The 224,686-nt window shown below is 63.8% G+C and carries 226 protein-coding genes, 4 tRNA genes, 1 pseudogene and 1 riboswitch (2 of these 232 cut by a window edge); of the genes and pseudogenes, 135 read left to right on the top strand and 96 right to left on the bottom strand.

Going from position 1 to position 224,686, the window contains the following annotated elements:
- Positions 1–630, bottom strand: partial view of an RNA degradosome polyphosphate kinase gene (locus JI59_RS13805; RefSeq protein ID WP_007012087.1) — the start only. It extends 1,554 nt beyond the left edge of the window; 630 of the gene's 2,184 nt are visible here — the first part of the coding sequence; its start codon is at positions 628–630; the stop codon falls past the left edge of the window.
- Positions 631–774: 144 nt separating this feature from the next.
- Here JI59_RS13805 and JI59_RS13810 point away from each other — a divergent pair, with 144 nt between their 5' ends.
- The 4 genes from JI59_RS13810 to JI59_RS13825 are packed head-to-tail and all read left to right on the top strand — an operon-like array spanning position 775 to position 7,843.
- A complete protein-coding gene (locus JI59_RS13810; RefSeq protein WP_038577663.1) occupies positions 775–4,176 on the top strand; it encodes a transglutaminase family protein in 3,402 nt (1,133 codons plus the stop codon).
- Positions 4,166–6,655 (top strand): circularly permuted type 2 ATP-grasp protein, encoded by a 2,490-nt coding sequence (locus JI59_RS13815; RefSeq protein ID WP_007012085.1) that lies wholly within the window; start codon positions 4,166–4,168, stop codon positions 6,653–6,655. Before JI59_RS13810 ends, JI59_RS13815 begins: the two co-directional genes overlap by 11 nt.
- Positions 6,655–7,536 (top strand): transglutaminase family protein, encoded by an 882-nt coding sequence (locus JI59_RS13820; RefSeq protein WP_007012084.1) that lies wholly within the window; start codon positions 6,655–6,657, stop codon positions 7,534–7,536. The genes JI59_RS13815 and JI59_RS13820 overlap by 1 nt, the downstream gene beginning before the upstream one ends.
- 13 nt (positions 7,537–7,549) lie before the next feature.
- Entirely contained in the window at positions 7,550–7,843 is a 294-nt protein-coding gene (locus tag JI59_RS13825) for a DUF1294 domain-containing protein (RefSeq protein ID WP_007012083.1), read from the top strand.
- 20 nt (positions 7,844–7,863) lie between these two features.
- On the opposite strand, the gene JI59_RS13830 is transcribed toward JI59_RS13825, so the two are convergent.
- From JI59_RS13830 to ccmA, 3 genes are all read right to left on the bottom strand, one after another.
- Positions 7,864–8,313 carry a hypothetical protein gene (locus tag JI59_RS13830; protein ID WP_007012082.1) on the bottom strand — a complete coding sequence of 150 codons (450 nt, stop codon included), beginning with the start codon at positions 8,311–8,313 and terminating at the stop codon, positions 7,864–7,866.
- Between the two features lie 321 nt (positions 8,314–8,634).
- Positions 8,635–9,294, bottom strand: coding sequence for a heme exporter protein CcmB (locus JI59_RS13835; RefSeq protein WP_007012081.1), 660 nt, complete (start codon positions 9,292–9,294; stop codon positions 8,635–8,637).
- Positions 9,291–9,869, bottom strand: a complete 579-nt coding sequence (gene ccmA / locus JI59_RS13840; RefSeq protein ID WP_038576198.1) for a heme ABC exporter ATP-binding protein CcmA — start codon at positions 9,867–9,869, stop codon at positions 9,291–9,293. The genes JI59_RS13835 and ccmA overlap by 4 nt, the downstream gene beginning before the upstream one ends.
- A 14-nt stretch (positions 9,870–9,883) precedes the next feature.
- Between ccmA and JI59_RS13845 the strand changes: the two genes are divergently transcribed.
- Complete coding sequence (locus tag JI59_RS13845) at positions 9,884–10,216, top strand: 4a-hydroxytetrahydrobiopterin dehydratase (RefSeq protein ID WP_255327361.1); 333 nt, start codon at positions 9,884–9,886, stop codon at positions 10,214–10,216.
- A gap of 18 nt (positions 10,217–10,234) precedes the next feature.
- Positions 10,235–11,341 (top strand): acyltransferase family protein, encoded by a 1,107-nt coding sequence (locus JI59_RS13850; protein WP_007012078.1) that lies wholly within the window; start codon positions 10,235–10,237, stop codon positions 11,339–11,341.
- Here the strand turns inward: JI59_RS13850 and JI59_RS13855 are convergent, their stop codons facing one another.
- Complete coding sequence (locus JI59_RS13855; RefSeq protein WP_007012077.1) at positions 11,342–11,959, bottom strand: DNA-3-methyladenine glycosylase family protein; 618 nt, start codon at positions 11,957–11,959, stop codon at positions 11,342–11,344.
- A 104-nt stretch (positions 11,960–12,063) separates the two neighbouring features.
- On the opposite strand from JI59_RS13855, the gene ddmB reads away from it, so the two are divergent.
- From ddmB to JI59_RS14015, 32 genes are all read left to right on the top strand, one after another.
- Complete coding sequence (gene ddmB / locus JI59_RS13860) at positions 12,064–12,381, top strand: dicamba O-demethylase ferredoxin subunit DdmB (RefSeq protein WP_007012076.1); 318 nt, start codon at positions 12,064–12,066, stop codon at positions 12,379–12,381.
- Positions 12,382–12,467: 86 nt separating this feature from the next.
- Positions 12,468–13,478 (top strand): cysteine synthase A, encoded by a 1,011-nt coding sequence (locus JI59_RS13865; RefSeq protein ID WP_007012075.1) that lies wholly within the window; start codon positions 12,468–12,470, stop codon positions 13,476–13,478.
- Positions 13,479–13,518: 40 nt separating this feature from the next.
- Positions 13,519–13,881: a hypothetical protein gene (locus JI59_RS13870; RefSeq protein ID WP_007012074.1), complete on the top strand. Its 363-nt coding sequence runs from the start codon at positions 13,519–13,521 to the stop codon at positions 13,879–13,881.
- Positions 13,871–14,656, top strand: coding sequence for a GldG family protein (locus JI59_RS13875; protein ID WP_238532480.1), 786 nt, complete (start codon positions 13,871–13,873; stop codon positions 14,654–14,656). The genes JI59_RS13870 and JI59_RS13875 overlap by 11 nt, the downstream gene beginning before the upstream one ends.
- 330 nt (positions 14,657–14,986) lie before the next feature.
- Positions 14,987–15,484 carry a division/cell wall cluster transcriptional repressor MraZ gene (locus tag JI59_RS13880; protein ID WP_007012071.1) on the top strand — a complete coding sequence of 166 codons (498 nt, stop codon included), beginning with the start codon at positions 14,987–14,989 and terminating at the stop codon, positions 15,482–15,484.
- Entirely contained in the window at positions 15,481–16,500 is a 1,020-nt protein-coding gene (gene rsmH / locus JI59_RS13885) for a 16S rRNA (cytosine(1402)-N(4))-methyltransferase RsmH (RefSeq protein WP_007012072.1), read from the top strand. Before JI59_RS13880 ends, rsmH begins: the two co-directional genes overlap by 4 nt.
- On the top strand, positions 16,497–17,048 hold the full coding sequence (locus tag JI59_RS13890) for a hypothetical protein (protein ID WP_007012070.1): 552 nt from the start codon (positions 16,497–16,499) through the stop codon (positions 17,046–17,048). Before rsmH ends, JI59_RS13890 begins: the two co-directional genes overlap by 4 nt.
- Complete coding sequence (locus JI59_RS13895) at positions 17,045–18,820, top strand: peptidoglycan D,D-transpeptidase FtsI family protein (protein WP_007012069.1); 1,776 nt, start codon at positions 17,045–17,047, stop codon at positions 18,818–18,820. Before JI59_RS13890 ends, JI59_RS13895 begins: the two co-directional genes overlap by 4 nt.
- Positions 18,817–20,280 carry a UDP-N-acetylmuramoyl-L-alanyl-D-glutamate--2,6-diaminopimelate ligase gene (locus JI59_RS13900; protein WP_007012068.1) on the top strand — a complete coding sequence of 488 codons (1,464 nt, stop codon included), beginning with the start codon at positions 18,817–18,819 and terminating at the stop codon, positions 20,278–20,280. The genes JI59_RS13895 and JI59_RS13900 overlap by 4 nt, the downstream gene beginning before the upstream one ends.
- A gap of 6 nt (positions 20,281–20,286) precedes the next feature.
- The gene (locus JI59_RS13905) at positions 20,287–21,783 is read left to right on the top strand and encodes a UDP-N-acetylmuramoyl-tripeptide--D-alanyl-D-alanine ligase (RefSeq protein WP_007012067.1); all 1,497 of its coding nucleotides are present in this window, start codon (positions 20,287–20,289) and stop codon (positions 21,781–21,783) included.
- Between the two features lie 16 nt (positions 21,784–21,799).
- Complete coding sequence (gene mraY, locus JI59_RS13910) at positions 21,800–22,870, top strand: phospho-N-acetylmuramoyl-pentapeptide-transferase (RefSeq protein WP_007012066.1); 1,071 nt, start codon at positions 21,800–21,802, stop codon at positions 22,868–22,870.
- Between the two features lie 10 nt (positions 22,871–22,880).
- Entirely contained in the window at positions 22,881–24,215 is a 1,335-nt protein-coding gene (murD, locus tag JI59_RS13915) for a UDP-N-acetylmuramoyl-L-alanine--D-glutamate ligase (protein WP_007012065.1), read from the top strand.
- A complete protein-coding gene (locus tag JI59_RS13920; protein ID WP_007012064.1) occupies positions 24,215–25,411 on the top strand; it encodes an FtsW/RodA/SpoVE family cell cycle protein in 1,197 nt (398 codons plus the stop codon). The genes murD and JI59_RS13920 overlap by 1 nt, the downstream gene beginning before the upstream one ends.
- Complete coding sequence (gene murG / locus JI59_RS13925) at positions 25,408–26,592, top strand: undecaprenyldiphospho-muramoylpentapeptide beta-N-acetylglucosaminyltransferase (RefSeq protein WP_007012063.1); 1,185 nt, start codon at positions 25,408–25,410, stop codon at positions 26,590–26,592. The genes JI59_RS13920 and murG overlap by 4 nt, the downstream gene beginning before the upstream one ends.
- The gene (gene murC, locus JI59_RS13930) at positions 26,589–27,998 is read left to right on the top strand and encodes a UDP-N-acetylmuramate--L-alanine ligase (protein WP_007012062.1); all 1,410 of its coding nucleotides are present in this window, start codon (positions 26,589–26,591) and stop codon (positions 27,996–27,998) included. Before murG ends, murC begins: the two co-directional genes overlap by 4 nt.
- On the top strand, positions 27,995–28,219 hold the full coding sequence (locus JI59_RS13935; RefSeq protein WP_007012061.1) for a hypothetical protein: 225 nt from the start codon (positions 27,995–27,997) through the stop codon (positions 28,217–28,219). The genes murC and JI59_RS13935 overlap by 4 nt, the downstream gene beginning before the upstream one ends.
- Positions 28,219–29,145, top strand: coding sequence for a UDP-N-acetylmuramate dehydrogenase (murB, locus tag JI59_RS13940; RefSeq protein ID WP_038576203.1), 927 nt, complete (start codon positions 28,219–28,221; stop codon positions 29,143–29,145). Before JI59_RS13935 ends, murB begins: the two co-directional genes overlap by 1 nt.
- Positions 29,142–30,113: a D-alanine--D-alanine ligase gene (locus tag JI59_RS13945; protein WP_007012059.1), complete on the top strand. Its 972-nt coding sequence runs from the start codon at positions 29,142–29,144 to the stop codon at positions 30,111–30,113. Before murB ends, JI59_RS13945 begins: the two co-directional genes overlap by 4 nt.
- The gene (locus tag JI59_RS13950) at positions 30,110–31,042 is read left to right on the top strand and encodes a cell division protein FtsQ/DivIB (protein ID WP_007012058.1); all 933 of its coding nucleotides are present in this window, start codon (positions 30,110–30,112) and stop codon (positions 31,040–31,042) included. Before JI59_RS13945 ends, JI59_RS13950 begins: the two co-directional genes overlap by 4 nt.
- Positions 31,042–32,322, top strand: a complete 1,281-nt coding sequence (gene ftsA, locus JI59_RS13955) for a cell division protein FtsA (protein ID WP_007012057.1) — start codon at positions 31,042–31,044, stop codon at positions 32,320–32,322. Before JI59_RS13950 ends, ftsA begins: the two co-directional genes overlap by 1 nt.
- A 159-nt stretch (positions 32,323–32,481) precedes the next feature.
- Positions 32,482–34,035: a cell division protein FtsZ gene (ftsZ, locus tag JI59_RS13960; RefSeq protein ID WP_038576205.1), complete on the top strand. Its 1,554-nt coding sequence runs from the start codon at positions 32,482–32,484 to the stop codon at positions 34,033–34,035.
- A 225-nt stretch (positions 34,036–34,260) separates the two neighbouring features.
- Positions 34,261–36,156, top strand: coding sequence for a tetratricopeptide repeat protein (locus JI59_RS13965; RefSeq protein ID WP_238532479.1), 1,896 nt, complete (start codon positions 34,261–34,263; stop codon positions 36,154–36,156).
- A gap of 196 nt (positions 36,157–36,352) precedes the next feature.
- Complete coding sequence (locus tag JI59_RS13970) at positions 36,353–36,871, top strand: type III secretion system chaperone family protein (protein WP_138921304.1); 519 nt, start codon at positions 36,353–36,355, stop codon at positions 36,869–36,871.
- Positions 36,872–36,991: 120 nt separating this feature from the next.
- Positions 36,992–37,813 (top strand): pyrroline-5-carboxylate reductase family protein, encoded by an 822-nt coding sequence (locus JI59_RS13975; protein WP_007012053.1) that lies wholly within the window; start codon positions 36,992–36,994, stop codon positions 37,811–37,813.
- A 145-nt stretch (positions 37,814–37,958) separates the two neighbouring features.
- A complete protein-coding gene (locus tag JI59_RS13980) occupies positions 37,959–38,699 on the top strand; it encodes a Bax inhibitor-1/YccA family protein (RefSeq protein ID WP_007012052.1) in 741 nt (246 codons plus the stop codon).
- A gap of 141 nt (positions 38,700–38,840) precedes the next feature.
- Entirely contained in the window at positions 38,841–39,593 is a 753-nt protein-coding gene (locus JI59_RS13985; RefSeq protein ID WP_051010007.1) for a hypothetical protein, read from the top strand.
- Positions 39,594–39,722: 129 nt separating this feature from the next.
- A tRNA-Ala gene (locus JI59_RS13990) sits at positions 39,723–39,798 on the top strand.
- Between the two features lie 167 nt (positions 39,799–39,965).
- Entirely contained in the window at positions 39,966–41,021 is a 1,056-nt protein-coding gene (obgE, locus tag JI59_RS13995; RefSeq protein WP_007012049.1) for a GTPase ObgE, read from the top strand.
- 11 nt (positions 41,022–41,032) lie between these two features.
- Positions 41,033–41,515 (top strand): GNAT family N-acetyltransferase, encoded by a 483-nt coding sequence (locus tag JI59_RS14000; RefSeq protein WP_052117896.1) that lies wholly within the window; start codon positions 41,033–41,035, stop codon positions 41,513–41,515.
- Positions 41,516–41,621: 106 nt separating this feature from the next.
- Positions 41,622–42,752, top strand: a complete 1,131-nt coding sequence (gene proB / locus JI59_RS14005) for a glutamate 5-kinase (RefSeq protein WP_007012047.1) — start codon at positions 41,622–41,624, stop codon at positions 42,750–42,752.
- Positions 42,749–43,684, top strand: a complete 936-nt coding sequence (locus tag JI59_RS14010) for an NAD-dependent epimerase/dehydratase family protein (protein WP_007012046.1) — start codon at positions 42,749–42,751, stop codon at positions 43,682–43,684. Before proB ends, JI59_RS14010 begins: the two co-directional genes overlap by 4 nt.
- Positions 43,685–44,079: 395 nt before the next feature.
- The gene (locus JI59_RS14015; protein WP_038576208.1) at positions 44,080–45,930 is read left to right on the top strand and encodes a methyl-accepting chemotaxis protein; all 1,851 of its coding nucleotides are present in this window, start codon (positions 44,080–44,082) and stop codon (positions 45,928–45,930) included.
- A 116-nt stretch (positions 45,931–46,046) separates the two neighbouring features.
- Here JI59_RS14015 and JI59_RS14020 read toward each other — a convergent pair whose 3' ends face one another.
- The 5 genes from JI59_RS14020 to JI59_RS14040 form a co-directional block, all read right to left on the bottom strand.
- Complete coding sequence (locus tag JI59_RS14020) at positions 46,047–46,526, bottom strand: aminoacyl-tRNA deacylase (RefSeq protein ID WP_007012044.1); 480 nt, start codon at positions 46,524–46,526, stop codon at positions 46,047–46,049.
- A gap of 232 nt (positions 46,527–46,758) precedes the next feature.
- Positions 46,759–46,977, bottom strand: a complete 219-nt coding sequence (locus JI59_RS14025; protein ID WP_007012043.1) for a hypothetical protein — start codon at positions 46,975–46,977, stop codon at positions 46,759–46,761.
- Positions 46,978–47,163: 186 nt separating this feature from the next.
- Complete coding sequence (locus tag JI59_RS14030; protein WP_007012042.1) at positions 47,164–48,702, bottom strand: SpoVR family protein; 1,539 nt, start codon at positions 48,700–48,702, stop codon at positions 47,164–47,166.
- Positions 48,699–50,009, bottom strand: a complete 1,311-nt coding sequence (locus JI59_RS14035; RefSeq protein ID WP_007012041.1) for a YeaH/YhbH family protein — start codon at positions 50,007–50,009, stop codon at positions 48,699–48,701. The genes JI59_RS14030 and JI59_RS14035 overlap by 4 nt, the downstream gene beginning before the upstream one ends.
- 35 nt (positions 50,010–50,044) lie before the next feature.
- Complete coding sequence (locus JI59_RS14040) at positions 50,045–51,988, bottom strand: PrkA family serine protein kinase (protein ID WP_007012040.1); 1,944 nt, start codon at positions 51,986–51,988, stop codon at positions 50,045–50,047.
- A gap of 598 nt (positions 51,989–52,586) precedes the next feature.
- Here JI59_RS14040 and JI59_RS14045 point away from each other — a divergent pair.
- From JI59_RS14045 to JI59_RS14055, 3 genes are all read left to right on the top strand, one after another.
- Positions 52,587–54,080: a globin-coupled sensor protein gene (locus JI59_RS14045; RefSeq protein WP_007012039.1), complete on the top strand. Its 1,494-nt coding sequence runs from the start codon at positions 52,587–52,589 to the stop codon at positions 54,078–54,080.
- A gap of 695 nt (positions 54,081–54,775) precedes the next feature.
- Complete coding sequence (locus tag JI59_RS14050; RefSeq protein WP_038576211.1) at positions 54,776–56,950, top strand: GumC family protein; 2,175 nt, start codon at positions 54,776–54,778, stop codon at positions 56,948–56,950.
- Between the two features lie 32 nt (positions 56,951–56,982).
- Positions 56,983–58,380: a hypothetical protein gene (locus JI59_RS14055; RefSeq protein WP_007012036.1), complete on the top strand. Its 1,398-nt coding sequence runs from the start codon at positions 56,983–56,985 to the stop codon at positions 58,378–58,380.
- Here JI59_RS14055 and JI59_RS14060 read toward each other — a convergent pair.
- Genes JI59_RS14060 through JI59_RS27100 form a run of 4 tightly spaced genes read right to left on the bottom strand, consistent with a single transcriptional unit; the run spans position 58,373 to position 61,793 of the window.
- The gene (locus tag JI59_RS14060) at positions 58,373–59,380 is read right to left on the bottom strand and encodes a polysaccharide pyruvyl transferase family protein (protein WP_052117897.1); all 1,008 of its coding nucleotides are present in this window, start codon (positions 59,378–59,380) and stop codon (positions 58,373–58,375) included. The genes JI59_RS14055 and JI59_RS14060 overlap by 8 nt on opposite strands.
- Positions 59,377–60,903: a lipopolysaccharide biosynthesis protein gene (locus tag JI59_RS14065; protein WP_007012034.1), complete on the bottom strand. Its 1,527-nt coding sequence runs from the start codon at positions 60,901–60,903 to the stop codon at positions 59,377–59,379. The genes JI59_RS14060 and JI59_RS14065 overlap by 4 nt, the downstream gene beginning before the upstream one ends.
- Positions 60,893–61,642, bottom strand: coding sequence for a glycosyltransferase family 25 protein (locus JI59_RS14070; RefSeq protein ID WP_007012033.1), 750 nt, complete (start codon positions 61,640–61,642; stop codon positions 60,893–60,895). The genes JI59_RS14065 and JI59_RS14070 overlap by 11 nt, the downstream gene beginning before the upstream one ends.
- Complete coding sequence (locus tag JI59_RS27100; protein WP_007012032.1) at positions 61,635–61,793, bottom strand: hypothetical protein; 159 nt, start codon at positions 61,791–61,793, stop codon at positions 61,635–61,637. The genes JI59_RS14070 and JI59_RS27100 overlap by 8 nt, the downstream gene beginning before the upstream one ends.
- 172 nt (positions 61,794–61,965) lie before the next feature.
- Here JI59_RS27100 and JI59_RS14075 point away from each other — a divergent pair, with 172 nt between their 5' ends.
- The 3 genes from JI59_RS14075 to JI59_RS14085 are packed head-to-tail and all read left to right on the top strand — an operon-like array spanning position 61,966 to position 65,173.
- The gene (locus tag JI59_RS14075) at positions 61,966–62,841 is read left to right on the top strand and encodes a glycosyltransferase family 2 protein (RefSeq protein ID WP_038576217.1); all 876 of its coding nucleotides are present in this window, start codon (positions 61,966–61,968) and stop codon (positions 62,839–62,841) included.
- A gap of 17 nt (positions 62,842–62,858) precedes the next feature.
- Positions 62,859–63,833 (top strand): glycosyltransferase family 2 protein, encoded by a 975-nt coding sequence (locus JI59_RS14080; RefSeq protein ID WP_007012029.1) that lies wholly within the window; start codon positions 62,859–62,861, stop codon positions 63,831–63,833.
- An 11-nt stretch (positions 63,834–63,844) separates the two neighbouring features.
- Positions 63,845–65,173, top strand: coding sequence for an outer membrane beta-barrel protein (locus JI59_RS14085; RefSeq protein WP_007012028.1), 1,329 nt, complete (start codon positions 63,845–63,847; stop codon positions 65,171–65,173).
- A 55-nt stretch (positions 65,174–65,228) separates the two neighbouring features.
- On the opposite strand, the gene JI59_RS14090 is transcribed toward JI59_RS14085, so the two are convergent.
- From JI59_RS14090 to JI59_RS14120, 7 genes are all read right to left on the bottom strand, one after another.
- Positions 65,229–65,909, bottom strand: coding sequence for a serine O-acetyltransferase (locus JI59_RS14090; protein WP_038576219.1), 681 nt, complete (start codon positions 65,907–65,909; stop codon positions 65,229–65,231).
- 5 nt (positions 65,910–65,914) lie between these two features.
- Positions 65,915–66,454 carry a polysaccharide biosynthesis/export family protein gene (locus JI59_RS14095; RefSeq protein WP_239000564.1) on the bottom strand — a complete coding sequence of 180 codons (540 nt, stop codon included), beginning with the start codon at positions 66,452–66,454 and terminating at the stop codon, positions 65,915–65,917.
- Between the two features lie 64 nt (positions 66,455–66,518).
- Positions 66,519–67,724, bottom strand: coding sequence for a glycosyltransferase (locus JI59_RS14100; RefSeq protein WP_338042167.1), 1,206 nt, complete (start codon positions 67,722–67,724; stop codon positions 66,519–66,521).
- Positions 67,724–68,878 carry a glycosyltransferase family 4 protein gene (locus JI59_RS14105; protein WP_038576221.1) on the bottom strand — a complete coding sequence of 385 codons (1,155 nt, stop codon included), beginning with the start codon at positions 68,876–68,878 and terminating at the stop codon, positions 67,724–67,726. Before JI59_RS14105 ends, JI59_RS14100 begins: the two co-directional genes overlap by 1 nt.
- Positions 68,879–69,247: 369 nt before the next feature.
- On the bottom strand, positions 69,248–70,303 hold the full coding sequence (locus JI59_RS14110; protein WP_007012023.1) for a hypothetical protein: 1,056 nt from the start codon (positions 70,301–70,303) through the stop codon (positions 69,248–69,250).
- Positions 70,304–70,566: 263 nt separating this feature from the next.
- The gene (locus tag JI59_RS14115; protein WP_007012022.1) at positions 70,567–70,761 is read right to left on the bottom strand and encodes a hypothetical protein; all 195 of its coding nucleotides are present in this window, start codon (positions 70,759–70,761) and stop codon (positions 70,567–70,569) included.
- A 240-nt stretch (positions 70,762–71,001) separates the two neighbouring features.
- On the bottom strand, positions 71,002–72,312 hold the full coding sequence (locus JI59_RS14120) for a UDP-glucose dehydrogenase family protein (RefSeq protein ID WP_007012021.1): 1,311 nt from the start codon (positions 72,310–72,312) through the stop codon (positions 71,002–71,004).
- 331 nt (positions 72,313–72,643) lie between these two features.
- On the opposite strand from JI59_RS14120, the gene JI59_RS14125 reads away from it, so the two are divergent.
- On the top strand, positions 72,644–73,972 hold the full coding sequence (locus JI59_RS14125) for a glycosyltransferase (protein ID WP_007012020.1): 1,329 nt from the start codon (positions 72,644–72,646) through the stop codon (positions 73,970–73,972).
- Here the strand turns inward: JI59_RS14125 and JI59_RS14130 are convergent.
- A complete protein-coding gene (locus JI59_RS14130; protein ID WP_038577675.1) occupies positions 73,933–74,922 on the bottom strand; it encodes a glycosyltransferase family 2 protein in 990 nt (329 codons plus the stop codon). The genes JI59_RS14125 and JI59_RS14130 overlap by 40 nt on opposite strands.
- A 151-nt stretch (positions 74,923–75,073) precedes the next feature.
- Here JI59_RS14130 and JI59_RS14135 point away from each other — a divergent pair, with 151 nt between their 5' ends.
- Genes JI59_RS14135 through JI59_RS14145 form a run of 3 tightly spaced genes read left to right on the top strand, consistent with a single transcriptional unit; the run spans position 75,074 to position 80,020 of the window.
- Positions 75,074–76,228, top strand: a complete 1,155-nt coding sequence (locus tag JI59_RS14135; protein ID WP_007012018.1) for a glycosyltransferase family 2 protein — start codon at positions 75,074–75,076, stop codon at positions 76,226–76,228.
- Entirely contained in the window at positions 76,225–78,243 is a 2,019-nt protein-coding gene (locus JI59_RS25660; RefSeq protein WP_007012017.1) for a glycosyltransferase family 2 protein, read from the top strand. Before JI59_RS14135 ends, JI59_RS25660 begins: the two co-directional genes overlap by 4 nt.
- Positions 78,227–80,020: an ABC transporter ATP-binding protein gene (locus JI59_RS14145; RefSeq protein WP_007012016.1), complete on the top strand. Its 1,794-nt coding sequence runs from the start codon at positions 78,227–78,229 to the stop codon at positions 80,018–80,020. Before JI59_RS25660 ends, JI59_RS14145 begins: the two co-directional genes overlap by 17 nt.
- On the opposite strand, the gene galE (JI59_RS14150) is transcribed toward JI59_RS14145, so the two are convergent.
- From galE (JI59_RS14150) to JI59_RS14195, 10 genes are all read right to left on the bottom strand, one after another.
- Positions 80,017–81,048 (bottom strand): UDP-glucose 4-epimerase GalE, encoded by a 1,032-nt coding sequence (galE, locus tag JI59_RS14150; RefSeq protein WP_007012015.1) that lies wholly within the window; start codon positions 81,046–81,048, stop codon positions 80,017–80,019. The two genes, JI59_RS14145 and galE (JI59_RS14150), sit on opposite strands and share 4 nt — an antisense overlap.
- Entirely contained in the window at positions 81,045–82,022 is a 978-nt protein-coding gene (locus tag JI59_RS14155) for a UDP-glucuronic acid decarboxylase family protein (protein ID WP_007012014.1), read from the bottom strand. Before JI59_RS14155 ends, galE (JI59_RS14150) begins: the two co-directional genes overlap by 4 nt.
- A gap of 187 nt (positions 82,023–82,209) precedes the next feature.
- The gene (locus JI59_RS14160; RefSeq protein ID WP_007012013.1) at positions 82,210–83,403 is read right to left on the bottom strand and encodes a glycosyltransferase family 4 protein; all 1,194 of its coding nucleotides are present in this window, start codon (positions 83,401–83,403) and stop codon (positions 82,210–82,212) included.
- Positions 83,400–84,161 carry a hypothetical protein gene (locus JI59_RS14165; protein ID WP_238532476.1) on the bottom strand — a complete coding sequence of 254 codons (762 nt, stop codon included), beginning with the start codon at positions 84,159–84,161 and terminating at the stop codon, positions 83,400–83,402. The genes JI59_RS14160 and JI59_RS14165 overlap by 4 nt, the downstream gene beginning before the upstream one ends.
- The gene (locus JI59_RS14170) at positions 84,158–85,294 is read right to left on the bottom strand and encodes an FAD-dependent oxidoreductase (protein ID WP_007012011.1); all 1,137 of its coding nucleotides are present in this window, start codon (positions 85,292–85,294) and stop codon (positions 84,158–84,160) included. The genes JI59_RS14165 and JI59_RS14170 overlap by 4 nt, the downstream gene beginning before the upstream one ends.
- Positions 85,294–86,262 carry a glycosyltransferase gene (locus tag JI59_RS14175; protein WP_007012010.1) on the bottom strand — a complete coding sequence of 323 codons (969 nt, stop codon included), beginning with the start codon at positions 86,260–86,262 and terminating at the stop codon, positions 85,294–85,296. The genes JI59_RS14170 and JI59_RS14175 overlap by 1 nt, the downstream gene beginning before the upstream one ends.
- Positions 86,259–87,218, bottom strand: coding sequence for a glycosyltransferase family 2 protein (locus tag JI59_RS14180; RefSeq protein ID WP_038576225.1), 960 nt, complete (start codon positions 87,216–87,218; stop codon positions 86,259–86,261). Before JI59_RS14180 ends, JI59_RS14175 begins: the two co-directional genes overlap by 4 nt.
- 570 nt (positions 87,219–87,788) lie before the next feature.
- On the bottom strand, positions 87,789–89,054 hold the full coding sequence (locus JI59_RS14185; protein WP_007012008.1) for a lipopolysaccharide biosynthesis protein: 1,266 nt from the start codon (positions 89,052–89,054) through the stop codon (positions 87,789–87,791).
- A complete protein-coding gene (locus tag JI59_RS14190) occupies positions 89,051–90,043 on the bottom strand; it encodes an NAD-dependent epimerase/dehydratase family protein (protein WP_007012007.1) in 993 nt (330 codons plus the stop codon). Before JI59_RS14190 ends, JI59_RS14185 begins: the two co-directional genes overlap by 4 nt.
- On the bottom strand, positions 90,040–90,783 hold the full coding sequence (locus JI59_RS14195; RefSeq protein WP_239000566.1) for a class I SAM-dependent methyltransferase: 744 nt from the start codon (positions 90,781–90,783) through the stop codon (positions 90,040–90,042). The genes JI59_RS14190 and JI59_RS14195 overlap by 4 nt, the downstream gene beginning before the upstream one ends.
- Before the next feature lie 341 nt (positions 90,784–91,124).
- On the opposite strand from JI59_RS14195, the gene JI59_RS14200 reads away from it, so the two are divergent.
- The 3 genes from JI59_RS14200 (at position 91,125) to JI59_RS25665 (ending at position 92,789) form a co-directional block, all read left to right on the top strand.
- Positions 91,125–91,529: a hypothetical protein gene (locus JI59_RS14200; protein WP_239000567.1), complete on the top strand. Its 405-nt coding sequence runs from the start codon at positions 91,125–91,127 to the stop codon at positions 91,527–91,529.
- Positions 91,520–91,828 (top strand): hypothetical protein, encoded by a 309-nt coding sequence (locus tag JI59_RS14205; protein ID WP_007012004.1) that lies wholly within the window; start codon positions 91,520–91,522, stop codon positions 91,826–91,828. The genes JI59_RS14200 and JI59_RS14205 overlap by 10 nt, the downstream gene beginning before the upstream one ends.
- Before the next feature lie 193 nt (positions 91,829–92,021).
- Positions 92,022–92,789, top strand: coding sequence for an acyltransferase family protein (locus tag JI59_RS25665; RefSeq protein WP_052117898.1), 768 nt, complete (start codon positions 92,022–92,024; stop codon positions 92,787–92,789).
- Positions 92,790–92,811: 22 nt separating this feature from the next.
- On the opposite strand, the gene JI59_RS14215 is transcribed toward JI59_RS25665, so the two are convergent.
- Positions 92,812–93,983, bottom strand: a protein-coding gene (locus JI59_RS14215; RefSeq protein ID WP_085997526.1) for an IS3 family transposase whose coding sequence is annotated in 2 segments (ribosomal slippage) — positions 92,812–93,719 and positions 93,719–93,983 — 1,173 coding nt in all. Because the reading frame shifts where the segments join, the coding sequence is not laid out codon by codon here.
- 23 nt (positions 93,984–94,006) lie between these two features.
- Here JI59_RS14215 and JI59_RS14225 point away from each other — a divergent pair.
- Positions 94,007–94,498, top strand: a complete 492-nt coding sequence (locus tag JI59_RS14225; RefSeq protein WP_038576228.1) for a hypothetical protein — start codon at positions 94,007–94,009, stop codon at positions 94,496–94,498.
- A gap of 7 nt (positions 94,499–94,505) precedes the next feature.
- Here the strand turns inward: JI59_RS14225 and JI59_RS14230 are convergent, their stop codons facing one another.
- Both JI59_RS14230 and JI59_RS14235 read right to left on the bottom strand, forming a co-directional pair.
- Positions 94,506–94,715 (bottom strand): hypothetical protein, encoded by a 210-nt coding sequence (locus tag JI59_RS14230; RefSeq protein ID WP_007012002.1) that lies wholly within the window; start codon positions 94,713–94,715, stop codon positions 94,506–94,508.
- A gap of 223 nt (positions 94,716–94,938) precedes the next feature.
- On the bottom strand, positions 94,939–95,202 hold the full coding sequence (locus JI59_RS14235; RefSeq protein WP_007012001.1) for a GlsB/YeaQ/YmgE family stress response membrane protein: 264 nt from the start codon (positions 95,200–95,202) through the stop codon (positions 94,939–94,941).
- Positions 95,203–95,607: 405 nt separating this feature from the next.
- Here JI59_RS14235 and JI59_RS14240 point away from each other — a divergent pair, with 405 nt between their 5' ends.
- Positions 95,608–96,186 carry a DnaJ domain-containing protein gene (locus JI59_RS14240; RefSeq protein ID WP_007012000.1) on the top strand — a complete coding sequence of 193 codons (579 nt, stop codon included), beginning with the start codon at positions 95,608–95,610 and terminating at the stop codon, positions 96,184–96,186.
- Positions 96,187–96,302: 116 nt separating this feature from the next.
- Here the strand turns inward: JI59_RS14240 and JI59_RS14245 are convergent.
- Positions 96,303–96,378, bottom strand: a tRNA-Thr gene (locus JI59_RS14245).
- A gap of 716 nt (positions 96,379–97,094) precedes the next feature.
- Positions 97,095–98,099: a UDP-glucose 4-epimerase GalE gene (galE, locus tag JI59_RS14250; RefSeq protein ID WP_007011998.1), complete on the bottom strand. Its 1,005-nt coding sequence runs from the start codon at positions 98,097–98,099 to the stop codon at positions 97,095–97,097.
- A gap of 201 nt (positions 98,100–98,300) precedes the next feature.
- On the opposite strand from galE (JI59_RS14250), the gene JI59_RS14255 reads away from it, so the two are divergent.
- Positions 98,301–99,314, top strand: coding sequence for an SDR family NAD(P)-dependent oxidoreductase (locus tag JI59_RS14255; protein ID WP_007011997.1), 1,014 nt, complete (start codon positions 98,301–98,303; stop codon positions 99,312–99,314).
- Between the two features lie 60 nt (positions 99,315–99,374).
- Here JI59_RS14255 and JI59_RS14260 read toward each other — a convergent pair whose 3' ends face one another.
- The 4 genes from JI59_RS14260 to otsB form a co-directional block, all read right to left on the bottom strand.
- Complete coding sequence (locus JI59_RS14260; RefSeq protein WP_081473933.1) at positions 99,375–99,635, bottom strand: hypothetical protein; 261 nt, start codon at positions 99,633–99,635, stop codon at positions 99,375–99,377.
- Between the two features lie 214 nt (positions 99,636–99,849).
- Positions 99,850–101,271, bottom strand: a complete 1,422-nt coding sequence (gene otsA, locus JI59_RS14265) for an alpha,alpha-trehalose-phosphate synthase (UDP-forming) (protein ID WP_007011995.1) — start codon at positions 101,269–101,271, stop codon at positions 99,850–99,852.
- Positions 101,272–101,319: 48 nt separating this feature from the next.
- Positions 101,320–103,134 (bottom strand): glycoside hydrolase family 15 protein, encoded by a 1,815-nt coding sequence (locus JI59_RS14270; protein WP_007011994.1) that lies wholly within the window; start codon positions 103,132–103,134, stop codon positions 101,320–101,322.
- The gene (gene otsB, locus JI59_RS14275) at positions 103,131–104,000 is read right to left on the bottom strand and encodes a trehalose-phosphatase (protein WP_038576232.1); all 870 of its coding nucleotides are present in this window, start codon (positions 103,998–104,000) and stop codon (positions 103,131–103,133) included. Before otsB ends, JI59_RS14270 begins: the two co-directional genes overlap by 4 nt.
- A gap of 102 nt (positions 104,001–104,102) precedes the next feature.
- Here otsB and JI59_RS14280 point away from each other — a divergent pair, with 102 nt between their 5' ends.
- From JI59_RS14280 to JI59_RS14310, 7 genes are all read left to right on the top strand, one after another.
- Positions 104,103–105,473 carry a mechanosensitive ion channel family protein gene (locus JI59_RS14280; RefSeq protein ID WP_007011992.1) on the top strand — a complete coding sequence of 457 codons (1,371 nt, stop codon included), beginning with the start codon at positions 104,103–104,105 and terminating at the stop codon, positions 105,471–105,473.
- 139 nt (positions 105,474–105,612) lie between these two features.
- Positions 105,613–106,653, top strand: coding sequence for a mannose-1-phosphate guanylyltransferase (locus JI59_RS14285; protein WP_038576234.1), 1,041 nt, complete (start codon positions 105,613–105,615; stop codon positions 106,651–106,653).
- A 117-nt stretch (positions 106,654–106,770) separates the two neighbouring features.
- Positions 106,771–107,523 carry an HAD-IIB family hydrolase gene (locus tag JI59_RS14290; protein WP_007011989.1) on the top strand — a complete coding sequence of 251 codons (753 nt, stop codon included), beginning with the start codon at positions 106,771–106,773 and terminating at the stop codon, positions 107,521–107,523.
- Positions 107,524–107,580: 57 nt separating this feature from the next.
- Entirely contained in the window at positions 107,581–108,138 is a 558-nt protein-coding gene (locus tag JI59_RS14295) for a hypothetical protein (protein ID WP_007011988.1), read from the top strand.
- Positions 108,139–108,221: 83 nt separating this feature from the next.
- Complete coding sequence (locus JI59_RS14300; protein WP_007011987.1) at positions 108,222–108,680, top strand: Dps family protein; 459 nt, start codon at positions 108,222–108,224, stop codon at positions 108,678–108,680.
- 118 nt (positions 108,681–108,798) lie between these two features.
- Positions 108,799–109,419 carry a 6-phosphogluconolactonase gene (locus JI59_RS14305; protein WP_007011986.1) on the top strand — a complete coding sequence of 207 codons (621 nt, stop codon included), beginning with the start codon at positions 108,799–108,801 and terminating at the stop codon, positions 109,417–109,419.
- 59 nt (positions 109,420–109,478) lie between these two features.
- Positions 109,479–109,916 carry an NUDIX domain-containing protein gene (locus JI59_RS14310; protein WP_007011985.1) on the top strand — a complete coding sequence of 146 codons (438 nt, stop codon included), beginning with the start codon at positions 109,479–109,481 and terminating at the stop codon, positions 109,914–109,916.
- Between the two features lie 41 nt (positions 109,917–109,957).
- Here the strand turns inward: JI59_RS14310 and dinB are convergent, their stop codons facing one another.
- The gene (gene dinB / locus JI59_RS14315; RefSeq protein WP_038576236.1) at positions 109,958–111,082 is read right to left on the bottom strand and encodes a DNA polymerase IV; all 1,125 of its coding nucleotides are present in this window, start codon (positions 111,080–111,082) and stop codon (positions 109,958–109,960) included.
- An 80-nt stretch (positions 111,083–111,162) separates the two neighbouring features.
- On the opposite strand from dinB, the gene JI59_RS14320 reads away from it, so the two are divergent.
- Positions 111,163–112,449 (top strand): multidrug effflux MFS transporter, encoded by a 1,287-nt coding sequence (locus tag JI59_RS14320; protein WP_238532475.1) that lies wholly within the window; start codon positions 111,163–111,165, stop codon positions 112,447–112,449.
- A 232-nt stretch (positions 112,450–112,681) separates the two neighbouring features.
- Here the strand turns inward: JI59_RS14320 and JI59_RS14325 are convergent, their stop codons facing one another.
- Genes JI59_RS14325 through crtY form a run of 5 tightly spaced genes read right to left on the bottom strand, consistent with a single transcriptional unit; the run spans position 112,682 to position 117,391 of the window.
- Positions 112,682–113,635, bottom strand: coding sequence for a phytoene/squalene synthase family protein (locus JI59_RS14325; RefSeq protein WP_007011982.1), 954 nt, complete (start codon positions 113,633–113,635; stop codon positions 112,682–112,684).
- Positions 113,636–113,672: 37 nt separating this feature from the next.
- Positions 113,673–114,254, bottom strand: coding sequence for an LOG family protein (locus tag JI59_RS14330; protein ID WP_007011981.1), 582 nt, complete (start codon positions 114,252–114,254; stop codon positions 113,673–113,675).
- Between the two features lies 1 nt (position 114,255).
- The gene (locus JI59_RS14335; RefSeq protein WP_007011980.1) at positions 114,256–114,693 is read right to left on the bottom strand and encodes a T6SS immunity protein Tdi1 domain-containing protein; all 438 of its coding nucleotides are present in this window, start codon (positions 114,691–114,693) and stop codon (positions 114,256–114,258) included.
- A complete protein-coding gene (locus tag JI59_RS14340) occupies positions 114,690–116,168 on the bottom strand; it encodes a phytoene desaturase (protein ID WP_007011979.1) in 1,479 nt (492 codons plus the stop codon). Before JI59_RS14340 ends, JI59_RS14335 begins: the two co-directional genes overlap by 4 nt.
- A complete protein-coding gene (gene crtY, locus JI59_RS14345; protein WP_038576240.1) occupies positions 116,165–117,391 on the bottom strand; it encodes a lycopene beta-cyclase CrtY in 1,227 nt (408 codons plus the stop codon). Before crtY ends, JI59_RS14340 begins: the two co-directional genes overlap by 4 nt.
- A 74-nt stretch (positions 117,392–117,465) precedes the next feature.
- Between crtY and JI59_RS14350 the strand changes: the two genes are divergently transcribed.
- Positions 117,466–118,011 carry a GNAT family N-acetyltransferase gene (locus tag JI59_RS14350; protein WP_038577687.1) on the top strand — a complete coding sequence of 182 codons (546 nt, stop codon included), beginning with the start codon at positions 117,466–117,468 and terminating at the stop codon, positions 118,009–118,011.
- Positions 118,012–118,095: 84 nt separating this feature from the next.
- Positions 118,096–118,941 carry a MipA/OmpV family protein gene (locus tag JI59_RS14355; RefSeq protein ID WP_007011976.1) on the top strand — a complete coding sequence of 282 codons (846 nt, stop codon included), beginning with the start codon at positions 118,096–118,098 and terminating at the stop codon, positions 118,939–118,941.
- Positions 118,942–118,944: 3 nt separating this feature from the next.
- Here the strand turns inward: JI59_RS14355 and JI59_RS14360 are convergent, their stop codons facing one another.
- Complete coding sequence (locus tag JI59_RS14360; RefSeq protein ID WP_007011975.1) at positions 118,945–119,550, bottom strand: uracil-DNA glycosylase family protein; 606 nt, start codon at positions 119,548–119,550, stop codon at positions 118,945–118,947.
- 129 nt (positions 119,551–119,679) lie between these two features.
- Between JI59_RS14360 and JI59_RS14365 the strand changes: the two genes are divergently transcribed.
- Both JI59_RS14365 and JI59_RS14370 read left to right on the top strand, forming a co-directional pair.
- Positions 119,680–121,317: a DUF4261 domain-containing protein gene (locus JI59_RS14365; protein ID WP_238532474.1), complete on the top strand. Its 1,638-nt coding sequence runs from the start codon at positions 119,680–119,682 to the stop codon at positions 121,315–121,317.
- Positions 121,318–121,461: 144 nt separating this feature from the next.
- Positions 121,462–121,860: a hypothetical protein gene (locus JI59_RS14370; protein ID WP_007011973.1), complete on the top strand. Its 399-nt coding sequence runs from the start codon at positions 121,462–121,464 to the stop codon at positions 121,858–121,860.
- Between the two features lie 6 nt (positions 121,861–121,866).
- On the opposite strand, the gene JI59_RS14375 is transcribed toward JI59_RS14370, so the two are convergent.
- A complete protein-coding gene (locus JI59_RS14375; protein ID WP_138921299.1) occupies positions 121,867–122,493 on the bottom strand; it encodes an SOS response-associated peptidase family protein in 627 nt (208 codons plus the stop codon).
- Between the two features lie 45 nt (positions 122,494–122,538).
- Positions 122,539–122,646: riboswitch (TPP riboswitch) on the top strand.
- Positions 122,647–122,685: 39 nt separating this feature from the next.
- Between JI59_RS14375 and thiC the strand changes: the two genes are divergently transcribed.
- Positions 122,686–124,566 (top strand): phosphomethylpyrimidine synthase ThiC, encoded by a 1,881-nt coding sequence (gene thiC, locus JI59_RS14380; RefSeq protein WP_007011971.1) that lies wholly within the window; start codon positions 122,686–122,688, stop codon positions 124,564–124,566.
- A gap of 137 nt (positions 124,567–124,703) precedes the next feature.
- Here thiC and JI59_RS14385 read toward each other — a convergent pair whose 3' ends face one another.
- Positions 124,704–125,705: a sulfotransferase gene (locus JI59_RS14385; RefSeq protein ID WP_081473932.1), complete on the bottom strand. Its 1,002-nt coding sequence runs from the start codon at positions 125,703–125,705 to the stop codon at positions 124,704–124,706.
- Positions 125,706–125,908: 203 nt separating this feature from the next.
- Between JI59_RS14385 and JI59_RS14390 the strand changes: the two genes are divergently transcribed.
- From JI59_RS14390 to JI59_RS14400, 3 genes are all read left to right on the top strand, one after another.
- Positions 125,909–126,238: a DOPA 4,5-dioxygenase family protein gene (locus JI59_RS14390; protein ID WP_007011969.1), complete on the top strand. Its 330-nt coding sequence runs from the start codon at positions 125,909–125,911 to the stop codon at positions 126,236–126,238.
- Positions 126,239–126,314: 76 nt separating this feature from the next.
- Positions 126,315–126,635 carry an antibiotic biosynthesis monooxygenase family protein gene (locus tag JI59_RS14395; RefSeq protein ID WP_007011968.1) on the top strand — a complete coding sequence of 107 codons (321 nt, stop codon included), beginning with the start codon at positions 126,315–126,317 and terminating at the stop codon, positions 126,633–126,635.
- Between the two features lie 146 nt (positions 126,636–126,781).
- Entirely contained in the window at positions 126,782–127,183 is a 402-nt protein-coding gene (locus JI59_RS14400; RefSeq protein ID WP_007011966.1) for a DUF4440 domain-containing protein, read from the top strand.
- A 217-nt stretch (positions 127,184–127,400) separates the two neighbouring features.
- Here the strand turns inward: JI59_RS14400 and JI59_RS28200 are convergent, their stop codons facing one another.
- Together JI59_RS28200 and JI59_RS28205 are read right to left on the bottom strand one after the other, a co-directional pair.
- Entirely contained in the window at positions 127,401–127,889 is a 489-nt protein-coding gene (locus JI59_RS28200; RefSeq protein ID WP_420845487.1) for a transposase, read from the bottom strand.
- 91 nt (positions 127,890–127,980) lie between these two features.
- A pseudogene (locus tag JI59_RS28205) lies at positions 127,981–128,773 on the bottom strand (IS1380 family transposase); the annotation flags it as partial.
- 187 nt (positions 128,774–128,960) lie between these two features.
- On the opposite strand from JI59_RS28205, the gene JI59_RS14410 reads away from it, so the two are divergent.
- Entirely contained in the window at positions 128,961–129,362 is a 402-nt protein-coding gene (locus tag JI59_RS14410) for a hypothetical protein (RefSeq protein ID WP_007011965.1), read from the top strand.
- Positions 129,363–129,510: 148 nt separating this feature from the next.
- On the opposite strand, the gene JI59_RS14415 is transcribed toward JI59_RS14410, so the two are convergent.
- The gene (locus JI59_RS14415) at positions 129,511–129,783 is read right to left on the bottom strand and encodes a hypothetical protein (protein ID WP_007011964.1); all 273 of its coding nucleotides are present in this window, start codon (positions 129,781–129,783) and stop codon (positions 129,511–129,513) included.
- Positions 129,784–130,097: 314 nt separating this feature from the next.
- Here JI59_RS14415 and JI59_RS14420 point away from each other — a divergent pair, with 314 nt between their 5' ends.
- A complete protein-coding gene (locus JI59_RS14420; protein ID WP_007011962.1) occupies positions 130,098–130,553 on the top strand; it encodes a COG3650 family protein in 456 nt (151 codons plus the stop codon).
- On the opposite strand, the gene JI59_RS14425 is transcribed toward JI59_RS14420, so the two are convergent.
- The 5 genes from JI59_RS14425 to JI59_RS14445 all read right to left on the bottom strand — a co-directional run bounded on the left by JI59_RS14425 (position 130,550) and on the right by JI59_RS14445 (position 135,990).
- Positions 130,550–131,089 (bottom strand): hypothetical protein, encoded by a 540-nt coding sequence (locus tag JI59_RS14425; RefSeq protein ID WP_007011961.1) that lies wholly within the window; start codon positions 131,087–131,089, stop codon positions 130,550–130,552. The genes JI59_RS14420 and JI59_RS14425 overlap by 4 nt on opposite strands.
- Positions 131,090–131,167: 78 nt before the next feature.
- Positions 131,168–131,596, bottom strand: coding sequence for an OsmC family protein (locus JI59_RS14430; protein WP_007011959.1), 429 nt, complete (start codon positions 131,594–131,596; stop codon positions 131,168–131,170).
- Between the two features lie 1,179 nt (positions 131,597–132,775).
- Positions 132,776–133,876, bottom strand: coding sequence for a potassium channel family protein (locus JI59_RS14435; protein ID WP_007011958.1), 1,101 nt, complete (start codon positions 133,874–133,876; stop codon positions 132,776–132,778).
- A gap of 67 nt (positions 133,877–133,943) precedes the next feature.
- Complete coding sequence (locus tag JI59_RS14440; RefSeq protein ID WP_007011957.1) at positions 133,944–134,384, bottom strand: cupin domain-containing protein; 441 nt, start codon at positions 134,382–134,384, stop codon at positions 133,944–133,946.
- Between the two features lie 19 nt (positions 134,385–134,403).
- Positions 134,404–135,990 carry a GMC family oxidoreductase gene (locus tag JI59_RS14445; RefSeq protein WP_085997495.1) on the bottom strand — a complete coding sequence of 529 codons (1,587 nt, stop codon included), beginning with the start codon at positions 135,988–135,990 and terminating at the stop codon, positions 134,404–134,406.
- A 467-nt stretch (positions 135,991–136,457) separates the two neighbouring features.
- On the opposite strand from JI59_RS14445, the gene JI59_RS14450 reads away from it, so the two are divergent.
- Positions 136,458–137,726 (top strand): dipeptidase, encoded by a 1,269-nt coding sequence (locus JI59_RS14450; RefSeq protein ID WP_038577689.1) that lies wholly within the window; start codon positions 136,458–136,460, stop codon positions 137,724–137,726.
- Positions 137,727–137,779: 53 nt separating this feature from the next.
- On the opposite strand, the gene JI59_RS14455 is transcribed toward JI59_RS14450, so the two are convergent.
- From JI59_RS14455 to JI59_RS14485, 7 genes are all read right to left on the bottom strand, one after another.
- Positions 137,780–137,983: a hypothetical protein gene (locus JI59_RS14455; RefSeq protein ID WP_007011953.1), complete on the bottom strand. Its 204-nt coding sequence runs from the start codon at positions 137,981–137,983 to the stop codon at positions 137,780–137,782.
- A gap of 128 nt (positions 137,984–138,111) precedes the next feature.
- Positions 138,112–138,531, bottom strand: a complete 420-nt coding sequence (locus JI59_RS14460; protein ID WP_007011952.1) for a DUF1810 domain-containing protein — start codon at positions 138,529–138,531, stop codon at positions 138,112–138,114.
- A 92-nt stretch (positions 138,532–138,623) separates the two neighbouring features.
- Positions 138,624–138,839, bottom strand: a complete 216-nt coding sequence (locus tag JI59_RS14465) for a hypothetical protein (RefSeq protein WP_007011951.1) — start codon at positions 138,837–138,839, stop codon at positions 138,624–138,626.
- A 106-nt stretch (positions 138,840–138,945) separates the two neighbouring features.
- Entirely contained in the window at positions 138,946–139,782 is an 837-nt protein-coding gene (dapD, locus tag JI59_RS14470) for a 2,3,4,5-tetrahydropyridine-2,6-dicarboxylate N-succinyltransferase (protein WP_038576243.1), read from the bottom strand.
- A gap of 90 nt (positions 139,783–139,872) precedes the next feature.
- Positions 139,873–140,541: a guanylate kinase gene (gene gmk, locus JI59_RS14475; protein WP_007011949.1), complete on the bottom strand. Its 669-nt coding sequence runs from the start codon at positions 140,539–140,541 to the stop codon at positions 139,873–139,875.
- A gap of 88 nt (positions 140,542–140,629) precedes the next feature.
- Positions 140,630–141,130, bottom strand: coding sequence for a hypothetical protein (locus JI59_RS14480; protein WP_007011948.1), 501 nt, complete (start codon positions 141,128–141,130; stop codon positions 140,630–140,632).
- A 32-nt stretch (positions 141,131–141,162) separates the two neighbouring features.
- A complete protein-coding gene (locus tag JI59_RS14485) occupies positions 141,163–141,666 on the bottom strand; it encodes an SspB family protein (RefSeq protein WP_007011947.1) in 504 nt (167 codons plus the stop codon).
- Between the two features lie 176 nt (positions 141,667–141,842).
- Here JI59_RS14485 and hisB point away from each other — a divergent pair, with 176 nt between their 5' ends.
- The 14 genes from hisB (at position 141,843) to pal (ending at position 150,710) form a co-directional block, all read left to right on the top strand.
- The gene (gene hisB, locus JI59_RS14490) at positions 141,843–142,445 is read left to right on the top strand and encodes an imidazoleglycerol-phosphate dehydratase HisB (protein ID WP_007011946.1); all 603 of its coding nucleotides are present in this window, start codon (positions 141,843–141,845) and stop codon (positions 142,443–142,445) included.
- Entirely contained in the window at positions 142,445–142,738 is a 294-nt protein-coding gene (locus JI59_RS14495) for a YciI family protein (RefSeq protein WP_007011945.1), read from the top strand. The genes hisB and JI59_RS14495 overlap by 1 nt, the downstream gene beginning before the upstream one ends.
- Positions 142,735–143,358 carry an imidazole glycerol phosphate synthase subunit HisH gene (gene hisH, locus JI59_RS14500; RefSeq protein ID WP_007011944.1) on the top strand — a complete coding sequence of 208 codons (624 nt, stop codon included), beginning with the start codon at positions 142,735–142,737 and terminating at the stop codon, positions 143,356–143,358. The genes JI59_RS14495 and hisH overlap by 4 nt, the downstream gene beginning before the upstream one ends.
- Position 143,359: 1 nt before the next feature.
- On the top strand, positions 143,360–144,088 hold the full coding sequence (hisA, locus tag JI59_RS14505; RefSeq protein WP_007011943.1) for a 1-(5-phosphoribosyl)-5-[(5-phosphoribosylamino)methylideneamino]imidazole-4-carboxamide isomerase: 729 nt from the start codon (positions 143,360–143,362) through the stop codon (positions 144,086–144,088).
- Positions 144,089–144,092: 4 nt separating this feature from the next.
- On the top strand, positions 144,093–144,854 hold the full coding sequence (gene hisF, locus JI59_RS14510; protein WP_007011942.1) for an imidazole glycerol phosphate synthase subunit HisF: 762 nt from the start codon (positions 144,093–144,095) through the stop codon (positions 144,852–144,854).
- A gap of 133 nt (positions 144,855–144,987) precedes the next feature.
- Positions 144,988–145,161: a PEP-CTERM sorting domain-containing protein gene (locus JI59_RS27690; protein ID WP_007011941.1), complete on the top strand. Its 174-nt coding sequence runs from the start codon at positions 144,988–144,990 to the stop codon at positions 145,159–145,161.
- 49 nt (positions 145,162–145,210) lie between these two features.
- Entirely contained in the window at positions 145,211–145,567 is a 357-nt protein-coding gene (locus tag JI59_RS14515; protein ID WP_007011940.1) for a phosphoribosyl-ATP diphosphatase, read from the top strand.
- Between the two features lie 44 nt (positions 145,568–145,611).
- A complete protein-coding gene (locus JI59_RS14520; protein WP_007011939.1) occupies positions 145,612–145,989 on the top strand; it encodes a histidine triad nucleotide-binding protein in 378 nt (125 codons plus the stop codon).
- Between the two features lie 122 nt (positions 145,990–146,111).
- Positions 146,112–146,624 (top strand): YbgC/FadM family acyl-CoA thioesterase, encoded by a 513-nt coding sequence (locus tag JI59_RS14525; protein ID WP_013832201.1) that lies wholly within the window; start codon positions 146,112–146,114, stop codon positions 146,622–146,624.
- Complete coding sequence (gene tolQ, locus JI59_RS14530) at positions 146,621–147,331, top strand: protein TolQ (RefSeq protein ID WP_007011937.1); 711 nt, start codon at positions 146,621–146,623, stop codon at positions 147,329–147,331. Before JI59_RS14525 ends, tolQ begins: the two co-directional genes overlap by 4 nt.
- A 12-nt stretch (positions 147,332–147,343) precedes the next feature.
- Entirely contained in the window at positions 147,344–147,802 is a 459-nt protein-coding gene (locus JI59_RS14535; protein WP_038576245.1) for an ExbD/TolR family protein, read from the top strand.
- 15 nt (positions 147,803–147,817) lie between these two features.
- Positions 147,818–148,675 carry a hypothetical protein gene (locus JI59_RS14540; RefSeq protein ID WP_007011935.1) on the top strand — a complete coding sequence of 286 codons (858 nt, stop codon included), beginning with the start codon at positions 147,818–147,820 and terminating at the stop codon, positions 148,673–148,675.
- The gene (gene tolB / locus JI59_RS14545; protein ID WP_007011934.1) at positions 148,672–150,060 is read left to right on the top strand and encodes a Tol-Pal system beta propeller repeat protein TolB; all 1,389 of its coding nucleotides are present in this window, start codon (positions 148,672–148,674) and stop codon (positions 150,058–150,060) included. Before JI59_RS14540 ends, tolB begins: the two co-directional genes overlap by 4 nt.
- 161 nt (positions 150,061–150,221) lie before the next feature.
- On the top strand, positions 150,222–150,710 hold the full coding sequence (gene pal / locus JI59_RS14550; RefSeq protein WP_007011933.1) for a peptidoglycan-associated lipoprotein Pal: 489 nt from the start codon (positions 150,222–150,224) through the stop codon (positions 150,708–150,710).
- Between the two features lie 5 nt (positions 150,711–150,715).
- Here the strand turns inward: pal and JI59_RS14555 are convergent, their stop codons facing one another.
- Positions 150,716–150,907: a hypothetical protein gene (locus JI59_RS14555; RefSeq protein ID WP_007011932.1), complete on the bottom strand. Its 192-nt coding sequence runs from the start codon at positions 150,905–150,907 to the stop codon at positions 150,716–150,718.
- Positions 150,908–151,048: 141 nt separating this feature from the next.
- On the opposite strand from JI59_RS14555, the gene JI59_RS14560 reads away from it, so the two are divergent.
- On the top strand, positions 151,049–151,582 hold the full coding sequence (locus tag JI59_RS14560) for a J domain-containing protein (protein WP_038576247.1): 534 nt from the start codon (positions 151,049–151,051) through the stop codon (positions 151,580–151,582).
- 101 nt (positions 151,583–151,683) lie between these two features.
- On the opposite strand, the gene JI59_RS14565 is transcribed toward JI59_RS14560, so the two are convergent.
- From JI59_RS14565 to pdeM, 3 genes are all read right to left on the bottom strand, one after another.
- Positions 151,684–153,117: an SLC13 family permease gene (locus tag JI59_RS14565; protein WP_007011930.1), complete on the bottom strand. Its 1,434-nt coding sequence runs from the start codon at positions 153,115–153,117 to the stop codon at positions 151,684–151,686.
- 190 nt (positions 153,118–153,307) lie between these two features.
- Positions 153,308–153,829, bottom strand: a complete 522-nt coding sequence (gene infC / locus JI59_RS14570; protein WP_007011929.1) for a translation initiation factor IF-3 — start codon at positions 153,827–153,829, stop codon at positions 153,308–153,310.
- Between the two features lie 163 nt (positions 153,830–153,992).
- Positions 153,993–154,685: a ligase-associated DNA damage response endonuclease PdeM gene (pdeM, locus tag JI59_RS14575; protein ID WP_007011928.1), complete on the bottom strand. Its 693-nt coding sequence runs from the start codon at positions 154,683–154,685 to the stop codon at positions 153,993–153,995.
- A gap of 59 nt (positions 154,686–154,744) precedes the next feature.
- Here pdeM and hemF point away from each other — a divergent pair, with 59 nt between their 5' ends.
- Entirely contained in the window at positions 154,745–155,611 is an 867-nt protein-coding gene (gene hemF, locus JI59_RS14580; RefSeq protein ID WP_007011927.1) for an oxygen-dependent coproporphyrinogen oxidase, read from the top strand.
- Between the two features lie 819 nt (positions 155,612–156,430).
- On the opposite strand, the gene JI59_RS14590 is transcribed toward hemF, so the two are convergent.
- Both JI59_RS14590 and JI59_RS14595 read right to left on the bottom strand, forming a co-directional pair.
- Positions 156,431–157,750 carry an MFS transporter gene (locus JI59_RS14590; protein WP_007011926.1) on the bottom strand — a complete coding sequence of 440 codons (1,320 nt, stop codon included), beginning with the start codon at positions 157,748–157,750 and terminating at the stop codon, positions 156,431–156,433.
- On the bottom strand, positions 157,750–158,997 hold the full coding sequence (locus JI59_RS14595; RefSeq protein ID WP_007011925.1) for an MFS transporter: 1,248 nt from the start codon (positions 158,995–158,997) through the stop codon (positions 157,750–157,752). Before JI59_RS14595 ends, JI59_RS14590 begins: the two co-directional genes overlap by 1 nt.
- A gap of 308 nt (positions 158,998–159,305) precedes the next feature.
- Between JI59_RS14595 and JI59_RS14600 the strand changes: the two genes are divergently transcribed.
- Positions 159,306–159,794: a MarR family winged helix-turn-helix transcriptional regulator gene (locus JI59_RS14600; protein ID WP_007011923.1), complete on the top strand. Its 489-nt coding sequence runs from the start codon at positions 159,306–159,308 to the stop codon at positions 159,792–159,794.
- Between the two features lie 20 nt (positions 159,795–159,814).
- Here the strand turns inward: JI59_RS14600 and JI59_RS14605 are convergent, their stop codons facing one another.
- Positions 159,815–160,144 (bottom strand): PilZ domain-containing protein, encoded by a 330-nt coding sequence (locus JI59_RS14605; RefSeq protein ID WP_039857125.1) that lies wholly within the window; start codon positions 160,142–160,144, stop codon positions 159,815–159,817.
- Positions 160,145–160,432: 288 nt separating this feature from the next.
- Here JI59_RS14605 and JI59_RS14610 point away from each other — a divergent pair, with 288 nt between their 5' ends.
- Positions 160,433–162,526 (top strand): RelA/SpoT family protein, encoded by a 2,094-nt coding sequence (locus JI59_RS14610; protein WP_007011921.1) that lies wholly within the window; start codon positions 160,433–160,435, stop codon positions 162,524–162,526.
- A 32-nt stretch (positions 162,527–162,558) separates the two neighbouring features.
- Here JI59_RS14610 and JI59_RS14615 read toward each other — a convergent pair whose 3' ends face one another.
- A complete protein-coding gene (locus tag JI59_RS14615; protein ID WP_007011920.1) occupies positions 162,559–162,900 on the bottom strand; it encodes a DUF1905 domain-containing protein in 342 nt (113 codons plus the stop codon).
- On the bottom strand, positions 162,897–163,823 hold the full coding sequence (locus JI59_RS14620) for a peptidylprolyl isomerase (protein ID WP_052117899.1): 927 nt from the start codon (positions 163,821–163,823) through the stop codon (positions 162,897–162,899). Before JI59_RS14620 ends, JI59_RS14615 begins: the two co-directional genes overlap by 4 nt.
- Positions 163,824–163,899: 76 nt before the next feature.
- Between JI59_RS14620 and JI59_RS14625 the strand changes: the two genes are divergently transcribed.
- From JI59_RS14625 to JI59_RS14635, 3 genes are all read left to right on the top strand, one after another.
- Positions 163,900–163,990 (top strand) — tRNA-Ser (locus JI59_RS14625).
- Between the two features lie 158 nt (positions 163,991–164,148).
- Entirely contained in the window at positions 164,149–165,405 is a 1,257-nt protein-coding gene (locus tag JI59_RS14630) for a tyrosine-type recombinase/integrase (RefSeq protein ID WP_007011918.1), read from the top strand.
- Positions 165,406–165,430: 25 nt separating this feature from the next.
- On the top strand, positions 165,431–166,219 hold the full coding sequence (locus JI59_RS14635) for a helix-turn-helix domain-containing protein (protein WP_007011917.1): 789 nt from the start codon (positions 165,431–165,433) through the stop codon (positions 166,217–166,219).
- A gap of 516 nt (positions 166,220–166,735) precedes the next feature.
- On the opposite strand, the gene JI59_RS14640 is transcribed toward JI59_RS14635, so the two are convergent.
- The 3 genes from JI59_RS14640 to JI59_RS14650 all read right to left on the bottom strand — a co-directional run bounded on the left by JI59_RS14640 (position 166,736) and on the right by JI59_RS14650 (position 171,693).
- Positions 166,736–168,154, bottom strand: a complete 1,419-nt coding sequence (locus tag JI59_RS14640) for an argonaute/piwi family protein (RefSeq protein WP_007011916.1) — start codon at positions 168,152–168,154, stop codon at positions 166,736–166,738.
- A complete protein-coding gene (locus JI59_RS14645) occupies positions 168,151–169,740 on the bottom strand; it encodes an SIR2 family protein (RefSeq protein ID WP_203226065.1) in 1,590 nt (529 codons plus the stop codon). Before JI59_RS14645 ends, JI59_RS14640 begins: the two co-directional genes overlap by 4 nt.
- Before the next feature lie 351 nt (positions 169,741–170,091).
- A complete protein-coding gene (locus JI59_RS14650) occupies positions 170,092–171,693 on the bottom strand; it encodes a ComEC/Rec2 family competence protein (RefSeq protein WP_007011914.1) in 1,602 nt (533 codons plus the stop codon).
- A 152-nt stretch (positions 171,694–171,845) separates the two neighbouring features.
- On the opposite strand from JI59_RS14650, the gene tnpA reads away from it, so the two are divergent.
- Positions 171,846–172,292, top strand: coding sequence for an IS200/IS605 family transposase (tnpA, locus tag JI59_RS14655; protein WP_038577696.1), 447 nt, complete (start codon positions 171,846–171,848; stop codon positions 172,290–172,292).
- A 57-nt stretch (positions 172,293–172,349) separates the two neighbouring features.
- On the opposite strand, the gene JI59_RS14660 is transcribed toward tnpA, so the two are convergent.
- Together JI59_RS14660 and JI59_RS14665 are read right to left on the bottom strand one after the other, a co-directional pair.
- Positions 172,350–172,781, bottom strand: coding sequence for a S1 family peptidase (locus tag JI59_RS14660; RefSeq protein WP_160289734.1), 432 nt, complete (start codon positions 172,779–172,781; stop codon positions 172,350–172,352).
- Between the two features lie 122 nt (positions 172,782–172,903).
- The gene (locus tag JI59_RS14665; protein WP_007011911.1) at positions 172,904–173,809 is read right to left on the bottom strand and encodes a tyrosine-type recombinase/integrase; all 906 of its coding nucleotides are present in this window, start codon (positions 173,807–173,809) and stop codon (positions 172,904–172,906) included.
- Between the two features lie 211 nt (positions 173,810–174,020).
- On the opposite strand from JI59_RS14665, the gene JI59_RS27105 reads away from it, so the two are divergent.
- Together JI59_RS27105 and JI59_RS14670 are read left to right on the top strand one after the other, a co-directional pair.
- The gene (locus JI59_RS27105) at positions 174,021–174,158 is read left to right on the top strand and encodes a hypothetical protein (RefSeq protein ID WP_160289735.1); all 138 of its coding nucleotides are present in this window, start codon (positions 174,021–174,023) and stop codon (positions 174,156–174,158) included.
- 77 nt (positions 174,159–174,235) lie between these two features.
- On the top strand, positions 174,236–175,606 hold the full coding sequence (locus tag JI59_RS14670; RefSeq protein WP_007015846.1) for an IS1380 family transposase: 1,371 nt from the start codon (positions 174,236–174,238) through the stop codon (positions 175,604–175,606).
- Positions 175,607–175,726: 120 nt separating this feature from the next.
- Here the strand turns inward: JI59_RS14670 and JI59_RS14675 are convergent, their stop codons facing one another.
- The 3 genes from JI59_RS14675 to JI59_RS14685 are packed head-to-tail and all read right to left on the bottom strand — an operon-like array spanning position 175,727 to position 178,265.
- Positions 175,727–176,332 (bottom strand): hypothetical protein, encoded by a 606-nt coding sequence (locus JI59_RS14675; protein WP_038576255.1) that lies wholly within the window; start codon positions 176,330–176,332, stop codon positions 175,727–175,729.
- Positions 176,333–176,341: 9 nt separating this feature from the next.
- Positions 176,342–177,499, bottom strand: a complete 1,158-nt coding sequence (locus JI59_RS14680) for a M48 family metallopeptidase (protein WP_239000568.1) — start codon at positions 177,497–177,499, stop codon at positions 176,342–176,344.
- 22 nt (positions 177,500–177,521) lie between these two features.
- The gene (locus JI59_RS14685) at positions 177,522–178,265 is read right to left on the bottom strand and encodes a hypothetical protein (protein ID WP_007011909.1); all 744 of its coding nucleotides are present in this window, start codon (positions 178,263–178,265) and stop codon (positions 177,522–177,524) included.
- Positions 178,266–179,403: 1,138 nt separating this feature from the next.
- Here JI59_RS14685 and JI59_RS14695 point away from each other — a divergent pair.
- A complete protein-coding gene (locus tag JI59_RS14695; protein WP_007011908.1) occupies positions 179,404–180,378 on the top strand; it encodes a DUF4238 domain-containing protein in 975 nt (324 codons plus the stop codon).
- 27 nt (positions 180,379–180,405) lie between these two features.
- On the opposite strand, the gene JI59_RS14700 is transcribed toward JI59_RS14695, so the two are convergent.
- Positions 180,406–182,319, bottom strand: a complete 1,914-nt coding sequence (locus tag JI59_RS14700) for a DUF7380 domain-containing protein (RefSeq protein ID WP_007011907.1) — start codon at positions 182,317–182,319, stop codon at positions 180,406–180,408.
- A 119-nt stretch (positions 182,320–182,438) separates the two neighbouring features.
- Between JI59_RS14700 and JI59_RS14705 the strand changes: the two genes are divergently transcribed.
- The gene (locus JI59_RS14705) at positions 182,439–183,260 is read left to right on the top strand and encodes a hypothetical protein (protein ID WP_007011906.1); all 822 of its coding nucleotides are present in this window, start codon (positions 182,439–182,441) and stop codon (positions 183,258–183,260) included.
- Between the two features lie 339 nt (positions 183,261–183,599).
- On the opposite strand, the gene JI59_RS26210 is transcribed toward JI59_RS14705, so the two are convergent.
- The 5 genes from JI59_RS26210 to JI59_RS14730 form a co-directional block, all read right to left on the bottom strand.
- On the bottom strand, positions 183,600–184,283 hold the full coding sequence (locus JI59_RS26210) for a thermonuclease family protein (RefSeq protein WP_081473930.1): 684 nt from the start codon (positions 184,281–184,283) through the stop codon (positions 183,600–183,602).
- Between the two features lie 425 nt (positions 184,284–184,708).
- Positions 184,709–186,058 (bottom strand): surface lipoprotein assembly modifier, encoded by a 1,350-nt coding sequence (locus JI59_RS14715; RefSeq protein ID WP_081473929.1) that lies wholly within the window; start codon positions 186,056–186,058, stop codon positions 184,709–184,711.
- Between the two features lie 21 nt (positions 186,059–186,079).
- Positions 186,080–187,048, bottom strand: a complete 969-nt coding sequence (locus JI59_RS14720; RefSeq protein ID WP_138921294.1) for a transferrin-binding protein-like solute binding protein — start codon at positions 187,046–187,048, stop codon at positions 186,080–186,082.
- Positions 187,049–187,383: 335 nt separating this feature from the next.
- A complete protein-coding gene (locus JI59_RS14725; protein WP_007011899.1) occupies positions 187,384–188,445 on the bottom strand; it encodes a HupA family protein in 1,062 nt (353 codons plus the stop codon).
- 146 nt (positions 188,446–188,591) lie between these two features.
- Positions 188,592–190,910: a TonB-dependent receptor gene (locus tag JI59_RS14730; protein ID WP_160289736.1), complete on the bottom strand. Its 2,319-nt coding sequence runs from the start codon at positions 190,908–190,910 to the stop codon at positions 188,592–188,594.
- A gap of 320 nt (positions 190,911–191,230) precedes the next feature.
- Between JI59_RS14730 and JI59_RS25670 the strand changes: the two genes are divergently transcribed.
- The 4 genes from JI59_RS25670 (at position 191,231) to JI59_RS14750 (ending at position 194,614) form a co-directional block, all read left to right on the top strand.
- A complete protein-coding gene (locus JI59_RS25670) occupies positions 191,231–192,328 on the top strand; it encodes a sensor histidine kinase (protein ID WP_053226573.1) in 1,098 nt (365 codons plus the stop codon).
- Between the two features lie 65 nt (positions 192,329–192,393).
- Entirely contained in the window at positions 192,394–193,464 is a 1,071-nt protein-coding gene (locus JI59_RS14740) for a LytS family sensor histidine kinase (protein ID WP_007011896.1), read from the top strand.
- Positions 193,461–193,853 carry a cupin domain-containing protein gene (locus tag JI59_RS14745; protein ID WP_138921293.1) on the top strand — a complete coding sequence of 131 codons (393 nt, stop codon included), beginning with the start codon at positions 193,461–193,463 and terminating at the stop codon, positions 193,851–193,853. The genes JI59_RS14740 and JI59_RS14745 overlap by 4 nt, the downstream gene beginning before the upstream one ends.
- Entirely contained in the window at positions 193,850–194,614 is a 765-nt protein-coding gene (locus tag JI59_RS14750; RefSeq protein ID WP_007011894.1) for a LytR/AlgR family response regulator transcription factor, read from the top strand. The genes JI59_RS14745 and JI59_RS14750 overlap by 4 nt, the downstream gene beginning before the upstream one ends.
- Positions 194,615–194,954: 340 nt before the next feature.
- Here the strand turns inward: JI59_RS14750 and JI59_RS27390 are convergent, their stop codons facing one another.
- Complete coding sequence (locus tag JI59_RS27390; RefSeq protein ID WP_203226066.1) at positions 194,955–195,113, bottom strand: hypothetical protein; 159 nt, start codon at positions 195,111–195,113, stop codon at positions 194,955–194,957.
- A 115-nt stretch (positions 195,114–195,228) separates the two neighbouring features.
- Here JI59_RS27390 and JI59_RS27110 point away from each other — a divergent pair, with 115 nt between their 5' ends.
- The 3 genes from JI59_RS27110 (at position 195,229) to JI59_RS14760 (ending at position 196,734) form a co-directional block, all read left to right on the top strand.
- Entirely contained in the window at positions 195,229–195,390 is a 162-nt protein-coding gene (locus JI59_RS27110; RefSeq protein ID WP_153811636.1) for a hypothetical protein, read from the top strand.
- Between the two features lie 307 nt (positions 195,391–195,697).
- The gene (locus tag JI59_RS14755) at positions 195,698–196,384 is read left to right on the top strand and encodes a MerR family transcriptional regulator (RefSeq protein WP_007011893.1); all 687 of its coding nucleotides are present in this window, start codon (positions 195,698–195,700) and stop codon (positions 196,382–196,384) included.
- Positions 196,385–196,545: 161 nt separating this feature from the next.
- Positions 196,546–196,734, top strand: coding sequence for a helix-turn-helix transcriptional regulator (locus JI59_RS14760; protein WP_038577700.1), 189 nt, complete (start codon positions 196,546–196,548; stop codon positions 196,732–196,734).
- A gap of 494 nt (positions 196,735–197,228) precedes the next feature.
- Here the strand turns inward: JI59_RS14760 and JI59_RS14765 are convergent, their stop codons facing one another.
- The 4 genes from JI59_RS14765 to JI59_RS14780 form a co-directional block, all read right to left on the bottom strand.
- The gene (locus tag JI59_RS14765) at positions 197,229–197,975 is read right to left on the bottom strand and encodes an SDR family NAD(P)-dependent oxidoreductase (protein WP_007011892.1); all 747 of its coding nucleotides are present in this window, start codon (positions 197,973–197,975) and stop codon (positions 197,229–197,231) included.
- A 600-nt stretch (positions 197,976–198,575) separates the two neighbouring features.
- Positions 198,576–199,262: a type 1 glutamine amidotransferase domain-containing protein gene (locus tag JI59_RS14770; protein WP_007011891.1), complete on the bottom strand. Its 687-nt coding sequence runs from the start codon at positions 199,260–199,262 to the stop codon at positions 198,576–198,578.
- 13 nt (positions 199,263–199,275) lie between these two features.
- Positions 199,276–200,436, bottom strand: a complete 1,161-nt coding sequence (locus JI59_RS14775; RefSeq protein WP_007011890.1) for an aminotransferase class V-fold PLP-dependent enzyme — start codon at positions 200,434–200,436, stop codon at positions 199,276–199,278.
- Positions 200,437–200,438: 2 nt separating this feature from the next.
- On the bottom strand, positions 200,439–201,227 hold the full coding sequence (locus JI59_RS14780) for a tryptophan 2,3-dioxygenase (protein WP_007011889.1): 789 nt from the start codon (positions 201,225–201,227) through the stop codon (positions 200,439–200,441).
- Positions 201,228–201,384: 157 nt separating this feature from the next.
- On the opposite strand from JI59_RS14780, the gene JI59_RS14785 reads away from it, so the two are divergent.
- Both JI59_RS14785 and JI59_RS14790 read left to right on the top strand, forming a co-directional pair.
- Positions 201,385–203,415, top strand: coding sequence for an elongation factor G (locus tag JI59_RS14785; protein ID WP_007011888.1), 2,031 nt, complete (start codon positions 201,385–201,387; stop codon positions 203,413–203,415).
- Between the two features lie 16 nt (positions 203,416–203,431).
- On the top strand, positions 203,432–203,728 hold the full coding sequence (locus JI59_RS14790) for a hypothetical protein (protein ID WP_138921292.1): 297 nt from the start codon (positions 203,432–203,434) through the stop codon (positions 203,726–203,728).
- Between the two features lie 108 nt (positions 203,729–203,836).
- Here the strand turns inward: JI59_RS14790 and JI59_RS14795 are convergent.
- Positions 203,837–203,926 (bottom strand) — tRNA-Ser (locus tag JI59_RS14795).
- A gap of 156 nt (positions 203,927–204,082) precedes the next feature.
- On the opposite strand from JI59_RS14795, the gene hspQ reads away from it, so the two are divergent.
- Positions 204,083–204,463 (top strand): heat shock protein HspQ, encoded by a 381-nt coding sequence (hspQ, locus tag JI59_RS14800; RefSeq protein ID WP_007011886.1) that lies wholly within the window; start codon positions 204,083–204,085, stop codon positions 204,461–204,463.
- Positions 204,464–204,522: 59 nt separating this feature from the next.
- On the opposite strand, the gene JI59_RS14805 is transcribed toward hspQ, so the two are convergent.
- Positions 204,523–206,784: a putative bifunctional diguanylate cyclase/phosphodiesterase gene (locus JI59_RS14805; protein ID WP_007011885.1), complete on the bottom strand. Its 2,262-nt coding sequence runs from the start codon at positions 206,782–206,784 to the stop codon at positions 204,523–204,525.
- Positions 206,785–206,902: 118 nt separating this feature from the next.
- Positions 206,903–207,781 carry an ABC transporter permease gene (locus JI59_RS14810; RefSeq protein ID WP_038576274.1) on the bottom strand — a complete coding sequence of 293 codons (879 nt, stop codon included), beginning with the start codon at positions 207,779–207,781 and terminating at the stop codon, positions 206,903–206,905.
- A gap of 97 nt (positions 207,782–207,878) precedes the next feature.
- On the opposite strand from JI59_RS14810, the gene JI59_RS14815 reads away from it, so the two are divergent.
- The 26 genes from JI59_RS14815 to rplF form a co-directional block, all read left to right on the top strand.
- On the top strand, positions 207,879–208,568 hold the full coding sequence (locus JI59_RS14815; protein WP_038576277.1) for a GcrA family cell cycle regulator: 690 nt from the start codon (positions 207,879–207,881) through the stop codon (positions 208,566–208,568).
- Positions 208,569–208,611: 43 nt separating this feature from the next.
- Positions 208,612–209,367 (top strand): peptidylprolyl isomerase, encoded by a 756-nt coding sequence (locus tag JI59_RS14820; RefSeq protein WP_138921291.1) that lies wholly within the window; start codon positions 208,612–208,614, stop codon positions 209,365–209,367.
- 212 nt (positions 209,368–209,579) lie between these two features.
- Positions 209,580–210,767: a GGDEF domain-containing protein gene (locus tag JI59_RS14825; protein ID WP_007011881.1), complete on the top strand. Its 1,188-nt coding sequence runs from the start codon at positions 209,580–209,582 to the stop codon at positions 210,765–210,767.
- 171 nt (positions 210,768–210,938) lie between these two features.
- Entirely contained in the window at positions 210,939–211,460 is a 522-nt protein-coding gene (locus JI59_RS14830; RefSeq protein ID WP_007011880.1) for a DUF1993 domain-containing protein, read from the top strand.
- 469 nt (positions 211,461–211,929) lie between these two features.
- Positions 211,930–212,301, top strand: a complete 372-nt coding sequence (gene rpsL, locus JI59_RS14835; protein ID WP_007011879.1) for a 30S ribosomal protein S12 — start codon at positions 211,930–211,932, stop codon at positions 212,299–212,301.
- A 92-nt stretch (positions 212,302–212,393) separates the two neighbouring features.
- Positions 212,394–212,864, top strand: a complete 471-nt coding sequence (gene rpsG / locus JI59_RS14840) for a 30S ribosomal protein S7 (protein WP_007011878.1) — start codon at positions 212,394–212,396, stop codon at positions 212,862–212,864.
- A 120-nt stretch (positions 212,865–212,984) separates the two neighbouring features.
- Positions 212,985–215,057 (top strand): elongation factor G, encoded by a 2,073-nt coding sequence (gene fusA, locus JI59_RS14845; RefSeq protein ID WP_013832929.1) that lies wholly within the window; start codon positions 212,985–212,987, stop codon positions 215,055–215,057.
- 93 nt (positions 215,058–215,150) lie between these two features.
- Positions 215,151–216,341 carry an elongation factor Tu gene (gene tuf, locus JI59_RS14850; protein WP_007011876.1) on the top strand — a complete coding sequence of 397 codons (1,191 nt, stop codon included), beginning with the start codon at positions 215,151–215,153 and terminating at the stop codon, positions 216,339–216,341.
- A 130-nt stretch (positions 216,342–216,471) separates the two neighbouring features.
- Positions 216,472–216,822: a hypothetical protein gene (locus JI59_RS14855; RefSeq protein ID WP_007011875.1), complete on the top strand. Its 351-nt coding sequence runs from the start codon at positions 216,472–216,474 to the stop codon at positions 216,820–216,822.
- A gap of 202 nt (positions 216,823–217,024) precedes the next feature.
- Positions 217,025–217,336 (top strand): 30S ribosomal protein S10, encoded by a 312-nt coding sequence (gene rpsJ, locus JI59_RS14860; protein ID WP_007011873.1) that lies wholly within the window; start codon positions 217,025–217,027, stop codon positions 217,334–217,336.
- A gap of 354 nt (positions 217,337–217,690) precedes the next feature.
- Positions 217,691–218,449: a 50S ribosomal protein L3 gene (gene rplC / locus JI59_RS14865; RefSeq protein WP_013832931.1), complete on the top strand. Its 759-nt coding sequence runs from the start codon at positions 217,691–217,693 to the stop codon at positions 218,447–218,449.
- A 3-nt stretch (positions 218,450–218,452) separates the two neighbouring features.
- Positions 218,453–219,076 (top strand): 50S ribosomal protein L4, encoded by a 624-nt coding sequence (gene rplD / locus JI59_RS14870; RefSeq protein ID WP_007011871.1) that lies wholly within the window; start codon positions 218,453–218,455, stop codon positions 219,074–219,076.
- Entirely contained in the window at positions 219,069–219,380 is a 312-nt protein-coding gene (locus JI59_RS14875) for a 50S ribosomal protein L23 (RefSeq protein ID WP_013832932.1), read from the top strand. The genes rplD and JI59_RS14875 overlap by 8 nt, the downstream gene beginning before the upstream one ends.
- Before the next feature lie 4 nt (positions 219,381–219,384).
- Positions 219,385–220,221, top strand: coding sequence for a 50S ribosomal protein L2 (gene rplB / locus JI59_RS14880; protein ID WP_007011869.1), 837 nt, complete (start codon positions 219,385–219,387; stop codon positions 220,219–220,221).
- Between the two features lie 6 nt (positions 220,222–220,227).
- Complete coding sequence (gene rpsS / locus JI59_RS14885; RefSeq protein WP_007011868.1) at positions 220,228–220,506, top strand: 30S ribosomal protein S19; 279 nt, start codon at positions 220,228–220,230, stop codon at positions 220,504–220,506.
- The gene (rplV, locus tag JI59_RS14890; protein WP_007011867.1) at positions 220,506–220,883 is read left to right on the top strand and encodes a 50S ribosomal protein L22; all 378 of its coding nucleotides are present in this window, start codon (positions 220,506–220,508) and stop codon (positions 220,881–220,883) included. Before rpsS ends, rplV begins: the two co-directional genes overlap by 1 nt.
- A gap of 3 nt (positions 220,884–220,886) precedes the next feature.
- Positions 220,887–221,582: a 30S ribosomal protein S3 gene (gene rpsC, locus JI59_RS14895; RefSeq protein ID WP_007011866.1), complete on the top strand. Its 696-nt coding sequence runs from the start codon at positions 220,887–220,889 to the stop codon at positions 221,580–221,582.
- A 21-nt stretch (positions 221,583–221,603) separates the two neighbouring features.
- Positions 221,604–222,041, top strand: a complete 438-nt coding sequence (gene rplP, locus JI59_RS14900) for a 50S ribosomal protein L16 (RefSeq protein WP_007011865.1) — start codon at positions 221,604–221,606, stop codon at positions 222,039–222,041.
- The gene (gene rpmC / locus JI59_RS14905) at positions 222,041–222,241 is read left to right on the top strand and encodes a 50S ribosomal protein L29 (protein ID WP_007011864.1); all 201 of its coding nucleotides are present in this window, start codon (positions 222,041–222,043) and stop codon (positions 222,239–222,241) included. The genes rplP and rpmC overlap by 1 nt, the downstream gene beginning before the upstream one ends.
- A 12-nt stretch (positions 222,242–222,253) precedes the next feature.
- Positions 222,254–222,541: a 30S ribosomal protein S17 gene (rpsQ, locus tag JI59_RS14910; protein ID WP_007011863.1), complete on the top strand. Its 288-nt coding sequence runs from the start codon at positions 222,254–222,256 to the stop codon at positions 222,539–222,541.
- Positions 222,542–222,613: 72 nt separating this feature from the next.
- Positions 222,614–222,982, top strand: coding sequence for a 50S ribosomal protein L14 (gene rplN, locus JI59_RS14915; protein ID WP_007011862.1), 369 nt, complete (start codon positions 222,614–222,616; stop codon positions 222,980–222,982).
- On the top strand, positions 222,982–223,299 hold the full coding sequence (gene rplX / locus JI59_RS14920; protein WP_007011861.1) for a 50S ribosomal protein L24: 318 nt from the start codon (positions 222,982–222,984) through the stop codon (positions 223,297–223,299). The genes rplN and rplX overlap by 1 nt, the downstream gene beginning before the upstream one ends.
- Positions 223,292–223,873 carry a 50S ribosomal protein L5 gene (gene rplE, locus JI59_RS14925; RefSeq protein ID WP_013832933.1) on the top strand — a complete coding sequence of 194 codons (582 nt, stop codon included), beginning with the start codon at positions 223,292–223,294 and terminating at the stop codon, positions 223,871–223,873. Before rplX ends, rplE begins: the two co-directional genes overlap by 8 nt.
- Positions 223,874–223,902: 29 nt before the next feature.
- Entirely contained in the window at positions 223,903–224,208 is a 306-nt protein-coding gene (gene rpsN / locus JI59_RS14930) for a 30S ribosomal protein S14 (protein WP_007011859.1), read from the top strand.
- A gap of 14 nt (positions 224,209–224,222) precedes the next feature.
- The gene (rpsH, locus tag JI59_RS14935; protein WP_013832934.1) at positions 224,223–224,618 is read left to right on the top strand and encodes a 30S ribosomal protein S8; all 396 of its coding nucleotides are present in this window, start codon (positions 224,223–224,225) and stop codon (positions 224,616–224,618) included.
- Positions 224,618–224,686, top strand: the 5' end (the start) of a protein-coding gene (gene rplF / locus JI59_RS14940; RefSeq protein WP_007011857.1) for a 50S ribosomal protein L6. 465 nt of this gene lie beyond the right edge of the window; the window shows 69 of its 534 coding nt (coding positions 1–69); it begins with the start codon at positions 224,618–224,620; the stop codon falls past the right edge of the window. Before rpsH ends, rplF begins: the two co-directional genes overlap by 1 nt.

A 224,686-nucleotide genomic window follows, 5' to 3' on the forward strand; every position in this document is an offset into this window, starting at 1 on the left:
GCGCACGAAGCGCGGCAGCGAGGAGGGGATCAGCACCATCTCCATCACCGGGGAATCGTCGGCCTCGCGGGTCAGCGAGAACAGCACGCCGATCCCCTGGTTGGCGACGAAGGGGAAGGGATGGGCGGGGTCGATCGCCTGCGGCGTGATCACCGCCATGATATGTTCGAGGAAGTAGTCGGTCAGCCAGGCCTCGCCCGCCTTGTCGAGCGGCTCGTCGCCGATCACGCGCACACCGGCATCGCCCAGCAGGCGCTTGAGTTCGCTCCACGCTTCCTGCTGGACCGTTTCCAGCTGCAGCACTTTTTCGTGGATCGCGGAGAGCGCCTGTGACGGCGTGGCGCCGTCGATGGAGATTTCCTCGATCTGGCGGCGGACCTGGCCGGCGATGCCGGCGACGCGCACCATCAGGAATTCATCGAGGTTGCTGCCCGAGATCGAGAGGAAGCGAAGCCGTTCCAGCAGCGGATAGTTGCGGTTCGTCGCTTCGGCGAGGACGCGCTCGTTGAAGGCCAGCCAGCTTAGTTCGCGGTTGAAGTAACGCGCAGGCAAAGTCGCCAGCTTCGAATTGTCGCAGCTTTCCGAGATCTCGACCGATTCGCTTGCCTGAAGCATGTTTTCCTTGTTCATCCCGTACTGACTGGCAGTCCAGAAGCATGCCATGATGACAGTTCTGCGGCAATTGCGTCACTTGGCGCGAAAACCTGCCCATTATCTGCCATTGAACACCGAACATCGTTGCAGTGCAACATGGTTTGCCGCAATGTTGCGTCGATGATCAAAGCGGCACTGCACCATCTCACGCGCTACCGCTACTCGCGGCGGGTGCATCTCGGCCCTCAGGTGATCCGGCTGAGGCCGGCGCCGCACAGTCGCACGCAGGTGCCGAACTATTCGCTCAAGATCAGTCCGCCCGAACATTTCCTCAACTGGCAGCAGGATCCGCACGGCAACTGGCTGGCGCGGGTCGTCTTTCCCGATCCGGTCGATCACTTCTCGATCGAGGTGGACCTGCTGGCCGAACTGGCCGTCATCAATCCCTTCGATTTCTTCGTCGAACCGGACGCGGAGGAATATCCCTTCGCTTATTCCGAGGCGATGCAGGCGGATCTTTCCGCTTATTTCGAAACCGAGCCGCAGGGTCCGCTGTTCGAGCAACTGGTCGCCAGCCATGCGAACTACCAGGGCCGCACGGTCGATTTCCTGGTCGAGATCAACCGCAAGCTGCAGGAGCGGATCAACTACGTCATCCGGATGGAATCGGGCGTCATGACGCCGGAGGAAACCTTGCAGGTGGGCACCGGCTCATGCCGCGATTCGGCCTGGCTGCTGGTCCAGCTGCTGCGCCGCCTCGGCTTCGCGGCACGTTTCGTCTCCGGCTACTCGATCCAGCTTGTCGCCGATGTCATTCCCAAGGAAGGCCCCAAGGGCGTTCTTGAGGATGTGACCGACCTGCATGCCTGGGCCGAGGCCTATGTGCCCGGAGCCGGGTGGATCGCGCTCGACGCCACTTCGGGCATGTTCGCGGGCGAAGGGCACATCCCGCTGTGCGCGACCCCGCACTATCGCTCGGCAACCCCGATCGAGGGCATGGCGGAGCCGGCGGAAGTCGACTTCCATTTCGAGATGGACGTCAGCCGCATTGCCGAGGCAGTGCGTATCACCAAGCCCTTCACCGACGAACGCTGGGACGCGCTGCTCGAACTGGGCGACAAGGTCGATGCCGACCTCGAAGCCGGCGGCGTCAACCTGACGATGGGCGGCGAGCCGACATTCATCGCCGCCACCGACTTCGAGGCGGACGAATGGAACGGCGGTGCGGTCGGCCCGACCAAGGCGGCCTATGCCGACAAGCTGATCCGTCTCCTTCGTGAGAAATTCGCGCCCGGATCGCTGCTGCACCACGGGCAGGGCAAGTGGTACCCGGGCGAAAGCCTGCCGCGTTGGGGATTCTCGATCTACTGGCGCAAGGACGGCGTGCCGATCTGGAAGGACCAGTCGCTGATCGCGGCCGAAAGCCCGCTGGAAAAGGGCGGCGATCCCGATCCGGTGCCGACGATGGATGTTTCCGCCGCGGAAACCCTGCTGCGCGAGACGGCACGGGGGCTGGGGCTGGAGGACGATTTCGTCCAGCCCGTCTTCGAGGACATTCCCGCCTGGAACGAGCGGGAGCAGGACCTGCCGGTCAACGTCACGCCGCTCGAGCCCAGGATCGACGACGAGGAGCTGGCGCGCCGCTTCAGGCGGACCTATCGGCGCGGTCTGACCAAGCCGGTCGGTTATGTCCTGCCGGTGCAGCGCTGGAATGCGGCCGACCAATCGATCCCGCGCTGGAAAAGCGAACGCTGGAAAGTGCGTAAGGGCCTGCTGACGGCCGTGCCGGGCGATTCCGCGATCGGCTATCGCCTGCCGCTCGGCGCGCTGCCGTTCGTGCCGCCCTCGGACTATCCCTATATCCACCCGCGCGACACGGCCGAGCCGCGTGAGCCGCTGGCCGATTTCCGCGCGCAAGTGGTCGCCAAGGGGCAGGACATGCGTGAAGTGGGCGCTGCCGGCGGCGACCGCTCCGCTTCGCGCGAAAGCCAGCGGGCCGAGCGCGTCGCCAGCGCCGAAGGGCCGCAGGCGCAGGCGATCGTCGAGCAGGAGATCATCGACGGCGCGGTGCGCACAGCCATGACCGTGGAGCCGCGAGGGGACTACCTGGCCGTCTTCATCCCGCCGACCGAGCGGCTGGAGGACTATCTCGAACTTGTCGCCGCGATTGAGGCGGTGGCCGAGGAGAAGGGCCTGCCGGTGCGCATCGAAGGCTATGCGCCGCCGCCCGACCCGCGCCTGCAGGTGCTCAAGGTCACGCCGGACCCGGGCGTTATCGAAGTGAACATTCATCCCTCGGCATCGTGGCGCGAAACGGTGGAGATCACCGAGACGCTTTACGACTGCGCCCGGGAAGTGGGCCTGACCGCCGACAAGTTCATGGTCGATGGCCGCTCCATCGGCACCGGCGGGGGCAACCATATCGTGCTGGGCGGGCCGAGCCTGCTGGACAGCCCCTTCATCCGCCGTCCGGACCTGCTCAAGAGCTTCGTTACCTACTGGCAGCGCCACCCGTCGCTCAGCTACCTGTTCTCCGGCCTGTTCATCGGCCCTACCAGCCAGGCTCCGCGCATCGACGAGGCGCGCCACGATGCGCTCTACGAGCTGGAGATCGCGCTGGCCCAGGTGCCCGGCCCGGATCGGGAGCAGCCCGCGCCCTGGGTGGTCGATCGGCTGTTTCGCAACCTGCTGGTCGACGTGACCGGCAATACGCACCGCACCGAGATCTGCATCGACAAGATGTTCTCGCCCGATGGTCCGACCGGACGGCTTGGCCTTGTCGAGTTCCGCGGCTTCGAGATGCCGCCAGACGCGCGCATGTCGCTGGCGCAGCAGCTCCTCCTGCGGGCGCTGACGGCGTGGTTCTGGAAGCAGCCGCTCGATGGCTCGCTGGTGCGCTGGGGAACCCAGCTGCACGACCGCTTCATGCTGGGCCATTTCGTCTGGGCCGACTTCCTCGACGTGCTCGATGACCTTGCACAGGCCGGCTACAATTTCGATCCGGCCTGGTTCGAGGCCCAGCGCATGTTCCGCTTCCCGGTTCACGGTGAAGTCGAGGGCGGGGGCGTGACGCTGGAGATCAGCCACGCTCTCGAGCCGTGGAACGTGCTTGGGGAAACCGGCGCGATCGGCGGGACGGTGCGCTATGTCGACAGTTCGACCGAGCGCCTGCAGGTCAAGGCCAGCGGACTCGTTCCCGGCCGCCACGTCATCTCGTGCAACGGGCGCCGCGTACCGCTGACGATGACCGCCTCGGGCGAAGGCGTGGGCGGTGTGCGCTACAAGGCTTGGGCGCCTGCGGAGTGCCTGCACCCGATGATGGCCGCCCATGCGCCGCTGACTTTCGACATCCTCGACTTGTGGAACAACCGCTCGCTGGGCGGCTGCGTCTATCACGTCGCGCATCCCGGGGGACGCAATTACGATAGCGTTCCGGTCAATGGTTACGAGGCCGAAGCCCGCCGCAAGGCGCGCTTCCAGGACCATGGCCATTCTCCGGGGCCCCAGCCGATGCCACCCGAGGAGTCTCCGGGGGAATTCCCCTATTCGCTGGACCTGAGGCGACCGCCGCGTGTCATCTAGTCCACCCAGCGAGGCCAGGGAGAGGCCGCCCGGCTGGCTTGACGAATATCCTGCCGAGGCATCCCGCGGCGATCTGTTCCGCGATGCGACCGAGCCCATGGCCGCGCGCTGGAAGGCCGTGGTCGAAAGCCTGGCCAGCAAGGCAGATGGCGATCCTTCCTCCCTGCAGGATGCAGCGGCCCGTCATGCGGCAGACCTTGGCGTCACGTTCCGCGTAACCGGCGATGAGGATGAACGGGCCTGGCCGCTCAACGTCATGCCGCTGATCATCGCTGCCGACGAATGGGCCAAGGTCGAGCGCGGCCTCGTCCAGCGGGCCACGCTGATGGAGCAGCTCGCCGCCGACATCTATGGCCCGCAGCGGCTGGTCAAGGAGGGCCATCTGCCCGCTGGCGTGATTGCCGGCAGCCCCTTCTTCGCCCGCAAGATGATGGCGATGAAGCCCCGGCAGGGCCGCTTCATCCATGTCTATTCCGCCGATCTTGCCCGTGGGCCCAAGGGGCAGTGGCGCATCCTCAACGACCGGGTGCGCATTGCCAGCGGCGTGGGCTACGCGCTCGAAAACCGGCTGGCGATGGGGCGCACGACCGACAACCTGATGGTCGAGACGCGCGTTCGCCGCCTGACCGAATTCTTCGTTCACATGCGTGAGGGGATGGCTGCGGCCTGCAACCGCGATCAACCGCGCGTCGCCCTGCTGACGCCGGGGCGCTTCAACCAGACTTACGCGGAGCAGGCCCACCTTGCCCGCTACCTCGGTTTTCCGCTGGTCGAAGGGCGCGATCTCTCGGTGCTGGACCAGCGGCTCTACGTCGGCACCATCGCCGGGCCAAAGCGCGTCGATGCGGTCTGGCGATGGATGAATACCAATTCGCTCGATCCGCTGACTTTCGATGCCAAGTCGCAGATCGGTGTGGCCAACCTCTACGACGCCTGGGACGCGGGCGGCGTGGAAATGGTCAACTGGCCGGGCACGGAAGTCCTCGAGTCCCCAGCCTTCGCCGCCTTCATGCCGCGCCTGTGCCGGGTGCTGCTGGGCCAGGAGCCGCTGCTGCCCAATATCGCCACCTGGTGGTGCGGGCAGGCGGCGGAAAGCTCGGCGGTCGCCGCCCGGCTGGACGAGCTGACGCTGCTCCCGGCCTTCGGCCAGCGGGTGGAGGGCTTGCCTTCGCGGCGCGCGGTGGAAGGGCGTTCGCTCAATGACAGGCAACGCACGGCCCTGCTCGAGGCGCTGTGGCGGCGGCCGATGGACTATTGCGGCCAGGAAATCGTTCACCTGTCCACCACGCCCGCAGTCATCGACGGCGAGATCGTGCCGCGCCCCTTCACGGTACGCGCCTTCGTGGCCCGGACTGCCGACGGCAGCTGGACGGTCATGCCCGGCGGCTTTGCGCGCCTGTCCTCCTCGAACGGGTTGCCGACGACGCTGATGGGCGCGGGCGACCTCTCCGCCGATGTCTGGATCGTCGACGACAGGCCGATGGAGGTGCATTCGCGCGCGATGCTCCACGAAGAACCGCCGATATCGCGCGGTGGGGGTATCCTGGCATCGCAGGCGGCGGACAATCTGTTCTGGTTCGGACGCTACAACGAGCGGGCGGAAATGACGGTGCGGATCGTGCGCACCATCCTCGACAGTTCGGTGGAGATCGACGGCAGCCTATCTGCGCAGGGCAACGTGCTGCAGGGCCTGATCGGGATGCTCGTCGCGCGCGGGGCAATCGCGCCGAAGACGTCCGGCCAGCCCGCCGCGGCCATCTGCGCCGCCGCACTGTCCGATGCCGCCGAACCGGGCAGTGCCGCCGCCCTGCTGCATCGCCGCCAGGAAGTGGGCCTCTCCCTGCGGGAGCGCTTTGCCCGTGACTTCTGGCGCATCGTCAGCCGGCCGATGCCGATGGTCGACATGCGCAGGCCGCAGAGCATGCTTTCGACGGTGCGCTGGCTGACCGAACATTTCAGCGCGCTGGCCGGGCTCGTTTCGGAAAACATGGTGCGCAGCGCCGCCTGGCGTTTCCTGGAGATCGGCAAGCGGCTTGAGCGCGCGCAGGCGCTGTGCCGCACGGTCAACTGCCTGGTGCGCGACGAGGATGACAGCGAGGTGCTGGGCGCCTTGCTGGACTTGTGCGACAGCCAGATCATCTACGGCTCGCGCTATCTCTCGCAGCCGATGATCAATCCGGTGCGCGACCTCGTCCTGCTCGACCCCGACAATCCGCGCGCGCTTGTCTTCCAGGTGGCCGAGATCGTCGCTCATCTAGAAGCCTTGCCAAGCGTCAGCGACGACAATCTGCCCGAGCCGCCCTTGCGCGCGGCGCGGGCGCTTTTCGGCGAACTTCAGGCCGCGGCGGCGCAGGACATGACCTCGGATCGGCTGGCCGACATCGAATCGCGCCTGCTTGAGCTTTCCGATGCCATCTCCGTGCGCTATTTCCTGCAATTCGATCGCGACGAGGCAGAGAAGCGAACGCGACTTTTGTAATGCGCTATTCCGTCAGCCATATCACGACGCTGGATTACGCAGCGCCGGTCAGTCTTGCGCAGTTCAACGTGCGGCTGCGTCCGGCAGCGTGGCCGGGACAGGCGGTGGGCGATTTTACCCTGAGCGTCGATCCGCAGCCGGCCCAGATCGTCGACAGCGACGGCGGCTATTACATAAACGAATCGCGCTTCACGCTGCGGCAGCCGATCCGCCACCTGCAGATCGAGAGCCGTTTCACGGTCGAGAAGGAATCGCTTCCGTTCTTCGTGACCGGGGCGCCGGGCCCCGATCTGGCGGAGATTCGCGAAACCGCGATGAAGCTGCCCGACCTTTCGCCGCTGGGTCCGGCCTCGTACATCTATGCCTCGCCGATCGCCGCGCCCGAGCGTGACATTGCCTTGTGGGCGAGCGGGTTCCTGACCGAAACGATGCCGGTGATGGAAGCGGGGCGCATGCTGATGGACACCATCCACCAGCAGTTCGCCTACGATGCCAAGGCCACGGCAACCGATACGCCGCCGATCGAGGCGTTCAACAATCGCCACGGGGTCTGCCAGGACTTCAGCCACATCATGATCATCGCCGCGCGGGCGCACGGCATACCCGCCGCCTATGTGAGCGGCTACCTGCGCACGATTCCGCCGCCGGGGCAGGTGCGGCTGGTCGGGGCCGATGCCATGCATGCCTGGGTCAACCTGTGGTGCGGGGAGGACCTGGGCTGGGTCGGATTCGACCCGACCAACGCGATGTTGGCGGATACCGACCACATCTTCATCGGCATGGGCCGCGACTATGGCGATGTCGCGCCGCTCGACGGGACGTTCCGCGGCGGGGCGCAGCAGAGCATGCATTTTTCCGTCGACGTCGCCCCGCTGGACTGAGCATTCACGCACCATGGAATGGATCGTGGCGGGCGCCGCATGGTTGCTGCTTATCAACTTCGTGACGTTCGCCAGCTTCGGCTTCGACAAGGTGCGGGCCCGCAAGGGTGGGCGGCGCGTGCCTGAATTCGATCTACTGCTGATGGCGCTGCTGGGCGGCAGTCCGGCTGCTTTTGCGGCGCGCTGGGCATTCCGGCACAAGACCCGCAAGCAGCCGTTCTCATGGCGCCTGTCCGTCATTGCCGCCCTGCAGGTGGGTGCGCTGATCGGGCTGGTTTTCGCCCAGGCGCCTTTCCTGCCTGCCTAGGCCAGCGGCGTGCTACCCGTTCACGAGGAACGGGGTGTGTGCAGGGTGGCTGGCTCCCGCGGGAAGATCCCGGCCAACGCGAGCGCCGCGCCGAGCTTCGAGAGCGTTTCGAGCACGTCGCCGACGCTATCCTCGAGCACGAGCAGTTCCAGTGTATCCCGAGTCGCACCGGGGCCGCGATCGCGCAACGAGGTCACGAGTTCTAGAATCAGCGCTTCGTGCTCGGATACATGCTCGCAGGGCAGCGGGCAGAAGGCGAACGTCTCCAGCGCATCGCGATTGAACAGCAACATGGCGCGGTGGAAGGGCTGGAGCCCGCCGATCATCCGCCAGCGCGCGAAAGCCGGGGCCAGGGTCTGCGCCGGACAGCGCTTGCTGGCGATGGCCGTGACCCATGCCCGCATCGACCAGACGAGGAAGCGGCTGCCTTCATCGAGGACGCTGAGGGGGCGATCGACATATTGATACATCAGGCAGACTCCAAGGGGTTGCAAATGAGAATGATTATCATTAGCTAGTGATACGTGGCTGACGCGCTTCGTCAAGCCCCTCAGGAGCGGCAATTGTCATGGGTTGTCGTTCTCATCCTGCACCTTGGCCGGGGCCGCCCTCCAGTGACCCACCCAATGCCCCGGCCAACTTTTCCCACCTTATGAGTCCGCTATCCCGGGGTTCTGCCGGGCTTTTGCGCAAGGTTGTCCACAGGCTGTGGTCAGGTGCGACACGATGTCTGCCTGACATCGGCTCTTGATCGATCCGGACTGGAGATTGGGGGGAAGGGCTGGCAGGCCTCAGCCGCGCGCGGCGCGCACGGCTGCGCCGCCGGCGAAGGGCGCGATGGCCAGCAGGACGAGGCTGGCCGCGGCAGTCAAGGCCAGGCCGCTTTCGCCGCCGAGCGACAGGCTGCCCGCGCCGAAGATCAGCAGCGGTACGGCCATCGGGATGACCAGCAGGCCGGAGAGCGCCGCGCCCCCGCGCAGTCCTGCAGTCAGGGCCGCCACGGTCACGCCAAGGGCCGCAAGGCCCGGTGTGCCGGCCAGCAGTCCGATTTCGACGATTCGCAGGGTCTGGGCATCGATGCCAAGCAGCGCCGAAGCGGGAAGGGCCGCCAGCATGAGCGGCGGCCCGAAGCTGAGCCAATGGGCCAGCACCCGCACGGTGATCACCATTTCCTCGGAAATGCCGCGCAGGGCCCACTGGTCGAACATGCCCTGTTCGATGTCGGGTTCGATCAGGCGGTCGAGCGGCAGGATTGCGGCGAGCAGGGCAGCGACCCAGATCACCCCGCCGCCGGTGCGCGCCAGCAGGCGGGCGTCAGGGCCAACGGCGAAGGGATAGAGCATCGCCACGGACAGGAAGAACAGGATCGGCAGTACCGCGCCGCCGCCGCGTCCGCCCAGCAGCAGGCGTGCAAGATCGCGGCGCAGCAGGGCTGAGAATCGGCCGCTCATGCCGCGTAGTCCGCGAGGGCCAGCTTTTCCATGCCGGGCAGGGAGAATGTCTGGTGCGAGGCAATCAGGGCGATCCCGCCTGCCGCACAGTGTTCCGCTGTCAGTTGCTCGGTCAGTTCCACGGCATGTCCGTCGAGTCCGTTGAGCGGCTCATCGAGGAGCCAGATCGGCGCCTTCTGCCCGATCAGGCGCGAGAGCGCGGCGCGCTTCTTCTGGCCGGTGGAAAGGTAGCGCACCGGCACGTCCAGCAGGCCGGCAAGGCCAAGGCGCGCCAGTCCGTTGTCCGCTGCGTCGTCGATCCCCTGCCAGAAGTCCAGCGCCTTGCCGAGCGGGAGGTGCGGGTCGAGGGCGGGGCGTTCGTCGACGAGGCCGATGGTGCCTTGCGATTCGATCGAACCGGCATAGGCGGGCGCAAGACCGGCGACGATGCGCAGCAGGCTCGATTTGCCGATGCCGTTGCTGCCTGCAACCTGCAGCGCCTGTCCGGCGTTGAGGGTCAGGGAAAGATTACGAAACAACAGCCTGTCCCCACGTCGACACGCGAGATCCCGGACGACGATAAAGGCCTCTTGCATGGAGGCAGTCGATAGTGGAAAGGCGGCGAACTGCCAAGGAGACCATAATGGCGATCGAGCGACTATCTGGTGCGAAGTTGGACGAGGTGCTGGCAGGGCTGCCGGGGTGGTCGCTTCGCGAGGATGGCCTTGCCATTACCCGCGAGCTCAAGTTCGCGGATTTCAACGAGGCTTTCGGGTTCATGACCCGGGTCGCGATCCAGGCCGACAAGGTCGATCACCACCCCGAATGGTTCAACGTCTACAATCGCGTCGTGATCACGCTCACGACTCACGATGCCGACGGCCTCAGTCAGCGCGACGTGGACCTGGCGTCGTTCATCGACGGCCTCGCTCCGGCTACCTGATCCATTCGGTCTCGCTCCATGGATGAGCGTTTCCTCAATCGGCCGCTTTCGGTCGTCCTCGATTTCGTGCGCTTCGGCGCAGCACTGCTCGTCGCCCTGGGCCACGCGGTGCAACTGGGCCTGTATGCCGGCGACTTTCCTTTCGGCGTGCGCATGCAGCACTATTGCGTCATCGTCTTCTTCGTCCTCTCGGGGCTGGTGATCAGCAGTTCGGTGCTCGGCGGGCGGTCCGACCTGCGCCGCTTTGCGATCTCGCGAATTTCGCGGATCCTGCCCGTGGCGGTCCCGGCGCTACTGTTCGGCCTTCTGGCCGCCTATGTGCTGGCGGGGCCTGCGCATGTGCCCATAGACAACAGTCCGAACGAGGCGGCCGAGGTCGCCGAGCGCTTCATTCCGCCGCTTGCTTTCGTCAGCGCCTGGCCGGGCATGCCTGCGCCGGTCTGGAATCCCCCTTATTGGTCGCTGTGCTACGAAGTCTGGTACTACGCGATCTTCGCGCTGGCCTTCTTTCTGCGCGGCTGGGGGCGCTATGTGGCGACCGGATTTGCCTGCCTGCTGGCGGGGCCTTCGATTCTGCTGCTCATGCCGGTCTGGCTGGTCGGCGTCGCGCTGACACATTTCGGCCTCGTGCGGCGCGTGCCGCTGGCGCTCGCGCCGATCCTGCTCGTCCTTTGCCCGTTTCTGGCGCTGCAGCTGTTCGAGATCGACCGCGAGGTGTTGATTCCGTTCCTCAAGTCCTGGTGGCCATTTGCCATTCAGTGGTCCGTCTGGGCGGTTGCCGATCTTGCGATGGCGCTGATCATGGTGCTGGCGATCCTGGCCGCGCGGCCGATGGTCACCGCGCTGGAGCCGCAGGTCATGCGCCTTGCCGGGCTGGCGCAGGGCCTCGCCGGTTTCTCCTTCACGCTCTACCTGTTCCACTGGCCGCTTATCCAGTTCCTCCTTTCGCACGGCTTCGGGAGGACCGAAAGCGTTCCGGAGTTCACTGCGCTGCTGGCGCTGGTCGTGGGCGCCTGCGCGGCGATTTCGATCCTTACCGAGCGTCAGTCACCCCGGCTGCGCCGCTGGATAGAGGCGAAATTTCCTGCGCGTGCCAGCTTGCCGGTCGCGATCCTTCCGGCCTGATCAGAGGGCGGCGTTGTTGTAGCAGTGCCAGGTGAAGATGGCAGCGCTGCCGCGGTGCGGGCGCCAGCCCTCCGCCAGCTCGCGCGTTTCCTTCTCGCTCGGGCGTGCATCGAGACCGAGGATCCGGTGCAGCCCGGCCTGAACGGCGAGGTCACCGGCCGGCCAGATGTCGGGGCGGCCCTCCGCGAAGAGAAGGTAGATCTCGGCAGACCAGCGGCCGATGCCCTTGATCCGCACGAGGTCGGCAATCGCTGCCTCGTCGTCTTCGGGCAGGTTCTCCAGGTCCAGTGCGCCGGCCACGACCAGCTCGCAAAGCGATCGCGCATAGCCCTGCTTCTGGCGCGAGAGGCCGCAGCCGCGCAGGGCATCGAAGTCGGCCGCCAGCAGTGCATCGGGGGACAGGCCTTCGCCCAGTAGCGCCTCGAGCCGGGACCAGACAGAGGCCGCAGCGGCCACGCTGACCTGCTGGCCGACGATCGTGCGCAGCAGCGTTGCATAGCCGCGCTGGCGAATCCGGGGTTCGGGATAGCCCGCCAGGTCCAGCGCCCGCGCGATCCCGGGCTCCCGCGCCGCGAGTGCGTCCAGACCAAGTTTAATGGCGTTGGCATTCAAGCCCATGCTTCGATTGCCTTGCAAATGCTCTGCGCCGCGATTAGCAGCCTAGGCCAAGTGCCGATACAGGCCAATTACGATATATCGAGTTTTAAAGGGGATCCCAGAGAATGCCGCAGATTACTGTCGTCAACCAGTCAGGTGAAGAATCCAGCGTCGAGGCCAGCGAAGGCCGCACTCTGATGGAAGTCATCCGCGACAACGGATTCGACGAGCTTCTGGCGCTTTGCGGCGGCTGCTGTTCCTGCGCGACCTGCCACGTCCACATCGATCCGGCCTTCGTGGACAAGCTGCCGGAGATGAGCGAGGACGAGAACGATCTGCTCGACAGCTCGGAGCACCGCAACGAGTACTCGCGTCTTTCGTGCCAGATCCCGGTCACCGGCGCCCTCGAAGGCTGCAAGGTGACGATCGCGCAGGAAGACTGAGCTTCCTCGCGCGCTGGAAGTTTGAATTGAAGGGGGTAAGGCGCAATTCGTTTGCGCCTTGCGCTCCGACTTCCTAATTCCCCGTCATGACCGCACCGCAAGCCAAACGCGCCACGCTCGATCTTATCGGCAACACGCCGCTCGTCCTGCTCAAGGGACCTAGCGAGGCTGCCGGTTGCGAGATTTGGGGCAAGTGCGAATTCGCCAACCCGGGCGCCTCGGTGAAGGACCGCGCCGCGCTGTGGATCGTGCGCGATGCCGAAGCGCGCGGAACCCTGCAGCCGGGCGGCACGATCGTCGAGGGTACGGCGGGCAATACCGGTATCGGTCTTGCACTCGTCGCCAATGCGCTGGGCTACAAGACCGTCATCGTCATGCCCGAGACGCAGTCGCGCGAGAAGATGGACACGCTGCGCGCGCTCGGCGCGGAGCTTGTCCTGGTACCTGCCGCGCCGTTCTCGAACCCCGGGCACTTCGTGCACACCTCGCGCCGCCTCGCCGAGGAAACCGAAAACGCGGTCTGGGCCAACCAGTTCGACAATATCGCCAATCGCAAGGCGCATATCGAATCGACCGCGCCCGAACTGTGGGAGCAGATGGGCGGCCGGATCGACGGCTTCACCTGCGCGGCCGGCACCGGGGGCACGATCGCGGGCACCGGGCTTGGCCTCAAGGCGCTCGACGAGAAGGTGACGGTTGCACTGACCGACCCCCACGGCGCGGCGCTCTACAATTATTACGCCTGCGGTGAACTGAAGGCGGAAGGCTCCTCGGTTGCCGAAGGCATCGGGCAGGGCCGCATCACCGCCAATCTCGAAGGCGCTCCGATCGACACCCAGTTCCGCATTTCCGATGAGGAGGGGCTGGAATGGGTAACGCGCCTGCTCGCCGAAGAGGGGCTGTGCCTTGGCCTGTCCTCCGGCATCAACGTGGCGGGGGCGGTTGCGCTGGGCAAGCAGCTGGTAGCGCAGGGCAGGTCCGATGCGCGCGTCGCGACGATCCTGTGCGACACGGGCTTCCGTTATCTGTCCACGCTTTACAACCCGGAATGGCTGGAAGCGAAGGGCTTGCCGGTCTTCCCTTGGTTGGCAAGGTAAGTTAGAACTCCTGCCGATGGCAGGGCACTATCCGCCTCCTATGGTCGAACCGATCACGACCCCGCAGCACTATGTGCCGCCTTCCGCGCGCGACTTGCGCTCACAGGCGGTGCATCGCCTGCAGGTGGGCGCTTTCGGGCTGTGCGCAATGCTGCTGCTGGTCGGGCTTGCCAACATCATCACCGACCGGGTCGACCGCAATACCGACGTCGAGGATCCGATCCACGAAGTGGTCGCGGTCGATGCCAAGCCCAAGAAGGCCGCGTCCGATCCGCTGGCCGACATCGGTGTGGTTCCGGCCTCCGATCCGACGCCCACGCCTACGCCCACCCCGACTGTGACGGCAGGGCCGCGGCCCGCTCCGATGCAGAGCGGAGAGCCTGCACCTCTCCTTGATCAATAGTCGCACGGCGCTGATGGCGCTGCTCGCGCCTTGTCTTGCCTTGGCGGGATGCAATCTGCTGGGCGGTTCGGATGCGGCGGGGAAAAGTGGGGAGGCGCAAGCGCCTGTGCCACTGGGGGTCTATTCGAGCCTTCCGTTGCTTTGGGGTGAGAGCGATGACATTCGCGGTTTCCTCTCGAGCGACAAGGATCAGGGCTGGGCGCATGCCTTCATTCAGGCGCGGGCCGGGCTTGTGCCGTTGGACCATCTGGCAGACGCTTCGGGAGCATTGCCTCTGGCGAAGGATCACGTCCTGTTGCTGGCTCAGCCCCGGCCTCTGACGCCGCAGGAAAATGTCGCGCTCGACGATTGGGTCAATGCCGGGGGCAGGGTGCTGCTCTTTGCCGATCCCATGCTCACGGCTCATTCGATATTCGCGCTGGGCGATGCGCGGCGCCCGCAGGATATCGCGATGCTCTCGCCGATCCTGGGGCGATGGGGCCTTCAGCTCGAGTTCGACGAATCGCAGCAACCCGGTGAGCGTCTTGTCGAGCTCGAGGACGGTGCGGTCCCGGTGAACCTGCCCGGGCGCTTCCGGCTCAGGCAGGAAGATGGATCCTGCAGGCTGGAAGCGGCGGGTTTCCTGGCCGATTGCCGGGTGGGGAAAGGGCGGGTCGTCGCGCTGGCGGATGCCGCCCTGTTTGAGGATTCGCGCGATCTGCGCGACGCGGAAAGCCGCGGCAAGCTGCTGGACGCGCTGTTGGCCCGGGTTTGGGTGGGGATCGGACGGGAATAATCGGTGTGAACCGGGGATGGCGCGGGTGAGCCTGCTGATATCCAGAAATATACATTAAAAGCAGTATTTTAGATGGTTTAAAATTCATCGTCGCGGAGTGATTGTCCCGTGAGAGCGGCGCATTTCGTCGCAAATTCGGCGGAAAAAACCGGGCGATCCCCGTTTTTCCCTTTCGTCCCCAAATTTCCCGCGATACAAAGACAACCAATCGGAATGGTTGAGTCTCGCCGTGTTCATGCGTGAGCACGGAACCCGATGGCGTGAGCGCGCGGTCGGGGTGGGGCCAGTCATTGTTCCGAGACTTGGACCCTCAGGGGGAAATGGGGCGGCATGGCTGGGCAGCCATACATCTACAACGGACAGGGCTTTTCGCTTCAACGCGACAAGAACCGTTTCGTGCTGCCCAACGTCTTTCGCGGCACCGTGCGCGAATCCAGCGGCAAGGACCTGGTCTGCCTGATGCCGCACGATCGCTGGCCCTGCCTCATGGGCTTTGGCCTTTCGCGCATCGCCGACTTCGAGCAGGAGCTCAAGGAAATGCAGGACGTCGCCCTGCGCGCGGGCAGGGAATTCGACGCCGAGAAGCGCGCCAGCGACATCTATTCCTCCTACGAGGTCCCCTTCGACGGCAGCGGCCGCTTCGTTCTGCCCGACGATCTCGTCGCGCTCGCCGAAATCTCCGACCAGCTCTACTTCCGCGGCAACGGCAAGTTCTTCACCGTATGGGCGCCCGAGCAGCTCTACGCGATGGAAGACGACTGGAAGGCGGCGAAGACCGCCTGCCGCAGCCTGGCGGAGAAGGAACTGGCAAAGGCGCGCAAGAAATGACGCGGCCGCAAGACCATACGCCCGAGCACTCCGAGGAGCACGTTCCCCATGTCCCGGTGCTTCTCGACGAAGTCGTCGCCGCCCTGAACCCCCAGGGCGGCGACGTCATCGTGGATGCCACGTTCGGAGCGGGCGGCTACACCCGGCGCCTGCTTGATGCCGGGGCGACGGTCCATGCTTTCGATCGCGATCCCGATGCCATTGCCGCGGTCGAACGCAACCGTGGAAAATGGCCCGAGCTGGACAGCGATCCGCCGCGGCTCGTCTTGCACCCCAGGCGCTTCTCGGAAATGGTCGAGGGCCTGGGAGAATCCGGCGTTTCCGGGGTGGATGGCGTCGTCATGGATATCGGTGTTTCCTCGATGCAGCTCGATCAGGCGGAGCGCGGCTTCGCCTTCGGTTCCGATGGCCCGCTCGACATGCGCATGTCGCAGCAGGGGCTTTCGGCTGCGGACTTCGTGAACGAGGCGGACGAGGCCGAGATCGCCGACGTGCTCTACCTCTACGGGGAAGAGCGTCAGTCGCGCCGGATCGCCCGCGCCATCGTCGCTGCACGGCCGCTGGCCACCACCGGGGAACTGGCCCGGGTGGTGCGCAAGGCCCTTGGCTACAATCCGAAGTACAAGGGCGCAAACGCCCCCAAGGATCCGGCAACGCGGACCTTCCAGGCCATACGAATCCATGTGAACGGAGAGCTCGACGAGCTCGATGCAGGCCTTTCGGGCGCAGAAAACCTGCTCAATCCGGGCGGCCGCCTTGCGGTCGTCACCTTCCACAGCCTCGAGGATCGCAAGGTAAAGCGCTTCCTGCGCGATGCCAGCGGCGGCGGGGCTTCCACTTCCCGCCACCTGCCGCAGGTCGGTAGCGGTTCGGTGGCCACTTTCACCAAGCTGTCGAAGGCAATCCGGCCTGGCGAGGCCGAACTCGACGCCAACCCCAGATCCCGATCCGCCACCCTGCGCAGCGCCGTGCGCACCGATGCCCCCGCCAGAGATACCCACAGGAGCGCAGCATGAACCTCACCCGCGATCGCGTACATTCGATCGGCTGGATCTCGGTGCTGCTGGTCTGCGGCGCGATGACGATCGGCCTGACCCTGCGGGTGAATGCGGTGAAGAGCCAGGTGCACGATGCAGAGAAGAGCATCGTCTACGTGCAGCGCGACATCGACTTCCTGGAGACGGAGTTCCAGACGCGCTCGAACCAGCAGGCGCTCAAGCAGCTCAACGATCTCGAGTTCGGCTACAAGGCGCCGGGCGCAGGGCAGTACATCGAGGGCGAGCGCCAGCTTGCCGCGCTGGGCAAGGCGGCGGCGCCGGGCGCGCCCGAACCGATCCGCTATGCCAATGCCGAAGCGCCTGCCGACAAGGATTCCGAAAGCTCGTTGCTGGCGATGGTTTCGCCGGTCAGCGGCGCCACTGCGGCAGTGCCGGAAAAGGCTGAAAAGTCTCAGGAAACGGCAACCAAGGATCTCGATCCCGAACTCAAGGCGCTCAAGCATGACGCTGCCAGCCTGAGCAAGCGCCTGGCCCGCATCGAACTGGCGGAGGCTGCCCAGCAGTGACCGCGATTGCGATCCCGACAACGATATCGTCAGGAAGGCGCAAGCTCGTCAACGTCCGCCAGCGCTCGCTGCTTGTCGCCAAGCTGCGCACGCTCTGGATCCTGGGCGTTTTCGTGCTTGTGGGCACCTGCGCGCTGCTCAGGATCGTCTATCTCGGGATGACCGGTGTTTCCGCGCACGACGGCAGCCTTTCCGACCTGCTCGTGCCCGACCGGGGTGAAATCGTCGATCGCAACGGCGTGCCGCTGGCGCGCGAGTTCCGTGCCTATTCGCTGTGGTTCAATCCGCGCGCGATGACCGAGGGCGACGCGCTGATCCACACGCCCGACGAAGTGGCCGACGGACTGCTGCGCATCTTCCCCGATCTCGACCGCGCACAGGTGCTTGAGCGTCTGAAGTCGGGCAAGGCGGGCTACATCCGCAAGTCGATCCTTCCCGAGGACGCGAACAAGGTCCACGCTCTGGGCGAACCGGCGCTGGAATTTCCGCTCGAGGCGACGCGCTACTATCCGCAAGGCTCGATGGCCGCGCACGTGCTCGGCTATGTCGACAGCTACGGCAAGGGCAAGGTCGGCATGGAAGAGGCCTTCGACGACAAGCTCGTCTCGCCCGAGGGGCGCACCCATCCTGCCGTCCTCTCGATCGACTTTCGCGTGCAGAGCGCGCTGGAAGACGAACTCGGCCGCGCCATGGCGGAATCGAAGGCCAAGGGCGCAGGCGGCGTGATCCTCGACGTCGATACCGGCGAAGTGCTGGCGCTTGCCTCGCTGCCCTCGTTCGACCCGAACCACGTCAAGCCGACCGACATGGTCATTTCCGAAGAGCAGGCCAAGCTCGGCGAAGTGCCTCACGGCTTCAACCGCGTCACCAACCAGGTCTATGAACTGGGTTCCACCTTCAAGCCGCTGGCGGTGGCATCGGCGATGGATGCCGGCACGATCACCGATCTTGGCCGTCGCTGGTCGGCGCACCCGCTGCATGTCGGGCGCTTCACGATCAAGGACAGCCACTCGATGGGCGATTCGCTCAACGTGGCCGAAACCCTGATCCATTCCTCGAACGTGGTGACCGCGCAGATTGCCGACGAGCTGGGCGGCGTGCGCCTCAAGAAGACGATGGAAGCGCTGGGCATGGATCGCCGTCCCGACATCGAGCTTCCCGCGCGCGGCTTCCCGATCTGGCCCAAGGGCGAATGGCCGCGCCTGCGCACGATGACGGTGTCCTACGGGCACGGCATCGCCGTTACCCCGCTGCACCTGGCCAGCGCCTATGCCGCGCTCGTCAATGGCGGGATCTGGCGTCCGGCGACGCTCAAGAAGCTCGATCCGTCCGACATTCCGGCCGGACACCGCGTGTTCAAGGCCTCGACCAGCGCACGCAGCCGCCAGCTCCTGCGCATGATCGTGCGCTACGGTACCGGCCGCAAGGGCGATGCCCCGGGCTTCCGCATCGGCGGCAAGACCGGCTCGGCCGAAAAGCCGGGTGCGGGCGGATATCGCCACCACTCGCTGATCTCGACCTTCGCTTCGGCTTTCCCGATGGACAAGCCGCGCTTCGTCGTGATCGCCATGCTCGACGAGCCGCAGGGCACGCAGGCCACCTCATTCCAGCGCACGGCAGCCTGGAACGCCGCGCCGGTCATCGGCCGCGTCGTCCCGCGTATCGGCCCGATCCTGGGCATCATGCCCGACGAAACGCGCGACATCGACATTTCCGATCTCAAGCCGCTCATCCCCAACGAAGTGCGTGCGTCAGAGGCTGACGGCGAATGAAACTGACCGATCTTTGCTCTGCAGCCGGCATCGCCCTGACCGAGAGCGGTGAGGCGACGGTGACCGGCTTCGCCATCGATCATCGCAAGGTCGCGCCCGGCACTGTCTTCGGCGCCTTCCGCGGTGCGAAGTTCAACGGCGAGGATTTCATCGCTGCTGCCATCGAAGCCGGCGCGGTCGCCGTGGTTGCCGCGCCCGATGCGACGGTGGAAGGCGCAATCCACTTTGCCGATGCCGAGCCGCGCAGGCTTTTCGCCCGCCTGGCCGCGCAGTTCTTCACGCCCGTCCCGCCGACCCTGGTCGCGGTGACCGGCACCAACGGCAAGACCTCCACGGTCGAACTGACCCGCCAGATCTGGCGCATGGCCGGTATTCGCGCCGCCTCCATCGGCACCCTTGGCGTGACCACCAGCGACGAGACGGTCTCGACCGGGCTGACCACGCCCGACATCGTCACCTTCCTCGGCAACCTCTCCGGCCTGGCCCGCGAAGGCGTTACCCACGTCGCCTACGAGGCATCGAGCCACGGCCTTTCGCAGTTCCGCATCGAAGGGCCGCGCGTCGCGGCCGGGGCCTTCACCAACCTCAGCCGCGATCATCTCGACTATCACGCGACGATGGACGAGTACTTCGCCGCGAAGATGCGTCTGTTCGACGAAGTGGTGGTTGACGGCGGCACGGCGGTCGTCTGGGCGGACGACGCGTGGTCCGACAAGGCGATAGAACATGCCGCCAAGCGCGGACTGAAGCTGTTTACCGTCGGCACGAAGGGCGAGCATATCCGCCTTATCGGCCGCACGCCCGGCGGGCTCGGGCAGAAGTTGGAGATCGAGTACGCAGGCACGAACCACACTATCGATCTGCCGCTGATCGGCGCATACCAGGCCGCCAATTCCCTGGTCGCGGCGGGCCTCGTGCTGGCGACCGGAGGCGAGGCGCACGCCACCTTCGACGCGCTCAAGCGCCTGCAGACCGTGCGGGGCCGAATCGAGCGCGCGGCGATCACGCCGTCCGGCGCTCCGGTCTATGTCGACTATGCGCATACGCCCGATGCACTGGAAGCCGCGATTGCCGCGCTTCGTCCTCACGTTGCCGGGCGCCTGATCGTTGTGTTCGGTGCGGGCGGCGACCGCGACACGGGCAAGCGCCCGGAAATGGGCAAGGTGGCGGCAGATGGCGCGGATCTTGCGATCGTCACCGACGACAACCCGCGCGGCGAGGATCCCGCCGCGATCCGGTCCATGGTCCTGGCAGGCATGCAGGACAGGGGCCGGGAAATCGGCGACAGGCGGGAGGCCATCGGCGCCGCCGTCGGGGAAGCCGGAGCCGGCGATATCGTCCTGATCGCCGGCAAGGGACATGAGCAAGGACAAATCATCGGCAGCGGCGCAGATGTGCGCGTCCTGCCATTCGACGATGTCACGGTTGCCAGGGAAATGGCTGGCGCACTGGGGAGGTAGAAGACGATGAACGCTGTTGCCCGGATTCTCGACTGGCCTGCTGAACTGTCGGATGAGAACCCGTCTGCGCTGTGGGACGCGGTTGCGATCGCGCGCGCGGTCAAGGGCACGGCGAATGCCGAATTCACCGTTTCCGGTGTCGAGATCGACAGCCGCGACGTCCAGCCCGGAGACCTGTTCTTCGCCTTGAAGGGGGAGAGCATGGACGGGCACCGTTTCGTCGAGATGGCCTTTGCCAAGGGCGCTGCAGCCGTCGTCGTCGACCGTCCCGTGGACGGCCCTCACATCCTCGTGAAGGACACGACCGAAGCGCTGGAAAAGCTGGGCGCAGCCGCACGCCAGCGCGCGCGCGGCCCGATCATCGGCGTGACCGGATCGGTCGGCAAGACCGGCGTCAAGGAATCGATTTTCGCGGCTCTCGATCGCTCCAGCCGCGGCGACGCGCATCGCTCGGTCAAGAGCTACAACAACCACGTCGGCGTTCCGCTCAGCCTTGCGCGCATGCCTAGCCGCGCGCGCTTCGGCATCTTCGAGATGGGCATGAACCACGCCGGCGAGATCGCCGCGCTGACCCGGCAGGTACGCCCGCACGTTGCGGTGATCACCACCATTGCCCCGGCCCACATCGAGATGCTGGGCTCGGAAGAAGCGATTGCCGATGCCAAGGCCGAGATCTTCCAGGGACTGGAGGAAGGCGGCACGGCGGTGATCCCGGCGGACAGCCCGCATTTCCTGCGCCTGCGCGATGCGGCGGTGGCATGTGGGGCGAAAGTGGTGTCGTTCGGCAAGGCCGCCGATGCCGACGTGCGCCTGCTCGATACCGTTTCGGCCATCGGCGGCGGTTCGCTGGTAACGGTGGACATGGGCGACCGCCGCGTCTGCTACACCGTCGCTGCACCGGGCGAACACTGGGTAATGAATTCGCTTGCCGTCATGGCGGCAGTACGCGCGGTCAAGGGAGACCTTGGCGCAGCTGGCGTGGCGCTCGCCGAAATGGGCGGCCTTCCGGGCCGCGGTGCGCGCGTCGAGATCGACGTTCCGGGCGGCGAGGCCGACGACGAAGGCCAGCGCAAGGCGCTGCTGATCGACGAGAGCTACAACGCCAATCCGGCCTCGATGCGCGCGACGCTGGCCCAGCTCGGCCGCACTCCGGCGCGTCGCCGGATCGCCGTGCTCGGTGCGATGAAGGAGCTGGGCAGCCACGGGCCTGACTATCATGCCGCCCTGGCCGAACCGATCCGCGAGGCGGGCGTCGATTACGCCGTGCTCGTCGGCGAGGAAATGGCGCCGCTCGCCAAGGCCCTCGACGAAGGGGAATTGGGGAAATCGGAAGGCGCGAAACTTGGCAAAACCGTGGCTTTCGCGCATTGCGCCAGTGTAGGGGAAGCTGTCGATGCCTTGCGCGCATTCGGACTTGAGCGGGATGATGCAATCCTTGTCAAAGGTTCGAATTCGGTGGGCCTCGCTTCCCTCGTGACCGCGCTCAGCAAGCAGGAAGGGTAGGGGTTCACCCCGCAAGATGCTGTATCTTTTCGCAGAATGGTTTCATTTCGAAGGGCTGGCCAACCTCTTTCGCTACCAGTCGTTCCGCTCCGGCGCCGCGCTGATGACGGCTCTCGTCATCGGTCTGATCATCGGGCCGAAGTTCATCAACATGCTGCGAATCCGCCAGGGCAAGGGCCAGCCGATCCGTGAGGACGGCCCGCAATCGCACCTCGCCAAGCGCGGCACGCCCACGATGGGCGGGCTGATGATCCTGATCGCGGTGATCGTGTCGATGCTGCTGTACATGGACATGTCCAACCCCTTCGTCTGGGCCTGCGTGGCCGTGACGGTGGGTTTCGGCGCCATCGGCTTCATGGACGACTATGACAAGGTGTCGAAGAGCAGCCACAAGGGCGTGCCCGGACGGGTGCGCCTGGCGATGGAATTCGTGGTCGCGGGCATTGCCGCCTACATCATCGTCAGCCAGCTCAACACCAACCTCTATGTGCCGTTCCTTTCGGGTCGCTATATTCCGCTGGGGCCGTTTTACTACGTCTTCGCTGCATTCGTGATCGTCGGCGCCGGCAATGCCGTGAACCTGACGGACGGGCTCGACGGCCTTGCGACGATGCCGGTGATCATCGCTGCGGGCACTTTCGCGATCATCTGCTATCTCGCGGGCCGCGTCGACTATGCGACCTACCTCGGCATTCCTCACGTGCCGCGCGCCGGTGAACTGGCGATCTTCTGCGCCGGTATCATGGGCGCAGGGCTGGCCTTCCTGTGGTTCAACGCCCCGCCGGCGGCCGTCTTCATGGGCGACACCGGCAGTCTGGCACTGGGCGGCGCGCTGGGCGCCATCGCCGTGGCCGCTCATCACGAGATCGTGCTGGCCGTCGTCGGCGGCCTGTTCGTCCTCGAAGCGGCCTCGGTGATCATCCAGGTCTTCTGGTTCAAGCGGACCGGAAGGCGCGTGTTCCGCATGGCGCCGATCCACCACCACTTCGAACAGAAGGGGTGGAAGGAATCGACGGTCGTGATCCGCTTCTGGATCATCTCGATCGTGCTTGCCGTAATCGGCCTGTCCACGCTGAAGCTGCGATAAGGGGACAGGCGTGATCGTCTCCCCCGCCTTTGCCGGTAAACGATACGCGGTCCTCGGGCTTGCCCGCTCGGGGATGACCGCTGTCGAGACCTTGCTGGCCAGCGGGGCGCACGTCATGGCCTGGGACAACCGCGACGAGCCCCGGCAGGCCCTGGCTGGCCGCGTCGAACTGGCCGACCCGGTGACGGCGGACATTACAGGCTACGACGGCGTGGTCGTTTCGCCCGGAATTCCGCTGAACCGCCATCCCATCGCTTCTGCCGCGCAGCGCGCCGGAGTGCCGGTGATCGGCGACATCGAGCTTTTCGCACTGGCGCGGCCCAGCCTGCCTGCCCATCGCGTGGTCGGCATAACCGGCACCAACGGCAAGTCGACGACCACTTCGCTGGTTCATCACCTGCTCGAAAAGGCCGGCGTGCCCGCGCGCATGGGCGGCAATATCGGCGTGCCTATTCTCGGTACCGACCCGCTTCCCGAAGGGGGCGTCTATGTGCTGGAGCTTTCGAGCTACCAGATCGATCTGACGCGCAGCCTTGACTGCGATGTGGCCGCGCTGCTCAACATCACGCCCGACCACCTCGATCGCTATGACGGCTTTGCGGCCTATGCGGCGTCCAAGGCCAGGCTCTTCACGATGCAGGGGGCCGAGCATGACGCGGTCTTCGGCAGCGGCGACGCGGAAACCGCCGCTATCGCCAGCACAGAAGGGGACAGGCGCGGTCTCGATCATGTCCGCATCGTCGATGGCGCCAAGCTCACGACGCTGCAGAAGAAGTGGCCCTCGCTGCAGGGGCCGCACAACCTGCAGAATGCGGCCGTCGCCGTGGCCATCGTCGAGGCACTCGGCATCAAGCCCGAGCAGTGGAAGCGCGCCATGCGCAATTTCCGCGGACTGCCGCACCGCATGGAGCGCGTGGCCGAGGCTGACGGTGTCTTCTATATCAACGACAGCAAGGCGACGAACCCGGCTTCGGCCGCTCCGGCGCTGGCTGCATTCCCGCCCGACCCAGAGCCGCGCATCCACTGGATCGTCGGCGGTCTGCCCAAGGGCGACGACCTTGACGAGTGCGCACCCTATTTCGGCAACCTCGCGGCGGCATACACGATCGGCGATGCCGGACCGCGGTTTGCCGAGATCCTTGCGCCCTACACGCAGGTCCACCGCAGCGAGATGATGGCCGAGGCGATCCGCGAGGCAATGGCCGCGGCCAGGCCGGGCGACGTGGTGATGCTGTCCCCGGCCTGCGCCAGTTTCGACCAGTTCCGCGACTACGAGGCGCGCGGCGAGGTTTTCCGCCAGATCGTCGAGGCGCTGCTTGCGCCCGAGGAAGAGGAGGACGCCTGATGGCGACCGCCGCCCCCGGCTCCAGTTCGCGCGCCGCCCGCTATAACCGCAATCGCCGCAGCGAACTGGCGATATGGTGGCAGGAAATCGACCGTGCGGTGCTGGCCATCGTGCTGATCCTCATGGGCATCGGCGCGGTCGCGGTCGCGGCCGGTTCGCCAGCGAGCGCCAAGCGCCTGTCGACCGCGCATGAGCGGCTGCCGGAACTGCACTTCTTCTACCTGCACATGCGCTGGCAGCTGATCGGCCTAGCCGCGATGTTCTGGGCCTCGACCCGGACCAAGGACAGCGCGCGGCGCATCGGCATCCTGATGGCGGGGGCCATGCTGTTCCTGCTGGTGCTGGTGCCTTTCGTCGGTTCCGAAGTGAACGGTGCGCGGCGCTGGATCCGTCTCGGTGTCTCGATCCAGCCGTCCGAGTTCCTCAAGTGCGGCTACCCGATCCTGCTTGCCTGGATTCTCTCCTGGCGGGCGCGCGATCCGAACATTCCCGTCGTCGGGATCTGTTTTGCAGTCATGGCGCTGCTGGGCGCATTGCTCATGGCCCAGCCCGACTTCGGCTCAACCATGCTGTTCGGCGGGACCTTCTTCGTGCTGATCCTGCTGTCGGGCATTCCGCTCAAGCGCATCGGCATGTTCGCGGGCGCGGGCTTGGTGGGCATCGTCCTGATGTACTTCACCTATGAGAACGGCCGGAACCGCATCGACAACTTCCTGTTCGGCGGCACCGCCTTCGACCAGGTCGACCTGGCCGAACGCACCCTGCTGAACGGAGGCTGGTCGGGACTGGGTTTCTGGATGGGCACGCGCAAGTTCGCGCTGCCCGAGGCGCACACCGACTACATCTTCTCGGTCATCGGCGAGGAATTCGGACTGATCGCCTGCATCGTGATCGTCCTGCTCTACCTTGCGGTGCTGACCCGCATCCTGCTGCGCCTCGTCGACGAGGAAGACCTCTTCACCGTGCTGGCCGCTTCGGGCCTTGCTGCGCAGTTCGGCGGGCAGGCCTTCATCAATATCCTCGTCAATCTGCAGCTTTTTCCTTCGAAGGGCATGACCCTGCCGCTGATCAGTTACGGTGGTTCCTCCACCGTCGCAGTGTGTCTTGCCATGGGGCTGCTACTGGCGATTACGCGGCGAAATCCGTACATCAAGCGTGAACGCTTTTCGCTTCGCGCCATCGGAGACAATTCATGAGTCAGGTCAGCCGCCACTACGTTCTCGCCGCGGGCGGGACGGGCGGACACCTCATTCCCGCATTCGCGCTTGCCGCCGAGCTGGACCGGCGCGGGCACCACGTGGCGCTCATCACCGACGAGCGGGGCGCGGCGATTCCCGGAAAACCCGATTTCCTGCCTGCCCATGTGCTGCCGCCCGGCCGCATTGCCGGCAAGAATCCGGTCAACTGGCTCAAGGGCGCGCGCGGCATCCTCGATGGCCGCCAGATGGCGCTGCGCCTGTTCGACAGCTTCGAGCCTTCGGCCGTCGTCGGCTTCGGCGGCTATCCGGCCATGCCCACGTTGCTCGCCGCCACGGCTGCCAAGATCCCGACCGTCCTGCACGAGCAGAACGCCGTGCTGGGCCGCGTGAACCGCTACTTCGCGGGCAAGGTCGATGCCATCGCCACGTCCTGCGAGGAAGTCGACCGGCTCGATCCCAGGCATGCCGGGAAGGTGACGCTCGTCGGAAATCCTGTGCGCAGCGAAGTGCTCACGCTTCGCGACGAGCCGTTCCCGGATTTCACCGAGGACAGCCTTTTCCGCATTCTCGTGACCGGCGGCAGCCAGGGCGCGCGCGTGCTGTCGCAGGTCGTGCCCGATGGCCTTGCCATGCTGCCGCCCGCGCTGCGCTCGCGCCTGCAGGTGATCCAGCAGTGCCGTCCGGAGGATATCGAGGCGGTGCGTGAACGCTATGCCAGCCACGGCATTCCCGCCGAACTGGCGACCTATTTCGAGGACATGGACGAGCGTCTGGCCTCGGCCCACTTGTTCATCGGCCGCGCCGGTGCCTCGACCATCGCGGAGCTGACGGCTGTCGGCCGTCCTGCCATCCTCATTCCCCTGCCGATCGCGACTGACGATCACCAGGCCGCCAACACGCGCGAGATCGTCTCCGCAGGCGGAGCCCGTTCGATCCGGCAGGAAGGCTTCACCGGCGCCACGCTTGCCAAGCAGATCCAGGCGATGGCCCAGCATCCCGAGACCCTCGCCAATGCCGCCCACGCGGCGTGGAACTGCGGCTATCCCAATGCCGCGCGCGATCTGGCCGATCTCGTCGAGAGCTTCGGCGCTGCCCCGATCATGGACGTGATCCGCATGGACAGGAAGGTGGCCCCCGCCAACGGCAACGAGGCGCTGGCCCGGGAGCCCGCGCTGTGAGGGGCGTCGGCACGGATATCGGCACGATTCACTTCGTGGGCATCGGTGGCATCGGCATGTCCGGCATTGCCGAAGTCATGCACAACCTCGGTTATTCGGTGCAGGGCTCCGACATTGCCGAGGGCTATGTCATCGACGGGCTGCGCAAGCGCGGCATCAAGGTGATGATCGGTCATGCGGGCGAGAACGTCGCCGGGGCCGCAGTCGTCGTCACGTCCACGGCGGTTAAGCGCGACAATCCCGAAGTGGTCTATGCGCTGGAACACCGCATTCCCGTGGTGCGCCGCGCAGAGATGCTGGCCGAGCTGATGCGGCTCAAGAACACCGTCGCCGTGGCCGGCACCCACGGCAAGACGACGACGACTTCGATGGTCGCGGCGCTGCTCGACGCGGGCGGCATCGATCCCACCGTGATCAACGGCGGCATCATCAATTCCTACGGTTCGAATGCCCGGCTCGGCGCGTCTGACTGGATGGTGGTGGAAGCCGACGAAAGCGACGGCTCGTTCCTGCGCCTCGACGGCACGCTCGCCGTCGTCACCAACATCGATCCCGAGCACCTCGACCATTACGGCTCGTTCGAGCGCGTGAAGGAAGCCTTCGTCGAGTTCATCGAGAACGTGCCGTTCTACGGCGCGGCCCTGCTGTGCATCGATCATCCCGAAGTGCAGGGCGTGATCTCCAAGGTCCGGGACCGCCGCGTCGTGACTTACGGCTTCTCCGCACAGGCGGACATCCGCGGCGAGAACGTGACGCCTTTCCCGGGTGGCAACCGCTTCGATGTCGCCCTGCGCCAGCGCGATGGCTCTTTCCGCCGGATCGAGGGGATCGAACTGCCGATGCCCGGTCGGCACAATGTCCAGAACGCGCTGGCAGCGGTTGGCGTCGCGGTCGAGATGGGCTGCTCGGACGAGTGCATCAAAGGCGGCTTCGCCAAGTTCGGCGGGGTCAAGCGCCGCTTCACCAAGGTGGGCGAAGTGGATGGGGTCGCCATCATCGACGACTACGGCCATCACCCGGTCGAGATCCGCGCCGTGCTTGCCGCCGCGCGCGAGGGTGTGAAGGGGCGGGTCATCGCCGTTGTGCAGCCGCACCGCTTCACGCGCCTGCGCGATCACATGGACGAGTTCCAGACTGCCTTCAACGATGCTGACGTGGTCTATGCCAGCCCGGTTTATCCTGCCGGTGAGCAGCCGATCGAGGGTTTCGACAGCGCCGCCATCGTCGAGGGCATGAAGTCGCGCGGGCACCGTTCCGCGCAGGTCATCGCGGGGCCGGGTGAACTGGCCGATACGCTGGCCGCCTCGGTCCAGCCCGGTGACATGGTCGTGTGCCTGGGTGCCGGCGACATCACCAAGTGGGCCGCCGGCCTCGCCGACGAGATCCGTTTGCGGAGGACGACGTGAACCCTTTCAACCCCCTCAACTGGCTTGAGCTCCTCTCCGAAGCGCACCGTCGGCAGATCGAGGCGATGCAGAAGTATGTCGAGGCGAGCCAAGCCTCGATCGATCCCGAGCGCAAGGAAGAGGCCGGGGAACTGCTGGGCGAAGCCAATGAGAAGGCGCGTGAGGCAGCCGAGAATCTCGCAAATGCGCAGTGGGCGTGGTTGGGCATGTGGCGGTTTTGATGGAAGCGCTATTCCCATCCGTTTCCGGTAAGCTGACTGCCGATGCCCCGCTGGCGCCGCTCGTGTGGTTCAAGTCCGGCGGCGTTGCCGAGTGGCTGTTCGAACCCAGGGACATAGCCGACCTGCAGGCATTCCTGCGCGATCTCGATCCCGCGGTGCCGGTCATGGCGCTGGGTCTTGGGTCGAACATGATCGTGCGCGACGGCGGCGTGCCGGGCGTGGTGGTGCGTCTGGGCAAGCCTTTCGCCAGGGTCGCGCGGGTTGATGCCGTGACGCTGGACTGCGGGGGCGGGGCCTCGGGCATCCTCGTGTCCTCGACCGCGCGCGACAACGGCATTTCCGGCGTCGAATTCCTGCGCTCGATCCCCGGAACGGTCGGAGGCTTCGTGCGCATGAATGGCGGCGCCTATGGCGGGGAGGTCAAGGACATCCTCGTCGATTGCGACGTCGTCCTGCGTTCGGGTGAACTGGTGACGCTGGGCAATGCCGATCTCGGCTATACCTATCGCCATTCGGAATTGCCTGAGGGCGCCATTGTCGTGGCCGCACGCTTCAAGGGACGCCCCGGCGACCCCGTGGCGATCCAGACCGAGATGGACCGGATCTCGGCCAGCCGCGAGGCCAGCCAGCCGCTGCGCTCCAAGACCGGCGGTTCGACCTTCAAGAACCCCGAGGGGCACAAGGCCTGGCAGCTCGTCGATCAGGCCGGATGCCGTGGGCTGCAGGTCGGCGGCGCGCAGGTCAGCGAGAAGCATACCAATTTCCTGATCAATACCGGCGGCGCGACAAGCGCCGATATCGAGGCCTTGGGCGAGGAAGTGCGCCGCAGGGTCCGGGAAAACTCGGGCGTCGAGCTCGAATGGGAAATCCAGCGCGTCGGCACGCCTGCCGACGGGCTCAACACACAGCAAGCAGGTACACAGTGAGCCTTCCCAAACTTCATGTCGCGGTCCTGATGGGCGGTTGGTCGCATGAGCGGTCGGTTTCACTGATGAGCGGGGAAGGCGTGGCCAAGGCGCTGGAGTCCAAGGGCCACAAGGTTACTCGAATCGACATGGACCGTAATGTCGCGCTGCGCCTGTCGGAAGCCGCGCCCGATGTCGTGTTCAATGCGCTGCACGGTGCTCCGGGCGAGGATGGCACGGTTCAGGGCATGATGGACCTCATGGGCCTTACCTATACCCATTCCGGCCTCGCAACGTCGGTCATTGCCATCGACAAGGAACTGACCAAGCAGGCGCTCGTCCCCCATGGCATTCCGATGCCGGGCGGGCGCATCGTCGCCTCCGAAGATCTCTACACGGGCGATCCGCTGCCGCGCCCTTATGTCCTCAAGCCGGTCAACGAAGGCTCGTCCGTCGGCGTTGCGATCGTCATGGACGAGAGCAACTACGGCAATCCGATCCGCCGCGATGCAGCCGGGCCGTGGCAGGAATTCGATCACCTGCTGGCCGAGCCCTACATCCGCGGCCGCGAACTGACGACGGCGGTGATCGGCGACCGCTCGCTGCTGGTAACGGAACTGAAGCCGAAGTCCGGTTTCTATGACTTCGATTCCAAGTACACCGACGGCTTGACCGAGCATGTTTGCCCGGCCGAAATCCCGGACGAGATTGCGCAGGCCTGCAAAGACCTAGCCCTGCGCGCGCACCGACTGCTCGGCTGCAAGGGCACCAGCCGCTCGGATTTCCGCTGGGACGATACGCAGGGCGTGGAGGGGCTGTTCCTGCTGGAAACCAACACCCAGCCCGGCATGACGCCGCTCAGCCTCGTGCCCGAGCAGGCCCGGGCCTGCGGCATGGAATATGCCGACCTCGTCGAGGCGATTATCGCCGAGGCGCTGGAGGACGCGCGGGCGAAACGAGCTGCGGGGGCAGTGAAGGGGGCTGAATGAGCCAGACGATCCGGCGCAAGTCGAAGAGCGCGAGGAAGTCCGCCGCAAGGCAGGGCACCAAGGCCAAGGTCCGGCAGGCCCGAGCGACGACCGGATCGGCGATGGACGTCGCGATGAGCTGGCTGCCGTTCTCGGAAGACCAGCTTCACCGCATCTTCCTCTTCGCGATCCTTGCAGGCGCAGGCGTGCTGGCTTGGCTGGCCGCCAGTGCCGCGGGCCTTCCCGCGCTGGTCGGCGATCAGGTGGCCCAGATCGCCGCGCATTCGGGCTTCGAGGTCAAGACCGTGGTCGTGCGCGGGGCGCAGAACATCAACAAGCTCAAGGTCTATGAAAAGGCCCTGGCCGAACGCAACCGGGCGATGCCCGACGTCGATCTCGAAGGGCTGCGCAGCGAACTGCTCGAGCTTTCGTGGATCAAGGATGCGCGCGTATCGCGCCAGTTGCCCGATACGCTAGTGATCGACATTGTCGAGCGCGAGCCGCACGCGGTGCTGCGCAAGGCCGACCGCTTCGTCCTGATCGACGAATCCGGGCATGAGCTGGAGGCGATCAGCCGCAAGGATGCGCAAGGGCGGCTTATCGTCTCGGGCTTTGGCGCCGGGCAGCAGGTGACCCAGCTCGCCCACCTTCTCGAAGCTGCACCCGCGCTCAAGCCGCGTGTGCGCGAGGCGGAGTGGATCGGCAATCGCCGCTGGAATCTGACGTTCAAGACCGGGCAGGTGCTCGCGCTTCCCGAGGGCGAAAAGCCTTCGGCCAACGCGCTGGTCACCTTCGCCCGGCTCGACGGGACCAACCGCCTGCTGGGCGGCAAGGTTACCGCATTCGACATGCGGGCACGCGATCGCATCTATCTGCGCGTGCCCGACGAGGAAGGCAGGGAACTCGCGCTCAAGGCGGGCGCGGTTCCACACAGTGTGGAGGCAGACTGATGGCAGGCCCGCGCATCACCCGCGTCTTCGGCGCGGTCAATATCGGTTCCTTCCGCATTTCCGCGATTGTCGCGGGCATTTCGGAGACCGGCGACATGATTGTCCTGGGCTCCGGGCACCGCGCCAGCCAGGGCATCAAGCGCGGCTACGTGACCGACATGACGGCGGCGACTTATGCCGTGCGCGATGCCATCGACCGGGCCGAGCGCATGGCCAACACTTCGGTCCAGAAAGTCTGGATCGGCTGCTCGGGAGCCGGGCTCGCCAGCCGTATCGACCAGTTCGACGCCGAAATCGGCGGCCGCCGGATCGAGCAGGAGGACATCGACCAGCTGCTCGTCAGTGCGCGCGACGTGATCCAGCCCGACGGGCGCATGGTCCTGCACGCGCAGCCGGCGCAGTACCGCCTCGATGGCGCCCACGGCGTCGTCGATCCCAAGGGGCTCCATGCCGAGCGCCTCGGTGTCGACATTCACGTCATGCTGGCCGACGGCGCGCCGATCCGCAACCTCACCGAGGCGGTCCAGAGCGCGCACCTCGAGGTCGAAGCCGTGGTCGGTTCACCGATTGCGGCGGGGCAGGCCTGCCTCTCGCCCGAAGAGCGCGATCTGGGCGTTGCGCTCGTCGAATTCGGGGCGGAAGTTACCAATGTTGCGATCTATTCGGGCGGCATGCTGACCGACATGATCCCGATCCCGATGGGCTCGGCCGATATCACCGATGCGATAGCTTCGGCCTTCGGCATCCGCCGCTTTCAGGCCGAGCGCCTGAAGTGCGTCAACGGTTCGGCCATCGCCAGTCCGACCGACCATCGCGAGATGATTCCGGTCAATGCCCCGGGCGAGGAGGGTGTCGGGCCCATCGCCCGCCATGCCGACGAGAAGAACCGCATCCCGCGCGCCGAACTGATCGGCGTGATTACCGGTCAGCTCGGCGCATTGATGGAAGAAGTCAGCAAGGCCCTGAAGGCCATGCGCTTCAGCGGTCAGCGCGGACAGCAGGTGGTGTTCACGGGAGGCGGCGCGGAGCTGGTCGGGCTTGCCGATTTTGCCCAGGCCGCACTGGGTAAACCAGTGCGGATCGGCCGCGTCCCGCAGCTTTCGGGCCTTGCCGAAGCCCATGTAAAACCGGGGTTTTCAACCCTGGCCGGCCTTGTGTTATACGCCGCCGATGACCCGGTGGACATCCGCAGTCTTGGAAAGAGCCACCAGAAGACCGTCAAGTACAGCGGGCTTGGCGTGGTGGGTCGAGTTGTCAGTGCCTTGAAGGAATATTTCTGAGGCGCGCCAGCGCGTTGCATTCGCGGCGGGGTAATTCGCCGTATCTTGCACTGCAGCGGCTGTGGACAAAGGTTAAGAGCGCTTTGCGTGGACGAGTCGAAGCGTGCAATCAGGCTAGTCAAAGTGATTTCTTCGCGCACGTGCCTGCAGGAGAGCGAAATGAGCATTAACATTGGACCGCCGGCGATCGACGAACTTCGCCCGCGGATTGTCGTAATCGGTGTCGGCGGGGCCGGTGGCAACGCTATTGCCAACATGATCGAGGCCCAGATCGAGGGCGTCGATTTCGTGGTGGCCAATACCGATGCGCAGGCCCTGAACAATTCCATCGCCGAAACCCGCGTGCAGCTGGGTCCGGACATCACCCAGGGCCTCGGTGCCGGTTCGCGCCCCGAGGTGGGACGCGCCGCAGCCGAGGAGACGCTCGAGGAGATCGATCGTCTGCTGGACGGCGTCCACATGGTCTTCATCGCTGCCGGCATGGGCGGCGGCACCGGCACGGGTGCCGCTCCGATCATCGCGCAGGCCGCGCGTGAAAAGGGCGTCCTGACTGTCGGCGTGGTGACCAAGCCCTTCATGTTCGAAGGCACGCGTCGCATGCGTTCGGCCGAAGCGGGCATCGAAGAGCTGCAGAAGCACGTCGATACCCTGATCGTCATACCGAACCAGAACCTGTTCCTCGTCGCCAAGGCGGAGACGACCTTCAAGGAAGCGTTCTCGCTTGCCGACGAAGTGCTGCAGCAGGGCGTGCGCTCGATCACCGACCTCATGGTCATGCCGGGCCTGATCAACCTCGACTTTGCCGACGTGCGTTCGGTCATGGGCGAGATGGGCAAGGCGATGATGGGTACGGGCGAGGGCGAAGGTCCGAACCGTGCGCTCGAGGCGGCCGAGCAGGCGATTGCCAACCCGCTGCTCGACGGCGTGTCGATGCAGGGCGCCAAGGGCGTCATCATCTCGATCATCGGCGGCGACGACATGAAGCTGCTCGAAGTCGACGAGGCGGCCAACCACATCCGCGAACTGGTCGATCCCGACGCCAACATCATCTGGGGTTCGGCGTTCAACCCGGACCTGCAGGGCAAGATCCGGGTCTCGGTCGTCGCTACCGGCATCGAGCAGACCGCCGAGCAGGCCGAAGTGGCTTCGCGTCCGATGAGCCTGGGTGCCTCGCGCGGCCCGGTTCGTCCGGCCGTTGCCCGTCCGGTCGCCGTCGAAACGCCCGGCGAGCCGGAACCGCTTGAACTGGGCGAGCCCGAGCCGGCGCCTGCGCCTGCGCCGCAGGCCGAACCGGTCGCCGCCGCTCCCGAGCCGCAGTCGTTCGACGAGCTCGAGCTCGGTGCGAGCGAGGAGATCGAGGGCGCCGAAGAGCAGAAGGAAGCCGCTTCGGGCAGCTATGCCAGCCTTTCCGGGCTGCGCACGCCGCGCAAGGATCCGCTGGATCTCGGCGCGGAAGCCGAAGCCTCCGAACCGGCGCGCAACCAGGACGAACTGATGCTCGACGGCGGGCAGGCCGCTCCGGCGCCTTCGCCGACGTCGATTCCGCGTCGCGCTGCACCGGCCCAGCCGGCATCGGGCGGCGGCAGCACCCTGTTCGAGCGCATGACCAGCCTGTCCCGGCCCAAGCCGGCAGCCAGCGCGCAGCCGGACGAGGAAGAGGACAGCGCCTCGATCAGCATTCCGCGCTTCCTCGGGCGCCAGAACAACCAGTAACGGACACAAGGCCAGGGGCGGTAACTTGCAGTCGCCGCCTCTGCTTCTTGCGCCATTCCCGGCACCGTTTGCCGAACTGCGCGATTGTGTCGGCGGTCCGTTCGCTGCAGGTTAATCGACGGGACGGCATAGGACGGCCCGGCTTTTCATTTGACGGCGCATGAGCACGCTATTCGACAGCGCGCGAACGCGTTTCTTGTCGTCGCGGTAGAGGTACTCTGGATCTTGCGGTTTGAGCTGAGGGTTTCGCGGTTCCTGGCAGGCGTGGGCCTCGCCGCCTTTTCGTTTGTCCCCGTCGCCGCATCGGCCCAGAGCGCCCCGGTCGTTTCACGGCCCATCGTCCAGGCGATCCCCAGCGTCGATCCCCAGAAGCTCAGCGATGCGCTGACCCGGCTCGGCCGTGACCCGCGCGACGTCAACGCGCTGATGGATGCCGCCGATGCCGCGCGCGCGCTGGGTGACTATGACGCCTCGATCGGCTTCTATCGCCGCGCGGAAGACCTTTCTCCGAACAATGCACGGATCAAGTCGGGCCTGGCGAGCGCGCTGGTCCTGAGCGGCGATCCGGTCGCGGCTATTCCGGTCTTTGCCGAGGCAGAGCGGGCAGGGGCCAGAGCCAGCGACATCGCCTCCGACCGCGGCCTTGCCTTCGACCTCGTCGGCGACAATGCGACGGCCCAGCGCTACTACATCGGCGCGCTCAATGGTTCGGGCGACGACGAGGTGCGGCTGCGCTATGCCGTCAGCCAGGCCATCGCGGGCGACGTCGAGGCGGCGCAGCAGACGCTGATGCCCTTGCTGCGCAAGCAGGACAAGCCGGGCTGGCGCACCCGTGCCTTCACGCTGGCAATCGTCGGCGACACCAAGGAGGCGGTCGACCTTGCGAACCGTATCCTGCCTGCGCCCCTGGCACAGAACGTGGCGCCGTACTTGCGCTACATGCCGCGCCTGACCAAGGCCCAGCAGGCTGCGGCGGCCAACCTCGGAAAATTTCCCAAGGCATCGGAAATCGGCCGCGACGATCCGCGCATCGCTTCCTACAAACCGGTGCAGCTTGCTGCCGCGATGCCAGCCGCCGCTAAGACGCAGGCGCCAGCCTATTCGGACAAGGCGAGCCGGCAGAAGGCCGCCAAAGCACAGGCCGAACAGGTCAGGCGCGAGGCCGAAGTCAACGAGAACCGGCGCAAGGCCGCGCTCGCCTCGGCCTCGGCGGACCGCGTTGCGCCGCCCGATCCCAAACCGACGATCGAGCGCGAAATGGGTGATTTGCCGCCGCGCGATGCCAATGGCGAACTGCCGCCGGTGAACGCGGGTTCGGCGCGTCAGGCAGCAGCAGCAGCAAGCATGGCCCGCGCCGCGCCCACTCCGGCACCCACTCCGGCACCTGTTCGTGCCTCCGCTGAGGCACCTGCACCCGTGACCACGCCGCCGCCGCGCCCCGCGCAGGCCGCATCAGCCACGAGCGCGATGCCGGCGTCGCCATCGCCCACTGCGTCTGCGCCGCCGCGGCCTGCGGCTTCGACGTCGGGCAACTTCGATTTGGCCAGGATCGGCGGTTCGGCATCGCCGCCGCCGCCTGCCAGTCCTTCGTCTGTGCCCGTCGTCGCTACTTCCGCTTCGTCCCTGACATCCAGACCAGTGGCGGAAGCGCCGCCTGAGCCGGGGCCAAGCCAGCTTTCGCTTTCGGAGATCTTCGCCGATCTGGGCAAGCCCACGACGCAGGCCATGCCCGCCTCCGGCGCAGTCGATATCCGCAAGATCATTCCGGCCAAGCCGAAGCCCAAGGAAGAGCCGAAGCCTGCTCCCAAGCCGGAGAAGCCGGCGCCGCCTCCTCCGCCCGCGCATCCGAGCCGGATCTGGGTGCAGATCGGAGTCGGCCGCGACAAGAGTGCGATCGCTTTCGACTGGCGCCGTCATCTGCGTGAGACGCCGGAGCTGTTCAAGGGGCGCAAGCCCTATGTCAGCGAAATGGGACGGACCAACCGTATTCTCGTCGGTCCGTTCGAGACCAGCAAGGCGGCGAACGAGTTCGCGGCCGATGTCCGCAAGGCAGACGTCGCGAACGCCTTGCCGTGGACGAGCCCGGCAGGCCAGGTCGTGGACGAATTGCCAGCCAAGTGATGGTGTTCGGGGTAAACTAAACACCGATCAGGCGAAGTAATTTTCCGGATGGTGGGGCGCTGCCGTTAATCTTTGGTTTAGCCTTATCCACATCCTGTAAACAGACTTGTGGAGTTTTGCGCAGGCGTTTCGATGTCCCGCATTGTGCTGCCCCGGGCAAGCAAGACATCCATGCTCCAGAAATCTCGGAGGATGAATGTCAGGATTTATGAGAACGGTGCAGGACGAGATGGGCAGTGAGGACGAGGCCGCTCCGGTGGAGATGCTCGCCTGCCTTTTCGAAGCCCGCGACTGGCCATTCGAACACACCTCCGACGACGAGATCTCGGCGGAAGTGAAAGGGAGTTGGGCGACCTACCAGATCCAGGCGGTCTGGCGCCGCGAGGACCGGGTGCTCCAGCTCCTGTGCCTCCCTGACATTCGGGTGACCGATGCCAAGCGCGCGGCGGTTTACGAGGCACTGGCGATGATCAACGAACAGCTTTGGGTCGGCCATTTCGATGTCTGGTCCAACGGCAGCGTCGTGCTCTACCGCCACGGCCTGATGCTGGGCGAGGACGGCCTGCTCGGTCCCGGGCAGGCGCAGATGGTGGTCGAGGCGGCGATCGAGGAGTGCGATCGCTTCTACCCGGTCTTCCAGTTCATCCTGTGGGGCGACAAGACTCCCTCCGAAGCGCTCGCGGCAGCGCTCGTCGACGCGGCCGGAGAAGCCTGATCGGCCGATAACGGCGGATCGGGATGGTCCGTTTGAAAACCGCGCTTTGGGCCTTGGCAGGAATTGGGGGCGCGCCTAGTTGAAGCGGCAATTCAAGCCGTTCCCCCCAAAGGAGAAGACATGGACCGCTTTCAGAACATCCTGCTCGTAGGCTGCGGCAACATGGCCGGTGCCATGCTCGACGGATGGCTGGCGGGCGGTATCCCGGCCTCGCGCTTCACGGTCGTCGATCCCTATCGCAAGGCCGTGCCGCAAGGCGTGACCCTGCTGCGCGAGCTTCCCGAGGGGCGCTTCGATGCCGTGATGCTGGGGGTGAAACCCCAGGGCCTCGACGATCTTGCTCCCTCGCTGGCGCCCTCGGTAGGCGCGCAGACGGTGCTCTTCTCCATCCTTGCCGGCGTCGAGTTCGACAGCCTTGCCGCGCGCTTTCCCGATGCGGGTGCGATTGTGCGGATCATGCCGAACCTTGCGGCGGCCATCGGCAAGTCGCCCATCGCCCTCGATTCCCGCGGGCTCGACGACCAGGAGCGCGATGCCGTCACGGCGTTCATGCAGCCGCTTGGCACGCCGGAATGGCTGGCAGGAGAAGAGCTGTTCGACGCCGTGACCGCGCTTGCGGGTTGTGGTCCGGCCTTCGTTTATCGCTTCATCGACTCCCTCGCGGCAGGGGCGACTGCCCTGGGCCTCGATGCGGGGCAGTCCCAGCGCCTCGCGATCGCGATGGTGGAGGGCGCCGCGCAGCTTGCCGCCGGGCAGGCTGCGGCTCAGCCGCCGGTCTCGCCGGGCGAGCTGGCCGACAAGGTTGCAAGCCCGGGCGGCTCCACGCGGGCGGGCATGAACGTGCTCGATGCTGACGAGGCGCTGGCCAGGGTGATCGCCTCGGCCATGGAAGCATCGCGCGATCGCAATGCCGAAATGGCGGCTGAAGCGCGCAAGGCTTGAGGGATGCCGGGGTGTGTGTCCCCGGCAGATACACTTTGACACAATTCGCGGCGTCCGGTTTTTCTTGAATATTAGTCTCTGGACGCCGATATTCATTGTGTAACCGGCCACGGCATTGTGCGCGCGCCGGGAAAGGGAGTTAGAAATGGCGAATTGGAACGACCCCCAGCCCCGCTCGGGCTTCGGTGCGTCTCCGAGCCTTGACGGACGCACGGCTGGCCAGGCCACCTATGACATGGGCCTGCGCCGTCACATGCTTTCGATCTACAACTACATGGCTTCCGGCGTTCTGCTGTCGGGGATCGTGGCGATGCTTTTCGCTTCGTCCGGTATGGCCGTGCAATTGCTGTCGAGCCCGCTCAAGTGGGTAGTCATGCTGGCACCGCTCGGCTTCGTCATGGCCATGAACTTCGGCGTGAACAGGATGAAGACCTCGACGCTGCAGATGCTCTACTGGGGCTTCTGCGTGGTCATGGGTCTTTCGCTCTCGGCGATCTTCCTGGTCTTCACCGCCAGCTCGATCGCGACGACGTTCTTCGCGACCGCGGCTGCCTTCGCTGGTCTCAGCCTCTTCGGCTATACCACGAAGAAGGATCTTTCGGGCTTCGGCACGTTCCTGATCATGGGCGTGGTTGGCATCCTCGTTGCGATGGTGATCAACCTGTTCGTCGGGTCGACGGTGCTGCAGCTGGCGATTTCGGTCCTCGGCGTGCTGATCTTCGCCGGCCTGACTGCCTACGACACCCAGATGCTGAAGAACCAGTACTACCAACTGCGTGGGACTGAATTCATCGGCAAGGCGGTCGTGCTCGGCGCGTTGAGCCTCTACTTGGACTTCATCAACATGTTCCAGTTCCTGCTCTCGTTCCTCGGCCAGAGGGACTGATCCAGGCGGACATGGCGGTTCGTCCCGCTTGCGGGGCGAGTAATCCACAGTCCAGGCAGGCATTGCTATCATGCCCGGTGCGGTTCGTCGCACCGGGCATTTCTTTTGCCGCGGGCAGGGGATAGGATTCCGGCCGTTCTGATGGAGTTTTACAGGGTGGAAGACCACAAGATGAAAGGACTTGCTCGCCGCGTGCCGTTGCTGGCCGGCTCGGTCCTGGCCGTAACGATCGCAGTCCTTTCCGGCTGCTCGACCCCGCCGCCACCGCCGCCGCCACCGCCGCCGGTCGTGGTGATCCCGCCCAAGCCGACGCCGCCGATGGGCGCGCCGGAGCACATGACGGTTCCGGCCGCCGATGCGAACGGCGTGCGCCATACGGTGAATTCGGGAATCTCGACGCCTCAGGCGGTGTGGAACCTGCGTTCGGCCTACAACGTGGCCGCACTCAATTGCGTCGAAGCGCAGTACCTGCCGATTCTCGAAGGCTACAAGCGCTTCCTCAAGGTCTACGCAAAGCCGCTCAATACCGCGAACCGCGAGATCGATCGAAGCTTCCAGACCCAGCACAAGGGGCGTGAAGCGATCAAGGCGCGTGAAAGCTACCAGACGCAGGTCTACAATTTCTTCTCGCTGCCGCCGGTCGATGCCAACTTCTGCCAGGCTGCCATGGACCTGACGACCGAGCTGGAAACCGTGGACCCGAGCCAGTTCGAGACTTACGCCTATACCGGCCTTGCCAAGATGGAAGCGCCGTTCAAGTCGTTCTTCGACAGCTACGAGCAGTACCGGGCCGACCTGGCCGCATGGGAAGCGCGCTACGGCAATGCCAATATTACCGTGCGCCCCACTTTCGAGCAGCAGGCGCAGGCCGGCTCGCAAGTGCTGCAGCAGTAACCTGATTGCGGGAATGCGCGAGGTGGGCGGAAAATCCGCCTCGCGCATTTTTGCTCTTTCATGGTCGGGTTCTCTTCGCTAAGGGAGCCGCTCGCGTGGCGGCAGTCCGCTATGCGCGATTGCTGGAACGGGGCCGTAGCTCAGCTGGGAGAGCGCGTCGTTCGCAATGACGAGGTCAGGGGTTCGATCCCCCTCGGCTCCACCAGTAATTGAAGATTTGCGCTGGTCCGGAAGGCTTCCGGATCTCACCCGGTCGGGCGCGGCCGGGTTTTTTGTTTGAGTGCCGGATTGGCTTGGTCCATCACCGGCATTGTTCGGGCAGGGCTGTTCCTTGCGTGAACGGACCCACGAGCGAGACCGCCGGAAACCACGATGCATTTTCTCGACCAGGCCAAGATCTACATCCGTTCGGGCGCAGGCGGCCCGGGTGCGGTCAGCTTCCGGCGCGAAAAGTACGTTGAGTACGGCGGCCCCGACGGCGGCAACGGCGGCAAGGGCGGCGACGTCATCTTCGAAGCGGTTGCCGGCCTCAACACGCTGATCGACTTTCGCTACACCCAGCACTTCAAGGCCCCGCGCGGCGGCCATGGCATGGGCAAGAACCGTAATGGCGCGGCCGGCAAGGACCTGGTGGTCAAGGTTCCGGTCGGCACGCAGATCATTTCCGACGAGGATCGCGAGACGGTGCTGGCAGACCTGACCGAGGCGGGCCAGCGCGTGACCCTGCTCGAAGGCGGCATGGGCGGCCGGGGCAACGCCAGCTACAAGACCAGCACCAACCGCGCCCCGCGCCAGCACCAGCCCGGCATCCCGGCCGAAGAGCTGTGGGTCTGGCTGCGCCTCAAGCTTCTGGCCGATGTCGGCCTGGTCGGCATGCCCAATGCAGGCAAGTCGACCTTCATCAACAAGCTGTCGAACACCAAGGCCAAGGTCGGCGACTATGCCTTCACCACGCTGCGGCCGCAGCTGGGCGTGGTCACCCACAAGTACCGCGAATTCGTGCTGGCCGACATTCCGGGCCTGATCGCGGGCGCTGCCGACGGTGCCGGGATCGGCGACCGTTTTCTCGGCCACATCGAGCGCTGCCGTGTGCTCGTCCACCTCATCGACATTTCCAGCACCGACCCGGTCGAGGCGATGCAGGTCGTGGAGGAAGAGCTGGAGGCCTACGGTGGCGGGCTCGAGGACAAGCCGCGCCTCGTGGCGCTCAACAAGATCGATCTGGTCGATGACGAACTGGCGCGGGAATACGCCAGGGAGCTGCTCAAGGGCGGCGCCGACGAGGTCTTCCCGATTTCCGGCGCGACCGGCAAGGGCATGTCGAAGCTGCTCGACGCGGTGATCGAGTACCTGCCTGCCGCGACTGTCACCGAACGTCCCGAAGGCGAGCAGGAAGAGTCCGAGGAAAAGCCCTGGTCGCCGATCTGACAGAAGGTCGCCTGACGCTCAGGCGGGCGGTGCCCGGTGATGCGGATGGGATCGCGCAGATCATCCTGCCGGTTATCGCTGCCGGAGAGACTTACGCGCTCGAAGCGCACATGACGCGGGAGGCTGCGCTGGCCTACTGGATGGGGCCGGACCGGCAGACTTTCGTTGCCGAGCAAGGCGGCGAAATCCTCGGGACCTACTACTTGCGCGCCAATCAGGCCGGCGGCGGCGGGCATGTCTGCAATTGCGGCTACATGACGCGGGCCTCGGCGAGCGGCAGGGGCGTGGCGCGCCGCATGTGTGAGCACTCGCTGGCCCATGCACGCGAGCAGGGCTTCCGTGCGATGCAGTTCAATTTCGTGGTGAGCACCAATGTGCGCGCCGTCGGCCTTTGGCATTCGCTGGGTTTCGAGACTGTCGGCCGCCTTCCGCGCGCCTTCGCCCATCCCCGGCAGGGGCTGGTCGATGCCCTTGTGATGCACCGCGAACTTTAAGGATGGGGCTTTACTTCCATCCGTTGCTCAAACAGGACGATCCGCGTACCTGATTGCAAGCGGACGCTTTTCAGGGCGCCGCAATTCTCCTAGAGGCTCGGCTCCGATGCCCATTTCCCGCCTGTTCGATCTTTCAGACAAGTCCCATGCGCCTCGCCTCGTTCTCAAGGTGGGATCGGCGCTGCTTGTCGGGAAGCAAGGCGTGCGGCGCGAATGGCTGACAGGCCTCGTCGCCGAAATCGCCGTGGCCCGTGCGCGCGGCCAGCAGGTGATCGTCGTTTCCTCGGGCGCGATCGCGCTGGGTGCGGCGACGCTGGGCCTCGACAAGGGCGGTCGCGGCTCGCTGGCCGACGCGCAGGCCGCGGCTGCGGTCGGGCAGATCGCGCTTTCGGGGCTATGGGCCGAACTGCTCGGCAGCCATGGCCTCACTGCCGCGCAGATGCTGCTGACGCTGGAGGACCTTGAGGATCGCCGCCGTTATCTCAACGTCACCGCCACGCTCACGCGCCTGCTGGATGCCGGGGCGGTGCCGGTGATCAACGAGAACGATTCGGTCGCCACCAACGAGATCCGCTTCGGTGACAACGACCGCCTTGCCGCACGCGTGGCGCAGGCGGCGCAGGCAAGTGCAGTGCTGCTGCTCTCCGACATCGATGGCCTGTACGACCGGCACCCGAAGGAGCCGGGCGCGAAGATGATTCCGGTGGTGGAGGGCGTGACGGCCGAAGTCCACGCCATGGCCAGCGCGGAATCGAATTCCGGCATGGGCTCGGGCGGCATGATCTCGAAGCTGCAGGCGGCCGAGATCGCCGAACTGGCCGGGATCGCATTGGTCATCGGCAACGGGCAGTATGACCGGCCGGTTGCGCGGATTGTCGACGAAGGCGTGGGCACGCTGTTCCTGCCGCGGCGCAAGGCCGGCGCGCGCAAGGCCTGGCTGGGCGGTCGCCTGCGCCTCAAGGGCAGCATCATCGTCGACGATGGCGCGGCGGCGGCGCTGCTGCGCGGATCGAGCCTGCTCGCCAAGGGCATCACCGGGGTGAGCGGCGCTTTCCTGCGCGGCGATCCGGTGGCGATCGAGGACGGGCAGGGCCGGGTTCTGGCCCACGGCCTGTCGGAATACGACGCGGCCGAATGTGAGCAGATCCGCGGCCATCATTCGAGCGAGCAGGCCGACATTCTCGGCTATGCGCCGCGTTCCTCCGTGGTCCATCGCGACCAGCTGGTGCTGAAATGACCGCAAGTGCATTCGAACAGCGGCCTCTGGTTGCGCTGACCGGCGCGACCGGTTTCGTCGGGCAGGCAGTGCTCGATGCAGCGATAGCCCAGGGTTACGAGGTCGTAGCACTCACCCGGCGCGAGCAGGAACCGCGCCAGCACGTGCGCTGGATCAGGGGCGAGTTGTCGGACACCGCCTCGCTTTCCGAACTGACCCGCGGCGTCGAGGCGACGATCCATGTGGCGGGCGTCGTCAATGCCCCCGATGCCGAAGGGTTCGAGCTAGGAAACGTCACCGGCACGCTCAACCTCATCGAGACGGTCGTGGCCAAGGGGATCCCGCGCTTCGTCTATGTCTCGTCGCTGAGCGCGCGCGAACCGAAGCTATCGGCTTATGGAGCGTCGAAGGCGCGGGCGGAGAAGCTGGTCCGGGCAAGCCCGCTGGACTGGACGATAGTGCGCCCTCCCGCGATCTACGGGCCCCGCGACAAGGAGATGTTCGAACTCTTCCGGGCGGCGCGCTGGGGCGTGCTTCCGATGCCTTCGGCGGGACGCGCCTCGATGATCCACGTCGAGGATCTCGCTCGCCTGCTCGTGGCGCTTGTTCCCGGCGGTGAAGAAGTGACCGGCAAGCTGTTCGAACCCGATGACGGCAAGCAGGATGGCTGGGAGCACCACGAGATGGGCCTCGCCATCGGCTGGGCCATGGGCAAGCGTCCGCGCATCTGGGGCATGTCGCGCACTGCGCTGGAGCGGGTGGCGAAGCTCGACCACTTCCTGCGCGGGACCAAGGCCAAGATGACGCCGGACCGCGCGGCCTATTTCAGCCATCCGGACTGGGTGGTCGGCAGTAAGGGGCGCGTTCCGTCCTCGATCTGGTCGCCGCAGATCGAAACGCGCGAGGGCCTGAAGGCAACCGCGCAATGGTACCGCGAGAACAAGTGGCTTTGACGTCCTGAGCGCGGAGATGCCCGCGCAGCGATTCGCGGCGCTTCGTCATGCACCGGTGTCTTTCTTGCAAACTCTGTAAAAGTAAGTGCCATTGTCCGCTGGCGAGAGGCCTGGGCACAGGCATTGCGTTTATCTGGTGTTCAGGAAATGGCGGACGCTGCGGGCATGCTGCAGCCCCGGGGAACCCCCGTATTCCCGGCCTTGTCCTCCAGCAAGTGGTCTGGAAGGCGGCTGAAAAGCCTGCATTTGGGCGTTACGAATCTGAAATGCCTGATCCGGTCTAACCCCTAGATTTCATACAGCCCCATTTTCACAGGGCCGCGCGTAGAGCCGATCGTGAGCCGTCTCTCCGCGAAGACGGCAAATTGCACGGGTCCACAGAAAGGGATTTAGGAATGGCGTTCGGTTCCGGGCCGGGTACGAGTTGGTTGCGCCGGCAATCGATCAACCGCAGGCTGACGATTCAATCGATAACGGCGGGCGTGCTTTCGCTCTGCCTCATTGCAACGATAGTGGTAGGATCGGGACTTTCGCTCGCCACCAGCAAGAAAGACGACAAGACTTCCGAGCAGGCGCTTTCCGCGGCCCTGCTGGAAAAGGACTTCGCGTCCCTTGAGCGTGACGTGTTCCGTCACGCCGCGATCGGCACCGAGCAGACCCAAAAGGACTGGGAAAGCAATGCCGAGGATCTGAAGGATTCGATCCGCAATGCGCAGGCCAACCTCGATGGCGAGGAAGCCAAGCATGCCGGTGACGTAGAAGCGAAGGCCGAGGCCTATATCGATGCGGTCGCCTCCACTTTTGCCGCGGGCCCGGCGACGCCGGAAGGCCTCGATCGCATCGGCGAGCTGGGCAGCGCCGTGGACGACGGGATCGAACAGATTCGTGAGCCGGTGATCCAGCGCAGCGAAGTGCTGAATGAGCAGCAGCGCACCGTCACCTTCTGGGTGCTGGTTCTCTCCTCGCTCATCGCTTTCGGCGCCGGTCTGATTTCCTACCTGTTGGCCCGTGCGATCCGCACCAGCATCAGCGAGGAACTTGGCGCGGTGCGAGATTCGATTGCTGAAATCGAAGCAGGGCGCCTCAACGGCCAGATCGAGCATCTCGAGCGTCAGGACGAAATCGGCGAATTGGCCCGTGCGGCTGCGCGCCTGCGCGATACCGTCAAGGCCAAGGAGCGCAGCGATGCAGAGGCGCGCGACATGATCGAGCATGTCGGCGAAAACCTGGGTCGTCTTGCTAGCGGTGACCTCACTATCGAAGTTCCGGAACTGGGCGCGTCCTATGCCGCGCTGCGTGCGGACTTCAACAAGACGGTGGTGCGCCTGCGCGAAGCCATGCAGTCGGTGTCGCGCTCGACCCATGCGATCCGCACCGGTTCGATGGAAATCAGCCAGGCTTCCGACGATCTGGCCCAGCGCACCGAACATCACGCCAGTGAGATCGGTACGGCTGCAGGTGCGGTGAGCGAACTGTCGCGTGCCCTCCAGGACACCGCGCAGAGTGCTGCCGAAGCGCATCGCGGCGTCGATGCCGCGGTCAACGAAGCGCGCCGTGGCGGCGAGGTCGTCGGCCAGGCGGTTGGCGCGATGGAGCAGATCGAGAAGTCGACGGCCGAGATCGGCAACATCATCGCCGTCATCGACTCGATTGCCTTCCAGACCAACCTCCTTGCCCTCAACGCGGGCGTCGAGGCGGCGCGTGCGGGCGATGCGGGCAAGGGCTTCGCGGTCGTTGCCAACGAGGTTCGCGGGCTTGCCCAGCGCTCCGCCGAGGCGGCCAAGGACGTACGCACGCTGATCGAGACCAGCTCGTCGCAAGTTGCGGTGGGCGTGGACATGGTGCGCCGCACCGGCGAGGCGCTCGATTCGATCATCGCGCGCATCGACAACACCACCGAAGTCGTCACCCGGATCAGCAACGCTTCGTCCGAGCAATCGGAAAAGCTGCGCCAGACCAACGACACCATCAGCCAGATGGACGTCGTCACCCAGCAGAATGCCGCGATGGTCGAGGAATCGACTGCCGCCGCGCGCAGCCTGGCGACCGAGGCGGACAACCTGGCCGAACTCGTCGGCACGTTCCGCATCGGCGATGCCAGCGTCGTCTCGTTCAAGGCATCGGAAAGCAGGGCGGCCCCGGCGCGCGTTGCTGCTCCGGCGCCGCGACGGGCAAGTGCGCCGGTGACGGTTGGCAACGCCGCCGTTGCCCAGGTCGTCGACGACGCGGACTGGTCCGAATTCTGAATTTGCGAGCGGCGGCCGGGAACGGTCGCCGGTCGGTCTCCTGCGCCCCACCCTGCGACCCCGCAGGGTGGGGCGTTTCGTTTGTGGCGCAGCCTTGCCGCCTCACAGGCTTCGGTTCAGACGGCGAAGGCGCTGTGCCTGGCATCGCTCATCATGCGGCGCCAGTCGGTGGCCTCTATGGCGATGAGGGTGCGATGATCGCCGCCCTCGAAATAGATCTCGTCATCGCCGTGCAGATTGCTGTCGAGCAGGTCGTCGTCGACGATGAAGTCGAGCCCATAGGCTTCGCCCAGCGGCGGGATCGCGCCGAATTCGCAGTCCGGGAAGCTCATGGCCGCCTCGGCTTCGCCCAGCAGCCGGACATCGCAGCCCAGGCTGGCGCCGAGCCGGGCAAGATCGACGTGGCGCGATGACGGCAGCACCGCGAGGACATAGTCGTCACCTGCTCGCATCATCACGCCCTTGGCCACATTGTTGCCCGAGACATGGGCTGCGTGGGCAGCCCTGGCTGCGGCGAAAGTGCGCGAGTGGGGGATCTCGTCGTAGCTCGTGCCGCAAGACCTGAGATATTTGCGTAAGTTGGGTGAGATGGCCATGGCGTCCTCCTGCGTGTCGCGGAAGCGCGGGTGCGGCCTGTTTATTGCTGGTACGGCGAAGGGAGGCAGGGGGCCGTACGAAGCGCCAGGTCGGACCAGCGCTTTCCATGCGGGACATTACCAAATTGCGCCGATTCTGCCAATTGGCACCGGACGCGAAAACGGCACACGCCAACCCGCCCGGAATGGCCAGGTCTGGCGTCTGGAACTGTGTGCTGTGCGGCCTTGCGCCTCAGGCGCGCGCGCCGACGGGAATTGCCGCTTCGAGAACGGGGCCCCGTGCGATCGGGGTTTCCGTCATCTCGATACCGGTACGTTCAGCCTTGCGTCGATAGGCGGCTGCCATGGCGCGGTGCATCTTGCGGGCTTCCGGGTCTGCCGTGGAATTGGCAAGCCCATCGTGCATCTGTGCGCGCTCAATATATTCGGCCGACGAAAGATTACTTTCCATTCGTCATCCTCCGGATCCATCATTGCCGCCCGGGCGTCACTCGCAAGTCAAACGAGGGCGGACACACCGGAACTCAAGCGGCATTACGCCTGCTTGGTCATTCCGGCAACTTAAAAAAGGCAAGTTACGCCACAATTGCCCCGTTGGAAACCTTTGCCGCTGCATTTGAGCGCTTCTAAGGCGCGCCTAGTAGAATATTCCAGGGCGGGGATCGATCGCGTAACTGTTAAGTGTCTTTCTGTCTGCCGCGTCGACTTCGGTCAGGATTACCTGGTACCCCCACAAGTCGGCCAGGTGCTGCAGGACCTGCCGCGCGTCCTCGCGCTGGAGCAGGACGCGGTCGCGCACGGTGTGCTCCAGCATCAGCTTGCGGTCGCTGTCGAAATCGACGTCGACGATCTGGATGTCGGGGTCGAGGCTGGCAACGTCGTGATGCCTTGCCAGAGTGCGGCGGACATCCTGATAGCCCTGTTCGTCGTGGATTGCCGCGACGCGTACTTCATCGTCCTTTTCGCGGTCGTCCAGCTTGAACAGCCGCCATTTGCGGATCAGGTGCGGGCTGAGGAACTGGGCGATGAAGCTCTCGTCCCGGTAGTTGGCCCAGGCGTCCTTCAGCACGTCGATGGGGTCGCCGCAGCCTGCAAAATCGGGAAACCATGTCCGGTCCTCGTCCGAGGGATTGCGGGAGATCCGCTCGATGTCCTCCATGATCCCGAAGCCCAGCGCATAGGGGTTGTGGCCCGAGTAGTGCCCTGAATCGTAAGTCGGCTGATAAAGCACGTTCGAATGCGAGTGCAGGAATTCGAGGAAAGCGCCTTCAGTGATCTGGCCGGTTTCATGAAGCCGCTTGAGGATGTTGTAGTGGACCCAGACCGCGCAGCCTTCGTTCATCACCTTGGTCTGGCGCTGCGGATAGAAGTACTGGGCGATCAGGCGCACGATACGCAGGATTTCCCGCTGCCATCCGCGCAGGCGCGGTGCGCTCTTCTCAAGGAAATAGAGGACGTTCTCCTGCGGCAGGCCAAGCGACTTCTGGCGCATGTCGCGCGTTTCGCGGGTGGTGGGTTTCTTGTTGGGAAGGGTGCGCCACAAGGCGTTGTAGGTCGATTCCTCGTAGGCCCGCCGATCTTCCTCGCGCCGTCTTTCGGCATTGAGATTGCGCGGCGCGGCGCGCGGATAGCGATGAATGCCTTGCTGCATCAGGGCATGGGCGGAATCGAGCACGCGCTCGACTTCGGCCTGGCCGTGCCGCTCCTCGCAGCGGGCGATGTAGTGGCGGGCGAATTCCAGATAGTCGAGAATGCCTTCCGCGTCGGTCCATTGCCGGAAGACGTAGTTGTTCTTGAAGAAGTGGTTATGGCCAAAGGCGGCATGGGCGATCACCAGCGTCTGCATCGTCGCGCTGTTTTCTTCCATGACATAGCTGATGCACGGGTCCGAATTGATCACCAGTTCATAGGCGAGCCCGCGCAGACCCTTGCGGTACAGCAGGTCGTTGGCAAGGAACTGCTTCCCGAACGACCAGTGCTTGTAGAAGATCGGCATGCCGGTGGAGGCATAGGCATCGAGCATCTGTTCCGATGTAATGACCTCGATGCGGTTGGGATAGACGTTGAGGTCCAGTTCGCCGATGGCGATGTTCTCGCAGGCCTCGTAGATGCGCTGGAGCGTGTCGAAGTTCCAGTCGCTTCCGGAGTAGAGCAGGGTGGAGGCGGGGGCGTTCATGAGACGTGCGCCGCGGTGCCGCGGCGGCTGAACAGGTCGCGGAACACCGGGTAGATGTCCTTGCGCGAATGGACCCGGCGCATTGCGAACTTGCCGCCGGCCTCGCCGATCTCGGAATAGGCCTGCCACAGGCTGGTTGCCCGATCGTCGCCCGGAACGCCTCCCGATGGCGGGTTGGAGACTTCGAGATAGGCCGCATACTGCACGATCGGCAGGATTTCGTTACGCATCAGCGCGGTGGTCTGCACATTGTCGCGGGTGAAGTTGTCGCCGTCCGAGGCCTGGGCAAGATAGATGTTCCAGTCGAGCGGCGAGTAGCGGTCCTTGACTACTGCCAGCATCTCCTCGAGCGCCGAAGACACCCGCGTGCCGCCGGTTTCGGTGCTGTAGAAGAAGGTTTCCTCGTCCACTTCCTGCGCCGAATCCGTGTGGCGGATAAAGACGATCTCGACATGGCGGTAGCAGCGGGTGACGAAGAGGTAGAGGAGGATGAAGAAGATCTTCGCCAACTCCTTCATGTGCTCGTTCATCGATCCCGAAACGTCCATCAGGCAGAAGATCACTGCCTGCGAGATCGGCCTGCGCTCCTGCTCGAAGCGGCGATAGCGCAAGTCGATCGGGTCGATGTAGGAGATCAGCGTCCGGCGCCGGTTGAGCACCACCAGCCGTTCGCGCAGCGCATCGAGCGTGGCGCGGTCCTTCTCGGTCGGCCGGGCCTTGGCCTCGAGCCTGGCGATTTCCTTTTCAAGGTCCTCGATCTCGGCACTGGTGGGGCGGCGCAGGGCCAGTCGCCGCGACATCGCGTTTCGCATCGTACGCGGGACGGATAGCGATGAGGGCGAGCCTGACGTCGTGTAGCCGGCGCGGCGGATATCGAAGGAATCGCTGCCGGTCAGCCGGCGCTTGGCCAGGTCGGGCAATTCCAGGTCTTCCAGGAACAGGTCGAGGAATTCCTCGCGGCTCAGGACGAAGCGGAATTCGTCCTCGCCTTCGCCGGTTCCCGCCTCGCTGCCGCCGCCTCCGCTGCTGCTCGGGGGGCGCTTGATCCGGTCGCCGGTGCGAAAAACCCGGTTGCCGGGAAGGACGTGGTCGCGATTGCCGCTGTGGCTGTCGCGGCGGAAGGTTGGTTCGGTTATGCCGCCGGTCTTGATGCTGACTTCGCCTTCGCTCTCAATCTCCCGGATCTTGCGCGACGTCAGCGAATCCCGGACCGCACCGCGCACGGTATCGCGCGCGCGGCGCAGGAAACGCTGGCGATTGACCAGGCTCTTGCCGCGTGGGTTGAGGCGTCTGTCTATGATATGCATGTCGGGTCAGCACACCTCCTTCGCTCCCGCTGCCGCTACTCTGCCTGCTTGACGCGCATGTACCATTCGACGAGGCGCCGGACCTGGCGGGGCGTGTAGCCGCGTTCGACGAGCCGGGTGACGAACTCGTCGTGCTTGCGCTCGGTCTCGCTGTCCCGCTTCGACGAGAAGCCGATGACCGGCAGCAGGTCCTCGACCTGGCTGAACATGCGCTTCTCGATCACTTCGCGGATCTTCTCGTAGGAATTCCACTTCGGATTGCGGCCGTTGTTGTTCGCCCGCATGCGCAGTGCGAACTTGACCACCTCGTTGCGGAAGTCCTTGGGGTTGGCGATCCCGGCGGGCTTCTCGATCCGGGTCAGTTCCTGGTTGATGACGTCGCGGTCGAGCATCTGGCCGGTGTCCGGATCCTTGAAGTCGAGATCCTCGATCCAGGCATCGGCATAGGCGACATAGCGGTCGAACAGGTTCTGCCCGTAGTCCTCGTAGGATTCCAGGTAGGCCTTCTGGATCTCGTTGCCGATGAATTCGGCAAAGCGCGGCGCCAGTTCACCCTTGATGAATTCCAGGTACTGGGCCTCGGTCTCGGCCGGGAGCTGTTCCTGCCGTACCATCGATTCCAGCACGTACATCAGGTGCACCGGATCGGCGGCGATCTCTTCGGTGTCGTGGTTGAAGGTGGCTGCCAGCGCCTTGAAGGCAAAGCGCGTGGACATGCCGTTCATGCCTTCGTTGACCCCGGCGTTGTCCTTGTATTCCTGCATCGTCTTGGCGTGCGGATCGATGTCGCGCAGCATCTCGCCGTTGTAGATGCGCATCTTCGAATAGATGCTGCTGTTCTCCGGTGCCTTGAGCCGGGTCAGCACCGAGAAGCGGGCCAGCATGTCGAGCGTGCCGGGCGCGCAGGGCGCTTCGGCCAGCTGGGAATTGTGCAGCAGCTTTTCGTAGATCTTCCGCTCTTCGTCGATGCGCAGGCAATAGGGAACCTGGATCACGTAGATGCGGTCGATGAAGGCTTCATTGTTGCGGTTGTTCTTGAAGTTCTGCCATTCGGATTCGTTCGAGTGGGCCAGGATCACCCCCGAAAAGGGGATCGCGCCGATATTCTCGGTGCCGATGTAGTTGCCTTCCTGCGTCGCCGTCAGCAGCGGGTGCAACATCTTGATCGGGGCCTTGAACATCTCGACGAATTCGAGAACGCCCTGGTTGGCGCGGTTGAGCCCGCCCGAGTAGCTGTAGGCGTCCGGATCGTTCTGCGAGAGCAGTTCGAGTTTGCGGATGTCGACCTTGCCGACCAGCGAGGAAATGTCCTGGTTGTTCTCGTCGCCCGGCTCGGTCTTTGAAATGGCGATCTGGCGCACGCGCGACGGCATCATCTTTGCCACCGTGAAGCGGGAAACATCGCCCCCGAATTCGTCGAGCCGCTTGCGCGCCCATGGGCTTATCAGCCGTGACAGATAGCGGCGCGGAATGCCGTAACTTTCCTCGATGTCCGGGCCGTCGATGTCCGGATCGAAGATTGCCAACGGGCTTTCGAACACTGGGCTCACTTCGTCTCCGGCCTTGAGCACGTAGATCGGATAGGCTTCCATCAGCGCCTTGATCCTTTCGGCGATGGAGGACTTGCCGCCGCCGACCGGGCCGAGCAGGTAGAGGATTTGCTTCTGTTCCTCGAGCCCTTGCGAGGCATGGCGGAAGAACGAGACTATCCGTTCGATCGTGTCTTCCATGCCGTAGAATTCGGAGAAGCTGGGATAGACCCGGATCGTCCGGTTCATGAAGATGCGGCCGAGCCTTGCATCCTTGGCGGTATCGACGAGTTCCGGCTCACCGATCGCGGCCAGCAAGCGCTCGGCAGCACCGGCATAGAGCATCTTGTCGTCGCGGCATTTGCTCAGGTACTGCTCAAGCGTCCACTCGGTATCCCGGTGTGCTTCGTAAGAGCGCATGAACTTCGAAAAGAGATCATTCGTGGCCATCGAGAATACCTCTCCTGCCCCAGCATCTGTGAATCGAATGGTACCAAATTTAGCCTTTGCGTACCAGTAATTAGATGTACTCGCAGGTTGTAACCTGGGGGGTGGGGCAGGCTTCCCGAAGCTGTCCAAGTCAGTGAAACTCGGCCATTCCCGCGGCTTGTCGGCACCGTTTTTGTCCGCGCAAATAGTTGTGGAAACTATTTTGCCGAACCTGCAAATATACCGTCTGCCGCTGTAATCGAGGCGGTTTTCGTAGCCGAATCACTTGGCTGCGTTCGTTCCGATGGCATGCGACTGGCGGTCGCCGCGACTGCCCTTGTCGCCGCCGCGGTTGCTGCATCTTGCGCTGTCCAAGCCATGATTTCGGCTGCCACCCAGTCGCCTGGAAAGATGTTCTTAACCATTATTGGCGAAGCTTTTTGCCAAGTGCATCAGGGCGTTGGACGCATTCGGTCAGCCTGCACGTTCAGCATTGGCCCGGCCCTTATCTGGTCAATTGCTCGGGGTATGGTCAATTCGATGATAACGAATGTTTGTCAGGGCATGCATCAGACACGCGCGACATCGTGCCGCGGCGGCGAGTGGAGATGCAATTACCATGGCGAACGAGAAGGCTTACAAGTGCCGTGACTTCGCACAGCTCGATGGCGAGAACTACGCCAGCTATCCTGCGATCAAGGCGATCGTGGACAAGCACGCGCCCAAGGCGCTCGAGAAGCTTTATGCGCGCATCGCCACGGACGAGCAGGCCAGCAGCCTGTTGCCCAACCAGCAGATCCGCGATCACGCGGCCAGCGCCCAGCTTGCACACTGGAAGGCGCTGTTTTCGCACCGCTTCGACGACGAGCAGGTACAGCGCTCGGAGAAGATCGGGCGCGTTCACTCGGAAGTCGGCCTGGACCCTTCGTTTTATATCGGCGGCTATGCTCTCGTTCTCGAGGAAATGATCGAGCGGGCGATGACCTCGGGCCTGCACAATCCGCTCAGCGCGCGCAAGACCGGCAAGACGATCGCGACCCTGGTGAAAGTCGCCCTCGTCGACATGGAGGCCGCGATGTCGGCCTATTTCCGCGAAGAAGAGCGGGCTCGGCGCGCCGTCATCGCGTCGATGGGCAAGGCCCTCCAAGCGATGAAGGACGGCAACCTGCAGGCGCAGCTTTCCGACCTGCCCGAGGAATACCAGGAAATCACCCACGATTTCCACGAGATGCGCCGCGAATTGAGCTCGATCATCGTCGACATCTCGGATGCGGCCGGCAATATCGATACCGGCTCGCGCGAAATCAGCGCGGCCGCCAACGATCTGGCGGATCGCACCGAGCGTTCGGCCGCAGGCATCTCGCGCACCGCCGAAGTGATGAGCGAGGTCAACCTGGGCATCCAGTCGACCGTTGCAAGCGTGAAGCGGGTGAACGAGTCCATCGCCGAAGTCGACAATCAGGCCGTTGCGGGCGGGGAGATCGTCACTGATGCAATCGGCGCCATGGACAAGATCAAGCACTCGTCCGAGGAGATCGGCCAGATCAGTGAAGTGATCGAGAACATTGCGTTCCAGATCAACCTGCTGGCGCTCAACGCCCGGGTCGAGGCCGCACGCGCGGGTGAAGCGGGCAAGGGTTTCGCGGTCGTTGCCAGCGAAGTGGGCGCCCTGGCGCATCGTACAAGCGATTCCGCCAAGAGCATCAAGGAGCTCATCGCCAAGTCGAACGGCGATGTCCTGGCCGGCGTGGATCTCGTGGCCCAGACCAAGTCGGCTCTCGAGGTGATCATCTCGCGGCTTGCCGTTGCCCGCAGCGAGGCGCGCGACATCGCGACGAGCGCCTCGACCCAGGCCGACAGCCTGCAGGAGATCAACGACGAGGTGCAGCGCATGGAAACTTCCACGCAGCAGAACGCGGCGATGGTCGAGGAATCCAACGCGGCCACCCGCACGCTTTCGCAGGAGGCCAGCCGCCTGACCGAGATCGTCGGCCGCTTCCGCCTCGAGAGGCGAAGCAAGATTCGCGATGAGCAGGAAAGTATCGAACAGCCCCATGGCGATCATGCCTGGACCGACAACGAGGATCTTGCACTGCACCGTCGCTACGGTTGATTTCGGAGCTTTCGGGATCTGCCGCCAGGGCCTCTGCCCCGAGCCTTTCCAGCCCCGGCACTGGGCGCGACAATTTGGTATTACTCCCTGGGGCTGCGGGGCGAAGCATCGGGATTAATCGGGGCATGCGAGGCGCTTAGCGTCCAACCGCGCCGCCTCGATATCGACCTGACGGCGAAGTGCCTTTCGTCTTGCTTGATCGCGCTTTGACATCGACGTCCCGCGAGGCCGGCACGGGCGCGCCCGCCATTTCATCCCGGCCTTGCCAGGCGCGCGCATTCTCGCGATTTCATGTGCCCTTCCCGTAGGTTATATATCCGACAGCAGGTGTGCCTTGCGCGCCCCACATCCTGGAGCATCGATGCCTGTGCCTGCGCCTTGTGGGCCGCTGCGCACCATGCAGGTCCTTCTCCCATGCGGCTGCAGGCCATCTCCTTTCGGGCTAGTGAACGAGAGGGCGCGCAGCTTTCGGCAAGGCTGCGCGCCGCGCGTTTGGCACGTCCCGGCGAGCGACCGCTTGCTGCACTGCGGAAATGCTGTTTTAATGCCGTCAGGCAATGCGTTGCCGGGTCGCTTAGAATAGCCAGCAGATAAGCGATCAGAATAGCCAAAGATTGCAGCTTCGAATGGGCGGAACCAAGCGCCTCGTCGATAGATTTTGACTCTTCTGTCGCACATGACCCGGGAATGTTCTGATGTACGCCAGACCACAGCCACTTGCCAAATATCAGCCTCGCCCCGACGCGCCTGTCGACCAGGGTGCATTGATCGATTTGCGCGCCTTCATGCAAGTCCTGCGGCGGCGCAAGAAGCTGGTCATGATTGTCAGTCTGATCGTTTTCGCGATCGTTGCCGCGATCTATTTCATGATCCCGCCGCGCTATGTCGCCACCACGACGGTTGCGCTTGAGCGTGGGGCAGAGCAGGTCCTCAAGGTCGATCAGGTCGTCCCCAACGTCGATCCCGATTCCGCCTCGGTCGATACCGAAGTCGAAGTGATCAAGTCGCCCGAACTTGCCGGCGAGGTGGTCGACAAGCTCCAGCTCACCAAGGATCCGGAATTCAATCCCGCCTTGCGCGACGGCGAGGATGCGCCGGTCGAGACGCAGCGCAACTGGGCGATCGGCCAGTTGCTCAGCAATCTGGACGTAAAACGCAACGGCTTCTCCTACGCGATCGACATCTCCTACCAGTCGGAATCGCCAGGCACGGCGGCGAAGGTCGCCAATACGCTGGCGCAGACCTACATCGACAACCAGAAGGAATCTAAGGCCGGCGCGACTGGCCGGGCCAGCGCATTCCTCGAAAAGCAGCTCGAGAAGATGCGCGGGCAGGTGGAGAGCGCAGAGGCCGACGTGGCCCGCTACCGCGCGCAGCATGGATTGTTCGACATCGGTCAGAACAGCAGTGTGACGCAGGCGGAACTTTCCAGCCTGAACGCTCAGCTGGCGCAGTTGCGCGCCGACCAGGCCGAGGCCGACGCCCGCCTGTCCACGGCCCGGGCCCAGCTTGCCCGTGGCAGCAATGGGCAGGAACTGGGCGAGTCCCTCGATTCCCCAGTTGTCAGCAACTTGCGCGCCCAGCGCGCCAGGCTTAGCGGCCGCGTCGCTTCGCTGCGCCAGCAGTTCGGCCCGAAGTATCCCGAACTCGCCGCAGCCAAGCAGGAACTCGCCGACATCGACGAGCAGATCGAGTCCGAGGTCAAGCGCATCGTCGCCAACCTGAGCAACGAAGCCAATGCAGCGCATCAGCGCACGGCTTCGATCCAGGGCTCGCTCAACCGTGCGGAAGGCACGCTGGCGAGCGACAATGCGGCGTCGGTTGGCCTGTCGGAGCTGGAGCGCAAGGCGGACTCCGCTCGCACCCTCTATCTCACGTTGCTTGACCGCTACAAGCAGACCCAGGCGCAGAAGGGGCTGGAGCGCAGCAATTCCTACATCGTCGCGCTGGCACGGGTGCCGGGTATTCCGGCCTTTCCCAATGTCATCGTGTTCGTCCTGATCGGGCTGATCGGTGCCGTCGCCACCTCGACTGTCGTGGTCGCGGTCATGCAGCTGCTCGACCGCGGCGTGGAAACCACCAGCAACCTGGAAAAGCGGCTGGGCGTGACCGTGCTCAACTCGATCCCGGACACCAAGCACCTGCCCGAGCTGGCGGACCTGAGCGAGCCGATCCACCCGACCCAGCTCGTGGTCGAGCGGCCGCAATCCTCGTTTGCGGAAGCGTTCCGCTGGTTGCAGACCTCGATCCAGATCAGCCAGCCCAAGCGCGGCCCGGTGGTCGTTGCGGTGACGTCCGCGCTGCCCGGCGAGGGCAAGACCACCGTCGCCCTCTCGCTGGCGCGTTCCGCGGCCATGGCGGGTAAGCGCGCCGTACTCGTCGATTGCGACTTGCGGCGCCGGGTATCCAATCCGGGCTCAGGCTTCGAGGGCTCGATCGGCTTGCGCGCACTGCTGGCAAACGAGGGCGAGCTGAACCAGGCGCTCTACGTCGATCCGGAAACGGGCCTGTTCATCCTGCCGCGCCGCAACGACGAGCAGCATATCCAGCCCTTCGCCGATACGCAGGAGTTCGCCGACATTATCACGGCCCTGCGCGCTCAGTTCGACTTTATTGTCCTCGATACCCCGCCGGTCCTTACCATCGACGACAGCCGTTCGATCGCAGCCAGGGCCGACAGCACGATCCTGATGGTGCGTTGGCGCAAGACGCCGATCCGGGCGGCCGAGCTGGCCCTGCGCCAGCTTGAGACCGTTGGGGCGAACGTGATCGGCGCAAGCCTGTCCATGGTCGACGTCTCGGCACAGGCCAGCATCGGCTACGAGGATGCCAGTTACTATTACGGTGCGTACAAGACCTATTATGCGTGAGCCTGATCGGGTTCGAAAAGAAATGAATCGGCATGGATGAACTGGGAGCCACCGGTCCGCATTTCGGATTGCCCATCCTGGTGCCGGCGACGCTGGTACTGGTGATCATCGCGATACTGGCGGGCCGGCAGATCCATGGCCTGGCGGGGCGCTTCCTGTTTCTGGCCATCTGGCTGCGCATGATCCTGGGCGCCTACCACGTCTACATGTTCCGGCCGATGTTCGCAGGGATGTCCGGCAATGCGCTGGTGTCCATCCTCATCACCGGCCTGGCCTTCCTGGTCATTCGGCCATCGCACCTTGCGCTCAAGGTACTCGTGCCGACCTACCTGATCATGTTCCTGGTCGCGATCAGCGGCGCGCTCAATTCCGACATCCCGGGCGTGATGACAGTGACGGTCAAGTACGGCTACTTCGTCGTGCTGCTGATCGCGACGTTCGAGGCCCTGCGGCAGGACCGTGACGAGATGTTGATGCCGCTGCTGATCTGGGCCTTTTCACCGCTGCTGCTGTTCCAGTGGCTGTCGGTTGCGCTCAACCTGCCCAAGGGTTCGGAAATGGCGGACGGACTGGTCTGGATCGGCGGCTACAACCATGAGGCAGCCTTCTCCGTCGCGCTCCTGCTCGCCTTTCTGGTGGGCTGTTTCGCGCACCGGCTAAATCCGTTCATACGGTTTGGCTACCTTGCCCTGGTGGCTATCGGGATCTTCCTCGCCGGCTATCGCACCACGCTGATGTCCTCGGTTCCGCTGGTGGCGACGGTGTTCTGGGCATCGATCACGCAATACGTCAGCCCCACCCAGCGCCGGGTCGTGGCGGCGACGGCGTTGGTCGTCGCCTTCGTGGCAGTGCTGGGCATGGCCGTAATCAATTACGAACGGTTCATCGACCTTGGCACTTTCCTCAGCAATCCCGACGCGCTGATCAAGCCTCCGCGCGAATTCACCCAGGTCGAACGGCAGATCCTATCGGCACGCCCCCTGATCTGGAGCGAATACATCTTCGCCTACAGGGACGGGACGTCCCTGCAGCACTTGTTCGGCTTCGGCCCGGAATCGTGGTCCAAGGGCTTCGACGTCTATCCGCACAACACGATCATCGGCACGCTCTACGAACTGGGCGCCGCAGGCGTGCTGGCCATGCTGCTGTTCTGGATCACGATGGCGATCACGGCGCTGCGCGCGCGCAGCCATGACCTGCCGATGCTGATTGCGGCCCACCTCAGCTTCTTTATCCTCAACATGGGCACCATGCCGTTCTGGCAGCTGGAAGGTCTGGCGCTGTACGGCGTACTGTGCGGCTACACCCTGTTCAGTGCCCGCGCGCGCTTCTACGACTGGTCGGCCCCTCATGACGAGGACGAGGAACCCCTGACGGTTCACTTCCCGGTGGGTCGGGAGCGATACGGCGGCTCCTACCGCTTCAGTTAGCGCCCAGATCCGCGCAGGCTATTTCGAAGGCCTCGGCGCGGGTGGCGGCGCTGCGATAGCCTTCGTAGTTGCCGGTCCACTGGCGTGCGAAACCGCTGACCTTGCCGTAGTTGTTGTCCAGCGCCACGTGCGGGATATCGAGCAACACCGACAGGATGTGCGCGTGGAGCCGGTCGGTCACGACCACGCGGCCGCGAGACAACATGGCCAGACCGCGCTGCACGCGCCGCTCCGCCAGTGCCTGGTAGCGGCGCAGGCGCTTGTCCTGCTCGCCTCGTCCCAGCACGCGGGCCAGCTTTGCCCGGGCCCTTAGCTGGAGCTTTTCGCGCCCGTCTTCGTGAAGCCAGTCCACTTGCTCCACCCCGGCCGGAACCGCAGAAGTATCGGCGGTGCGTTCATGATCGGTGCGCAGCAATGCCAGGATCGGTTCCTGCGAGGCTTCGCGCTCTTGCGGTCCCATCATCAACGCGCTGTCCGGCGCCAGGTGCACGTCGCAATCGAACTGGCGGCGGGCGAATTCGAACGAGGCGATATCGCGCGTCAGCAACGTGAAGGCGCCGTGCGCAGCGATCGCGCGCGCCATCTTTGCCGCCGCCGCCTCGTCGTTGTAGTGGATCGATTGCGGCAGTTGCACGATGGGTCGGCCCGGGAAGCTTTCCAGCAAGTGCAGCCGCAGTTCCTCGTGCTTCATCCAGCTCGTGCCGAAATTGCCGCCGCCGTGGATCAGGATCGGTCCTGCGGGGCAGGCCTGCCGAAGGTCATCGACGCTGACGTTGTTCAAAGCAGCGGTATAGGCAGGCGTTCGGCCTTGCGCGCGCAGCCACGCCATCTCGCCGAGCCATATGGCGGAATCCCCGACGTTCGAGTGATCGGGAAAGTCCACCAGGGCCAGCGGCCCGGTCGGTATCGTCTGCGAGAAGACATTGCCCAGTTCTTCTCCCAGTGCGCGGATCAGGGGCTGGGCGGAAAGTCTTTGTGGCATGCGGGAAAACTCGTTCATCGAAACTTTCGCAGGGTCTTGAGGGCAAGGCCCCGCCAGACCGGGCTGAGAGCGATCACGGCAATGCCGTAGACCAGCGCGCCGATCGCCATGTTGAGGACAAGAACCAACCAGGAGCCGGCCAGTTCCGGCACCCCGGGATGGGCGACGAGCGCGCGGGTGGCGGGCATGGTGAAGTGAAGGACGAGGCCCATCAGCACCGAAGCCGTCAGCGGCTGCCAGATCGCGCTCCAGGTATGGCGCAGGCCGATTCCGGAAACGCGCCCGAGCAGGAAGATCTGCAGGGGCAGGGTCAGGTACGAACGCACGACATAGGCGCAGGCGACCGCGAAGACGCCGTAGGGCGCAGCGATGAGCGTGAAGATCGCGGTGAGGCTGAGCTGGGTCAGCGAGATCGTCAGCAGGCTCCGGCTCGCTCCCAGTGCGCCCAGCGAAGGCGAGGCGAACTGGTTGAGCGTGAAGGGAATGGCCATGAAGGCGAAGACTTGCGCAAGTTCGCCAGCCGCGGCCCACTTGTCACCGAACACGGTGGGGATCGCCAGCGGCGCCAGCACGCCGAAGCCCATCAGCGCGGGGAAGGAGATGATCGCGGCCTTCGAGATCATCCACTGGTAGGCGCGGGCCAGTTCGACCCGATCGTCCTTGACGCGCGCCAGTGTCTGCATGGCGACCGTGGTGAAGGGACGGATGGCGCCGTTGGAGATGATGTCGACGGTGCGCCAGGCCGTGCGGTAGATACCGACCGCGACGACGCCGATGACGTTGCCGATGACCAGCTCCTGCAGGCGTGTGGTGGCGATGTAGACCAGCTGTACCGCGGTGAGGCTGCCGTTGATGCCGAGGTTGCGCTTGAGGATCGACCATTGCCAGTCCCAGCCCGGCTTCCAGCGATAGGCATGGCGCGACAGGATGGTGCTGATGATCTCGGTGAGGATGCGCTGGATCACGAGCGACCACAGGCCGAAGCCGAGCAGGGCGGCGACGATGGCCGTGCCGCCCCCGCCGATGCCGCTGGCGACCGAACGCAGCGCGGTTGTCTTGTGCCCGAACTCGCGCAGGCGCAGCGCCATGTGCGTCTGGCCCAGTGCGGAAATCGGCAGGACGATGCTCAGCACCTGAAGCGGCAGCGCGATCTGCGGCGCATTCATGAAGGCGGCGAAAGGATGGGCGAGGGCGATAATGATGGCGCTTGTCGCCAGCGAGAAGCCCATATGGCTGCGATATACGGTGTCGGTAAACGCGCCGGTCAGTTCCGATTCGCGGGCGACGGTCTGGGTCAGGCCGGCCATGCTGATGGTACGGAACACCTCTGCGAAGATCGCCATGAGCGCGAAGGCGCCGATGTCAGCCCGCGTGAGCAGGCGTGCCAGCAGCACGAAGACGATGAAGGAGAAGACCTGGTCTGAGGCGAAGCGCAGGATCGACCAGCCGATCGAATGCTTGCTCTGCTTGCGCAGCTGCGTGTCGAACCGCGCCCCTTGCGAGGACGCGAAGGAATCCTTGGCGAAAGTGTCACCGGCCACGCAGGACGCTCAGTTTCTTGGCACGAATGCGTTGACGGTCGATCCAGCGCGCAAGGCGCTGGCGCGGGGCGTGGTAGGCAGCGCCGCGTCCAGCGCCGAAACGCTCCGCGCCGATGCCGGAGGGCACGAATTCCTCGACGATCGGGGCTGGAAACAGGGCGTAGTTGCGCACCCCGTGGTCCCACGAGCGGTCCATCTGGTCGTCGATCGGGCGGCAGACGGTAGCGCTGGCTGCCATGAAGCGCCGCGCGCCGCTCAGGGTGATCGCATAGCCTTGCGTTCCGTAGGGATGGCCGACCAGCTCGATCACCGAGCGCGAATGCTGCAGGAAATCGCGCCGCACCACGCGGCTGAAGGTAGGCACCTTGGCATAGAGGCGCAGGTAGGGGATCGCGTGGGCTTCCAGATCGGTCGCGCACAGCTGTTCGAGGAAGGCCCAGTCGACGATGACGTCGTCTTCCAGGACGATGCATTGCCGCGTGCCGCTGCGCACCATGTCCTGCCACACTGCGAAGTGGCTGGAATAGCAGCCGCGCTCGCCTTTCGTGAGCTGGCGGCCCTTGTTGCGCTCCACCGCCTGTTCGTCATAGCTGAGGCCTTCGACCAGCTCGGTGCGGGCATCGACGAAGCACCACGGCACTTTCGCATCCCGGGCACGAGCCGAGAACGCGGCGCGGCGTTGATGGGCATCGGTCATCGAAATGACGACAACCGGGCAGGGGGATGCGTTTTCAGCCATTCTGGTTACGCACGATAATCCGCTGGATCGCATCTAACTGGCCGTGCAGGGCATCGTCCAGTTGCGCATTGGAGGTGTCGCATAAAAGCAAACCGGATTTCGCGCTGCAACGCAACAGGGCAAGGCTGGCAAAACTGGCCTGCTGCGCCATGATGAGGCAAAATAGCGGTTAAGTTGCTGCGAATCGCTGCTTTGCACGCCTCGGCCAGCATCAGGACCGGTTCGTCTTCGCAATTGCGAGAGGCGCTTGACCGCATGGAGCGACTGCGCAAGCGTCGTGTGCATTCGTGAATGCCAATACCGGGCATGTTTCAGGGGTAACGATGTCTCCACCATTGATCAGCGTAATCATTCCGGTCTGGAACGGCAGCGACGTGATCGGCCGGTGCCTGACCGCGCTGCGCGAACAGACCCTGCCGGCCGGGCAGTTCGAAGTTATCGTGGTCGACAACGGATCGACGGACAATTCGGTGCAAATCGCGCGCGAATTCCCGGAAGTGGTGGTTTACACCGAACAGCGCCCCGGTTCCTATGCCGCGCGAAATCGCGGCCTTGCGCATGCGCGCGGGCGTTACATCGCCTTTACCGATGCCGATTGCCGGCCGGATCCGCATTGGCTGGAAAAGGCCCTGAAAGGGGCCGAGCGCAACCCCAGGGCGGGTGTTCTTGCAGGGCAGATCTGCCTGTTCGAAGAGGGTGAGTTCTCCAACGCCCTGTTCAGCGATTACGAGCGTCTGTTCAGCTTCCCGCAAGCCTTTGCGCGCCGCGGCAATTGCGCAACGGCCAACTGGATGAGCCGGCGCGAGATCTTCGACAAGCTCGGTGGTTTCGACGAAAACCTTAAGTCGGGCGGCGACAGGGCCATGGCTCTGCGTATTCGCGGGGCCGGGTATCCGCTCGTCTATGTGCCCGAAATGATCGTCGGGCACCCCGTTCGTGCTACCCGGGAAGAATTAATCCGAAAACGTCGCAGGCTCAGCGGTGGCCGGTGGGACAGGACGCAACCATCGGGAAGACTTGCAAGAGTTCTGGGAGTCACGTTATATGACACGATCAGACGAATAAGACGCGTCTGGATGGCGCCCGGTCTTACTATTGGCCGCAAGATTGCGTTGGTGCGCCTCACTATGGACCTTTCGGTCGTTGCTACTCGTGAATACTGGCGGCTATTTTTTGGCCGTCGATCCGCAAGACAGTGAATTGATCGGGGTTCTGAATGACGTCTCCCAAGTTCTCTGTGGTATTACCGCTCTACAACAAGGCCGATCATGTCGCGGCCTCGATCGAGAGCGCGCTGAAGCAGAGCCTGCCACCGTTCGAAGTGATCGTGGTCAACGACTGCTCGACCGATGGCAGCCGCGAAATCGTGGCGGCCATCGATGACGAACGCGTGCGTATTTTTGACCGCGACCGACCCGGACCGGGTGGCTATGCCGCACGAAACCTCGCCATTCGTGAGGCGCGGGGCGACTGGATCGCTTTTCTCGATGCCGACGATTTCTGGCACGAGGATCATCTCGAGGTGCTCGCAGGGGCCATCGCCAGGGCTCCTGCGGCCGGTGTCGCGGCAACCCGCTTCAATCACGTATTCGAAACCCACAGCCAGCCCCAGCGCATCGCCCGGGCTTTGGAAAACGGGGCTGTTCTGGACTTTGCGCAGTTCCTCGAAGCATGGCTGGAAGTGCGCGAATGCCCGATGTGGACCGGCGCGATCGCCTTGCGGCGCGACCTCTTGCTCGAAGCCGGTCTCTTTCCGGAGGGGCGCGCCGTGCGCGGCGGCGACAAGGATCTTTGGCTCAGGGCCATGCGCCATTCTGTCTTTACCTACGATGCCCGGTTCACCGCCGACTTCAGCCGCGATTCCACCAACAAGGTCAGCAAGTCGACGAACACGCTTTCGACGCCCTGTCTGATCGATACGGCGCGGGCGATGCTCTCAGGGGCGGGGCCGCGGGAGAAGCGCCTCTTGCGTCTCCTTATCAATCAGGAAATCGCGCACTACACGCGCTATTCGCTCAAGCTGGACAGCCGTATCCGCATTCCCTTGCGCGATGTGGCCCTGCCTGAGGGCTGGGGCACTCTGGCGTTACTGGCCGTCACCCGCTGGACGCCCGCGTCCTTGCGCAAATCGGCCTATCAGTTGATCAAATCAGTTCGGGCGAAACATATCGGGGCAGGGCAGACCGTATGAACAGAAGATCGATGTCCGCGACCCATGTGATCGCGCGCGCGATTTCGGGGGCGTGCATTCCCATGGTCGCCTTCGGGGTGACGACCGTGCCGGCGATGGCGCAGAGGTATGACCCGTTCAGCAAGCTCGGGACCTTGGGCGCCAGTGACAATCCGCTGGACGAGGACCAACCGGAAAGTGTGACCGGACGTTCGCGGCCGGAATATGCCGCGGTGCCGATCCAGGCGGGTTCGCTGCAGATCATGCCGCAGGTTTCGGTCAATTCCGAGTTCGAGGACAACGTCTATGCGCGGGAAGACAACCGAATCAGCGACGTCAATGTCACAATCCGTCCCCGCCTGTCGATCTCGCGGCCATCCGAAGACTTCGCGTGGTCGCTCGCAGGTGAATACGAAGCAACGCGCTTCTTCAGTCTGACGTCCGAAAACACCAACGACTATGCGTTCAGGGGCGGCTTGCAATACCAGGTTGGAAGCACGACCACCTTTCAGGCAAATGTCCTGCATTCGCGCAATTCGGAGCAGCGTTCATCGCCTGACTCGCCGACCGGAATTGTCAGGCCGAACCGTTTCAAACTGACTGAAGGCTATGCCGATATCCGGCACAGCTTCAACCGCGTCAGCTTGCAGGCGACGGCCGATTACCAACGGCTGACTTATCGCGACAACTTCAATAACCTCGGCGAAATCGTCGATCAGAGCTTTCGCGATCGCTCGGTCTATACGGGCGGTTTGATCGCGCAATATACGATGAGCCCGAACTTCGCGATATTCGCGGCCGGCTCCGCCAACAAGCGCGACTACCGGACGCGGATCGGTCCTGTTCCGGCGCGCGACTCCACCGGATATGAGCTGGCGCTGGGTGCCAACTTCGCCGTTGGCAAACTGATGCGCGGAACGCTGCGCGCCGGGTATCTGCGCCAGAACTACAAGGATCCGGCTTTCAGTGACAACAAGGGCCTGCTCCTGCGCGGTGAACTGGCCTATTACGTGACGCCGCTGGTTACATTGACGGCAAAGATCGACCGGACCGCCAGCGATACCGGCGTACGGCAGGCGGGTGGCTACGTGAAGACGACCGCCACGCTCCAGGCCGATTACGAATTGAAGCGCAACCTGATCTTCCACCTCGAGGCGGGGAACGAGAACCGCAATTACAACGGCGTCGACCGCACTGACAATCGCTTTACCGGGCAGGTCAAGGCGACCTGGCTATTGAGCCCGCGCTGGTCCCTGCAGGCCGGGTTCAGCCATCGCGGTCAGGATAGCTCGGGCGTCGCGAGCGGACGGGATTTCAGCGAAAATCGCGTGACCTTCGGAATCCTGTTCAAGGGGCTCTAGACGAACGGGGGCATTGTCAGGGCGCGCTGCCATCGAGACGGCGGCCCTGGGCAAGTCAGGCCTGCGCGCGGACGGCGGCAGCCTCGCGGCAGCGGCGCAGCAGGTTTTCGGGCACGAGGCGGTTGACGTAGCCTTCCGATCCTTTTTCAGAGATCAACTGGCCCGGATTGCCGCCGACTACGCCCTTTTCGGGGACCGATTTCGTAACCACGGCATTGGCGCCGATGGCGCAGTCGTCGCCCAGATGGATGTGGCCGATGATCTTTGCCCCGGCCCCGATGAACACGCGGTCTCCCAGCACCGGCGAACCGGCTCGCGAACCGCGGTTGGCCTGCCCCAGCATCATGCCATGGGTCAGGTTGGCATTGGCGCCGATCACGGCATCGCCGTTGATGTATATGCCGCCGAACCGATTGATGAACAGGCCGGGGCCGATCACCGTGTATTCGGGAATGGCAATGCCGTATTTGTAGCGAGAGCGCAGCAGTATCCACTTGGACAGCGGATAGAGACCGAACGCCTTGAAGCGCCTGGTTTTCAGGTAGCCGCAAGTGCGCATTTGCACGGTGTACTTGTAGCCTGGCGTGAACAGGAAGTGCCGCCAGAATGCCTTGGCATCGGTGCGCCCGCCGTAGCGATAGAGGTCTGCCGTCAGCAGCAGGCGCAGTTCCCTGAACGAACGGGCGCAACCGCGCTGATGGTTTTCACTCAGCTTCGCCGGTTGCAGGCGAGACATGTCATTCAAAAGTAACGCTCCCCGATGCGGATCGTGTCGCCGGGCGCTACGGGAATGCCCGCGGTCAGCTTGTAGGGGTGTTCGTCTTCCTCCCCGGCGCCCTTGATATAGACTCGCTTTTCGTTCGCACGGTAGGTGAAGCCGCCGGCCTTCGCGACGGCATCCCTAATGGTTAATCCCAAGGAGTAGGGGTACTCGCCCGGCTTGCCGACTTCGCCCAGGATATAGATCGGGCGATAGCTGCCGACTTCGACGGCGACGCTCGGCTCTGTCACATAGCCGCTGGCGAGGCCGGCCATGATCGTCTCCTGGATGGCCGACGGCTTGACGCCCGCCGCCTTGACGTTGCCGACAAGCGGGAAGGCGATCGTACCTTCCGAGGAGATCACGAAGTCCCCGCTCAGGGCCGGTAACCCGTAAGTGGTAACCTTGATCGTGTCCCCGGGTGCAAGCTGGAGTTCCACGTCCCTGCTTTCGCGCGGCTTTTCGCCGGCGATGACTGGATTCGGTGCACTGACAGCGGTCAGCGCAAGAGTGAGTGTCAAAACCTGAAACCATGTCTTGGCCATCGTTCGCCCCATTGTCTGTTGTCTGCTGCTTACGCCGTTTTCATGAAGTCTGACTGCTTGCAGCTATCTTGGGGCGATGCGCCGTGACGGATTTGCGCCGGGTTGCGGCCAATCTGTCGATGATCTCCCAGTAGCTGCCGGTTGTCTGCATAATATCGAACTTGTGCGTTATGGACGCGGCGGTTGCGCCTTTCGCTCTGCGCAAGGCGGGTTCGTAGACCAGGCGCAGGGCCTGTGCGAATGCCGCGGTGTCGTTGGTCGGAACGACCACGCCGGCAGCGCACTGTATCATGCCCTCGCTTTCGTCTCTCGGTCTATTGAGGAGGATCTCCGATGGACCGGACGGGCAGTTCGTGGTCACGACGGGCAGACCGCAGGCCATGGCCTCGACCATGCCGTTGGGGAAGCCTTCCGCGTTCGAGGGCAGAGCGAAGAGCGTTGCCCGCTTGAGCACGGAGAAGGGATTGTCGATGAAACCGGGCAGGTGGACACGGCCTTCGAGGCCGAGTTCTGCGATCTGCGCTTCCAGTTTCGACCGTTCGGGGCCTTCGCCCAGGATTACGAGCTTTCCTGGCAGCCCGGACTGCGCGAAAGCATCGATCAACATCGTGAAATTCTTGTTCGGGACAAGCCGACCGGTCGCAGCGATGTATTCGCCGTCGATAGCGATCGCTGGTTCCCGCGCACCCAGTTCCTCGATCAGGTCGTGGTCGACGGGGTTGAAGATGATGGACACCCGGTCTTGTGGAACGGCGAAATTGTCATGCAGATCCTGCGCGACGCCGTCGGACACGGCGATGACGTGATCGGCCCGGGGGTAGGTAAGGCGCAACAACAGCCGGCTGGCCAGCGAGCGCAGTCGTCCGCCGAAGTGGGCGGTGCTGTTGACGCGTTCGCTGATAATGCAGCCGGTCGGCAGGCCCTTCGTGGCCACAATGTTGCTGACATTGGCGCGTGACAGGAAACTGAGCGTCACATCTGGGCGTATTCGCGCGTAGAGGCTGCGAAGTGCCACGATGCTGGGCAGGAACCTGCCTCGGCAGTCGAGCTGAATCACTTCGATCCAGTCGGGCACAGCGTAGGCGTCGGGCTCCTTGTCGAGAAGGACCAGCAATATGTCGTAGCGCTCCCGCCAGGGGCCGGAGGCGCGCAGCAAGGTTGTCATGATCCTTTCCGCCCCGCCGCCGGCGAGGGAATTGATCACGAACACGGCTTTCTTCTTTGGTACAGGGCCTGACATCATCATTATTTGGCGGTACGCGAAGCCGATCTTGCGATGCTGACCGCATCGTTGGGAATTGCTGCAACCGATCGATATAGCGCAGCGGTCTTGAATGCCGCAGCGTCCCAATCGAACCGCTTCTTGACCGTTCGCGAGTCAGAACTCCGGGCCTTGTGATTGGTTGCCAGCAGGCTGGAAAGCCGTCCGACATCGCCAACCGGGAAGTAGCAATCGTCGCTCAGACCAAGATCGCGATTGGCCTCGATGTTGCTGAGCAGCATCGGCGCTTCGCACGAAGCGGCTTCGAGCGCGGCGATCGGCAGGCCTTCATGGTAGGAGGGCATCACGAACAGGGCGCAGTTCTCGTAAAGGCATTTGAGGACCGGCCGCGTCTGGAAGCCGAGAAAGCGAATCCGCTCGCTCTCATGCGAGCGCAGCTCTCGCGCATAGTCGGAATCGTGATCGGCATCGCCGGCAATGGCCAGGACCCAGTCATCGCCCAGATCCGCCGACTGGAACGCCAGGACAAGGTCGTGCAGGCCTTTTTCCGGGACCAGGCGACCGACCGCGACCGCATATTTCTTGCCGGTGAGGCCAAGCGCGTCATGCACCTGGGCGGCCTCGACCCCATCGGAAGGCAGCTTGGGCGTGCCGTTGGGGATGTAGGAAACCTTGTGCGCCTGCGAAGGGAAGATCTCGCGCAGGCGGTCGGCCAGGGAAGGCGAGATCGCGATCACGCGATCGGCCCAGATCAATCCCGACCGTTCGCCTATGCGCAGGATCATCTTGGCCATCTTTCCCCATTTCGCGCGCTCGTAGTCTGCGCCGTGGTGGGTCACGATCACCTTGAGGCCGAGGATGCGGGCAAGGGGCGTCATGAGCGCCGGGCCGATGCCATGGATGTGAAGGACGTTAGCCTTGTTGAACCAGGCATAAAGCGTCGCAACGAACGTGGCGACGATCGCTTCGAACGAGCGTGAGCGGGGCGCGGGCAGCGGCGTCAGCGTGACGCCTTCGAAACTGCGCCGCTCGGCATCGACGTAAGGGCCTCGGCACAGGACATTGAGGTCGAAGTCGTTGTTGGTCGCCTTGATGCGCGGCAACAATTCTTCGCAGTGACTCTCAATCCCGCCCATGACACGAGGCATCCCCCGAAGGCCGGTAACGAATATTTTCATGGCGTCTGCCCTGTTCGAGTGCATCCACCGCCACAGCTCTATTACCTGAAGTTTAGAGCATCAGACCAAAGACTTACTCCAAAAGGGGTAAGTTGCTCCGGTGCGACGACGTTGTTCCACCTTTATTCTCATCGACTCAGTACCAAGTACTTCAATACTAAGCGGACGATAGCTGTCTGTCGGAGCGAATGATAGCTTGCCTCAAGGGGTACTTGAACGCCTATTGTGCGCTGCAGCAGTCCTCTCGTCGGGTTTTAGCCTCGCTATATCGTACGCCGTCCGAGTTAAGGTAATTTCACAAGGTAGCTAACAGGCGATAGGGGGTGAGGCCGGCTGCGACAGGTTTGCCAGATTGTATAACAATCGATTTCAGGCGCGGTTGCGCTTCACCCTGATTTTTTGTGAATTCCGTTCCGGGACCCACGTGATCACTGGTTCGGGGCCTTCGACCCGAATGAGCGGGGCATCGGGTGCGTCTATGGTCGCATTTCGGATTTCGAGGTGCATCGGCTCCTTGGTCGCGAAGAAAAAGACCGGGGCCGAGTTTCCTGGCGATGCTTTCACCACCGGCTGGTCGATGACGTAGCGCTTCACGCCGCCGTGGAAGGAGAAATGCGACTTGCCGCCCGTGCCGCCGTAATGGCGCGGGTCTACGCTGGTGCAGCGCAGAAGTTCGCCGCTGTTCCACAGGCGGTAGTTGCGCTTGTTCGCACGGGCGATGCAGTTTTCGAGGCGCACGTCCGCCGACTTGAGGTCGAAGCCGCCGTCGCTGCAGCCGGTGGCGACGCATGAGATGTAGCGAATGCCATGGTTGCCACGTTCATCGGAGAAGCCATCGCCATTCCAGTACTTGTCCTTGGGTCGCGAGGCTTCCCGGAAGTCATGCGCTTCCACCCGCGTGTAAGTGATGTCATGGGCGGTGCCGTCGAGCTGGTAGCCCACGCAGTAAAGATCGCACCGCGAACTGCCGAAGGCCTTCACGTCCTCGATCCTGCCGTTATGCGAACCGTAGCGGATGCGGGTCATCGTTCGGTCGACATCGCGGGCCGTGACTGAACGCACGACGAAATTGGTGAGGTTTGCCGGGACACTCTTGTCCGAACTGGTTACCTCCAAAAAGCGGTAGAGATTGTTCGCCGAGCAACTTTCGATGGACAGATTGTCGACCGGCATGCGTACGCGTACGCCGCCATTGCCCAGGTCGAGAAACTTGCAGTTCTGGATGAGCGAGTTCGATTGGGCGCGCAGCCCTTCGCCACCATCGCCCTTAACGCCGTCGGCGGCGCGATTGCCCTGGAAGGTCTTGCCGCTGATCACGGTAGATGCGCCCGCTGATGAAGAGCGGGAAAGGACCAGCGCAGTGATCCCCGTCGACGCGGTAATGGCTGTGGTTACGACGTAGCGGCGCGTGAGCTTCGATTGCATCGTGAGTTTCCCGGCGGCCAAGGATGGATGGAGAGGCCGGGGGCGCATGTGTCATGCAGGCAATACCTGCGAGCCCGACCTCGTGCAGTCGGGAAGGTGACGATAGCCTGCCGGGAGCGCAACCCGGGTGACGTCGAGATACGTTAAAAATTGACCAGTCGAAGCAGAGGCGCGGCCAGATGTTGGCTTTCGGGGGTTAGCTCGGCAACGAATCCAGCGATTTGCCTTTTCAGCCGCAGCCGGATCGGTGCACCATGCAGATGTCAGCGACGTTTGCGCATGGCCTTCCAGCCGGCGGCGATGCCCACGCCGAGAGTCGCAGGAACGGCAACAACAACCAGAACGGCGGCAACCCCCGCAGTCACGACTGCGGAGCCTGCGAGGTGCAGCGCTTCGCCGACGACCTGGTCGGTCGTTCTCGTAGCAGTCGACCTTGCCAGTCCGGTTCCCTTGTTCATTGCGACCCTCGCATCCTGTAGTCTCGCTCAGGCTGCAATTCAGCCTTAGTCTGGAACGGACTACCTCCATCTTATTAACACGTTCTTATCATTAGACTAAGATGGAGTTGGACTTATCAAGAATTTTTTGGTTCGATCCGGCTGTTTCCTGGCGTGTAAAAGCAATTCGGGCACAGCACGCCTTGCAGCGAGCCATGCCCGAAGCAGTCTATCTTGTCGGGGCCTTTGCCCCTCCCGTGATCAGGCCCGGCCGATCGAATAGTAAGTGAAACCGGCGGCTTCGGCGAAGTCCGGCTTGTAGATGTTGCGTAGGTCGACCAGCACGGGCGCCTTGGCGAGCTGCTTGACCCGCTCGAGGTCGAGCGCACGGAATGCATCCCATTCGGTTACGATCACCACGGCATCGGCGCCTTCAATCGCCTCGTAGGAATTATCGACCATCTGCACTTCGGGCATCAGCGGCTTGGCGAGTTCCATGCCTTCCGGGTCGTAGGCGATTACGCTGACCCCGGAATCGGCGAGGGCCTGCGCAATCGCGATCGAGGGGCTGTCGCGCATGTCGTCGGTGTTCGGCTTGAAGGTCAGGCCGAGCATGGCGACGCGCTTGCCGCGGGCGGCGTCCAGTCCACCGAGCGCTTCGATGACCTTGCGGCCCATCGCCCGCTTGCGGCTGTCGTTGACCTTGGCGACCGCTTCCACGATGCGCAGGGGACTGTCGTAGTCCTCGGCGGTCTTGAGCAGCGCGAGGGTGTCCTTCGGGAAGCACGAGCCGCCGTAGCCGGGGCCCGCATGCAGGAACTTCGAGCCGATGCGGTTGTCGAGGCCGATGCCGCGTGCGACGTCCTGGACGTTGCCGCCCACCTTCTCGCAAAGATCGGCGATCTCGTTGATGAAGGTGATCTTGGTCGCAAGGAACGCGTTGGCGGCGTACTTCGTGATCTCCGCCGAGCGCCGGCTGACGAACAGGATCGGCGATTCGTTGAGGAACAGCGGGCGGTAGACTTCCTGCATGACCTCGCGGCCGAAATCGTCCTCGGCACCGATGACGATGCGGTCGGGGCGCTTGAAGTCGCCGATGGCCGCGCCTTCGCGAAGGAATTCCGGGTTGGAGACGACGGCGACGCGGTGCTTGGTGCCGCTTTCCTTGAGGATGCGCTCGACTTCGTCGCCGGTGCCGACGGGAACGGTGGACTTGGTGACGATCACCGCGTCGTTCGACAGGCTTTCACCCACTTCGCGCGCGACGGCGTAGACGAAGGAGAGGTCGGCATGGCCGTCGCCGCGCCGCGAGGGCGTGCCGACGGCGATGAAGATAGCGCTGGCGTCCTTGATGCCTTCGGCGAGGTCAGTGGTGAAGGAAAGCCGGCCGGCCTTCACGTTGTTTTCGACCAGAGCGTCGAGGCCCGGCTCATAGATCGGCATGATGCCGGCATGGAGCCGGTCGATCTTGGACTGATCCTTGTCGATGCAGACCACGTCGTGGCCGAAATCGGCGAAGCAGGCGCCGGAAACCAGACCGACATAGCCGGATCCAACCATCGCAATCTTCATGTCAGTGCCACCATTTGCAAATTTTCGGGAGATCGGGGTGAACCCTTCGCCGTTTATCTATGCGAAGTTCGCGAGGAATTTCCACCTCTGAATTCGCAACTGCAAAAAAGAATGGACGACCTGTTGCAAAGCAACGGCGAACGCACGGGCGGCCGGCCAGGACTTGCGTTAACTTCATGACAGCCTCGCTGTTCCGTCCCGGGACAACGGGGCTGTCCGTGTTCGTCCTCCGCCTTTTGGGGGATTGCCGAAGTCAAGGTTTCGGTATTGTTAACTGTAATTTGCGCCACGATATGGATGGCTCCTGCGTGGGCGTGCCTGGGATCAAGACTTGCGGCTTCTGCTGATCAATCACCGCTATTTCGTGGCAAGCGGCGCGGAGCGTTACCTGTTCAACATCGAGAGGGTTCTGCAACGCGCGGGGCACGAGACCGCTGTCTTCTCGATCGATTACGAGCAGAACCGAAGCAGTCCGTGGTCTTCCTATTTCACCAGGCCCATCGGCAGGGCGGATCAGGTCTACTTCGACGAGCATCGCACTGATCCCGGGTCGGTCGGGCGCAGTCTCGGCCGCCTGTTCTATTCGCGCGAGGTGGAGCGCGACCTTGCGCGGCTGATAGAGGACTTCCGGCCCGACGCTGCCTACCTGATCCTGTTCCTGCGCAAGCTGTCGCCTTCCGTTCTTGTTGCGCTGCACAATGCCGGGGTGCCGATCGTGGTGCGCGTGTCCGATTACGGATACCTGTGCGCCGAGCACCATTTCCTGCGCAACGGGGAGAGCTGCACCAAATGCCTGGGCGGTCGCCTTTTACCCGGCGTCGTGCACGGATGCGTGCATGGCAGCCGGGTGATATCGGCGCTGGATGCCGCGGCGACATGGTACCATCGCCGGCAGGGCTATTTCGATCTGATCGACCGGTTTGTAACGACCAACCCGTTCCTGACCGACTTCATGGTCCGGGGCGGCTACGATCCTGCGCGGCTGGCCTGCATCCCCACTTTCGCCGATGAGGAGATCTTTGCGCCCCGCGCGGGCGATCCGGGGAAGTACCTGCTCTATGCCGGGCGCCTGGATCCGTCGAAGGGCCTGGAAACGCTGATCGAAGCGATGGCGATCTTGAAGCGGCGTTCGGGCTCGCCGCCGCGGCTTCGCATCGTCGGCGGCGCGCAGTACGAGAATTACCACAAGGCGCTGGTGCGGCATGTCGAGCGCGCCGGCCTTGCCGATTGCATCCGTTTCGAACGCCCGGTCGCGGCCGAGGAAGTGGCGGGCCTGCTGGGCAGTGCAACGGCCTCGATCATCCCCTCGGTCTGGTTCGAGAACCTGCCGAACTTCTATCTGGAAAGCATCAGCGCCGGCGTGCCGGTGATTGCTTCCAATCTGGGTTCGCTATCGGCGGCGATCACGGATGGCGAGGACGGCCTGCTGTTCGAGACCGGCAATGCAGCGGACTTGGCCGACTGCATCGCGCGCCTGATGCAAGATCCGTCGCTGGATCGGCGCCTGCGCACTGCGGGGCCGCTCAAGGCCAAGGCGCAGTATTCTGCCGAGCGGCACCTTGAACTCCTGACCGACCTGTTTGCCGAAGTGATCGCGCAGGGCCGCAGCGCTCCATCGCCCTACAGCGGGTCGAGCCGGGCGAAGGCAGTGTTCGAATGACCCTGGTAGCCTCCCGCGGGCAGCAGACGCCCGACCACGCCTTTCGCGGCGGAAAGCGGCAGCGAAGCGATGACTACGGCGAGGAAGGCCGGGTCGTAGCGCCCGATCGCCTCGGCCAGCCGGATGACTTCCTTCGTGCGGCCGAGGCGAATGGCACGGTGGAACAGCAGGCGGCTCAGGCGATTGCGGCCCGACTGGAACGCCTTTGCAAGCTCCGGGTGGCGCGGCAGCAGGTCCTCCGTGCACAAGTCGCGCGAGCGCAGCATCTGCAGGACATCGCTCGACATGTTGTCGGGAAGGTCGCGATAGCCGGTCAGCGGCTCGGGAACGAAGCCGAAGTGGTGATGTTCGGCGATCTCGAAATAGAGCTTCCAGTCCTCGCACCCTTGCCCGCCGCGCGCGCGCAGGGTGGTGTCGTAGCCGCCGGTCCTGTCGAACGCGGAGCGCCGGATCAGCGCGGAAGAGCCATTGCCGATGAAGTTGTGAAAGGCGAGGGGGGCCAGCACGTCACCTTCGTGACAGGGCCGGTGGCGCAGCTGCACGACCTGGGACTTGCCGTCGATCAGCGCGAACCAGGTATAGACGAGGCCCATCCGCTCCCCGCCCTGGCGGAACACGGCCAGCTGCCGTTCGATCTTGGCCGGATGCCACAGGTCGTCCGCGTCGACCGGCGCGATGAACCGGCCGGTCGAGGCCGCGATCCCGGCGTTGCGGGCAGCGGCGACACCGGCATTGGCCTGGCGCAGCAGGCGGATGCGCGGATCGCGCGCCGCAAGGCCCTGTACGATGGCGGGCGTGTCGTCCGCCGATCCGTCGTCGACGACCACGATTTCGAGTTCGCGATGGGTCTGTGCCGTGACGCTGCGCAGCGTCTCGCCGATCGTCCGGGCTGCGTTATAGGCCGGTACGATGACGGATACGGTTTCGCTGCCGGCAGGTTCCAAGCACATCTCCATTGGCTTCGAAAACCAGTCTGCCTGAACATCTTCGCGGGCGAAAGCACTGTCCGGCCCGAATTCGGAACCAGCGGACGCTTCGCGGGATTGTCTGATCGACGCGTTTCAGCATTGTCGCCGCATTGCAGCAGAAAGTCCGCCTGAGATGTCCCGCATCGCCATCGAGCACATAGACGCATCGGCCATGCCGCCTGCGCCCGTCCGCGAGACGGCTCGCACGCTCCTTGTGTTCTGGTGGCAGGACATGCCGGTGGGGCAGGTCATCGACGAGGGGCGCCCCGGCGAGCGAATTGACCTGGAACGCCACTGGCAGGCATTCACTACTTCGCCCGCCCTCGTGCGGGCGAGGGACATGGCCGCCGATCTTCTCCGCCCGACTCTCGATGCCTCGGTGGTGATCTGTACGCGCGACCGGCCCGATGTCCTGCGCGAATGCCTCGCCTCGCTGGTGCACCAGAGCTACCGGCCCGCCGAAGTGATCGTCGTCGACAATGCTTCGGTGGACGATCGCACCCGTCAGGTCGCGCAGGAAGCGGGCGTTGTCTATGTGCGGGAGGACCGGCCTGGGCTCGACATTGCCCGCAACAGCGGCGCGCGCCGGGCACGTTCCCCGGTCATCGCCTATACCGACGATGATGTGCGGCTCCATCCCCGCTGGCTGGAGCGCCTGACGCTGGCCCTTGAGGCCGGTGATGCCATGGCGGTGACCGGCCTAGTGCTTCCCGCCGAACTGGAGACGGAAGCGCAGATCCTGTTCGAGACGCATTGGAGCTTCGGACAGGGCTATCTGCCGCGCCGCTTCGATGAGAACTTCTTTGCGATGGATCGCCAGACCGGCAGCGAAGTCTGGACGATCGGGGCCGGGGCCAGCATGGCCTTTCACCGCCGCGCGTTCGAGATCGCGGGCTATTTCGACGAGCGCCTCGATGTCGGCGCGGCGGGCTGTTCGGGCGATTCCGAGTACTGGCACCGCATCCTCAGCCATGGCGGCGTGTGCGTTTACGACCCCGCGGCAGTGGCCTTTCACGTCCACCGGCGCGAGATCGCCGGGCTCGCTTCGCAGATCTACCACTACATGCGCGGCCATGCGGCGGCCCTGATGGTCCAGCACGAGCGCACCGGCAATCGCGGGAACCTGCGCCGGGCCTTTGCGATCATGCCGCGCTATTACGCCGGACGAGCGTTGCGCCGCTTGGTCCGGGGCGAGCGGCCGGACAACCGGTTCCTGCGCCAGGAGATTTCCGGCTATGTCGCCGGGCTGATCTACTACTGGCGCCATCGCAAGGCGCCGCAGCCGTGAGCGCGGTATCGGTCATCATTCCGGCCCGCGATGCAGAAGATACGCTGGCCCGGACGCTCGACAGCCTGCTTGCGCAGGAGATGCACGACTGGCACGCGGTGATCGTCAATGACGGTTCGAGCGATGCGACCGGCGCGATTGCGGGGCGTTACTGCGATCGCGACCCCCGGCTGGCGATGGTCGAGACCGGCGGGCTGGGTCTTGCCGCCGCGCGCAACGAAGGTCTGCGCCATGCTCGCGGCAATGCGCTGTTCTTCATCGATTCCGACGACTGGATCGCGCCCGATCATCTCAAGTGGCTTTCCATTGGCCTCGAGAGAGATCAGGCTGCGGATGCCAGCTTCTGCGGTTATCTGCGCGTCACGCCGGCAGGCAAGGGCTTCATGCCCCGCTTCGATCCCGCCATCGCGGTCGATCCGGTGGGCACTTTCAGCAGGCGCAATCCGCTGGCCCCGCACGGGGTCTTGCTCCGGCGCGATCCGGTGGAGCGGCTGGGCGGCTTCGATACGGCGTTCAGGACCTGCGAGGACTGGGACATGTGGCAGCGACTGGCGCTGTCCGGCTGCGCCTTCGTGCCGATCCGCGATCTCCACGCCCGCTATCGCCTGCGACCGGGTTCGCTCTCTACCGATCTCGTGCAGCTTTTCGGCGATGCGCAAAGAGTGATCGCCAGGGGTTGCTTCGAAGCGGGATTATCGGCCGAGGCCGCATCCACGAGCTTTGCTTGGTTCGAGCTATGGTGCGCCGCCGTTGCCGCCGGGCAGGGTCGTGCCTGGCGCAACGACCTGCGCGACTTTCCGCAGATTGCGCTCGGACCGCGAGACGTGGCGAGCGCCGCGAGGATGATCCTCGAGGCCTTCTGCAGCGGTGCCTGCCGCACGCCGGGTGAACTGGTGCCCCACTGGCCGCAGGTCTCCGTCAGCCTTGCCCACTTGCTGCAGGGCAGAATCGCCGCGCAATCGCAGCACTCCGTCGTCGATGCCGTCGCGCAGATGCTGGGCATTGTGCCGGGCCGTCTTACCGAACTCGTGAGCGTCGTCATTCCCGCCTACAAGGCTGACGGGTTCATCGCGGAGACCCTCCAAAGCGTGATGACGCAAAGCCACCGCGCGCTGGAGATCGTGGTCGTCGACGACGGTTCGCCCGATGCCACGGCTGCGCAGGTCCTGAAATTCGCTGCCGAAGATCCGCGCATCGCGCTGATGCAGCAGGATAATGCCGGGGTCGCCGCCGCGCGCAATCGTGGCTGGAAGTGTGCGGCTTCGGACCTGATCGCCTTCGTCGATGCCGACGACCTGTGGGCGCCGACCAAGATCGAGCGGCAGCTCGCGGCGCTCAAGGCGGCCGGGGAAAGGGCGGGGCTAGCCTATACCTGGTATGCGCGGATCGACGAGGAAGGCCGCGTCACCAGCCTCAGTCACCGACCACGGGCAGAAGGGGATGTGCTCCACGCGATCATGCACGGCAATTTCGTCGGCAACGGCAGCGCCGCGCTGATGACCCGCGAGGCGCTGGAATATGCCGGCGGCTTCGACTCCTCGCTGCACGAACGCGGGGCGCAGGGGTGCGAGGACCTCGCGATCTATTTCCGCATCGCCGAGAAGTTTCGTTTTGCGCTCGTGCCCGAGCCGTTGACGGGGTATCGCGTCATGGACGGCAACATGTCCAGCGACATGTTGCGCATGTTGCGCTCCTTCGATCTGGTCGCGGCCGAAATGGCCGCACGCTACCCGCAGTACCGCAGGGAAATCCTGAAAGGGCGCAAGTTCTACCTCGAGTGGAGCCTGTTGGCGGCGGCAGAGCGGGGGGATTTTCGCTCCATGGTGAAATTGTTGCCGGAATTCCTGGCGCAAGCTCCCTTCGCGGCGCTGGGCGTGCTATTGACCAGGGTGCCGCGCGCGCTGGTGCGCGGCAGGCGCCAGCGTTTCTCGGGAGGATCGCGGCGCAGGCAAGGCCATGTTCCGGTGCGGTTCGTGATAGGCTCCTGTGAGGAGGGCTATGGGCAAGGAAGCTGACACCGGGGCCGGCGGCCGGATTGCCGCTCTCAGGGACCTCAATGCACTCCTCGCTATCGCCCCGGCGGCGAAGCGGGCCGCGCCCCTGCTCGTCATCATGGGGCTGGTCGCCTCGCTGGCGGAGACCGCGGGCATCAGCCTGATCATCGTGTTTCTCTACGCCGCTTTCGGCCAGCTCGACGATACCGGTACGGTAGCCCGCGATTTCGGGCAGGCGGCCGCCTCGATCCTCGAATGGCTGGGCGGCCCTGCAGAACTTGCGACGGCGATCTTTGCCCTGATCGTCATGCGCGGCGTCATCGCCTATTTCTACAACCGCATTGCGCAGGGGCTGGGCGCGCGGATCAGTGAAAGCGCCCGCAACGCGATCCACAGCGAGTACCTGGGCGTCTCCTACGACTTCATCCGCCGCCACGAGCAGGCCGAGCTGATGGAAGTGCTGGGCACCGACAGCTGGGGCATCGCCGCGGCCTACAACGCCTTTACCCGCCTCATCATCAACATCTGCGCGGCGGCGGTCTTCGCCTTCTTCCTGTTCATGCTGTCCTGGCGGATCACCCTGATCGCCTTTATCTGCGCAGGCGCCGTATCGTTCTTTCTCGAGCGGTTGTCGCGGCCGGTGGCGCAGCTTGGCGCATCGGTGAAGGCAGAGCACCAGTCGATGGGCGGGCTGATGCTGATGACCCTGCAGGGCATGCGCGCGATCCGCGCCTATGGCCGCGAGAAGGCGCAGAACGCGGCTTTCGTCAAATCCTCGGCCTCGGCGCGCGAGAGCCTGGCGCGCATGGAGCGCCTGTCTGCGGCGATCCGTCCGGCAACCGAGATCGGCTATCTCGCGATCATCTGCCTGATCGTGGGCGGGGCCGGCGCGCTCAAGGTCGATTTCCACGCGACCCTGACCATCGTTGCGCTGCTCTACCGCCTTCAGCCGCACTTGCAGGAATTCGCCAGCAATTCGCTGTTCCTCGCCCAGTCGGCGCCGCAGCTGCAGTCGGTGCGGCGCATGATCGGGCCGGAGGGCAAGACCTACCCCGATCCCGGCTCGCTGCCGATGCCCGAGACATTCCAGTCCATCGCCTTTCGCGATGTCGCGTTCGGCTATGATGAGAAAGAGGCGCTCGACCACGTCAGCTTCACCGTTCCCGCCGGGCGCACGACGGCGCTGGTCGGCGCCAGCGGTTCGGGAAAGACGACGATCGTCAACCTGCTGCTGCGTCTTTACCGCCCGGAATCGGGGCAGATCCTGCTCGACGAGACGGACATTGCAGCGATCCGGCGCGAGGACTGGCTGCGCGCGATTGCCGTGGCCGGGCAGGACATCGATCTGGTCGAAGGTACGGTGCGCGACAATGTGCTGATGGCCCGCTCGGACGCGAACCGGGCTGCGCTGGCCGATGCCTACGCACTGTCGGGCCTGGCCGACATGCTTGCCGGGCTCGAATACGGCGACCGCGACTGGATCGGGCAGCAGGGCCTGAACCTCTCGGGCGGCGAGCGCCAGCGCGTCGGCCTTGCCCGCGCCATCCTGCGCGATCCGGGCATCCTCATCCTCGACGAGGCGACCAGCGCGCTCGATACGGCCCTTGAAGCGCGTGTGCGCACTTGTCTCGAGCAGCGCTTTGCCGGGCGGACCGTGCTGATCATCACCCACCGGCTCGAAACCGTGCGCAATGTCGATCACGTCGTGCGCATCGGCAATGGCCGGGTTCTGGCCGAGGGTACGCCAGCCGAAGTCTTCGGACCCCACGCGGACGGATCTGTTGCCGCGCTGGGCTAGGCGGGCGCTTTCTCCAGGGTCCTGTCGGCAAACTTGCGATACCAGGCGACGGCGGTGCGCACGATCGTATCGATGTCCGAGTGCCGCGGAATCCAGCCCAGTTCTTCGCGCGCCTTGGCGGCATCGGCAATCAGCACCGGCGGATCGCCGGCGCGGCGCGGGCCGAGTTGCGCCGGGCGATCGACCCCGCAGATGCGCGCCACGGCTTCGGCGATTTCCAGCACGGTCGTGCCATTGCCGGTGCCCAGGTTGAAGGGGTGGAAGCCCTTGCGATCCATGATCCATTCCCCGGCGAGCACATGGGCCGCGGCCAGATCGGATACGTGGATGTAGTCACGCACCGCGCTGCCGTCGCGCGTGTCGAAATCGGTCCCGAACACGGTGAAAGGCCGGTCTGCGGCCAGTGCCCCTTCGATAGCCAGCGGGATCGCGTGGGTCTCCGGATCGTGGCACTCGCCGATTTCGCCGTCGGGATCGCAGCCGGCGGCATTGAAGTAGCGCAGCGCTACACTGTCCAGCCCGTGGGCCGAGGCGTAGTCGGACAACATGCGTTCGACCATGAACTTCGACCAGCCATAAGGATTGATCGGGGACTGCGGATGCGCCTCGTCGATCGGAACCCGGGTCGGGACGCCATAGCTTGCGCAAGTGCTCGAAAAGATGAGCTTGTCGATTCCCGCCGCGCGCATCCGGTCCAGCAGGGTGAAGCTGCCGATGCTGTTGTTGTGATAGTACAGTTCGGGCTTGCGCACCGATTCCTCGACATAGGCGAAGGCGGCAAAGTGTCCCACGAGATCGGGCTTGTACTGCGCGAATGCGGCATCGAGCGCGTCTGCATCGAGGATGTCGCCGACGACCAGCGGTCCCCAGCGCACCGCGTCGGCATGGCCGCGCGAGAGGTTGTCGTAGGTCACCACCTGCCAGCCCGCTTGGGCGAAGGCCTTGCAGCAATGCGACCCGACGTACCCGGCGCCGCCGGTGACGAGGATCGTGCCTCGGGATTTACTGTCGGATTTTCCGGGGGTCATGCCGGTATCAGTCCTGCTTCGATGAGGTCGCGGAAATACTCGATGGTTCGGGCGAGGCCGTCCTTGAGCGGCACGGAGGGTTCCCAGCCCAGCTTTTCGCGGGCCAGCGTAATGTCCGGCTGGCGCTGGCGCGGATCGTCCTGCGGCAGCGGGCGATAGTCCAGCGTCGAGGCGCTGCCGGTCAGATCGATCACATTGCGCGCGAGCTCGAGCATCGTGAATTCGACCGGGTTGCCGAGGTTGACCGGGCCGGCGAAATCGTCGGGCGTATCCATCAGTGCGATCAACCCGTCGATCAGGTCGTCGACGAAGCAGAACGAGCGGGTCTGCCGCCCATCGCCATAGATCGTGATCGGCTCATCGCGCAGTGCCTGCAGAATGAAGTTCGATACGACGCGGCCGTCGTCGGGCTGCATGCGCGGGCCGTAGGTATTGAAGATGCGCGCCACCTTGATCGGCAACTGGTGCTGGCGGCGGTAATCGAAGAACAGCGTCTCGGCGCAGCGCTTGCCCTCGTCGTAGCATGAGCGCGGGCCGATGGGATTGACCCGGCCCCAATAGTCTTCGCGCTGGGGGTGCACCTCGGGATCGCCGTAGATCTCGGAAGTAGAGGCCTGGAGGATCCGCGCGCCGGTGCGCTTGGCGAGGCCGAGCATGTTGATCGCGCCGTGGACGCTGGTCTTGGTCGTCTGGACCGGATCGTGCTGGTAGTGGATCGGGCTTGCCGGGCAGGCGAGATTGTAGATCTCGTCCACTTCCACATAGAGCGGGAAAGTGACGTCGTGCCGCAGGATCTCGAAGCGGTGATTGCCGAACATCTGCGCAATGTTGTCGCGCGTGCCGGTGAAGAAGTTGTCGACGCACACGACCTCATGGTCGAGCGACAGGAGCCTCTCGCACAGGAACGATCCCAGAAACCCGGCGCCGCCGGTTACGAGAACCCGCTTCCTGCGCGCCAATTGACGTTTCGCCATGTACCTCCGTCGTCGCCCGCCGGGCGCACGTCAAACTTCAACCGCTCAAGTCAAGCGCAGCAACTGTCTAACGAGCAAAGCTGCTGGATGTTGCCCAACCCGGCAAGTGGTTGTTAAATTAAGGTAACTGACGGGGACCTGCGCAAGTTACTTGGGAGTAGTCCGTTAGAACGAAGCCTGGGCGCGACTATCTGAATGCTGCAGAGCCCGGCATCCTTTCGGTCTGCGAATCTTCCAAGGTCGCATAAGCGCGTTGCAAGCGCTTGGCGAATGCGCTTGGCCCATAAAGTTCGCTGGCCTTCCTTGCAGCGTTCGAGCCCAGCTGCGACCGAAAGTCAACGTCCCGGATCAGGACACGCAGCCCCTCGGCCAGGGCCTGCGGATCGGGCTGGGCAAGCACTGCGCACCCGGCGTCGAGAACCTGGCTGTGGCTGAGAATGTCCGTTGCCAGGATGGCGCGTCCCGATGCCATGTAGCCATAGACTTTCATCGGCGTGTTGACGCCCTTCAGGCGCGGCGAACACAGGATGTCGGCCTGCGCGAGATAGGTTCCCAGCGCGTCGAGGTTGCGCTGGCCGAGGAAACGTATCCGTTCGGCAATCGCGAGGCCGCCGGTCTTCGCACGGTAGCTCGAGACCATCTCCGGCGAGCCGCCGATCACTGCCAGGTTGCAGGCATCCTCGGGACGCAACTGGCGAAAGGCCTCGAGCAACAGGTCGATCCCCTGGTAGCGCTCCAGATTGCCGACGTAGAGCGCGAGGGGGGCAGGACTGTCGAACAGGGCGCGCAGGTCCTCGACCTCGCAACCATCCGGCGCGTCCGGCGCGAATGCAACATCGGGCAGGAGGTGGACCTTTGCCGGGGCCGTTGCTTTCGCGGCCCTGTCGGCAATCGCCTGGCAGACCGGCAGGACGAGATCGGCGCGCCGGATCGCCTGGCGCTCAAACCATTGCAGCGGCGGCAGCAGGACGCGCGCGGCAGGCCACTTCTCCGCGATCTGGTCCGGCATGAGCGAGTCCATGTCGTAGACGACCTTGAACTTGCTTGCGGCGCGGCAGGCCAGGGCGATGAACACGGCTTCCTCCACGGCATGGACGACGTCGTAGTCGCATTGCCGCACTTGTCGCAGCGCTGCTGCTGCCAGCCACGCGTCGCATACAAGCTTCTTGGCGGAAAAGCCGATGGGCACATTGCTGATGCCGAAACCGGGTCGGATGCGCAGGATCCGGGCGCCCGGAATCTCTATCTCGGCGCCTTCGTGGTAGGTCAGTAGGTCCACCTCATGCCCCTGTTCGCACAGGACGGTCACGGCCTGCCGCACGGCAATCGGCGTGCCGCGTTCGACGAAGAAGGGATGGGGCGCAAGGAACAGGATTTTCATCGCGCCGCCTCGCGCAAGGGCAGGCGCAGGCGGATCTGGTCGCGCAGGAACCGCACGGGAGGGGCCAGCCTGCCGTAAGGGGTCAACGTCGTTGCAGGATCGCGCAGGGCCTGCATCAGGGACGTCGCCGGGCATTCGGCCGGGAGGTGGCCGTCGAGGAGGAAGCCGAAGCGTCCGATGGTCCCGCTCGACCCGGGCAGGGGGAGGGGATCGGACCCTGCGAGCACGCGCCGATCCCGGGCAAAGCGAGGCACCTTCCAGAAGCCGGGACGTCCGCCGTTATCGCCCAGCAGCAGCGCTGGATCCTCTTGCAGCAGGGAATCGACGAGGCGGCCGCGCGCGCCGAGCCACTTGCCCACGCCCCAGGGCAGGACCGGCAAGGCCTGCGCGGCATGGATCGCCGCCACGATCTCGCTCGCCGGCCTGCGCTCAAGCGGTGCGGTCGATGAAAAGCCGAGGCCGAGAATTTCCAGCCCCTCGGCGCTGACGATCTGTCGCCCTGCGACGACAAGTAGGCGGCGGCTCTCGTCAAGCCAGAGCGAATTGGCTTCCCCGGTCTGCAAGAGCCGGCCGCGCAAATGTTGGAACACCGCAAAGCCTTCGCGCTCGACCAGCATGCATACGCCAGTCTGCGCCTGCGGTGCCGCCTGCGTGAAGCTGCGCGCGGCAGCTTCAAGCGCGGAAAGGGCCGTGTTTTCGTCATGAAGGTGGACGTGGGCGTCCACGGCAATGCGATGGGACGCTTCTGGCCGAGTCATGCCGCGCGCCGCGCCTCTTGCGGCCAGAGTCGCCGCGCGGCATCCATGCTGAGCAAGGGAGCTGTCGTCAGCTTGGAGCCCAGAACCTGGCTCAGGCCGGCAGGCCCCGGCGTGGAAATCGTGTCGGCCGCGCTCAGGGTCCGGCCGGTCCCGTCGGTATCGGGAAGCAGCCCGGGCATGACCGCGCGTACGCCCGCCTCTGCAATGCCATAGCCCGGAAGCGCCCGGTCGAGCACTTCGAGGAAGGCGGCGATATCCGCAGGAGTGACGTTTGGCTCGCGCGCGCCGGGAGCGGGGCGATAGTAGGTGCCGGCAAACGTGCCGCCTTCCAGCGGGCGCAGAAAATAGCTGCGGCCCTTGCCCGGCGTTTCGGAGACGGCCAATGCCGCATCGCCCGGAAACGGTATCTCGAGGACGAGATTGAAGGCGAGCGTCGCCGCAGTGGCGGCCTGTGGCTCCTGCGGCCAGCGCGAAGACCACGACCCGGCGCAGATTGCCACGCGGGGGGTTGCGATCTCCTCCATGCTCCCGTCGGCATGGGTGACGTTCAGGCCCACCACGCGGTTGTCGGCAACGATCAGCTCGCCCGCTTCGGTATCTTCCATCAGCGCCGCGCCGCTGGCGCCCGCATCGGCGAGGATCTTGCGCAGCAGCGTTTCCATGTCGTCTGCCACGAGGTCATGCCACAGGGCTGCGCCCGCCAGGTCTCGCCGCGGCAGGGGATAGGCCCTCGCGATTTCCTCTGCCCCCAGAAGCTGAAGCCTGGGCAGGCGGCGGGACAGGCCCGTGCCGCGATAGAGGCAGCTCTCGATTGCGGATGCGGCGCGAAATGCCATCGGCGATCGCAGGGTGTGACGATAGAGCGGCATCGCGCAGGCCAGCGGACGAACGTGATCCGGGTAGTTGTCGAGAAACCACGCCTGGGCCTGGCGCGAGCGCCGCCAGCGCCCGACGCTCAGGCTCTGCAGGTAGCGCAGGCCGCCATGGATGATGCCGTAGCTGTTGCCCGTTGCCCCGCTGCCGACCTTGCCGCGTTCGACCACGAGAGGCCTCAGTCCGGCGCGTGCCGCGGCCAGCGCCATCGTTGCTCCCTGCATTCCGGCTCCGACAATCACGACATCGCTTTGATGCATCAAGCCTCGTCCGGGTGGGTCACGATCTTCTCTATCTTGTAGGCGCTGCGGCTGGGATTGCGAGTGAAGATGATGATTTCCGCGATCAGGCCCACGGCCGCAATCTGGATGCCGAGCACGATCATCAGCACGGTGAGAAGCAGGGCCGGGCGGTCGGCCAGTGCCATTCCCGCCGTCTGGCGCTGGATGAGGATATAGATGCCCATGGCCAGGCCGATCGCGATGCAGCCCGCGCCCACCGATCCGAAGAAACGGAAGGGCTTGCGCATGAAGCGGGTCAGGAAGCCCAGCGCGATGAGATCGAGAAACACGCTGAAATAGGTGATCGCCCGGTGCATGCGGATCTTCTGGTCCGAACGGGACTGGGGCAGGCAGACCTGTTCGACCTTGTAGCCCATGCCTTCGGCCAGAAGCGGCAGGAAGGGGTGTTGCTCGTGGTGAACCTGCAGGTCGTCGAAGACGCGGCGGTGGAAGGCGCGCACGACGCAGCCCGGATCCTTGAAGCGCGATCCGGCCATGCGTGCCAGAGCCTCGAAGCTCCATCCACGCAGGCGGCTCAGCACATTGTCTGCGGTGCGGTCGCGGTAGGCGGCGACGACATCCGCGCTTTCCAGCTTGTCGAGCAGGGCGGGCAGGCTTTCGGGCGCGGTCTGCAGGTATGCGGGGAGGATCAGGATCGTCTCGCCCTTGGCGTGGCGCACGCCTTCCAGCAGGCAGGCGACCTGCCCGAAGGAGCGATTGAAGTGCACGATGTTCAGCGGGAAGCCCCGCTCGCCGATGGCGTCCAGTTCTTTGGCATAATCCTCGAACGGGCCGTCGAGGACATAGATGAATTCGAACGACTTGTTCGTCTGCATCAGCACGTCGTTGTAAGCCCGCCAAACGGCTTCGGCCGGTTCCGTGCGGTCGATGACAGGGATGATGACGGAAATGTCTATGGTGAGATTCGGCGGGGCCATTGTGTTCATAGTCCCTCCTGTGAGGCAGGATTGAGCGGCGTCAGCCGCGAAGAGAGTTTGGCGGCGATTTCGGCATATCTGCTGACGTTGGGCTCGACCGCGGCGAACAGGCCGCCGGCCAGTCCCCACACGACGAGGAAAAGCGTCAGCGAGAAGAGCACCATGGCTATGCCGCCGGCCACGACCAGGCTTTCCGGCCGACCGAACACGACGTAGCCGAAGGCCAGGAGATCGAGCAGAAACGAGAGGCCGACGACCTTCAGGTGCCAGGTCAGCGGCGCGCGGGCATAGCTGAGCAGCACGCGGATGGTGACGATATCGAGCATCACTTTCTGGATCCGCGAAAAGCCGTATTTGGAAACGCCGAACTGGCGGGGGCGATGGTTCACTTCCAGTTCGACCAGACGCGCGCCCGCCAGTTGCGAGAGGGCGGGAATGAAGCGGTGCATCTCGCCGTACATGGGAATGCCCTTGATCAGTTCGGCCCGATAGGCCTTGAGCGAGCAGCCGCTGTCGCGCACGGCGATGCCCATGATGTAAGTCATGATGCGGTTGGCGATCTTGGAAATGAAGACGCGGGCGCCGCCGTCCTTGCGCTTGCGCCGCCAGCCTATGGCGATGTCGAAGCCCTTCTCGATCTGTTCGAGCAGGCGCGGAATGTCCTCGGGATCGTTCTGGAGATCGCCGTCCATCGTCACCAGCACGTCGCCGCGCGCCACTTCGACGCCCGCGGCCATGGCCGCGGTCTGGCCGTAATTGCGACGGAACTTGACGACGCGCACGCGCGGATCGCGCTCGACCAGAGCCGCTGCGCGTTCATATGTCCGGTCCTTGCTGCCGTCGTCGACCAGCACCAGCTCGAAATCGAAATCCCGGCCGCTCAATGCGCGGTCAACCGCCTGATAGAGCGGATCGACATTCTCCTCTTCGTCGTACACCGGCACGATGACGGAGACTAGAGCCATGCGTTACCCCCACCAATACTCGAAACAGCGAATAAATTGCGACCCGAGTTGGTATATGCGTATGGCTAACGAACAATCAGCTTGTTCTGATATTATGGAACCTGCTTAAAGATATATACCCTGAGACATGCATTAGCCATATTCGGGTTTCTATGTGCTTTGTAATTCGTCGATTATGTAAATCGTAATAAAACTGAATCGTAATGAATCGCGATGTTTCATTCTTAATCTCAGAATGGGTTCTATAAAATCATTCACGATGTGAAGTCTTTCTATATCGTAGAAATTTTAGTTCTGTCAATTAATCCACAAGGCTATGTCGGCGTCTCGAATTTCCCTTTATGGGAGCATCGCTGCCCGCTTCGGCTCGGCGGACAGAGGACGCTCCGGCACCTCGCTGGGTTAGCCGACGACAGGGACGGACCAGGCTGGCGCGGCGACTAGAATCGGGCATCAGGGGCTTCCATCTCTATCGTTGGCAGCACCCGCTCGATTGAACGTAATGCAGCGCAGTTCGCGCCGAGATCGCGGATCACGCGGCCCGCCGACCGGATCCGGACGGCTGCCAGCCTACTCTACGAAGCCGCGCGATAGAGCATGGCGAGCGAGCGATGCCGGCGCTATCGTGCTGGCGAGGCAGCCGACGGCGCTTCCGCTGATCAGGCCCACCAGGCCCCAGCGGGCGCCGATCCATGCGCCCAGCAGGCAGGCGGCGATGGTCAGCCAGTTCATCCAGCTCAGCTTGCGGATTTCCTCTGCAGTGCCGCAGGCGACCACGGCTGCGCGCGGCAGGCCCTCGATCAGCTTGGCCGCGCCATTGAAGCAGGCGGCCAGCACCAGCAGCCGGTCGAGTTCGTATCGTCCGCCGGTGAAGATCGTCGCGACGATCGGCGCCAGTGCGACGACCACGAGAGTGGCGAAGACCATCGTCAGCCCAAGTGAACGGGTTTCCTGCGCCAGCAGCGCATGGCGTTCTGCACGCTGGGATGCAGCGCGAAGCCGCGGGGTGAGGGCGAAGCTCGATCCTGATCGGAGCAGGCGGAACGGGAAGATCGCGACCGAGGCGATGACGGCGAATAATGCGAGCGCCCGGAAATCGAGCACTTGCGGGATCACGAAGCGCTCGATCTGGACGAGAACCGATCCGGCGCCGGCCGTCACCATCAGCGAAAAGGCTTCGCCGCGCGGCACCTTGTCAGGCCTTTCGTCGCCGAGGCCGCAGTAGCGGATGAAGGCGTACCAGCTCAGGGCTGCTGCGAGGGCGCAGCCCGCCGCAAGGATCAGCAGGACCGGCAGGTCCGACCCCAGCGTGAGGACGAGGCCAAGCCCTCCGGCGAAGAGCAGTGCCCAGCTGGCGACGTTCGTCGCAACTAGCGGAAGGGCAGTCCAGTCGTGACGGCGCAGGCCCATGCTGGCTGCCATAGCCATTCCGCCACCCACGATCGCCGCACCCAGCAGCAATCCTGAGAGGGCCGGGAGTTCATAGAACTGCACGGTCCCGATCGCGGCAATCGCGGCAATGCCGCTGCATGAAAGGAAAGCGCGCAGCAGGAGGCGGGCTCCCGGATCCAGCCGGCGGCGCAGCAGCACCTGGTCCAGCCCAAGCGGAGCGAGCCAGATGAAGACGTTGTAGACCGCAATCGAGAGGGAGAGCTGCCCGAACGCGGCCGGGGGCAGGGCGCCCGCCAGCAGCAAGTTGCCGAAAGTGAAAGCCGCCCCGGCAAAGGCAAAGCCGAGGCTGGCGAGGATCGACCTGGAGCGTATCAGTGAATGGATCATCCCGCGCGCCCGATGGTAGCGGGCGCGGGCAACAGGGCCTTCCTCAGGGATGTTCATTTCGGTGGCAGCAGTCCGGTCTCGCGGTACCATGCGACGGTCCGCCTGAAGCCTTCGTCGATGTCGATCCGGGGACGGTAGCCCATGAGCCGCTGCGCCTTGGCACTGGTAAAGGCGCGATTGTGCTTGAAGAAGGACAGGCGGCGGCGGTGGAGCGGCGGTTCGATGCCCAGCGGCTTGCAGATCGCCTCGACCAGCCGCGCCAGATGGAACATGGCGCGGTAGGGGATGTACAGCAGGGGCGGCTTGCGCCCGAGTACGCGCGCCGCAGCGCCGACATAGTCGCGCAAGGGGAGATAGCGTGGTCCGCCGATGATGAAAGTCTCGCCCGGGGCCTGTTCGTTGTCCATGGCCAGGACGAAAGCTTCGACCAGATCGTCGATATAGACCGGATGGAAGTTGGGCGAGCCGTCGCCGGCGAAGAAGAACGTGCCGCGCCGGACCATCTTGAACATCTTGAGCATCCGGGTGTCGCCGGGACCGTAAATGGCGCAGGGCCGGATAATAACGATTTCCAGCCCGCTGCGCGCCATTTCCTCGCGGCAGAATGCCTCGGACATCAGCTTGGTTTCCTGGTAATGGTCGCGCGGGCTGAACGGGGCCGTTTCGTCCGAAGGACTGTCCGCGACGCTGCCGTGCACCCCAATGGTGGAGCAGTCGACGAAGCGGCGCACGCCTGCGGCTCGGGATGCCGCGACCAGGGCCTTCGTGCCTTCGAAATTTACGGACAGGAATTCTTCGTAGGGGCCTTCCTTGCGGAACATCGCGGCGATGTGGAAAACGGTGTCGGCCCCTTCGACAAGGCGCGCCAGCGCATCGGTGTCAAGCAGATCGCCTTCGATACGCACGATGCCCGCATGATCCGGCAGTTCGGAGCCGGGCCGTGCCAGTGCCCGGACCCGGTGTCCGTCCCGCGCGAGGCGCAAGGCCAGCGCCTGACCGGTGAAGCCGGTTGCGCCGGTGATGGCGACAGTGCGTGGTGCAGTCATGCATTCTCCTGTTGCGAACTCTCGCGATCGAAGCGAACGAGCACCGGGTTGCCGAAAATCCTCGTCAGTCCTGCCTTGCGCATCAGTTCCTCGACCCGCTGCAAAAGCGTGCTACCCCGACCGGCGCGGTGCAGGGCCATGGGCAGCACGAACTGGCGCCAGCTTCGGGTTTGCCTGAAACCATGTTCTGCAAAAGCCTTGCGCACTTCTCTGCCGAAAAAGGTCCGATAGGTGCGTGTGTTCTTTTCGATGTGCTTCTTGAGCGGAAAGGCCAGCAGGGACAGCGCGTTGAGGCTGAAATAGATTGGAAAGTCGATGATCACGGCTTCTCCTGCTACCCGACACAGTTCGCTCACCAGAAGCTGCCAGTCGTCGATATGCGCCATAAGACGCACGCTCGTGACGACATTGAACTGCCCGTCCGCAAAAGGCATTGCCTTCAGGTCGCAGGCCACGAAATCGATCGGGGCATCGGTTTGCTCCTGCGCGAGACGCAGGCCGCAGCTTGCATCACTGCCGGCGACTGTTACCACATAACCGGCACGGGCCATCGGCGGCGCCAATTGCGCATGACCGCCGCCTACGTCGATAACGGAGGATCCGGAAGGCTGGCCCATCAAGGCAAAGAGGCCCCGTTCCTGTACGCCCAGCAGATACTGTCCCACTTCGCCGCAGAACCGGGATGCATAGTTGTCTGAGGATGTTTCGATGTCCGGCGCGTCGGTAATGCCGCCGGACATTCCTGCCACTACCTTGTTCATCTCGGTTGAATCCGATTGCGGGAGAGGAAACCTGCGATCTTGGCGACCCATGCGCAAGAGCATTCAATCAGACGGCTTACCTAATGGCAATCTTGCTACATGCAGTAATACGTTTGGGCACAAGCGACGGATTTGCAAGCAATAGTCTTGCACGATTGAATTGCGGACTTCTGCGGTCGATGCCATGCGCGTCGAAGCGGTTCGTCGAAATCTTCGTAACTCACGGCCCGAAAACGGTTTCGCTGCAAGCCGTTTGAGGTTATTCGCACGTCCACAAGTGCATTGAGTCCGAACAGGAAACGATAGCCGTGCCGCTCTGCATGACGCAGGCCAAGGAGGGATGGTCCACATTGCTTACCAGGGTTGCCGCAGGAGTCGCAATTGTGGTGGCTGTGATCGCTTTCGCGGTCAGCGGGTGGGCTATTCTGACCTTGAGCAACGCGCCCGCGCCAGCGCCGGCCAAGACAACGGTTCCCCTCGATCCCGTTGAACAGACGGCTGAGGATCGCGCCAACCAGGTGATCACGAAGATCATTGAAAAGCGCCTGCCGGAGCCCGAACCTGCGCCGCCCGCGCCGGCTGGCACTCGTCAGGTTGCCAGTAGCGCCGGGAAAGTGGAGCGCCTTCCGGACACGACCCTGAAGTTGAACTGCTCGCGGCTGCGCGATGCCTATTCGCCCGAAGAACTGAAGGGCATGAAGGAATTCCAGCAACTATGCCTCTGAAGAGCATTGTCATTGCCTTGTTGTTCCTGAGTGCCTGCAAGTCGACCGAGCCGCCGAAATTCTATCCTTCGCCGCTCGATCTCGAGGCGGTGGCACAAGCCAAGCCGAAGCCGACGGCGGCCATCCTGACCGATCCCAAGGCCAACGACATGTACAACCACGAGGTGGAGGCATGGGGCGACCGCATCCATGCCGCCGGCCTGCGCCTTTGCCGGTTCTACCAGAACCTGGGCCAGGTCGTGGATTGTGGGCAAGTGCCGGCCTCGCAAGCCAGCGAAGTTCCGGTCCCTACCCCTTAGATGCTAGCCTAAAGGGTCATTGGGCCCACAGCGGGTTGGTCTTCGCAGTCATACCGAATTGACGTTCAAGGCGCGGGAAAGATTGCATAGTCTTGCCGCATTGAACTTCGCGTAACCGCTGACGAGGGGCGGGCAGGGGCGGCTGCGGTGCGAACCTGTGCAGTCATGACGCGGCAAGGAGCAATGACGGCACATGGTGGCAGAGCAAACTTCGCGTTCATCCCGTCCACGCGAGTTTGCCACACTCGACCTGCTCCGATTTGCGGCCGCACAGGCCGTGGTTTTCTATCACCTGCTGTTCCTGTCCTGGGTGGAAACACCGGCGGCCGGAGGCATCGGCGCGGTTGCGCAATCGGGCGCACGATTCGAGGAAGCGATCCCCTGGGCGAGCATCGGCTGGGTAGGCGTGCCGATCTTCTTCGTGATTTCGGGATTTGTCATCGTCATGTCGGCCGGCGACAAGACCCCGGGCGAATTCCTGATCGGACGGGCCAGGCGCATTCTTCCGGCGCTTTGGGCCTTTTCCCTCCTGTCGGCAGCCGTCGTGATGATCGCAGGCGTGCTGGCCCCGCTCGAAGCGCTGGGACGCCTCATGCGTTCCATGGTGCTCTTCCCGTTCGGTCCGTGGATCGATGGCGCGATATGGACACTGGTGGCGGAAGTTCTTTTCTATGTCCTAATATTTGCCGCCATGAAGTTCCGGCTACTGTCGCAGATGACGGCGCTGACATCGGCGATCACCGGCTTCAATCTCGTTTTCTGGATCGGCATAGTGCTCGCCGCATCGGGCGCGTTCGGGCTCGATACAAAGGCCGTCGCGGATCTCGCTGCATCCTACCGACTCAGCGTCACGCTGGTCACCACGAACTGCTTTTTCCTTGTCGGCATGGCGCTCTATCAGGTTCACGCAGGCAAGGACGTTGTGAGGTGGTCCCGCCTTCCTGTACAGGTTTGCGGCTAAGTTAAGCTCATCCGGTTGTTGTTTACGCCGCCATTCTGGTGATCAGATCATGGGGGGCATGCCCCCCATGATCTGAAGCGTCGATTTGCCCATATGCCTCTGCCGGGGTTTTGCCTGCAAGGCGTGAGTGAGGCCGGTGATGGTTGTAATAGGCGAACCAGCGGGACAGGCCTGCGCGCAGTTCGGAACCCGTCTCGAAGGCGTGCAGATAGACGCACTCGTACTTCACCGAGCGCCACAGGCGCTCGATGAAGACGTTGTCCATCCAGCGCCCCTTGCCATCCATGCTGATTTTCACTTCGGCCGCCCGCAGCACGCCGGTGAAGGCCTGCGAAGTGAACTGGCTGCCCTGATCGGTGTTGAAGATGTCCGGCTTGCCAAAGCGGGCCATGGCATCCTCCAGAGCCTCGACGCAAAAAGCCGCGTCCATGGTATTGGACAATCGCCAGGCCAGCACCTTGCGGGTGGCCCAATCCATGATCGCAACGAGATAGAGGAAGCCTCGGCGCATCGGTAGATATGTCACGTCCGCACACCACACCTGATTGGGCCGCTCGATCTTCATGTCCCGCAGCAGATAGGGATAAATCCGATGCTCCGGGTGCGGATCGCTCGTGCGCGGGCGCTGGTAGATCGCCGCCAGCCCCATCTGCGCCATCAGCCGTCGTACCCGGCGGCGGCCCACCGCATGACCAAGCCGCTGCAGGTGCCGCACCATCTGCCGGCTGCCGTACCACGGACAGTCCATGAACGTCTCGTCGATTACCCGCATCAGCGCCAGCGTCTCCTCGCTCTGAGGCGCAGGCGTATAATAATAGGAAGACCGGCTGATCGACAGCAGGCGGCACTGCGCCGCGATCGACAGGCGCTGGTGAGCAGGCTCGATCAGCAATCGCCTCTGGCCCGCGCTCATCGACCGGAGGCTTTCGCCAAAAAATCCCGCTCCACCAGCAATTGCCCGATCTTGGCATGCAGCTTCTCGATTTCCGCTTCGGTCTCCGTCTTCGACGCCTGCTCACCGCCGTCGAACAGGCTGGCCATCCCGTCCACCGCCTGACGCTTCCATCCCCCGATCATCGTATGGTGGACGCCGTGCTTCGCAGCCAGTTCCGCCAGCGTCAGTTCACCACGGATCGCCTCCATCGCAACTTTCGCCTTGAATTCCGCGCTGTAGCGCTTTCTCGTCTTCTTCATTCCCGTCCATTCCTTAGGTCGGGATGAGCTTAACACCCTGTCCAGATTTCCAGCACCACGTCATTGCGCGCAACCTGGCCATCTACGTGATCAATTTCATGATCGGAATGGTCGTCGTCTACTTCTTTGCCCGGGCAAGCATAGGCGTAGTCGAGTATGGTCAGAACGCCCATGTCGCCGCGATCGCCTGGGCGGGAGCCATACTTCTGGGCAGTGTCGGGGTGCTGCTCCCGTTTTGGACGACGCGCCGATGGGCACGCGCGGCCAAGGCCGTGGGCCTGCTGACCTACCCGCTCTACCTCGTGAACCAGATCACCGGAGGCTACCTGTTCGGCGTGATCGAACGGGCCATTCAGGACCCGCTGCTCGCCGTCATCGCCGCGATTGTCCTGTGCAACCTGCTGGCGGGTGTCTTCAGCTTCGGGTTCGAACGTCAGCTTCAATCGGCGCTGGGTACATTCCTGCACCGTGTTCAGGGGCATTTACGGCAAGGGGGGAAGGTCCAGGCAGGCTGACGCTGGATCAATCGCGCCAGAAGGCCCAGCGAACTCGCGAGTGGTTTCCATCAGCGGACCTGGCTTCGGCGCGGCGCAGCTTTCGGGCCTTGCGTTCATGCTTGAGTGCCGTTTCGCGAAGATGCCGGGCTGCCAGTGCATCCTCGTGCCGGGTGGCCAGCTGACGCGCGTAGCGGGCGAGTTGTTCATAATAGATCGCGTCGCGAATCTCTTCCATTCTGTTTAATATGCTCAGGATTGTTCGCTTGTGGAGTCTTCTCTCGAATTACGGCTTTCTTGCCTGAAATCGCATGCAAGAAATTTTCCACGCTCATGTGTAGTCCTGTTTAGCTGTTCGCGAATTCTGCCTCGGACCTGGGCAGGGCAATTCGGCTCTGGCGGGCGGGCCTGCGAAGCTGTTGGTTGACTTCGGGGCCCCACCCGCAGGCCGGGACTTGCTCTCAGCGAACTTTGCCCCGCTGGACCAGGTTAACGATGCCAAGCAGGATGATCGCGCCCACGAAGGCGACGAGCAGGCCGACGATCGAAAATTGCTGAACGCTGCCGACGATGCCGAATTGGTTCGCAATCAGATTGCCGATGACCGAGCCGATGCAGCCGACGACGATATTCCAGAAAATGCCCATGGAGGCGTCCCGGTTCATGACCTTGCTGGCAAGCCAACCAGCGATGCCGCCAACGATCAGTGCAATTATCCATCCCATAGGGGTCTCCTCTCGATTGCAGAGGGGGCGATCGATCCCGGCGCACAATCTTGCCGGCCTTGCCCCCATTCGCGCATTAACGCGTCGGCTGGCCTCAAGGTTGCGACGAGGACTGATAACTTACGGCCATGCAAAGCGCATTTCAGACGATCTCGATGGGCAGGCGCGCGGGCGGGTGGCCCGCAAATGAACGCGAAGCGCCTTTGCGGATAGGGAAAAGCAATGGATGTACCGGGAGTGATTGCGAACTGATATTTTCCGGTCATAACCAAAAGCAGTGCCAGTCAACTTAACCAGACTGGCAGGACATCAATGTGGGTTCGGTCGTTCCGGCAGGGCCTTTGGTGTCTTTCGATTGCGACGCTTTGGCCATTCGATTGACGGGTCGTTCAAATTGGGGGTGATATGCGGGTTGAGGATGATTTCATCGATTATTATCAGCTGCTCCAGGTCAATCGCTGTTGTGAAGTCGAGGTCATCTCTCTTTCCTACCGGCATTTGGCCAAGAAATATCATCCTGATCACCCGAGAACCGCAGACGCGGCTTTGTTCAAGCAAATTGTCGAGGCCTATAATGTACTGAAAAGGCCGGACAAGCGGGCTGAATACGATGCCTTGTACCAAGCCAAAATGGATACTGGGATTTCGCAAGCCCAGAGCCGCTTCAACGTCGACGTCGATGAAATGGTCGCGCAATCCGATGCGGATATGCAGCGGAACATCTTGCTGTTGCTTTATAAGAAGCGAAGGGAAAATGCTCTGGACTGCGGCGTGTATGGCTTCCACATTCAGAATTCATTCAGGTTGTCAGACAATTTATTGGACTTTCATATTTGGTACCTTAAGTCAAAAGGACTCATAAATATGAATGAACAGGGAATGTTGGTCATTACCGTAGAAGGTGTCGACCACGTTATTTCCATGCATGAACGCAGGCCAGCCGGAAGATTTCTAGCAGCGCCTGTCGATCTTCCCGGCCAATAGGGATCTTGTGACACTTGTGTCCAGATGAAGCTGAGCAAGCCTCAGTTCCGCCCCAAAGGCTCAGTGTCTTTCGCCGCCAACTAGCAGCCTTCCTTGGCAAAGCATCATTAGGAAAATGGTGCCGCAGAAGGGACTCGAACCCCCGACCCCAACATTACGAATGTCGTGCTCTACCAGCTGAGCTACTGCGGCATGCCCGAGGGTTCGACATGGTTCGGACCCGGGACAGGGGGCGGCCTTTACCGGGGCGAATGGGTTCGTGCAAGAGGGTTTGCGATATCGTTTCGGGATAGCGCTTTTTGTGATGAAAGCCTCTGCGGGCCCGGCCAGCATCGGGTGTGTCCCGGCAGCGACCGGTCGCTTGGCGGAAATGCGGAACGGGACCGGGAGAGAGGGACACTTCCCTCCCGTTCCCGTTCCGCGTTCCCGCTGCTGCTCCTGCCTTGCGGCAGGTTGGGCGACGGGAACGGTCACCTCGTGAATGACTGGTCTCGCGGGACATGTCCCGGAGGGCTCGGATTGGAACGAATCTATCCGAGCGCTGCTGATGCGCGTAATAGTGTTACCGGGGCGGTAAGTAAAACGGAAATATTACAGTCCCGGGACTGCCTCAAACCAGGGCAGGTGCGAATCGTCGATAAGGTTCCGCGGCCGCCCACAGCCATCCATCATTTGGGCAGTCGGGTGCAGGGAGGTGGTCGCGACTTCGTCGGCAGCGATGCAGCTCTTGCTTATGGGACTTCGGAATGCGGCGAGCTCGATTGTGCCTCGTCCAGGCGCAGAACGCCGGAGCGCTTCAGTCGGCCGCGCTCGCCAAGGCTTTCCGGTTCGAGCTTCGTAAGCGCTCGCATGCAGCAGCGCGCGCCGGCCAGTGTTCCGGGGCGACGCGTTCATGCCACCGTGGGCGGTTACTCGCTGCGGATCTCGGTCAGTCGACGCTCCCATGCCAGGGCATGTTCGACGATCGTGGGCAGGTCGGCATAGCGGGGCTGCCAGGGCAGGGTGGCCTTGATCCGCCGGTTGTCCGAAATCAGCGAGTCCGGATCGCCGGAGCGGCGGCCTTCCATGCGCCGCTCGATAGTCCGGTTGGTCACGCGGTCGACGGCATCGAGCACGTCGAGCACGGAGAAGCCCTGGCCGTAGCCGCAATTCATCGTCAGCGAGCGTTCGGGCTGCGCAATCAGCGCCTCGAGCGCAAGGACGTGGGCATTGGCAAGGTCCGATACGTGAATGTAGTCGCGCACGCCCGTGCCGTCCGGCGTGTCGAAGTCGGTTCCAAAGACCGCGACGTGGCTGCGTTTGCCGAGCGCGGCTTCTACGGCAACCTTGATGAGGTGCGTGGCCCCGGCGGTCGACTGGCCGGTACGCGCCTGCGGATCGGCGCCCGCCACGTTGAAGTAGCGTAGCGCGCAATAGTTGAACGGGTGCGCTTTGGCGACGTCGCCCAGCATGATCTCGGTCATCAGCTTGGACATGCCGTAAGGATTGATCGGCGTCTTGGGGCTGTCCTCTGTCACCGGCGAGACTTCGGGGATGCCATAGGTCGCGGCGGTCGAGCTGAAGATGAAATGCGGCACACCGGCCTTGACTGCCGCGTCCATCAGCGCGCGGCTCTTGGCCGTGTTGTTGTGATAGTACTTGAGCGGGTTCTCCACCGATTCCGGTACGATGATCGACCCGGCGAAATGCATGATTGCCTTGGTACCCTGTTCGGCGAAGATCCTGGCAAGCAGTTCGCCGTCCTCGATATCCCCTTCATAAAAGGCCACGCCTTCGGGAATGGCGAAGCGGAAGCCCGTCGTCAGATTGTCGATCACGGCGACCGGCCAGCCGGCATCGACGAGGGCGAGCACGGCGTGGCTGCCGATGTAGCCAGCGCCGCCGGTGACGAGGACGGGGAGTTTCTGGGTCATGTTCGGGCTGTCCGGAGATTGATGTCGGTCGAGACGATCGAGATTGAACTTTATGGCTTGCGGGCCATGGCATATGGTCCATGTTGCAACGCGTCAAACGCCTAGTGGGAGATGCGTCCGCTACGGGGCATTCCGTCCCGGTCATCCACCCCGATCAGGTCCCGGCCCGGCGCGGCTGCGCATTTCAAGATGGGAGCATGCATGGTTTCGCAATACCCGACGGTCCTTGTCACCGGCGCGGCCGGCTTCATCGGTGCCGCGGTGGCAGAAGCATTGATGGCGCGCGGGCAGCCGGTGATCGGCATCGATTCGATGAACGACTACTATCAGGTCTCCCTGAAAGAGGCCCGCCGCGATCGTCTTGTCGCGCGGTTCGGCAATCTCTTCACGTTCCACACGCTCGACTTTGCCGACATGGAGGCCACGCAGGCCGCGCTCGCGCCACATGATTTCGGTCTGATCGTGCATCTGGGCGCGCAGGCGGGCGTGCGTTACTCGCTGGAAAACCCGCAGGCCTATGTCGCCTCGAACCTGGCGGGCCACGTCAACATGCTGGAGATCGCCCGCGCCCGGCAGGTCGGGCACATGGTCTATGCCAGCTCCAGTTCGGTCTATGGCGGCAATGAAAAGCTGCCCTTCGCAGTGGAGGACCGCGCGGATCACCCGGTCTCGCTCTACGCCGCCACCAAGAAGGCGGACGAACTGATGAGCGAGACTTACGCTCACCTGTTCCGCATTCCGTTGACCGGCCTGCGCTTCTTTACGGTCTATGGTCCCTGGGGCCGTCCCGACATGGCCATGTGGAAGTTCACCGAGCGCATGCTCTCCGGCCGTCCGATAGACGTCTACAACCACGGCGAGATGCAGCGCGACTTCACGTATATCGACGATATCGTCGGCGGCGTCCTGGCCTGCCTCGACCGTCCGCCAGTGGACGACGGCCGGGAAAAGGCTGGCGGCAGCGTCAAGCCGCACGCCCTCTACAACATCGGCAACAACCGCAGCGAACGCCTGATGCGCCTCATCGAAGTGCTGGAAGATGCCTGCGGCGTGAAGGCCGAACTCAACCTGCTGCCGATGCAGCCGGGTGACGTCCCGGCCACTTACGCCAACATCGACGCGCTGACCCGCGACACCGGGTACGCGCCGACAACGCCGATCGAGATCGGCGTGCCGCGCTTCGTGGAATGGTACCGGGGGTATCTGGACGTCTGACTGCAGATCGATGAAGCGAGGGCTGACGTCCCGGGCGGGTAGCCACCCGGGGCCGATCAGTCAGGCTATGGCGCAGTTGAAGTGCGCGACGATCTTGCGATCCAGCGGCTCCTTGAACCGCAGGAGCAGCTGGCGGGCGGTCTTGCGGATGGCGGTGGCGGGGAAGGGGCCGATGGCGCCGATCCACAAGGTACACTCCCCGTCGTCAAGGGCCGCGGGAGCTTCGATTTCGAGGTCGCAGCCCGAATCGGCGAGGCTGGAGATCCGCACGCTTGCGCACGCGCCCGAGTGAACACATTCGCCGTAAACAATTGTATTCATTGCCTGCACTCTGCCCGTCGACCGGGCCCTCTCGTTTCTTGGCGGCTTCGGGCCGGGTGTTATGGCCTGCCCGATTCCCGTCATCCATGTTGCGAGAGGATAATCGCTCTTGAGGTCAATTCGGTTTCACTCGTGTGTCGAAATCGTGATGGGCAAGGCGGCGCGCGCGGCAGGCTGAAGGCAGGAGGGCCTGCCGCTGCACTGTAACTGGCGGTCAGGCGGCCTCATCGACCTTGTCGCCGTTGGTGCCATTGCCGTCGGCCTGCCCGAAGAGGGCGGCAACGAAGTCCTCGCGCCAGCGCAGGACGTCTTCGTCGCGAACCGAGGCAAGCAGCTTGGCATGGCGCTGCTTGCGTTCGCTCAGCGGCATGTCGAGCGCGCGCTTGATCGCCTCGCTGACGTGCTCGATCGAGTGCGGATTGACCAGCAGTGCCTCGGTCAGCTGCTGGGCAGCGCCGGCGAACTGCGAGAGGATCAGGACTCCGGGATCTTCCGGGTCCTGCGCTGCAACGTATTCCTTGGCGACCAGGTTCATGCCGTCGCGCAGGGGCGTGACGAGTCCGATGTTCGCAGCGCGATAGAACCCGGCCAGGTGGCTGCGCGGATAGCCGCGGTTCACGTAGCGGATCGGTACGAAGGCGACATCGGCGTGGGCGCCGTTGATATGACCGGTCTTGCGTTCCAGGTCCTCGCGGATCTGCTGGTAGCTGGCGACGTCTCCGCGCGAAGGCGGGGCGATCTGCAGCAGCACGACATTGCCGGCCTGGTCCGGGTTGTCGGTCAGGAAGCGGCCGAAGCTTTCGAATCTCTCGCCCAGTCCCTTTGAGTAGTCGAGACGGTCCACGCCGATCATCAGCTTGCGCCCGCGGATGCTGGCCTTGAGCCGGTCATAGGCTTCCTGGGCCTCGGCGCTTCGGGCGCCTTCGACGAATTCGTCGTAATCGACGCCGATCGGGAATGCCTTGGCCAGGATCTTGCGGCCCTGATACTCGATCGTCCCGTCGTCGTTGACCGGCAGGCCCATTTCCTTGCTGACGTAATGCATGAAGCTTTCCAGCCACTCCTGAGTCTGGAAACCGATCACGTCGTATTCGAGCATCGAGGCGACCAGCCGCTCGTGGAAGGGCAGGGAAACCAGCAGGCGCGTGGGGGGCCAGGGCGTGTGCAGGAAAATGCCCATGCGGTTGTTGATGCCCTTGCGCCGCAGCATCGAACCGAGCGGGAGCAGGTGATAGTCGTGCACCCACACGAGGTCGTCAGGTTCGATCAGGGGAATCACGCTGGTGGCGAAGCGGGCGTTGACGCGTTCGTAGCCCTCGCCGAAGCTGCGGTCGTACTCGGTCAGGTCGATGCGGTAGTGGAACAGGGGCCAGAGCGTGCGATTGGCATAGCCGTTGTAGTATTCGTCGATGTCCTGCGGTTCCAGGTCGATGGTCGCGGTCGTGACATCGTTGATCCGCTGCATGTTGAGGTGACCGGTGAATTCCTCGGTTTCCTGCCCCGACCAGCCGAACCAGATGCCGCGATGTTCGCGCAGCGCCGAATTGAGCGCCACCGCCAGTCCGCCCTGCGCCCCCGCAGCACCTGCCGCCTTGGGCACCGAAACCCGGTTCGATACGACAATCAGCCTGCTCATACTTCCATCCCCGTGTGACGCCCTCTGGCGCCGTTCGGCCCCGGCGCGTCAGCGCCAGTCCCGCCAAGACCGCGACAGTTGCCCGGCGCAGTTTATGATACCGACAAGCGAATAGGTCTGGGGGAAGTTCCCCCACAGCTCGCTCGTCTCGAAATCCATGTCTTCCGACAGAAGACCCGACTTGGTGCGATGCCCGAGCATGGCCTCGAACAGCCGCCGGGCTTCTTCGTCCTGGCCGCTGCGGTGCAGGGCCTCGATCAGCCAGAAGGTGCAGATGTTGAATGCCGTCTCGGGCAGGCCGAAATCGTCCTCGTTGGCATAGCGCAGCATGTGCTCGCCCCGGCGCAGGGACTTCTGGACCGCCTGCAGCGTCGACTGGAACCTGGGATCGGCCGCATGGACGAAACGCAGCTCGACCATCTGCAGCAGGCTGGCGTCAAGCTGGTCCCCGCCGAAACTGGCGACATAGTACCCGCCCGCGCCGCCATCGTCGAGGTCGGGGCCTTCCAGCTTGTACCAGGCGCCTTCGTCGATGTTCCTGCGGATCGTGTCGGCCCGCTCGCGCCAGAGCTTGTGGCGGTCTTCCAGGCCAAGATGCTGGGCGGCGTTGGCAAGGCGGTCGCAGGCGGCCCAGCTCATCACGCTCGAATAAGTATGGACCGCGGTGCGGGTGCGCAGCTCCCACAGACCCGCGTCGGGCTGGTCGTGGGTCTTCCACGCCATCTCGCCCACTTCTTCGAGGCTTTCGAAATCGTCCATGTTCGCCATGCGCAGCAGCCGGCGGTCGGAGAAAGCCTGGATCGATGGCAGGACGATCTGGCCGTAGCAGTCGTTCTGGACCTGGTAATAGGCGGCATTGCCCACGCGCACCGGGCCCATGCCGCGATAGCCGCACAGATCCTTGGCCTCCCACTCGATGATCTCCTTGGCGCCGCTGACCGCGTAGAGCGGCTGGATCGCGCCGCCCTCGGCATCGTCGACGATGTTGCGCAAGTAGGCGAGATACTTCTCCAGCACGTCGAGCGCGCCCAGGTGGTTGAGCGCCTGCACCGTGTAATAGGCGTCGCGGATCCAGCAGTAGCGGTAGTCCCAGTTGCGCTGGGTGTTCGGCGCTTCGGGAATCGACGTGGTGAGGGCGGCGACGATCGCGCCGGTTTCCTCGTGCTGGCACAGCTTGAGGGTGATCGCGGCGCGGATCACCGCATCCTGCCAGTCCATCGGGGTGGCAAGGCCGCGCACCCAGTTGGCCCAGTAGGCCTCGGTCAGCTGGCACATGGTTTCCAGCTCATGCTGGACATTTCCGGCAAAGGGTTCGTCCGGGCCGAGGAAGAAGTGCATCGGCCGTTCGAGGCGGAAGTAGCGCTCGTCGAGGACATAGCCGATGGGCGCATCCGTGGTCAGGCGCAGGGTGTTGCGTTCGACCAGGTAGCGGATGTGGTTGGAGCCATGGGTTATGTGGGCCAGCTGGGCGCCGTAGCCGCTCATCGGCGTGAGCACGACCTTGATGCGCGGCGAGCCGTGGACCGGGCGCACGATGCGGGCATAGGCCACCGGGCGGTAGGTGCGCCCCGAGCGCTGGAATCGCGGGCAGAAGTCGATCACTTCGACGACGCCGCCGTGAACGTCCTCCAGCCGCGTTACCAGGATCGGCGTATTGCGCATGTAGTGCTGGCTGATGGAGACCTGCTCCTCCAGCTCGAAGCGCCAGGTGCCCGCGTCCTGCCCATCGTCACCGCGCAGCAGCGCGCAGAAGGTCGGGTCGCCGTCGACGCGCGGGACGCAGCCCCAGACGATGGCGCCGGATTCGTCGATCAGACCGCTGACCTGGCAATTGCCGATCGGCCACAGTTCCAGCGAGCTCATTCGGGGCGTTCTCCTGCTTGGCCTGCATTTTCGGTATCGGGTGACTTTCCGGCTGCACCGGCCGGGGCGTCGGCGTCGGCGTCGGCGAGGGCGCGGGTGAGCCACGCGTGGACCTCCTCGACGCTTTCGAGCCGCCAACAGGCCGCCGTTTGACGCATCGGGCCGACCAGGATGCCTTCGCCGCCCATTGCGGTGACGGCCTTGAAGGCATCTTCGTCGGTCACGTCGTCGCCGATGAAATAGGGGGTCGAACCGGCAAAGCGCGGCATGTCCATGAAGCGCGCGACGGCGCTGCCCTTGTCCGATCCGGGCATGACCACTTCGACGACCATCTTGCCGTCCTTGACGCCGGCGCCATGGGCCTCTGCCAGATCTTGCGCCAGGGCGAGGAGCGGCGCGCGCATTTCCGGCTGCCCGCGATAGTGCACCGCCATCGAGAAAGGCTTGTGCTCGACCAGCAGTTCGCCGTTGTCCCGGGCGAAAGCGCCGAGCGGGCGGGCGATCGTTTCGGGCAGCGGATCGGCGAGCGGGTGGATTTCGGCATTGCGGCAAGGACGAAACTCGCCGCCGTGGGAGCCGGCCATCGCAACGTCGACCGGACCCAGCAGGCGGTCCAGCGCCTCGAGCGCGCGGCCGCTGACCAAGGCGAGGCGGCCTTCGAGTTGTTCGCCCAGCGCCTCGATCAGGCCGGGCAGGGCCCTGGCGACCTCGACATGGTCGGGATGGGCGGCGATATCGACGAGGGTTCCGTCGAAATCGAGGAAAAGGGCGGCCTTCGAGGGAAGGCGCAAGGGGGGCGGCTGGGACAGGTCGTCGGGAGACGATCCGCGCAGCGCCAGCTTCAGGCTGTCGCTTTCGTCTGTCATCGCAATGACCTTTGCATCATCTGGCACACAGGCCAACCCCCAGCTCCGCAAAAATGCCGCTTTGCAGCAACGATCGGGTGAAAGGCCGGTTCCCCGGTTGAAATGCCGGGTCGCGGTCGCCATTGTCCGCGCGCTGCGAACCGGGCGCTGCCGTTCCGGTTCTTCTATCACTCCATGCCAGAGGCACGCGGGGAGGCACCGATCCAGACGCTCGATTCCATCACTACGTTCTTTGCCGGTCAGCCGGCCGCCTATGCGCTTGTCTCGCTGGCCGGTATCCTGCTGGTCGCCTGGTTCGCCAACTGGCTGGCCAAGAAGCTGGTCGTGCGGCCGGTGACGATGATGATCGCGCGCACCCCGCTGCGCAACGAGGCGAACGACGTGCGCAAGCTCGTCACCCACCTCGCCAACGTGGTGCCGGCGGTCATCCTGCATCAGGGGATTGCCGTGATCGCGGGCCTGCCGCCGCAGGCAGTCGTGCTGGTGCAGGTCCTCTCGCAGGCCTTCATCATCTTTACCCTCGCGCGCGCGCTGTGCGATCTGCTCGAACTGGCCAACGATGCCTATGAACTGAAGCCCGAGGCGGCGAGCCGGCCGATCAAGGGCTATCTGCAGGTCGCGAAGATCCTGATCTATGCCGCCGCCGCGATCCTGATTGTCGCGGCGCTGATCGGCCAGTCGCCGCTACTCCTGCTGTCCGGTCTGGGCGCGCTTGCCGCGGTGATCATGTTGATTTTCCGCGACACGATCCTCTCGCTCGTGGCTTCGGTACAGCTGCGCTCCAACGACATGCTGCGCGTGGGCGACTGGATCGAGATGCCGCAGCTCAATGCCGACGGCGACGTGATCGATATCGCGCTGCACACCGTGAAAGTGCAGAACTTCGACAAGACCGTCACGACGATCCCGACGCACAAGCTGATCTCCGATTCCTACCGCAACTGGCGATTCATGCGCGAATGGGGCGGCAGGCGGATCATGCGTTCGCTGCTGATCGACCAGACCACCATCGATTTCCTGAGCCGCGAGCAGTGGGAGGACTTGCGCTGTTTCATGCTGCTTGAGCCCTACATGGCCGCCAAGGACAAGGAGCTGGCCGAGTGGAACGCGCAAAATGCCGTGCGCGAGGGGGAGGACGACCGCCCGGTCAACCGCCGCCGTCCGACCAATGTCGGCACCTTCCGCGCCTACATGCTTGCCTACCTCGAAGCGCACCCGCGCATCGCCAGGCGCGGCACGCTGATGGTTCGCCAGCTTGCTCCGACCGAAAAGGGCCTGCCGCTGGAGATCTACTGCTTCACCGATACCGTCGACTGGGGCGAATACGAGAGCATCCAGGGCGATATCTTCGACCATCTTCTTGCAATCCTGCCGCAATTCGGCCTGCGTTTGTTTCAGCATCCCAGCGGGCGCGACCTTGCGGGGTTGGGTGAGCCGTTGCGGGGACGGTTGGCTCCATTGTCGATGGATTAAATGACGCTTGAGTGCGCCGCTGAGTAGTTTACCGGATCTTTCCTTGCGCAAGGCGCAAGTGTAACTCCAATGAACCGGTTGCGCCTGGCTGCGACCGGCAATACTCGCGATACTCGCATTTCCGTCATTTCAGAGGCCTATGCCCACGATCGTTCCAGTCATTTTGTGCGGAGGCAGCGGTACGAGGTTGTGGCCGCGTAGCCGCGCTGCCAAGCCCAAGCCCTTTATCCCGCTGGTAGGCGAACAGACCCTGTTCGAAGCCACGGTCGCGCGATGCCCCGCAGACGTCGGCTTCGCAGGGCCTATCGTCGTGACCGGTGCGAAGCACCTCGATCATGTCGAGGCGCAGCTGGGCGGGCGCGCCGACGCCCAGGTTATCGTCGAGCCGGCGGCGCGCAACACGGCTGCCGCCATCGCGCTGGCCGCCTGCCGCCTTCCCGAAGACGCGATCATGCTGGTGTGCCCCAGCGACCATTACATCGGCCGACCGCAAGTCTTTGCCGAAGCGGCATTGAAGGCGGCGGCGCTGGCCGAGGACGGCTGGCTTGTCTCCTTCGGGATCGAGGCGACTGCCCCGGAAACGGGCTTCGGCTATCTCAAGCGCGGCGAACCGATCGACGCCAGGGGCTTCAGGACGGCGCAGTTCGTCGAAAAGCCTGATCTGGAGAGGGCGAAGGCTTTCCTTGCCGACGGCGGTTACGCTTGGAATGGCGGCATTTTCGCTTTCCGGGTGGGCGACTTCATGGCCGAACTGGCGGCGCATCGGCCGCAGATTGCGAAGGCGGTGCGCGAATCCGTCGCCAGGGGCCGGGAAGAGGGCGCACGCTTCCATCCCGATGCCGCGACTTTCGCAGCGACGGAAAGCGATTCGGTCGACTATGCGGTGATGGAAAACACCGAGCGCGCGGCCATGGTCCCTGCCGACATGGAGTGGTCGGACATCGGCAACTGGCAGGCCCTGCACGATGCGCTTGAGCGCGATGGGAACGGCAACGCCATGCGCGGCTGCGAGGGCGAACTGGTCGATTGCCGCAATGTCCTGGTCGACAGCGATGGACCGCGGGTCTCGGTCATCGGCCTTGAGGACGTGATCGTCGTGGTCGATGGCGACGATATCATGATCACCACCAGCGCGGGCGTGCAGAAAGTCGGCAAGCTCTCGGGTGCGGTCAACCAATAGTCGATACTCCCACGACGTGCTTGCGGGCACTGTTTCCCTGCGCCATGCAGATGAAATCCTGATCCGGCATGGCGCTTGTTCCCGCCCGTGCGAAGGCCGGACCATGAAAGGTTGGTAATGAAGAAAATCGTGGCATTCGATCTCGACGGGACTCTGGCTCTCAGCAAGCAGCCGCTGACCGACGAGATGGCGCAGGCCATGGCGGACCTGTTGGAAGTCGCCCAGGTCGCGGTCATTTCGGGCGGCGACTGGCCGCAGTTCGACAAGCAGGTGGCCAGCCGCCTGCCCGGTCACGCCGACCTCACGCGCCTCTGGATGCTGCCGACGAGCGGGGCCAAGCTCTACGTCCATCGCGATGGCGGCTGGAATGCCGTCTATGCCGAACTCTTCAGCGACGAGCAGAAGCAGGCCATTCTCGATGCCTTCGACGCCTCGCTCGCGGCGACCGGCTTCGTGCCCGAACAGACCTGGGGGGAGCGGATCGAGGATCGCGGAAGCCAGATCACCTTTTCCGCGCTGGGCCAGCAGGCCCCGCTTGAGGCCAAGGAAGTCTGGGATCCCGACTTCGCCAAACGCAAGGTGATCCAGGCCGACCTGATCCAGCGCCTGCCCGGCGTTTCGATCAATCTCGGCGGGGCAACATCCGTCGACGTGACCCAGCCCGGTGTCGACAAGGCCTGGGGGCTGCGGCGCCTGTCGGAGCATAGCGGCGTCGAGGAGCGCGACATCCTCTTCATCGGCGATGCCATATTCCCGGGCGGCAACGACTATCCCGCCAAGGCGATGGGGCTCGACACGATCTGCGTGCGCGATCCGGCCGATACCGCCAATGTCATTGCGGCCATCGTATCCTGCCAGAAGCTGGCCTGACTGCGCTGGAGGCAGTGATCGGTCGATGGCGGCTCCGGCCGTGAACGCGGGGGCCCGATGCCGGCTTTTTACCTGACATTCATCGGCGTACTTCTCGCGGGGTTCGGTGCGCGCGATCAGGTTACGATCGCCGGACTCACGGGGCGGCAGGGGCAGCGTCCGGGCGTGTTGCTGGTCGCCTTGGCTTGCACCGGCCTGACTTCGGCATTGGCGGCATGGGCTGCTTTGAAGATGCTACCGGTCCTGCCGCCGCCGGCGCGCGGGATCTTCGCTGCAATAGCGATTGGTTTGGCGGGTCTGGAGTCGATGATCCTTGCGCCGCGCCGCAATCCGAAGGAGCCGACCAATTCGCTCGGTGCGCTTGGCCTCGTGCTGGCCGCCGCGCAAGTGACCGACGCTGTCCGGTTTCTGATATTCGGCCTTGCAGTGGGTTTGGGCGCGCCTCTGGCGGCAGGTGCTGGCGGGCTGCTGGGCGGCCTGTTGCTGTCCACCTTTGCCTGGGCTGTCCCCGGTTTCCTGGACCGGTCGTGGACGAGGTGTGGCCGCCGCATCGTCGGAGCTGTTCTTGTGCTGGTCGCCCTGGTGATCTTCCTGCGGGAATTCGGGCTATTGTGATCGGAATATTCGATTGAACCAAGTCTTTTAATGTGCGTTTTGGATTATAGATTTGGTTCGATATCACAGCACGAGGGATAACCATGACTTCCAAGGACAACGTACAGGCCGCGCTCATCGACAGTCTCAACGGGCTTCTGGCGGACACTTTCGCGCTCTATGTGAAGACCAAGAACTTTCACTGGCATGTGAAGGGCCCCCAGTTCCGCGATCTGCACCTGCTGTTCGATGAACATGCGACGGAAATCTTCGCACTCACCGATCTCGTAGCCGAACGGGTGCGCAAGCAGGGCGGCAAGACCCTGACGAGCCCCGATGCGATCTCTGCCAAGACCCGCATCAAGCCGCAGGATTCGACCGATCTCGATGCGATGGCGATGGTCAGGGAATTGCGTGACGACAATCTCGCCTATGTCGAGCGGCTGCGTGAAGTGAAGGCCGCAGCTGGCGAAGCGGGCGACAATGCCACGGACGGCATCGTCGACGACTGGACCGACCAGGCCGAGCAGCGCGCCTGGTTCCTGCGCGAAATTCTTGCCTGACCCAGGGCTGGGGGGGGGCGGCGGCGAGGTTCTCCGCCCGCCAGCCGTGCCCTCCAGGCAGGGCAAAAGGCCCTTCAACCCCCACGACAAATTGATCGCGCGCTGCTAGAGCGCGTCCATGCCCAAGATCCAGATTATCGAGAACGCCGACGACAAGGCGATTGCCGAATGGTTCGCGCAGCGCCTGCGGGCGGCCCTGTCGCTTACCTCCGACGAAATCGCCGTCACCGTGCCGGGCGGATCGACGCCGTTTCCGATCTTCGACCTGCTGGCGAAGATGAACCTTCCCTGGCACCGCATCGCCGTGTGGCCCGGTGACGACCGTATCGTCGAAGAGGAACATCCCGCTTCGAACGTCGGCAAGATCCGTGCCCGCCTCGAACCGGTCGGGGCGCAGATCGTGCCGTTGACCGAGGACGCACAGCCCCCGCATTTCGCGGTTGCCTGGCTGGGCATGGGCGGCGATGGGCATGTTGCCTCGCTCTTTCCGAACACCGATCCTAAGGTCAACGATCGCCATGCCGTGCGGCGCCTTACGCCCGATCCGCTCCCGCCCGAAGCGCCGTTCGATCGCGTGAGCCTGACGATACCCTCGCTGCTCGACAGCGACGAGATCATGTTCGTCATCCGCGGCGCCGAAAAGCGCGCGGTCCTCGACGGCGCGATTCGGGGCGAGCACGATCTTCCGGTCGCCCGCCTGCTTGGCGCTGCCCGCCACAAGGTGACCTGCTTTTGCTGACGGGCTTGCCAGCGCCGTTGCATCGCGGGCTATACCGTATCGCGCATCGAGTGCGGCGCATGCTGTGGACTCTTCGCCGACCGACGGTCGAGGGAGTTCGGGTCCTGGCATTCAATGCCCAGGGCCATTTGCTGATGCAGCGGCATTCCTATGGTTCGGACGACTGGATGTTCCCCGGCGGCGGAATGGACAAGGGTGAGCATCCTCTTGCCGCGTCCGAACGCGAGCTTCGCGAGGAGACCGGCTGCAAACTCACCGGTGCGCGGGAGATCCAGACGGTTGTCGAGGACTTGTTCGGCGCCACGAACATCGTCCATGTCGTGATCGGGCGAACGGACAGCACTCCGGAGCCCGACGGGCGCGAGGTCATCGAAGCGGATTTCTTCCCCCTGGATGCCTTGCCGGAACCCATGACGGAAGATCTGCGGCAAGGCCTGCAGCTCTGGATGGAAACGGACAGGCGCGCATCCGGTGCCGGGATGCCTGCTTCCAAGTAAGTCCAGGGACGGTCCGGCGCGTGCGGACCGGTCACGGAAATTCAAAGAAACGACAGCTGACCGTCCTTCGTTTCCTTCGCGACGGCTTCTTCGCGTTCGAGGGCGGACAAGGTCAGGCCCATCAGCCGGATCGGCTGGGGCAGGGGCATGAGGTCATCCAGCAGGGCGTGGCCGATCTGTCCGAATTCCTCCTTTCCGGTCACGAAATGGGGAAGGGACCGGGCGCGGGTGATCGTTCGGAAGTCGGCGTAGCGCAGCTTCAGGGTGACCGTGCGCCCGCGCGCTTCGGCGCGTTCGATGCGGTCCCAGACGATGTCGATGATCGAATCCATCGTTTCGCGCAGCGCGTCTGCCCGGGCGATGTCCTCGAAGAAAGTCCTCTCGCCGCCCACCGACTTGCGGGGGCGGTTGGCGCGGACCTGCCGCAGGTCGACCCCGCGAGCGGCGCGGTAGAGGTATTCGGCAAAGCTGCCGAAATGCTGGCGCAGGAAGTGGATGTCCCTGTCGCGCAGGTCCGCACCGGTTTCGATGCCCAGCCGCGCCATCTTTTCGGCACCGCGGGGCCCCACGCCGTGAAAGCGACGCACCGGTAGCCCCGCCACGAAAGCGGCGCCTTCTCCTGGGCGGATCACGCAAAGCCCGTCGGGCTTGTTCTGGTCGCTGGCCAGCTTGGCGAGGAACTTGTTGTAAGAGACCCCGGCGCTGGCGGTCAGCCCGGTTTCGGTTCTGATCCGGCGGCGGATCTCCTCGGCGATGCGGGTGGCCGATCCGATGCCTTTGAGATCGGCGGTAACGTCGAGGTAGGCCTCGTCCAGCGAAAGCGGTTCGACATGCGGCGTGTACTCATGGAAAATCGCCCGAATCTGCTGGCTCACCTCGCGATAGACCTCGAAACGAGGCTTGCGGAAGATCAGGCCGGGGCATTGCCTTGCAGCGCGCGCGGAAGGCATGGCAGAGCGCACACCGAACTTGCGCGCTTCATAGCTGGCGGCCGCCACCACGCCGCGTCCGGAAGAGCCGCCAACGGCCACCGGCTTCCCGCGCAGTTCGGGATCGTCGCGCTGTTCGACGCTGGCAAAGAAGGCATCCATGTCGACATGGATGATCTTGCGAAGCCCATCGGCTTCCTCTTCGCCGTCTCCCGATTCTCCATCCCGCGATGACATGGTCTTGGATATAGGGCCGATGACCGGCAAGATGCCATCGCCTGTTCGAATTTGCTGGCAAGGAGAAAATTCTTGCTGCAATGCGCAATCCTATGCCTACCCCCCGGACAAAGAAGGCCGCAAGTACAAGTTCCGGCGTGGAGTTTGTAGTCCTGCTCGCCTCGTTCCAGGCCCTGCAGGCGCTGGCGATTGACGTCATGCTGCCGGCGCTCGGCGCGATTTCTTCCGAACTCAAGCTGACCGACCCCAACGATCGTCAGCTTGTCGTCGGCGTGTTCCTGATCTGCAGCGGGCTGGGGTCGCTGATTCCCGGCTCGATGGCCGACCGTTTCGGTCGCAAGCCGGTGCTCGCTTTCGCGCTGTGTTCCTATGTGCTGGCGTCACTGGCATGCGCGGTGGCCTCGGATTTCACCTTGCTGCTGGCAGCGCGCGGCATGCTGGGTCTCTTGAGCGCGGCACTGATGGTCATGCCGATGACGATCATCCGCGATCGCTTTGAAGGCGACCAGATGGCGCGCATGCAGTCGCTGGTGGCAATGACATTCATGGTCATTCCGATGATCGCGCCGATGCTGGGCCAGACGGTCATGCTGTTCGCCGGATGGCGCTGGATCTTCGGTATCATGGCAGTGCTGGGCGCCGCTGTGCTGGTCTGGATGGTCTTGCGCCTGCCCGAGACGCTTGACCCGGATCACCGCCAGGAAATCCGCCCCATCGTCATCGTGCGCAACATGGGCTCGGCGCTGATCGTGCGCGAATCGATCGGTTATGTCGTGGGCATGGCGCTCGTGCAGTCGGCGCTCTACGGATACATCAACAGTGCACAGCAGCTGGTGGGAGAGCACTTCGGGGCAGGGCTGATGTTCCCGATGATCTTCGGCGGTATGGCGTTGGTCATGGCAGTGGCCAACTTCGCCAATTCGCGGATCGTCGAACGCTACGGTGCGCGGCGTGTCTCACAGTCAGCGCTGATCGCCTACATCGTCGCTGCAGCCGTCCATCTGGGCATAGCGATGAGCGGTGCGGACACGCTGTGGGTCTTCGTGCCGCTGATGACCTTCAGCATCTGCATGATGTCCTTCATCGGCGCCAATTTTCAGTCAATCAGCCTGCAGCCTTTCGCGCGAACGGCCGGGGCCGCCTCCTCGATCATGTCCTTCATCCGCCTGCTGGTCGGCGCGACGCTGGGCGCCATGATCGGGCAGGCCTACGATGGGACCGCGAGGCCGATCTTTGCCTCGATGCTGGTGGCCGGCATCGTGTCCTTAGGCGCCGTGCTCTATTCCGAGCGCGGGCAGCTGTTCCGCAGGCTGAATTATCCGCCCGGTTACTATCCGCCTGGCAAACGGCCTGAGAACGCGCCCTGAACTGAGCCTTTGCAGGTCACCGCATGAGAGGAGCACTCGATAGCAACACGGTTGCTGGAGTGGTTTCGAGCAGGCAGGTTGATCCGGCAATTGCGAATTGCCCCTTTGCAAATCGCGCTGCGGCCCTTCGGGTTCGTCCCCGGACAATCCCCTCCGCACCATGTGGCGAGACGGGGCGCCGGGACGTCAGGGTTGACGCCAATACTATCCGATACCTGCCGGTTCGACGCTTCTAGCTTCGTGCCAGTGCGGCCAGTTCCCTGCGCGAAAGTGCAGGGTTCGCGGCCGGGGCGGGCGCAGAGCGCGCCTCGCCGAAAGCCTTGAGCAGCATCCCCAGCTTTTCCGGTCGCGTGGTGGTGACCCGGTGGTCCCATGCATGTGCGCCCAGTGCCTCCACCTTGCGCGCGATACCGCCGTAGATGTTCGCTGCGGACAGCACCGCCCAGCGCTGGCGAAAGGCGAGGCGGGCCGCGCCGACGCGCGCCGATGCCTCGTAGCCGCGGGCCAGCTCGCAGGCGCGAGCCACCATCGGCACGAGGGCATGGCGGTAATGCGGCTTGGTGACTTCGCCGGGCGGAATGTCCGCTTCGGCGAGCCATTCGACCGGCAGGTAGCAGCGCCCGGCGGCATCGTCTTCCCAGACATCTCGCACGATATTGGCCAGCTGAAAGGCTATCCCCAGGTCGCAGGCCCGGTCCAACGTGTCGTCGTCATCGGGAGAAACGCCCATGACGGCGGCCATCAGCACGCCGACGGCGCCCGCGACGTGATAGCAGTAGCGCAGCATGTCCGCCTCGCTGCGGGGCCGCCATTCGGCCGCGTCGAGCGCGAACCCGGCAATGACGTCCTCGATCATCGCGCGGGTGAGGGGCACCTCGCGCAGGAGCTGGGCCAGCGCGTCGAACGCCATGTTGCCGGTCTCTTCGCCGGCGATGGCCAGTTCCGTCAGGGTCCGGATCGTCGCCAGCCGCGCCTCGGGATCGAGCCGGGAGGCACCGGGGACGCTTGCGTAACCGTGGTCCTGGTTGTCGGCGATGTCGTCGCAGGCGCGGCACCAGGCGTAGAGCAGCCAAACGCGTTCGCGCGTGGAGCGATCGAACAGGCGACTGGCCGCCGCAAAGCTCTTCGAGCCCTTGCGGATCGACTGGCGCGCCGCCGCGACGAGTTCGCTGCGTGTCGCGGTCATGCCGGGATTGCGGGGCCGTTTTCAGTCGGATCGAGGGTCACAGCGTGTCCGGGTTCATCTTGGTGATCGGCGTGATCGGTTCGTGCGCGTGCATGCGTTCGAGCAGCAGGTCCAGTTCGCTTTCGGCCATGATGATGCCCTGGTGGGCGGGCCGCACGAAGCCGACTTCGGCCATGTGGCGATTGAAGGCGAGCAACCCGTCATAGAAGTCGAAGGCGTTGAGCACGCCCACCGGCTTGCTGTGATAGCCAAGCTGTGCCCAGCTTACCGCTTCCCACAATTCGTCCATCGTGCCCACGCCGCCGGGCAGGATCAGGAAGCCGTCGGAAAGACGGGTGAAGGCGGCCTTGCGTTCATGCATCGTGGCGACCACCTGCAGCTCGGTGCAGTCGTAGTTCGCGACTTCGCCGCTGACGAGCGCCTCGGGGATGACGCCGATGACTTCGCCGCCTGCAGCCAGCGCCGAGGAGGCGATTGCGCCCATCAGGCCAAGCCGGCCGCCGCCATAGACGACGCCGATGCCGCGGCGGGCGAGTTCCGCGCCGACGCTGTGGGCTAGCGCAAGATAGCGCGGATCGGACGGGGAAGCGGAGCCGCAGTAAACGGCAAGGCGTTTCATGTCAGTCGTTGCTCTTCAGCTTGATCGGGGTGTTGTCCGCCATGTTGCGGGTCTGCCACGCCACCTGTCCGGCGAACGAGATCAGCTCGGCCAGCGGCATCACCGTCAGGTTCTCGACGTCGTAGTCTCCGGCGAGCAGCGCATCGGGCGTGAGGGTATAGACTTCCTCGGCTTCCGGCGGGCCCAGGCGTTCCTGCGCCGCCTGCACCAGTTTCTCAGCCTGCCAGACGAGCGAGACTTCGGGGTCGGCCAAGTACTGGCGCGCCTGTTCCTCGCCGCCCAGGCAGATCAGCTCGCGGGTTTCCGGGTCGAGGTAGTGGATCGTGCCCGCAGTGTCCGAAAGCAGCAGGTGACCCATGCGGCTGACCGCGATGATCTCGGCGAAGTCGACGCCGGTCCATCCCCAGTCTCCGCGCAGGGCATTCATGACGCGGTTCATCGCAGGTCCTCGATCATCAGTTTTGCCGTTGCCTTGGCAGACCCGACGACGCCGGGAATGCCCGCGCCGGGATGGGTGCCGGCGCCGACGAGGTAGAAGTTCTTGAGCTGGTCGTCGCGGTTGTGGCCGCGGAACCAGGCGCTCTGGGTCAGGATCGGCTCGAGGCTGAAGGCGCTGCCGTGGAAAGCGGACAGGTCGGTCTCGAAGTTCTTGGGCGCATAATGGAATTTGGTGACGATGCGGTCGTCGATGTCCGGGATCAGGCGGCGGCCGACCTCGTCGAGGATGCGGCGCTCCAGGATCGGGCCCACTTCGTCCCAGTCGATCGGCAGCTTGCCCATGTGGGCCACCGGGACCAGCGCGTAGAACGTGCTCTTGCCCGCCGGAGCCATCGACGGGTCGGTCACGGTCGGGTGGTGCAGGTAGATCGAGAAATCCCGAGGCAGCACGCCGTGTTCGTAGATGTCGGAGAGGAGTTCGCGGTAACGCGGCCCGAACAGGATGGTGTGGTGCGGAATGCCCGGCCACGTTCCCTCGAGCCCGAAGTGGACGACGAACAGGCTGGGCGAGTAGCGCTTGGTGGCCAGCTTCTTGGCCATGGCCGTGCCGCGCGGCGAATCGGAAAGGAGCTCGCGGTAGGTGTGCATGATGTCGCCATTTGAGGCGACCGCGTCGAAGTGCTCCTTCCAGCCGCTTTCGGTGACGACTTCGGTCGCCTGGTCGCCCACGGTAAGGACCTGCACGACCTTGTCGCCCAGCCGCACCTTGCCGCCCAGCCGCTCGAACAGCCGGGTCATGCCCTGTGCCAGCTTGTTGGTGCCGCCCCGCGTCCACCACACGCCGCCGTCCTTCTCCAGCTTGTGGATCAGGGCATAGATGGCCGAAGTGGTCATCGGGTTGCCGCCGACGAGCAGCGTGTGGAACGAAAGCGCCTGACGCAGGCGTTCGTCTTTCACATAGGCCGAAACCATCGAATAGACCGAGCGCCATGCCTGGTAGCGGGCCAGCGCCGGGGCGGCCTTGATCATGCTGGAAAAGTCGAGGAACGCCTCGTGGCCGAGCCTGACGTAGCCTTCCTGATAGACGCCCGCGGCGTAGCGCAGGAATTCCTCGTAGCCGCTCAGGTCATGGGGCGAGATACGCGCGATCTCGCGGCGCAGGGCCACTTCGTCGTTCGAGTAGTCGAATACCGTCCCGTCGGTCCAGTTGAGCCGGTAGAACGGCATGACCGGCATCAATTCGACGTCGTCGGCCATGTCGCTGCCCGAAAGGGCCCACAGTTCGCGCAGGCAGTCGGGATCGGTCACGACCGTGGGGCCGGCATCGAAGGTGAAGCCTTCGCGTTCCCAGACGTAGGCGCGCCCGCCTACCTTGTCGCGGCCTTCGACCAGCGTCGTCTCGATCCCCGCGCTCTGGAGGCGGACGGCAAGGGCAAGGCCGCCGAACCCGGCGCCGATGACGCAGGCCTTCTTCATGCTTGCGCTCCGATGCGAGGGGAAAGGTCGGCCAGTTCGCGACCGGCGCCGGCAAGGCTGGCGATCGCGGCGCCGATGGGCACCGGCGGCTTGCCGGCCAGCACGCGGACCATGTCGGCGGGCGTCGAGCGCCCGGCATAGAATCGCTCGATCAGGCTTTCGGGCAGGCCGTAGAAGCGTTCCAGCATTCGCCAGCGCTCATGCGGCCGGGCCGCGCCGAAAAGCATGCGTGTCAACATCCGGTAGAAGCGTCCTTTGCGCCAGTGCTGTGCTGCCCATGCATGACTGACCCTTCCTAGGCGCAGGCCGGAGAGATTGTCGAGTGTCGTAAGATACATGGCGAAGTCTACAGCATGGGGAATGGAATACGAAGTGAGCGGGTGGACAAGGGCGGCGCGGGCGCCGGCGCGGGCCAGGCCGGGAGCCGCCCCGCGTTCGTTTTCGCGCCAGAACGCCTCGAAACTTCCCTTTGCGATGACCGGCAGGACGCCGGTTTCCTCGTAGATGACGGTAGCCGTATCCCAGTCATTGGCAGTCGCATAGTCGGCAATGCGCGTGCGGAGCAAGGGCAGGTCGAGGTCCGGGCTGTCCGAATAATATGTGTCCTCGATGAAGACCTCGGTATCGGAAAAGGGCAGGCAGTAGACGAAGCGATAGCCGTCGAGCTGCTCTACGCGCGCGTCCATCACGATCGGCCGGTGCAGTCCGTGCGGACGGTGGAGGCGCAGGCGACGGCCCATGAACTTCTGCCAGCCGCCGGCCAGGTGCGCCATGCCCGAGGCGCCGCGTGCGTCGATGACGGCGCCTGCGGCGATGGTGCGGCCGTCTTCCAGTTCGACCGATTCGGGCGTCGCCGTGCGCACGCGCGCGCCGGTGACGATGGCCCCGGCGGGAAGTCTTGCGCGGACCGCGGCATCGAGCTTCTCGCTGGTGATGCTGTTGTACGGCGTGCCCAGATCGCGCGACCGGTTCGGAAAATGGACCGCGTAGCCTGGCCAGGCCGCAGCGATCAGAGGTTCAACGAGGAAGCCGTGATCGGCGGCTATGTCACTGGAAAAGAACGACCATACGTGATCGCCCCCCAGCCGTTCACCCTGCTCGACCAGGGCCACGCGCAAGTCCGGGCGCTTTGCGGCCATGGCCATGGCGATCAGGCTCCCGGCGAGGCCACCGCCCAGAATCGCCAGATCGCAGTCGGTCGGTGGGCTGGAAGTCTGCTTCATCGATGTCACGTTTAGGGACAGCGTGACTTTCCCGCAACTTGGCATGATTACTGCTTTGCGGCATGTTCAGGATGATGGACGATGAACTGAACGTCTGCGAAGCGACGCCGGCCGATGCCGCGGGCATAGCAGAGATCTATGCGCATTATGTGCTGGAAAGCACCGCGACCTTCGAAACCGAGCCTCCCGATGAGGCCGAGATCGCGCGTCGTCTCTCCGACATCGTCGATGCCGGCTATCCCGTTCTGGTCACCCGCGATGCGGGCGGGCGGGTGCTGGGTGTCGGCTATGCCCATCGCTACGGGCCGCGCGTGGGTTATCGCTACAGCGTGGAGACCACCATCTTCGTGCGCCCTGACAGTCTGGGCCGCGGCATCGGCGGGCGGATGCTGACCGCGCTTGTCGAGGATTGTGAAAGACGCGGGTTCCGGCAGGCGTTCGCGGTTATCGCCGCCAGCGAACCGGCTTCGGTTGTCCTTCATGCCCGGGCGGGCTATCGGCCGGTTGGAACGCTGACAGGTGCGGGCTGGAAGCATGGGCAGTGGCTCGACGTCTTCGTGATGCAGCGACAGCTTGGCGAGGGGGCGGACAGCCTCCCCGGTGAGGTCCCGCCAGAGTAGCATCGGTTTCGGATGTATTATTGACGCCCTCATGAAACATCGGGCGTAACTATGCGTTGCGAAAGCGAAATTGGAGGGAAACCCATGAATATTTCGCGAAGCCTCGCGCTTCTGGCCATGGCGGCCGCTCTACCTGCGACTCCTGCCCTTGCCGACGAGGCGCAGGACCGGGAAGCCATGACGCGGGACCGGATCACGATTGGCGTCGGCGCCATCTACGGGCCTAGCTACGACGGTTCTGACGATTATGTCGTCTCGCCCATCCCGATCGTGCAGGGCCAGGTGAAGGGCATCACCATCTCGCCGCGCCCGGCCGGTCTTGCCCTCGACGTCATTCCCGATGCGGCCGATGCCAAGATCGGCTTCGCGCTCGGCCCGGTGGCGTCGATTTCCCGCAATCGCGCCAACCAGATCAAGGATCCGGTCGTTCGCGCCGCCGGCAAGCTCGATACTGCGGTCGAACTGGGCGTCAGCGGGGGCGTTTCCGCCTATCGCCTGCTCAACCCTTACGATTCGCTCACCTTGGGCGCCGATGTGAAGTGGGACGTGGCCGGAGCCTATGGCGGCATGACCTGGGCGCCATCGATCACCTACTTGACGCCGGTGAGCAAAGCCGCGCTGGTGACCCTGGCGCTTAGCGCCAAGCACATCGACGACGACTATGCCGACTATTACTATTCGGTCAGCCCGGCCCAGTCCAATGCGAGCGGCCTGCCGCAGTTCCAGGCGAAGGGCGGCTGGGAAAGCGTGAGCGCGACGATGCTCGTCGGCTACGATCTGTCCGGTGACTTGCGCGATGGCGGCTTCGCGCTGTTCTCGATCGCCAGCTACTCGCGCATGCTGGGCGATTCCAAGGATACGCCCTACACCTCGCTGCGCGGCGATGCCGATCAGTGGCTGGCCGGGCTGGGCGTCGCCTACAGCTTCTGACGATCAATCGGGTTCTGACGATCTATCGGCCAGGGCATCGCTGACCCGGCGGCGCAGGTCCGGCAGGACCAGCTCCTCGAACCAGGGGTTCTTCGCCATCCACAGCCTGCTGCGCCAGGCCGGGTGGGGGAGGGGAAACCGGCCCTGGGGCGCATCCCGCCAGCGCTGCACCGCCTCGGTCAGGTTGGGCGCGAAACCGCGCGGCAGATAAAGCTTCTGGGCATATTGTCCGACCAAGAGCATGAGGCGAGCCTGCGGCAATCGGGCAAGCAGGCGGTCATGCCAGAGAGGCGCGCATTCCGGGCGCGGGGGCTTGTCGCCGCCGCTGGCCTTGCCCGGATAACAGAAGCCGGAAGGCATGTGCGCGACCCATGCGGGATCGTAGAAGACATCGCGCGTCATCCCCGTCCAGTCGCGCAGGCGATCGCCGCTCTCGTCGTCCCAGGGGCGGCCGCTGGCGTGGACCTTGCTGCCCGGTGCCTGCCCGATCACCACGATGCGCGCACTTTCCCCGGCCTGCACGACAGGACGCGGCTCGTGGCCCAGCGCCTTCTCACAGACGCGGCAGGCCGCGATTTCGGACAGAAGATCTTCGAGCGCTTGCGACATTCCTTGCATGGATGGGGTTCACACTGCAGCTGCGCAATATTTTTCCCCGTCAATTTGCGGTACCCGGTCTTAACCAATGCGGCGTAGGACTCGCCGTCTGGACAGGTCAGGAAGAAAGGGAGAGGCATGATGGTCACGGTCATCCTAGGCGCCCGGCCCAGCCTTCCCGCGGGCGAGTTGCGCACGCAGCTCATGCGGGCCGCGCCCAGGTTCGGCTGGACCTGCGGCGATCATGACGATGGCAGCGCCCACTGCTCCACGTCCTTTGGGCGCGAGGTCCTGCTGATCGGCCGCAGCGCCGGTGAAGTCGTAATCGTGCCGCTGCGCCAGCTGGACGACGAGTCGATTCCCGGCGCCCCGCGACGGGGTTGTGCCATCGTGATCGGGACACCGACGAGCGAGGATCAGGCGCTGTGCGAGCAAATCGCCTGTGCCGTGGCTCTTGCCCTTGCAGGGACCGAGCCCGAGACCGCCGTCGCCCGCTTTGGCGAGGGTATGCCCTGGCTCGACGCCGAAGAAATCGCCTGCCTCGACCGGAAGGTGCATGACGGGCAAACCATCGCCGCCGCGCTCGCGGCACCGGCCACGCCGTGTCAGACGGCTTGCACGGGCGATGCGCACGCCGCAGCCGGGAGCGTCGATCTGGCCGAATTGCCATACGATGACCTTCTGCCCCACCAGCGCTCGGAGCGACTGGGTTTCGACATCGTCGGGCTGGCCGAGATCGAGGCCGGAATTGCCGAGGCCATGTCAGATGATCCGTCCGAGCACCTCGCGCGCCTGCTGGACCAGTCTCTGCCGCCTCCCTTCTTCCGCGAACTGCCCCGGCGCGATCGCCTGCCGACGATCGTCCCGCTCTTCGCTGCGCATCGTCTCGACATAGACTGGGACATGCTGGCCGAGGGCCTCGCCTCGATCGATGACGAAGGCGAGTGGCAGGTTGCTGCCCAAGGACCCGACCGTGGCCGGATCACCGGCCGCGGCTGCGCGATTTCGATATCGCATGCGCCCGCGCCTCTGCCCGCGTGGATGGTGGAGCGCGCGCTCTATCGCAGCTTCTGGTGCGAACCGGGCGAAGGACTGCGGAACTTGCGCCGTCATGCCGGACATGCCGTCATCGCCTGCGACCTCGACACCGAGGTCGGCGAGTTCGTGGACATCCGGCAAAGCGCCAAGGTCATGGCGATGGTGCTGGCCGTCGTGGCGCAAGGGGCATTGGCGCAGGAGGCCTTCTGCGGTGTCTATCTTCCGGCCCATTCGTGCGCCTACACTGCCGGGGACCTGCCTGCCCTTGTCAGTCCGCTGGCCAATGACGAAGTGCCGATGCGCCTGTTCCTCTGGACGGCGTTCCATTCGACCGAGGCGGACGCGGTATCCCTGTCCACGGCGGGAATGCTGCCTTTCGTCGGCCGCGAGGTGGAGGCCTGGAACGCGCCGGGAACTCTCGATTTCGTCGCCGAAAAGCTGAATGAGGTCATGCGCTACCTGCTGATCGAGGGCCCGGTGATCCGCCACGGCGATACCTTCGGCGACGATGTGGGCGACCTGTCGGTGCGGATCTGGCACGATGAAAGCGCGGAGCCTTCGCGCCAGAATCCGGTGCCGGTGCTGCTGATGGAACTGGCAGGCCCGCCGGTTTCGAGCGTGCCGCATCCCGACCCGGTGCCCGGCACATGGCCCGCCACGATCCTGCACAGCCGCCAGCCACCGATCGGCTTCGCCGCGCAGCGCCGGGTGCCCGGCGGTTTCGGCCGCAAGGGGCTGTAACGCCCTCTTGTCCGGCTTCCGTTGCGGCCCAGCGGACACCCGACTCAAGGGCCTTCGGATCATGCCAAGTCATTGATGCCTTTACTGTGCCCCGGCCGAGGTTCATCGTACTGGCGGGATCGGCTTTTGGGATGGAGGATTTGAATGCCCGATCTATCGCTTGCGCCGGCCTGGACCGCGCTGTTCCTGGGCCTGTTTGCGCTCTTTGCCGGGATCGGTGAGCTGCGGCAGGCCGGCCACTGGCAAAAAATGCTCGAGGAAATGGGAGCCTCGCCCGCACTCCAACTGATTGCGGCACTGCTGGAGCTGTTCCTTGGCGCGGCCATCTACATCGTCAATCCCTGGGCTTCGGCTGACTGGCTGTCGGGTGCGATGAGCGTGCTGGGCGGGCTGATGATCATCGAGGCGCTGGTCGTACTGGCCTTCTCGGACGTCTACATGGCCTTCTGGCTGCGCCGGTTCGGGCCCATGTCGAAACTCTGGGCCTGGCTTTCGATCCTGATCGGCATAGCAGGGATCGCGGTTGCCATTCCGCACTTCTGAGCGCGGCTAGCCGCGCTCGCGCATGAGCGATGACGAATAGGGGGCGACCAGCGCCTTCGCCCGGTCCCATCCGCCGTTGAGCCACAGGTCGAGGGCCTCCGGGCCCGGTGGCAGGATCACCGGCATCGAATCGCGTCCGGCGAAGCGCAGGGCGGCGTTGGGCTCGCATGTCAGCAGCGCGAAGCCCGGGATTTCGCTGTCCTTCCAAACCGCGGCCATCGCGAAGATCGGCTGATCTTCCAGTGCGAACCAGCACTGGCGACGCTTGCCTTCCCGGTCGCGGGTGGCGCCCCATTCCATGAAGGCAGTGCAGGGGACGACGCAACGAAACTCGCTGTTCCTGAGATTGCCGATCCAGAACGGGCTTTCGAGATTGCGCACCGAGAGGATGCCGTGGCGCGGGGCGTCGTGGACCGAGGGCGGCGGCGGCACGCCCCACAGGCGCGGTACCATGCGGCGCGGCTGCCTGCCTGAAGGGCGCGGCCCCGCGATCATTTCCCGCCCGGCGGTGATGACCGGTGCAAACTGGCCCGGCGCGACATGGCCACCGGCCCAGGGGTCGTCGTTCGCGCGCGCGCCGAACTGGCGTGCAACCGCCTTTGCAGGCGCGTCGAGGCGATAAAGCATGGGCATGTCTTGCAGGGTCCCTAGACGGACGCACGGCACCCGTCTATTGTCCGCCCACCCCCGGGGAGCCAGCAAGGCTGAGAGTTGTGGGTATGCTCCACAAGACCCGTTGAACCTGAACCCGTTAGCACGGGCGGAGGGAGTGGACAGCCGCATCGGCACATCCGCGCCCTATCCGCTCACTGGAGAGAAGCGCTTATGGCCGACATCAATTCCAAGCTGGAAATCGGCGTAACCACCGGGCCCATCCGCGGCTCGAAGAAGATCTACGTCCCGGCCCAGTCGAACCCCTCGGTCAAGGTCGCCATGCGCGAGATCCATCTCGAACCCTCGAGCGGCGAGCCGCCGGTGCGCGTCTATGACACCTCGGGCCCCTACACCGATCCCGACGCGGCGATCGACATTGCCGCCGGTCTGCCCGCGCTGCGCCGCGAATGGCAGCTCGCCCGCGGCGACGTGGAGGAATACGCGCCGCGCGAAGTGAAGCCGGAAGACAACGGCCAGCTCGGCCCGGATCGTTCGGGCGGCGTGCCCCCGTTCCCGACCGCGCTGCGCAAGCCCCTACGCGCCAAGGCCGGCAAGAACCTCTCGCAGATGCATTACGCCCGCCAGGGCATCATCACGCCCGAGATGGAATATGTTGCCGAGCGCGAGAATCTGGGCCGGGCGCGCCTTGCCGAGTACAACCGCTCGGGCGAGAGCTTCGGCGCCGCTATCCCCGACTACGTGACGCCCGAGTTCGTGCGGGACGAAGTGGCGCGCGGCCGTGCGATCATCCCTTCGAACGTCAATCACCCGGAAAGCGAGCCGATGGCCATCGGTCGCAACTTCCTGGTCAAGATCAACGCCAACATCGGCAATTCGGCGGTCGCGTCGGACGTTGCCAGCGAAGTCGACAAGATGGTCTGGTCGATCCGCTGGGGCGCGGATACCGTCATGGATCTGTCGACCGGGCGCAACATCCACGACACGCGCGAATGGATCATCCGCAACAGCCCGGTTCCGATCGGCACCGTGCCGATCTACCAGGCGCTGGAAAAGGTCGGGGGCATTGCCGAGGAACTGACCTGGGAGATCTTCCGCGACACCCTGATCGAACAGGCAGAGCAGGGCGTCGACTACTTCACGATCCACGCCGGCGTGCGCCTGCCCTACATCCCGCTGGCAGCCAAGCGCATGACCGGCATCGTCAGCCGTGGCGGTTCGATCATGGCCAAGTGGTGCCTTGCCCACCACAAGGAGTCGTTCCTCTACGAGAACTTCGACGAGATCACCGAGATCATGAAGGCCTACGACATCGCCTACTCGCTCGGTGATGGCCTGCGTCCCGGCTCGATCTACGACGCCAACGACGAGGCGCAGTTCGCCGAGCTCTATACGTTGGGCGAACTGACCAAGAAGGCCTGGGAGCAGGACGTCCAGGTCATGATCGAGGGCCCCGGCCACGTGCCGATGCACAAGATCAAGGAGAACATGGAAAAGCAGCTGGAAAGCTGCGGCGAAGCCCCGTTCTACACGCTTGGGCCGCTCACGACCGACATCGCGCCGGGCTACGACCACATCACCAGCGGCATCGGCGCGGCCCAGATCGGTTGGTACGGCACGGCGATGCTCTGTTACGTCACGCCCAAGGAGCACCTCGGCCTGCCCGACCGCGACGACGTGAAGGTCGGCGTTGTCACCTACAAGCTGGCGGCCCACGCGGCTGACCTCGCCAAGGGCCACCCGGCTGCGCAGGTGCGCGACGATGCCCTGTCGAAGGCCCGCTTCGAGTTCCGCTGGCGCGACCAGTTCAACCTCAGCCTCGATCCGGACACGGCAGAGCAGTACCACGACCAGACGCTTCCGGCCGAAGGCGCCAAGACCGCGCACTTCTGCTCGATGTGCGGTCCCAAGTTCTGCTCGATGAAGATCAGCCAGGAAGTGCGCGACTTCGCCGCCAAGCAGAACCAGCCGAGCACCGGTTTCCTTGCCGCCGACGAAGCGGAGAAGGGCATGGAAGAGATGTCCAAGGTCTACAAGGAAAAGGGCAACGAACTGTACCTGCCCGCCGACGAGGCCGCCGACGCGGCCGAGTAATCGCTTCGGACGCCGTTCCGCCCTCGCTGTGTGCAGTTTTTTGGGGGGGCAGGCATCAAAAAAAGGGGGCATGGACGCGCAGTCCGTGCCCCCTTTTTCCATGCGCGCTCGGTGGCCGACGCGTACTTGCGCCGAGCCTACGGTTCGGGAAAGACTCCGGAAAGCAGCTGCTCGACCGCCCACTGCAGGTCGCGACTGAGATAGACGAAGCCCTTGAGGTTCTTGAACGCACCGGCAACCCGTTGCACCGGGACTTCCACCCGGCGGGCAAAGCCGAGGCGCGCTTCGGTAATGGGCTTGGCGCCGATCGGGCTGGGATCGTAACCGCGCTGCGCCATTGTCTCGGCGCAGATCGTCTCGACCAGCCGCACCTCGTATTGCGACAGGCCCGACTTCCAGCGGTCGATGCTGTCGGCCGATACCGGGGTCCTGAGACGCGCAAGGTTGCGCTGGTCGGTGTCGTAGCTGCTGTCCTTGCGGTGGAACTCCAGCTGCTGCGCTTCGAAGTCCTCGCCCAGGAAGGCCATGAGCCGACGCAGTTCGGTTTCGGGATCGCGAACGAGCGCCTCGTAGCTCACCCTTATGCGCTGGTGGGGCGGTAACTTGCGCTCGACCGCGTCCAGCGCCTGCGAATGGCGTACCCAGGCCTTGGCGAAGGGCAGCACGTGATTGCCGTGAAACCGTGCCTGCTTCCACGACATGGCGACCGCCCGCGGATCGCGCTGGATCATGATGACCTGGGCTCTGGGCCAGGTCGCCAGGACTTCGTCGTGCATCATCGTGTGCTGCGGCGTCTTCTCACCCCAGCGCGGTTTGCCCGCCGTCCTGGCAGCCCATTCCATGACGGCATTCGCGACCGCGCCGAAACCGGGCCCCTTGACGTGTCTGGCAACATCTTCCGGCGTCGGGCGGGGGCTCCAGTCCCGCACGACGCCGAGGCGCACGATGTCCGAAACAAGGCGCTTCTGGCGCGCGGGATCGGACAGGTCGCCATAACTGTCCAGCCTCGGCAGCCACTGGTTGAACAGGTGGGATTCGAAGGGGATGGAAATGCGCGAATGAGCGTCGATCAATCGGCTGAGTAGGGATGTACCCGAGCGTGGCGCGCCGAAGATCAGGATCGGTGCTTCGGAACTGATGCCACTTCTCCCCTACGACGCGCACGGTAAACGACGACACAGAGTTTGCCGTAAAGTTTCGCGATTTCAACGACGTTCCCGGATTAGTCCTTTGGGAGCGTCCCGATGGAGGCGAGGCTGCCGGGCAGGAGCGGGGCCGAAGGGGCATGCGCAGCGCGTGGTCTGCTCTTGACCGGTGGGCGGACAGTGCCCAGCTACGCGCGATGAACCGGCCCGATGTCTTTCACGCCCATATCTATTTCGACCCTGCCGAACTGGAGCAAGCCCAGGCGCTTGCCGAACAGGCCCATGCGCTTTTCGGCGTGAAGGTCGGCCGCTTTCACTTGGGTCCGGTCGGCCCGCATCCGCGCGGTAGCTGCCAGTTGACCGTTCCGGGTGAGGTCTTCGGCGACTTCACCACCTGGGCCGCCGTCAACCGCGGTGCGCTGACGATTTTCGGCCACGCAGAAACCGGCAACGACCTGATCGACCACACCAGCCACGTCGTCTGGTTCGGCCCCTCCGAGGAACTCAACCTTTCGCAGTTTAAGTAGGGCAGGCAACTCTTGCGAGCCCGTCTGCGTTGCCTCGATGAGTGTGCCGCGCAGCAGCAGAAGAGAGGAGCCCGCGATGTTCGTCGCCGCCTACTGGTGGAAGGTCCATCCCGGCAAGGAGGAGCAGTTCCGCGCGGCCTGGCGCCGCGGGACGGCGCTCATTCGCGAAAAGTACGGCTCGCTCGGTTCGCGCCTCCACTACGAGGCCGAAACGGGCCGCTTCATCGGCATTGCCGAGTGGCCCGACCGCGGGACCTGGCAGCGGGCCTTCGATGCGCGGATGGTCTATGACGAGCCGGATACCCGCGCTGCGTTCGTCGATGCCATCAGTGACTGGGCGGAGGAGCCGCTGTTGCTGATGGAAGTCACCGACGATCTGCTTGGGCGTCAGGACTAGCGCGTGGCGGGATAACCGGCTGCGGGCTGGTGACCGTTGCGCGCGGCCCGCAATCCCATTGCAAAAAGGCGCGGATAGGATGCGCGCGGCAAATTGCGCGCGGCGCGTAAACCGCTATGCATCGCAGCGGGCCGCAAAGGGATGTCATGAACCAGTCTGCCAGTTCCGCCGCCGAACTTGCCGTGCGCACGCGCCGCGCTGCCTTCAATCGCGCGATAGCGGATGCGGATCTCGCGGCCATTTCGCCCATCCTGGCGCGCGACTGCGTGATGGTGACGGGCTCTGACAGCGCCGTGATCTCCGGTCGCAACGCTCAGCTGAAGGCGTGGAAGCGGGAGTTCGCCGGTCCCGGACGGGTAATCTATAACCGGACGTCAGACCGCGTGGTCGTTTCCCCGGTTGAGCCCATCGCCATGGAATATGGCCGCTGGCAGGGGCTGGAGGACCGGTCCGGCAAGTCGCTGGGAAGCGGCAACTACGCGGCCAAATGGCGCGAAGTGCTGGGCGAGTGGGTCATCGTTGCGGAGATCTACGTCACGCTTGGCTGAGAGAGGCTGCGGGGCTCTTCGGGCTCTGCAGCGCTTAATTTCGGCAGCTAACCCGTCCTATTCACCGGATCTCTATTTCCGTGAGCGCTGGTGCTGAGTTTGGGCTTGCAGAGTGAAGGGGGCGAGCCGGTTCGCTGCGTCTTTTTCACCGCGGGTGTTCGATAGGTTTGCGGGGTTGAAGGGCAGGATCGGCATCTCGGCGGCGCGGCCGCGTTGGCTATGTCGGTGCGAGCCTGACCCCGGCGGCGACGGCGCGGAACGTGCTGGCGTCAGGGCATGCTGAGGCGAAGGCGACGCGTATGCGCGTGGCGGTTTCGATGACGCGGGCGGCGACCTTTATGAGCCGCAGGCGCAAGGTCGCGAACTCTGCAGTGGCCAGCGACGCGGCTTTCGGGATGGTTTGTCGGATGCGCCACATCAGCCAGTAGGCGGCGGTGTGGAGGATGAGGCGCATCTGGTTGGCATTGGCCGAGCGGCACGAGGTGCGGTCGCTGGCAAGCTGGGTCTTGTGCATCTTGATGAGGTTCTCGGCCTGGCCGCGAGCACAGTAGAGCGTGTCGTAGATGTGCTCGGCGGAGCCGCCTGCCAGGGAGGTGACGACATACCGGATGTCCATGCCGAGCATGCTCGCCTCGATCCGGGCGGCGACGCGGCGCTGGCACTTCCAGCTTTTCGCGCCATAGTGGGTCTCTGCATAGTGGCGCAGGGATTACCCGGCCTTCTTCGGCGCGCTTGACCGCACAGGCATCGGCGGCCGCGACGATTACCGGATCGGCGCGCAACGCAGCGTTGGTCGGCAGACCAAACACATAGTCGACGCCGGCCGCCTCGCAGAAGGCCATGACCTCGGGGCGGCCATAGTGCCCATCGCCGCGGATGGTGATGTGCGTTTCCGGCCAGTGTCGACGGATATGCCGGACGAGGCGGCGAATATGCCCTGCGGCCTCCGCGCCCGAAGGTGTCTTGCCGGTGCGCAGCAGCATCGCGACCGGCCGGCCGGTCGCAGTGTCGTAGACATGGATCGGCAGGAAGCAGCGCTCGCCGTGATGACCATTCCAGAACGACAGCTGCTGGTAGCCATGAACGACATCGCAGGTGTCATCAACATCCAACGTCACCGCCTTGGGCGGCTTGGGATAGCTGGCGCAGTAGATGCCAATCATGACCCTGCATCATGTGCGCCAGTTCGCGCGTGGACGGCGCGTTTTCCCAGCGGCTCATGGTCGGTTGGCTGGCAAGGCCCGCGCCCGCCCCCGGCAGCTTGCCCAGCGCCAGGCGGAAGCCGGGATCATCGCGCAGAGCATCAAGGTCGTCGGCATCTTCGTAGCCGCAGCAGATCGCCAGGACCCGTGCCCGCAGGATGTCGTCCAGTGCATGGATCACCCGAGAGGGGGCGCGCGGATCGGCAATGCAGCCGGCGAGCTGTGCGCAAATCCGCATCTCGCGCTCCGCCTGCGCCAGTAGCAGAACTCCGCCGTCCGAGGTCAATCGGCCTCCGTCGAACGCCGCGCTCACTTTCTTGCGCCCGATGGCTGGAAACGAAAATCGGCGCGCGCTAACCTCGCTGCTGGCGGGTGTGGCTTGTGGCATTTTCTGTCCTGATTAGGAATGGTGTCGACAACCAATTTCCTACTTCAGAACAGTGCTTTACGCCACTTCCGCCAACCTCATATCGCGCTCCGGTGAATAACAACGGCTAACGACCGTTTTCACAAGCAGGACGGCAGCTCTGCAGGGCCGCGCCGTCAGGTTGCAGATTGTGAAAACAGGTACGGTAATGCTCAGCAAGATGAATTCATCGGTCCCTCTCGCCCAGTGCTGGTACTTGCGCAAGCATGTGCCCGCAGGCCGCAAGCACCGCGAGGACGATGGGGTGCTTCATTGCACTTGCCGTTATTGCCAGCGCCCGATCAAGTCGCGCGGGGGCAAGATCTGGGACCTCGCCGATGGTTTCGATCTCGATGCTCTCGCCGAGGCGGGCCGGACACGCCACTTCAGTGTCGTCGACGCCGTCGATGACATGGTGATTGCCCGCTATCCGATCGATCGCGATGCGAGTGACGAGGAAGTGGCAGCGTTGCTGGCGGATATCTGCGAAAAGCACGAGGTGGAGGAAGCCGCAGGAACGATCGAAGTGCGGCTGGTCCAGGGGCAGGGCGGCACTCGCCGGCTGCATTGAAGTCAGTATCGGCCCGGACGGATGGGCCAGGCCCCGCACGCGCAATCCGGGGCCACCGCACATGACCCACGGAAAAAGGGCGTCACCCTCGCGGGATGACGCCCTTTTCCTGTTCGCGGTGCAGGCCTCGCGGCCTGCCCGTGAAGAATTACTTGACCTGCGCCAGAGTCTTCTCGGCGTCAGCGACCTTGAAGGCAACGCTGCGGTCATTGTAGGTGCCGGTGACGCGGTTGCCCGAAACGTAGAGACGGAACGGCACGCCGCCCGAAGCGGTGCCCTTGATCACGGTGACGTCGCCCTTCTGCTCGGTGGTGTAGGCGTAGTCGACGCCTTCGTGCGAGAAGTTGCGGGCATCTTCGGCGTGAGCGGCAGCCGGAACGGCAACGAGAACGGCAGCGGCAGTGAAAACGGTCTTGAACATGGCAAATTCCTTTTCATCGGATGCAGGAGTTTGCCTCGGGCACCCTTATCTTTTTGTTGCGTTGCAGCATGTCGATGTGCCTCCGGCTTGGCAAATTCGATTGCTGCAGCAGTAGTTGCAGTATTTGCAAGTATTACTGCAAGGCTATGAAAATCGTGTTTTTTCCCAGATTTCCGGCAGTGTCGTCCTTTTGCAGGATGCGCAAAAGTGTGGTGCGCGAAGCGATTCGCACTGCATGTGCGAGCATCGATGGCCCGAATCTGTTCGTGCTGCATGTGCTTGCTAGAGTGCGATGGGCGGCGTAGTCGCAGGGGATGGTCGGTTCCCTTGTCCCATTCGTCACCCGCCGGGTGCTGCTCCTCTCTCCGCTGATTCTCGCCGCGTGTCAGCCGGGCGCATCCAATGTCCCGGGTGACAGCAACGATCACCAACCGTGGAGCGGAATCGGCGAGAACGAGGTCGTCCATTTCCTCGGAACCGAGCCGTTCTGGGGAGGGCAAGCTGACGGTACCCGCCTGACCTACACGACGCCGGAGAATCAGGCCGGGGAAACGATCTCCGTCTCCCGCTTCGCTGGGCGCGGCGGTCTTTCGTTCAGCGGCACGCTCTCCGGGGGGGAAATGACGCTCGCGATAACACCCGGCGAATGCAGCGACGGCATGTCCGACACGGCCTATCCTTTCGGCGTGACCCTGCGCATCGGCGACGAAGTGCGCCAGGGTTGCGCCTGGACCGCGCGGAATCCCCGAATGGGTGGTGAGCGCAGTTAGAGCTCTCCGCTCAGACGCGGCAACGAGATCACCGCAGCGCCTGCCGCGCGTGCGGCTGCGGCGACGGCGGCTTCGGCTTTTGTATCAACCTTGAGTTCGCGCACGGCGGTGTGCGCCGGCATGTTTGCGCCTGACGCAGCGGTGCTGGCGAAGGTATCGCTGTCCCGCGCGACCGGTTCGTCTTCATTGGAAACGGTATCGCGGTATCCAGACGCCAGGTCGCTGGTGTAGGACGCATATTGCATCGCGTCGGCGCGGGCGTCTTCGAGCCAGTCGCGGTCGTCTTTCATGCTTGGGGGAAGCGCGGGGTAATAAGAAACGGCCCAGCGCGGCGTCGTGTCGGACGGGGGGCTGAGGTCTTCGGGGCCTGCCTCGACGTAGTATGTCGCTGCGGAAGGGTTGAAGCGCACGCCGTAGCGATCGCGCCAGTTGGGCCCGAAGGCCGGCTTCATCGCCGTGGGGATCGCAGCGCCTGCCAGCGTTCCCAAGGTGACGGCGCCGAGCAGGGCGCCAAGGATCTGTGTCGTGCCAGGCAACTCGCGGTCTCCGGTTGCCCCCCTCGAAATTCAAGAACGCGCCAGTGGCCGGAGCGTTCCGGCCACTGGGCTGCAGGCTCAGCCAGCCAGCGACTTCTCCAGCGTCACTTCGCAATTGAGCAGCTTGGATATCGGGCAGTTGGCTTTGGCATCGTCGGCGATGCTCGCGAAGTCCTCCTGGCTGATGCCGGGGATCGTGGCGCTCAGCGAGAGTTCGGACCTGGTCACCTTGAAGCCTGCGCCGTCCTTGTCGAGCGTCACCACGCAATTCGTCTCCAGCGTGCCGACATCGTGGCCTGCCGATGCCAGCGCAAAGCTGGTCGCCATTGTGAAGCAGGCGGCATGGGCGGCGGCGATGAGTTCCTCGGGATTGGTGCCCGGCTGGCCTTCGAATCGCGTTCCGAAACCGTAAGGCTGGTCGCTCAGAACGCCGGAGCGGGTGCTGATCGCGCCCTTGCCGTTCTTGCCGAAGCCTTCGTAGCGCGCGGAAGCGGAATTGGTGGTCATGACCGGGCCTTTCTTGCCGAATGGACAGTACGGGCAGATAACGTAGACAAACCTGTGGATGTTCCCGTGCAAAACCGCGAAATCGGGGGCTGCAATCCATTGTGCAGTGCGGCATCTGCAAGCCGGTGCCGGTTTTGTTCTCCAGAGGGTGCGCAGCGAGGCAGGAGAGGAGAGCAAGGGCGCTCTGGCCCTCAGTGTCCGGTAAATCAGGTTATTGAATGCATAGGACTTGGGGAGGCAGCGGCAGAAAGGCCTTGTGTCTCCTCCTCCGCAAACTTGCGCATGCGGCCAAATCCGCTGTTTTGCGGTGCAAAAAACAGATTGGACCGGTGATAATACCATTGAGGACTTTTGCATTGGGTATAGCAATGTTATGTTCACCATTACCAATAAGGCAGGCTGCACGATGACGGCATTGCCAGGGAAGAGGATGTTGTCTTGAAGCAATTCTTGGCAGATCGGCGAAAAGGCTTCGCTCCAGGTGCTGGCGCTCGGACGATTGTGTCCGGCCGGGCCACCGGGGCCGTGAGCCCGCGCCGATGACAGGCACCATTTCTACCAGCGACATATCGGTTACCCGGGCAGACGGTCCGGTTCTGTTTTCGACCAGGGCTTCGTGTGCTGCTGCCGGCTTCCAGACCGGCGGGCAGCGGTTGGTCCGTGCGTCGGGAGCGGGACGAATCGTCTATCGGGACGTCTCGGCGCGTGCATCGCGCCGCGGAGCCGGGAGTCCAGATGCATAGGTCGGATACAAGCAGGTAACGCTGGTTCGATCGAAAACCCGCAGAGCCATTCGGGTCGCGCCGTAGGCCGAAGGAACGGGGAGAAGCGCAAGGCGTGGCAGGAAACTGCCACGCCTTGTTGCGCTGGCGCAAAGTTTTCTGCCGCGCAGGCTCTTATGGTGCCGTCATCAGGATCGGCCGGAGCATCTGGCCAGCGATCTACAAGGGGGTGGCGATGGCATTCGTGAGGATGGTGGAAAGTGAGCCGGGGCACGTTAATGCAGCAGCTGCAAACCCGGGCGGACATGGTCTCGGACTGACCGTTGCAAAGTCGCGGGGCAGTCGCTTTGGCGCGAAGCGAAAGTGCCCGCATCTCGGTTTCGCAGCCTGTCGCGGCAGGTTGGAACGCGGCACGCTCACCTGCGAATTGCACCGCGCCTAGCCGTGCGGCTTCCGGTCAGTTGTAACCGCGGCCCATCTTGAAAGGCTGGCGCGGTTCGGTGAAGATCGAGCCCGCCGTCATCCGCGTGCCGCGCAGGACGAGCACGACCGTATCGCCCGCCTCGATGCGCGTGTCCTCGGCAGGGTGGACGTAGCTCTGGCCATTGGGCCGGTCGATCTGGACGAGGAAGAACGCGCCGCAGGCCCGTCGCTCGGCTTCCCCGACCGTTGCCCCTGCCAGCGCCGACTTTTCCGGAACCGTCACCGCCTCGATCTCCAGCCCGAATTCGTGCAGGCCGCGCTTGAGATCGCGCACTTGCGGGGCTTCGCCCAGGAAACGCGACGTCGTGGGATAGACGATCATCTCGGCGATCCGTTCGGCCCCGATATGGGTGGGCAGCACCACCTTGTCGGCCCCGGCGTGGATCAGCTTGCCTTCGGTCGTGGGATATTCGCCGCGGGCGATGATTTCCATCCGCGGGTTGAGGTTGCGGGCCGAGAGAGTGATGAAAACATTGAGGGCATCGTCGGGCAAGACTGTCGCCAGGACCCGGGCGCGTTCGATCCCCGCTGACTTGAGCGAGGCTTCATCGGTGGCATCGGCCCTGAGCGTCAGGTGTCCTGCCGCTTCGGCCTCGGCTATCTTGGCCGGGTTGCGGTCGACGATGATGAAAGGGGTTCGTGCGCGTTGCAGCTCTATGGCAAGCTGCTTGCCGATGCGGCCGTAGCCGCAGACGATGGCGTGGTTGGTGAGGCGGTCGATCTGGCTTTGCATGCGGTCGATCCCGAGAATGTTGCGTATCTGGTAATGCGCGAAGACCTGGACGAGGGCGCCGGTCAGCACGATCATGCCGGTGCAGCCCAGCACGATCGTCGCGATGTCGAGCGTGCGCAGCCAGGCGGTGTCGATCGGGTGGACTTCGCCGTAACCCACCGAGAAGATCGTGAGGATGACCATGTAGGCGGCGTCGGCGAAACTCCAGCCGGATGCGACGAAGCCTGCGGTGGCGAGCACGAAGACGGCGAGGACGAAGATCGCCGCGCGCACGAGGTTCTGCAGCGGCGAACCGAGCACGCGGCGGGCGGCCACGTCTATGCTGTCATACTCGCCTGCCATGCGGCCGGACCCCCGAAATTCCCCGGTCACGAGACTGCGCGAGCGGGCCGGACTTGTCCAGCGTCCGTCAGCTGCGTGGCGACCAGTCGGGCGGGGCCAGTTCGAAGCCCGAGAATTCGAATCCGGGCGCGACCACGCAGCTTACCAGCGTCCAGCCGCCGATCGGTGCCGCCGCCTGCCAGTGGCCCGGCGGCACGAGGACCTGAGGCGCCTCGCCCGACAGGACATTGCCGCCCAGCACGGCCCGGCTGACAGGGCCGGCTTCATCGGGCGCCATCTCCAGCGTGAGCGGATGTCCGGCATGCCACAGCCACAGTTCGGCGGCATCGACGCGGTGCCAGTGGGAGCGCTGGCCTGCCTCGAGCAGGAAATGGATGGCCGTGGCACCAGCGCGCGTTCCGGACGGGGCGTCGGCGCGCCAGGTCTCGCGGTACCAGCCGCCCTCCGGGTGCGGTTCAAGGCCGAGGCGCGCGACGATCTGCCCAGCGGTCGTATCGGCGTCGCTCATCTGTCGTGCTTCCCCTTCTTCAGCCCCGCGCGGCGGCGAGGATCATGGCGGCGCCCTTTTCGGCGATCATCATCGTGGGCGCATTGGTGTTGCCCGAAGTGATCGTGGGCATGACCGATGCATCGATCACCCGCAGGCGATCAAGTCCGATCACGCGCAGTTCGGCATCGACGACCGAGCCCATCGCCGCGGTGCCGACCGGGTGGAAGATGGTCGTGCCGATGTCGCCTGCCGCGCGCAGCAGGTCTTCCTCGCTCTGGTAGGCGGCGCCGGGGCGCACTTCCTCGGGGTTGTAGCGGGCGAGGGCGGGCTGCGCGACGATGCCGCGGGTCACGCGGATGGCCTGGGCTGCGACGCGGCGGTCTTCTTCGGCTGACAGGTAGTTGGGGCGGATACCCGGCGCCTCGGCCGGATCGGCGCTGGCGATGCGCGAAGTGCCGCGGCTCTCTGGCCGCAAGTTGCATACGCTGGCGGTGAAGGCGGGGAAGGGGTCCAGCGCGCCGCCGAAGGCTTCGAGGCTGAGCGGCTGGACGTGATATTCCAGGTTGGCCGTGGCGTAGCGCGTGTCGCTCTTCGTGAAGGCGCCCAGCTGACTGGGGGCCATTGCCATCGGGCCGGTGCGGCGCAGGGCATATTCCAGCCCGATCAGTGCCTTGCCGAACAGATTGGCGGCGCGCTGGTTGAGCGTGGCCACGCCCGAGACTTTCCAGGCGCAGCGCAATTGCAAGTGGTCCTGCAGGTTGCCGCCGACTTCCGGGCGGTCGACCAGCGGGGCGACGCCCAGCGAAGACAGGTGGGCCGCATCGCCGATGCCACTGCGTTCGAGGATTGCGGGTGAACCGATCGCGCCTGCCGCCAGCACGACTTCGCCGCGCGCCCCGGCCGTGCGCTGCTCGCCGCCGACGCAATAGGCGATACCGACCGCGCGCCCGTCCTCGACGATCACCTTGTCGACGAGGGCGCCGGTCTCGATCTTGAGGTTCGCGCGTGAGCGCACCGGGCGCAGGAAGGCATCGGCAGCGCTCCAGCGCCAGCCCTTGCGCTGGGTAACCTGGAAGAAGCCCGTGCCTTCATTGTCGCCGCGATTGAAATCGTCCACGGCGGCGATCCCGTATTCGCTGCAGGCCTGCTGGAACGCCTCGAGGATCTCCCAGCGCAGGCGTTGCTTCTCCACGCGGAGTTCCCCGCCGCTGCCGTGGTATGCGCTGGGCCCTTCGAAGTGGTCTTCGGCCTGCTTGAAGTAGGGCAGCACCTCGTCCCAGCCCCAGCCGCAGTTGCCGGCCTGCCGCCAGCCGTCATAGTCTGCGGCCTGTCCGCGCATGTAGATCATGCCGTTGATCGAGGAGCAGCCGCCCAGGACGCGCCCGCGCGGGTACTTCAGCGTGCGTCCGTTGAGGCCCGCCTCGGCTTGCGTCGACATGCACCAGTCGGTTCGCGGATTGCCGATGCAATAGAGGTACCCCACCGGGACGCGGATCCAGATGTAGTCGTCCTTGCCGCCTGCTTCGAGCAGGAGAACGCGGTTGCCCGGGTTCGTACTCAGGCGATTGGCAAGCACGCAACCGGCGCTGCCGCCACCGACGATGATGTAGTCGAACTCTCCCATGGCCTTGCAGTTAAGCCGCTCCATCCCTGCAATCTACTGACAAAGTGCGTAGTTGGCGCCGGTCCGGCCGATCTTGGCCGTTCCGGTATTGTCGGATTTCTTTACGGTGACGGAAAGCTAACAGTATGCAGGTGATGTTAAGCGCGAACCTTGCGTATTCCAGCTGCTTCCGTTCCTGTTAACACTTCTGCAAGGGATTGTACCTAATCCTTCGGCGTGCAGGGGGATGGCGGCCATGTCGCCATTTTTGACAGAAGCCGCTGGCGCTCGGGGACGAAGCTTTGTCGGGGGGTAAAGCTTAGGTCCGGGGGGATCGCGATCGCTGAGATCGCGTTCGGCATCCGCCTCCGCCGGCGGCTTCTTCCCCTGTTGGCTTCAATCTGACTGACTCCAATATTTGCCGGGGCTTGTGCTTTGCGGCGCGATCGCGTCTGTTCGCGGCATTCGTCGGTCGAATGAGGGAAGCCATGCGATACAAAGCCTTGCGCACAAGCCTGCTCCTTGCCCTGGCCGCGTCCCCCGCTGTTGCCATCGCCGCGCCCGATCCGCAGCAGGTCGCCTTGTCGTCCCTGCGCGAAGCCCCCGTGTGGGACGGACACAACGATGTGCCCGAGCAGCTGCGCGAAAGGCGCAAGGACATCCTTGCAGGCTTCGACTTTACCGACACGAGCGGAACCGCCGATCCGGGGCACGATCTGCAGGCGATGCAGACGGACATTGCCCGCCTGCGCAAGGGGCATGTGGGCGCACAGTTCTGGTCGGTCTATGTTTCGGCCAAGCTGGACGACCAGCATGCGGTGCAGGCGACGCTGGAGCAGATCGACGTCGCAAAGCGCCTGATCGCCGCCTATCCCAAGGACCTGATGTTCGCGACAAGCAGCGCCGATGTGGCGCGGGCCATGAAGGCGGGCAAGGTGGCTTCGCTGCTGGGGATGGAGGGCGGCCATTCGATCGGCGGATCGCTGGGCGTACTGCGGCAGATGTATGCGCTCGGCGCGCGCTACATGACGCTCACGCATTTCAGGAACACCGCCTGGGCCGACAGCGCCACCGACACGCCCGAGCATGGCGGGCTCACCGAGTTCGGCCGCGATGTCGTGCGCGAGATGCAGCGCATGGGAATGCTCGTGGATCTCAGCCATGTAAGCGCGGCGACCATGCGCGATGCGCTGGAAGTGGCGCGCGCGCCGGTGATGTTCAGCCATTCCAACGCGCGGGCGATCAACGGCCATACGCGCAATGTCCCCGACGACGTTCTTGAACTGCTGGCGAAGAACGGCGGGATCGTCATGGTCAATGTTTTTCCGACTTACGTGGTAGAGCCGACCCGGCAGTGGCTGGCGGCGCAGGCCGGGGAAAAGGCGCGGCAGGCATCCCTGCATCCGGGCGATCCCGAGGGCGCGGAGGCGGCCCTGAAGGCCTGGGAAAAGGCCAACCCGATGCCGCGCGGCTCGACAAGCGACGTTGCCGACCACATCGAACATATCGTCAGGGTCGCCGGGATCGACCATGTCGGGCTGGGCGGCGATTTCGACGGCGTCGATGTCACGGTCGCGGGGATGGAAGACGTGTCGACTTATCCCGCGCTGTTCACCGAACTGGCGCGCCGGGGCATGTCGAAGGCGGATCTGGAGAAAATTGCCAGCGACAACATGATGCGGGTGATGAAAGCGGCCGAAGCCTACGCGTCAGTCCACCGCGGCGATCCGGCCATCGAATCGCCGACGACGTTCTGATTGTGCCTGCAATCCGGCGGCCGAAGTCTCGTCCGCCGGACACGAGCCGGGTCTTATCCGCCCAGCGCGTGCTGTTCGGCCGTGACCGGCCAGCCCTGTGCAGGGCGTTCGGATACGGCGCGGGTGATCCAGATCGCCGACATGGCCAGGATCGCCAGGGCCAGACTGCCGATCAGGACGTAGCGCACGATATGGGGCGTGGAACCGCCCCGCGCTTCCTCGGTGTCCAGATGAACTTCTTCGCCAATGCGTTGCATAGTCGCTCTCTCCCGCAGGCCCGGCGACTGTCTGGCGCCGCTTTCGAAAATCGGGCCTACCCAAGGAATGTAAGCCCGCTGACCGGTTCCCGCAAGGCGCGAATCGGGTGGCCTCAGAGGCGGGGCGCCTAGCGCAGGTTGAGCAGTTCCAGCGTGCGTTCGTCGCGGCGCCCCTGGCAGAAGGCGTCGAGAGCATGGGCGAAGCATTCGCCGCCGCCGGCCGCTTCGAACAGGGTCATGCAACTGCAGAACTTCATCGCGTCGACTTCGCCGAGGATCGACCTGGCGCTGCGTTTCCCGGCCCAGATCAGCATCGCTTCGGTGCAGGCGGTGAGCCGCGGGGCGAGTACCTCGTGCGCCAGATATTCCCGGGCTTCGGTAAGGCCGGATATGGCGTAAAGGCGGGCGGTCTGACTGGTGCCAAGGCCGTCGATCTGGGGGAAGATGAACCACATCCAGTGGCTCATCTTGGCGCCGTCCTGCAGTTCGCTGAGCGCTTGGGCATAGAACGCCCGCTGAGCATCTACGAAGCGTTCAAGGTCGGCCACGCGAATCTCCCCATCATGGCCCCGCCTCCTGCAGAGGGTGCGTGAGCCGGGAAGCATGATAGTGATTCGCAGCCGAGCTGTCGCGGGCGATGTCAGCTCACGCTGTCGCCCCGCACGGAAGCTGCTGCAGTCGCGCTGTTGCTGCCTTCGGGATTGTCGTCGGTCAGCGCGCCGGTGATCCAGATCGCCGAGAGCGCGACGATCGCCAGCGCCAGGCTGATGACAAGGACGTAGCGCACGATACTCGGCGTGTTGCCGGCGCGGGCTTCGTCCTTGTCGATATGTATTTCTTCGCCACGGGTTTCCATGGTGCGTCTCCTTTATCGGGTCGGGACCTTTTTCGTGGCCCTTTCCCTAGGCAACGCACCATGGCGAACACCGTTCCGGCGCGATTGCCCGCGCCGAAAAAGTGGATCAGTCGCGCAGCAACTCGTTGATGCCGGTTTTCGAGCGGGTCTGGGCATCGACCGTCTTGACGATCACGGCGCAGTAAAGCGACGGTCCGGGGGTGCCGTCGGGCAGCGGCTTGCCGGGCAGCGAGCCGGGGACGACAACCGCGTAGGGCGGAACCTTGCCGATGTGGACTTCGCCGGTCGCACGGTCGATGATCTTGGTCGATGCGCCCAGGAACACGCCCATCGAGATCACCGCGCCTTCGCCGACGATGACGCCTTCGGCCACTTCCGAACGCGCGCCGATGAAGGCGTTGTCCTCGATGATGACCGGGCCGGCCTGCAGCGGTTCGAGCACGCCGCCGATGCCGACGCCGCCCGAGATGTGGACGTTCTTGCCGATCTGGGCGCACGAGCCGACGGTCGCCCAGGTGTCGACCATCGTGCCTTCACCGACGTAGGCGCCGATGTTGACGAAGCTGGGCATGAGCACGACGTTCTTCGAGATGAAGGTGCCGCGGCGGGCGACGGCGCCGGGTACGACGCGGAAGCCGGCTTCGCGGAACTTCGCCTCATCCCAGCCGTCGAACTTCACCGGCACCTTGTCGAACGCGGGCGAGCCACCGGCGCCGCCGGGGACCGGGGCATTGTCATTGAGGCGGAAGCTCAGGAGAACGGCCTTCTTCAGCCACTGGTTGACCTTCCAGCCACCCTGGCCGTCGGGTTCGGCCACGCGCGCGGCGCCCGATTCGATAAGGCCGAGCGCTTCGTCGACGATCTTGCGAACGTCGTCGCTCTTGGGGGTGACGGTGTCGCGCGCTTCCCAGGCGGCTTCGATCGCGGTTTCGAGTTCGGACATCTTGGTATTCTCCGGCAAGGGTACGTTCGTGGCGCGCCTAGAGCGTGGGCGCGCGCAGGACAAGTCGATTGAGGGTTCCGGCCCGAACGCTCAGGGCGTCATCAGTTCGCGAACGAAGCCGATCAGGCCGGTCTGGCGGGCGCGGCGCATCCGTTCGGCGGCCAGGATCTCGCGCACCTTGTCGAAGCAGGCGTCGATATCGTCGTTGACGACGACGTAGTCGTAGCCGTCCCAGTGGCTGATCTCGGAACGGGCGCGTTCCATGCGCGCGGCGATCACGTCCTCGCTGTCGGTGCCGCGCCCGGTCAGGCGGCGGCGCAGTTCGTCGATGCTGGGCGGCAGCAGGAATACGCGCACGACGTCGCGCTCCAGCTTCTGGTAAAGCTGCTGCGTGCCCTGCCAATCGATGTCGAACAGGTAGTCCTGCCCTTCCTTGAGGCCCGCCTTCACTTGCGCCTTGGGGGTGCCGTAGCTGTTGCCGAACACCGTGGCCCATTCGAGGAATTCCTCGTCGGCGACCATGCGGTCGAACTCTGCCTGACTGACGAAATGGTAGTCCTTGCCATCGACTTCGCCCGGGCGCGGCGGGCGGGTGGTGCAGGAAACCGACATGCAGATGTGCTCGTCACGTTCGAGCAGCATGCGCGAAATCGTCGTCTTGCCGGCGCCCGAGGGCGAGGACATGATGAACATGAGGCCGCGCCGGGCCAGCGAGCCGCCGGCGGCTGCGTCTTGGATGGGGTGGGATGCGCTGTCCATGCCCCCCGATGGCGGGCGGGACGCTGCAAATCAAGAGGGCTGCGCAATCGCCGCGCGGTTGCTCACGCCGGTAGCGACTTAGGCGCTGTCAGGACTCTTCGCCGTCCTCGGCCATGTCGGCGAGCTTTTCCTCGCCTGCGGCCTGCGCAGTGCGCGCCTTGCTGCGGTCGTAAAGCGTCTTGGCGATCAGCCCGCCGCCCACGACGATGGCGCCGGGGATCGAGGTCATGGCAACCCTTGCGAGGGTGCGGTGAAGCATCGTCTCGCCCATCGTGCGGCCCTTGAGGATCGCACTGGCCTTGCTGGGGGCGAACTTCTTGCCGAGCAAAGCCTTTTCCACTGCGCGGCGCGCAAGGAAGGAGCCGCCGCGAAGGGCGATGTCGGCAATCGCCAGGTTGGTGTGGTCGTTGGGGCTGGGGCCGACGAGTTCGCGCGGGGAGGGCCGCGGCTTGCGCTTGCTCTTCCTGCTGGATTTGCCCGGTGCCACGGTTTCGGAGGTAGAGTCGGTCTGAACCATTGCCGGGGTTTCGGCAGCGGTCGCGGCTTCAACAGCCGCGTCGCATTCGTCCTGCCCTGTCTTCGTGGCCATCGAGACTGCCTTCCCGGGGCCGCTGGCCCCGCCTACTTCTTCTTGCCGAAATCGACCGAAACGACGTTCGATCCATCCTCGCTGGGAGTAATGCGCGAGGCGACATCGCGTTCCGAACCGTCGTTCCCGGCCATGCCGGGCATGTCCTCTTCCTCGTCGTCGGCCATGGCCTGGAACTGCAGGCCGAAATCGACCGCCGGGTCGACGAAGGCGGTGATCGCCGAGAAGGGGATGTCCAGTTTCGCGGGAAGCTGGTTGAAGCTCAGGCTCACCGTGAAACCGTCTTCGCGCACGCCCAGGTCCCAGAACTTGTTCTGGAGGACGATCGTCATCTCGTCGGGGAAACGGGCACGCAGATCGTCGGGAATGCTGACGCCGGGGGCCGTCGTCTTGAACGTGATGTAGAAATGATGGCTGCCCGGCAGGATGCCGTTGGCGGCTTCCACTTGGCCAAGAACGCGTCCGACTACGGCGCGCAGGGCTTCCTGTACGATCTCGTCGTATGGGATCATGCTGTCTGGTGGCGTATCGTTCATCGCGCCCTACGTGCGCATCGTTCATGTTGCGGTCAAGCTTGTTGACATGCCTTTTTAACTGTTCCGCGCACTTATTCCAAGGTAAACCGTCCGTGATACAGGGAAATGCCGCGTACTCGCCCCTGAGCGTTCGCGCGTGATTGATTCCCGCAGATACAGGTCTATAGGCGCACGGCATGCGCACAGCTTCGATCAATCGCAAGACCCATGAGACCGACATCGCCGTCGAAGTGAACCTCGACGGTACGGGCTCCTATGACGTTTCAACCGGGATTGGCTTCCTCGATCACATGATCGAGCAGTTCTCGCGCCATTCGCTGATCGATATCACCTGCAGGATCGCAGGCGATCTGCACGTCGATCAGCACCACACCACCGAGGACAGCGCCATCGCGATCGGCCAGGCGATTGCCAAGGCGATGGGCGACAAGGCCGGGATCGGCCGCTACGGCGACGTTCACTCGCCGATGGACGAGGCACTGTGCCGCGTTTCGCTCGACATATCCGGGCGGCCCTATTTCGTGTGGAAGGCCGCCTTCACGCAGGAAAAGCTGGGTGAGTTCGATACCGAGCTGGTCGAACACTGGTTCCACTCGATCTCGCAGGCGGTGGGCATCACCCTGCACATGGAACTGCTCTACGGCACCAACAACCACCACATCTGCGAGGGGCTGTTCAAGGGCTTCGCCCGGGCCATGCGCACGGCGGTGGAACTCGACCCGCGCAAGGGCGGGGCGATTCCGTCGACCAAGGGGATCCTCGGACAGGACACGCTGTAATGCCGAGCTTCATTCTCTCGCTGCGCTACATCGCCCCAATCGAAGCCGTGGATGCGCTGCTGGCCGAGCATGTCGACTGGCTCAAGGCGGGGCATGAGGCCGGCCACCTCATCGGCTGGGGCCGCAAGGTCCCGCGCGAGGGCGGCATCGTCTTTGCCAGGGGCGAGAGCCGCGAAGCCGTCGCCGCGCTCGCCGGGAACGATCCGTTCGTCAAGGGCGGGGTTGCCGAAGTCGACGTGATCGAATGGGCGCCCACGTTCCTGTCGACCGGGATCGAAGGGCTCGCCGAATGACGCTGGCCCTGATCGATTACGGTGCGGGCAATCTCCACTCTGTAGCCAATGCCCTGCGCGCGGCAGGGGCGCAGGACGTCAAGGTTACCGCCGATCCCGCCGTCGTTCGCGCGGCGGACCGTATCGTTCTGCCCGGCGTCGGCTCGTTCAAGGCCTGCGCCAAGGGGCTCTGGGCGATCCCCGGCATGGTCGATGCAATGACCGAGCGGGTCCACGTGGGCGGTGCGCCGTTTCTGGGCATCTGCGTGGGCATGCAGCTTCTTGCCACCCGGGGCCTGGAACATGGCTCCACCATGGGCCTTGGCTGGATTCCGGGTGAAGTGCGCCTGATCGAGCGTACCGATCCGGCGATCAAGATCCCGCACATGGGCTGGAACGACGTTTCGCTCGGCCGCAAGGACCCGGCGCACGGGCTGGTCGAGGCGGGCGAGGCCTATTTCCTGCACTCCTATCATTTCGTGCCCGAAGAGGGGCATGACATTGCGGCGATGACCGACCATGGCGGCGGGCTTGTCGCTGCCGTGGCCCGCGACAATGTCGTCGGCGTGCAGTTCCACCCCGAAAAGAGCCAGGCCTTCGGCCTCGCGCTGCTTTCCCGTTTCCTCGATTGGAAGCCTTGAAATGATCGTATTTCCCGCCATCGACCTCAAGCAGGGTCAGGTCGTCCGCCTCGCCGAAGGCGACATGGCGCGCGCCACCGTTTACGGCGACAACCCGGCCGCGCAGGCGATGCTCTTTGCCGATGCAGGCTCGCAGTTCCTTCATGTCGTCGATCTCGACGGGTCCTTTGCGGGCAAGGCCGAGAACCGCGAAGCGGTCGAGGCGATCCTCGAGGTGTTCCCCGGCCATGTGCAGCTCGGCGGCGGCATCCGCACGCCTGAGGCGGTCGCGGGCTGGTTCGAGCTGGGCGTCAGCCGCGTCGTCATGGGCACGGCCGCGCTCAAGGACCCGCAGTTCGTCAAGGACATGGCGCAGGAATACCCGGGCGGCATCGTCGTCGCCGTCGACGCGCGCGACGGCATGGTCGCGACCGAGGGCTGGGCCGAAGTGTCCGACGTCTCGATCGTCGACATGGCCCGCCGCTTCGAGGATGCGGGCGTCGCCTCGCTGCTGTTCACCGACATTGGCCGCGACGGCCTGCTCAAGGGCTGCAATGTGCAGGCGACTGTCGATCTGGCCCGCCAGACCGACCTGCCGGTAATCGCTTCGGGCGGCGTGAAGGGCCTCGACGACATCCGCATGCTGACCTTGCACGAGAACGACGGCATCGAGGGCGTCATTACCGGACGCGCGCTTTACGACGGCCGCCTCGACCTCGCGACCGCCATCCAGATGGCGCAGAGGGGCTGACGCCATGACCGTCCGCGTCCGCGTCATTCCTTGCCTCGACGTTGCCGACGGCCGCGTGGTCAAGGGCGTCAACTTCGTCGATCTGAAGGACGCGGGCGATCCGGTCGAGCAGGCGCGCGCCTATGACGCGGCCGGTGCGGACGAGCTGTGTTTCCTCGACATTTCGGCCAGCCACGAAGGGCGCGGAACGCTGCTCGACATCGTCCAGCGCACCGCGGAAGTCTGCTTCATGCCGCTGACCGTGGGCGGCGGCGTGCGCACTGCCGAGGATGCGCGGGCGCTGTTGCTGGCGGGGGCCGACAAGGTCGCGGTCAACTCGGCCGCCGTTTCGCGCCCCGAGGTGGTCGCCGACATCGCCCACAAGTTCGGCTCGCAATGCATCGTCGCCTCTGTCGATGCGCGCAAGGTGGGCGAGGGGCGCTGGGAGATCTTCACCCATGGCGGCCGCCGTCCGACCGGCATCGATGCGCTGGAGCACGCCCTGAAGCTGGCCGAGCTGGGTGCGGGCGAACTGCTGGTCACCTCGATGGACGGGGACGGAACCCAGAGTGGCTACGACCTCGAACTGACGCGCGCGATTGCCGATTCGGTTTCGGTCCCGGTCATTGCCAGCGGCGGCGTGGGCACGCTCGATCACCTTGTTCAGGGCGTGACGCGCGGCCATGCAAGCGCGGTCCTGGCCGCCTCGATCTTCCACTTCGGCAAGCATTCGATCGCCGAGGCGCACGCTGCCCTGCGCTCTGCGGGACTTCCGGCACGGGCCTGACACCGGCCTTCGCGCGTCGAGGTTTCGCGCGGGCGGTGATCCACATCGGGACAGGCGCGGATCGGCCCTTGCTGCCCGGTTCGGATGCGCTGATGGGCGCAGGACACTTCGACTCCGTGAGGCTCTTCCCCCCGTGCGTTACACCGGTCACTGCATTTCGCTTGCCACATTGATCGCCCTGCCGGTCCCCGCCTTCGCCGCGGCCAGCGTGCCGTTGCCCGAGCCGAGCGGACTTGCCCTGCTGGGCATCGGCCTGGCCGGTCTGGCCCTGGGGCGGCGGCTGTCGTCGCGCCGGTCCAAGGACTGAATTCGCCCGGAACTTTCGCAGCGGCTTGACCGCGAAGGCGCCTCGCCGCATGGCTTGGCGCATCATGACGAGTCCGCAATCCCAGAGCGGGGACACCCTGTCCCGCCTCGAAGCCACGATCGCGGCGCGCCGCGCGGCCGATCCCGAAACCAGCTATGTCGCCAAGCTCAACGCCAGTGGCCTGGGCAAGATGTCCCAGAAGCTGGGCGAAGAGGCGACCGAGACGATCATCGCCGCGCTGGCGCAGGGCCCCAGGGAACTGATCGGCGAAGCCGCGGACCTGCTGTTCCACCTCATGGTCCTGCTCGGCGCCAGGGGCGTGCCCCTTGCCGATGTCCTGGCAGAGCTTGACCGCCGCGAAGGCGTCTCGGGCATTGCCGAAAAGGCATCGCGCCCCAAGGACTGAATTTTCCCTCAAGACGATCAACGCCTTACGCGGGAGCCCTGAGAATGCCCATCGACCCCAAGCAGCCCTACGACGAGAATAACATCTTCGCGAAGATCCTGCGCGGCGAGCTGCCCTGCACGAAAGTCTACGAGGATGACCACGTGCTCGCCTTCAACGACATCCGTCCGCAGGCGCCGGTCCATGTTCTGGTGATCCCCAAGGGCGCCTACGTCTCCTGGGACGATTTCACCGCCAAGGCCGACGACGCCGAGATCGCCGCCTTCATGCGTGCGGTCGGCAATGTCACGCGCCAGCTCGAGCTGGACGGGCCGGGGTATCGCCTGATGGTCAACATGGGCACCAACGGCCACCAGGAAGTGCCGCACCTGCATGTCCACATTTTCGGCGGCCGGCAGTTCTTCCAGATGATCTGCGAGTAAACCGGCGCCGGTCGGAGAGATATCCACACCCATAGGGCCGATGTGGCGTTGCTGACAGGCGGTAAGCTGCCGCCTGTCCCTTTGCAGTGAGTGAAGGCCCCGCTACACATCCGCGCTGCATGATGGCCATTCCAGAACCCAGTTGCGGCACGATCGACCTCGGTGTCCATCGCTATGCCCTGCGCGTGTACTATGAAGACACCGACGCGGGCGGGGTCGTCTATCATGCCAATTACCTGCGCTGGTTCGAGCGTGCCCGTTCCGACCTGCTCGACCTGCTCGGCATCGACCAGCGTGCTGCGCTGGAAGCGGGCGAGGGGCTCTATACCGTTGCCGAGGCCACGCTGCGCTACCGCGCCCCGGCGCGCCTTGGCGATACCGTCGTCATCGAGACCTTTCCCGAGACGGTCGGCCGCGTCGCCTGCACGCTGAGGCAGGTGGCCTGGCGCGGCGAAACGCGGCTGTGCGAAGCCGTCGTCAAGGTCGGGTTCATCGGTCCTGATGGACGACCGCGCAAACAACCTGCCGCCTGGCAACATGCATTCGATTCGCTCGTCGACGGACGCATGCTCTCTCAATCTCCCGCCACAGGCCCTGTTTCTGGCCTTGAATCCGGCCCGGAAGGACTAGAATGACTCTCGACCTGCTTGCTTCTGCCGTAGCGATCAGCGGCGAAACCGATCGGCTGAACCCGATCAAGCTGTTCCTTGACGCGGACATCGTCGTTCAGGCCATCATGTTCGGCCTGCTGCTGGCGAGCATCTGGGTCTGGATGATCATCATCACCTTCACGATGCGCATGGGCGGGGTCCAGCGCCGCTGCGACGAGTACGAGGACGGCTTCTGGGAGGCCGAGAACTTCGAATCGTTCCAGAAGGAGCGCGCGCGCCGCAACGTGCCGCTCGGCAAGGTGGCCGGGGCCGGATTGGCCGAATGGCGCCGCAACGCCCAGTCCCGCACCGTCGATCACGAAGGCGCGCGCCAGCGCATCGCCCTGGCCATGACCTCGTCGCTGGGGGAAGAAGCGGATGCGCTGTCGGACCGCCTCAACTTCCTTGCCACCGTGGGTTCGGTCGCACCCTTCGTCGGCCTGTTCGGCACCGTCTGGGGCATCATGAACAGCTTCTTCCAGATCGGCCAGCAGCAGAACTCCTCGCTGGCGGTCGTCGCGCCCGGCATTTCCGAAGCGCTGTTCGCCACCGCCATCGGCCTGTTCGCGGCGATCCCGGCAGTTATCGCCTACAACCGCTTCTCGCACCGGGTGAATTCGTTCGAAGCGCGCATGCAGCGCTTTGCCGACCAGCTCCACGCGGCGCTCACGCGCCAGCTCGAACAGCGCTGACGGAGCCCGGCCATGGCAATGGGACTGTCAGGAGGTGCAGGACGCGGACGGCGCCGGGGACGTGGGACCCGCGCGCCGATGGCGGAGATCAACGTCACCCCGCTGGTCGACGTCATGCTCGTCCTGCTTATCATCTTCATGGTGACGGCGCCCTTGCTCAAGGCCGCTGTGCCGATCGAGCTGCCCGACAGCCGGGCCAAGGCGATGTCGGAGGAAGCCGCGCAGATCACGCTGAGCATCAAGCGTGACGGCGTGATCTACTTCGAGGAAGAGGCGCTCGCTCCCGGAGAGCTGGCCGAACGGCTTGCCGCCGTGACGCCGGGGCCCGACGGCAAGAAGCCGCTCGTGACGCTGCGGGCCGACAAGGCACTGGATTACGGCACCGTCATGGGCGTGATGGGCGAACTCAACCATGCCGGTTTCACCTCGATCTCGCTGGTGACCGGCGTCAGCAGCCGTTCAGGCGGCTGAGCTAGGGTTCGCATCATGGCAATCCTCGGGCTGCGCAGGGATGAGAAATACGGACTTGCACTGGCAATCGCGCTTCATGCCGCGGTTCTGGGCGCGATGTTTCTCGACCCGCACACCGACCGGGTCGTCCATCCGCCCGAGCGGATCGAAGTCAACATCAGCGACGATTATGGCCTGACTTCGACCTCGCCCGATCCCAACAGCCAGGCTGCCGCCGACGTCGCGCCGACCATCGGCGAGGCGGCTCCCGCGCCAGCTCCTGCGCCGGTTCCGGACATAAAGCCTTCGCCATCGCCGCTGCCGCCTGAACCCAAGGCCAGGCCGGTCGAGACCAAGAAGGCACCGGAAAAGAAGAAGACCGAAACCAAGTCCCCGCCCAGCCGCAAGAGCAGCGCGATCGACAAGATCGTTTCCAGTCCGAGCAGTTCCTCGTCGAAGTCCAGCGCGACCACGACGAAGAAGACCGGCGGCAGCCGCGTCGGTTCGGACTTCCTCGAAGGCGTGAGCGGCGCGCAAGCGACGCAGGGCAAGGGCGCGCCAGCGGCCGAGATCGGTCCGGCGGTGCGTTCCGCGCTGTCCGCAGCGATCACACGCCAGCTCAAGCCCCACTGGCAGGCGCCGCAGGGACCGGAGGCCGAGGATCTCGTGACTTATCTCGCCTTCAATCTCAACAAGGACGGCACGCTCGACGGACGGCCCAGTGTGGTGCGCCAGACCGGCATTACCGACGTCAACCGCAACCAGGCTCCGCGCCACGCCGAACAGGCGATCAGGGCGGTACAGCTTGCTGCGCCTTTCAATCTTCCCGCGGAATACTACGATGCGTGGAAACGCGTATCGTCGTTCAAGTTCGACAAGAGGCTATCGCAATGACCCCCCGGATACTTTCGCTCGTCTCGGTTCTTGCGCTTTGCGCGGCAGCCCCTCTCGCCGCGCAGGACACCGCGCCTGCCCCGGATGCGGGGGGCGGTCTCGTCTCGGACGATGGCGGCCTGACCGGTTCGGTCTCCGACGAAAGCGACTGGCAGGACCTGGGCATTGCGATCACCACGTTCGCGACTGACGCTGACGTGCCCACGCAGACCAACGCGGGCTCCACATCGGCGCTTGGCCGTGCCCTGTCGCAGGTGGTTGCCGCCGACCTCAAGAACAACGGCCTGTTCAAGCCCTCGGGCCCGGCCGGCCTGCCGCAGCCGGCCTTCTCGGAAATCCAGACGCCCAACTTCCCGATCTGGTCGGTCCGCAGCACCGACATGCTGGTGCAGGGCTATGTCCGCGCCGCCGCGAACGGGCAGCTTACCGTGGGCTGCTATCTCTATGACGTCGCCCTCAAGCAGCAGCTGGCCAAGGGCGGCTGGCAGGTCGGCCCGGCCGACTGGCGCCGTGCCGCCCACAAGTGCGCCGACATGGTCTATTCGCGCCTCTCCGGCGAAAGCCCGTTCTTCGACTCGAAGATCGCCTACATTGCCGAGACCGGCCCCAAGGACCACCGCATCAAGCGGCTGGCGGTGATGGATTCGGACGGCGCCAACCACCGCTACCTGACCAGCGGGCAGGCGACAGCGCTGACCCCGCGCTATTCGCCCGACTATTCCAGGATCCTCTATCTGTCCTACCTCAACGGACAGCCGAGCATCTATTCCTACGACCTGGCGTCCAACAGCCAGAAGCTGATCGTGCGCACCGGCAATCCCACGATGGCGCCGCGCTGGTCGCCGGACGGCAAGTGGGTGCTCTATTCGATGTCGATGGGTGGCCGCACCGACATCTACCGCATTTCCTCGGCAGGGGGCGGCACGCCGCAGCGCCTGACCAATGGCCCCGGCATCAACATCGGTGGCAGCTACTCGCCCGACGGCAGCCGGATCGTGTTCGAAAGCGACCGTTCGGGCAGCCAGCAGATCTACGTGATGAATGCCGACGGTTCAAACCAGCACCGCATCAGCTTCTTCGGCGGCCGCGCGGCAACGCCGGAATGGAGCCCGCGCGGCGACCAGATTGCCTTCACCCACATTGCCGGCAACCTGCGTATAGCCGTGATGAGCCCGGACGGGCGGGGGATGCGCTACCTGACCAATTCGTGGCAGGACGAGGCGCCGACCTGGTCTCCCAACGGGCGCATCGTCCAGTTCTTCCGTACCGAGAAGAACTCCGGAATTACCTCGATCTGGCAAGTCGACCTGACCGGCCGGAACGAACGTAAGCTGCCCACTCCGGTGGGCGCGTCGGACCCCGCATGGGGTCCGGTTCGTCCCTGAGCGCGCTCTGCACTTATCCGGGTGCGCATTCAGGAAACCTTTGTTAAATAGTGAACGGAACTTTAGCCGATGCCAGCCATTTCATTTGGCTGTGCAGCACAGGAGATTGCCCCATGTCTTCTACCCAACAGACGTCTCGCTTCTCGAAGCCCGCTTCGACGATGCTTCTCTTTGCCGGGGCATTGGCCATTTCGGCTTGCGCTTCCAAGGCGCCCAAGGAACTTCCGCCCGAGCCCGGCCCGGCCACCACGACGCAGGCTCCGCCCGCCGATCTCGGCCCGACTCCGGGCAGCCAGGCCGACTTCCTCGCCAAGATGAGCGGTTCGGACACGATCTACTTCGACACCGACAAGTACGACATCGACGCGATGGACCAGGAAGCGCTCGCCAGGCAGGCGCAGTGGTTGCTGCAGTATCCCAACAAGCGTGCGACCATCGAAGGGCACTGTGACGAGCGCGGCACGCGTGAGTACAACCTGGCCCTGGGCGAACGCCGCGCCAATGCCGCGATGAACTACCTCGTCAGCCTGGGCGTCGACGCTGCACGTCTTTCGACCATCAGCTACGGCAAGGAACGCCCCGTTGCGCTCGGTTCGAACGAGCAGGCGTGGGCGCAGAACCGCCGCGCGGTGACTGTGACGATCGACTGATCGACCTAGTTCGCGAGTTTGAAAAGATCGCCCGGGCTGCCCAGCAGCTCGGGCGTTTCTACGTTAGCGCTGAATTCCGTCCCGGCCATGAACTGGTCGGGTCCCAGAGGTTCGCGTGCGACATGTTCGCCGAACAGCACGTAAGCCGCCATCATCAGGATGGAGAAGCATGCAGATATGGTCAGACGATCGCTCATGGGTGCCTCAATTTACTAAGCTAGGTTAGTATAGTAGCTTCTCGAGAATATTGCAATGCAGCAGTTTTCGGCGGCGCTAGGCCGTTTAGCGCGATTTACAAGACTTGCATCGCCATCGAGTCGCAGCGTATCGCTCAGGGGATGAGCCGCGCACGCAGATCCATGGACTGGGGATTCCCGCGCTGGCGCGGCTACGAGTCCGCGCGCGAGGCCGCGCAGATCCGCCTGTGCGATCGCCACGGCTGCTCGGAGCCGGGCGATTGCCCCGCGCCGAAAAGCCCCAGCAGCCCGGATCGCTGGTACTTCTGTCAGAAACACGCGGCCGAGTACAATGCCGGCTGGGACTATTTCGCCGGTCTCACCAAGGAAGAGGCCGCAGCGCGCGAAAAGAAGGAACGCCAGACCCACGAGGGCTACCAGGAATCCTCGCACTATGGCTGGGCCGGTTCGGGTGACGGCAGCCGCAGCGGCGATGAACTGCGCGCGCTCGAAGCATTGGGCCTCGAACCCGATGCGGACTTCGATGCGGTGCGCAAGGCATGGCGCACGAAAGCCAAGGAAGTCCACCCGGACGTCCGGCCCGGCGATGACGAAGCGGCCAAGGCTTTCCAGACTTACCAGCTCGCCTATGAAGTCCTGCGCGCGGCCGAAGAACGGCGCGAATGGCACGGCTGAGCATTTCCGTGCGGAATTGCGGATAGAGAGCGGGATCCCCGCCTGCGCGGGGATGACGACGTAGTGGAACTGCCGCAGGGCGAATGCCCCCCTGCGGTGAGTTACGTCCCGATCAGCAGCGAAACCAGCCAGACTACGCCGACGATCAGCGGCGCGCCGGCAAGGTCGAGCAGCAGGCCCGACTTGATCATTCGCGGCAGTTCGATGCGCCCGGTTGCCCAGGCGATGGCGTTGGGTCCGGTTCCGGCCGGGAGCATGAAGCCCCAGCTTGCGGCAAGTGCGGCAGGCATCGCCAGCAGGATCGGATCTGCCCCCAGCGCGACCGCCAGGCTCGCAACGACCGGCATGATGCCGCTGGCCGTTGCCACGTTGCTGGCAAATTCGGTGATGACGATGACCATGGCGGTGATGGCAAGGGCGACGAGGGGCAGGGGAACCGCGGAGAGCGGCAGCAGCGAACGGCCCAGCCAGTCGGCGAGCCCCGAGGCGCCCATGCCCTGAGCCAGCGCGAGGCCGCCGCCGAACATCATGATGACGCCCCAGGGCGCGCGATTGGCCTCGTCCCAGTTGAGCAGGGGGCGCCCGGTTCCGTCCGGCACCACGAAAAGCAGCAGGCCCACGGCAACCGCGATCGTCCCGTCGGTCAGCGATCCCTTGGGCAGGACCGGGGCGATCAGCGGTGTCAGCATCCATAGCGCGAAAGCCACCGCGACCAGCGGCACGAGGCGGCGTTCCGGCTCGGTCCAGGTGTGATGCACGGCGATGGCCCGCCGCGCCCCGCCAACGTCGAAGGGGTGAGTCGCGACCGCCTGCATGCGTGCGATGATGAAGGCGGCGAGCGGGATGCCCACCAGCACCACGGGAATGCCGATCAGGCTCCAGTGCGCGAAACTGATGTGCAGGCCGATCATCGAATCGAGCAGGGCAACGGCGATCGCATTGGTCGGCGATCCGACGATCGTGCCGAGCCCGCCGATCGAGGCAGCGAAGGCGATGCCCATGGGCAGGGCGCCGGCAAGCCCCTGGCGCTCGTCGTCCGCGATGCCGCCTGCCTCGATCACGGCCAGCGCCATGGGCATCATGATCAGCGATGTCGAGGTATTGGAAATCGCCATCGACAGGATCGCCGCAGCCATCATGAAGGCGAACAGCAACCGCCCAGCACCGCCCCTGGAGCCGAGCCCGTCGAGCAGGGCAAGAGCCAGTCGCCGGTGCAGCCCGGTGCGCTCGATGGCAAGGGCGATGAAGGCGCCGCCCAGGATCAGGAACAGGGTGGGGGAATAATAGCTGGAAGCCGTCTCGCCCGCCGTCATCACGCCGGCGAAGGGCAGGACGAGGAACGGGGCCAGCGCGGTCGCGGTGAGCGGGAGGGCCTCGGTCATCCACCAGCAGGCCATCAGGGCGACCAGCCCCGCGACGGTCCAGGCCTGTGGCGGCATCCCGCCCGGTTCGGGCAGCACCAGCGTCGCCCCGAACAGCACAAGACCCGCGATGAATCCGATCCGCTTGGCATTCATGCCGATGTCATCCCCCATTTCCCTTTGGGGACTTAAGCCACAAATCTCAGGATGATGCGAGGGGGGAGAAGCAGGGCGCCCACTAGCTGGCCGACCTGCTGGCGCATTTCCCTTGGATCGTTGGCGCAGGTCCTCTTCGGCTCTCCCGCCATAGAAAAAGGGCGCACCCGGCGGGTACGCCCTTTTCTATGGCAATGCCGGGCGGCGCTTATTTGGGCGCCAGCACCATCAGCATCTGGCGGCCTTCCATGCGCGGATAGGCCTCGATCTTCGCGATCTCTTCCACGTCGGCCTGCACGCGGCGCAGCAGGTCCATGCCCAGCTGCTGGTGCGAAAGCTCGCGGCCGCGGAAGCGCAGGGTGACCTTCACCTTGTCGCCATCGCCGATGAAGCGCTGAACGTTGCGCATCTTCACGTCGTAGTCGTGATCGTCGATGTTCGGACGCATCTTGATCTCCTTGATCTCCTGCGTCTTCTGCGTCTTGCGCGCTGCGTTGGCCTTCTTCTGGGCCTCGTAGCGATACTTGCCGACGTCGAGGAACTTGCACACCGGCGGGTCTGCGTTGGGCGAGACTTCTACCAGGTCCAGGCCGACGTCGGCCGCCTGTTCGATAGCCTCACGGGTGTACATGACGCCAATGTTCTCGCCGTTCTCGTCGATCACGCGGACCTTGTCGGCTTGGATGAAATTGTTGTAGCGCGGTCCGCTCTTGACCGGTGGCGTCATCATGCGCCGGGGTGGGGGTGCTATAAGCGTTCTCCTGAGTCGTCTTCGATTTACGTGCGAATGGGCGCTCAATAGTGCGATTTCATCCGCCAAGCAAAGCGGGAATTCGCAAGATTACCATAGAGCCCCAGCCGAATGCACGGCTTATGCACGTCTATATGGGCCCTCAGGCGTCCGCGCGCCAGAGGGGATAGGCAATCAGGCGTCCCGTTGCCGGTACCAGCGCGTCGATCGCGCAGGCCGGCTGCATTGCCGAAAGTATCGCCGGGTCGGCTGCGTCCATGCCGCCGGTCAGCGCACCGAAAGCAGGCAAAATCAAGCGGTTGTCGCTGCGCACCGCGCAAGGGCGGGCGATCCTGCGGCCCCGGGCGGAAACGATCAGGCGGGGATGATAGTGCCCGGAAAGCTCGGGAAGTCCGGTCGCTTTCTCCGCCTTGTGACGCAGGACGAGGCCAGCCACTTCGATTTGCGCAACCCGCGTGCCCCCGGCCTCTGCGCCAAGGCCGGGATCGTGATTCCCGATGATCCACACCCAGTCCAGCGCGCGAGTCATCGCATCGAGCATGCCGCGCGCATGGGGATCGAGCCGTCCGGTGCCCTCGCTGTCGTGGAAATTGTCGCCCAGCGCGAAGACGCGCCGCGCCCCTGTCTGCCGCACCGCATGCGCCAGCCGTTCCAGCGTCTCGCGGCTGTCGTAGGGCGGGAGCATCTGCCCGCCCTTCGCGTAGTAGCTGGCTTTCTCGAGGTGGAGGTCGGCCACCAGCAGGGCCTGTTCGCGCGGCCAGTAGATCGCGCAGCCCCGCGATCCGGCAGCGCCGACAAGGTGCATTTCCTCTGACTGGAACGAAAAGGGAACCATGGCTTTTCCTTGCCGCAGGCGGCCCGATTTGGCAAGCGGCGGGCAAACAAGGATTAGGCATGACCGACTGGACCCCTTACACCCTGCGCGCCCGCACCTGGTTCGAGACGTTGCGCGACAGGATCTGCGCCGAATTCGAGGCGATCGAGCGAGAGGCCGGTTCAGCGGCTGCCTTCGACTATAGCCCGTGGAAACGCTCGGCAGTCGAAGGCGGGGCCGAGGGCGAGACGGGCGGCGGCATGCGCGGCCTGATGAAAGGCAAGGTCTTCGAGAAGGTCGGCGTGAACGTCTCGACCGTGGTCGGTTCGCTGTCCAGGGATTTTGCGGCCACCATCAACGGAGCCTCGGCCGAACAGAACGCCTTTTCCGCGACCGGCATCAGCCTCGTCGCGCACATGGCCAACCCGCACGTGCCGGCCGTGCACATGAACACCCGCTTTCTCACGACGACCAAGGCATGGTTCGGCGGCGGCGCGGACCTCAATCCCCCGCTGCCCTACGACGAGGATACCGCGGAATTCCACGCGGAACTCAAGGCCGCCTGCGATGCCCACGGCGCCGACTATTACGAGCGCTACAAGGCCTGGGCGGACGAGTATTTCTTCATCCCCCACCGCAATGTCCACCGCGGTGTCGGCGGGATCTTCTACGACCACCTGGAGTGCGCGGACGAGGCTGCGTGGGAAGCGAACTTCGCCTACACCATGGCGGTGGGCGAGGCGTTCCTGGCCGTGTTTCCACGCCTCGTGCGCCGTCGCATGGGCATGGACTTCACGCCCGCCGACAAGGCGCAGCAACTCGAATGGCGCGGCCGCTATGCCGAATTCAACCTCGTCTATGACCGCGGCACGCTGTTCGGCCTCAAGACCGGCGGCAACATCGACGCGATCCTGATGAGCCTGCCGCCCGAGGCGACCTGGAGCTGATCCCCGCCTGTACAAGCGACTGCTATCGAGGCAGTGCTCGGGCGGGGGGCAGCGACTGGAAAGTTGGGGTAAGTTACCATTGTCTCAAGGCTGACCGAACGCTCTAACTTGGCGGGCGTTAGGGCATGCGTGCGGGACTAATTCGAGCTTCACGATCTCGGGTCGGCCATATGCGGGACTAACAACAAACGAAACTCGCACGCGGGAATCTGCACGGACAGGGCCTCCCGCTGTTGAGACGGCGTGAAATGCGGGGCGCACTTCACCCGCACCATACTGGAACACGCGGTGATCAACGCTCCACTCTTCGTTTCCAGCGGTAGACTTTGTGCCCTGAGGAGAGCCGGGACGGAAATAATCCAAGCAGCCCTCTGCAATCTGAATTTTCCCAGCCACGACAGCATTGCGAATTGCTGCGGTGTCGCGAACATCGGTTACGATAACATAGGTGCAGATAGCTACCCATGCGACCGCGAATATCGGCAGTGAGCGACGCCAGCGCCAACGTCGTCTAACTGCCAGCCATGCCAGCGTAACGAGAGCCACGCCCATAAGAGCGAAGATTGCGATAAACCAATACGCGGCGTGAATGAGGTCAGGTCGCCGGGTTAGGTCGAATACGGTCTGATACGTCGGATGCATGCGTCGAGGCTACGCATGGGCTCGAATGTCCGCAACGTCGGCGCGTCCGCAAAGTCAGCTTTCAGACTAAAAACCTGAAAGGCTGCCATGCCTTCGATTCGTCATTCCCACCTGTGCGGGAATGGCGAAGTGTTGGGCAGTCAGGTCGGCGGCCGTGCGGCCGGGCTTTCCGGTGCGTCAGATGACGTAGTCTTCCTCTACCGGCTTTGCGCCCTTGATCGGCGGGGCGTCGGACAGGGGCTGGCCGGCCGTCTCCTTCATGAAGTGCAGCGCCACTGCGCCCACTGCGCAGGCGGCCATCATGTAGTAGGCGGGCATCAGCGGATCGCCGGTGGCCGAGATCAGTCCGCTGCCGATGGCAGGAGCCGTGCCGCCGAAGATAGAGGTCGCCACGTTGTAGGAGATCGCGAAGCCGGCGAAGCGCACCGGGGTTGGGAACAGGGCCGGGAAGGTGGCGGAAATCGTCGCCAGCTGGGGGACGTAGAGCAGGCCGAGGACCATGAAGCCGATGACGGCTCCCGAAAGGCCCATGCCCATCAGCATGTAGAGCGGCACCACGCCGATGAAGAGCCCGATCAGCGAAAACCACCAGAGCGGCTTGCGGCCGATCCGGTCGGACAGCGCGCCGGTCATCGGCAGCAGCAGCATCATGAACAGCATGCCCAGGATCGGCACGACCAGAGCCTCGTCCGCAGTCAGGCCGAGGCGGCGCTGCAGGTAAGTGGGCATGTAGCTGAGCAGTGTGTAGTTCACGACGTTGAGCGCGATCACCATGCCGCCCATCACCAGCATCGGGCGCCAGTAATTGGCCATGAGATAGGGCAGGCCGTGCGAGATGCGCTCGGCCTTTTCGTGTTCTTCGAGAAAGACCGGGGTGTCCTCCATGTGGGAGCGCAGATAGACGCCCACGGCGCCGAGCGGCCCGGCGACCAGGAAGGGAATGCGCCAGCCCCAGTCGTGCATCGCCGCCTCTCCCAGCAGCAGCGAGAAGCCCAGCATCAGCAGCGCGCCCAGCGAAAAGCCGGCCAGCGTGCCGAATTCGAGAAAGCTGCCGCAAAAGCCGCGCTTCTCGTCCGGCGCGTACTCGGCCATGAAAGTCGCCGCGCCGCCATATTCGCCGCCGGTCGAGAAGCCCTGGATCATGCGCAGCACGATCAGCAGCAGCGGCGCCCAGAAGCCGACGCTGGCATAGGATGGCAGCAGGCCGACGCAGAAGGTCGCCCCCGACATGACGACGATGGTGATCGCAAGCACCGACTTGCGGCCCAGCCGGTCTCCCAGCGGCCCCCAGAAGATGCCGCCCAAGGGACGCACGAGGAACGAGATGGCGAAAGTTGCCAGCGCGAAGAGCACGGCTTCCTCGGTGTTGCCGGGGAACAGGGCGGCGGAGATATAAGTGACGCCGTAGGAATAGATTCCGTAGTCGAACCATTCGGTGGCATTGCCGATGGCCGAGGCGGCAATCGCCCGGCGCAGGGTGGCGGGATCTGTCTGCATCAGGAATCTTCCGTGGCTGGAATGTCGTCGGGGCCAAGCGGATCGAGCATCGCGGCCACAGGCGTGGTGCGCGGCAGGATCTGGTAGGCATTCTGCGTTTCTGAAGGAACCGGCGGAGTGGCGGTCTGGCGCCACAGGCCGAAGACGAGCGCGCTGGCGGCGCAAAGCGTGATGAAGGCAAAGAGGCCGTTGTCGAAGGGCAGGGTCATGGCCGCCGAGCCGAGGATCGGACCGAGCGCGGCGCCTGCCGAATAGAGCAGCACCAGTCCGCCGGTTGCGCCGACGCGTTCGTCGGCTTCCAGGCGGTCGTTGGTGTGTGCGACGCACAGAGGATAGAGCGCGAAGGTCAGCCCGCCGAACAGTGCGCCGAGGCCGAGAAGCTGGACGCCGTTGTGCTGGGTCACTGTCAGGCCGGCGCAGACCAGCGTCGCGCCCGCAAAAGTCACGACGATTACGCGGCGGCGGTCGTAGCGGTCGGACAGGTGGCCAAGCGGCCATTGCAGCGCCACGCCGCCCAGGATGACGGCGGACATGAACATCGCGGTTGCGCCCATGTCGAGCCCGATGCGCCGCACGCTCACCGCGGCAAGGCCGTAGAACGCGCCCAGCATCATGCCGGTCAGGATCGAGCCGACCACGCCCAGCGGCGAGGTATCGTAGAGGCGGCGAAGCGAGAAGGGCGGGGCATCGCCTGAATCGGGTGCGGCGATGTGGGTCAGCAGGACCGGGATCGAGGCCAGCGAGACCAGCACCGAGGATGCCAGGAACGGGATCGAGGGGCGGGTATCGTCGAGGTTGAGCAGGTACTGCCCCGCCGCCTGCCCGAGGTAGAGGCAGATCATGTACCCGGCAAGGACGCTGCCGCGCGTCTGCGGTTCGGCCCGTTCGTTGAGCCAGCTTTCGATGCAGACATAGACGCCCGCGACGCAGAAGCCGTCGGCAAGGCGCAGGAAGGCCCAGAACAGCGGCTGCTGCCAGAAGGCATAGGCCAGGGTGCTGGCCGAAAAGACCGAGACGAAAGCGGCGAAGGCGCGGATGTGGCCAACGCGGCGCACCAGCGGCCCGGCCTGCATGGCGCCGATCGCCAGTCCCGCGAAATAGGCGGTGGCGACAAGGCCGATCAGCAGCGTGCCTTCCCCGGCGCGTTCCAGCCGGATGCTGATAAGGGTGGACAGGAACCCGCTTCCGGCCATCAGGACGAAGATGGCGGCCAGAAGGCTGCGGACCGGAAGGATCGCGGTGAGCATGACGCCTCTCTTGCCTTGTCGTCAGGCCGCCACGCGGCGCTGCGGGCAGACTGTCGAGGGTTTCGGTTGCGCCCGGAAGATCGCTTCGGTCGCTTGATTGGAAATAATTCGTCTCCCAAAGGAAAGGTTCCGCCGCGCCTGTCGGTGCGCCCGGCCGTGAAGGCGTGGTATTTGCCCATTATCGCCGAATTATCAACCCGAAGGGGCTTTTTCCGCGGTTCGGCCTGTCAATTCCGGCTCAAGATATGCTTCGATTTACGAAGCGAAAATCCATTGTCGCGGCCGTCATCAAAAAGTAGGAAACGGCCGTGGACACCGATTTCTTGCATCCAACGCTGCGCGCGCTGCGGCGCCTTCAACGCGCTACCGAACAGGGCGGCAGGCAGCTTGCCGCCGCGACCGGCCTGACGACTTCGCAGTTGCTCGTCCTCCAGGAGATCGAGCGGCGCGGCGAAGCGATCCCCAGTGCCGTTGCCAGCGCCCTGCAATTCAGCCAGGCGACGATCACGACGCTGGTTGACCGGCTCGTCATGCTGGGTCTGGTGACGCGCCAGCGCAGCGATCGCGACAAGCGGCAGGTGCTCCTGCGGATCACCGAGGACGGCCGCCTGGTTCTCTCGCGCGCGCCGGACATGCTGCAGGAACGCTTCCGCGACCGCTACTCGCACCTCCCGGCCTGGGAGCAGGCGATGATCCTCGCCGGGCTGGAGCGGCTCTGCCACTTGCTGGATGCCGCGGATATCGATGCGGCGCCATTGCTCGACGTCGGGCCGATCGACCGCAAGCTGCAGGGCTGACAGACCCGTCAGCCGGGCGCCTAGTGCGGCGTTTCGGACAATCCCAGCATGGTCATGTCCAGCGGATCGACCAGCTCGACGCCGAAGTCGTCGCCATCGGCCCAGCGGACGAGGGCGCGCAGTTCGTGGCTCCCGCGCAATCTCAGGCGTACTTCCTCGCCCCGGCGCAGCGTCATCGCGTGCGAGGCGAGGCCCATGCCGTGCATCGAGACATTGCGCACGACGACTTCCTGATCTGGCAGGCCGGCGCAGTCCATGCTGGCGCGGATAAGCGTGCGCAGGCGCGGTGCGCGCGGGGTTTGGGAGCGTGGCGCAAACGGTGCGCCGTGCAGGGGGGTATGCATGCTCATCGAAGATCGCCTCCCGGTGGGCCGAGCTACGTTCGCGTCGATTGTGCGGGTGCGAAGTTGCCGAAAGGTTAACGTGATGGCCGGTCGCGCCGGATGCAATCGATAGGATCGGGACAATCCCGTCCGCATGTGGCGCGGACATCCAGAGTCGCACGCTCGCGCATAGTCGCATGTTTGGGGGGCAAGGTGATCGTCCGTGGTTTCCGGGCAGTTATCAGTTGCAAAGATTGCATGAATTTAACGAGGCTCTTGCCGCAGCACACAAAATCCTGACAAGGATCTCCCAGCATGTTGCGTCAGTATGAACTCGTTGAACGCGTAAAGGAATACGCACCGGAGGCCGACGAGGCCCTGCTCAACCGCGCCTATGTCTATACCGTGCAGAAGCACGGCACGCAGAAGCGCGCGAGCGGCGATCCCTATTTCAGCCACCCGGTCGAAGTCGCGGGCCTGATGACCGAGCTCAAGCTCGACCAGCAGGCAATCATCACCGCGCTCCTGCACGACACGGTAGAGGACACGCTGGCCACGATCGAAGAGATCGAGAAGCTGTTCGGAACGGACATCGCCCGGCTGGTCGATGGCGTCACCAAGCTCTCCAAGATCGAGGTGATGACCGAGAACGAGCGCGCGGCCGAGAACCTGCGCAAGTTCCTGCTGGCGATGAGTGAAGACTTGCGCGTCCTGCTCGTCAAGCTGGCCGACCGGCTGCACAACATGCGCACGCTCCACTTCATCAAGAACCCGGACAAGCGCAAGCGCATCGCCCGCGAGACGATGGACATCTATGCCCCGCTCGCCGAGCGCGTGGGCATGTACGAGTACATGCGCGAGATGCAGCTGCTGGCCTTCGAGCAGCTCGAGCCCGAGGGCTATGCCACGATCACCGGACGCCTCGCGCAGATCCGCAGCCAGGAAGGCGGGCAGGTCGACGCCATCGCCCTGGCCATCAAGCAGGCGCTTGCCGAAGCGGACATCCAGGTCGAAGTAACCGGCCGCGAAAAGCATCCCTACTCGATCTGGCGCAAGATGGCCGAGCGTCACGTCACCTTCGAGCAGATCACCGACATCATGGCCTTCCGCGTCCTGACCGAGACGCCGGACGACTGCTACCGCGCGCTCGGCGTGCTGCATCAGCACTGGCAGATGATCCCGGGCCGCTTCAAGGACTACATCTCGACGCCCAAGTCGAACGGCTACCAGTCGCTGCACACCGCGCTGATCTATGAAAACTCCATGCGCATGGAAGTGCAGATCCGCACCCGCGAGATGCACCGCCTCAACGAGTTCGGCCTGGCCGCGCACTGGGCCTACAAGCAGGGCGGCACCCGGCCGGACGGGCAGGTCGGCTGGCTGCGCGACCTGATCGAAATCGTCGATGCCAGCCACGATGCCGAGGAACTGCTCGAGCATACCAAGCTGGCGATCTATCAGGACCGCATCTTCGCCTTCACCCCCAAGGGACGGCTGCACCAGCTGCCCAAGGGATCGACCGCGGTCGATTTTGCCTATGCCGTCCATACCGATCTCGGCAATGCCGCGGTCGGCGCAAAGATCAACGGACGCCATGTGCCGCTGCGAACGCAGCTGACCAATGGCGACGTGGTCGAGGTGATCAAGAGCACTTCGTCCGAACCGCAGCTGTCCTGGCTGGGCTTCGTCGTCACCGGCAAGGCCCGGGCCGCGATTCGCCGTGCGGTGCGTGCAAAGGAACACCAGGAAATCGCCACGATCGGCTCCAAGCTGTTCGATGCGATTGCCGGGCAACTGCCCACGCGTATCGGCAAGAAGGCCATCGAGGCGGCCGTGCGGCGGCTGGAGCTGCGCGACGAGGAAGACCTGATGTTCGCGATCGGCTCGGCGCGCCTGTCCGACCGCGAGGTAATGGAAGCGCTCGTGCCCGGCAGCACTGCCGAACTGCCCGACGATCCGGATTGGACCCGCAGTGAGGTCTCGATTTCGATCAAGGGCCTGACGCCGGGCATGGGCTTCGAACTGGCCGACTGCTGTCACCCGGTTCCGGGGGACCGCATCGTCGGCCTGCGCCGTCCCGACCACAAGGTCGAAGTCCACACCATCGATTGCCTCACGCTCGCCAACGGCGTCGATGCGGACTGGCTCGACCTCTCGTGGGGATCGCGAACCACCGGCGCGGTCGGCCGCCTGCGGCTCGTGCTGTACAACCGGCCGGGTACGCTGGCCGATGTGACCCAGACCTTCGCCACCAACCGCGCCAACGTCGTCAATATCCAGGTGATCCACCGCGATGAGCCTTTCGGCACTTACGAGGTCGATCTGGAAGTGGCCGACCTTGCGCATCTGACCCGCATCATCGGGACCTTGCGCGCCAGCCAGGCCGTGGCTGAAGCCGAACGTATCTAGAGCCTGCGCAGCAGAAGACGCGGCTTGTGCGTCTAGAACTCCAGCATCACCTCGACGATGTCGCCCTCGGCAAGGCCCTCCGCCTTGCGCACGGCCGCCTTGATCGGCAGCAGCCAGCCGTTGCCGCTCCTGGACGGAAAGACCGAGGTCGCAAACGCGCTCTCGCCGATCCGGGCCTTGACCTTGATCGAGCCGAACCCGCGTGATGTGCCTTCCAGCTTGCGCATGACGGCTGTGCCGGAAAGCGCTTCGCCGGCCTCGCCGTCGATTGTCAGGAAGTGCCAGGTGCCGCTGCCCGATTCGCCGGTCCAGCGCCAGAGCGGCCCGGTATGGGTCAGGGTCTCGACGAGCGGGAGGGCGCTTCGTCCCTTCATCGCGCCGCGCGCCTTGCCGGGACCGGCACGTTGCAAACGTCCACGCCGCCGGCCGGGTGAATGTAGAAGGCGTCGCTGCGATTGGCGCGCTTGTCGAGATAGGCGGCAAAGCTGGCGCTGGATGTGGAAAGGTACTCGTAGCGCGGCAGGTCGGTAAGCGCTTCGCCAGTGCGCACGGAGACGATGGGCGTGCGCTCCTGCGGCGTGGCATAAAAGCCGATGGGCCCGGTGCCGCGGGGCAGGGCGGAAAGGTGCTCCATCCCCTCGATCACCCGGCCGACGACGGCGATGTTGCGATCAAGCTGGCGCGGGGCCTGTCCGATGACGGCGTAGAGCTCGCCGCCCGTGCCGGTATCGGGCGAAAGGTCGCGCCCGACGCCGACCGAGCCATAGCAATGCACCGGCCACACGCTCTTGCCGTCGGTCGCGACCGGCCAACCATGATCGAAGCCGGCCAGGCTGGCATAGGCATCGCGGAGCAGCCTCGTGCTGGCGTCGATCTCCGAGCCGGCAGCTGGCACTGCATAGTCGTCCTCGGTCATGATTCGCAGCCCCTCGGGCAAGGGCTTTGCCTTCTTCGGGTCCTCCCCATCGGGATCGCCCCATTGCACGACGTAGTTGTCCTGGGTGCGGACGATGGCGAGGCCGTCGTACCAGTGCTGCGCCGCAAGCGCGCGGATATTGCCCACCCATCCTTGCACGTAAGGCGCGTCGATGAGCTGGATCACGACGCGCCGGACCTTGCCTGACGGGCCGGGCGCAAGGTCCATTACCAGCAGATCGCGCTGCTCGATCGGAACCCAGTCCGCCGCAGGCGCCGCATCGACGATCCCATTGGGCGTGGCCGGAACTTCGGCATCTTGGCCGAATGCGGAAGCGGGCAGGACGAGGGCCGCAAGGCCGGCCAGCAAGTATTTGCGCATGAAGTGTCTCATGCCATCACCAGACGTCTTGCGAAACCCGCGATCCCACGCTAGGGCGCCCGCTCACCAGCGATGCGGAGCGGTGGCCGAGTGGTCGAAGGCGCACGCCTGGAAAGTGTGTATACGGTAACCCCGTATCGAGGGTTCGAATCCCTCCCGCTCCGCCACTTTCTAATCTCTTCCGATCTCATAGCGCCCCGAGGGGCGCATAAATACTATATTTCTTGCGCATTTACAGTCTCCGTGTATTTCATATGTTCTCATGCAAGCGCAGGTGGCTTGGGGGCATTATGGGGGCATCAATTTTCGGGATTGGGGGCACTGGGTGCTGACCGATCTGCAGTGCAGGAAGGCAAAGGCGGGCGAGAAGGATTACAAGCTTGCCGATGCGCATGGCCTCTATCTCTTCGTTACGAAGACCGGATTTCGTTCCTGGCGCTGGAAATACCGCTTTGCCGGCAAGGAAAAGCGCCTTGTGCTCGGCAGTTATCCGGAGATGAATCTCGGCTCCGCCCGCGAAGCCCGCGAGAATGCGGCGCGCCTGCTCAGGAGCGGCGTGGATCCTTCGCTGCAGGCGAAGCAGCTTGCTGCCGTTCGCCTCGACGAAGCCGCTGCGACCTTCGAGACCGTGGCACGCGAATGGCATGGCCAGCAGATGAGCGGCTGGGTGCCGCGCCATGCCGCCGATGTGCTCAAGAGCCTCGAACAGGATGTGTTTCCGAAGATCGGCGGCTTGCCGATCAAGGGAATCACTTCGCCCATGGTGCTGGAAGTGGTGCGTGCGATCGAGGATCGTCCCTCGATCGAAACGGCGCGGCGTGTGCGACAGCGAATCTCGGCGGTGTATTCCTACGCCATCGCCTCAGGCCTTGCCGAGGCCGATCCGGCAGCACCGATACGCGCTGCGCTCAAGCCCCTCATCAAGGGACGCCAGCCAGCGCTGGCGACTCTGGAGGAGGCGCGTGCGCTGCTGCGCACGGTAGAAGAGGCCCCAGCCCATCCGATGACCAAGCTGGCCTCGCGCCTGCTGGCGCTTACCGCCCTGCGGCAGGGCGTGCTGCGAACGACAATGTGGTCAGAACTGGAGGGGTTGGACCGGGAAGAGCCGGTCTGGCGGATCCCTGCCGCACGCATGAAGCTCAAGCTCGAGCGCAAGATCGATGCGCGCTTCGACTTCATGCTGCCGCTCTCGAGGCAGGCTGTGGAAGTGCTGGATGCCGCGCGGGCCTTTGCTCCTTACAGCCGATTGGTTTTCCCCAGCCAGCGCCACGCCCACAAGCCGATCAGCGAGAATGCGGTCGGCTATCTCTACAATCGCCTTGTCGCACATGGGCGGCATGTGCCGCATGGCTGGCGCTCGACTTTCTCGACAATCATGAACGAACGGGCGCAGGCCCAAGGGCTGGCCGGGGACCGGGCGATCATCGATCTGATGCTGGCGCACATTCCGGAAGGTGTGGAGGCAAGCTACAACCGGGCCGCCTACATGCCGCGTCGGCGCGAGATAGCGCAGGAATGGGCAGACCTGCTGTTGGTGGACATGCCGCCGGCGATGACGCTGCTCGAGGGACCACGCCGCTAGCGGTTCACGAGATGGGAGGCCGGCCATGAACGGCCGGCGTAGTCCCGACGCCGCCTGGCGGCGCAGCTATGACATCGACGATCCGCGCGCACAGGTCTCGACCATCTACTGGCAGGCGAGCGAGCGGAACGAGAACGCGTTCAAGTTCTTCGACGTGATCCGCAAGGCGATCTGGCAGTATGCGGATCACATCAGGAAGCCGGGCAAGCCCTTGCCAATCTGCGCCAATGCCATGCGGGTTTTCGAGGCGCTGGTCAGCCACATGGATTTCCGGACCGGTCGCTGCGATCCCTCGCTCGACACGATCACCGCGACGTGCAAGCTCTCGCGCCGCACCGTCGTGCGCCAGCTGGATGTCTTGCGGCGGGAGCGGATGATCGACTGGACGCGCCGCACGGTGAAGACAGGCCATGCGCCCGGCGAGGGGCCACAGCGCAAGCAGACCAGCAACGCCTACTTCATCGATCTCGCCAGGCTTCCGATCGAAATCGTGCGCACGCTGCGTCAGAAGCTGGGCGACAAGCTGCGCGAGACCACGAGAAAGTTGGGGGGTTCCGGCCCGGTGCCCACGCGTTTGGGCGGCAAGGCGGCCAAGCTGGTGGCGAGCCTTACCGGCGCGCTGGGGACCGCCCTGGGGCGTGACGCGGCAGAGCGCAGAGCCCTTGCCGGTGCCTCATCGCAAGATCGGCTCGCGCACATGTATCACGGCGATCCGGAAGGCCTGCGCTTGCATCTCGAAATGCTTGGTCACGCCTCCTATCCGAGTGCGAGTGCCACATTGGCATTGTACCCCTCCATAAGAACAAAAGGATAAGAGGCCTGAGGCCGCTGGCGCGCCCTCAGGCGTCAATTTGTTCTGATCATTATGCCCCAATGCCCCTCCCGCCGCTGGCGGAGCGCTGGACGCACCGGCGTGAGGGGCGGCTTGCGCCGCCCGGGGGGCTTGGCAGGGGCGCCAAGCGCAAGGGCCGTGCCAGGCGCGGCCGCCGCGCGTGTGCGGAAAACACGTGCCTCGACGGCGGGGGCGGGAACCATGCTGGGGTCTCTGTCCGGCACGCCCACAGCTGCATCAAAACGCATCAACGCAAAAGGTATGCGATCATGCAGCCAGCCTAGAACCTGCGCTGGTTTGCGCGAACTTCACCACCGCATCAAAAGCCACACGAAAAGTGCGCGGGCGAGGCGGGGGGAAAAGCGTGTTTTGCAGGGGTGCAAGGGATGACCGGGGTTGCGGACGATCCGGTTAGTCCGCTTCAGGATTGAGAATTGGCTGATGCCGCCATTCGTTCATGGGATTCGAAAACGACAGTTGGCGCTCGGATGTCGTCCATCACATGAAGTTCCGGAAGTCGTAGACATTATCGACGATGTCGGGGTTCTGCTGGAGGATGGACGCGAAGCGGCTGGAATAGACCAGCGAGACCGGAAGCTTCTTATAGAGCGTGTTGTTGTTCCAATCCATCTTGGTTAGTCCGAGGATTCCGGCGCAGGTGTCGTGCCATCCCCCATTTCCCGAAAATCGCCGGACCAGTATCGGAGACGGCACCGGTTTGAGCGAGCCTTCCTTGTAGACATCGCCATCGGGCTTTTTTAGGTGCACGCCCTTGACGTTGCCTTGCGTCCACAACAACGCCTCATCCTTCTCGATGGGAACGTAAGTTCCCCGTTCCACGGGATATCCATGGGCGGACGGGTTCTGCCGGCTATTGTACCAGATGCCTTTCCACTCCACGTCCTTGACGATCTGGACCAGCTCGACTTCTGTGCCGTCGCGGAAGCTGTCGAGCGCGCCCAATATCTCTTCTTCGCGAAAAGGCGTGTTCTTGTGGATGGTGACCTTGCGCGGTAGCCGTCCGGTATGGCCGCTCTGGTAGATATTCAGGCTCCGTGAGAGGACCGACTGCATCTCGTAATAGGAGAGATAGGGATTGTTGCGGGAGTCCTGCTCGAAGCCGTTCGCGTCGACGTCATAGGCCACGAAATTGAAGCCCGTGCCGTCCGGATCGAAGATTTGGCTGCAGCAGGTGGTGAAGCTGGCCCCATCGGGAGTTGTCTTCATGGCGTAGCTGATGCCGACGAATGCCTCGTCGGGCGTAAGCCCGGTCAATTTCCACGGTGCGCCGCCGGCCTTCGCGAACAGGGCGACGCTCAGCCCCCACATCACATTCGCGCGGCAGGCCCGCTCGAAGCTCGACTGGCGCAGAATCTGGATCGGTATGTTCGAAGGCGCGCAGAACGCTTTCAAATAGTCGTGGAAGTCGAAATTCTCGCCCTCGAAGCACGCAGCCCATGCCGGCGGCAGGTAGAGCAGCACGACGTCGAACTCCGTCCGCAATCCCCGCAGCAGTGCGAGCGACTGAAACAGGTCGCGCGCAAGCTCGACCTTTGCGCCAGCGCTCGCGTGCGCGTCGAGCGAATCCGGAAGCGCAATCGTCGTGCGGTCTGTGGGCCGGACCAGCGGCGTGCGAAACACCTGCTGGAAACCGGGATAGTCGGGATAATAGTTGGTCGCTTGCCGCGCCCTTGCCGTGGTGCCCAGTTCGTTGATCAAGCGTCCGACCTGCGCTATGTCGCGCTGCCGGGCGACGACGGCCAATCGTACCCGGCCGGGAATGTTGAGCTTGAGGCTGAACGGGCCATGCGCGATGAGCCCGGCTAATGGATGCTTGTGCGTTCGCCCACCGGCGAAGATCAGGTCAGGTTCCGGCAGCCGCGAATAGCCTGCCAAGCGGCTTTCGAGCGCCGTCATCCTACGTGGCCCATCGAGAAGCCCGTTCGGCTGCCGAAGGTGAAGCTGGGATTGGCATCCGCCTCCAAGTCCTCAAACGCCGAGAATTCGACGACCGCGCCTCGCTTCGCCGTGCCGGCGAGCACTTGAATCCACGCGGTTAGAATACCGTCAAACTTCGCGTTCAAGCGATCCTTGCGGCGCTCGTCAAGAAACTCGCGTGCCGCGTTCCTTGCGCGAGGCGGCCAAATCCAGATGTGGGGATCGACCAGCAGCCAGGTGGCGCCGTTCTTCTGGGTGATCGAAACGCGGACCGCCTCCGCCCAGAATACCTTCGCCGGCGTGGGATGCTCGTCATCGACCGGCGCGAAGACGCCTGTGACTTGCCCGGTCAGCTTGCCGATCGCAGATGAGAGCGGCTGCAACGGACTCAGATCCTGCGCATGTGCGTCGGCGATCAGAATCGGTGAATTGCCGCGCCGGCGGATGAGCAATGGACGGTCTCGCGCGAGCGCGGTCGCGATCCCTTCCTCGACGAAACCCTTGAGAGGAAGCGCATCGCCTGCGATCAGATCGGAAGGGATATCCACGCCCTCGATCTTCGCGGCATGGCGCTTGAAAGCCTTCGCGATCGTGTCGGGCTCGCCCCAGCAGAGGATGTTCGGCGCCTTGGTGACCAGGATCCTGCTCTCGGCTTCCGACTGGATAGTGCGTAACGATGGCCAATCGATATCCTCGCGCGGCCGCACCATGAGCGCCCGGCTCGGCAGGGCCGCGATCGGAAGCGCATTCAGACGAAGCAACGGCGGGGCCGTCCCGGGAGAGGGCACGGCGATGCTGACGGCAGCCGGGAGTGACTTACGGACCTTGGCCTCGAGATCGGACGGCCGTGAGGGCAGGTTTCGCCACATACGCAGCATCAACGCATCAAAGGTGTCGACTTCGACATAGGCGGCGCGCACGCCTGCGGAGACGGCCGCCTCGATTAGTTCGCTAACGGCTGGCAGGACAGGCGCGCCGCGCATCCCCGTCCAGAAGAGGCCATGAGGGAAAGGGTTGGGCCGCCCGAGCGCCTGCCGAAACAGGCTCATCACGCTCTCGTCCCTGCCGCTGTAGCCGGCGACGATGAAGCCGAACCGACCTGCGGACGTCAGCATGCACCCGGCGAGCGCCCCATCCTGCTGCGCAAGATCGGCGGAAAGGTTCTTGACGCTGTCGTAGCGAAAGTCGCCGTGAAGCTTGCAGTAGATTGGCCATTCCTCATTAGCAAAGGCTTGGTTGGCCGCCGTTGGGCCTTCAAGGTGGAAAGCGCTGATCGACCGGCCGCTTACCTCGGCGACCGCGCGCTCCACCACGCTGTCGAAGTTCGTCGTGAACATCATGCGCGTCAGCCCACTTGCCAGCAGGGCGCCCGTGACCCGGTTGCCGGCGGTCAGCCTAACCTTGTCCTCGGCGAGGATGCCCCGAAGATAGGCGCGCTGGCGTTCGCGATCGGTACCGAAGATCTTCTCGAAGTAAGTGGTATATTCGTCGTCGGCCCACAATTTCGGAAAACCACGCGAATCCATGAAGGCTTGGATACGCGTCTTCACGGCTGGCAGCTGCATATCCTGCCTGCTCACATCCTGGTTCTCTTCGCGGCAATAATAGCGCCGCTTCAAGTCCCATATGATGTCCGTAGCTGTCGGAAGGCCAGACATTCGCGACGCACCCGCGCCGAGAAACCAGCAAAAGCCTTGGGGCCGCGCTACGAAATGGTCTGTGAGTTCCCCCAGATTCATCCGGCCTTTGTGCAAAAGATGGTGCGATAAATCCAGCACTGGTCACTGCCGAATGAACAGCCAAGAAGTGCTCGCCCCGCTGACCGTCCTTTTCTGTTTGCATGACTCGCCAGCTTTCCCCGACAGCCAAGTCGTCAGCTTCTCGGCGAACGCCCCCAGTTTGCTGGGGCAGGCGGCCTATAGGAAGCGGTAGGATCCGATTAGTTGCCAACCATGCTCACCATCGACCTGGACCGGGTGATAGTCGCCGAAGTCCGCCAGGACCGAAGCGCTCGGATGCCGATACTTCGCCAGGGGATCCGAGCAGAAGAGACTCGCGACCGGCTCGACCAAGCCTGCAAAACCTGCCTTCCAGTTAGCCTTGGAACCATGGTGCATAACCTGGAAGATAGCGCCACGCATCATGCGATCCCCGACATGGTAGAAGCGCTCGAAATCGTTGATCTGCTTTTGGGTGTGGAGGAAGCCATCACCTGTTAGCATCTGGCCGAAGCGGTCTGTGTGGATACAGAAGCGCGGCACCTCTCCGACGCTTGGGCCCATGCGATGCCGGGGAATTGTCACCGCCGCTCTGCGCAACTCGACCTGACCGATCGGCCCCGCATAGAGAAAAAGCGAAATCTCGTTGCGCCGCCGCGCTGAAATCTTCTTTGCCCCTCGCGATTTGAACGTCGTGTCGTAAAGCTCGGTGAGCCTTTCGAGAGCCATCTCGCGGTCTGCCTCTTTGGCAGCGCGAGTCAGCTGGCGGGCCAGCGGGCGGGCTGCATCTTTAAACGCTGTGGACGCTAGCGCCTCGAGCCGGGAATCATTGTAGGGCACGAATTCCCAAGCCTGAGCGACAAGAATATAGCCGCCACGATGGAGGACTCGTACCCTCGAATCGGAAAGGCCCTCGTCCGCCGCCACACCATCATCTTGATTTTCACCGTCCGGCGCATGGTCCTTTATAACCACGGGTAGGAAGACCCCCGGCTCCTCGCCCCGGACCGGCGCATCGGGCGGGATCGCCGGTGGCAACGCCGCTCCGCCGTCGCCGCTCGGCGGCACGAGGAGAATTTTCTCAATGCGCCCCTCGGCGCGCGCCAGCAGAAACGCCGTCGGCGCCGTCAGGAAAGCGAGCAGGTCCGACCCGACCGCCGCCTCTTCGGACAAGGCCACGATCAGCCGTTCCCACGGCGTCAGATGGGGAAGGAGCAGGATACCGACGCGGAAGGTCGCGAGCAGATCAAGCATCCCGCTCAGATGATCCTCATCGAAATGCGATAGGGTGACGAGATCGAGCCGATCCGTCTCCACGTCGCGCCGAAGCTGGGCGATCTCGTCGCGCACATGCTGGCTGCGGGCCGTAATTCGCGACCCCATGTCGGTGCCGCAATCATAGACCCATCGGAACGCAGGCAGTCCGGGCCGTGAAAAATGTCCAGAGCAGAACAGGCCTTGGCCGACGGGGTGGAACTGGTAGCCGAAGTCGAGCTCCTCCCTTTGAACGCCGTGCGGGCCGGACATAATGGTGGCCCAGCGATGTTCGCCCCAATCGCCGTTCCACGCATCCAGGAAATAACGGCACGCGGCTAGGTCGGCGGGCGGATAATCGGCGTCGCTCGCCCCTGCCGCGTTGCGCGCGATCGCGGAGATCACGTTGTGATGGACGGTGCGATGGGGAAACGAGAAATAGGCGATGATGCGCTGCTGATTCATCTTCAGCAGTTTGCGGTGTTTCAGGAGGCCTTTGACAAGGCAGATCTCCTCATCTTCCAGCGGCACCTGGTCGCGCGACATAATCGTCATAACGTTGATTGTCCCACCTTTGGTTTCAAACCCCCGGCTTTAGCCGGGAAGGGCTTCAGCCTTGGACTCGGCCAATAGCTGGTATCCTCGGAAAAGTGAGACCGCCAAAGGCGCAACGTCTCACTTTTCCGAGGATACCAGCTCTGGCGTACCGTAACGGCAGTCACACCCTTTTCCATCATCGGTATCACCTCGTGTGGACTCCGAAGTACCGCTACAAGGTGCTGTTCGGAGAGGTTCGGATACGCGTGCGGGATATCATCCGCCAGGTCTGTTCCGAGATGGGCGTGAACATCGTCAGCGGAGCTTTGTCGCGTGATCATGTGCATCTGTTTGTCGAGATCCCTCCGCACATCTCGGTCAGCAAATTCATGCAGAACGCCAAAGGGCGTTCGTCGCGGCGGATACAACAGGAATTCGAGCACATACGGAAGCGTTACTGGGGGCAGCGCTTCTGGGCGAGAGGTTACTTCTCGACTACATCAGGCAACATTACGGACGACGTGATCACCGCCTATCTGGAGCGCCATACAGCCCCCCATGGACAGGCTTCAGCCTCTCGGCCCGATCCTACCGGCATCCGCCGGTAGTCCTTCAGCCGGGAACGCAGAGCGAGCGGCAGGCCAACGTCATTCCGCGACCCATTTCTAAAGAACGCCGATAGAGATCGCAAGCTGGCGGGCCTCCTTTGAACCGCCCTTGTGAACGATGCCGACCACCCCGTCGTGCCCATCCACGATCGGGCCACCCGAGATTCCCTGCGCGAGTTCCTGGCTAACCTCGACCAGATGGACGCCGCTCTTGACCGGGAGGGAGGTGACCGAGCCGCCGCGCACATTCATCTTGTCACCGGGGCCAAAGCCGGGATAGCCGAACGCCGTCACGGCGGCGCCGACAGCCACCGACTGGGCGGCGGCCTCAAGCTCGAAATAGTCGCTCGCGGGAATCGCATGGTCGAGCACGGCGAGATCGCGATGGGGACATCGCTTCGCGACCGTCACCTCGAAGCGGTTCGAAGGCTTGGACGGGTGATAGACGGTGAAGTCGCTCACACCCTCGACGCAATGTGAGGCCGTCACCAGTCCAATATCCTTCAGGAAGAAGGCGGTGGGCAAGGCTCAGGTGTCCATTCTGGGCCGCGCGATATCCGGAGCCGGCAGCGCGGAAGATATCGGCGACCTCGAGGCCGGAGCGCACCGGCTCAGCCGGGTGGGGTCTTTCCTTCGATCAGTGCCGTGAGCCGGTCGAGCGGGCTCGCCACGGCCTGGATCGTTCGGGTCGAGACCTTGGTGTAGATCGCGGTGGTGTCGATCTTGGCGTGTCCCAGCAGAACCTGGATCACGCGGATATCGACGTCCTGCTCGAGCAGGTGGGTGGCGAAGCTGTGGCGCAGCGTGTGCGGGCCGACACGTTTGCGGATCCCGGCGACTTCGGCCGCTTCCTGGACCGCGCGATGCAGCTGCCGGGTCGAGATGGGATCGGTGTAGCTGCGCCCCGGGAACAGCCAGCCATGGGGGAACATGACCCCGCGCCTCTTGCCCTCGCGCCACCACATCCGGAGCAGTTCCAGAAGTTGCGGCGAGAGCATCGCATTGCGGTCCCTGCCGCCCTTGCCCTGTTCGACGCGGATCAGCATGCGCGTGCTGTCGATGTCGTCGACCTTGAGATGCGCGACCTCGGACACGCGTAGGCCCGCACCATAGGCGACGCCGAGCGCGGCCTTGTACTTGATACCCGGCGCCGCCTCGAGCAGCCGGGCGGCCTCCTCGACGCTCAGGACCTCGCGCATCTTGTGCGGTCGGCGCATCGCCACCAGGCCCCGTGCCAAATCACGCCGCCTGAGCGTCACCGTGTACAGGAAGCGCAACGCCGAAACCGCGCCATTGATGGTGCCCGCACTGGCGCCGCTCTCGTGCTGGTGGATCTGGAAATTGCGCAGATCCTCCGCCGTCGCCATGTCGGGCGGACGACCGAGGTAGGCGGCAAAGCGCCGGACGTGGCGGATGTACTGTTCCTGCGTGCGCGGGAGCAGGCCCCGCATCATCATGTCGTGCTGCATGCGCTGGCGCAGCGGCTTGGCGGGCGTGTCGGTGGAAATGGTAGCCATGGCAAGTTCCTCTCGGTTGAAGGAACTTGCAGGCTCAACGGCGAACTCGCCCCCCGCAAAGCCTCACATTATCGCGCTAGCCCGCCCCACGCGACCCTCCCGCGCAGCGGGTTCGTCCATGTCGGCGTTCGTTCATTACTCATCGTCCGGCCATGGAGGGATCGCAAGGCGACACCCTGCTCCGCAGCACAGACAATCTAACAGTAGTATAATGACCGAAATTCTGGCGCGGGCCGTGAGCCTCCCCGAACTCAAGGCGAAGCTGGTGCAAGCCTGCCGTCATCCAATTCACAGCTTTATTGAAGCAGCCAAAGCCCTAACCGTTGTTATTCACCGGAGCGCGATATGAGGTTGGCGGAAGTGGCGTAAAGCACTGTTCTGAAGTAGGAAATTGGTTGTCGACACCATTCCTAATCAGGACAGAAAATGCCACAAGCCACACCCGCCAGCAGCGAGGTTAGCGCGCGCCGATTTTCGTTTCCAGCCATCGGGCGCAAGAAAGTGAGCGCGGCGTTCGACGGAGGCCGATTGACCTCGGACGGCGGAGTTCTGCTACTGGCGCAGGCGGAGCGCGAGATGCGGATTTGCGCACAGCTCGCCGGCTGCATTGCCGATCCGCGCGCCCCCTCTCGGGTGATCCATGCACTGGACGACATCCTGCGGGCACGGGTCCTGGCGATCTGCTGCGGCTACGAAGATGCCGACGACCTTGATGCTCTGCGCGATGATCCCGGCTTCCGCCTGGCGCTGGGCAAGCTGCCGGGGGCGGGCGCGGGCCTTGCCAGCCAACCGACCATGAGCCGCTGGGAAAACGCGCCGTCCACGCGCGAACTGGCGCACATGATGCAGGTCATGATTGGCATCTACTGCGCCAGCTATCCCAAGCCGCCCAAGGCGGTGACGTTGGATGTTGATGACACCTGCGATGTCGTTCATGGCTACCAGCAGCTGTCGTTCTGGAATGGTCATCACGGCGAGCGCTGCTTCCTGCCGATCCATGTCTACGACACTGCGACCGGCCGGCCGGTCGCGATGCTGCTGCGCACCGGCAAGACACCTTCGGGCGCGGAGGCCGCAGGGCATATTCGCCGCCTCGTCCGGCATATCCGTCGACACTGGCCGGAAACGCACATCACCATCCGCGGCGATGGGCACTATGGCCGCCCCGAGGTCATGGCCTTCTGCGAGGCGGCCGGCGTCGACTATGTGTTTGGTCTGCCGACCAACGCTGCGTTGCGCGCCGATCCGGTAATCGTCGCGGCCGCCGATGCCTGTGCGGTCAAGCGCGCCGAAGAAGGCCGGGTAATCCTGCGCCACTATGCAGAGACCCACTATGGCGCGAAAAGCTGGAAGTGCCAGCGCCGCGTCGCCGCCCGGATCGAGGCGAGCATGCTCGGCATGGACATCCGGTATGTCGTCACCTCCCTGGCAGGCGGCTCCGCCGAGCACATCTACGACACGCTCTACTGTGCTCGCGGCCAGGCCGAGAACCTCATCAAGATGCACAAGACCCAGCTTGCCAGCGACCGCACCTCGTGCCGCTCGGCCAATGCCAACCAGATGCGCCTCATCCTCCACACCGCCGCCTACTGGCTGATGTGGCGCATCCGACAAACCATCCCGAAAGCCGCGTCGCTGGCCACTGCAGAGTTCGCGACCTTGCGCCTGCGGCTCATAAAGGTCGCCGCCCGCGTCATCGAAACCGCCACGCGCATACGCGTCGCCTTCGCCTCAGCATGCCCTGACGCCAGCACGTTCCGCGCCGTCGCCGCCGGGGTCAGGCTCGCACCGACATAGCCAACGCGGCCGCGCCGCCGAGATGCCGATCCTGCCCTTCAACCCCGCAAACCTATCGAACACCCGCGGTGAAAAAGACGCAGCGAACCGGCTCGCCCCCTTCACTCTGCAAGCCCAAACTCAGCACCAGCGCTCACGGAAATAGAGATCCGGTGAATAGGACGGGCTAAATCTCTCGACATCCTTGTCGAAGAAGTAGATCGCCGGTGCCTCGTAAGAGACAAGGTAGAGCTGTCCGTTGATCATGGCGCCGACCGCTTCTCCCTTCCGGCGCACTTCGTCGTCGGCCTTGGTGAAGCTGTAGGTGAAGCGAATGCCGTTGTGGCCGTCGAGAACCGCTGGTACCTGCGTATCGACGGTCATCTGGTTGACAGCGAACTGGCTGCGATATGTCGTTTCAAGCAACGTCGGAATATCTGTGACGAGCATGTTCGCTGTCACCTTGGGAAGCGGGCGGTTCTTCTTGTCACGTTCACGCAGAAGCGGCCGGCCCTCAGGTACGCCTCCAAAGAATGTCACCTTGTTCAGCGCGTCTCCATCAAGCGTCCAGACCTCTACGTTCTTGCCTTCCTGAAGGCTCAGCTTGTTCCATTCGCCCGTCGGCGTGGCGTACATCCGGGACTTGGCAATGCCGGATCGCGGGCCGGCGCCGATAAGTGAGTTCGCAAGGCACGGCGATGATACGGCCGCGAGAAGTGCAAGGGCAGCGAGAGCGGTGCGCGACATGGACATACCTCAGTTCGGCAAAAGGGTTTTGATGATCGCCGCATCGGACGCGTCAGGAACTGCAGCCAGATAGGCGGAGAGCGCTGCCCGGCCTTCATCGACCTGTCCATTGCGGATCAGGGCCAGGCCCAGGTTCCTGTCGAGTTCCGGTCCAGCATAACCTGCGGCCTTTGCTTCCCGATAGAATTGGCTGGCGAGTTGCAGATCGCGAGGATTGGCGCGCGCCCGATACAATTCCCCACGGGCGAACTGCAGTTCGGGGGTCCAGCCGGACCGTGCTGCAAGGTTCGAGAGGATGTAATCCGCCCCGCCGAAGTCGTTCAGCTTGTTCTGCGCAGCCAGAAACCTTGGGAGATATGGTGCAATGGCGTCCTGCAGTTCTTGCGTTCGCGGATCGCCACCAGCGGGCAGTTTGTCCGCCGCTTCAGACAAGTAGGCCGCGCGATTGAGCGAGGTCGGGTGCGTGTCAAAGAACCCCGCGCTGTACCTTTGCTTCGCCTTGAGCTTCCTGCCACGTGCGGTGGCATCCTGCTCAGCCATTAGCGATTGCCATACCTCGGAAGCGGAATGCGCAGGGTAACCCGATTGTGCCAGATACTTGAGACCCAGCAGGTCGGCGGCTGTTTCCTGATCACGGCTGAACCGAAAAATTGAGCCAGCTAGCGACAGTTGTGTATCGCCGGTCGGCGTGTTCGTGATGCCGCCCAGCACGGTCATCCATGCCATGACATCGGTTGTGGCGCGGCGGTTCTTGAACCCGCTCAGGCTGTGACGCAGCTCAAAATGCGCGAACTCGTGCCCCAGCACCGCTGCCAGCTCACCTTCGTTGCGCACGCGCAGAAGCAGGCCAGATTGAACCTGCATCGCGCCGTTGGGCATCATGGATGCGTTAAATCTTGGATCTTCGATGGCGTACACACGAACGCCGGAGCAACGGTCTTGGCCAACGACCCGGCACAATACGCTGAGCAGATACTTCTCGAGATTGCCGTCGCGGATACGCAAGGGGCTGTCGCGTAGTTGGCGTTCGATCTCGTCGACCTGCATCCACAGGCCGCGTTCATCCACGCTCGTCGGCTCGTAGGCCGGCGTGTAGGGCGGGAGCGCGAGTGCGGCGTCGGTGGCATGGCCTGACGCCCCCGCGAGACTCAGTAGCGCGACCGCCAAGAGTGCCAGATTCCGACGCATCTCAGTTGCCTGCAACTGCTACGTCAGCGGGCTTGCCCGGGAAGCCCTCAAGCAACTGCGAGACGCGCTTCTGCGCGCCTTCAGGTGTGCGCACGTCGCCGCCCATCTGACGATCGGCGTTGAGCCAGACAAGTTCGCCAGTCTTCAAGTCGACGAGGCCGGCATGGCCGACATGAACGCCCGAGGTTACCCCCACGCCGCCCAGCATCCCGACGATCTGCAGCACCTTGCGACCGGTCGATCCGTATTCGTCGTGCGTGGTGATGAATAGCGCGTAGTCCGCGCCATCGAGCGACTTCAGCCTCGACAGGCCGTTGCCCATGCCCCAGTCGAAGCTCTTGCTGTGCTTCTTGGTGGGCAGCCGGTTCCCGGGAAAGAACTGGTACTCGATCACCGAGTTCGCGACCGCGCTGAACAAGTGCGAGTATTGTGTAACCAGCGGGCCATCGCCCGTTGCCTGGTCGGAATACTCGACCACGACGTTACCGAGCTTCGACTGCGCGGCGGCGAGCGCGGTGGTGAGATATTCGCGAGCCTGCGCCGTCCAGTCTGCGTTCGGCTCGAACATGCCGCCGGTCGACTGCGCACCGACATCGATAACCGGCCGCATCAGAACGATGCGGACAGTGCCGGGCTTCAGCGCAAAGCCTTCCTTGCTCCCCGTCTTCTCCTGCGCCATCGACGGCACCGCTGCGCACATTGTCGCCGCGAGCGCTGCAGCGCGCATCCAATTTGCAGTTTTCATGAACCCCCTCATTGAATACTCTCGCAGTATGCATTTTCTGACGATAAGAAAAGACTTTCATTCTTCCGTTAAATTTCGTTCACCCGCTGATTGCTGCGATTTCCGACTGCCCCCGATTTTGCCGTCGTAGCGCTTGCCATAGACGATATCTGAAACCGGTCCTTCGTTGCCCGATCAGCCTTGATGAACGAATGGCTGGAATCATGAAGCCGATTTAAACCGCTCTACGTCCGGTTTGTCGAAGGATTTCGGGCGCTTGCGTACGAAATCCTTCGACAAAGCTGACATAGCGCCTGCGGCCGAAGTGCGCCCATTTCGGTCGATCAGAGGATGATTTGATGCGTCAGGGAGTGGACCGTCCGGATTCTCTTACTGACCAAGTTTGCCAACAGTTGGGAAGGATAAGCAGCGGCCTTTCGACATTCTCGGCGGCGATTTCGTTTAAACTTTTGGCAAGGCCTAACCTTTAGATCTTGCATGACCATAGTCGGGATGTGCCATGAGATTGCGTAACCGCCCCTGGAAACTTCTGGCTTTACTGATTTTCGGGACGATCAGCCTAATATTTTTTGGTATCAACCTCATTAGTGGTCCAATCGAACTAAGGCGATTGGGGGAGGTGAGTGCCGCAGGGACGCCCATCAAGTTCGTAATCGTAGTTATTGGATATATATTCCTCTGGATGGGTTTGACCTTTATGTGGGTTATATTTGCGCATGAGTGGGGGCGAGATCATCGTCCGCGGTTCAAGCCACCGTTAGATGAGCCCGATAAGCGTAGCCCCCTTTAGCTTATCTATTCCCGAACTGCGCCCACCTTTGCCGTTCGGCTCCGGCTTTCCAGCGCGAGTAATCCGACCTTCAGCCATGACGTGGTCTGAGACAAAGCTGCCGGCTGCCGCCGCTCCTTGGAACGTCCGCCTACGTCGAGAACGGTCATTTGTGGATCCCGTTAGCCGTCTCTCTCCTATGCCCAGGCCCTGGACGATCCGGAACGTTTCCTTCGGAACGGGGCAAGGCGATAGCTGCCATCTCAAACAGCGAACCGGTTCGTCACGAAGATATTATCGAGACGAGCCCCCATCTGCTGGCTATGCAATTGCTGCCCTGTCGAGCTAAGTTTCGGATACACTGCGCGCATGACAAACGATGCCGATGGCGGCGCACGCAATCATCATTTCGTGCCGCAATATTATCTGAAGGGTTTTGCGAAGCCGCGTTCGAAAGACGGCAAGCTGACCGTGTTCGACCTCAAGGACCGAAAGGGTTTCGTGACCCGACCGCGCAATGTCGCGGCACGCCGCGACTATAATCGCATTGAGATTGAGGGCCAAGATCCGAACGTCGTAGAAAGCAAGCTTGCCGACCTGGAAGCGCTCGGCGATCAGGCGTTCCGACGGATCATCGCGGCGCGGTCGATCGAAGACCGTGACGATTTTTCGTTCGTCCATGTCCTGATCGCGCGTATCGCGATTTCCAATCCCGCGTTTCGCGATCAGCGCGACCAAATCATCAGCCAGGTCGGATCGATGATGATACGCAATATGGTCGCCACGCCAGAGCGGTGGGACGCGGTTACAGGACACATGGGGCCGGAGCTTGGTGCCGACCCAATCCCCTATGAGCAAGCGCGTGCCGCCGTTGAGGGCGGCAGCATCGTGGCGAATGCCACGAAAGAGACACTGATCGAGCAGGAAATCCTGCTGTGGCCATCGATCCTGCCAATGCTGGAGCAGCGAAAATGGACGCTGTTGATCGCGCCGCCGGGCTCGGCTGGGTTCATCACCTCGGATCGTCCGTTCTCGCTGCGGTGGAACGACGAGACGATGAACCGCGGACCTTATGGCGTCGGGCTCGGCTGCACCGACACCACATTAATCTTCCCGATCAGCCACGATCTCGCAGTGATCGGCAGTTTCGAGCACGGCGGAGGCGCCAATGTCGTCGATGAAAGCATCGTTGCTGCCGTTAATTTCGCGCTCTTTCAGGCGGCGATGCGGCAGGTTTATGCGTCCGCAGATTTCTCGATCACGGACGTCGGCAAGGTCGTCCGCCCCTTTTCCCAGAGCGAGGTTTGGCGGCGTGTCCGCGAGCGCCCGGCCGCCCCATCCTGATATTGTGCGGCTGAATTGCCGAAAGGATCAAATCTCGCCGATGGGCGTCATCGCGGCGATCGCAGGCGCCACGTGGCTGTCCCAATATCGCAGCAGCGGCGAGACCGTCAGCAGATAGACCAGCCAGCACGCCGAGATCGCCTCGTCGGAGAAGAAGGCATTCCAGCCCAGCTTGCCGTGCGCCAACTCGTGTCGAAGCGCAGGGCCGGGCCTGAAATTCAGCAGCGCATCGAGCTCCCACACCATGTCGATGCCGAGGATCGCTTCTAGGTCTGCGCGGCAATATCCCAGCAGGATATTGAGCGGCCGGTCCCCTTCGATACCGTCTTCCTCCATCTTCGCCGAGTCCCGTCCCGACATCTGGAGGATATGGCGCAATGAATTCTCGATCTGCGGCAAGAGCAGGTGCCCGGCTGTCGCATAGTCGCCCTGCCACAGTCGCGCGAAGCCCACCGAGAAGATGGGATGGTGTCCGGCAGGGATGAAGCTGCTCATCTGTACGATCGGCAGCATATGCTGTTCGTTGATCGAAAACCGCTCCAGCACCGCCTGGCGAGCGGGCTCGATATTGCCGTGAACCCGGAAGCGCCGCACGATCGACATGTGACGGATGGCGTGTTCCTTGTACCACGCTTCGCTCGGCTGATCGTCGAAGTCGAGTGACGGCCCGCGCGCCACTTCGCGGCCCTCATGGTCGGCGTAGCTGGTCGCGAATAGGTTCGAGAGCGGGAAGTCCTTGGCCTGCTGGAGCACCAGTGCCTTCAGCTTTTCGACATCGTCGGGCTTGGAGAAACCCGCCATCGATCGCAGCGCGTCGGTCAGGCCCAGCGCCTTGAACTGCGCGTATGTCTGGTCGCGGACCTCTTCGATCCCGTCGAGCTTGAAGGGAATGCCTGAGAATTCGTCGAGCGCCTTGTCCTGCAACTCGCGCAGGCGGCGGCGCATTTCTTCGACGCGATCCTTGGCATCGCCCCGCGCTCGGAATTCGCGCAGCGCCTGCTTGACCCAATGCGCCTTTGCAGAACTCGATGGCACGGTATCGGCCATGGCGAGCGTCCGTTCGATCGATTTGATCGCGGCGTTGCGGCTGGCATCCTCGTCGCCCGCGCGGTCATAGGCATCGGCCGCAAGGTTCCAGCACTCCTTGACCGCCATGTCATAGTCTTCCGGCGGGGCGGTGGACGCGAGGCTGGCGGCGGTTTCGGCGACTTCCTCGGCGGGGATCAGCTTGTGCTGGAGGACGCGCCGCCCAAGCTGGGCGAGCGGGAAATAGGCGCGTTCGGCAACCGCGTTGTCGAAAGCGAGGCGCAAGGTTTCGGCGATCGGCTCGACCAGTGTTCCCCGCTTGGCGATACGGGCATTGATCATGAAGCTGCGTTCAATCGGCTTCACGCAGTCCATCGCCCGCGTGCCGATGTCGGGAAACTCCAGCGCGGCGCTGCCATCGGCAATACGGCGCGCGACTTCGCAATAGGCGTCGACCGCCGTGCGCCCGGCCCGGCGCACGCCTGTCTCATAGGCGACGTCCGCAAAGCGTGCGCGCAGCGTCGGATGGAGGATGCCGGGCGCGAGATCGGCGAGGACTTCACTCTGATTGCCCCGGAAATCGTGCGGGATCGCCGTTCGCCGCGTTCCGTTCTGCCACTGCAAACCGAACGGATCGCCTTCGCTCTCGACCCGAAGATGCAGACCTACTAGCGCCGAGACAAGGCGGTAGACGCGTTCGGCCCGCACGTCGCCACAATCGGTCGCGTCCTTGACCTTCGACCAGAACAGATCGACCAGCGAATGCCGATCTAGGCGGGCCATGCTACCGGTAAGCGCATTCAGATCGACCGACGCGAAGTCGTCAATCGTCACCTCTTCATAGAGCGGCTGCGGTTCAGCGGGCTGCCCAGTGTCCTCGTCATCTGCGCCGAGAGCTGCATTGTCGTCACTCATCTGGGATGCCCCAAGTCTTTGTCCCAATCTCTAGCCATAGATAGCAATAGTGGGGTCGCAGGAGAATGGCGCAGGCCGATTGCCTTATCTTGATCCAAGTGGGTGACTAGGCCACATCGATGTCGCGCACCGCGAAGTCGTTCCTGCGAACTGCGGCCGCGTCGCCGGCTGAGCGCAAGCCGGGTTCGGCGACGATCGAGCTGATCGCCTATAGCCCCGAGGACATCTTGCGCGCGATCGCCAGTTCGGCATTCGGCTTTCCCGGCTATGTGCCGACCTTCCGCCTCGACATTGTCCATGACGGCGAGACCGAGCGGTTCATCGGCCTGCCCGAATGGGACGGCACCAAGCCCGATTTCGCCAAGGTGATCGCGCAGCATTTCAACGGCGACGACTTCTCCTATTTCCTCGCCTGCCATTTCGGCGAGAACCGGACGATGAACCGCGACATCATGACCGATCTCGGGCTGCGCTATTCGGTATTCCGCGAGACCGACGCCGGCCCCGAGCGCGTCCGCGTGCAGAGCTCGATCATCGTGCCGGTCAAGGGCGAGATCCGCTCGATCAACCATCTGATCGACGCCCATGTCGACGAGGTCCACCAGATCGTCGCGCCCTTCAAGCGGATCGATCAGGGGTTCGCGCAGACGATCCAGGCCTTCATCAACAACGACATGCCGCTGGCCGAGCGGCGGCTGGCCGAACTGATCGCGGATGCGCCTGCGCAGGAAGAGGTCTCCTATTGGATGGGCGATCTCGACGCCTGCGATGTTTGCGAGCATCCGTTCGCGCTGCTGCGGTTCATGGTCGATGGCGATATCGGTCCCTGCTGTGCCAATATCTGCGCCCGCTGCTTCAACCAGCACGGCGTCGGCCTCGGCACCGGCTATGGCCAGGTGTATGAAAGCACGCCCGAAGGCTGGCTCTGTGTCGCAGGATGATGCTGCGCGCCGGTGCGGCGGAGCGGCGCATTTCGCTTGGCGAATCTTTAAGCTGGATCACGGTTTTGCGGGTCCCACGCATCTGCCGACCGCTGGCTTTAATCCGGGTGATCGGCAGCTATTATCGGGATCGGACATTCCTCTAAGGAGCTGCGAACGGCCACTCTGGTCGGCAGCCGACGCCGCACGATCGAAAGCCTTCTCACAACGCGGCTCCGAACCGGACATTCGCCTGTCGGTCACTCTTTGCGCGTTCAGGAATAAATAGCTGCCAGCCTGCACTTGAGGCTTTAAAGGCGGCTGCGGAATGGCTGCGATGGGTCGACTTTTGGTCTAGCGTCATCGACGACCACGGTACGGTTCACAGGCGATTCCATCCCCGTCACCGTCCATCTCAGGACGATATCCAGGTTGACCGCGATAAATCGGCGCAGCGCCTGCTGCCCATGCTGCAGCACAATTCCGATAGTAGACACCACTTGAACGGTTGCTTTGTACGAACGGCCGCTGCGGGGTACCCTGCGGGTTCACCTTGGGGCGCTCTGGCGGGCGATAGTCAGTCGGATGCGCAGCACGATAGTCAGCTGGTACATCGAATTCCGAACCCCAAATTCCGGTTCGCCTCCGCTTGGCGAGGGCCTCATTCTCCAGATATGCGCGACTGAACTGCGGCAGGGCAACAGCGAGCCCCGCGTCAATCATTGCCTCCCCGAGATCCGACCATCCTACCTCACAAATTGCAACAATTCGGTCGTAGCTGTCGATAGCCCGTTGTTTGCATTTTACTGGCTTTCCGTTGGCCAAGCTGGAAAGGAGAGCCGTGGCATCTTGCCCGCAATTCCAGCGTTCACCATTCCGATTGCAGCTTTGCTGGGCTTCTACAGCATCGATGCCGTGTAGTCGAACGCGCTGGCCGCCAATGTCTATCGTGTCGCCATCGATAACTTTAGCCGTGCCTACGATCGTCTGAGCATTGGCCCCGGTGGGTAGCAGAAAAAACAATACCGGAAGTAGACGCCACATCTTATTTTGCTCACAGGAGAGGCAATATCATGGCATCATGCCTAGTCATTCGGTTAACGGCAATGACGTCCAGTCTTGGGCATCCAGAGTGGAAAAGCAGACCAGCGGCAACTGGAAGTGCAAATTTGACTGCTGAATGACCATAAGTGGGTCGAATGCTGCCGCCTTGATCGCTGCCAAAGATGCGGCAAGAGCCGCCGACAGAGCTGCCGTTCAGCCGTCCAAATCAGCTCTTCGAAACTGGCCGTCCGTTCATTTGGCGCCGAGACGACAACGAACGGCCGGAATCAGGGCCGTCATTGGGGCCCGAATGGCCCGGTTTGTCGGGGGGAGCGGACGTTGGTCGTCTGCGCTCCAATGTTTGCACGGGCCGAAAGCGGAATGTCCGGTTACGGGAAGAGAAGTCGGGAAAGCTGCCGTTGATTTCAGAATGCCTTGGTGAGCCCGAACTCTGTGCGCAGGCGCTTCTGGTCATAGAAGGCAATGGTGGAGTAGGTGCGGCTCCATGTGACTTTGACGGATGGGGCGAAGCCGGCAATGTTCCAGTCGCGCTTGTAGATGCTGGCGCTGGCCTGCAGCGACCAGTCGCGGCGCGTCCTGCCGAAGACCCCGAGCCTCTCGTCGTTGATCTGTCGGCCGACCTCGATGCCCAGTTGCGGGCGCAGGCCCCAGCCGATCTCCTTGAGCACGCCGCCGCCAATCCTCGCGTTCCAGTTCGAATAGCCCGGCTCGTGAGCAATGCTGCGCCGGACAGTGGTATAGGCGAAGCCTATCGCAGATAGTGATATCGCCCTGTTGGCGGAGAGGGTCGCCTCGATAGCCCAAGCATCCAGATCGCGGCGCCGGGCATAGTTGTCGCGGCGAAAGGCAAGGCTGGCATCAATACCCAACTTGCCGCCGATCACCTTGTCGTAATTGAGCCTGCCGCCAAGACTGGTGACGAGGTCCTTGCCTCCGTACCAGCGCTGGAAAGCAGTGGCCGTGGCTCTGAGACGCCCGCCCGAAAGGCGAAACTCGGGGCCAGCCTCCCCGCCGACATAGATGTCGTCGAAGTCATGGTCCTTGTAGCGAAGGACACGGCCATAGGCGCCGAGATAGACCGGTACCTTGCTGAAGCGCCACAGACGCACCGATGCATCACCACCTGCGACCATGCCGATCCCCGAACGCGCCCTCGCATTGTCGTCAAGCTTGAATGGCAAGCCGAAGATATCGACCTGCTCCTTGTTGGTGGCCGAGTTGATGTTGGTGTCCGGCGCGATCCCGATGTTGACATTGAAGCGCCAAGCCCGCCGCGCACGGATTGCTTCGCGGAAGCGGGCGATATTGGCAATCACCGTCTCGGGCGGGTGCTCGGCGATGGCGAGGCGGAACTGGTAGTCGGCCTGCTCGTCCTTCTTTGCGAGAAAGAGGGTCCGGGCAAGTTCAAGCCTCACCCGAACCAGGCTGGGGTCGCCTTCGAGTATCTTGCGGAGCAATCGTTCAGCCTGCGGGTAATCCTTGCGCGCAAGTGCCAGCATTCCATCAAGAAAGGCGCGCTCGACGCCTCCCGCACCGTCCGCCGCCAGCCGGTCCAGCAAGACTTGCGCTTCCTCGTACCGGCCCGCGTCGATCAGTTTTCCGGCCAGCGCCAGCACATCGTCGGCAGAAAGGTGTTCGAGCCTGGTCTCCCGAAGTTCAGGACCGTTCGAATTGCCATCATGTGCGGCTGCCGACGTTGCCGGGGCCGCCAGTGTTGCCGCATAGACCAGAACCGGGCCAAACATACGGACCATGTCAATGGCCCTCAAAACCGCTCAAGGCTGTGTCGCGACGAAGGCCACGCCAATCATGTTGTAGTCGCGAGATCCCGGAATCGCCATCGTTCCGCCAATCTGATCGGCGTTGGGACCGAAGAAGGCTCCGACCAACTGGCCGTCCGGCGAAGCTGTCGCAAGCTCGGACCCAGACGCGAACATCCCTTCAGAAAATGAACCAGCAAGCCGTGATCCGCTCAGCGCAATATCGAAATCGCCGAGTTCGGAGATTGGTGCGTGTCCCGAAAGATCGTAGTGATAAGCTTCGACGTCATCGGAAAGGATATCGTATTCTACTGCGGCCGCAATTGATTGCGCTCCAAAGTCAGCAGTCATCGCTATGTCGAGATTGAAAGGGCCTGGGTTGCCGAAGTCCTTTATGCCTCCTGCTGTATTTATTGGCACAGTCGCTAAAATGTCGGTGGCAGACGCAACCCGGTAAGTGGCAGTGCCCAAAGTGGGAATATCTCCTGGTGCCGTGCGATCTCCATAGACGTAAAGTAGGCTCCCACCCACCCAATCGCCGGTCCACAGCACTCCGTTTGCGTCAGTGACGGTATGGGGCCAGCTCCATTGGCCCAGCGAAACATAGCTTTGGCCGACAGATGTGGTGAACATCGCTTCGTCGAAAATATGGCTGTACAGGGAGGCGCTTCGTCCTTCGCCTTCGACACTGACGAGTACGCCGTCCTCACTAAACGTCGCTACGTATTCATGGCCGTAGGCTTCGTCGTCGACCTGGAAGTCGATCTGCCCATCTGGATCATCAAACGACTTGGCGGATAGCTCGGGCACGGCGACAGGATCGAAAGTGAACGAGTAGGTGTTCGTCGTGCTGTCGACCGCAACCGTAAGCGAGCCAGGTGCGAGAAACGAAGGGGGGGTGTCTTCTTCGATTACCAGAGCGATCGTGTCGTAGCCTCCACTGGTCAGTGCGGGCGTAGGAGCAAGGGCATCGCCGACGATCAATTCCTTAGCCGCCTGCGGATCGGCCGTGACCTCCCCTGACGAGGGCGCAATCGGACCGGGTGCGGAGCTAACGCTGGCCAAGCCGCCCCCGCCTCCGCAACCTGCGAGCACAAGGGACGAAGCCAGCAGCAATCCGCATGCGTGCAATTGCTGTCTGATGCTACGATGTGAAACTGGCGAAATCCTCGACATCGCGGTGACTCCAATAGAACTGGATTGAACCACCTTCCCTGGTACCAAAGTTCTGAACGGAGGGGGGAGGGTGCGATGGATGGCGCTACCTTGCGATGGAAGAGCCATTCGTTCGATGAATGCAATCTGTGAGCGATTTGGACCTATTGCTTGCCTACGAAGACGCCGGCGGCGCTCGGCCCAGGTGAAGACCCTGATGCCGGGTCATAGGGATAGGTGTTAACCTCGAAGCTGAATCCCGTTTCTTCCGCGCCTGGACCAAAGAACAATCCGTCGAACGAGCCGGAAACCGAATTGCCTTCCAGTGTTCCGGAGAGCGATCCCCAATAGGCGTTGTCATCGGCGCCATAGTCGTCGACGCCGCAGCTGATCGGACAGCCCATATCGCCGGTGCCGCTTAGAGTACCGATCTCGAAACCGGCTCCTGTCGCAAGCGCGGGATCGTTTGCGATACGCAGACCCTCTGTGCGCAGCGAAAGTTCGGTAGATACGGTCCATTCCCCGAAATCCGCGGTGAGCGTGCCGGTACTTCCGAGCAACCGGTAAGTTCCGTAATAACCGTCGACAATACCGTTATAGATCGCCGTTCCCGTGGCAGGCAGGTTCGCCTTCTCGGTCGATTGGCCAAACACGAATGAATATGCCGAGACATTGCGGGGCTCTTCAGGGGCGTGAGGGTCAACAGCCGTCCAAAGGCCGTAACTCAGATATTGAAGTTGCAACCGGTCGTTACCCGGATCTTGTCTCAGCACTTCCAGGCTCTTCACTCCGGTACCGGCCTCCTTGCGATAATAGAGAAAATTGCCGGGTTCGTCGGTTGGTTGTGCAGGGCCGACATTCGCCTCCGGGTCAAAGACCTCGGTAATATAGTTTCCTTCAACAGTGACAGTATAGGTGTTGGTTGCCTCCTCGACCTCGATTGCCAGGATATTTTCGGACAGATCGTATGGACCATCAGCTTTCAAGGTCTCAGTTCCATCAACCTGATATTTCCCAGAAATTTCGACGAATCCGACCGGGGTCCCGGTAAATGATGGTGTGGGAGGCGGAGCGGGTGTAGCTATCGGACCCGGTGTGGTATTGGCGCTGTTGACGCCGCCGTCACCGCCGCAGCCAGCGAGGGCCAGTCCAAGAATGCCAAGGACACTGCCCACCCGCAAGCATCGGCGAATGTCGCTCGCGCGAGGAAGGAAATCTTCCATCATGACCTGGGCCTCCTTGCCGCCGGAGTCTTCCTCCTGCCTGCCTCGATAGACCCTCGGCCGGCATCATGGCGGGCAATGCGACAGGCTCGCCCATAGGACGACGAACGGCTTCTTGTGACGATGAACGGGGTGCGCGGGGAGCGCGGTCAGATCGAATATCTGATCCTTAAATACCAGCTCCGGCCATCCGCATAGTAGCGTCCGGCGAATTCGGGGATCGATCCGAAAAAGCCGGAATAGTAATAAGTCTTGTCGAACAGGTTGTGCGCGCCCGCGGTGACCCGGTACTTGCCCGATGCGACCGTCCAGGTCAGGCTGGCGTCGGTTACGGAATAAGCTCGGATGACCTCGGAATCGAAGTTGTTGATGCCCAGGGCATGAAAGTGCTTACCCACGGCGCGGATCGAGCCTTCTGCGGTTAGTTTCTGGTCGTCCGGCAACGCGAGGACGTAAATCGCTCCAGCACTGATCGTGTATTTGGGCGTCATCACTGGCTGAGCATCATATCCCGGCGCATATCCGGTGGGATCGGGCGAAAATATCGGGTGATTGGCAGAGGCCTTGCGATAATGCGCTTCGAGCAAGCCGATATTGGCGAACAGCTGGAACTGCTCGATCGGTGCAAAGGTCAGTTCCGCCTCGAGTCCTTTGGACCGAATATTCGAAGAAGCTACGAGGTCGGGCGAGATGAGATCGGTGCGACCGGTGTTGTAGCTGGTGAAGGCAGTTATGTTCGTTCGCAAACGATGTTCGAACCAGTCGGCCTTGACCCCCAGTTCCCATGTCGTGGCGAGTTCGGGGGCCAGCCAGTGCTGCGCCGTGGTAGCAATGCTGGAACGCGCACCCTCTACGTTTCCGACCTTGTACCCCTTCGCGAAGCTTGCGTAGACGAGCAAATCATCAAGCGGCCGCCAATCGATGCCGACACGCGGGGTAAACCGGTTCCAGGCCTTGCTCGTATGGACCGGAAAACCGGGATAATCGCTGGCATAGTCTTCGAATAATGTCTCGAAGGACAGGCGCTTGCGATCCCATGTCTGGCGGCCGCCGACTGAAAGGGTCAGCCGTTCGTCCAAATGCCAGTCGAGGTTGGCAAAGAGCGCCCAGCTGTTCGTCGTCTGGTCGATGTCGTTGTAAGATCCGCCAAAGGACTGCGTCTGGCCCGGCATCACGAAAGGCGAAAGATTGGCCGGTATTCCATTGGTCGCGCCATATTCGGATTCGATCCAGCGGTTGTGAAAGAAATAGGCGCCAATGGTGTAATCGACCTGTGAACTGAATTCGCCGGTAAGCTGAAACTCCTGTGTGAACTGGCGAACTTTCTCATGCGAATCCACGTTGCCGTAGAGCGTCACACCAAAAAGGGTCGATGGAAGCCCCCGTCCGCCAAGCTGGCTGACAAAGCGGTCCTTGTAACCGCGCCAGGCCGTAATCGAACGAAACCGTCCGATATCTGAATCCAGTGTCGCCTTGAACACCACGCCGCCGCCCGTCTGACGGGAAGCACCGCCGATGGTCAGCGGCTCGAGTGCTGCCCGGTTCGGACCATAGAGCGGGACGAATTTCACCGTGCCGCGCTTTGAGAGAAGCTGCGCCAGATCGGTCTGGCCATCGGGATCGGCAGGGACGATGGGCGTAACGATGTTCATCCCGTTGCCCTGCCGGTTGATGTCACCGCTCAGTTCCAGCTCCAGCTGGTCGGATGGCCTCAAAAGCGTCGCGACACGCGCGCCGTAATGTTCGCGGCGCCCCAGTTCGTCATCGAGTGGCTGATTGGCGAAGTCGACACGCGTAAGATAGCCGTCATTTGCGGTGCGAAAAGTGTCGAGTTTGATCGCGCCCATGCCATTGCCGACCGGCAGGTTTATCCCGGCCTTCAGGTCGATACGGCTACGGTTGCCAATGACCGCCTCGGCATAGCCATGGACGGATTCGACATCGGGTTGGCGAGGCACGAACTTGATCGCGCCGCTCGTCGAATTGCGGCCATAAAGCGTGCCCTGCGGTCCGCGCAAAACTTCGACGCGATCGAAATCGAGCATGTCGACCCATGCCCCGGAAGTCGACTGGACATAAACATCGTCGATGAAGACGGCGACACCGTTCTCCGTGTTCCAGTTATGATCGCCCTGGCCAACACCGCGGATGAAGAAAGCCGGCGCGTTGAACGCCACCGCGTTCATCGGAGTCAGGAGATTCGGTACGATAGCGGTCAAATCCGCCGCGTTTTTTATGTCGTGGCGCGCGATCTGGGCGCTGCCGACCACAGACACTGCGGCAGGCACCTGTTGCAGGACTTCGTCACGCTTGCGGGCAGTTACGATGATATCGCCGAGCCCGGACGATGTTGCCGGCTCTTCGGCCTGGGCCAGCTCGGGGATGCCAAGCAGAAGCAACAGAGTTACCGCCGCTGGCCCCTGGCCGCAGCGGCGACGCCGCGCACCCTGGTCAGTTCCGCATCGCATCGCCCCTCTCCCACACCGAAGCCATGTACGCGAACGATGTACCGGCGAACGGCGCATCGCGGCATTCGTGCATTAGCATCTTACGCCATTACTAATCCCAACAAAGTGACAAGTGGCCGTATTTCGATACTGAACACAGGCCAGGGCGGATAAAGGCCGCAAATCGCGGAAATTTGCGCCAAAGGCAGCCATCTGGCGCTCTTGTCAAAGCCGAAATCAAGGCGCAGACTTTGCGTCATAGTCCCGCCGATCCGCGGGGTTTGCTGGATCGTTCTCCAGCGAGGAAAGGCGCAGGAAGCGGGCCGAAGAGGACAGCGACCATGGCAGTGTATCACGGGCGCGCAGATCTCTCCCGTCATTCCGCCGTCCGGTTCTTTCGGCACCGGGTGCCGATCAATCTGACGGGTGCTGTAATCGTCGCGTCTGTCATGTCGACGCAGTTCCTTGCGCAACCGTTTATCTGGAAATATTTTGCCAACGACGAAATCTTCGCTGGCTGGATTCTGATATTTCGAGACCGGCTTTTCGTAGCTATCGGCATCGCTTTTGCCCTGAGCGCTGCCGAGGCGTTCGCGTGGCGGAAATCCAATCCCAGCCTGCTCATTGCGTTTGCCGCCATTGTCTGCGGCGCATTCGTTTCCGAGATGCTGCTAATCGAGATCGACCCGCAAGGCGACCGCAATGAATTGCCTGCCGTAATCGGACGCACCATCCGCTGGGCCATCGCGGCTGGTGCGGGTTGTGCCATCCTCTACCTTTGGCGTCAGAGCGAATCCATCGCCGCTCTCAATCACGAGACGGAGATTGGTCGAGTCAAGGCCGAGCGTCTATTTGCCCGCTTGAGAATGGATGCCTTGCAGCGCCAGATAGAGCCGCATTTCCTGTTCAACACGTTTGCCACGATTCGAAGGCTACAAAGGTCGCAACCCGAAAAAGGCAGGATGCTTCTATCGCGCTTCATCGAATTCCTGCGCGGCAGTCTGGACCGGAGATCCGGAATATCGACGTTGCTCGGCGACGAAATCCTGATCGGGTCCGCCTATCTGGACGTCTGTTCCATCCGCATGGGAGGGCTGCTCCGCTGGTCAATTGACGTGCCAACGGCTCTGCATGATGTCGATTTTCCCCGTTACGGTCTCGCCACTTTGCTGGAAAATGCCATCAAGCACGGAATCGCGCCATCGCCAGATGGCGGTGTCATTGCGGTATCCGGCAGGGTTGAGGGAGGCCTGCTCGGAGTCACTGTTTCCGATACGGGAGTGGGGTTCTCGATGGATCATGGCGCAGGTCAAGGATTGGCTAATATCCGTGAACAACTGGCCTTGCGCTACGGTTCGTCCGCGTCGCTCTCGCTGACCGCCAACCGGCCCAATGGAGTTCGTGCCACGATCCGTCTTCCCGTGGGGCAGCTGGAGTGACCCTCCAACCCTCCCTTGCGGCCGCCAAGCGATCCCAGGCCCACTTCGGCTATTCCAGGGCTGCGTTGAGCGGATTGCTCTGGGCCACGGTCGTGACGACGAGCGAGAGCCTCACTCAACCAACAAGAACCCTTGAACCTGTCGAATTCGCGCAGCTGTTTTCCCAGGTCGGCGTGTCATACGCGCTTGGCGGAATTCTGATTTCGATACTGACAGTCGAGATCGAGGCCCGGTTTCACAGCTGGAAGGGCTGGTTTGCGGCGGCGCTGACAATCCTGTCGGCGACCGCGCTGCATCTGGCAGTCACGCGGCTGGCATTCCGGCTGATGCCCCAAACCGGCATCGGTGCCATGCTCACCTTTGTCCCTGAGTTCTCGCAGCAGGCCGCATTCGCGCTTTGGGTCTTCGTCGTTTACGGCGGAGCCTATATCGGCGCTCTCTTTCTGTTTCTGCGATCGATAAGGCGGCATACGCAGTCGCGAGACCTAGAACGTGCGCGATTGGCAACTGATGCGCGCATCAATCGAGCGATCGCCGATGACCGAAGCCGCCTGATCCAGCCGGAGCTGCTGCTCGCCTCGATGGCCGAGCTTTCGCGTCGCTACGTCGAAGACCCAAATCGCGCGGAATGGCTGCTCGACAAGTTGGTCAGGTTCCTGCGTTCGGTCCAGTCCGCCATGCCGAAGCGTACTTCCAGCCTCGCTGCCGCACTTGACCTGATTGCCAATCATGCAGACCTATGCCGCGCCCTTGAACGTCCATGTTGCGCGCTTGAACTGCAACCGGGAATCGAAACCGCCACAATCCCGTTCCCGCCGCTTGTTCTTACTTCACTGCTGGATGCGTTCACGAGCTTCATGCCCGCAGGCGAGCAATTTAGGCTGCGCGTGGGGCGCCAGCAACGCGAGACGCAAATCCTGATCGATGGTGACGGGTGCAACTGGGGACAGGTATTTCCCGACACGATCGAGCGCCGGGCGCGTGCGGCACTTCATGCCATGGGTGGACGGTTGTCATGGCTGCGGGAACCGCCGTCGGAATGCTCGACCGAACCGCCGTTCGTTTGTCTGCAGATTTTGTTGCCGTCTGAGCACTCGTCACATTGGCAGGACGCAGTAGGGGAGATCCAACGATGACCAATTTTCCGAGAATGAGAAGCTTGCGGATATTCGCGGTGGCAGCAATTGCCACCTTTTCGCTTGCCCTATCCGCGCAAGACGCGACGAAGGTGCAGCCACGCAGTTATCAAGTTGTTTTCGAGAACGACGAGGTTCGCGTGATCCGTTACGCCGCGCTGCCTGGCATGGGGGTATGCGGAACCGGCGTGCACTCCCATCCACGCCACCTCACGATCCTGCTAACCCCGGCACGGGTTCGCGTCACAGAGAATGGAAAGACCTTTGTGGCTGTGAACAAGGAAGGCGACGTCTTCTGGAGCGAGGCGGGCAGACATGAAACCGAGAATATATCCGGCAGGGGTGTTCGCTCGCTGATCGTCGAATTCAAGCGGCCGCGGAAATCATGAACGATCGCAGACATCGCCATACCGCAGTCGTAGCGGAGGACGAAGACGTCCTGCGAGAGGAGCTGATCTGCCACCTCAAACAATTATGGCCCACGCTCAAGATCGTCGGTGCCGCCGGCGACGGGATCAAGGCGCTTTCATTGGTGGAACGGTTCAAACCTGACGTCGTGTTTCTCGATATCCAGATGCCAGGATTGACCGGAATTGATGTAGCCCGACAAATCGACGGCCACTGTCATGTCGTCTTCGCGACCGCATACGACGAATACGCCGTGGCTGCCTTTGAGCAGGGCGCAGTCGATTACCTCATGAAGCCTTATGACCTGGCCCGTCTCGCTCAGGCAGTGGAGCGGGTCCGCACACGGGTCGATACGGAAAGTCCCGCCTCGCTCGAGTTCGTCCTTGACGAAATATCGCGCATTTCCGCACCAAGGAAATTCCTCCAATGGATCAAGGCGTCGGTAGGAAACGAAATAGAGCTGATCTTTGTGGACGACATCTGTTTTTTTCAGGCCGACACAAAGTACACGACCGTTGCCACAGCCACCGGCGATGCGATCATTCGAACCTCGCTCAAGCAGTTGCGCAACGAACTTGATCCTGACGTCTTCATTCCCATCCATCGATCGACGATCGTCAATATTCGAGCAATCAGCAAAGTAAGCCGCGGCCTTGACGGGAGCATGCAGATCCAGTTGAAGGATCGTCCCGAGCGCCTCCCTGTTAGTGATGCGAATCGTAACATTTTCAAGATGATGTAATCGCTCCCGTTATGAATTGAACGACCGCTTTTGGCGCCTTCAAAACTAGGCTCAAATGACCGAGATAGGGGCGCGAAGCCGACGCGCCGGCTCGCTCCGCGGAACGTCCGCTATCCCAACCTTCGCTACTGAAAACGGACTAACCGGAACGTCCGCATGAGCTGTCGTTCCCAAGCCTGAAATTGGCTCAATGGTGGTTTCGATCACTCTGCGCCGCATATAAAACTCTAGGACCAGTGCAATACAGCGGATACCCCTAGGAGCAGGGCGGCCAACTTGAAAGAGGCGCAGCAAAGCCACTTCCGGTGCGTGACCATAGCTAAGCGCGAGATGCCCATACTTAAGGCTTGTCAGCACTCAATGCCTTATCGACCAGACTGCGAATTGCTTCTGCCCGGGAGGGAATTGGCTTTTGCTTTCCCCGCCAATCATCAAGGCGGTCGATCCAACTGTGCGTAGCACGCATCTCGAAGCGGACGGACAACTGTTCCTCGGCCATGGCAATTACGTAACACCCATTGACAGTGGGGTCAACTTACGTAACCAGTGGTGAACCGGTTGAAGGCGGCCACCTCCAACCGGTTCTGACCACAATTCGTTTATGGAGAACGATCATGGCTTTTGCCGCTTTACCGTTGCGCGCCCTTGCTGCGCAAGAAGGGCAGGCATTTCACATTACCTTTGGGGATCTGCGGGACATTCGGGCTACTTTGAGGTTTGATGCCATCGGCCTCGACCATCTCCTTCTCTCAAGTCTTGTTGTGAGGTCGAAATGACCGAGGCTAAAAGGAAACCTGTGTATCGAGCAACGCCAGGATGCCGGCTCGGCTGCGAATTATGCGAGGTGAGTTGTGCCGTCGCCACCAGAATTCGCGATGATATCGCTGCTCAACTCGTCCGGGCTGAAGCCGCTGTTCTGGCCATGCGTCCTAAAATACAGATGACCCGGCACTGAGTTTGCCTGCTGTTTACGATCGTCTGGATAGCAAAGACACTTCACCATTAAGTCTCTGAAGTGTGCAGGTTTTCCGCACAGGTAATTTTTCTCTTTATTTGTAGGAAAAGGTCCCTTAGGCCGAGGTCATGCCTCTTCCAGCCTCCCTCTTCCAAGGTCGCTACACCCGCCAGCAGATCGCAAATGCGGTTGGAATCGCAAGCGATCTTCTCGCCTACTGGATCAGGGAAGGCCTGCTGATCGCGGCCGAAGGCGAAGGGCTTGGCAAAGGCAAGCACAGGTTCTTCGGGTTTGAGGCCGTGCACATCGCGGCAGTGTTGAAGGAACTTGGGCGTTACGGCGTCCAGACGGCCGGGCTGAAGCAGGTGGCGTCGCTTCTATGGGGTGTCTTCGCCTTTGGTTCGAAGCACCCGGACATCACCGAAAGCGACATGCTTCGAGCGGCCTATCTGCGCAGAGCCCGGGCAAAATATCCAGCGCGGGCTTCGCTTGCTCAGGGGGAGGAAGAGGCCTCGAGAGAGGATTACGGCAGTTTCGAGGATTGGCTCGAGCATCATACGGACACGACCGAGAAGGCATTCGAAATCGAACCGTGGCTCGATGAAAAGGCGCAGCTGCGGTTCGCACTCTACTTTGATCTGTTCGCAGAGAATGTCTTCGATCAGGAGCACACACGCTGGATGTTTTTCCATGAGGACGACCAGCTGATTGCTGTTCCTGAGGAATTCTACACTGGACCGTACGATCTGGAAAACGTGCCCAGCTACATCATGGTTGACCTGTCACTGATCATCAAGCCGCTCTGGATGCTCTAGCCGGCAGCATCAACGAAAACGGGCCGAGCGATGCGCCAACATCGTCCCGACCCTCACCACAATCGATCCTGGAGGAACACATGGCTGAGAAGCCCCATATCACACAAGACACTGAACAACAGCCCACGCGTGAGATGTACGTTTTCGGTGGGCGTGCCCCCATGGCGATCCTTCGGCTCCCCGCCGTCAGAGCGCGTACCGGGCTGAGCCGGGCGACCATCTACCGCAAAATCCAAAGTGCCGAGTTTCCCCGACCGCACCCGTTGAGCCAGCGGGCCGTGGGATGGCTGGAATCCGACATTGAAGCCTGGATCTCCAGCTGCATCGCGGGAGGTGCAAATGACCACTGAAATTGGGGGCATTTATGGGGGCATTGACGCAGTTCTTGAAACAGAAAATAGCTATAACTCAAGTAGTTATGATGTTAATCAAGACTCCCTCCCGCTCCGCCACCTGGCTTGCACTTTCCCGAGATTGATCCGGTAGGTCCCATGCCACAGGTCCCTTGGAACGGACCGTTGGGCTCTGCCCTGGCGCTTTAATCTCTGCATTTTTCGTTCGCGTAATCGACCGGGGCGATGCCGGTCGATACAGTCCGGGATCCTCATGGCTGCCAGATGCGAACGTTGCGCGTCGGTGACGATGGCTTTGCGAACGGAGCCTTGCTTGTCGACAGCACGCCACATGTACACGCGTTGTCCGTCTATCCGATCAGTTCGTCGTTGACAGAGACAGGTTGGCGTCAGACCGGCGCGCGCTTATGACATGAAGGCTCGATCCTTTCGTGGCGACAGTGGAGAGGCGCCCGCCAAGCTCGGGCGAGCGCCTCCATCCTGTCTGCTCCTCACAGTCTGCTGAGACCGCCATCGGCCATGATGGTCTGGGCGGTGACGAAGCCGGAATCGTCACTCGTCAGGAACAGGACGGTGCCCACGATGTCGTCCGCCTCACCCACTCTCTTGATTGCCTGGCGCTGGGCGACCATCTCGAGAAGCTCCTCGGGATTGTTCGCCATGCCCGGAGAGCGGAAGGCGCCGGCGGCGACGGCGTTAACCGTGATCCCGTACTCGCCGAGATCGTTGGCAAGCCCGCGGGTGAAGCCGACCGCGCCCATCTTGCTCGCCGCGTAATGGGTAATGCCCGTGATCGCCAGCCAGGACGAGCCGGATCCGATGTTGACGATCCGACCCCAGCCGTTCGGCTTCATCAAGGGCAGGACCGCCTTGGTCATCAGAAACAGCGAATCCAGATTGATCGAAAGAACCTCGCGCCATTGCTCGAAATTCATGTCTTGAAATTTGAGGTTGGGGAAAATCCCGGCGTTGTTGACGAGGATATCGCAGCGGCCGAACACTTTGCCGACTTCGGCGCCAACGGCGGCGACTGCGGCCGGATCGGAAACATCGGCGCGCAAACCCAGAACCTCGTGGCCGGCATCCTTGAGCATGGCCACCGTTTCCGTTGGCTCGTTTCGACTGACGGCGACGACTTTGGCACCTCGTTCACCCAGTTGGCGGCAAATCGCCTGGCCCAGCCCTTTGCCAGCACCCGTGACGAGGGCTACGCGGCCGTGATGTGTTGCAAATGCCATATCAGAATATCTCCCTAATTCTTCCATTGAATTGGCGTAATTATAAATAAAGCATTCTTTTTTTATTTAATGAAATGGCTATGAATTGGTGACTTTGCGATTCAAGTCTTATTTTACACTGCCTATTTTTTAATTATCTGAATATCCATGTACTGACGACTGCTCAAGACACCCGGTTTCCGGACGATCCGGTGTCATTGCCCGCATCACTTCCGGCGATTCGAGAGACACGCTAATTGCACTGAGTGCAGATGTCACGTGACGTGGCAGAAAATTCGCAGGAGCCCGAACTTGAACTTGCATGCTGTAGCGGGCGGACGCAGCGTTCCACTCCGCAAAAGCGCGATCCCTGAAAAGTCTCATGGTGTTTCGGGAGACCAGTTGGCGCTGAATTTTCGAGGTATTTCAGCTGGCTGAGTGGATGGAGTCCAAACGCTGGGCCTGGTCCTGTCATTTGACGAGCTGCATCTTTCGCTCGCGTCTTCGGACGGGAAAGGTGTGATTTCCCCGCCCGATTGTTGTCACGCAATCGACCGGCTCAATCCGGGTCGATGCAGCCCGGTTCCCTGCCGCGGCTTCCTTCACTCAGCCTTTGATATCTCATCGCGCAGCTTTGAGCGTCTGCGCGAGTGCTTCTGCGGTGGCGGCGGAGGAGGCGGGGTTCTGGCCGGTGATCAGGAGGCCGTCGGTTACAACGTGGGGGTGCCAGTCGGGACCGCTCGAGAATGCGCCGCCCTTTGCCCTGAGTTCGTTCTCGACGAGGAACGGGACCACTTCGGTCAGGCCTACGGCGGCTTCTTCGGAATTGGTGAAGCCGGTGACATTCCGGCCTTCGACCAGCGGCCGGCCGTCGGACTTGCGCACGTGGCGCAGGACGCCGGGGGCGTGGCAGACGAGGGCGACGGGCTTTTGCGCGGCGAGGGTGCTTTCGATGAGTGCGATCGAATGACCGTCCTCTGCAAGGTCCCACAGCGGGCCGTGGCCACCGGGATAGAACACGGCGTCGAAGTCCTCGGCTCTCACGTCGGCCAGCCTGACGGTATGCGCCAACGCGTTCATGGCCTCGGCATCGGCCTCGAAGCGGCGGGTGTCGTCGGTCTGGGAATCGGGCTCGTTGCTCTTGGGGTCGAGCGGCGGGCGGCCGCCCTTGGGCGAGGCGAGGGTCAGCTGCGCGCCGGCCTGCTTGAGCGCGTAATAGGGCGCGGCGAGTTCCTCGAGCCAGAAGCCGGTCTTGTGGCCGGTCTCGCCGAGCCGATCGTGGGAGGTGAGGACGATCAGGACTTTCATGGACAACTCCTTGTTACGTTCTCGGCAGCCGGGCGAGGGCGTCGACAAGGGCGTCCACGTCGCTTTCATCGTGGTATAACCCGAAGCCGATGCGCAGGACGTCGCCTCGGACATCGACGATCACGTCCTCGCGGCCGAGCGTTGCCTTCCATAGCTGGGCACTGGGATGCGCGAACGCAAGGAAGCGCGCTTGCGGTCCGGGGCCGGGCGGGTTGAGCAGGGTGGCTGCGGCAAGCGGGGTTTTCGCGATGTTTGCGAGAAGGTGGCGCTTGAGGCTTTCGGTCTTCGCACTGATCGCCGCGGTATCGAGGCCCTCCTGCGCCAGCATCGCGCGCACCGCGTTGAAGCGGTAGAGCCCGGATGGATCGAAGGTGGCGCCAAGAAAGCGCCGCGCGTCGGCGGCATATTCGACGTGGCCCGATGGATCGGACAAGTCGGCGATCTCGGCATACCAGCCTGTAATCTGCGGTCTTTCGCCAAGGCCGGGCGGAGCGTGCATGATCGCCACGCCTTCGCCGGACATGGCGTACTTGTAGCCCCCTGCGAGGTAGAACAGCCGGTCTGCGACAAGCGACAGGTTGGTCTCGGCCGCCATGAAGCCGTGGTAGCCATCGACGACGATCCATGGCCCTTCGGTGCGGGCCAGCTCGGCAAGCCGGTCCAGTCCGGAGAAGATCTGCCCGGTGCCGAACATGACATGGCTGATCCAGACGAGATCGTGATCGCCCTCTTGCGCGCGGGTAATGAAACGGTCCTCGAAGTCCTCTCCGGCGAGGGGCACCGTTTCCAGTTCGATCACGCCGGCTTCCTGCCAGCGCGCGGCCTGTCGGCGAAAGCTGTGGAACTCGCCGTCGCTGGCCAGAATGCGCAAAGGACGACGCGGGTGGGCCGAAACGATGCGCACGAGGAAATCGTGCGTGTTCTGCGCAAAGACGACGGTGGACGGGTCGGGCAGGTTCAGCTCGGCGGCAACATGGCGCTGCGCTTCGGGCCAGACCTCGCCCATGATCCGATCCCACTTGCGGTCGGCAAGGGCGGCTGCGTCCTGCCAGCAGGCAAGGTGGCCGTCATGCGAGGCGTCCGGCCACAAGTGGTGCGAATGGGCGGCGAAGTGCAGCCTGCCGGGCGCAGCCTCGATGGCGCGGCTGAACAGGTGCTTGTGAGAGGTGCCCATGATTAAAGGCTGGTCCTGAGCGACCAGAGTTCGGGGAAGGCGCGCTTGGTCACGGTCGAGGCGAGATAGGGCACGCCCGATGTCCCGCCGGTACCGGGCTTGCCGCCGATGATGCGGCTGACCGTAAGCACGTGCTTGTGGCGCCAGGTGGACAGGGCATCGTCGATGTCGACCAGCTTTTCGGCGAGCTGATAGAGGTCCCAGTGACGGTGCGGATCGCGGTAGACTTCCAGCCATGCCGCCTCGACCTGGGGCGAGGGTTCGTAAGTCGCGCTGAAATCGCGCTCAAGCGCTTCGGGCGGCAGCGCGAAGCCGGCGCGGGCGAGCGCGCGATTGGCCTCGTCCCACAGGCTCGGCTGACACAGCGCCTGTTCCATCGCCGCGCGCGCATGGGGCCGGTCGGCCTGGAATTCGAGATGCCCCGCCTGCTTGAGGCCGAGCAGGAACTCCATCGTGCGGAACTGGTCGGACTGGAAGCCCGAACTGGTTCCCAGCACCGGGCGGAAGGTTGAGTAGTCGCTGGGCGTCATCGTCGCGAGGACTTCCCAGGCCAGCGTCATCACCGATTGGATGCGGCTGACCCGGGCGAGGCTCTTGTAGGCTTCGACCAGGGCGTCGCGCTGCACCAGCCCGATGGCAAGATGCAGTTCGGACAGGATTTGCTTGAGCCACAGTTCCTTGGTCTGGTGAATGACGATGAACAGCAGCTCGTCGTGTTCGTCGGAGACGGGGTGCTGGGCGGCGAGAAGATCGTCGAGCGCCAGGTAGCGCGCGTAAGTCATGTCTGTCATGGCCAAGGTTTGGACCATGCCCCGGCGGTCCGCAAGCGCAGGGCACTATCCCTCGTTTCGCTTGCATTGGCCCGGTTCTGGGAGGATCCTCGCGACTCCGGCGCACCGCCACAAGAGCGGGCAGGACTTCAGGAGATGCAAGCGCGAGGAGAGCGACATGAAGGCAACCAGCAACGGCGCGAAAGTCATTGCGCTCGTCGGACCGACGGGCGCAGGCAAGACGAGTCTGGCAGAAGCGATGCTGTTCGCGGCAGGAGCGATTACCAGACTGGGCGCAGTCAAGGACGGCAACAGCGTGGGCGATGCCAGTCCCGAGGCCCGATCCCGAGGCGGATCGACCGAGCTGAACCTCATGCGCTTTGGTTGGATGGAAGAGCCTTTCGTGCTGCTCGACGTCCCCGGCGCGCCCGGCTTTTCCGCCGATGCGGAGCAGGCGCTTGCGGTGGCCGACCTCGCTCTGGTGGTGATCGACCCCGATCCCGTGCGCGGCCCGCAGGCGGAGCCGATCCTGCGCCAGCTCGAGGCGATGGACATTCCGCGGGCGATCTTCGTCAACAGGATCGATCAGGCGCGCGGCAGCATCGAGGAACTGCTGGAAACGCTGCAGCCGCTGAGCGCCTCGGCGCTGGTGGCGCGGCAGATCCCCATCCGCGACGGCGAGCACATCGACGGCTTCGTCGATCTGGCGCTGGAGCGGGCCTATCACTACCGGCCTGGAAAGCCCTCCGAACAGATACCGATTCCCGCCGATCTCGAGGCAGTGGAGACCGCAGCGCGCTTTCACATGCTGGAGCAACTGGCCGATCATGACGACGTTCTCCTCGAGCAACTGCTGCTGGACGAAGTTCCCAGGCTCGATGTCATCTTCGGCGACCTGACCCGCGAAACGGCGCAAGGGCAGGCGGTGCCGGTCCTGTTCGGTTCGGCGATCAACGGGTTCGGCGTGCGGCGTCTGCTCAAGATGCTGCGGCATGACACGCCGCCGATGGAACAGGCGATGGAGCGCCTTGGCATCGGCGCGAACACTGCGCAGGTCTTCAAGATCATGAACGGCAGTTCGGTCGGTCGCCTCGCGCTCATGCGCCTGTTCGGCGGTGAGGTCCGCGAAGGGGCCGACTGGGTGGACGAAAGCGGCGAGGCGGTGCGGGCAGGGGCGCTCTTCGCCCTGCAGGGCAGCGCGGCGAACAAGCTGCAGCAGACCGATCCGGGCGATGTCGTCGGGATCGCCAAGCTCGACGATGTCTGCGCCGGGCAGCGCCTTGGCATGGCGGGGAACAGACCTGAACCTGCGGAGCCCCCGGCGATGCCGCCAACCAATTGTGCGCTCGCCATCGAGGTCAGGGACCACAAGGACGAAGTGCGCCTGTCTGCCGCCATCGGCAAGCTGGTGGAGGAAGATGCCGGACTCGCATGGGCGCCCGACGAAATGACCCATGAAATGCTGATCCGTGGCCGTACGGACGAACACCTCGCGGTCGCGCTCGAGCGGCTCAAGCGCCGTTACGGGGTGGACGTTTCCGCCAGCGCGCCGGCCATTCCCTATCGTGAGACCATCCGCAAGGCGGTGACGCAGCGCGGACGACACAAGAAGCAGTCGGGAGGCCATGGCCAGTTCGGCGACGTTGTGATCGAGGTTCGCCCGCTCCAGCGCGGCGAGGGCTTCCGCTTCGACGAGCGCATTACCGGCGGCGCGGTGCCCAGGCAGTGGATACCCTCGGTCGAACACGGCGTGCGCGATGCGATGGAGAGCGGGCCGCTAGGCTTCGAGGTGGTGGACGTTGCCGTTACCCTGGTCGATGGCTCCTTCCATACCGTCGACAGTTCCGAACTGGCGTTCCGGCTGGCCGGGCGGCTGGCGATGAGCGAGGCACTGGCTGCTGCGGGACCCTATCTGCTCGAACCCTTTGCCCATGTTGCGATCCGCGTCCCGGGCTCGGCGACCTCGCGCGTGACCTCACACCTCGCGAGCCGGCGAGGACAGATGCTCGGCATTGTCCCGCTCGAGGGCTGGTCGCGCTGGGACGTCATCGAAATGCTGCTGCCCGGTGCCGAACTGGCAGGGCTTGACGGCGAGCTGCGTTCGCTCAGTCAGGGCATGGCGCAGTTCGTGGCGCGCTTCGATCACTTTGCCGAAGTCAACGGCAAGCTGGCAAGCGCGATCATACAGAGTCGTCTCGAGCCGGCCTGACGCCTGAGGACAGACCATGCGCGAGGGGCGCCGCCGGGAGAGAACGGCGAACACATCGCCGGGCGCATCAGGGGCGATGCCCTGCCGATTCCATCGACGGAGGTCGATCAGCCGGACCCATGGAATCACGACCCGGAAAAACTGCCTGGGCGACAGCGACGAGATCAACGAAAACGTCGAATTGGTGTCGAGCCATTTCGGCTTAGTGGCAAATCCGGCTGCTTTTCACGTCAGCGCCAACCGCCTCGGGCAGGTCGAAGGGCAATGGCAACCCTTCCGGCCCCGCGCCCCTTTCGCCCGCTTCCGCGCCTGATCCGGGGCGCCGGAAACGGCGCGCTTGGGCACCTGCGAATGCGGGATGCGCCAGTATGCCTTGCAGTGCCCCCGGAGGGGATAATCTATCAATTTATCAGTGAGTTAATGGCGGAGAGGGTGGGATTCGAACCCACGGTACGGTTGCCCGTACACCGCATTTCGAGTGCGGCGCATTCGACCTCTCTGCCACCTCTCCGCTAGAGATCGCGATGGAGCGGGAAGGTCCCGCCGGGTCGAGCGAAGCGCGCCGTTAGCCCACTTGTTTGAGCTTGCCAACCCCCTGATTGGGAAATTGTGGGTATTCTTGGGGCGTCGCTTGTTTCGCACCCGCACAAAACCTATATTCGCGCTTATGAACAGAGCGTCCTTCTTTTCGCCACAGGCCGGACGCGTCATCGACGCGCCGTTCCAGACGCGGGCGCGATTCGCGATTGGCGACGTCGTTCGCCACAAGCAACACGACTTCCGCGGCGTCATCTTCGACATCGATCCGGTCTTCGCCAACAGCGAGGAATGGTACCAGTCGATCCCGCTCGAACTGCGGCCCAGCCGCGAGCAGCCATACTATCACCTCCTCGCGGAGAACGAGGATTCCAGCTACGTCGCCTACGTCAGCCAGGAGAACCTTCTGGACGATGCCGACGGCGGGCCGGTGGAGCATCCTTCCGTCTCCGAGATCTTCGAGGATTTCCGCAACGGCCGCTATCAGCTGCGTCGCGGCCTCGCCCACTGATTCAGTCCACTGATTTTGCCCACTGGTCCAGCCCGCTGAAGGCGGTGTTGCGGCGCTCGTCAGGCGACGCGCTCGTTCCTGGCTGCGTCAGTAGCGGGCAGGACGTGCAGCCAGCCTGACCCTCTCTGGCCTTGCAGAAGCTCGGTAACCGCCTCGGCCGCAAGCGGCTGTGCCATGAAGTAGCCCTGGACTTCGTGGCAGCCCACCCGGCGCAGGAAATCCAGCTGTGCACGCGTTTCCACGCCCTCGGCGGTGAGGTGCAGTCCATTCGCGCTGGCCAGGCTGACGATGGCCTCCACCAGCGCGGCGCCGGGTACCGTGTCCACGGCATTGACGAAGGAGCGGTCGATCTTGATGCGATCGACGGCGATGTCGCGGATGTGGCTGAGCGAGGAATAGCCGGTGCCGAAGTCGTCCAGGGCGCAGGTCACGCCAAGTTCGCGCAAGCTGTGCAGCGCTTCGGTCACTTCCAGCGACGCGGACATCAGCGCAGTTTCGGTCAGTTCGATCTCTAGCCGGCTGGGTGCGATGTCGGTTTCCTGCAGGATGCGTCTCACCGTGGTGACGAACAGCCGGCTGCGCACCTGGATCGGTGAGACGTTGACCGAGATCCGCAAGTCCGGCCAGGCGCGTGCATCGTTCATCGCCTTGCGCAGGACCCAGTTGCCCAGGACCTCGATATGGCCGGTTTCCTCGGCCGTGCGGATGAAGGCATCGGGCGTGACCAGACCGTTCTCGGGATGCTCCCATCGCAGCAGCGCCTCGACCGCCACGACCCTGCCGGTCGCCAGCAAATAGACCGGCTGGTAATGCAGCCTCAGCTGGCTGTCGCAATCGGCCAGGGCAACGCGCAGTTCGCGGTTGATGGTTTCGCGCTGGCGCACGTCCTCGTCCATGTTTGGCGTGAAGAAGGCATAGCGCCCTCTGCCGTCCATCTTCGCCTGGTAAAGCGCGATGTCGGCCTTGCGGGTCAGTTCGGTGCGTTCGAGGCTGTCGCGCGGGGCCAGGGCGACGCCGATGCTGCCGCCGATGAAGGCCTGGGTCGAGGCGAGGTCGAAGGGGCGTTCCAGCTGGGCCAGGATGCGCGAGCAGGCACGTTCGACCGCGGCCTGGCTTTCCGGTTCGACGAGGAGAATGGCGAATTCGTCGCCTCCCAGCCGCGCGACCATGTCGTAGCCGCGGATTTCCGCGCTCAGGCGATGGGCGACCAGCCGGATCAACCTGTCGCCCGCTGGGTGGCCGAGGCTGTCGTTGACCTGCTTGAACTGATCGAGGTCTATGTAGAGCAGGGCAAGCAGGGTGTTGTGGCGTCGGCATTGCGCCAGTGCCGCCTCGAGCCGGTTTTCGAACATCGCGCGATTGGCCAGCCCGGTGAGGGCATCGTGCATCGCCTGATGTTCTGCATGGCTGCGGCTTTGCTCAAGATCGTAGGTGCGGCGCGCCAGTCTGTTTGCCAGCAGGCAAATGATGATGCCTGAAAGGATCAGGACCGCAAGCAGGACCGGACCTACCGAGCTGATCACATTGTAGCCGGGCTTGAACGGGCGCCACACCATGTAGCCCACCACGGCGCCCTTCTGCGCCTGGAGCGGGATGGCCGTTTCGTCCGGATCGTTGCCGGGCGCGATCACGTAACGGGCTTCGTCGAGGCCGTAGTCCGCACCGATGCGGTTGAAGTAGCGCTTGTCGAGATAGGTGACCCCGACATGGACGTATTCGCTGCCGGGCCTCTGGCGGATCGCCCCGGTGTCGCTGACGATCGGCTTGACGCTGACGATCGCCGGGCGGCCGCGCAGCACGGCAAGGTCGCTCACCCCGGGCGATAGCATCGGCAGGGCATCGCTACCTTGTGCCGGAACCGGTTCGCTCCTGCGTAGCCTTGCGACCATCGGCGCCACGACGTCTTCGACGGCGATGTAGTTCTCCGGGACGATGCGTCTGCCATCGCGCATGCCATAGACGGGCCGGTCTTGCGGCGAGAGGACATAGACCTCGTCGATCCCCGCATATTCATTGAACCAGATGCCGAGATTGAGGTCGATCCAGTCGAGATCGAGCGGGCGCTTGCGCATCTGGAGCACGGCATCGTCCCAGATCGTCGAGGATTCCTGGACGTGACCGAGCCTCTCGATGCTTTCGCGCAGCACCATCCGCGCCAGCGCGCGGTCACGGTTGTTGGCCACACGGTCGACCTCGTGGCCCGACCAGACCAGCAGGCCCACGATCATGGCGACCACGGCGAGGAAGGAAATGACAATCGACGGCCCAAGGACATGGACCGGACGCTTGCCAGCCTGATATGAGGAAGCCTGACCCGACACGAGGCCGGGGCTATCAGGCTACGCCTGATTTTTCGTTAAGCCGACGACCGTAAACTGTCGTTCTCATGCGGCAAAGATCTTGCCGTGTCCGGCGGCGGTTCGCCGCCGCATCCGGCTGTCAGCCCTTGAGCTTCCAGCCAGAACGCAGCACGCGATAGACCACGAAGGCCAGCACGGCGTTGACGACGCCGATGCCGATGGCGCTGTGCAGCACGGCCATGTTGGTATCGCCGATGTCGCTCTGGCCCAGGAAGCCGAAGCGGAAGCCGGAGATGATGTAGAAAAAGGGATTGGCCCGGCTCACGGCCTGGAAAGCGGGAGCAAGCCTGTCGATCACGTAGAACGTGCCCGAAAGCAGTGAAAGCGGGGCGATGACGAAGTTGGTCACCGCCGCGTTGTGATCGAACTTTTCCGCCCAGATCGAGGATATGAAGCCGAGCAGGGCAAGGAAGACCGACCCCATCAGGCCGAACCAGACGACCGCCCAGGGATGGGCGACCGACAAGTCGACGCCGGGCCACAGCAGCATCGCCGCGCAAAGGGCCAAGCCGACGAGGACGGCGCGGGTCACGGCGGCGGCGACCATCGCCAGCATCAGTTCGCCTTCGCTGAGCGGCGGCATCAGGAAATCGATGATCGTTCCCTGGATCTTGCCCGAGAGGAACGAGAAGCTCGCATTGGCGAAGGCGTTCTGCATCATGCCCATGACGATCAGGCCCGGCGCCACGAAAGTCGCGAAGTTCACGCCGAGGATTTCGCGCCCGCCGCGACCCAGCGCGACAGTGAAAATCACGAGGAAGAGAAGGGTGGTGATCGCCGGTGCCCAGATGGTCTGGGTCTGCACCTTGAAGAAGCGGCGCACCTCCTTCATATAAAGGGTCTTGAGCCCCACCCAGTTCACCTGGTGGATCACAGGCTCGCCCTTCGTCGGAAACTGGCGTGGCTGCGGGATACCGGCAGGAGTCAGCATCTCGGTCGAATTCGTTTGATCGGCCATGAAGCGGCGACTATCGGCTGCGGTCTTCCGAGGCAAGCGGCATGGAACTTTTTCGGGCGATTCTTCGGAGTCGCCCCGCGCGAAAGATGGATTAGGAATGAGCTGGACGGACGAGCGGATCGAGAAGCTGACCAAGATGTGGGAAGGCGGTGCCACTGCCAGCCAGATCGCGGACGAGCTTGGAGGCGTCAGCCGCAATGCGGTTATCGGCAAGGCGCATCGCCTCGGTCTCAAGGCCCGGCCCTCGCCGGTCAAGGCCAACGAGAAGCCGGCTCGTCCGGCGGCTCCCAAGAAGGCGAAGCCCGCCTCCGAAGCGCCAGCTGCGCCGGCCCCCAAGGCCGAGGCGCCGGTGGCCAGGCCCGTGCCGCAGGCTCCGGCCGCGCCGGCCCCGCGCGCCGCTGCGCCTTCTGCGCCAGCAGCCCCGGCTGCGGACAAGCCCGCCTCGGAGCAGCCGCGCATCGTCTCGGTCGGTCCCGGTGGCTTCCTGCGCCAGGGGCCCGGCGATCAGCAGCAGCCGATCCCGCCCGCTCCGCCGCGCCGCCTGGTTCCGGCCAAGCCGAGCCCGGAAATCGCCGACAAGACGAGCCTGCTCGATCTCAACGACCGCATCTGCCGCTGGCCGATGGGGCACCCGGGCGAGCCGGACTTCCACTTCTGCGGCGACAAGGTGAACCCCGGCTTCCCCTATTGCGTCCAGCACTGCGGCCGCGCCTATCAGGCCCAGCTGCCGCGCGGCGCGCGCCGTCCTCCTCCGCCGCTGCCTTTCGGCGGACCGCGGGTGCGCTGATCCGATGAAGGCGAAGGTGCGACCGGGCAGGGTTCTTGCCGCCATGGCCGCACCTTTCGCGCTGGCCGCACTCGCTGCCCCGGCCGGTGCCCGGCAGGCCGAGGCGCCCGGCGATGTGGCCGCGCCGCCTGCCGCCGCGCAGGCCGATCCAGCTGCTGACAAGGTCGAGCATGTCTATGTCGAGCTGACGACGCCCTTCGGCGCCATCACGCTCGATCTCGACAAGACGCATGCGCCGCTGACCACGGCGAACTTCCTCAGGTACGTCGATGCCAAGCGGCTGGGCGGCGCGGTGTTCTACCGTGCCATGCACCTTGGTTACAGCGACGGGCCGGCCGGGCTGCTGCAGGGCGGGGTGCGCGACGGTGCCAAGCTGTTTCCGCCCGTGGCGCACGAGCCGACCAGCAAGACCGGCATCCTGCACAAGGCGGGCACTGTGTCGATGGCGCGCTTCGCGCCGGGCACCGCCACGGCCGATTTCATGATTCTCATTTCCGACATGCCCGCGCTCGACGCGCAGGCGGGCAACGAAGGCGAAGATCCCGGCGCCGGTTTCGCCGCTTTCGGTCATGTCGTCTCCGGCATGCATGTCGTGCGCAAGATCTGGGACATGCCGCGTTCGGCCACCAAGGGCGAAGGCGTGATGAAGGGCGACATCCTCGAGGACGAGGTGAAGATCATCGGCGCTCGCCGGGTCGCCGCTCCGCCGCCCGCTTCCACCGTACCTGCGCCGGAGCCATCGGCACGGGCACCTGCCACCATGGCGGGCGAGGAAGAAGCGGCGGACGGCGCCGACTGATCGTTACCCATAGTTTACTTGCCCGCCCGGTGATTCGACTTTGGGCGGTCAACTAAAGACCCGCGTGCTTGTCCGCCCGCGCGCGGTGCGGCGATTGCGCAAAATGCACGGAACGTGCTTTTTGGCCGATTTCAATGCTTGCCAGAAAGTTTTTATCCAGATCCCGACTATTACTACTTAAATTAACCACGGTTTTGTCGTTAACCGAGCGCATGACGGCAAACGAGGACAGTCAGGCCCGGGGGGGCCTCAGGCGCTGGTTCGGGCTGGGCAAGACCCGAGGCGCGGACGGCGAGGCGGATGAGCAGGCCTCTCCTGCAGGCGAGGCCGCGCCGCAGCCGGCGGACCCGCGCGAGCGCAGGCGGCAGCTGACGCTGGATGAGATCACCGGCTTTCTGCTCACCCATCGTCTGCCGGTCTCCGTGGCGACGCTGGAAATCGCGCATGACATCGTGACCGGGGCTAATCCCATCGTCGGCCGTCTCGTGGCCGAGCGCATCGCCAGTCGCGAGCCGGTCACGCTCGCCTGGCTCGAGGATGTCGTCATTGCCCAGAGCCGCGACAATTCGGGTGAGCAGCTCCACCATCTGGTGATGCGCCTCGAATCGTCGATTGCGGAATTTGCCGCCACCACCACGGCGGCGCGCACGGCGACCAATGACTACAATTCGGCGCTTGAGGCCCATGTCGGAGACCTGGGGGCGGCCGGCAGCGCGAACGAGGTGATCGTGCAGCTGGCTACGCTGGCCCGCGACATGATCTCGCGCACCCGCGACATCGAGCGCGAACTGAGCCGCTCCGAGCGCGAGACCCGCGCCCTGCAGAAGAATCTTGCCGATGCGCGGCGTGAAGCCGAGATGGATCACCTGACCGGCCTTCCCAACCGGCGCGCCTTCGAGGCGGTCCTCAAGCAGGAATTCGGCGACTCGCGCGAGGAGGGCGAAGCGCTCGCCGTGGCCTTTTGCGATATCGACAATTTCAAGCGGATCAACGACGTCCACGGGCACGAGGCGGGCGATCGCATCCTGCGCACCGTGGCGCAGTCGCTGGCCAAGATCTCCAACGACAAGTGTCATGTCGCGCGCCATGGCGGCGAGGAGTTCGTTGTCCTGCTGCGCGGCAAGACCGCACACGAGGCCATGGATATCCTCGACAATGCGCGTGAGAAGCTTGCAACCCGCAAGTTCGTCAACCGGGCGACGGATCTTCCGTTCGGGCGCATCAGCTTTTCTGCGGGCGTCGCCGATGCCCATTCCTACGAAACCTCCGGCGAGGCGCTGAGGGCTGCGGACGAGGCCCTGTTCCGGGCCAAGAGCGCGGGCCGCAATCGCGTCGTGGTCGCCAATTGCGCCGATGGCTCCGGCGGGGACGCCGATCCGGCCGAACACGAGTTCACCTAGCCTTGCACAGGTGGCCTGCGCAGTGCTTGACCGAGACCCTGCGCTGCGCTTGATCGAGACAATGCCCGGCCGGCGCGGGGCTTGAGCGGTTCCAGGCTCGGGTGCCGGACGGTTGTACCTCCTTGCGCCTTCCTCTACCTCCCGCCGGACCGATTCCGTGGAGAAGATGCCGTGTCCGTTTCACTCGATGACGCCTATGTGCAAACCTGCCTGCAGATCCTGCGGGCGCTGGCCGGGCAGCTCGAAAAGGCCGAAGACCATTGCAAGACAGCCGGCGTCTCGCCCGAGACGCTGACCGAGGCGCGGCTTGCGCCCGACATGTGGCCGTTCGCCAAGCAGGTCTTCGAGGCCGGGCACCATTCGGCGCGCGCGATCGAAGGCGTTCGCGCGGGCCTTTTCGGGCCCGAGCTCGATCCGGTGCCGAGCGACTTTCCGACTTTGCGCGAGCAGGTCGCCCAGTCGATCGCGACACTCGAGGGCGTGGCGCCGGGCGAACTCGACGCCATCGCCGATCGCGACATGCGCTTCGAGTTCAAGAGCCACCGCATGGATTTCACTGTCGCGGACTTCCTGCTCAGCTTCTCGCTGCCCAACTTCTTCTTCCATGCCACGACCGCCTATGACCTGCTGCGCAGCCAGGGCGTCGCCATCGGCAAGCGGGATTTCCTCGGACAGGCCCGCGGGAAGGCCTGAGCCGGCGCCCCGTTCGCCTTGACCCGAACGGGGATCTCGCCTAAGGGCGCGCATCCTTTGCGGCTTCGGGTCGCAGGGGAAGATTTAGAGCTGAACATTGTCGCTCGCGTGTTTTCGGTGCTTTTCCGGCGGTTTTGCCTCCGGATCGGTCCCATGACAGCTGGTCTTGCCCCGATTCGGGCAAGGGCGCTTTCGGAAACCCGGTGGCAAAGTAATCCGGCGGTTCGTGCCGGGTGGAGTGTTTTTCGGCTCACGATTGCGGCCAGGGTCCTGGTTCGTCGGCGTCGCCATCAGGCTGATGCGGTAACGGCGGTCAGAACCGGTCCTTCGTGACTTCCGATCATGCTTCGTCTTTCGAACCCGCCGGGCCTGATGACCCGGGGTGCGACGGGTCCGTCCCGTGGCTTGCGCTCTGCGCCCACGGTACGGGCCGGATCCATCGCACTCCCATTTTGAAAGAAGAGTATAGATGCCCACGATCAACCAGCTGGTCCGCAAGGGCCGCGAACCGCAGAAGGCCAAGTCGAAGGTCCCTGCGATGGAGCAGAACCCGCAGAAGCGTGGCGTCTGCACCCGCGTCTACACCACGACCCCGAAGAAGCCGAACTCGGCACTTCGCAAGGTCGCCAAGGTGCGCCTGACCAACAGCCGCGAAGTCATCTCGTACATCCCGGGTGAAGGCCACAACCTGCAGGAGCACTCGGTCGTGCTCATCCGCGGCGGCCGCGTTCGCGACCTTCCCGGCGTTCGCTACCACATCCTGCGCGGCGTGCTCGACACGCAGGGCGTCAAGGACCGCAAGCAGTCGCGCTCGAAGTACGGCGCCAAGCGTCCGAAGTGATCCGGCAGCGGCGCTTCACTGCGCCGCGCGATGAAGATTGACCGGCCGGGAAGGCGAAAGCGCCCGGTCGCAAGAACAAGGAATTCTAAACGATGTCACGTCGTCGTCGTCCCGAGAAGCGGGAAATCCTGCCTGATCCGAAGTTCGGTGATCAGGTCCTGTCGAAGTTCATGAACAACCTCATGCTCGACGGCAAGAAGTCGGTCGCCGAAAGCATCGTCTACGGTGCGCTCGACACCATGGAATCGCGCGCCAAGGCCGATCCGGTCCAGCTGTTCCACGATGCGCTGAACAACGTGAAGCCGCAGATCGAAGTGCGCAGCCGCCGCGTCGGTGGTGCGACCTACCAGGTTCCGGTCGAGGTTCGCCCCGAGCGCGCCCAGGCCCTGGCCATCCGCTGGCTGATCTCGGCGGCGCGCAACCGTCCCGAGACCACCATGGCCGCACGCCTTTCGGGCGAGCTGATGGACGCTGCCAACAACCGCGGCAATGCCGTGAAGAAGCGCGAAGACACGCACCGCATGGCGGACGCGAACCGCGCCTTCTCGCACTACCGCTGGTAATCGGCGTCGTGACGCTCGGGACCTGAAGTCATCCGGGCGTCACACTTTCAATTCAGGGGGCGGGGGCCTATCTCGCGATCGGCCCCACCTTCAAGAAACTCCTGCTGAAGGAACTTCACCATGGCACGTAGCCATTCGCTCAATATGTACCGTAACATCGGTATCATGGCGCACATCGACGCCGGCAAGACCACCACGACCGAGCGTATCCTCTATTACACCGGCAAGTCCTACAAGATCGGCGAAGTGCACGACGGCGCTGCGACCATGGACTGGATGGAGCAGGAGCAGGAACGCGGCATCACCATCACCTCGGCAGCGACCACCTGCTTCTGGGGCGACTACCGCATCAACATCATCGACACCCCCGGACACGTCGACTTCACCATCGAAGTCGAGCGTTCGCTGCGCGTGCTCGACGGCGCGGTTGCGTGCTTCGACGGCGTTGCCGGCGTTGAGCCGCAGTCGGAAACCGTGTGGCGTCAGGCTGACAAGTACGGCGTTCCGCGCATGTGCTTCATCAACAAGCTCGACCGCACCGGCGCCGACTTCAAGTACTGCGTCCAGTCGATCATCGACCGCCTCGGCGCCACCCCGGCGGTGCTCTACCTGCCGATCGGTCTCGAGTCCGATCTCAAGGGTCTCGTCGACCTGGTCCACAACCGCGCGATCATCTGGAAGGACGAATCGCTCGGCGCCGAATTCTTCTATGAAGAGATTCCGGCCGACATGGCGGACGAAGCCGAGCTGTACCGCAGCCAGCTGATCGAACTCGCCGTCGAGCAGGACGACGATGTCATGGAAGCGTACCTCGAAGGCAACGAGCCCGACGTCGACACGCTGAAGCGCCTGATCCGCAAGGGCACGCTCGGCCACGCGTTCGTTCCGGTCGTTTGCGGTTCGGCGTTCAAGAACAAGGGCGTTCAGCCGCTGCTCGACGCCGTCGTCGACTACCTGCCTTCGCCGCTCGACATCGAAGACGTCCAGGGCGTCAAGGTCGACAGCGACGAGCCCGACAGCCGTCCGCCGTCGGACGACGCGCCGTTCTCGGCGCTGGCCTTCAAGGTCATGAACGACCCGTTCGTCGGCTCGCTCACTTTCTGCCGCATCTACTCGGGCACGCTCTCGAAGGGTTCGTACCTGAACTCGGTGAAGCAGAAGAAGGAAAAGGTCGGCCGTATCCTCGAGATGCATGCCAACGAGCGCAAGGACATCGAAGAAGCCTACGCAGGCGACATCGTTGCGCTGGCCGGCATGAAGGAAACGACCACCGGCGATACGCTCTGCTCGGAGAAGGCGCCGATCGTTCTCGAGCGCATGGAATTCCCCGAGCCGGTCATCGAGCTGTCGGTGGAACCCAAGACCAAGGCCGACCAGGAGAAGATGGGCGTTGCGCTCAACCGTCTCTCGGCCGAGGACCCCAGCTTCCGCGTCTCGACCGATCACGAATCGGGCCAGACCATCATCAAGGGCATGGGCGAACTTCACCTCGACATCATCGTCGACCGCATGCGTCGCGAGTTCAAGGTCGAAGCCAACGTCGGTGCGCCGCAGGTGGCCTATCGCGAATACCTCGCGAAGCCGGTCGACGTGGACTACACCCACAAGAAGCAGTCGGGCGGTACCGGCCAGTTCGGTCGCGTGAAGGTCAAGGTCACGCCGGGCGAGCGCGGTTCGGGCATCACCTTCAAGGACGAAGTCAAGGGCGGTAACATTCCGAAGGAATACATCCCGGCCATCGAGAAGGGCATGCGCGAAACGGCCGAGACCGGCTCGCTCGTCGGCTTCCCGATCATCGACTTCGACATCGTGCTTTACGACGGTGCCTACCACGACGTCGACTCGTCGGCCCTGGCCTTCGAAATCGCCGGTCGTGGCTGTATGCGCGAAGTCGCCCAGAAGGCCGGCATCAAGCTGCTCGAACCGATCATGAAGGTCGAGGTCGTCACCCCCGAGGAATACCTCGGCGACGTCATCGGCGACATGAACAGCCGTCGTGGCCAGATCCAGGGCACCGACAGCCGCGGCAACGCACAGGTTGTCGAGGCCAACGTGCCGCTGGCAAACATGTTCGGCTACGTGAACCAGCTCCGCTCGTTCACCCAGGGCCGCGCGAACTACTCCATGTTCTTCTCTCACTACGACGAGGTCCCGGCCAACGTCGCGGCCGAGGTGAAGGAGAAGCTTGCCTAAGGGCAGGAATGGTTCTAGGGGCGGCGCCTGATTCAGCGGGCGTCGCCTATCTATCCCGCAGATTCAATTTCAAACGAGAAGAAGGTTTGTAAGATGGCGAAGGCAAAATTTGAGCGGAACAAGCCGCACTGCAACATTGGCACCATCGGCCACGTCGACCACGGCAAGACCACGCTGACTGCCGCGATCACCAAGGTTCTTTCGGAAACTTTCGGCGGTGAAGCAGTCGACTTCGCCAACATCGACAAGGCTCCCGAAGAGCGCGAGCGCGGCATCACCATCTCGACCGCACACGTCGAGTACGAGACCGACCAGCGTCACTACGCCCACGTCGACTGCCCGGGTCACGCTGACTACGTCAAGAACATGATCACCGGTGCCGCCCAGATGGACGGCGCGATCCTCGTCGTGAACGCTGCCGACGGCCCGATGCCCCAGACCCGTGAGCACATCCTGCTCGCCCGTCAGGTCGGCGTTCCGGCTCTCGTCGTGTTCATGAACAAGGTCGACCAGGTCGACGACGAAGAGCTCCTCGAGCTCGTCGAACTCGAAGTTCGCGAACTGCTGTCCTCGTACGACTTCCCGGGCGACGATATTCCGATCATCAAGGGCTCGGCTCTGGCCGCTCTCGAAGGCCGCGACGACGCCATCGGCAAGGAAAAGATCCTCGAGCTCATGAAGGCCGTGGACGAGTACATCCCGCAGCCGCCGCGCCCGACCGACAAGCCCTTCCTGATGCCCGTCGAAGACGTGTTCTCGATCTCGGGCCGTGGTACGGTTGTTACCGGCCGCGTCGAAACCGGCATCATCAAGGTCGGTGAAGAAGTCGAAGTCATCGGTATCCGCGACACGCAGAAGACCACCGTCACCGGCGTCGAAATGTTCCGCAAGCTGCTCGACCAGGGCGAAGCTGGCGACAACATCGGCGCGCTGGTTCGTGGCCTGAAGCGCGACGACGTGGAGCGTGGCCAGGTTCTCGCCAAGCCGGGCACCGTGACCCCGCACACCGAGTTCTCGGCTGAGGTCTACGTCCTGTCGAAGGACGAAGGCGGCCGTCACACGCCGTTCTTCGCGAACTACCGTCCGCAGTTCTACTTCCGCACCACCGACGTCACCGGCGAAGTGATCCTTCCCGAGGGCACCGAGATGGTGATGCCGGGCGACAACGTGACCCTGTCGGTCAAGCTCATCGCTCCGATCGCCATGGACGAAGGTCTGCGCTTCGCTATCCGCGAAGGCGGCCGCACCGTCGGCTCGGGCGTTGTTGCCACGATCACGAAGTAATCTTCGCGATCCTCGGGCGACCGAGACAAAGGCCCGGCTTCCGCAAGGAGGCCGGGCTTTTTGCTGTGCAGGGCATTTGCAGCCGACACCGGGGCTGGCGTCCGGCTCGCTCCGCGCTTAGGGCGTCTGCATGGCACGCAAGTATTCAAAGCACGGTCCCAGAGAGGACGTCTTCACGGACGACGACGATGCACCCGAGGCCCCGCCGCCGCCCGATTGCTGGCTTTGCTCCAGGCCCTGCGGCGAGACGGTGATCTGGCATCACCCGGTGCCGAAGAGCCGGGGAGGGCGCGACACGGTGCCGATGCACCCGATCTGCCAGAACATGCTGATCACCACTTTCACCAATTCCGAGCTTCAGCGCTACGGTCTCGATGTCGATCTCCTGAAGATCGACCCGCGTATCGAGAAGTTCCTCGGCTGGGTTGCGAACAAGGATCCCGACTTCAACGCCGCGCTCGGCAAGAAGAAACAGCGCTGATAGGTCCGTGCGTTGCCGCGTACTTTTTGCCTAGCCGAATGTTTCGCGAATCAGGCTGGGTGCATCATTTCGTTGCGGCCGCGGAAATCGGCGAAAATAAGGGGCGCAAAGGGCTTGCACGAATCCGGGATGCGGTGTAGGGGCGCGGCTCGAATTTGTTCGGGGCTACGGTCCCTAGGCTCTTTCTCATCGGTAGTAGGTAATGGAAGCTCAGAACATCCGCATTCGCCTGAAGGCGTTTGACCACCGCGTACTCGACCAGGCCACTGGCGAGATCGCCGACACCGCCCGCCGTACCGGCGCGCTCATTCGGGGCCCCATTCCGCTTCCGACGAAGATCGAAAAGTTCACCGTGAACCGTGGTCCTCACATCGACAAGAAGTCGCGTGAGCAGTTCGAGGTTCGCACCTACAAGCGTCTGCTCGACATCGTGCAGCCGAACGCCGCCACCGTCGACGCGCTGATGAAGCTCGACCTGGCCGCAGGCGTGAACGTTGAGATCAAGCTGGCCTAAGCCGGCTTCAGGGGCTGCCTTTGGCGGCCCCATGGTCCTTTCCGGGCGGACCTTAAACAGCCGGAACGACATTCGGATCCTCGGATCCAACTGACCTTGTCGGCCCTCGAGGCCGGCTTTGCGGGGAGAAACCCGCAGAGACAGAGCCCCCAAGGGAAACCGGCGGGGACACAAGGGATACCTCCGGTGCTGCCTTCGGGCCAGTGCCGGGAATGCGTCCCCCGTCTCGCTTCCGGCAGGTGCCAAGGGCACCGGCAAGGGAGCACCCAGCCCGGACGGGGCATGCATCACAATTTGGGCTGGACACGCCTGTGCGGGATGGGCTCGCGCAGGCCTCTGTAAGGAGTAAAGGTCATGCGTACAGGCGTGATCGCCAAGAAGGTCGGGATGACCCGACTGTTCCAGGAGGACGGACGGCACGTGCCGGTTACCGTTCTGGCGCTGGAAGATTGCCAGGTGGTTTCGGTTCGCACTGCCGATCGTGACGGATACGTCGCGGTTCAGCTCGGTGCCGGCGAAGCCAAGCAGAAGAACGTTGCCAAGCCGCAGCGCGAGCACTTCGCCAAGGCTGAAGTTCCGCTCAAGATGCGCGTCGCCGAGTTCCGCGTCGCCGACGACGCGCTGCTTGACGTCGGCTCGACCATCGCTGCCTCGCACTTCGTGCCCGGCCAGCTCGTCGACGTTGCCGGTCACACCCAGGGCAAGGGCTTTGCGGGCGCCATGAAGCGTTGGGGCTTCGGCGGCCTTCGCGCCACCCACGGTGTTTCGCTCTCGCACCGTTCGCACGGTTCGACGGGTAACCGCCAGGATCCGGGCAAGGTCTTCAAGAACAAGAAGATGGCCGGCCATATGGGCGACCGTCAGCGCACCCAGCAGAACCTCGAGATCGTCCGCGTGGACGATGAGCGCGGCCTGATCTTCGTCAAGGGCTCGGTCCCGGGCGCGAAGAACAGCTGGCTGACCGTTTCGGACGCCGTCAAGGTCGACCGTCACGCCGAGGCTCCGTACCCCGCCGGCCTGAAGCAGGCCGCAAACAGCAATGACACGGCCGCTGCCGACACGCCTGCGGAAGACACCGCGGCGCCGGAAGCGACCGAAGGCCAGGAGGGCTAAGTCGTGAAGGTCAAGGTCCTCAACCTCGATGGCAGCGCCGGCAAGGGCGACATCGAACTGTCGGATGACGTGTTCGGTCTCGAGCCGCGCGCAGACATCCTGCACCGCGTCGTCACCTGGCAGCTCGAAAACCGTCGCGGCATCGCCCGCGCCACCCGCGAGCGCTCGGACGTTGCACGCACCGGCAAGAAGTGGGGTCGCCAGAAGGGCGGCGGCACGGCTCGTCACGGTGACCGTGCGGCTCCGGTCTTTATCGGCGGTGGTAAGGCTCACGGTGCACGTCGCCGCGAGTTCAACATCTCGCTGAACAAGAAGATCCGCGCTCTCGGCCTCAAGATGGCTCTGTCCTCGAAGGCCCAGAACGGTCTCGTCATCGTCGACACCCTCGACGGTGAAGCCAAGACCAAGGCGCTCGCCGGTCAGCTCGCCAAGGCTGGCTTCGGCAAGAAGGTGCTCGTGATCGACGGCGAAGCGGTGAACGACAATTTCGCTCGTGCAGCCCGCAACATCGTCGGCGTCAACGTGCTCCCGGCTGTCGGCGCCAACGTCTATGACATCCTGAAGCATGATACGCTGGTGCTGACGCGCGCCGCGGTCGAGAAGCTGGAGGCGCGTTTCAATGGCTAAGAGCAACGTGGACATCCGTCACTACGACGTGATCCTCGCTCCCCACATCACCGAGAAGTCGACCCTCCTTTCGGAGAACAACGCGGTCGTCTTCAAGGTTGCCGGCGGCGCGAGCAAGCCCGAGATCAAGGCTGCTGTCGAAGCTCTGTTCGACGTCAAGGTTACTGGCGTGAACACCCTGGTCACCAAGGGCAAGACCAAGCGCTGGCGCGGTAAGGCTTACCGCCGCAGCGACGTGAAGAAGGCGATCGTCACGCTGGCCGAAGGTCAGTCGATTGACGTGACCGAAGGCGTACGGGGCTGATTCGATGGCACTGAAGAACTACAACCCGACCAGCCCCGCCCGTCGCGGCCTGGTCCTCGTCGACAAGTCGGCGCTGTGGAAGGGCAAGCCGGTCAAGGCGCTTACCGAAGGTAAGAACAAGACCGGTGGCCGCAACAACAAGGGCCATGTCACTTCGCGCGGCATCGCCGGTGGTCACAAGCAGAAGTACCGCTTCATCGACTTCAAGCGTCGCAAGTGGGACATGGAAGCGACCGTGGAGCGGATCGAATACGATCCCAACCGCACCGCTTTCATCGCACTCGTGAAGTACACGGACGGTGAACTGGCCTACATCCTCGCGCCGCAGCGTCTGGCCATCGGCGACGTCGTCGTCGCCGGCGAGAAGACCGACGTGAAGCCGGGCAATGCGATGCTTCTGTCGCAGATGCCGGTCGGCACGATCTGCCACAACGTCGAGATGAAGCCGGGCAAGGGCGGCCAGATCGCCCGTTCGGCAGGCACTTACGTCCAGGTCGTCGGTCGTGACCGCGGCATGGTCATCGTGCGCCTCAACTCGGGCGAGCAGCGCTACCTGCGCGGCGATTGCATGGGCACGGTTGGCGCGGTCTCGAACCCCGACAACCAGAACCAGACCCTCGCCAAGGCTGGCCGCAAGCGTTGGATGGGCCGTCGCCCGCTGACCCGCGGCGTCGCCAAGAACCCGGTCGACCACCCGCACGGCGGTGGTGAAGGCCGCACCTCGGGCGGCCGTCACCCGGTCACTCCGTGGGGCAAGCCGACCAAGGGTGCCCGCACTCGCAACAACAAGCAGACGGACAAGATGATCATCCGTTCGCGCCACGCCAAGAAGAAGAGGTAAGACACGATGGCACGTTCCGTCTGGAAAGGCCCCTTCGTCGACCTGTACCTTCTCAAGAAGGCCGAGGTCGCGCAGGATGCAGGAGCCAAGGCCGGCCCGATCAAGACCTGGTCGCGTCGTTCCACTATCCTTCCGCAGTTCGTTGGTTTGACCTTCCAGGTCTACAACGGTCACAAGTTCATCCCGGTCTCGGTCAACGAGGACATGGTCGGCCACAAGCTCGGTGAATTTGCGCCCACGCGCACGTTCCCCGGTCACGCCGCCGACAAGAAGGGCAAGCGCTAATGAGCAAGCAGGCAGCACCCCGCCGCGTTGGCGAGAAGGAAGCTCTTGCGGTCGGCACCACCATTCGTGGTTCCGCCCAGAAGCTCAACCTCGTCGCCGGCCTGATCCGCGGCAAGAAGGCCGAGGAAGCCATGAACATCCTCGCTTTCTCGAAGAAGGCGATGGCCGTGGATGCACGCAAGGTTCTCGCTTCGGCGATCGCCAATGCGGAAAACAACCACAACCTCGACGTCGACGCTCTCGTCGTTGCCGAGGCGTCGGTCGGCAAGTCGATCACCATGAAGCGTTTCCACGCTCGTGGTCGCGGCAAGTCCACCCGGATCCTCAAGCCGTTCTCGCGCCTCAGGATCGTCGTTCGCGAAGTCGAGGAGGCCTGATCCATGGGTCACAAGAGCAATCCGATCGGTCTGCGTCTGCAGATCAACCGTACCTGGGACAGCCGCTGGTTCGCGGAAGGCCGGGACTACGGCAAGCTGCTTGAGGAAGACCTCAAGATCCGCAAGTTCATCATCGAGAGTGTGCCGCAGGCAGCGATCTCGAAGGTGGTGATCGAGCGTCCCGCCAAGCTGTGCCGCGTGTCGATCTATGCCGCCCGTCCGGGTGTCATCATCGGCAAGAAGGGCGCCGACATCGAGAAGCTTCGCAAGAAGCTCGCTGCGATGACCGAAAGCGAAGTGAAGCTGAACATCGTCGAAATCCGCAAGCCGGAAATCGACGCCAAGCTCGTCGCCCAGGGCATTGCCGACCAGCTCGTGCGTCGCGTCGCTTTCCGCCGCGCCATGAAGCGTGCGATGCAGTCCGCGATGCGTCTGGGCGCCGAAGGCGTCAAGATCATGTGCGGTGGCCGTCTCGGCGGCGCTGAAATCGCCCGTGTCGAGCAGTATCGCGAAGGCCGCGTTCCGCTCCACACGCTGCGTGCGAACATCGACTATGCCGAAGCCGAGGCGCTGACCGCCTATGGCATCATCGGCATCAAGGTGTGGGTCTTCAAGGGCGAGATTCTCGGCCACGACCCGACGGCGCAGGATCGTTTGATGATGGAGGCCCAGACCTCCGGCGTCCGTCCGGCGCGCTGAGGCTTGAGGTAGAGAAGCACCATGCTGCAACCGAAGAAAACCAAGTTCCGCAAGGCGTTCAAGGGTAAGATCCATGGCAATGCCAAGGGTGGTACCGACCTGAACTTCGGCTCGTACGGCCTCAAGGCCCTCGAGCCCGAGCGGATCACCGCCCGCCAGATCGAAGCGGCTCGCCGCGCGATCACGCGTCACATCAAGCGCCAGGGCCGTCTCTGGATCCGCGTCTTCCCGGACGTGCCGGTTTCGAAGAAGCCTGCCGAAGTCCGTCAGGGTAAGGGCAAGGGTTCGGTCGAATACTGGGCAGCCCGCGTCAAGCCGGGTCGCATCCTGTTCGAACTGGACGGCGTTGCCGGCCCGCTCGCCGCGGAGGCGTTCAGCCGCGCCGCGATGAAGCTGCCGATCAAGACCAAGGTCGTTGCCCGTCTCGGCGACACCTCGCACTTGGGTGGAGACAAGTAATGGCGAACCGCACTGAAGACTTGCGCGCCAAGACCGACGACCAGCTGACCGCTGAACTCGTCGACCTCAAGCGCGAACAGTTCAACCTGCGTTTCCAGGCCGCCACGAGCCAGCTCGAGCGCCCGGCACGCATCAAGGAAGTCCGTCGCGACATCGCCCGCATCAAGACGCTCCAGGCTGAGCGTGCGGCGAAGGCGTAAGGAGGAAACACGATGCCAAAGCGTATTCTGATCGGTACCGTCGTTTCCGACAAGACCGACAAGACCGTTACCGTGCTCGTCGAGCGTAAGGTGAAGCACCCGTTGTACGGGAAGATCATCCGCCGTTCGAAGAAGTACCATGCCCACGACGAGGACAACGCCTACCGTACCGGTGAGCGCGTCCGCATCGAGGAAACCAAGCCGATCTCCAAGACCAAGTCCTGGAAGGTGCTGGATCGCCTCGCTGCAAGCAAGGGCACTGCTGTCGAGGCCAACCTCGACGTCGAAGCAGCGAACTAAGACGTTTTTTTGGAACTGCTGGGCTGGTTTCGGCCAAAGTCCCAGTAAGCCAGTTGAGAAGGAACCGGATCGATGATCCAGATGCAATCCAATCTCGACGTCGCGGACAACAGCGGCGCAAAGCGCGTCCAGTGCATCAAGGTACTGGGCGGGTCAAAGCGTCGCTTCGCCGGCGTCGGCGACATCATCGTGGTGTCGGTGAAGGAGGCGCAGCCCCGCGCTCGCGTCAAGAAGGGCGACGTTCACCGTGCGGTGATCGTTCGCACCAAGAAGGACGTGCGCCGCGCTGACGGCAGCGTTATCCGCTTCGACAGCAACGCCGCTGTCCTCGTCAACAAGAACGAGGAGCCGATCGGCACCCGTATCTTCGGCCCCGTCGTGCGTGAACTGCGCGGACGTGGCTTCATGAAGATCATCTCGCTCGCTCCGGAGGTGCTGTAATGGCTGCCGCGAAGATCAAGAAGGGTGACAGCGTCGTCGTCCTGTCCGGCAAGGACAAGGGCCGCACCGGTACCGTGCTTCAGGTTCTCCCGAAGGACGGCAAGGTCGTGGTCGAAGGCGTCAACGTCGCCACCAAGCACCGTAAGCCGACGCAGATGAACCCGCAGGGTGGCATCGAGCGCACGCCGGCTCCGATGGCGATCAGCAAGGTCGCGGTTGCCGACAAGGACGGCAAGCCGACCCGCGTTCGCTTCGAAACCAAGGACGGCAAGAAGGTCCGTGTGGCCGTGAAGTCCGGGGAGACCATCGATGGCTGAGAAGTACACTCCGCGCATGCGTTCGCGCTACGACGACGAGATCGTCAAGGCGATGACCGAGAAGTTCGGTTACAAGAACGTCATGGAAGTGCCCAGGATCGAGAAGATCACGCTCAACATGGGCGTGGGCGAGGCGAGCCAGGACAAGAAGAAGGTCCAGACCGCCGCTGCCGAGATGGAAGCGATCGCCGGCCAGAAGCCCGTGATCACCAAGGCTCGCAAGTCGATCGCGCAGTTCAAGCTGCGTGAAGGCATGCCGATCGGTTGCAAGGTTACCCTGCGCCGTGAACGCATGTACGAGTTCCTCGATCGTCTGATCACCATCGCGATGCCCCGAATCCGTGACTTCCGTGGCCTCAACCCGAAGTCGTTCGACGGCCGCGGCAACTACGCGATGGGTCTCAAGGAGCAGATCATCTTCCCGGAGATCAGCTACGACAAGATCGAGAAGGTGCGTGGCATGGACATCATCGTCACCACCACCGCCAAGACCGACGACGAGGCGCGCGAGCTGCTGCGTCTGTTCGGTTTCCCGTTCCCGGCCGAAGCCGAGGAACAGAAGGAGGCGGCGTGAGCCGCCGCTGAGGAAGAGAGCTTAAGTCCATGGCGAAACTGAGTTCCGTGAACAAGAACGAGCGTCGCAAGAAGCTCGTCAAGAAGTACGCAGGCAAGTATGCGCGCCTCAAGGCGATCGCTGACGATGAATCGCTCGACGAAACCGAGCGTCTCATCGCCCGCCTGAAGCTGGCCGAGATCCCGCGCAACGGCAACCCGACCCGGGTTCGCAACCGCTGCGCCACGACCGGCCGTCCGCGCGGTTACTACCGCAAGTTCGGCCTCTGCCGCATCGAGCTGCGCGATCTTGCCAACAAGGGCATGATCCCCGGCGTGACGAAGTCGAGCTGGTAAGGGGCATATAGAAAATGGCTATGACCGATCCCCTGGGTGATATGCTCACCCGCATCCGCAACGGCCAGCGCGCCAAGAAGGACTCCGTCCTGTCGCCGGCCTCCAAGCTTCGTGCACGCGTGCTCGAAGTGCTCCAGCGCGAAGGCTACATCCGTGGCTACAGCGAAGATGCCACCGGCGCTCACCCGCAGCTGCGCATCGAACTGAAGTACTTTGAAGGCGAGCCCGCCATCAAGCACGTTCAGCGCGTTTCCAAGCCTGGTCGCCGCGTCTATTCGGGTTCCAAGGAACTTCCGATCGTGCGCAACGGCCTTGGCATCACCATCGTCTCGACGCCCAAGGGCGTGCTTTCCGACGCGGAAGCCCGTTCGCAGAACGTCGGCGGCGAAGTGCTGGCGGAGGTGTTCTGATGAGCCGCATCGGCAAGAAGGCGGTTGCGATCCCCGGCGGTGTCACCGCCGCGATCGACAACGGCATC

The sequence above is a fragment of the Novosphingobium pentaromativorans US6-1 genome (assembly GCF_000767465.1).
GTDB classification, from domain to species: domain Bacteria; phylum Pseudomonadota; class Alphaproteobacteria; order Sphingomonadales; family Sphingomonadaceae; genus Novosphingobium; species Novosphingobium pentaromativorans.

Bases quoted from the DNA above. Each gene is read 5' to 3' on its own strand.
- JI59_RS13810 (WP_038577663.1), top strand. From the start codon at position 775: ATGATCAAAGCGGCACTGCACCATCTCACGCGCTACCGCTACTCGCGG.
- JI59_RS13820 (WP_007012084.1), top strand. From the start codon at position 6,655: ATGCGCTATTCCGTCAGCCATATCACGACGCTGGATTACGCAGCGCCG.
- JI59_RS13825 (WP_007012083.1), top strand. From the start codon at position 7,550: ATGGAATGGATCGTGGCGGGCGCCGCATGGTTGCTGCTTATCAACTTC.
- JI59_RS13830 (WP_007012082.1), bottom strand. From the start codon at position 8,313: ATGTATCAATATGTCGATCGCCCCCTCAGCGTCCTCGATGAAGGCAGC.
- JI59_RS13835 (WP_007012081.1), bottom strand. From the start codon at position 9,294: ATGAGCGGCCGATTCTCAGCCCTGCTGCGCCGCGATCTTGCACGCCTG.
- ccmA (WP_038576198.1), bottom strand. From the start codon at position 9,869: ATGCAAGAGGCCTTTATCGTCGTCCGGGATCTCGCGTGTCGACGTGGG.
- JI59_RS13850 (WP_007012078.1), top strand. From the start codon at position 10,235: ATGGATGAGCGTTTCCTCAATCGGCCGCTTTCGGTCGTCCTCGATTTC.
- JI59_RS13855 (WP_007012077.1), bottom strand. From the start codon at position 11,959: ATGGGCTTGAATGCCAACGCCATTAAACTTGGTCTGGACGCACTCGCG.
- ddmB (WP_007012076.1), top strand. From the start codon at position 12,064: ATGCCGCAGATTACTGTCGTCAACCAGTCAGGTGAAGAATCCAGCGTC.
- JI59_RS13865 (WP_007012075.1), top strand. From the start codon at position 12,468: ATGACCGCACCGCAAGCCAAACGCGCCACGCTCGATCTTATCGGCAAC.
- JI59_RS13870 (WP_007012074.1), top strand. From the start codon at position 13,519: ATGGTCGAACCGATCACGACCCCGCAGCACTATGTGCCGCCTTCCGCG.
- JI59_RS13880 (WP_007012071.1), top strand. From the start codon at position 14,987: ATGGCTGGGCAGCCATACATCTACAACGGACAGGGCTTTTCGCTTCAA.
- rsmH (WP_007012072.1), top strand. From the start codon at position 15,481: ATGACGCGGCCGCAAGACCATACGCCCGAGCACTCCGAGGAGCACGTT.
- JI59_RS13890 (WP_007012070.1), top strand. From the start codon at position 16,497: ATGAACCTCACCCGCGATCGCGTACATTCGATCGGCTGGATCTCGGTG.
- JI59_RS13900 (WP_007012068.1), top strand. From the start codon at position 18,817: ATGAAACTGACCGATCTTTGCTCTGCAGCCGGCATCGCCCTGACCGAG.
- JI59_RS13905 (WP_007012067.1), top strand. From the start codon at position 20,287: ATGAACGCTGTTGCCCGGATTCTCGACTGGCCTGCTGAACTGTCGGAT.
- mraY (WP_007012066.1), top strand. From the start codon at position 21,800: ATGCTGTATCTTTTCGCAGAATGGTTTCATTTCGAAGGGCTGGCCAAC.
- JI59_RS13920 (WP_007012064.1), top strand. From the start codon at position 24,215: ATGGCGACCGCCGCCCCCGGCTCCAGTTCGCGCGCCGCCCGCTATAAC.
- murG (WP_007012063.1), top strand. From the start codon at position 25,408: ATGAGTCAGGTCAGCCGCCACTACGTTCTCGCCGCGGGCGGGACGGGC.
- murB (WP_038576203.1), top strand. From the start codon at position 28,219: ATGGAAGCGCTATTCCCATCCGTTTCCGGTAAGCTGACTGCCGATGCC.
- JI59_RS13950 (WP_007012058.1), top strand. From the start codon at position 30,110: ATGAGCCAGACGATCCGGCGCAAGTCGAAGAGCGCGAGGAAGTCCGCC.
- ftsA (WP_007012057.1), top strand. From the start codon at position 31,042: ATGGCAGGCCCGCGCATCACCCGCGTCTTCGGCGCGGTCAATATCGGT.
- ftsZ (WP_038576205.1), top strand. From the start codon at position 32,482: ATGAGCATTAACATTGGACCGCCGGCGATCGACGAACTTCGCCCGCGG.
- JI59_RS13970 (WP_138921304.1), top strand. From the start codon at position 36,353: ATGTCAGGATTTATGAGAACGGTGCAGGACGAGATGGGCAGTGAGGAC.
- JI59_RS13975 (WP_007012053.1), top strand. From the start codon at position 36,992: ATGGACCGCTTTCAGAACATCCTGCTCGTAGGCTGCGGCAACATGGCC.
- JI59_RS13980 (WP_007012052.1), top strand. From the start codon at position 37,959: ATGGCGAATTGGAACGACCCCCAGCCCCGCTCGGGCTTCGGTGCGTCT.
- JI59_RS13985 (WP_051010007.1), top strand. From the start codon at position 38,841: ATGGAGTTTTACAGGGTGGAAGACCACAAGATGAAAGGACTTGCTCGC.
- obgE (WP_007012049.1), top strand. From the start codon at position 39,966: ATGCATTTTCTCGACCAGGCCAAGATCTACATCCGTTCGGGCGCAGGC.
- proB (WP_007012047.1), top strand. From the start codon at position 41,622: ATGCCCATTTCCCGCCTGTTCGATCTTTCAGACAAGTCCCATGCGCCT.
- JI59_RS14010 (WP_007012046.1), top strand. From the start codon at position 42,749: ATGACCGCAAGTGCATTCGAACAGCGGCCTCTGGTTGCGCTGACCGGC.
- JI59_RS14015 (WP_038576208.1), top strand. From the start codon at position 44,080: ATGGCGTTCGGTTCCGGGCCGGGTACGAGTTGGTTGCGCCGGCAATCG.
- JI59_RS14020 (WP_007012044.1), bottom strand. From the start codon at position 46,526: ATGGCCATCTCACCCAACTTACGCAAATATCTCAGGTCTTGCGGCACG.
- JI59_RS14025 (WP_007012043.1), bottom strand. From the start codon at position 46,977: ATGGAAAGTAATCTTTCGTCGGCCGAATATATTGAGCGCGCACAGATG.
- JI59_RS14030 (WP_007012042.1), bottom strand. From the start codon at position 48,702: ATGAACGCCCCCGCCTCCACCCTGCTCTACTCCGGAAGCGACTGGAAC.
- JI59_RS14035 (WP_007012041.1), bottom strand. From the start codon at position 50,009: ATGCATATCATAGACAGACGCCTCAACCCACGCGGCAAGAGCCTGGTC.
- JI59_RS14040 (WP_007012040.1), bottom strand. From the start codon at position 51,988: ATGGCCACGAATGATCTCTTTTCGAAGTTCATGCGCTCTTACGAAGCA.
- JI59_RS14045 (WP_007012039.1), top strand. From the start codon at position 52,587: ATGGCGAACGAGAAGGCTTACAAGTGCCGTGACTTCGCACAGCTCGAT.
- JI59_RS14050 (WP_038576211.1), top strand. From the start codon at position 54,776: ATGTACGCCAGACCACAGCCACTTGCCAAATATCAGCCTCGCCCCGAC.
- JI59_RS14055 (WP_007012036.1), top strand. From the start codon at position 56,983: ATGGATGAACTGGGAGCCACCGGTCCGCATTTCGGATTGCCCATCCTG.
- JI59_RS14060 (WP_052117897.1), bottom strand. From the start codon at position 59,380: ATGAACGAGTTTTCCCGCATGCCACAAAGACTTTCCGCCCAGCCCCTG.
- JI59_RS14070 (WP_007012033.1), bottom strand. From the start codon at position 61,642: ATGGCTGAAAACGCATCCCCCTGCCCGGTTGTCGTCATTTCGATGACC.
- JI59_RS27100 (WP_007012032.1), bottom strand. From the start codon at position 61,793: ATGGCGCAGCAGGCCAGTTTTGCCAGCCTTGCCCTGTTGCGTTGCAGC.
- JI59_RS14075 (WP_038576217.1), top strand. From the start codon at position 61,966: ATGTCTCCACCATTGATCAGCGTAATCATTCCGGTCTGGAACGGCAGC.
- JI59_RS14080 (WP_007012029.1), top strand. From the start codon at position 62,859: ATGACGTCTCCCAAGTTCTCTGTGGTATTACCGCTCTACAACAAGGCC.
- JI59_RS14085 (WP_007012028.1), top strand. From the start codon at position 63,845: ATGTCCGCGACCCATGTGATCGCGCGCGCGATTTCGGGGGCGTGCATT.
- JI59_RS14090 (WP_038576219.1), bottom strand. From the start codon at position 65,909: ATGTCTCGCCTGCAACCGGCGAAGCTGAGTGAAAACCATCAGCGCGGT.
- JI59_RS14100 (WP_338042167.1), bottom strand. From the start codon at position 67,724: ATGATGATGTCAGGCCCTGTACCAAAGAAGAAAGCCGTGTTCGTGATC.
- JI59_RS14105 (WP_038576221.1), bottom strand. From the start codon at position 68,878: ATGAAAATATTCGTTACCGGCCTTCGGGGGATGCCTCGTGTCATGGGC.
- JI59_RS14110 (WP_007012023.1), bottom strand. From the start codon at position 70,303: ATGCAATCGAAGCTCACGCGCCGCTACGTCGTAACCACAGCCATTACC.
- JI59_RS14115 (WP_007012022.1), bottom strand. From the start codon at position 70,761: ATGAACAAGGGAACCGGACTGGCAAGGTCGACTGCTACGAGAACGACC.
- JI59_RS14120 (WP_007012021.1), bottom strand. From the start codon at position 72,312: ATGAAGATTGCGATGGTTGGATCCGGCTATGTCGGTCTGGTTTCCGGC.
- JI59_RS14130 (WP_038577675.1), bottom strand. From the start codon at position 74,922: ATGTGCTTGGAACCTGCCGGCAGCGAAACCGTATCCGTCATCGTACCG.
- JI59_RS14135 (WP_007012018.1), top strand. From the start codon at position 75,074: ATGTCCCGCATCGCCATCGAGCACATAGACGCATCGGCCATGCCGCCT.
- JI59_RS14145 (WP_007012016.1), top strand. From the start codon at position 78,227: ATGGGCAAGGAAGCTGACACCGGGGCCGGCGGCCGGATTGCCGCTCTC.
- galE (WP_007012015.1), bottom strand. From the start codon at position 81,048: ATGACCCCCGGAAAATCCGACAGTAAATCCCGAGGCACGATCCTCGTC.
- JI59_RS14155 (WP_007012014.1), bottom strand. From the start codon at position 82,022: ATGGCGAAACGTCAATTGGCGCGCAGGAAGCGGGTTCTCGTAACCGGC.
- JI59_RS14160 (WP_007012013.1), bottom strand. From the start codon at position 83,403: ATGAAAATCCTGTTCCTTGCGCCCCATCCCTTCTTCGTCGAACGCGGC.
- JI59_RS14165 (WP_238532476.1), bottom strand. From the start codon at position 84,161: ATGACTCGGCCAGAAGCGTCCCATCGCATTGCCGTGGACGCCCACGTC.
- JI59_RS14170 (WP_007012011.1), bottom strand. From the start codon at position 85,294: ATGCATCAAAGCGATGTCGTGATTGTCGGAGCCGGAATGCAGGGAGCA.
- JI59_RS14175 (WP_007012010.1), bottom strand. From the start codon at position 86,262: ATGAACACAATGGCCCCGCCGAATCTCACCATAGACATTTCCGTCATC.
- JI59_RS14180 (WP_038576225.1), bottom strand. From the start codon at position 87,218: ATGGCTCTAGTCTCCGTCATCGTGCCGGTGTACGACGAAGAGGAGAAT.
- JI59_RS14185 (WP_007012008.1), bottom strand. From the start codon at position 89,054: ATGAACATCCCTGAGGAAGGCCCTGTTGCCCGCGCCCGCTACCATCGG.
- JI59_RS14190 (WP_007012007.1), bottom strand. From the start codon at position 90,043: ATGACTGCACCACGCACTGTCGCCATCACCGGCGCAACCGGCTTCACC.
- JI59_RS14195 (WP_239000566.1), bottom strand. From the start codon at position 90,783: ATGTCCGGCGGCATTACCGACGCGCCGGACATCGAAACATCCTCAGAC.
- JI59_RS14200 (WP_239000567.1), top strand. From the start codon at position 91,125: ATGACGCAGGCCAAGGAGGGATGGTCCACATTGCTTACCAGGGTTGCC.
- JI59_RS14205 (WP_007012004.1), top strand. From the start codon at position 91,520: ATGCCTCTGAAGAGCATTGTCATTGCCTTGTTGTTCCTGAGTGCCTGC.
- JI59_RS25665 (WP_052117898.1), top strand. From the start codon at position 92,022: ATGGTGGCAGAGCAAACTTCGCGTTCATCCCGTCCACGCGAGTTTGCC.
- JI59_RS14225 (WP_038576228.1), top strand. From the start codon at position 94,007: ATGAGCTTAACACCCTGTCCAGATTTCCAGCACCACGTCATTGCGCGC.
- JI59_RS14230 (WP_007012002.1), bottom strand. From the start codon at position 94,715: ATGGAAGAGATTCGCGACGCGATCTATTATGAACAACTCGCCCGCTAC.
- JI59_RS14235 (WP_007012001.1), bottom strand. From the start codon at position 95,202: ATGGGATGGATAATTGCACTGATCGTTGGCGGCATCGCTGGTTGGCTT.
- JI59_RS14240 (WP_007012000.1), top strand. From the start codon at position 95,608: ATGCGGGTTGAGGATGATTTCATCGATTATTATCAGCTGCTCCAGGTC.
- galE (WP_007011998.1), bottom strand. From the start codon at position 98,099: ATGACCCAGAAACTCCCCGTCCTCGTCACCGGCGGCGCTGGCTACATC.
- JI59_RS14255 (WP_007011997.1), top strand. From the start codon at position 98,301: ATGGTTTCGCAATACCCGACGGTCCTTGTCACCGGCGCGGCCGGCTTC.
- JI59_RS14260 (WP_081473933.1), bottom strand. From the start codon at position 99,635: ATGAATACAATTGTTTACGGCGAATGTGTTCACTCGGGCGCGTGCGCA.
- otsA (WP_007011995.1), bottom strand. From the start codon at position 101,271: ATGAGCAGGCTGATTGTCGTATCGAACCGGGTTTCGGTGCCCAAGGCG.
- JI59_RS14270 (WP_007011994.1), bottom strand. From the start codon at position 103,134: ATGAGCTCGCTGGAACTGTGGCCGATCGGCAATTGCCAGGTCAGCGGT.
- otsB (WP_038576232.1), bottom strand. From the start codon at position 104,000: ATGACAGACGAAAGCGACAGCCTGAAGCTGGCGCTGCGCGGATCGTCT.
- JI59_RS14280 (WP_007011992.1), top strand. From the start codon at position 104,103: ATGCCGGGTCGCGGTCGCCATTGTCCGCGCGCTGCGAACCGGGCGCTG.
- JI59_RS14285 (WP_038576234.1), top strand. From the start codon at position 105,613: ATGCCCACGATCGTTCCAGTCATTTTGTGCGGAGGCAGCGGTACGAGG.
- JI59_RS14290 (WP_007011989.1), top strand. From the start codon at position 106,771: ATGAAGAAAATCGTGGCATTCGATCTCGACGGGACTCTGGCTCTCAGC.
- JI59_RS14295 (WP_007011988.1), top strand. From the start codon at position 107,581: ATGCCGGCTTTTTACCTGACATTCATCGGCGTACTTCTCGCGGGGTTC.
- JI59_RS14300 (WP_007011987.1), top strand. From the start codon at position 108,222: ATGACTTCCAAGGACAACGTACAGGCCGCGCTCATCGACAGTCTCAAC.
- JI59_RS14305 (WP_007011986.1), top strand. From the start codon at position 108,799: ATGCCCAAGATCCAGATTATCGAGAACGCCGACGACAAGGCGATTGCC.
- JI59_RS14310 (WP_007011985.1), top strand. From the start codon at position 109,479: ATGCTGTGGACTCTTCGCCGACCGACGGTCGAGGGAGTTCGGGTCCTG.
- dinB (WP_038576236.1), bottom strand. From the start codon at position 111,082: ATGTCATCGCGGGATGGAGAATCGGGAGACGGCGAAGAGGAAGCCGAT.
- JI59_RS14320 (WP_238532475.1), top strand. From the start codon at position 111,163: ATGCGCAATCCTATGCCTACCCCCCGGACAAAGAAGGCCGCAAGTACA.
- JI59_RS14325 (WP_007011982.1), bottom strand. From the start codon at position 113,635: ATGACCGCGACACGCAGCGAACTCGTCGCGGCGGCGCGCCAGTCGATC.
- JI59_RS14330 (WP_007011981.1), bottom strand. From the start codon at position 114,254: ATGAAACGCCTTGCCGTTTACTGCGGCTCCGCTTCCCCGTCCGATCCG.
- JI59_RS14335 (WP_007011980.1), bottom strand. From the start codon at position 114,693: ATGAACCGCGTCATGAATGCCCTGCGCGGAGACTGGGGATGGACCGGC.
- JI59_RS14340 (WP_007011979.1), bottom strand. From the start codon at position 116,168: ATGAAGAAGGCCTGCGTCATCGGCGCCGGGTTCGGCGGCCTTGCCCTT.
- crtY (WP_038576240.1), bottom strand. From the start codon at position 117,391: ATGAAGCAGACTTCCAGCCCACCGACCGACTGCGATCTGGCGATTCTG.
- JI59_RS14350 (WP_038577687.1), top strand. From the start codon at position 117,466: ATGGACGATGAACTGAACGTCTGCGAAGCGACGCCGGCCGATGCCGCG.
- JI59_RS14355 (WP_007011976.1), top strand. From the start codon at position 118,096: ATGAATATTTCGCGAAGCCTCGCGCTTCTGGCCATGGCGGCCGCTCTA.
- JI59_RS14360 (WP_007011975.1), bottom strand. From the start codon at position 119,550: ATGTCGCAAGCGCTCGAAGATCTTCTGTCCGAAATCGCGGCCTGCCGC.
- JI59_RS14365 (WP_238532474.1), top strand. From the start codon at position 119,680: ATGGTCACGGTCATCCTAGGCGCCCGGCCCAGCCTTCCCGCGGGCGAG.
- JI59_RS14370 (WP_007011973.1), top strand. From the start codon at position 121,462: ATGCCCGATCTATCGCTTGCGCCGGCCTGGACCGCGCTGTTCCTGGGC.
- JI59_RS14375 (WP_138921299.1), bottom strand. From the start codon at position 122,493: ATGCCCATGCTTTATCGCCTCGACGCGCCTGCAAAGGCGGTTGCACGC.
- thiC (WP_007011971.1), top strand. From the start codon at position 122,686: ATGGCCGACATCAATTCCAAGCTGGAAATCGGCGTAACCACCGGGCCC.
- JI59_RS14390 (WP_007011969.1), top strand. From the start codon at position 125,909: ATGAACCGGCCCGATGTCTTTCACGCCCATATCTATTTCGACCCTGCC.
- JI59_RS14395 (WP_007011968.1), top strand. From the start codon at position 126,315: ATGTTCGTCGCCGCCTACTGGTGGAAGGTCCATCCCGGCAAGGAGGAG.
- JI59_RS14400 (WP_007011966.1), top strand. From the start codon at position 126,782: ATGAACCAGTCTGCCAGTTCCGCCGCCGAACTTGCCGTGCGCACGCGC.
- JI59_RS14410 (WP_007011965.1), top strand. From the start codon at position 128,961: ATGCTCAGCAAGATGAATTCATCGGTCCCTCTCGCCCAGTGCTGGTAC.
- JI59_RS14415 (WP_007011964.1), bottom strand. From the start codon at position 129,783: ATGTTCAAGACCGTTTTCACTGCCGCTGCCGTTCTCGTTGCCGTTCCG.
- JI59_RS14420 (WP_007011962.1), top strand. From the start codon at position 130,098: ATGGTCGGTTCCCTTGTCCCATTCGTCACCCGCCGGGTGCTGCTCCTC.
- JI59_RS14430 (WP_007011959.1), bottom strand. From the start codon at position 131,596: ATGACCACCAATTCCGCTTCCGCGCGCTACGAAGGCTTCGGCAAGAAC.
- JI59_RS14435 (WP_007011958.1), bottom strand. From the start codon at position 133,876: ATGGCAGGCGAGTATGACAGCATAGACGTGGCCGCCCGCCGCGTGCTC.
- JI59_RS14440 (WP_007011957.1), bottom strand. From the start codon at position 134,384: ATGAGCGACGCCGATACGACCGCTGGGCAGATCGTCGCGCGCCTCGGC.
- JI59_RS14445 (WP_085997495.1), bottom strand. From the start codon at position 135,990: ATGGGAGAGTTCGACTACATCATCGTCGGTGGCGGCAGCGCCGGTTGC.
- JI59_RS14450 (WP_038577689.1), top strand. From the start codon at position 136,458: ATGCGATACAAAGCCTTGCGCACAAGCCTGCTCCTTGCCCTGGCCGCG.
- JI59_RS14455 (WP_007011953.1), bottom strand. From the start codon at position 137,983: ATGCAACGCATTGGCGAAGAAGTTCATCTGGACACCGAGGAAGCGCGG.
- JI59_RS14465 (WP_007011951.1), bottom strand. From the start codon at position 138,839: ATGGAAACCCGTGGCGAAGAAATACATATCGACAAGGACGAAGCCCGC.
- dapD (WP_038576243.1), bottom strand. From the start codon at position 139,782: ATGTCCGAACTCGAAACCGCGATCGAAGCCGCCTGGGAAGCGCGCGAC.
- gmk (WP_007011949.1), bottom strand. From the start codon at position 140,541: ATGGACAGCGCATCCCACCCCATCCAAGACGCAGCCGCCGGCGGCTCG.
- JI59_RS14480 (WP_007011948.1), bottom strand. From the start codon at position 141,130: ATGGCCACGAAGACAGGGCAGGACGAATGCGACGCGGCTGTTGAAGCC.
- JI59_RS14485 (WP_007011947.1), bottom strand. From the start codon at position 141,666: ATGAACGATACGCCACCAGACAGCATGATCCCATACGACGAGATCGTA.
- hisB (WP_007011946.1), top strand. From the start codon at position 141,843: ATGCGCACAGCTTCGATCAATCGCAAGACCCATGAGACCGACATCGCC.
- JI59_RS14495 (WP_007011945.1), top strand. From the start codon at position 142,445: ATGCCGAGCTTCATTCTCTCGCTGCGCTACATCGCCCCAATCGAAGCC.
- hisH (WP_007011944.1), top strand. From the start codon at position 142,735: ATGACGCTGGCCCTGATCGATTACGGTGCGGGCAATCTCCACTCTGTA.
- hisA (WP_007011943.1), top strand. From the start codon at position 143,360: ATGATCGTATTTCCCGCCATCGACCTCAAGCAGGGTCAGGTCGTCCGC.
- hisF (WP_007011942.1), top strand. From the start codon at position 144,093: ATGACCGTCCGCGTCCGCGTCATTCCTTGCCTCGACGTTGCCGACGGC.
- JI59_RS14515 (WP_007011940.1), top strand. From the start codon at position 145,211: ATGGCTTGGCGCATCATGACGAGTCCGCAATCCCAGAGCGGGGACACC.
- JI59_RS14520 (WP_007011939.1), top strand. From the start codon at position 145,612: ATGCCCATCGACCCCAAGCAGCCCTACGACGAGAATAACATCTTCGCG.
- JI59_RS14525 (WP_013832201.1), top strand. From the start codon at position 146,112: ATGGCCATTCCAGAACCCAGTTGCGGCACGATCGACCTCGGTGTCCAT.
- tolQ (WP_007011937.1), top strand. From the start codon at position 146,621: ATGACTCTCGACCTGCTTGCTTCTGCCGTAGCGATCAGCGGCGAAACC.
- JI59_RS14535 (WP_038576245.1), top strand. From the start codon at position 147,344: ATGGCAATGGGACTGTCAGGAGGTGCAGGACGCGGACGGCGCCGGGGA.
- JI59_RS14540 (WP_007011935.1), top strand. From the start codon at position 147,818: ATGGCAATCCTCGGGCTGCGCAGGGATGAGAAATACGGACTTGCACTG.
- tolB (WP_007011934.1), top strand. From the start codon at position 148,672: ATGACCCCCCGGATACTTTCGCTCGTCTCGGTTCTTGCGCTTTGCGCG.
- pal (WP_007011933.1), top strand. From the start codon at position 150,222: ATGCTTCTCTTTGCCGGGGCATTGGCCATTTCGGCTTGCGCTTCCAAG.
- JI59_RS14555 (WP_007011932.1), bottom strand. From the start codon at position 150,907: ATGAGCGATCGTCTGACCATATCTGCATGCTTCTCCATCCTGATGATG.
- JI59_RS14560 (WP_038576247.1), top strand. From the start codon at position 151,049: ATGAGCCGCGCACGCAGATCCATGGACTGGGGATTCCCGCGCTGGCGC.
- JI59_RS14565 (WP_007011930.1), bottom strand. From the start codon at position 153,117: ATGGGGGATGACATCGGCATGAATGCCAAGCGGATCGGATTCATCGCG.
- infC (WP_007011929.1), bottom strand. From the start codon at position 153,829: ATGATGACGCCACCGGTCAAGAGCGGACCGCGCTACAACAATTTCATC.
- pdeM (WP_007011928.1), bottom strand. From the start codon at position 154,685: ATGGTTCCCTTTTCGTTCCAGTCAGAGGAAATGCACCTTGTCGGCGCT.
- hemF (WP_007011927.1), top strand. From the start codon at position 154,745: ATGACCGACTGGACCCCTTACACCCTGCGCGCCCGCACCTGGTTCGAG.
- JI59_RS14590 (WP_007011926.1), bottom strand. From the start codon at position 157,750: ATGCAGACAGATCCCGCCACCCTGCGCCGGGCGATTGCCGCCTCGGCC.
- JI59_RS14595 (WP_007011925.1), bottom strand. From the start codon at position 158,997: ATGCTCACCGCGATCCTTCCGGTCCGCAGCCTTCTGGCCGCCATCTTC.
- JI59_RS14605 (WP_039857125.1), bottom strand. From the start codon at position 160,144: ATGAGCATGCATACCCCCCTGCACGGCGCACCGTTTGCGCCACGCTCC.
- JI59_RS14610 (WP_007011921.1), top strand. From the start codon at position 160,433: ATGTTGCGTCAGTATGAACTCGTTGAACGCGTAAAGGAATACGCACCG.
- JI59_RS14615 (WP_007011920.1), bottom strand. From the start codon at position 162,900: ATGAAGGGACGAAGCGCCCTCCCGCTCGTCGAGACCCTGACCCATACC.
- JI59_RS14620 (WP_052117899.1), bottom strand. From the start codon at position 163,823: ATGCGCAAATACTTGCTGGCCGGCCTTGCGGCCCTCGTCCTGCCCGCT.
- JI59_RS14635 (WP_007011917.1), top strand. From the start codon at position 165,431: ATGAACGGCCGGCGTAGTCCCGACGCCGCCTGGCGGCGCAGCTATGAC.
- JI59_RS14640 (WP_007011916.1), bottom strand. From the start codon at position 168,154: ATGACGGCGCTCGAAAGCCGCTTGGCAGGCTATTCGCGGCTGCCGGAA.
- JI59_RS14645 (WP_203226065.1), bottom strand. From the start codon at position 169,740: ATGCAGCTGCCAGCCGTGAAGACGCGTATCCAAGCCTTCATGGATTCG.
- JI59_RS14650 (WP_007011914.1), bottom strand. From the start codon at position 171,693: ATGTCGCGCGACCAGGTGCCGCTGGAAGATGAGGAGATCTGCCTTGTC.
- JI59_RS14665 (WP_007011911.1), bottom strand. From the start codon at position 173,809: ATGGCTACCATTTCCACCGACACGCCCGCCAAGCCGCTGCGCCAGCGC.
- JI59_RS27105 (WP_160289735.1), top strand. From the start codon at position 174,021: ATGACCGAAATTCTGGCGCGGGCCGTGAGCCTCCCCGAACTCAAGGCG.
- JI59_RS14670 (WP_007015846.1), top strand. From the start codon at position 174,236: ATGCCACAAGCCACACCCGCCAGCAGCGAGGTTAGCGCGCGCCGATTT.
- JI59_RS14675 (WP_038576255.1), bottom strand. From the start codon at position 176,332: ATGTCGCGCACCGCTCTCGCTGCCCTTGCACTTCTCGCGGCCGTATCA.
- JI59_RS14685 (WP_007011909.1), bottom strand. From the start codon at position 178,265: ATGAAAACTGCAAATTGGATGCGCGCTGCAGCGCTCGCGGCGACAATG.
- JI59_RS14695 (WP_007011908.1), top strand. From the start codon at position 179,404: ATGACAAACGATGCCGATGGCGGCGCACGCAATCATCATTTCGTGCCG.
- JI59_RS14700 (WP_007011907.1), bottom strand. From the start codon at position 182,319: ATGAGTGACGACAATGCAGCTCTCGGCGCAGATGACGAGGACACTGGG.
- JI59_RS14705 (WP_007011906.1), top strand. From the start codon at position 182,439: ATGTCGCGCACCGCGAAGTCGTTCCTGCGAACTGCGGCCGCGTCGCCG.
- JI59_RS26210 (WP_081473930.1), bottom strand. From the start codon at position 184,283: ATGTGGCGTCTACTTCCGGTATTGTTTTTTCTGCTACCCACCGGGGCC.
- JI59_RS14715 (WP_081473929.1), bottom strand. From the start codon at position 186,058: ATGGTCCGTATGTTTGGCCCGGTTCTGGTCTATGCGGCAACACTGGCG.
- JI59_RS14725 (WP_007011899.1), bottom strand. From the start codon at position 188,445: ATGATGGAAGATTTCCTTCCTCGCGCGAGCGACATTCGCCGATGCTTG.
- JI59_RS14730 (WP_160289736.1), bottom strand. From the start codon at position 190,910: ATGCGATGCGGAACTGACCAGGGTGCGCGGCGTCGCCGCTGCGGCCAG.
- JI59_RS25670 (WP_053226573.1), top strand. From the start codon at position 191,231: ATGGCAGTGTATCACGGGCGCGCAGATCTCTCCCGTCATTCCGCCGTC.
- JI59_RS14745 (WP_138921293.1), top strand. From the start codon at position 193,461: ATGACCAATTTTCCGAGAATGAGAAGCTTGCGGATATTCGCGGTGGCA.
- JI59_RS14750 (WP_007011894.1), top strand. From the start codon at position 193,850: ATGAACGATCGCAGACATCGCCATACCGCAGTCGTAGCGGAGGACGAA.
- JI59_RS27390 (WP_203226066.1), bottom strand. From the start codon at position 195,113: ATGGCCGAGGAACAGTTGTCCGTCCGCTTCGAGATGCGTGCTACGCAC.
- JI59_RS27110 (WP_153811636.1), top strand. From the start codon at position 195,229: ATGGCTTTTGCCGCTTTACCGTTGCGCGCCCTTGCTGCGCAAGAAGGG.
- JI59_RS14755 (WP_007011893.1), top strand. From the start codon at position 195,698: ATGCCTCTTCCAGCCTCCCTCTTCCAAGGTCGCTACACCCGCCAGCAG.
- JI59_RS14760 (WP_038577700.1), top strand. From the start codon at position 196,546: ATGGCGATCCTTCGGCTCCCCGCCGTCAGAGCGCGTACCGGGCTGAGC.
- JI59_RS14765 (WP_007011892.1), bottom strand. From the start codon at position 197,975: ATGGCATTTGCAACACATCACGGCCGCGTAGCCCTCGTCACGGGTGCT.
- JI59_RS14770 (WP_007011891.1), bottom strand. From the start codon at position 199,262: ATGAAAGTCCTGATCGTCCTCACCTCCCACGATCGGCTCGGCGAGACC.
- JI59_RS14775 (WP_007011890.1), bottom strand. From the start codon at position 200,436: ATGGGCACCTCTCACAAGCACCTGTTCAGCCGCGCCATCGAGGCTGCG.
- JI59_RS14780 (WP_007011889.1), bottom strand. From the start codon at position 201,227: ATGACAGACATGACTTACGCGCGCTACCTGGCGCTCGACGATCTTCTC.
- JI59_RS14785 (WP_007011888.1), top strand. From the start codon at position 201,385: ATGAAGGCAACCAGCAACGGCGCGAAAGTCATTGCGCTCGTCGGACCG.
- JI59_RS14790 (WP_138921292.1), top strand. From the start codon at position 203,432: ATGCGCGAGGGGCGCCGCCGGGAGAGAACGGCGAACACATCGCCGGGC.
- hspQ (WP_007011886.1), top strand. From the start codon at position 204,083: ATGAACAGAGCGTCCTTCTTTTCGCCACAGGCCGGACGCGTCATCGAC.
- JI59_RS14810 (WP_038576274.1), bottom strand. From the start codon at position 207,781: ATGGCCGATCAAACGAATTCGACCGAGATGCTGACTCCTGCCGGTATC.
- JI59_RS14815 (WP_038576277.1), top strand. From the start codon at position 207,879: ATGAGCTGGACGGACGAGCGGATCGAGAAGCTGACCAAGATGTGGGAA.
- JI59_RS14820 (WP_138921291.1), top strand. From the start codon at position 208,612: ATGGCCGCACCTTTCGCGCTGGCCGCACTCGCTGCCCCGGCCGGTGCC.
- JI59_RS14825 (WP_007011881.1), top strand. From the start codon at position 209,580: ATGACGGCAAACGAGGACAGTCAGGCCCGGGGGGGCCTCAGGCGCTGG.
- rpsL (WP_007011879.1), top strand. From the start codon at position 211,930: ATGCCCACGATCAACCAGCTGGTCCGCAAGGGCCGCGAACCGCAGAAG.
- rpsG (WP_007011878.1), top strand. From the start codon at position 212,394: ATGTCACGTCGTCGTCGTCCCGAGAAGCGGGAAATCCTGCCTGATCCG.
- fusA (WP_013832929.1), top strand. From the start codon at position 212,985: ATGGCACGTAGCCATTCGCTCAATATGTACCGTAACATCGGTATCATG.
- tuf (WP_007011876.1), top strand. From the start codon at position 215,151: ATGGCGAAGGCAAAATTTGAGCGGAACAAGCCGCACTGCAACATTGGC.
- JI59_RS14855 (WP_007011875.1), top strand. From the start codon at position 216,472: ATGGCACGCAAGTATTCAAAGCACGGTCCCAGAGAGGACGTCTTCACG.
- rpsJ (WP_007011873.1), top strand. From the start codon at position 217,025: ATGGAAGCTCAGAACATCCGCATTCGCCTGAAGGCGTTTGACCACCGC.
- rplC (WP_013832931.1), top strand. From the start codon at position 217,691: ATGCGTACAGGCGTGATCGCCAAGAAGGTCGGGATGACCCGACTGTTC.
- JI59_RS14875 (WP_013832932.1), top strand. From the start codon at position 219,069: ATGGCTAAGAGCAACGTGGACATCCGTCACTACGACGTGATCCTCGCT.
- rplB (WP_007011869.1), top strand. From the start codon at position 219,385: ATGGCACTGAAGAACTACAACCCGACCAGCCCCGCCCGTCGCGGCCTG.
- rpsS (WP_007011868.1), top strand. From the start codon at position 220,228: ATGGCACGTTCCGTCTGGAAAGGCCCCTTCGTCGACCTGTACCTTCTC.
- rplV (WP_007011867.1), top strand. From the start codon at position 220,506: ATGAGCAAGCAGGCAGCACCCCGCCGCGTTGGCGAGAAGGAAGCTCTT.
- rpsC (WP_007011866.1), top strand. From the start codon at position 220,887: ATGGGTCACAAGAGCAATCCGATCGGTCTGCGTCTGCAGATCAACCGT.
- rplP (WP_007011865.1), top strand. From the start codon at position 221,604: ATGCTGCAACCGAAGAAAACCAAGTTCCGCAAGGCGTTCAAGGGTAAG.
- rpmC (WP_007011864.1), top strand. From the start codon at position 222,041: ATGGCGAACCGCACTGAAGACTTGCGCGCCAAGACCGACGACCAGCTG.
- rpsQ (WP_007011863.1), top strand. From the start codon at position 222,254: ATGCCAAAGCGTATTCTGATCGGTACCGTCGTTTCCGACAAGACCGAC.
- rplN (WP_007011862.1), top strand. From the start codon at position 222,614: ATGATCCAGATGCAATCCAATCTCGACGTCGCGGACAACAGCGGCGCA.
- rplX (WP_007011861.1), top strand. From the start codon at position 222,982: ATGGCTGCCGCGAAGATCAAGAAGGGTGACAGCGTCGTCGTCCTGTCC.
- rplE (WP_013832933.1), top strand. From the start codon at position 223,292: ATGGCTGAGAAGTACACTCCGCGCATGCGTTCGCGCTACGACGACGAG.
- rpsN (WP_007011859.1), top strand. From the start codon at position 223,903: ATGGCGAAACTGAGTTCCGTGAACAAGAACGAGCGTCGCAAGAAGCTC.
- rpsH (WP_013832934.1), top strand. From the start codon at position 224,223: ATGGCTATGACCGATCCCCTGGGTGATATGCTCACCCGCATCCGCAAC.